190 protein-coding genes, 2 tRNA genes and 3 pseudogenes are annotated in these 209,092 nt (G+C 60.6%); 66 read left to right on the forward strand and 129 right to left on the reverse strand.

What is annotated here, in order from left to right:
- Nucleotides 1-129: 129 nt before the first annotated feature.
- Both AB0O97_RS05115 and AB0O97_RS05120 read right to left on the reverse strand, forming a co-directional pair.
- On the reverse strand, nt 130-1,209 hold the full coding sequence (locus AB0O97_RS05115; RefSeq protein WP_363880702.1) for a 4-hydroxy-3-methylbut-2-enyl diphosphate reductase: 1,080 nt from the start codon (nt 1,207-1,209) through the stop codon (nt 130-132).
- A gap of 10 nt (nt 1,210-1,219) precedes the next feature.
- Nucleotides 1,220-2,053: a hypothetical protein gene (locus AB0O97_RS05120; protein ID WP_363880705.1), complete on the reverse strand. Its 834-nt coding sequence runs from the start codon at nt 2,051-2,053 to the stop codon at nt 1,220-1,222.
- Between the two features lie 197 nt (nt 2,054-2,250).
- Here AB0O97_RS05120 and xseA point away from each other — a divergent pair, with 197 nt between their 5' ends.
- Nucleotides 2,251-3,546, forward strand: a complete 1,296-nt coding sequence (gene xseA, locus AB0O97_RS05125; RefSeq protein WP_363880708.1) for an exodeoxyribonuclease VII large subunit — start codon at nt 2,251-2,253, stop codon at nt 3,544-3,546.
- Nucleotides 3,543-3,770, forward strand: a complete 228-nt coding sequence (locus AB0O97_RS05130) for an exodeoxyribonuclease VII small subunit (RefSeq protein WP_363845401.1) — start codon at nt 3,543-3,545, stop codon at nt 3,768-3,770. The genes xseA and AB0O97_RS05130 overlap by 4 nt, the downstream gene beginning before the upstream one ends.
- A gap of 91 nt (nt 3,771-3,861) precedes the next feature.
- Here the strand turns inward: AB0O97_RS05130 and AB0O97_RS05135 are convergent, their stop codons facing one another.
- The 4 genes from AB0O97_RS05135 to AB0O97_RS05150 all read right to left on the reverse strand — a co-directional run bounded on the left by AB0O97_RS05135 (nt 3,862) and on the right by AB0O97_RS05150 (nt 8,994).
- Nucleotides 3,862-4,716 (reverse strand): polyphosphate kinase 2 family protein, encoded by an 855-nt coding sequence (locus tag AB0O97_RS05135; protein WP_363845404.1) that lies wholly within the window; start codon nt 4,714-4,716, stop codon nt 3,862-3,864.
- A 12-nt stretch (nt 4,717-4,728) separates the two neighbouring features.
- On the reverse strand, nt 4,729-5,946 hold the full coding sequence (locus tag AB0O97_RS05140; RefSeq protein ID WP_363880711.1) for a pyridoxal phosphate-dependent aminotransferase: 1,218 nt from the start codon (nt 5,944-5,946) through the stop codon (nt 4,729-4,731).
- A 90-nt stretch (nt 5,947-6,036) separates the two neighbouring features.
- Nucleotides 6,037-6,996 carry an ABC transporter substrate-binding protein gene (locus AB0O97_RS05145; RefSeq protein WP_363880714.1) on the reverse strand — a complete coding sequence of 320 codons (960 nt, stop codon included), beginning with the start codon at nt 6,994-6,996 and terminating at the stop codon, nt 6,037-6,039.
- Between the two features lie 60 nt (nt 6,997-7,056).
- Nucleotides 7,057-8,994, reverse strand: coding sequence for a beta-galactosidase (locus AB0O97_RS05150; protein ID WP_363880717.1), 1,938 nt, complete (start codon nt 8,992-8,994; stop codon nt 7,057-7,059).
- Between the two features lie 206 nt (nt 8,995-9,200).
- Between AB0O97_RS05150 and AB0O97_RS05155 the strand changes: the two genes are divergently transcribed.
- Nucleotides 9,201-10,220 carry a LacI family DNA-binding transcriptional regulator gene (locus AB0O97_RS05155; protein WP_363880720.1) on the forward strand — a complete coding sequence of 340 codons (1,020 nt, stop codon included), beginning with the start codon at nt 9,201-9,203 and terminating at the stop codon, nt 10,218-10,220.
- 49 nt (nt 10,221-10,269) lie between these two features.
- Here the strand turns inward: AB0O97_RS05155 and AB0O97_RS05160 are convergent, their stop codons facing one another.
- The gene (locus AB0O97_RS05160) at nt 10,270-11,184 is read right to left on the reverse strand and encodes a BadF/BadG/BcrA/BcrD ATPase family protein (protein ID WP_363880722.1); all 915 of its coding nucleotides are present in this window, start codon (nt 11,182-11,184) and stop codon (nt 10,270-10,272) included.
- A 17-nt stretch (nt 11,185-11,201) separates the two neighbouring features.
- On the opposite strand from AB0O97_RS05160, the gene AB0O97_RS05165 reads away from it, so the two are divergent.
- From AB0O97_RS05165 to corA, 3 genes are all read left to right on the forward strand, one after another.
- The gene (locus tag AB0O97_RS05165; RefSeq protein ID WP_363880725.1) at nt 11,202-12,254 is read left to right on the forward strand and encodes a nitronate monooxygenase; all 1,053 of its coding nucleotides are present in this window, start codon (nt 11,202-11,204) and stop codon (nt 12,252-12,254) included.
- A gap of 160 nt (nt 12,255-12,414) precedes the next feature.
- Nucleotides 12,415-12,930 (forward strand): Lrp/AsnC family transcriptional regulator, encoded by a 516-nt coding sequence (locus AB0O97_RS05170; protein ID WP_363845423.1) that lies wholly within the window; start codon nt 12,415-12,417, stop codon nt 12,928-12,930.
- A 42-nt stretch (nt 12,931-12,972) separates the two neighbouring features.
- Nucleotides 12,973-13,968, forward strand: a complete 996-nt coding sequence (corA, locus tag AB0O97_RS05175; RefSeq protein ID WP_363880728.1) for a magnesium/cobalt transporter CorA — start codon at nt 12,973-12,975, stop codon at nt 13,966-13,968.
- An 88-nt stretch (nt 13,969-14,056) separates the two neighbouring features.
- Here the strand turns inward: corA and AB0O97_RS05180 are convergent, their stop codons facing one another.
- Complete coding sequence (locus tag AB0O97_RS05180) at nt 14,057-15,376, reverse strand: GNAT family N-acetyltransferase (protein WP_363880731.1); 1,320 nt, start codon at nt 15,374-15,376, stop codon at nt 14,057-14,059.
- Nucleotides 15,377-15,524: 148 nt separating this feature from the next.
- On the opposite strand from AB0O97_RS05180, the gene AB0O97_RS05185 reads away from it, so the two are divergent.
- On the forward strand, nt 15,525-16,154 hold the full coding sequence (locus AB0O97_RS05185) for a malonic semialdehyde reductase (protein ID WP_363845430.1): 630 nt from the start codon (nt 15,525-15,527) through the stop codon (nt 16,152-16,154).
- Nucleotides 16,155-16,417: 263 nt separating this feature from the next.
- On the forward strand, nt 16,418-17,413 hold the full coding sequence (locus AB0O97_RS05190) for a malate dehydrogenase (RefSeq protein ID WP_363845433.1): 996 nt from the start codon (nt 16,418-16,420) through the stop codon (nt 17,411-17,413).
- A 16-nt stretch (nt 17,414-17,429) separates the two neighbouring features.
- Here AB0O97_RS05190 and AB0O97_RS05195 read toward each other — a convergent pair whose 3' ends face one another.
- Together AB0O97_RS05195 and AB0O97_RS05200 are read right to left on the reverse strand one after the other, a co-directional pair.
- Nucleotides 17,430-17,642: a PLDc N-terminal domain-containing protein gene (locus AB0O97_RS05195; protein WP_363880734.1), complete on the reverse strand. Its 213-nt coding sequence runs from the start codon at nt 17,640-17,642 to the stop codon at nt 17,430-17,432.
- A gap of 46 nt (nt 17,643-17,688) precedes the next feature.
- Entirely contained in the window at nt 17,689-18,399 is a 711-nt protein-coding gene (locus AB0O97_RS05200; protein ID WP_363845439.1) for an NUDIX hydrolase, read from the reverse strand.
- A 173-nt stretch (nt 18,400-18,572) separates the two neighbouring features.
- Here AB0O97_RS05200 and AB0O97_RS05205 point away from each other — a divergent pair, with 173 nt between their 5' ends.
- The gene (locus AB0O97_RS05205) at nt 18,573-19,490 is read left to right on the forward strand and encodes an ABC transporter ATP-binding protein (protein ID WP_363880737.1); all 918 of its coding nucleotides are present in this window, start codon (nt 18,573-18,575) and stop codon (nt 19,488-19,490) included.
- On the forward strand, nt 19,487-21,202 hold the full coding sequence (locus AB0O97_RS05210) for an ABC transporter permease (RefSeq protein WP_363880740.1): 1,716 nt from the start codon (nt 19,487-19,489) through the stop codon (nt 21,200-21,202). Before AB0O97_RS05205 ends, AB0O97_RS05210 begins: the two co-directional genes overlap by 4 nt.
- 26 nt (nt 21,203-21,228) lie before the next feature.
- Here AB0O97_RS05210 and AB0O97_RS05215 read toward each other — a convergent pair whose 3' ends face one another.
- The 4 genes from AB0O97_RS05215 to AB0O97_RS05230 all read right to left on the reverse strand — a co-directional run bounded on the left by AB0O97_RS05215 (nt 21,229) and on the right by AB0O97_RS05230 (nt 27,617).
- On the reverse strand, nt 21,229-21,510 hold the full coding sequence (locus AB0O97_RS05215; RefSeq protein ID WP_363880743.1) for a DivIVA domain-containing protein: 282 nt from the start codon (nt 21,508-21,510) through the stop codon (nt 21,229-21,231).
- A 37-nt stretch (nt 21,511-21,547) separates the two neighbouring features.
- Complete coding sequence (locus tag AB0O97_RS05220) at nt 21,548-23,500, reverse strand: penicillin-binding transpeptidase domain-containing protein (protein ID WP_363880746.1); 1,953 nt, start codon at nt 23,498-23,500, stop codon at nt 21,548-21,550.
- A 181-nt stretch (nt 23,501-23,681) separates the two neighbouring features.
- Nucleotides 23,682-25,778, reverse strand: a complete 2,097-nt coding sequence (locus AB0O97_RS05225; RefSeq protein ID WP_363880749.1) for a DUF222 domain-containing protein — start codon at nt 25,776-25,778, stop codon at nt 23,682-23,684.
- A 249-nt stretch (nt 25,779-26,027) separates the two neighbouring features.
- The gene (locus AB0O97_RS05230) at nt 26,028-27,617 is read right to left on the reverse strand and encodes an ABC-F family ATP-binding cassette domain-containing protein (RefSeq protein WP_363880752.1); all 1,590 of its coding nucleotides are present in this window, start codon (nt 27,615-27,617) and stop codon (nt 26,028-26,030) included.
- Nucleotides 27,618-27,790: 173 nt separating this feature from the next.
- Between AB0O97_RS05230 and AB0O97_RS05235 the strand changes: the two genes are divergently transcribed.
- From AB0O97_RS05235 to AB0O97_RS05245, 3 genes and pseudogenes are all read left to right on the forward strand, one after another.
- Nucleotides 27,791-28,543 (forward strand): dienelactone hydrolase family protein, encoded by a 753-nt coding sequence (locus AB0O97_RS05235; protein ID WP_363880755.1) that lies wholly within the window; start codon nt 27,791-27,793, stop codon nt 28,541-28,543.
- 205 nt (nt 28,544-28,748) lie between these two features.
- Nucleotides 28,749-29,735, forward strand: coding sequence for a diaminopimelate dehydrogenase (locus tag AB0O97_RS05240; protein WP_363845199.1), 987 nt, complete (start codon nt 28,749-28,751; stop codon nt 29,733-29,735).
- Between the two features lie 120 nt (nt 29,736-29,855).
- Nucleotides 29,856-30,454, forward strand: a pseudogene (locus tag AB0O97_RS05245) (GAP family protein).
- 42 nt (nt 30,455-30,496) lie between these two features.
- Here AB0O97_RS05245 and AB0O97_RS05250 read toward each other — a convergent pair.
- Nucleotides 30,497-31,348, reverse strand: coding sequence for a hypothetical protein (locus AB0O97_RS05250; RefSeq protein ID WP_363880758.1), 852 nt, complete (start codon nt 31,346-31,348; stop codon nt 30,497-30,499).
- A gap of 185 nt (nt 31,349-31,533) precedes the next feature.
- On the opposite strand from AB0O97_RS05250, the gene AB0O97_RS05255 reads away from it, so the two are divergent.
- From AB0O97_RS05255 to AB0O97_RS05265, 3 genes are all read left to right on the forward strand, one after another.
- Entirely contained in the window at nt 31,534-31,758 is a 225-nt protein-coding gene (locus AB0O97_RS05255) for a heavy-metal-associated domain-containing protein (protein ID WP_363845195.1), read from the forward strand.
- Between the two features lie 44 nt (nt 31,759-31,802).
- Nucleotides 31,803-32,495, forward strand: coding sequence for a Crp/Fnr family transcriptional regulator (locus AB0O97_RS05260; protein WP_363845192.1), 693 nt, complete (start codon nt 31,803-31,805; stop codon nt 32,493-32,495).
- 149 nt (nt 32,496-32,644) lie between these two features.
- Entirely contained in the window at nt 32,645-34,576 is a 1,932-nt protein-coding gene (locus AB0O97_RS05265; protein WP_363880761.1) for a cation-translocating P-type ATPase, read from the forward strand.
- 27 nt (nt 34,577-34,603) lie between these two features.
- Here the strand turns inward: AB0O97_RS05265 and AB0O97_RS05270 are convergent, their stop codons facing one another.
- A complete protein-coding gene (locus tag AB0O97_RS05270) occupies nt 34,604-34,834 on the reverse strand; it encodes a hypothetical protein (RefSeq protein WP_363880764.1) in 231 nt (76 codons plus the stop codon).
- A 190-nt stretch (nt 34,835-35,024) separates the two neighbouring features.
- Nucleotides 35,025-35,705 (reverse strand): FCD domain-containing protein, encoded by a 681-nt coding sequence (locus AB0O97_RS05275; RefSeq protein ID WP_363880767.1) that lies wholly within the window; start codon nt 35,703-35,705, stop codon nt 35,025-35,027.
- Between the two features lie 88 nt (nt 35,706-35,793).
- On the opposite strand from AB0O97_RS05275, the gene AB0O97_RS05280 reads away from it, so the two are divergent.
- A complete protein-coding gene (locus tag AB0O97_RS05280) occupies nt 35,794-37,056 on the forward strand; it encodes an alpha-hydroxy acid oxidase (protein ID WP_363880770.1) in 1,263 nt (420 codons plus the stop codon).
- A 1-nt stretch (nt 37,057) separates the two neighbouring features.
- Here AB0O97_RS05280 and AB0O97_RS05285 read toward each other — a convergent pair whose 3' ends face one another.
- From AB0O97_RS05285 to araB, 4 genes are all read right to left on the reverse strand, one after another.
- Nucleotides 37,058-40,558, reverse strand: a complete 3,501-nt coding sequence (locus AB0O97_RS05285; RefSeq protein WP_363880772.1) for a DEAD/DEAH box helicase — start codon at nt 40,556-40,558, stop codon at nt 37,058-37,060.
- 301 nt (nt 40,559-40,859) lie between these two features.
- Nucleotides 40,860-42,380: an L-arabinose isomerase gene (gene araA / locus AB0O97_RS05290; RefSeq protein WP_363880775.1), complete on the reverse strand. Its 1,521-nt coding sequence runs from the start codon at nt 42,378-42,380 to the stop codon at nt 40,860-40,862.
- A 30-nt stretch (nt 42,381-42,410) separates the two neighbouring features.
- A complete protein-coding gene (locus tag AB0O97_RS05295) occupies nt 42,411-43,151 on the reverse strand; it encodes an L-ribulose-5-phosphate 4-epimerase (protein WP_363880778.1) in 741 nt (246 codons plus the stop codon).
- Nucleotides 43,148-44,830 carry a ribulokinase gene (gene araB / locus AB0O97_RS05300; RefSeq protein WP_363880781.1) on the reverse strand — a complete coding sequence of 561 codons (1,683 nt, stop codon included), beginning with the start codon at nt 44,828-44,830 and terminating at the stop codon, nt 43,148-43,150. The genes AB0O97_RS05295 and araB overlap by 4 nt, the downstream gene beginning before the upstream one ends.
- 363 nt (nt 44,831-45,193) lie before the next feature.
- On the opposite strand from araB, the gene AB0O97_RS05305 reads away from it, so the two are divergent.
- From AB0O97_RS05305 to yjfF, 4 genes are all read left to right on the forward strand, one after another.
- Nucleotides 45,194-46,165: an ABC transporter substrate-binding protein gene (locus AB0O97_RS05305; protein ID WP_363880784.1), complete on the forward strand. Its 972-nt coding sequence runs from the start codon at nt 45,194-45,196 to the stop codon at nt 46,163-46,165.
- Nucleotides 46,166-46,303: 138 nt separating this feature from the next.
- Nucleotides 46,304-47,830 carry a sugar ABC transporter ATP-binding protein gene (locus AB0O97_RS05310; RefSeq protein WP_363880787.1) on the forward strand — a complete coding sequence of 509 codons (1,527 nt, stop codon included), beginning with the start codon at nt 46,304-46,306 and terminating at the stop codon, nt 47,828-47,830.
- Nucleotides 47,827-48,858 (forward strand): ABC transporter permease, encoded by a 1,032-nt coding sequence (locus AB0O97_RS05315; protein WP_363880790.1) that lies wholly within the window; start codon nt 47,827-47,829, stop codon nt 48,856-48,858. The genes AB0O97_RS05310 and AB0O97_RS05315 overlap by 4 nt, the downstream gene beginning before the upstream one ends.
- Nucleotides 48,858-49,862: a galactofuranose ABC transporter, permease protein YjfF gene (gene yjfF, locus AB0O97_RS05320; RefSeq protein ID WP_363880792.1), complete on the forward strand. Its 1,005-nt coding sequence runs from the start codon at nt 48,858-48,860 to the stop codon at nt 49,860-49,862. Before AB0O97_RS05315 ends, yjfF begins: the two co-directional genes overlap by 1 nt.
- A gap of 131 nt (nt 49,863-49,993) precedes the next feature.
- Here yjfF and AB0O97_RS05325 read toward each other — a convergent pair whose 3' ends face one another.
- A complete protein-coding gene (locus tag AB0O97_RS05325; protein WP_363880795.1) occupies nt 49,994-51,031 on the reverse strand; it encodes a LacI family DNA-binding transcriptional regulator in 1,038 nt (345 codons plus the stop codon).
- A 135-nt stretch (nt 51,032-51,166) separates the two neighbouring features.
- On the opposite strand from AB0O97_RS05325, the gene AB0O97_RS05330 reads away from it, so the two are divergent.
- Nucleotides 51,167-52,123, forward strand: coding sequence for an aldose 1-epimerase family protein (locus AB0O97_RS05330; RefSeq protein ID WP_363880798.1), 957 nt, complete (start codon nt 51,167-51,169; stop codon nt 52,121-52,123).
- 91 nt (nt 52,124-52,214) lie between these two features.
- Here AB0O97_RS05330 and AB0O97_RS05335 read toward each other — a convergent pair whose 3' ends face one another.
- Nucleotides 52,215-52,898, reverse strand: a complete 684-nt coding sequence (locus AB0O97_RS05335) for a group II intron maturase-specific domain-containing protein (protein ID WP_363880801.1) — start codon at nt 52,896-52,898, stop codon at nt 52,215-52,217.
- 73 nt (nt 52,899-52,971) lie between these two features.
- Here AB0O97_RS05335 and AB0O97_RS05340 point away from each other — a divergent pair, with 73 nt between their 5' ends.
- The 3 genes from AB0O97_RS05340 to AB0O97_RS05350 are packed head-to-tail and all read left to right on the forward strand — an operon-like array spanning nt 52,972 to nt 55,845.
- A complete protein-coding gene (locus AB0O97_RS05340) occupies nt 52,972-53,919 on the forward strand; it encodes a site-specific integrase (protein WP_363880804.1) in 948 nt (315 codons plus the stop codon).
- Nucleotides 53,916-54,854, forward strand: coding sequence for a tyrosine-type recombinase/integrase (locus tag AB0O97_RS05345; protein ID WP_363880807.1), 939 nt, complete (start codon nt 53,916-53,918; stop codon nt 54,852-54,854). Before AB0O97_RS05340 ends, AB0O97_RS05345 begins: the two co-directional genes overlap by 4 nt.
- Nucleotides 54,847-55,845: a tyrosine-type recombinase/integrase gene (locus AB0O97_RS05350; protein ID WP_363880810.1), complete on the forward strand. Its 999-nt coding sequence runs from the start codon at nt 54,847-54,849 to the stop codon at nt 55,843-55,845. The genes AB0O97_RS05345 and AB0O97_RS05350 overlap by 8 nt, the downstream gene beginning before the upstream one ends.
- 116 nt (nt 55,846-55,961) lie before the next feature.
- Here AB0O97_RS05350 and AB0O97_RS05355 read toward each other — a convergent pair whose 3' ends face one another.
- From AB0O97_RS05355 to AB0O97_RS05405, 11 genes are all read right to left on the reverse strand, one after another.
- Complete coding sequence (locus AB0O97_RS05355) at nt 55,962-56,420, reverse strand: reverse transcriptase domain-containing protein (RefSeq protein WP_363880813.1); 459 nt, start codon at nt 56,418-56,420, stop codon at nt 55,962-55,964.
- A complete protein-coding gene (locus AB0O97_RS05360; protein WP_363880816.1) occupies nt 56,335-56,706 on the reverse strand; it encodes a hypothetical protein in 372 nt (123 codons plus the stop codon). The genes AB0O97_RS05355 and AB0O97_RS05360 overlap by 86 nt, the downstream gene beginning before the upstream one ends.
- A 565-nt stretch (nt 56,707-57,271) precedes the next feature.
- Nucleotides 57,272-60,166, reverse strand: a complete 2,895-nt coding sequence (locus AB0O97_RS05365; RefSeq protein ID WP_363880819.1) for an alpha-L-arabinofuranosidase C-terminal domain-containing protein — start codon at nt 60,164-60,166, stop codon at nt 57,272-57,274.
- Nucleotides 60,167-60,291: 125 nt separating this feature from the next.
- Nucleotides 60,292-61,809 (reverse strand): family 43 glycosylhydrolase, encoded by a 1,518-nt coding sequence (locus tag AB0O97_RS05370; protein ID WP_363880822.1) that lies wholly within the window; start codon nt 61,807-61,809, stop codon nt 60,292-60,294.
- A 124-nt stretch (nt 61,810-61,933) separates the two neighbouring features.
- Entirely contained in the window at nt 61,934-64,561 is a 2,628-nt protein-coding gene (locus AB0O97_RS05375; RefSeq protein ID WP_363880825.1) for an immunoglobulin-like domain-containing protein, read from the reverse strand.
- Nucleotides 64,562-64,909: 348 nt separating this feature from the next.
- Nucleotides 64,910-65,287, reverse strand: a complete 378-nt coding sequence (locus tag AB0O97_RS05380) for a VOC family protein (RefSeq protein WP_363880828.1) — start codon at nt 65,285-65,287, stop codon at nt 64,910-64,912.
- A 122-nt stretch (nt 65,288-65,409) separates the two neighbouring features.
- Nucleotides 65,410-66,021: a CueP family metal-binding protein gene (locus tag AB0O97_RS05385; RefSeq protein WP_363880831.1), complete on the reverse strand. Its 612-nt coding sequence runs from the start codon at nt 66,019-66,021 to the stop codon at nt 65,410-65,412.
- A gap of 106 nt (nt 66,022-66,127) precedes the next feature.
- Nucleotides 66,128-66,610, reverse strand: coding sequence for a hypothetical protein (locus AB0O97_RS05390; RefSeq protein WP_363880834.1), 483 nt, complete (start codon nt 66,608-66,610; stop codon nt 66,128-66,130).
- Between the two features lie 110 nt (nt 66,611-66,720).
- Complete coding sequence (locus AB0O97_RS05395; protein ID WP_363880836.1) at nt 66,721-66,978, reverse strand: hypothetical protein; 258 nt, start codon at nt 66,976-66,978, stop codon at nt 66,721-66,723.
- A 137-nt stretch (nt 66,979-67,115) separates the two neighbouring features.
- Nucleotides 67,116-67,568 (reverse strand): Fur family transcriptional regulator, encoded by a 453-nt coding sequence (locus AB0O97_RS05400; protein WP_363881017.1) that lies wholly within the window; start codon nt 67,566-67,568, stop codon nt 67,116-67,118.
- A 222-nt stretch (nt 67,569-67,790) separates the two neighbouring features.
- The gene (locus tag AB0O97_RS05405; RefSeq protein WP_363880839.1) at nt 67,791-67,898 is read right to left on the reverse strand and encodes a hypothetical protein; all 108 of its coding nucleotides are present in this window, start codon (nt 67,896-67,898) and stop codon (nt 67,791-67,793) included.
- Between the two features lie 168 nt (nt 67,899-68,066).
- On the opposite strand from AB0O97_RS05405, the gene AB0O97_RS05410 reads away from it, so the two are divergent.
- Nucleotides 68,067-68,570, forward strand: a complete 504-nt coding sequence (locus tag AB0O97_RS05410) for a hypothetical protein (RefSeq protein WP_363880842.1) — start codon at nt 68,067-68,069, stop codon at nt 68,568-68,570.
- On the opposite strand, the gene AB0O97_RS05415 is transcribed toward AB0O97_RS05410, so the two are convergent.
- The 10 genes from AB0O97_RS05415 to galU form a co-directional block, all read right to left on the reverse strand.
- Entirely contained in the window at nt 68,537-70,249 is a 1,713-nt protein-coding gene (locus tag AB0O97_RS05415; protein ID WP_363880845.1) for an AarF/ABC1/UbiB kinase family protein, read from the reverse strand. The genes AB0O97_RS05410 and AB0O97_RS05415 overlap by 34 nt on opposite strands.
- A gap of 14 nt (nt 70,250-70,263) precedes the next feature.
- Complete coding sequence (locus AB0O97_RS05420) at nt 70,264-70,809, reverse strand: PadR family transcriptional regulator (protein ID WP_363845137.1); 546 nt, start codon at nt 70,807-70,809, stop codon at nt 70,264-70,266.
- 429 nt (nt 70,810-71,238) lie between these two features.
- A complete protein-coding gene (locus AB0O97_RS05425) occupies nt 71,239-71,388 on the reverse strand; it encodes a hypothetical protein (RefSeq protein ID WP_363880848.1) in 150 nt (49 codons plus the stop codon).
- A gap of 333 nt (nt 71,389-71,721) precedes the next feature.
- Nucleotides 71,722-71,794 (reverse strand) — tRNA-Ala (locus AB0O97_RS05430).
- Nucleotides 71,795-71,929: 135 nt separating this feature from the next.
- The gene (locus AB0O97_RS05435; RefSeq protein WP_363845133.1) at nt 71,930-72,160 is read right to left on the reverse strand and encodes a hexameric tyrosine-coordinated heme protein; all 231 of its coding nucleotides are present in this window, start codon (nt 72,158-72,160) and stop codon (nt 71,930-71,932) included.
- Nucleotides 72,161-72,259: 99 nt separating this feature from the next.
- On the reverse strand, nt 72,260-72,847 hold the full coding sequence (locus AB0O97_RS05440) for an NmrA family transcriptional regulator (RefSeq protein WP_363880851.1): 588 nt from the start codon (nt 72,845-72,847) through the stop codon (nt 72,260-72,262).
- The gene (locus tag AB0O97_RS05445; protein ID WP_363880854.1) at nt 72,823-73,038 is read right to left on the reverse strand and encodes an NmrA family NAD(P)-binding protein; all 216 of its coding nucleotides are present in this window, start codon (nt 73,036-73,038) and stop codon (nt 72,823-72,825) included. The genes AB0O97_RS05440 and AB0O97_RS05445 overlap by 25 nt, the downstream gene beginning before the upstream one ends.
- Before the next feature lie 74 nt (nt 73,039-73,112).
- A complete protein-coding gene (locus tag AB0O97_RS05450; protein ID WP_363880857.1) occupies nt 73,113-73,916 on the reverse strand; it encodes a hypothetical protein in 804 nt (267 codons plus the stop codon).
- 225 nt (nt 73,917-74,141) lie between these two features.
- On the reverse strand, nt 74,142-74,753 hold the full coding sequence (locus tag AB0O97_RS05455; protein WP_363880859.1) for a GNAT family protein: 612 nt from the start codon (nt 74,751-74,753) through the stop codon (nt 74,142-74,144).
- A 4-nt stretch (nt 74,754-74,757) separates the two neighbouring features.
- The gene (gene galU, locus AB0O97_RS05460) at nt 74,758-75,660 is read right to left on the reverse strand and encodes a UTP--glucose-1-phosphate uridylyltransferase GalU (RefSeq protein ID WP_363845121.1); all 903 of its coding nucleotides are present in this window, start codon (nt 75,658-75,660) and stop codon (nt 74,758-74,760) included.
- Between the two features lie 90 nt (nt 75,661-75,750).
- Here galU and AB0O97_RS05465 point away from each other — a divergent pair, with 90 nt between their 5' ends.
- The 3 genes from AB0O97_RS05465 to AB0O97_RS05475 all read left to right on the forward strand — a co-directional run bounded on the left by AB0O97_RS05465 (nt 75,751) and on the right by AB0O97_RS05475 (nt 77,893).
- Nucleotides 75,751-76,458 (forward strand): 5-formyltetrahydrofolate cyclo-ligase, encoded by a 708-nt coding sequence (locus tag AB0O97_RS05465; RefSeq protein WP_363880862.1) that lies wholly within the window; start codon nt 75,751-75,753, stop codon nt 76,456-76,458.
- A gap of 180 nt (nt 76,459-76,638) precedes the next feature.
- On the forward strand, nt 76,639-76,980 hold the full coding sequence (locus tag AB0O97_RS05470; RefSeq protein WP_363845115.1) for an FmdB family zinc ribbon protein: 342 nt from the start codon (nt 76,639-76,641) through the stop codon (nt 76,978-76,980).
- A 121-nt stretch (nt 76,981-77,101) separates the two neighbouring features.
- Nucleotides 77,102-77,893 (forward strand): RcpC/CpaB family pilus assembly protein, encoded by a 792-nt coding sequence (locus AB0O97_RS05475; protein WP_363880865.1) that lies wholly within the window; start codon nt 77,102-77,104, stop codon nt 77,891-77,893.
- Here AB0O97_RS05475 and AB0O97_RS05480 read toward each other — a convergent pair.
- The 8 genes from AB0O97_RS05480 to AB0O97_RS05515 all read right to left on the reverse strand — a co-directional run bounded on the left by AB0O97_RS05480 (nt 77,890) and on the right by AB0O97_RS05515 (nt 89,013).
- A complete protein-coding gene (locus tag AB0O97_RS05480) occupies nt 77,890-78,402 on the reverse strand; it encodes a hypothetical protein (protein ID WP_363880868.1) in 513 nt (170 codons plus the stop codon). The genes AB0O97_RS05475 and AB0O97_RS05480 overlap by 4 nt on opposite strands.
- Before the next feature lie 17 nt (nt 78,403-78,419).
- Entirely contained in the window at nt 78,420-82,607 is a 4,188-nt protein-coding gene (locus tag AB0O97_RS05485; RefSeq protein WP_363880871.1) for a DUF4011 domain-containing protein, read from the reverse strand.
- Between the two features lie 112 nt (nt 82,608-82,719).
- The gene (gene guaA, locus AB0O97_RS05490) at nt 82,720-84,309 is read right to left on the reverse strand and encodes a glutamine-hydrolyzing GMP synthase (RefSeq protein WP_363845103.1); all 1,590 of its coding nucleotides are present in this window, start codon (nt 84,307-84,309) and stop codon (nt 82,720-82,722) included.
- A 113-nt stretch (nt 84,310-84,422) separates the two neighbouring features.
- Nucleotides 84,423-84,842 carry a DUF3817 domain-containing protein gene (locus tag AB0O97_RS05495; protein ID WP_363845205.1) on the reverse strand — a complete coding sequence of 140 codons (420 nt, stop codon included), beginning with the start codon at nt 84,840-84,842 and terminating at the stop codon, nt 84,423-84,425.
- Nucleotides 84,843-85,055: 213 nt separating this feature from the next.
- The gene (locus AB0O97_RS05500; protein ID WP_363845100.1) at nt 85,056-85,943 is read right to left on the reverse strand and encodes an SURF1 family protein; all 888 of its coding nucleotides are present in this window, start codon (nt 85,941-85,943) and stop codon (nt 85,056-85,058) included.
- A gap of 100 nt (nt 85,944-86,043) precedes the next feature.
- Nucleotides 86,044-86,535 (reverse strand): PTS sugar transporter subunit IIA, encoded by a 492-nt coding sequence (locus AB0O97_RS05505; RefSeq protein ID WP_363880874.1) that lies wholly within the window; start codon nt 86,533-86,535, stop codon nt 86,044-86,046.
- Nucleotides 86,536-86,751: 216 nt separating this feature from the next.
- Nucleotides 86,752-87,879 (reverse strand): GuaB3 family IMP dehydrogenase-related protein, encoded by a 1,128-nt coding sequence (locus AB0O97_RS05510; RefSeq protein ID WP_363845094.1) that lies wholly within the window; start codon nt 87,877-87,879, stop codon nt 86,752-86,754.
- Nucleotides 87,880-87,912: 33 nt separating this feature from the next.
- Nucleotides 87,913-89,013, reverse strand: coding sequence for a BtrH N-terminal domain-containing protein (locus AB0O97_RS05515; RefSeq protein WP_363880877.1), 1,101 nt, complete (start codon nt 89,011-89,013; stop codon nt 87,913-87,915).
- A gap of 138 nt (nt 89,014-89,151) precedes the next feature.
- On the opposite strand from AB0O97_RS05515, the gene AB0O97_RS05520 reads away from it, so the two are divergent.
- From AB0O97_RS05520 to AB0O97_RS05540, 5 genes are all read left to right on the forward strand, one after another.
- Nucleotides 89,152-90,069: a hypothetical protein gene (locus AB0O97_RS05520; RefSeq protein ID WP_363845088.1), complete on the forward strand. Its 918-nt coding sequence runs from the start codon at nt 89,152-89,154 to the stop codon at nt 90,067-90,069.
- 55 nt (nt 90,070-90,124) lie between these two features.
- Complete coding sequence (locus AB0O97_RS05525) at nt 90,125-90,742, forward strand: hypothetical protein (protein WP_363845085.1); 618 nt, start codon at nt 90,125-90,127, stop codon at nt 90,740-90,742.
- A gap of 83 nt (nt 90,743-90,825) precedes the next feature.
- Complete coding sequence (locus tag AB0O97_RS05530; RefSeq protein WP_363845082.1) at nt 90,826-91,224, forward strand: hypothetical protein; 399 nt, start codon at nt 90,826-90,828, stop codon at nt 91,222-91,224.
- Nucleotides 91,221-91,868 carry a hypothetical protein gene (locus tag AB0O97_RS05535; RefSeq protein ID WP_363845078.1) on the forward strand — a complete coding sequence of 216 codons (648 nt, stop codon included), beginning with the start codon at nt 91,221-91,223 and terminating at the stop codon, nt 91,866-91,868. The genes AB0O97_RS05530 and AB0O97_RS05535 overlap by 4 nt, the downstream gene beginning before the upstream one ends.
- Before the next feature lie 74 nt (nt 91,869-91,942).
- Entirely contained in the window at nt 91,943-92,560 is a 618-nt protein-coding gene (locus AB0O97_RS05540; protein ID WP_363845075.1) for a hypothetical protein, read from the forward strand.
- A 179-nt stretch (nt 92,561-92,739) separates the two neighbouring features.
- On the opposite strand, the gene guaB is transcribed toward AB0O97_RS05540, so the two are convergent.
- The gene (gene guaB, locus AB0O97_RS05545; protein ID WP_363843500.1) at nt 92,740-94,251 is read right to left on the reverse strand and encodes an IMP dehydrogenase; all 1,512 of its coding nucleotides are present in this window, start codon (nt 94,249-94,251) and stop codon (nt 92,740-92,742) included.
- Nucleotides 94,252-94,575: 324 nt separating this feature from the next.
- Here guaB and AB0O97_RS05550 point away from each other — a divergent pair, with 324 nt between their 5' ends.
- Nucleotides 94,576-96,480, forward strand: coding sequence for a heavy metal translocating P-type ATPase (locus tag AB0O97_RS05550; protein ID WP_363880880.1), 1,905 nt, complete (start codon nt 94,576-94,578; stop codon nt 96,478-96,480).
- A gap of 204 nt (nt 96,481-96,684) precedes the next feature.
- Here AB0O97_RS05550 and groL read toward each other — a convergent pair whose 3' ends face one another.
- Both groL and groES read right to left on the reverse strand, forming a co-directional pair.
- Entirely contained in the window at nt 96,685-98,289 is a 1,605-nt protein-coding gene (gene groL / locus AB0O97_RS05555; RefSeq protein ID WP_363843497.1) for a chaperonin GroEL, read from the reverse strand.
- 103 nt (nt 98,290-98,392) lie between these two features.
- Complete coding sequence (groES, locus tag AB0O97_RS05560; protein ID WP_038464523.1) at nt 98,393-98,689, reverse strand: co-chaperone GroES; 297 nt, start codon at nt 98,687-98,689, stop codon at nt 98,393-98,395.
- A gap of 377 nt (nt 98,690-99,066) precedes the next feature.
- Between groES and AB0O97_RS05565 the strand changes: the two genes are divergently transcribed.
- A complete protein-coding gene (locus AB0O97_RS05565; RefSeq protein ID WP_363880883.1) occupies nt 99,067-99,987 on the forward strand; it encodes an ABC transporter ATP-binding protein in 921 nt (306 codons plus the stop codon).
- Nucleotides 99,984-100,796: an ABC transporter permease gene (locus tag AB0O97_RS05570; protein WP_363880886.1), complete on the forward strand. Its 813-nt coding sequence runs from the start codon at nt 99,984-99,986 to the stop codon at nt 100,794-100,796. Before AB0O97_RS05565 ends, AB0O97_RS05570 begins: the two co-directional genes overlap by 4 nt.
- A 224-nt stretch (nt 100,797-101,020) precedes the next feature.
- Here AB0O97_RS05570 and AB0O97_RS05575 read toward each other — a convergent pair whose 3' ends face one another.
- The 4 genes from AB0O97_RS05575 to AB0O97_RS05590 form a co-directional block, all read right to left on the reverse strand.
- Nucleotides 101,021-101,776, reverse strand: a complete 756-nt coding sequence (locus tag AB0O97_RS05575; protein ID WP_363880889.1) for an ATP-binding cassette domain-containing protein — start codon at nt 101,774-101,776, stop codon at nt 101,021-101,023.
- On the reverse strand, nt 101,773-102,837 hold the full coding sequence (locus AB0O97_RS05580) for an iron chelate uptake ABC transporter family permease subunit (RefSeq protein WP_363880892.1): 1,065 nt from the start codon (nt 102,835-102,837) through the stop codon (nt 101,773-101,775). Before AB0O97_RS05580 ends, AB0O97_RS05575 begins: the two co-directional genes overlap by 4 nt.
- Nucleotides 102,830-103,801: an iron chelate uptake ABC transporter family permease subunit gene (locus AB0O97_RS05585; RefSeq protein WP_363843481.1), complete on the reverse strand. Its 972-nt coding sequence runs from the start codon at nt 103,799-103,801 to the stop codon at nt 102,830-102,832. Before AB0O97_RS05585 ends, AB0O97_RS05580 begins: the two co-directional genes overlap by 8 nt.
- A gap of 123 nt (nt 103,802-103,924) precedes the next feature.
- Nucleotides 103,925-104,902 carry an ABC transporter substrate-binding protein gene (locus tag AB0O97_RS05590; RefSeq protein ID WP_363880895.1) on the reverse strand — a complete coding sequence of 326 codons (978 nt, stop codon included), beginning with the start codon at nt 104,900-104,902 and terminating at the stop codon, nt 103,925-103,927.
- A gap of 145 nt (nt 104,903-105,047) precedes the next feature.
- Between AB0O97_RS05590 and AB0O97_RS05595 the strand changes: the two genes are divergently transcribed.
- Nucleotides 105,048-106,262, forward strand: coding sequence for a class I SAM-dependent methyltransferase (locus AB0O97_RS05595; RefSeq protein WP_363880898.1), 1,215 nt, complete (start codon nt 105,048-105,050; stop codon nt 106,260-106,262).
- Nucleotides 106,263-106,508: 246 nt separating this feature from the next.
- Here AB0O97_RS05595 and AB0O97_RS05600 read toward each other — a convergent pair whose 3' ends face one another.
- Nucleotides 106,509-107,330 carry a shikimate 5-dehydrogenase gene (locus AB0O97_RS05600; RefSeq protein WP_363880901.1) on the reverse strand — a complete coding sequence of 274 codons (822 nt, stop codon included), beginning with the start codon at nt 107,328-107,330 and terminating at the stop codon, nt 106,509-106,511.
- Between the two features lie 111 nt (nt 107,331-107,441).
- On the opposite strand from AB0O97_RS05600, the gene AB0O97_RS05605 reads away from it, so the two are divergent.
- Nucleotides 107,442-108,584, forward strand: a complete 1,143-nt coding sequence (locus AB0O97_RS05605) for a glutamate--cysteine ligase (protein ID WP_363843470.1) — start codon at nt 107,442-107,444, stop codon at nt 108,582-108,584.
- 36 nt (nt 108,585-108,620) lie between these two features.
- Here AB0O97_RS05605 and AB0O97_RS05610 read toward each other — a convergent pair whose 3' ends face one another.
- The gene (locus AB0O97_RS05610; protein ID WP_363880904.1) at nt 108,621-109,229 is read right to left on the reverse strand and encodes a TetR/AcrR family transcriptional regulator; all 609 of its coding nucleotides are present in this window, start codon (nt 109,227-109,229) and stop codon (nt 108,621-108,623) included.
- Nucleotides 109,230-109,431: 202 nt separating this feature from the next.
- On the opposite strand from AB0O97_RS05610, the gene AB0O97_RS05615 reads away from it, so the two are divergent.
- The 9 genes from AB0O97_RS05615 to AB0O97_RS05655 all read left to right on the forward strand — a co-directional run bounded on the left by AB0O97_RS05615 (nt 109,432) and on the right by AB0O97_RS05655 (nt 120,554).
- The gene (locus tag AB0O97_RS05615) at nt 109,432-110,769 is read left to right on the forward strand and encodes an extracellular solute-binding protein (protein ID WP_363880907.1); all 1,338 of its coding nucleotides are present in this window, start codon (nt 109,432-109,434) and stop codon (nt 110,767-110,769) included.
- A complete protein-coding gene (locus tag AB0O97_RS05620) occupies nt 110,766-111,737 on the forward strand; it encodes a sugar ABC transporter permease (RefSeq protein ID WP_363880910.1) in 972 nt (323 codons plus the stop codon). The genes AB0O97_RS05615 and AB0O97_RS05620 overlap by 4 nt, the downstream gene beginning before the upstream one ends.
- Nucleotides 111,734-112,642, forward strand: coding sequence for a carbohydrate ABC transporter permease (locus AB0O97_RS05625; RefSeq protein WP_363843461.1), 909 nt, complete (start codon nt 111,734-111,736; stop codon nt 112,640-112,642). The genes AB0O97_RS05620 and AB0O97_RS05625 overlap by 4 nt, the downstream gene beginning before the upstream one ends.
- On the forward strand, nt 112,642-115,725 hold the full coding sequence (locus AB0O97_RS05630; protein WP_363880913.1) for a glycoside hydrolase family 2 TIM barrel-domain containing protein: 3,084 nt from the start codon (nt 112,642-112,644) through the stop codon (nt 115,723-115,725). The genes AB0O97_RS05625 and AB0O97_RS05630 overlap by 1 nt, the downstream gene beginning before the upstream one ends.
- Before the next feature lie 196 nt (nt 115,726-115,921).
- On the forward strand, nt 115,922-116,698 hold the full coding sequence (locus AB0O97_RS05635) for a phosphatase PAP2 family protein (RefSeq protein WP_363880916.1): 777 nt from the start codon (nt 115,922-115,924) through the stop codon (nt 116,696-116,698).
- Entirely contained in the window at nt 116,695-117,423 is a 729-nt protein-coding gene (locus tag AB0O97_RS05640) for a VTT domain-containing protein (RefSeq protein ID WP_363843455.1), read from the forward strand. Before AB0O97_RS05635 ends, AB0O97_RS05640 begins: the two co-directional genes overlap by 4 nt.
- Nucleotides 117,410-118,081, forward strand: a complete 672-nt coding sequence (locus AB0O97_RS05645; protein ID WP_062286681.1) for a response regulator transcription factor — start codon at nt 117,410-117,412, stop codon at nt 118,079-118,081. Before AB0O97_RS05640 ends, AB0O97_RS05645 begins: the two co-directional genes overlap by 14 nt.
- Nucleotides 118,078-119,067, forward strand: a complete 990-nt coding sequence (locus AB0O97_RS05650; RefSeq protein WP_237759975.1) for a HAMP domain-containing sensor histidine kinase — start codon at nt 118,078-118,080, stop codon at nt 119,065-119,067. The genes AB0O97_RS05645 and AB0O97_RS05650 overlap by 4 nt, the downstream gene beginning before the upstream one ends.
- A gap of 206 nt (nt 119,068-119,273) precedes the next feature.
- Complete coding sequence (locus AB0O97_RS05655) at nt 119,274-120,554, forward strand: APC family permease (protein WP_363881020.1); 1,281 nt, start codon at nt 119,274-119,276, stop codon at nt 120,552-120,554.
- On the opposite strand, the gene tsaD is transcribed toward AB0O97_RS05655, so the two are convergent.
- The 5 genes from tsaD to alr all read right to left on the reverse strand — a co-directional run bounded on the left by tsaD (nt 120,551) and on the right by alr (nt 124,816).
- Nucleotides 120,551-121,642 carry a tRNA (adenosine(37)-N6)-threonylcarbamoyltransferase complex transferase subunit TsaD gene (gene tsaD, locus AB0O97_RS05660; protein ID WP_062286680.1) on the reverse strand — a complete coding sequence of 364 codons (1,092 nt, stop codon included), beginning with the start codon at nt 121,640-121,642 and terminating at the stop codon, nt 120,551-120,553. The genes AB0O97_RS05655 and tsaD overlap by 4 nt on opposite strands.
- Nucleotides 121,639-122,127, reverse strand: coding sequence for a ribosomal protein S18-alanine N-acetyltransferase (gene rimI, locus AB0O97_RS05665; protein ID WP_062293019.1), 489 nt, complete (start codon nt 122,125-122,127; stop codon nt 121,639-121,641). Before rimI ends, tsaD begins: the two co-directional genes overlap by 4 nt.
- 81 nt (nt 122,128-122,208) lie before the next feature.
- Nucleotides 122,209-122,943 (reverse strand): tRNA (adenosine(37)-N6)-threonylcarbamoyltransferase complex dimerization subunit type 1 TsaB, encoded by a 735-nt coding sequence (gene tsaB, locus AB0O97_RS05670; RefSeq protein ID WP_363880921.1) that lies wholly within the window; start codon nt 122,941-122,943, stop codon nt 122,209-122,211.
- 11 nt (nt 122,944-122,954) lie between these two features.
- Nucleotides 122,955-123,608 (reverse strand): tRNA (adenosine(37)-N6)-threonylcarbamoyltransferase complex ATPase subunit type 1 TsaE, encoded by a 654-nt coding sequence (gene tsaE, locus AB0O97_RS05675; protein WP_363843437.1) that lies wholly within the window; start codon nt 123,606-123,608, stop codon nt 122,955-122,957.
- Nucleotides 123,608-124,816, reverse strand: a complete 1,209-nt coding sequence (gene alr, locus AB0O97_RS05680; protein ID WP_363843434.1) for an alanine racemase — start codon at nt 124,814-124,816, stop codon at nt 123,608-123,610. Before alr ends, tsaE begins: the two co-directional genes overlap by 1 nt.
- A 175-nt stretch (nt 124,817-124,991) precedes the next feature.
- Here alr and mshA point away from each other — a divergent pair, with 175 nt between their 5' ends.
- Entirely contained in the window at nt 124,992-126,242 is a 1,251-nt protein-coding gene (mshA, locus tag AB0O97_RS05685; RefSeq protein WP_363880924.1) for a D-inositol-3-phosphate glycosyltransferase, read from the forward strand.
- A 306-nt stretch (nt 126,243-126,548) separates the two neighbouring features.
- A complete protein-coding gene (locus AB0O97_RS05690) occupies nt 126,549-129,767 on the forward strand; it encodes a S8 family serine peptidase (protein ID WP_363880927.1) in 3,219 nt (1,072 codons plus the stop codon).
- A gap of 173 nt (nt 129,768-129,940) precedes the next feature.
- Here the strand turns inward: AB0O97_RS05690 and AB0O97_RS05695 are convergent, their stop codons facing one another.
- A complete protein-coding gene (locus AB0O97_RS05695) occupies nt 129,941-130,513 on the reverse strand; it encodes a hypothetical protein (RefSeq protein ID WP_363880930.1) in 573 nt (190 codons plus the stop codon).
- Between the two features lie 80 nt (nt 130,514-130,593).
- On the reverse strand, nt 130,594-131,799 hold the full coding sequence (locus AB0O97_RS05700; RefSeq protein WP_363880933.1) for an ROK family protein: 1,206 nt from the start codon (nt 131,797-131,799) through the stop codon (nt 130,594-130,596).
- A gap of 117 nt (nt 131,800-131,916) precedes the next feature.
- Here AB0O97_RS05700 and AB0O97_RS05705 point away from each other — a divergent pair, with 117 nt between their 5' ends.
- The 6 genes from AB0O97_RS05705 to AB0O97_RS05730 all read left to right on the forward strand — a co-directional run bounded on the left by AB0O97_RS05705 (nt 131,917) and on the right by AB0O97_RS05730 (nt 140,050).
- A complete protein-coding gene (locus tag AB0O97_RS05705) occupies nt 131,917-134,061 on the forward strand; it encodes an alpha-galactosidase (RefSeq protein ID WP_363880935.1) in 2,145 nt (714 codons plus the stop codon).
- A gap of 9 nt (nt 134,062-134,070) precedes the next feature.
- Nucleotides 134,071-135,423 carry an extracellular solute-binding protein gene (locus tag AB0O97_RS05710; RefSeq protein ID WP_363880938.1) on the forward strand — a complete coding sequence of 451 codons (1,353 nt, stop codon included), beginning with the start codon at nt 134,071-134,073 and terminating at the stop codon, nt 135,421-135,423.
- A 3-nt stretch (nt 135,424-135,426) separates the two neighbouring features.
- Entirely contained in the window at nt 135,427-136,347 is a 921-nt protein-coding gene (locus AB0O97_RS05715) for a sugar ABC transporter permease (protein WP_104110204.1), read from the forward strand.
- Nucleotides 136,344-137,213, forward strand: coding sequence for a carbohydrate ABC transporter permease (locus tag AB0O97_RS05720; protein ID WP_104110203.1), 870 nt, complete (start codon nt 136,344-136,346; stop codon nt 137,211-137,213). Before AB0O97_RS05715 ends, AB0O97_RS05720 begins: the two co-directional genes overlap by 4 nt.
- Complete coding sequence (locus AB0O97_RS05725; RefSeq protein ID WP_363880942.1) at nt 137,213-138,931, forward strand: alpha-amylase family glycosyl hydrolase; 1,719 nt, start codon at nt 137,213-137,215, stop codon at nt 138,929-138,931. Before AB0O97_RS05720 ends, AB0O97_RS05725 begins: the two co-directional genes overlap by 1 nt.
- 174 nt (nt 138,932-139,105) lie before the next feature.
- Nucleotides 139,106-140,050, forward strand: a complete 945-nt coding sequence (locus AB0O97_RS05730) for a hypothetical protein (RefSeq protein ID WP_363880945.1) — start codon at nt 139,106-139,108, stop codon at nt 140,048-140,050.
- A gap of 149 nt (nt 140,051-140,199) precedes the next feature.
- On the opposite strand, the gene AB0O97_RS05735 is transcribed toward AB0O97_RS05730, so the two are convergent.
- From AB0O97_RS05735 to glmS, 6 genes are all read right to left on the reverse strand, one after another.
- A complete protein-coding gene (locus tag AB0O97_RS05735; RefSeq protein WP_363880948.1) occupies nt 140,200-141,279 on the reverse strand; it encodes an inositol-3-phosphate synthase in 1,080 nt (359 codons plus the stop codon).
- Between the two features lie 239 nt (nt 141,280-141,518).
- Complete coding sequence (gene mgrA / locus AB0O97_RS05740; protein WP_363880951.1) at nt 141,519-142,556, reverse strand: L-glyceraldehyde 3-phosphate reductase; 1,038 nt, start codon at nt 142,554-142,556, stop codon at nt 141,519-141,521.
- A 37-nt stretch (nt 142,557-142,593) separates the two neighbouring features.
- Nucleotides 142,594-144,714, reverse strand: a complete 2,121-nt coding sequence (gene glgX, locus AB0O97_RS05745; RefSeq protein WP_363880954.1) for a glycogen debranching protein GlgX — start codon at nt 144,712-144,714, stop codon at nt 142,594-142,596.
- 22 nt (nt 144,715-144,736) lie between these two features.
- Nucleotides 144,737-146,338 (reverse strand): NAD(P)H-hydrate dehydratase, encoded by a 1,602-nt coding sequence (locus AB0O97_RS05750; RefSeq protein WP_363880957.1) that lies wholly within the window; start codon nt 146,336-146,338, stop codon nt 144,737-144,739.
- A gap of 1 nt (nt 146,339) precedes the next feature.
- Nucleotides 146,340-146,687 carry a holo-ACP synthase gene (locus AB0O97_RS05755; protein WP_363843391.1) on the reverse strand — a complete coding sequence of 116 codons (348 nt, stop codon included), beginning with the start codon at nt 146,685-146,687 and terminating at the stop codon, nt 146,340-146,342.
- 69 nt (nt 146,688-146,756) lie between these two features.
- Nucleotides 146,757-148,703, reverse strand: coding sequence for a glutamine--fructose-6-phosphate transaminase (isomerizing) (gene glmS / locus AB0O97_RS05760; RefSeq protein WP_363880960.1), 1,947 nt, complete (start codon nt 148,701-148,703; stop codon nt 146,757-146,759).
- 141 nt (nt 148,704-148,844) lie between these two features.
- Here glmS and coaA point away from each other — a divergent pair, with 141 nt between their 5' ends.
- The 3 genes from coaA to mscL all read left to right on the forward strand — a co-directional run bounded on the left by coaA (nt 148,845) and on the right by mscL (nt 151,365).
- Nucleotides 148,845-149,813, forward strand: coding sequence for a type I pantothenate kinase (coaA, locus tag AB0O97_RS05765; protein WP_363880963.1), 969 nt, complete (start codon nt 148,845-148,847; stop codon nt 149,811-149,813).
- Nucleotides 149,813-150,883 carry a D-alanyl-D-alanine carboxypeptidase family protein gene (locus AB0O97_RS05770; protein ID WP_363880966.1) on the forward strand — a complete coding sequence of 357 codons (1,071 nt, stop codon included), beginning with the start codon at nt 149,813-149,815 and terminating at the stop codon, nt 150,881-150,883. Before coaA ends, AB0O97_RS05770 begins: the two co-directional genes overlap by 1 nt.
- A 74-nt stretch (nt 150,884-150,957) precedes the next feature.
- Nucleotides 150,958-151,365 carry a large conductance mechanosensitive channel protein MscL gene (gene mscL / locus AB0O97_RS05775; protein WP_363880969.1) on the forward strand — a complete coding sequence of 136 codons (408 nt, stop codon included), beginning with the start codon at nt 150,958-150,960 and terminating at the stop codon, nt 151,363-151,365.
- Nucleotides 151,366-151,429: 64 nt separating this feature from the next.
- Here the strand turns inward: mscL and glmM are convergent, their stop codons facing one another.
- From glmM to AB0O97_RS05975, 40 genes and pseudogenes are all read right to left on the reverse strand, one after another.
- On the reverse strand, nt 151,430-152,776 hold the full coding sequence (gene glmM, locus AB0O97_RS05780; protein WP_363880972.1) for a phosphoglucosamine mutase: 1,347 nt from the start codon (nt 152,774-152,776) through the stop codon (nt 151,430-151,432).
- 354 nt (nt 152,777-153,130) lie between these two features.
- Nucleotides 153,131-153,646 (reverse strand): 30S ribosomal protein S9, encoded by a 516-nt coding sequence (rpsI, locus tag AB0O97_RS05785; protein WP_363843374.1) that lies wholly within the window; start codon nt 153,644-153,646, stop codon nt 153,131-153,133.
- Nucleotides 153,647-153,685: 39 nt separating this feature from the next.
- The gene (gene rplM, locus AB0O97_RS05790; RefSeq protein ID WP_363843371.1) at nt 153,686-154,129 is read right to left on the reverse strand and encodes a 50S ribosomal protein L13; all 444 of its coding nucleotides are present in this window, start codon (nt 154,127-154,129) and stop codon (nt 153,686-153,688) included.
- Nucleotides 154,130-154,355: 226 nt separating this feature from the next.
- The gene (locus AB0O97_RS05795) at nt 154,356-155,264 is read right to left on the reverse strand and encodes a tRNA pseudouridine synthase A (RefSeq protein ID WP_363843368.1); all 909 of its coding nucleotides are present in this window, start codon (nt 155,262-155,264) and stop codon (nt 154,356-154,358) included.
- Between the two features lie 105 nt (nt 155,265-155,369).
- Entirely contained in the window at nt 155,370-155,864 is a 495-nt protein-coding gene (rplQ, locus tag AB0O97_RS05800) for a 50S ribosomal protein L17 (RefSeq protein ID WP_363843365.1), read from the reverse strand.
- A gap of 86 nt (nt 155,865-155,950) precedes the next feature.
- Nucleotides 155,951-156,961 carry a DNA-directed RNA polymerase subunit alpha gene (locus tag AB0O97_RS05805; protein ID WP_062286657.1) on the reverse strand — a complete coding sequence of 337 codons (1,011 nt, stop codon included), beginning with the start codon at nt 156,959-156,961 and terminating at the stop codon, nt 155,951-155,953.
- A gap of 132 nt (nt 156,962-157,093) precedes the next feature.
- A complete protein-coding gene (gene rpsK / locus AB0O97_RS05810) occupies nt 157,094-157,495 on the reverse strand; it encodes a 30S ribosomal protein S11 (RefSeq protein ID WP_038464649.1) in 402 nt (133 codons plus the stop codon).
- A 108-nt stretch (nt 157,496-157,603) separates the two neighbouring features.
- Nucleotides 157,604-157,981 (reverse strand): 30S ribosomal protein S13, encoded by a 378-nt coding sequence (gene rpsM / locus AB0O97_RS05815; protein WP_062286656.1) that lies wholly within the window; start codon nt 157,979-157,981, stop codon nt 157,604-157,606.
- 190 nt (nt 157,982-158,171) lie between these two features.
- Nucleotides 158,172-158,285 carry a 50S ribosomal protein L36 gene (gene rpmJ, locus AB0O97_RS05820; RefSeq protein ID WP_011775570.1) on the reverse strand — a complete coding sequence of 38 codons (114 nt, stop codon included), beginning with the start codon at nt 158,283-158,285 and terminating at the stop codon, nt 158,172-158,174.
- 29 nt (nt 158,286-158,314) lie between these two features.
- The gene (gene infA, locus AB0O97_RS05825; RefSeq protein WP_009358723.1) at nt 158,315-158,536 is read right to left on the reverse strand and encodes a translation initiation factor IF-1; all 222 of its coding nucleotides are present in this window, start codon (nt 158,534-158,536) and stop codon (nt 158,315-158,317) included.
- A gap of 158 nt (nt 158,537-158,694) precedes the next feature.
- On the reverse strand, nt 158,695-159,699 hold the full coding sequence (locus AB0O97_RS05830; protein ID WP_363880975.1) for a P1 family peptidase: 1,005 nt from the start codon (nt 159,697-159,699) through the stop codon (nt 158,695-158,697).
- Nucleotides 159,700-159,973: 274 nt separating this feature from the next.
- Nucleotides 159,974-161,323 carry an ABC transporter substrate-binding protein gene (locus AB0O97_RS05835; RefSeq protein ID WP_363880977.1) on the reverse strand — a complete coding sequence of 450 codons (1,350 nt, stop codon included), beginning with the start codon at nt 161,321-161,323 and terminating at the stop codon, nt 159,974-159,976.
- Nucleotides 161,324-161,411: 88 nt separating this feature from the next.
- On the reverse strand, nt 161,412-162,197 hold the full coding sequence (locus tag AB0O97_RS05840; protein ID WP_363843524.1) for a carbohydrate ABC transporter permease: 786 nt from the start codon (nt 162,195-162,197) through the stop codon (nt 161,412-161,414).
- A gap of 161 nt (nt 162,198-162,358) precedes the next feature.
- A complete protein-coding gene (locus tag AB0O97_RS05845; RefSeq protein WP_363843352.1) occupies nt 162,359-163,201 on the reverse strand; it encodes a sugar ABC transporter permease in 843 nt (280 codons plus the stop codon).
- 173 nt (nt 163,202-163,374) lie between these two features.
- Nucleotides 163,375-164,130 (reverse strand): glycerophosphodiester phosphodiesterase family protein, encoded by a 756-nt coding sequence (locus AB0O97_RS05850; protein ID WP_363880980.1) that lies wholly within the window; start codon nt 164,128-164,130, stop codon nt 163,375-163,377.
- Between the two features lie 215 nt (nt 164,131-164,345).
- Nucleotides 164,346-165,182 carry a type I methionyl aminopeptidase gene (gene map / locus AB0O97_RS05855; protein ID WP_363843346.1) on the reverse strand — a complete coding sequence of 279 codons (837 nt, stop codon included), beginning with the start codon at nt 165,180-165,182 and terminating at the stop codon, nt 164,346-164,348.
- Between the two features lie 113 nt (nt 165,183-165,295).
- Nucleotides 165,296-165,871 carry an adenylate kinase gene (locus tag AB0O97_RS05860; protein WP_363843521.1) on the reverse strand — a complete coding sequence of 192 codons (576 nt, stop codon included), beginning with the start codon at nt 165,869-165,871 and terminating at the stop codon, nt 165,296-165,298.
- Nucleotides 165,872-165,876: 5 nt separating this feature from the next.
- Entirely contained in the window at nt 165,877-167,202 is a 1,326-nt protein-coding gene (secY, locus tag AB0O97_RS05865; RefSeq protein WP_363843344.1) for a preprotein translocase subunit SecY, read from the reverse strand.
- A 219-nt stretch (nt 167,203-167,421) separates the two neighbouring features.
- Nucleotides 167,422-167,901, reverse strand: a complete 480-nt coding sequence (rplO, locus tag AB0O97_RS05870; RefSeq protein ID WP_363843341.1) for a 50S ribosomal protein L15 — start codon at nt 167,899-167,901, stop codon at nt 167,422-167,424.
- 1 nt (nt 167,902) lies between these two features.
- The gene (gene rpmD, locus AB0O97_RS05875) at nt 167,903-168,115 is read right to left on the reverse strand and encodes a 50S ribosomal protein L30 (protein WP_363843339.1); all 213 of its coding nucleotides are present in this window, start codon (nt 168,113-168,115) and stop codon (nt 167,903-167,905) included.
- Nucleotides 168,115-168,822 carry a 30S ribosomal protein S5 gene (gene rpsE, locus AB0O97_RS05880; protein WP_363843336.1) on the reverse strand — a complete coding sequence of 236 codons (708 nt, stop codon included), beginning with the start codon at nt 168,820-168,822 and terminating at the stop codon, nt 168,115-168,117. The genes rpmD and rpsE overlap by 1 nt, the downstream gene beginning before the upstream one ends.
- Nucleotides 168,819-169,190 carry a 50S ribosomal protein L18 gene (gene rplR / locus AB0O97_RS05885; RefSeq protein WP_363843333.1) on the reverse strand — a complete coding sequence of 124 codons (372 nt, stop codon included), beginning with the start codon at nt 169,188-169,190 and terminating at the stop codon, nt 168,819-168,821. Before rplR ends, rpsE begins: the two co-directional genes overlap by 4 nt.
- Before the next feature lie 2 nt (nt 169,191-169,192).
- Entirely contained in the window at nt 169,193-169,729 is a 537-nt protein-coding gene (gene rplF / locus AB0O97_RS05890; RefSeq protein WP_363843330.1) for a 50S ribosomal protein L6, read from the reverse strand.
- A 23-nt stretch (nt 169,730-169,752) separates the two neighbouring features.
- Nucleotides 169,753-170,151: a 30S ribosomal protein S8 gene (gene rpsH / locus AB0O97_RS05895; protein ID WP_363843327.1), complete on the reverse strand. Its 399-nt coding sequence runs from the start codon at nt 170,149-170,151 to the stop codon at nt 169,753-169,755.
- Nucleotides 170,152-170,254: 103 nt separating this feature from the next.
- Nucleotides 170,255-170,839 (reverse strand): 50S ribosomal protein L5, encoded by a 585-nt coding sequence (gene rplE, locus AB0O97_RS05900; protein WP_062286643.1) that lies wholly within the window; start codon nt 170,837-170,839, stop codon nt 170,255-170,257.
- Nucleotides 170,836-171,198: a 50S ribosomal protein L24 gene (gene rplX, locus AB0O97_RS05905; protein ID WP_363843324.1), complete on the reverse strand. Its 363-nt coding sequence runs from the start codon at nt 171,196-171,198 to the stop codon at nt 170,836-170,838. Before rplX ends, rplE begins: the two co-directional genes overlap by 4 nt.
- A gap of 3 nt (nt 171,199-171,201) precedes the next feature.
- The gene (rplN, locus tag AB0O97_RS05910) at nt 171,202-171,570 is read right to left on the reverse strand and encodes a 50S ribosomal protein L14 (RefSeq protein WP_363843321.1); all 369 of its coding nucleotides are present in this window, start codon (nt 171,568-171,570) and stop codon (nt 171,202-171,204) included.
- Nucleotides 171,571-172,306: 736 nt separating this feature from the next.
- Nucleotides 172,307-172,537 carry a 30S ribosomal protein S17 gene (gene rpsQ, locus AB0O97_RS05915; RefSeq protein ID WP_062292996.1) on the reverse strand — a complete coding sequence of 77 codons (231 nt, stop codon included), beginning with the start codon at nt 172,535-172,537 and terminating at the stop codon, nt 172,307-172,309.
- 62 nt (nt 172,538-172,599) lie between these two features.
- Nucleotides 172,600-172,923, reverse strand: coding sequence for a 50S ribosomal protein L29 (gene rpmC, locus AB0O97_RS05920; protein ID WP_062286640.1), 324 nt, complete (start codon nt 172,921-172,923; stop codon nt 172,600-172,602).
- 2 nt (nt 172,924-172,925) lie between these two features.
- Nucleotides 172,926-173,342 (reverse strand): 50S ribosomal protein L16, encoded by a 417-nt coding sequence (gene rplP, locus AB0O97_RS05925; protein WP_110483672.1) that lies wholly within the window; start codon nt 173,340-173,342, stop codon nt 172,926-172,928.
- Nucleotides 173,343-174,191, reverse strand: coding sequence for a 30S ribosomal protein S3 (rpsC, locus tag AB0O97_RS05930; RefSeq protein WP_062286638.1), 849 nt, complete (start codon nt 174,189-174,191; stop codon nt 173,343-173,345).
- Complete coding sequence (rplV, locus tag AB0O97_RS05935) at nt 174,192-174,557, reverse strand: 50S ribosomal protein L22 (RefSeq protein WP_203312228.1); 366 nt, start codon at nt 174,555-174,557, stop codon at nt 174,192-174,194.
- Between the two features lie 38 nt (nt 174,558-174,595).
- Nucleotides 174,596-174,877, reverse strand: coding sequence for a 30S ribosomal protein S19 (rpsS, locus tag AB0O97_RS05940; RefSeq protein WP_110105559.1), 282 nt, complete (start codon nt 174,875-174,877; stop codon nt 174,596-174,598).
- A gap of 12 nt (nt 174,878-174,889) precedes the next feature.
- On the reverse strand, nt 174,890-175,729 hold the full coding sequence (gene rplB, locus AB0O97_RS05945; protein WP_104110180.1) for a 50S ribosomal protein L2: 840 nt from the start codon (nt 175,727-175,729) through the stop codon (nt 174,890-174,892).
- 30 nt (nt 175,730-175,759) lie between these two features.
- A complete protein-coding gene (gene rplW, locus AB0O97_RS05950; protein WP_131394257.1) occupies nt 175,760-176,065 on the reverse strand; it encodes a 50S ribosomal protein L23 in 306 nt (101 codons plus the stop codon).
- Nucleotides 176,066-176,298: 233 nt separating this feature from the next.
- Nucleotides 176,299-176,898, reverse strand: a pseudogene (rplD, locus tag AB0O97_RS05955) (50S ribosomal protein L4); the annotation flags it as partial.
- Nucleotides 176,899-176,902: 4 nt separating this feature from the next.
- Complete coding sequence (rplC, locus tag AB0O97_RS05960) at nt 176,903-177,553, reverse strand: 50S ribosomal protein L3 (protein WP_269937571.1); 651 nt, start codon at nt 177,551-177,553, stop codon at nt 176,903-176,905.
- A 17-nt stretch (nt 177,554-177,570) separates the two neighbouring features.
- Nucleotides 177,571-177,879, reverse strand: coding sequence for a 30S ribosomal protein S10 (rpsJ, locus tag AB0O97_RS05965; protein WP_038464699.1), 309 nt, complete (start codon nt 177,877-177,879; stop codon nt 177,571-177,573).
- A gap of 413 nt (nt 177,880-178,292) precedes the next feature.
- A complete protein-coding gene (locus tag AB0O97_RS05970; RefSeq protein ID WP_363880983.1) occupies nt 178,293-182,552 on the reverse strand; it encodes a hypothetical protein in 4,260 nt (1,419 codons plus the stop codon).
- A 135-nt stretch (nt 182,553-182,687) separates the two neighbouring features.
- Entirely contained in the window at nt 182,688-183,254 is a 567-nt protein-coding gene (locus tag AB0O97_RS05975) for a hypothetical protein (RefSeq protein WP_363880986.1), read from the reverse strand.
- Nucleotides 183,255-183,394: 140 nt separating this feature from the next.
- Here AB0O97_RS05975 and AB0O97_RS05980 point away from each other — a divergent pair, with 140 nt between their 5' ends.
- Both AB0O97_RS05980 and AB0O97_RS05985 read left to right on the forward strand, forming a co-directional pair.
- Nucleotides 183,395-185,011: a hypothetical protein gene (locus tag AB0O97_RS05980; protein ID WP_363880989.1), complete on the forward strand. Its 1,617-nt coding sequence runs from the start codon at nt 183,395-183,397 to the stop codon at nt 185,009-185,011.
- A gap of 61 nt (nt 185,012-185,072) precedes the next feature.
- Nucleotides 185,073-185,522 (forward strand): hypothetical protein, encoded by a 450-nt coding sequence (locus AB0O97_RS05985; RefSeq protein ID WP_363880992.1) that lies wholly within the window; start codon nt 185,073-185,075, stop codon nt 185,520-185,522.
- A gap of 171 nt (nt 185,523-185,693) precedes the next feature.
- Here AB0O97_RS05985 and tuf read toward each other — a convergent pair whose 3' ends face one another.
- The 4 genes from tuf to rpsL form a co-directional block, all read right to left on the reverse strand.
- The gene (gene tuf / locus AB0O97_RS05990; RefSeq protein WP_038464709.1) at nt 185,694-186,884 is read right to left on the reverse strand and encodes an elongation factor Tu; all 1,191 of its coding nucleotides are present in this window, start codon (nt 186,882-186,884) and stop codon (nt 185,694-185,696) included.
- A gap of 158 nt (nt 186,885-187,042) precedes the next feature.
- A complete protein-coding gene (gene fusA / locus AB0O97_RS05995; protein ID WP_363880995.1) occupies nt 187,043-189,157 on the reverse strand; it encodes an elongation factor G in 2,115 nt (704 codons plus the stop codon).
- Nucleotides 189,158-189,229: 72 nt separating this feature from the next.
- A complete protein-coding gene (rpsG, locus tag AB0O97_RS06000) occupies nt 189,230-189,700 on the reverse strand; it encodes a 30S ribosomal protein S7 (protein WP_038464713.1) in 471 nt (156 codons plus the stop codon).
- A 1-nt stretch (nt 189,701) separates the two neighbouring features.
- Nucleotides 189,702-190,076, reverse strand: a complete 375-nt coding sequence (rpsL, locus tag AB0O97_RS06005; protein WP_038464715.1) for a 30S ribosomal protein S12 — start codon at nt 190,074-190,076, stop codon at nt 189,702-189,704.
- 447 nt (nt 190,077-190,523) lie between these two features.
- Between rpsL and AB0O97_RS06010 the strand changes: the two are divergent.
- A pseudogene (locus AB0O97_RS06010) lies at nt 190,524-190,682 on the forward strand (patatin-like phospholipase family protein); the annotation flags it as partial.
- A gap of 37 nt (nt 190,683-190,719) precedes the next feature.
- Entirely contained in the window at nt 190,720-191,382 is a 663-nt protein-coding gene (locus AB0O97_RS06015; protein WP_363843532.1) for a hypothetical protein, read from the forward strand.
- A 152-nt stretch (nt 191,383-191,534) separates the two neighbouring features.
- Here the strand turns inward: AB0O97_RS06015 and AB0O97_RS06020 are convergent, their stop codons facing one another.
- Together AB0O97_RS06020 and rpoB are read right to left on the reverse strand one after the other, a co-directional pair.
- Nucleotides 191,535-195,437, reverse strand: coding sequence for a DNA-directed RNA polymerase subunit beta' (locus AB0O97_RS06020; RefSeq protein WP_363880999.1), 3,903 nt, complete (start codon nt 195,435-195,437; stop codon nt 191,535-191,537).
- A 104-nt stretch (nt 195,438-195,541) separates the two neighbouring features.
- Nucleotides 195,542-199,060, reverse strand: a complete 3,519-nt coding sequence (rpoB, locus tag AB0O97_RS06025) for a DNA-directed RNA polymerase subunit beta (protein ID WP_363881002.1) — start codon at nt 199,058-199,060, stop codon at nt 195,542-195,544.
- Between the two features lie 433 nt (nt 199,061-199,493).
- Between rpoB and AB0O97_RS06030 the strand changes: the two genes are divergently transcribed.
- Both AB0O97_RS06030 and AB0O97_RS06035 read left to right on the forward strand, forming a co-directional pair.
- The gene (locus AB0O97_RS06030; RefSeq protein ID WP_363843287.1) at nt 199,494-200,693 is read left to right on the forward strand and encodes an acetyl-CoA C-acetyltransferase; all 1,200 of its coding nucleotides are present in this window, start codon (nt 199,494-199,496) and stop codon (nt 200,691-200,693) included.
- Between the two features lie 11 nt (nt 200,694-200,704).
- Complete coding sequence (locus AB0O97_RS06035; RefSeq protein WP_363843517.1) at nt 200,705-201,199, forward strand: YbaK/EbsC family protein; 495 nt, start codon at nt 200,705-200,707, stop codon at nt 201,197-201,199.
- A gap of 203 nt (nt 201,200-201,402) precedes the next feature.
- On the opposite strand, the gene rplL is transcribed toward AB0O97_RS06035, so the two are convergent.
- The 9 genes from rplL to AB0O97_RS06080 all read right to left on the reverse strand — a co-directional run bounded on the left by rplL (nt 201,403) and on the right by AB0O97_RS06080 (nt 207,452).
- On the reverse strand, nt 201,403-201,780 hold the full coding sequence (gene rplL, locus AB0O97_RS06040) for a 50S ribosomal protein L7/L12 (protein ID WP_363843284.1): 378 nt from the start codon (nt 201,778-201,780) through the stop codon (nt 201,403-201,405).
- A gap of 126 nt (nt 201,781-201,906) precedes the next feature.
- Complete coding sequence (rplJ, locus tag AB0O97_RS06045) at nt 201,907-202,494, reverse strand: 50S ribosomal protein L10 (RefSeq protein WP_363843281.1); 588 nt, start codon at nt 202,492-202,494, stop codon at nt 201,907-201,909.
- A gap of 361 nt (nt 202,495-202,855) precedes the next feature.
- Nucleotides 202,856-203,941 (reverse strand): GNAT family N-acetyltransferase, encoded by a 1,086-nt coding sequence (locus tag AB0O97_RS06050; protein ID WP_363881005.1) that lies wholly within the window; start codon nt 203,939-203,941, stop codon nt 202,856-202,858.
- A 24-nt stretch (nt 203,942-203,965) separates the two neighbouring features.
- Nucleotides 203,966-204,559 carry a GNAT family N-acetyltransferase gene (locus tag AB0O97_RS06055; protein WP_363881008.1) on the reverse strand — a complete coding sequence of 198 codons (594 nt, stop codon included), beginning with the start codon at nt 204,557-204,559 and terminating at the stop codon, nt 203,966-203,968.
- Nucleotides 204,560-204,672: 113 nt separating this feature from the next.
- Nucleotides 204,673-205,380, reverse strand: coding sequence for a 50S ribosomal protein L1 (gene rplA / locus AB0O97_RS06060; RefSeq protein WP_363843273.1), 708 nt, complete (start codon nt 205,378-205,380; stop codon nt 204,673-204,675).
- Between the two features lie 157 nt (nt 205,381-205,537).
- Entirely contained in the window at nt 205,538-205,969 is a 432-nt protein-coding gene (gene rplK / locus AB0O97_RS06065; RefSeq protein ID WP_363843270.1) for a 50S ribosomal protein L11, read from the reverse strand.
- Nucleotides 205,970-206,098: 129 nt separating this feature from the next.
- Nucleotides 206,099-206,884 carry a transcription termination/antitermination protein NusG gene (gene nusG, locus AB0O97_RS06070; protein WP_363881011.1) on the reverse strand — a complete coding sequence of 262 codons (786 nt, stop codon included), beginning with the start codon at nt 206,882-206,884 and terminating at the stop codon, nt 206,099-206,101.
- A gap of 88 nt (nt 206,885-206,972) precedes the next feature.
- Entirely contained in the window at nt 206,973-207,263 is a 291-nt protein-coding gene (secE, locus tag AB0O97_RS06075) for a preprotein translocase subunit SecE (protein ID WP_363843264.1), read from the reverse strand.
- Between the two features lie 116 nt (nt 207,264-207,379).
- Nucleotides 207,380-207,452, reverse strand: a tRNA-Trp gene (locus tag AB0O97_RS06080).
- A gap of 253 nt (nt 207,453-207,705) precedes the next feature.
- On the opposite strand from AB0O97_RS06080, the gene AB0O97_RS06085 reads away from it, so the two are divergent.
- Complete coding sequence (locus tag AB0O97_RS06085) at nt 207,706-208,941, forward strand: pyridoxal phosphate-dependent aminotransferase (RefSeq protein WP_363881014.1); 1,236 nt, start codon at nt 207,706-207,708, stop codon at nt 208,939-208,941.
- Nucleotides 208,942-209,092: the final 151 nt, after the last annotated feature.

Consider the following 209,092-nt stretch of genomic DNA (forward strand, 5'->3'; position numbering starts at 1 on the left):
ACGTAGCTGTGGCGCAATGAATGTGGCGTTAGGGAATGCTCCATGCCGAGACTGTCTCTGCCCGAACCATTTGGTTCGGGCCACGCCGCTTTAGTCATGCTGGAAATATCAAGGAATCTTAGGGAAGCACTACAACAGGTTGGAGCTGCGCACGCCCTTGTAGTCCATGTCTCCGGCAGCCTTCATGGTGGCACGCAGTTCCTTGGGCAGGGAGAACAGGATGTCTTCCTTGGCGGTCACCACTTCTTCCACGGCACCGTACCCGTACTGGTTCAACAGGTGCAGCACATCCTGCACCAGGACCTCGGGAACGGACGCGCCACTGGACACGCCAATCGTAGCGGCACCAACAAACCAGGACTCATCAATTTCGGCGGCGAAGTCCACCCGATAAGAGGCCTTGGCGCCGTATTCCAGCGCGACCTCCACGAGACGGACTGAGTTCGATGAGTTGGCGGAGCCCACAATAATGACCAGATCTGCTTGCGGTGCGATCTCCTTGATGGCACCTTGGCGATTGGTGGTGGCGTAGCAGATGTCGTCGCTGGGCGGGTCCTGCAGTTTCGGGAACCGTTCGCGCAGAATTTCAACAATCTCCATGGCTTCATCCACGGAGAGCGTGGTCTGGGAAAGCCAAATCAGGTTCTCGGGGTCCGCGACCTGGACCGTGCGCGCCTCTTCCGGATTGTTCACGATCGTGGTGCTCTCGGGGGCTTCCCCGTACGTGCCTTCCACTTCCTCGTGACCTTCGTGCCCAATGAGCAGAATGTGCTTGTCTTCCTTGGAAAAACGCACGGCTTCCTTGTGGACTTTTGTCACGAGGGGGCAGGTGGCGTCAATGGTGCGCAGTCCCCTATCGGCAGCGGACTGGACCACAGCTGGTGAGACGCCGTGGGCGGAAAAGACCACCAATGCACCCTCGGGAACTTCTTCGTTTTCTTCCACAAAGATGACGCCCTTGGCTTCCAACGAGGTGACCACATGGACGTTGTGGACAATCTGCTTGCGCACATAGACGGGCGCACCGTAGTGCTCAAGAGCCTTTTCGACGGCGATCACAGCGCGGTCGACGCCGGCGCAGTAACCGCGCGGCGCTGCCAGAAGGACGCGCTTTTCTCCGGTGACCGGGGCGGCGGCAGCCACCTCTTCGGGCGGCCTGCGACGACGCGGAACGACGGGCATGGACAAGGAAACGGCAGTGGTGCTCATATCCACTATCCTACGTGGTGCGCCGCCGCTTAAGCATGAGAGCTGCACCACCGGCGGCCATCATCACCGCGGCGATGACAAACGTGACGGTGATTCCGCCTTGCCAGCTGGCCCGAGCCAGCGCCCCAAGTTGGATCCCGAATTGTTGCGCCACCTCCGGCCCCACAGCCATCCCGACCAACGCGCTCTCAACCCACCCCGAACCCAACAACCACAGCAGTGCCACGGCGGCAAGACCGGCACCACCGAGGATGAGCGTCAGTGCATGGCGGCGAGCCACAATCATTCCCAGCGCCAGAAGGTCCACGGCGATGAACACCATCCAGCCTGACCAGCCTCCCAGCTTGGTCGTCAAGGGTAGTGCTTGAGCCACCTTGGGCTGGTCCACACTGATGACCACGTCTTTGGGCGTGGGCAAAGGAACACCAAGGTTCGCAGAGACGTTCGCGGCCACCAGTTCCACCAACGGGGCAATATCCAGCTTCAGATCACCCTGCACATCTTGATTCCCGGCAGCATTAAAGGTCAGCTCATGGCTTCGTTGCAGAGTCTTGGTCCACGCAGCCTCATAGCCGGGGTCGGTGTGCAGAGACCTCGCCGCCGAAGTAATGATGGCCCCAGCGAGCTCGTTCAGCTGCGGTGGCAGGTCCAAGGACCCGGTGACCTGATCGGCAGCCAGCGCGGATAGGCCCTCTTGGAATTCGCTGTTACTGCCTAGGGGTCCGGCGAGCTTGGTAAATCCGGGTCCGTCTACAACATTGCGTTGCAGCCAGAGAGAAGGCCCGGCAATCGCAGCGAGCAGCAGTGCCGCAATAACAAGAAGTGCCGAAACTGCAGTGCGCATGAAATATCCCTCAACCACAAAAACTGCTCCCAATGATTCCTCATAGTAGTTCATGCCTGTGGATAGCCGCGTTCACGTGTCAGTGCCTAAAGATAGAGTTGTTCTCAAGTAACAAAGCAACAGCAAAACCACCAGCACTAACAAGCAGCACAATTAGACCAGGCTGACACCCAGGAGCAAAGGACGGCGAAACTTTCATGACGGAACCACCGGAGCGGAAGGTCCTAGCACCCACGGCGGCGGACACAACTCCAGATAACCCGTGGCCGTTGCAGTTGTTGAGCCAGAAGCTCAAGACTCACATTGAAAAAGCTCCTCCCGCATGGGTTGAGGCTCAGGTGATCGAGCTAAACAAGCGCGCCAATGTCAGCTACCTGACCTTGCGCGATATTGATGCAGAGGTGTCCCTGAGTGTTACGGTGTGGGGTTCTGTTTTGAGCCGGTTGGAGGCTCCGCTGGAACGCGGTTCCCGTGTGGTGGCCCAACTCAAGCCTGATTTTTGGCTCAAGACAGGGCGGCTGTCCATGCAGGGGCAGGACATTCGCCCCGTCGGGTTGGGTGACCTGCTCGCCCGAATCGAGAAGCTGCGCCAGGCGTTGGCCGCCGAAGGACTCTTTGACCCACGGCGCAAGAAGCCGCTGCCCCTGCTCCCGCACCGGATCGGCCTCATCACGGGGCGTAATTCTGACGCTATGAAGGATGTTCTGCGCAATGCTGCATTACGCTGGCCCGCTGTAGAGTTTGAGGTCCGCGAGGTCGCTGTTCAGGGCGTCAACGCCGTCACCGGCGTCATCGGAGCCCTAGAAGAACTAGATGCCGACCCCCGTATCGATGTCATTGTCATCGCCCGCGGCGGCGGATCACTCGAGGACCTCCTGCCATTTAGCCATGAATCGTTAGTGCGCGCAGTGGCTGCGGCACTGACCCCCGTGGTCAGCGCCATTGGTCACGAGGCTGACAGGCCACTCCTGGACGAGGTGGCCGATCTCCGCGCTTCTACCCCGACAGATGCTGCCAAGCGCATTGTTCCTGACGTTGGCGAGGAACTGCGACGCGTGGACCAGGCCCGCACCCAGCTCAACCGCCGTATCAGGGAGATGCTGGACCGCGAAGCCGAACGGCTGGCCTATCTGCGTACCCGACCCGTTTTGGCTAACCCACAGTCCATGCTCACTGCCAAGCACGACGACGTCGCAGCCTTGGGCGGCCGGGCTCTGACCGCGGTACGCACCCAAGTGGGGCGGCATTCGGACCAGCTAGTGCATCTGCGCGCCCAAGTCCGCGCCCTGTCACCGCAGAAAACACTGGACCGTGGCTACGCCGTTGTCCAGCTGGACGACCGGAGCATTGTCAGGTCTTCCGAGCAGGTCAACGCCGGAACACTAGTGAAAATTCGTGTAGCGGTCGGCGATTTCACGGCCACCGCCACCAGCACCACCGCAAGCTCCACCACATCCACAGACACCTCCACAGACTCAAAGGAATCCGTATGAGCCCCGCAGCAGCCACAGTCCCCAACTCAGACATCGCAGATCTCAGCTACGAGCAGGCCCGCGAACAGCTCATGGGCGTTGTCAACCAGCTCGAAGCTGGCAGTTCCAGCCTCGAAGATTCCTTGGCTTTGTGGGAGCGCGGCGAAGCCTTGGCCAAACGCTGTGAAGAATGGCTCGAAGGCGCCAAAGCCCGCCTCAACGCAGCCCGCACCGAGGCCGAATAACACCCGCCCGGGGTGCTGCAGTGCACTGAAATACGGGGGCTACGAAATTCAGTGCACGGCAGCAACCAAGCGCGAGCGTCAGCGTTGGGCTTTAGGCGTTTTTTAGTCTGGCGCGTTCTGTAGCCAGATCGAAATCACCAGCTGGCCACTGCAAATTCAATCCCCCCAACGCCTTGATGAGAATCTCTTGGACGGCCATGCGGGCGTACCATTTCTTGTCGGCCGGGACCACGTACCACGGCGCGGTTTCCGTGCTCGTCTTCTCGAACACCTTTTGATAGGCATCCATATACGCCCCCCAATGGGAGCGTTCATCAAGATCCGTGGGACTGTACTTCCAATACTTCGTGGGATCCTGGAGTCGCGCAGTGAGCCGTTCCAGCTGTTCTTCGGGGCTCAGATTCAGCATGATCTTCACGATCGTGGTTCCTGACGCCGCCATTTCTTCTTCAAAATCATTGATGGCCTGGTAGCGCCGTTCCAATTCCGTCTCATCAGCCCAGCCGTGAACGCGGTGAATCAGCACGTCTTCGTAGTGGGACCGATCAAAGACCCCTAGCATCCCGGGTCCAGGAACAGCCGGCCGCACGCGCCACAGGAAATCATGGGCCTTTTCTTCATCAGTCGGCGCCTTGAAGGTGGTGAGCTTTACCCCTTGCGGATCCACGGCGCCCACAACCCGGCCCACAATGCCGCCCTTACCTGCTGTATCCATAGCTTGCAGTATCAGCAGTGCGGATTTTTTCCCACCAAAGCGACTTTCGGCAAATAGCTGCTCTTGCAGTTGGGCTAAAACTGGCGCCCGCTCCGCCAAGGTGGCGGCGCCGTCGGCCTTTTTCCCGGTGTACCCGGGAGCGGCGTTGGTGGGCTGTTTCGCCAAAGAAAAGCCCTGTTTCACGCGCAGGATCTTGGACGGGTGATCAGTAAAACCAAGCGGCAGGGACACGGTGGGCCTTTCCTAGGGTTTGTACGTGCTCAGGAACTCGGCAATCCGCCCAATGGCTTCTTCAAGGTCCACAACATTGGGCAAAGTGACAAGGCGGAAATGGTCTGGCTGTAGCCAGTTGAACGCCCGGCCGTGGGAGATCAAGATCTTTTGAGACTCCAACAGCTCCAGGGCGAACTTCTCATCATTCTTGATGGGGTACATCTCTGGGTCAAGCTTGGGGAACAAATACAGTGCGCCCTTGGCCTGGTTGACCGAGACACCCGGAATGTCGTTGAGCATTCGGTAGGCCAGGTCTCGCTGCTCAAGTAGCCGTCCGCCTGGCAGGATCAGATCATTGATGCTTTGATGCCCGCCCAATGCTGTCTGGATCGCGTGCTGCCCTGGCACGTTGGCGCACAGGCGCATATTCGCCAGCAGGTTAATGCCCTCTAGATAATCCGCAGCGGCAGCCTTGGGCCCAGAGATGGCCAGCCACCCGGACCGGAAACCACAGATCCGGTAGGCCTTGGACAGCCCGCTGAACGTCATGCACAACACATCATCGCCCGTGAGGCTGGCCGTGTTGATGTGAACGGCGTCCTCGTAGAGGATCTTCTCGTAAATTTCGTCCGAGAACACCACCAGATTGTGTTTGCGTGCCAGGTTGATCATGCCCGTCAGGATGTGCTCCGGGTAGACAGCCCCCGTGGGGTTGTTGGGGTTGATTATGACAAGGCCCTTGGTCTTGGGCGTAATTTTTGCCTCAAGATCATCCAGATCCGGCCACCACTCGTTGTCCTCATCGCACAGATAGTGGACGGGCCTGCCTCCGGCAAGGCTCACCGAGGCCGTCCATAAGGGGTAGTCCGGCGCGGGGATCAGCACTTCGTCGCCGTTGTTCAGCAGCGCCATCAGCGACAGCGTGATGAGTTCGCTGACACCGTTTCCCAAGTACACGTCATCGACATGGATGTTCTGGATACCGCGTGTTTGGTAGTACTGCACCACTGCGGTGCGGGCGGAGAAGATTCCGCGGGAATCCGAGTAACCCTGGGCGTGTGGGAGATGGCGGATCATGTCCACCAAAATCGCGTCGGGCGCTTCGAACCCAAACGGCGCGGGGTTGCCAATGTTCAGCTTGAGGATCCGGTGGCCTTCAGACTCCATCTGCTGCGCTTTCTGCAGCAGGGGTCCACGGATGTCGTAGAGAACGTTGTGAAGCTTGGTGGACTGGGTGAATTCTGCCATTTATCCAATATGGCATACCCGGGCCCTGAATTTGAGCTGGAATCGGCGCAGTGTCCGGGCCAATGCCAATCAAGTGGCTTGATGGCTGCCTTAGGAGCTGGCTTTGACCAGTCCCACCTGGATCAGCCATGCCGTGGCTACTTCGGACAAGTCGCCGTAATACCGGTCTTGGGCCAGCCGGTTGAGGTTAGCCAACTCCTCTGTGGAGAGTGCGCCACTGACCTTGTTGAGGATGTCCTGAACCTCTGCCGGGACCGTGTTCTTATCGATCAGCAGAACCACGTTTTGTGCCAGGAACAGGTGCTTGGTATCTGTCAGTGGCACGAGTGCGTTGTCTGCTATTGCGGGCGCAGAGCTGTGGATGTCGGCAACCTGGATGTCATCACGCAGGAGCGCCCACAGGAGGTCATCACTGCTGCCATCGAACAGCGGTTCCAAGGTCACATACTTCTTTGGCACGCAGTTATAGTCGCTGCCCAGCCCTGCCAGTCCCCTGCCTTTTTCATGGAACCCAGCCGGTCCACCCAACGACAGCTTGTCGCAGACTTTGGCTAGATCCTCGATGGACTTGAGTTGGTACTTTTCCGCCGTGGCAGCGGTTACCACCAGGTTGTCCACGTCTTGGGACTTAGCAGCATCCAGCACACTGATGCCTTCGGGAACCGCGTCTTTAAGGGCGCTGATGACCTCAGTTGGGGTCTCTGCCGTAGTACTGGGGGCCAAGGCGGTCAGTAGCTCGCGTGAATAGCCAGGAGCAATGTCCCCGTTTCCTGCTGCCAATCCGGAGAGCTGATCCTGTGGTGTCGCCGGCGTAGCTTCCACCACAGCCTTGATCCCGGCCGCCTTGAGCGCCGCCGCGTACACCTGCGCCACCAAGGCACCTTCCTTGGCGTTTACTCCAGAAGGAGATAAGGGAGCGGAAATAGTTAGCTCAGGCGCCTCCGCAGACAGCGAGTTGCTGGGGATCGTGACGATAGGTGCGGGAGTGCAGGCGACAAGAGTGCCCAGAACCATGCACGCGCTGAGTGCAGCGACTAACCTCTTGCGCACCTGAAACTCCCTGATTCCCTGGTATTAACTGCCGTGATGACAGTTTTTGTTGAGTACGGGTTACCCCAAATCCTCAACATACGTTACCCCGACACCACCCAAATTCGGCTGCTCGTGGATTTCACCGTGGGTTCCCCCATGTTCCAACTCAAACACCGTGATCTTGTTTGCGCCAGCCTTGAGCAGCGGTGCAGGAATATATAGCGTCACCTGCGGACCCACTTCCCAAAAGCGGCCCAGCAAGAAGCCGTTGACCCACACCATACCCTTGCCGAAGCCGGGCAGGGCGAGGTAGCTATCTGCCGGTTCGGCGATGTGCAGTTCACCATGGAAATAGCCGGGGCCCGCAGCAGCAGACTCCGCATCCGCTGTTGCCACAGCACCTGAAGTAGCGGAACTTTCCGGCTCACCGACATGATCCGGCGCCCCACCGAGCGAAAGCAACTCCGATAGTGGCCTGTCCAAGTTGATGGGCCGCTGCTCCCAGTGGAAGACGTAGCGCTGATTGATCAGGACGCCGTCTAGGATGCCTTTCCCTTGGCCAAAGAGCGGTCCGTAATTGATACGTCCTTGGTTCTCGACCAAAATTTCCAGTGCGGTCACACCACCACCAGTGGTCACCTTCAAACCATCCACACCATTGGCGTCCGTCAGCACCCCCGCGAACCGCCCGTTAATCCAAAGGTAGGCTCGGTCGTGCAGCTCACGGACTTTAATGGTGGCTTCGCCTACGGGCAGTACGGCTTGAGCGCTGTAGTGGACTAGGCCGCGGTCGAGCCCAAGTTTTTCAAAGGATAGCGGTTTGACGCTCGGCACAGGCTCGATGGCGCGTACAAAATCGAGCAGTTCCGTCCCTCGGAAAAGGTCAAACTTGCTTGCAGGGACCACGGGCGCAGGCCGGTCCAGATGAGCTGGAACAGGCGTCAGCTCGCGTCCAGAAGCTCTAAAGAAAGCTTCACGCATGGCGTGGAACTTTTCGGTCAGGCGACCATCTTCGGCAATGGGTGCATCCGAGTCATAGCTAGTGACTGTGGGTTGGATGGCTCCATCGTGGTTCGCACCGGAACCTAGACCAAAGTTGGTGCCACCATGGGCCATGTACAGGCAGATTGACCCGCCAACGTCAAGGATCTTCTTTGCTTCGGCAGCGGCATCCTTGCCGGTGCGGGTGTGGTGGTCCTCTCCCCAGTGGTCAAACCAACCGTTCCAGAATTCAACATTAAAGAAGTGTTCACCCGGGCGCCGACGCTCCCAGACGACATCGGCTTCGTCGCCGCGGGAGCCGAGAGTTGCCGTTGCCCAGGTATCTGGCAGGGCACCGCCGTCAAGGAAGTCGTCTGTGCCGCCGTCGGCTGTAAAGAGAATCTCGGTGATCCCACGGTCAAGGAGCGCCTTGCGGTTCCAACGCAAATATTCCTGATCATCGCCGTAGCTGCCGTATTCATTTTCAATCTGGACCGCCACCACGGGTCCGCCGTTGCATGCCTGCAGAGGCGCAATGACAGGCAGTAAATGATCAAACCAGCCTTCCACCGCGCTGGTGAACAGCGGGTCCGAGGAGCGCAGCACCATCTCTGGATCGGAAATGGCCCAGGCAGGGAAGCCTCCGTTGTCCCATTCGGCGCAAATATAGGGCCCGGGACGAACAATAACATCCAGTCCAGCATCGCCAGCCATCGTGATGAACTTGGCTAGGTCCTTCCACCCGGTGAAGTCGGGGGCCACATCCGCAGAAGGCTGGTGGAAGTTCCAGGCCACGTAGGTGTCCAGAGTATTGACACCCATGGCAACCATGCGCTCTATCCGGTCTGGCCACTGCTCCGGGTGGATCCTGAAATAGTGCATGGCGCCTGCGATGATGCGGTGCGGGGATCCGTTCCTGAAAAGCTTGCGATCCGAGTAGCTAAGCGCCGGCGTTGGTGTCAGCACAGCCGACCCCTCCGGCGAGGGTGCGGTGCTGCCGCCGGCAGCACCTGGCGAGGTCACAAACGTAGACAACTAAACTCCTGGAACTAGGTCCGACGCAGAAACAACAATACTGTTATGGATAACAACCCTAACAGTATTGTTGCGGGCAGCAATAATAGAACCCACCCATTGCAGGCGAATTCGGGATATTTTACATGCTAACAACTAGACTGGCTTCCAAAATCACTCCTCACGCTTCGCGCAGTCCGCAGGTCCCCTCCACCCCAAGGAACATCATGAGCACGCAGCAATATGAACGTGGTCCCGCCATGCGGGACGTCGCAGCTGCGGCGGGAGTGTCCGCGCAGACCGTGTCCCGAGTTCTCAACGAGCACCCCAATGTGCAGGACGGCACCCGCCGGCGAGTACTCGCGGTCATTGACGAGCTGGGCTACCGCCGCAATAACACGGCTCGCGCACTGGTAACCGGACGTTCAAAGACCATTGGCGTGCTGACCCTAGCCACCAACAACTATTCACGCTCATCGTTGGCGCTGGGTGTTGAATTGGGTGCCCGCGAGGCTGGCTACACCGTAAATTCGGTAACCTCCAGCCTCAGCTCTCAGAGCGTCATCGATGCAGTGAGCAGGTTGGTGTACCAGGGCGTGGATGGCATCATCATCGCTGCACCGCTACAAGAAGCCGTGGAGCAGGTGGCAAAGATTACTGCCCGCATCCCCACCGTCAACACTGACAGCTCAGCCGGGATGGGTGATCTCGCGGTGGGCGTGGACCAGGATATTGCGGCCGTCGTGGCCACCAAACACCTCTTGGATCTGGGCCACAAAACCGTTTGGCATCTCGCTGGTCCGATTGAATGGTCCGATGCTTCCAGCCGCCTCAACAGCTGGCGACGTACCCTGCAGGAGGCTGGCCGCGAGGTCCCCCCGGAACTGCACGGAGATTGGAGCCCGGAATCAGGTTACCGTAACGGACTCATTCTGGGGCGGATGCCCGAGGTGACGGCCATCTTTGTGGCCAGTGATGAAATGGCGTTTGGGGTCATCCGGGCCCTCACTGAGCTGGGCCGGCGCATTCCTGAAGATGTTTCCGTGGTCGGCATCGATGACATTGATTTGGCAGCTTATTCCACCCCACCGATGACTACTGTGCGGCAGTCCTTCGAGGACACCGGACGCCGTGCGGTCCACCGCCTCGTCGCTCAAATCACCAATCCGAAAATTGCTACCACTGCGGACATCGTGGCGCCGACCCTAGTTGTGCGGGCAAGCACCGCTCCCCCGCCCGCCGGCTGAAACTATTTTCTAAGACCCGTTTTCTAAGGCCATTCTCTATGCCCGTCGACTAAACAAGCGACTGCGCCACCAGAAGTGGGATGCCAAAAATGGGGTCCTGGCCCAGGACCTGAACCTGGTCCAGCCCGTGCTGAGCCAAATGGGACCTGAAGGCTTCCTGTAGCGCCGGAACGTTACTGCCCATGCCACTACCCAGCACCACCGGACCGGCAATCTTTAACTGGCTGGCAACTTCTGCGGCCATCTTGGCCAAATCTGCGCCTGCACGGTCCACGAGAACCAACGACTGCTCATGGCCGCTAGCGGCTGCTGCGAAGATGACCGGGGATGCCGCAGCCCAGTAGCGTCGGGACGTTCCTTGGTGGAAATGGGCAATCAGTGACTGAGGTTCGGCCAGTCCGCAATAGTCAAGAAGTGAGGCCGTCAGCGCGTCAACGGGCTCCCCGGCGTCCATCCGCCGCAGGCTGTAACGCACGGCTTCGCGGGCCAGCCAGTAACCGCTGCCTTCATCGCCCAGCAAATAACCCCAGCCCCCGGCTCGAGCCTGTTCACCCGAATCGTTGATGCCCCAGGCCGCAGAACCCGTTCCGGCAATGACGGCCACCCCGGATGTTGCACCGGCAGCGGCCAGCAGCAAGCGGGTGTCATGCACCACCTCGACCTGAGCCCCCGGGACGAAAGGTGCGATGAGGCTCCTCAGTGCGAAGGCGTCCTGGTCCGTATCAACGCCACCGGCACCGGCCAGAACATGCGTGGCACCATCCACTTCCAGCTCAGCGAACAACGCGGCCATGTTCGCCACGGCCGTTTCCGGGCTGACGTTTTGAACATTGGTGCTACCAACACTGGAATCGCTGGTCACCACGCCGTCGCTCCAGACGATTCCACGCGTCTTCGAGCCGCCAATATCCAGGCCCACAAAACGTGAACGGGCAGAGCGCGATTTCAAGGTATTTTTGTTCACCCCCCTAGACTAATGCCATGTTTAACACACCCCTGATTGCGGCACCCATGGCTGGCGGAACCACGACGGCGGCACTCGCCTTGGCCGCCCAAGGTGCCGGTGCCTTGGCTTTCGCCGCCGGCGGTTATAAAACCGCTGAGCAACTCGCCACGCACATTGCACCCTTGCGCGCCACAGGCGGTGACTTTGGTGTGAACTTGTTTGTGCCGCGAACAACGCCGCTGGGAGCAGATGAGGCAGCCCGCTTGGCGGCTTACCGGGTCGAGTTGCTGGCCACGGCTGCCCGATATGGCGCAGAGGTACCTCTCGCTGCGCCGCCGCAGGAAGATCCGCGGGTGCAAGATTACTGGGACGAAAAAATTGCTCTACTGCTCGCGGATCCGGTTCCCATGGTGAGTTTTACCTTTGGCCTGGCTCCGGCCGAGGTGGTGTCCCGGCTACATCAGGCTGGTACGCGGGTAGTCGCCTCCGTGACGTCGGCCGCTGAAGCGGTGGCAGCGGTAGCCACCGGAGTAGACGCCTTGGTGGTTCAGCACACCAACGCAGGCGGGCACACCGCGGCGTTCTTAGCGGCTGGCGGACCATCAGCCGAGAATTCCCGGACCGGAACTCACCTCACCCTTCCTCAATTGCTGTCCGAGGTTCGCTCTGCTGTGAGCGTGCCATTGGTGGGTGCCGGCGGTGTCAGTGGCCCCGCTGAAGCCAAAGCTGTCTTGGCCGCTGGAGCCACGGCTGTGGCCATCGGCACCGCGCTGATCCGCACGGAGGAGAGCGGCGCGCGGCCACTTCACAAGGACGCCCTGGCCGACCCCGGCTACACCCGTACGGCCATGACCCGTGCCTTTACCGGCAAGCCGGCCCGCGCCTTGGTCAACGGTTTTGTCCGGGATCACACTGCTACGGCTCCGGAGGCCTATCCCGAAGTACACTTCCTGACCGCCCCGCTCCGGGCCGCCGCGGCTGCAGCGCAGGACCCTCGGGCTTTGAATCTCTGGGCGGGAACCGGCTGGAAATCGGCTCAGGCCGTTCCAGTAGCCGCTGTGGTGAAAGAATTCCTGCGCGAACTCTAATCCGGCTACCGCGTCCAACCGCGTTCCACCCACACCGCACAGGCCCCGCCACCGCCACCGCATAGACAGCGCAATAGTTCGGAAATTTGCTAGTATAGCGAACTAACGGACGTTACAAACGAAAATGTCCCCGCTAAGCACGCATACCTTGGAGGATCCCATGGCATCACCAGCGAAGAACGTTCGGCGCGAGCAGACCCAGGCCGGCCACCACGCCGAGCCGCTGGACGCCGTCGACCGTCAGATCATCGACACTCTGGTGGCTGATGCGCGGATCACCAACCGCGATCTGGCCGACACTGTGGGAATTGCGCCGTCCACCGCCTTGATGCGTACCCGTGCCCTCATGGAACGCGGCGCCATCGAAGGTTTTGAAGCCAAACTGAATCTGGCCTCGATTGGCCGCGCTGTGCAGGCACTCATCGCGGTTCGGTTACGCGCCCATGACCGGGAAGAAATTGACACGTTCACCGCCCGTGTTCCGCTGCTGCCCGAGGTCCTTTCCACCTTCCACACCTCCGGATCCGTGGACTACCTCCTGCACATTGCCGTCCGCGATACCGATGCCCTCCGCGACTGGGTGCTGGATAATCTGACCACCGATCCTGTGGTGGGGCACACCGAGACCACCCTGGTTTTCCAGCACATTCCCGGGCACACCGGTCCGCTGGATTAGCCGCGGCACGCAAATGGCACCCACCTGACCCATAATGAGCAGGTGACCATCATTGACAACGCCGTGTACGTCAACGGCAAGCGCTTCGCCGATCCCATCAGCCTCGAGCAGACCTACGAGGTCATGGACGCCTGCGGCGGCATGGCCTGGATTGGTATGTTCCGCCCCGATGAGGCGGAGATGACGTCTCTTGCCGCCGAGTTTTCGCTGCATGAACTTGCCGTGGAAGACACCATCATGGCCCACCAGCGCCCCAAGCTGGAGAGGTACGACGACGTCCTCTTCACCGTGCTTCGGCCCGCCAGATACATCGATGAGAATGAATCAGTGGAGTTTGGCGAGCTGCATGTCTTCACCGGCAAGGACTTTGTGGTCACCATCCGCCACGCGGAAACGCCAGGCTTGTCCTCCACTCGCACCCGGCTTGAGGCCGATCCGGAGCTCTTGGCCATGGGCCCGGAAGCTGTTCTGTACGCGATCATGGACCAGGTGGTGGACGATTACCAGCCCGTGGTCAACGGTCTGGAAAATGACATCGACGAGATCGAGGACCAACTATTTTCCGGCGATCCCACTGTTTCCCGGCGCATCTACGAGCTCTCCCGCGAGGTCATTCAGTTCCAGCGGGCCATTCACCCGCTGCGCGACATGCTTGATCGACTCAAGGGCGGCTTTGACAAGTACAACGTGGACGTTGAACTGCAGCGCTACCTGCGCGACGTCGAAGACCATGTTGAATCCGTTACGGCACGGGCGGATTCGTTCCGACAGCTGCTGCAAAACGCTCTGACGGTGGATGGCACGCTGACCGCCAACCGGCAGAACGAGGCGAACGCGGCAGAGAGTGAGCAGATGAAGAAGATCTCATCCTGGGCCGCCATCTTGTTCGCACCCTCATTTGTGGGCTCTATCTACGGCATGAATTTTGACAACATGCCGGAACTGCATTGGGCGTTTGGCTACCCCTTTGCCCTAGTTCTGATGTTCCTGGTGGGCTTCATCATGTACATCATCTTCAAAAAGAAGACGTGGCTGTAGGCAGCCCGGTCTGGCTGCAAGCAGGCCGCTCAGGACTTGATCCCGAGCAGCCTGCCAGGGGTTGCGCCACCACTGACGTCCTAGCGAGTTATGTCCGGGCGAGGGCGGCAATGTCCTCAAGGAAGTCGGCAGCGACGGCGTCACTGACGGTAGCTTTCGTCTCGGCAATTGTCTCCAGATAGTCGGCCGTCACCGGGCCCCGCACCGGGGTGTTCTCACCCACGGAGGCAACCGGCCCACCTGAGGAGGCCCCGCCGTCGAACATGGCCTTTTCCAGAGCACGTTGGGAGGCGCTGCGAGCGGCGAACTCAATGTCCGCCGGAGAGAAACCGGTGCTGGCCGCCACGAGCGCCGCTACATCAATAGTGGCCACCACATGAGCGGGGATGAAGCGGTTCCACATGGCGGTGCGGGCCTGCTCATCAGGCAGCCCGATCGGGATCACGTAGTCGAAACGTCCGTGGCGCAGGAAGGCCGAATCCAGGGACCGGATGAAGTTCGTGGCGCACACAAGCAGGCGGCCAGGCTGGTCACGGAAGGCCGGAATGATCTTCAGGAGCTCGTTCGTGACACCTTGCATGGGCGACGGTGGCTCCCCCGAACGCTGTGAGGCAATCTCTTCAACCTCGTCAATAAACACCACAGCATGCTCCAACTCGGCGATGTCCAAGAAGGTCTGACGCAGAGCCCCGGCCAAACCGCCTGGCTCGCCTGCCAGCCGGGATGGGAAGACTTCCACAAAGGGCCACTCCAGCCGTGAAGCTATCGCCTTGGCGAAGGTGGTTTTCCCTGTCCCAGGAGGACCAAAAAGCACCACGGCGCGGGGCGGCACCACCCCGAATTCCTCGGCCAGATCGGACTCCGCCAGAGGCAGTACCAGGCGCCGCTCAAGCAGTTCCTTTTCGGCAGTCATACCCGCCACCCGATCCCAGAGATCCCGCGGCAAGACCCGCCCGCCGAGCTCCTCCAGGGCACCGAGTTCGGCACGCTGGACGGGGATGTGCCGTTCAAAGTAACGCAGGTTCTTCTTGACCACAAAGCCCCGGTTGGTGAACGCCTCCACCCGGGTTTCAGTTTCCGGCATCAGGGCTGAGAGCTTGTTCAAGCCATGAGCGGCCATCCGATTTTCGACGGCGGCCAGCAGCAGCGTGCCGATGCCTCGGCCGCGGAAGGGCGGCAGCGTGGCCAGGAAGACAATCCACCCTTGATCGTGAGCGGCGCGGCCAACAGCCGCCCCCACAATCTGATCGCCTTGGACGGCCACCACCGCATGGTCTTTTTCGCAGGAGGCCAGCACTTCGGACAGATCGTAAACCGGCTGCACACCATTGTCGCGCAACGCCTGCCACAGCTGCAGAATGCCTTCAACATCTTGTGGATGGAAATCCCGGATGGCCCATGGGCTCATAAATCTGCCGCTCCTTTGCGTTGATCAGTCCAGCCATCTTGGCACTGTGAGCCATGTCATGGCAAAACCAGAAACAAAACCATCCACTACGTGCGCTGTACAGGTCGAACACTGACGCCGATTTATAGATTTATAGAAAGCTGGGCTCATGAGCATTGACGTTGCTACCGAGATCGACCTCCACAACGAACTTATTCTGGACGGCGAAACCGCCGCGGCTCTGTTCCTAGAAGCACGCACTGCCAATAGCTGGTCGGATGAAGAAATCAGCGACGAGACGCTGCAGGCTGTTTACGCCCTGACCAAAATGGGTCCGACCGCCATGAACATCCAGCCGCTGCGCATCTCCTGGGTCCGCTCGGAAGAGGCTCGCACTCGTTTGGTGGAGCACATGGGCGATGGCAACAAGGCCAAGACCCTCACCGCACCCATGGTGGCAGTGCTGAGCTACACGAATGACTGGCACGATCTGCTGCCCACCACGGCACCGCACATGGCCAAGATGATCCCCATGTTTGAGGGCAATGCTGACATGCGCAAGACCATGGCTGTGAATAACGCACACCTGCAGGCCGGCTACTTCATCCTCGCCGCCCGTTCAGCAGGACTTGCCGCCGGCCCCATGACAGGCTTTGATGCAGCAGGCATGGATGCCGAGTTCAACACAGGTACTCCGTACAACTCGTTCATGGTGGTCAACCTGGGCAAGCCCAACGGCGTCGTTGACCGCGAACGTCTGCAGCGCCTCGAATTTGAGCTAGCCACCGTAACGTTGTAATAATCCATTTCAGCCTTATGGGCTGTTGTGGGATAAATTCTCACCCAGCGCGTCGCCCCTAGTTTTTCATGAGGGACGGCGCGCTTTTTACTGCCCCAGGTCCCTGCCCGAGCCCCTTCGGCGGCATCGGTCCCTATCGCGGCATCGGCCCCTCCAGTACTGTCTGCTCGTCCCGGGCAGTTGTCCCAACTCCAGCGGCGGCGCTCACCATTGAAGGGGGTACATCACCGCACAAGCGGCGTAGGCGGGGCTAGACTGGCGCCATGAACGCACATGCTCCCGCCCCTGTTACAGTCACTGTCACCGGCGCCGCTGGCCAGATCGGTTATGCGTTGCTTTTCCGGATTGCGTCGGGGGCCATGCTGGGCCCCGACGTACCGGTGAAACTGAATCTGCTAGAAATCCCGCAGGCTGCCAAAGCCGCTGAAGGGACAGTCTTAGAACTGATGGACTGCGCGTTCCCGCTCGTGGCAGCTTTGGAGGTTTTCGATGATCCAATCAAGGCGTTCGACGGCGCCAACATCGCCATGCTGGTGGGCGCCCGTCCGCGTGGGCCGGGTATGGAGCGCGCCGATCTTCTGAGCGCCAATGGCGGCATCTTCTCGGTCCAGGGCCGGGCATTGAATGCTGGTGCGGCACCCGATCTCAAAGCCGTGGTGGTGGGCAACCCCGCCAATACCAACGCCCTAATTGCGGCGTCGCACGCACCCGACATCCCGGCGTCGCGCTTCACAGCACTGACCCGACTGGATCACGATAGGGCCGTGGCGCAGCTGGCTGCCAAGACAGGATACCCGGTTTCGCACATCAAGAACGTGGCCATCTGGGGCAACCATTCGGCTACCCAATACCCCGATATCAGCCACGCCACGGCAGGCGGAGTGCCCGCCAGCTCGTTAGTGGCGGAATCTTGGGTCGCCGAGGAGTTCATCCCACGGGTAGCCAGGCGCGGAGCCGAGATCATCTCCGTGCGCGGCGGATCATCGGCCGCATCGGCCGCCAACGCTGCCATCGAACACATGCGTTTGTGGGTCCATGGCACCCCCGAAGGCGATTGGACCAGTATGGCGGTCCCCTCCGATGGCTCCTACGGCGTGCCCGAAGGACTCGTCAGTTCATTCCCGGTCACCACGGCAGACGGCAGTTACAGCATTGTGCAGGGTCTGGACATCAGCGAGTTTTCCCGCGCCCGGATTGACGCCTCCGTGGCGGAGCTTCAGTCCGAACGGGACGCCGTAGCCGAACTCGGATTACTCTGAGCTAGCTACTTCGGTGCTACTTCTTCCGTCCTTTAGCAAAGTAGGCAAGCGGTCCGGCGAAGTTAATGAACGACGCCGCCACCCACCCCGCTTTTGATCCATTGACCTGCGCTGGGCTTCTCCGTGCGATGTCTCGCAACGCGGCTGCCTGCAACGTCAGCTGGAGAGCCCCGGCGGCAACAATCATGCACCGCCGCACTTGGCTCAATTCTTTCCATTGCGTCTTCATGACCTGATCCTTAATCCTTTGTAGTTTTCTATGGCCTCGCGCGTGTTCAAAGACTCGTATGTTCAAAGACCCAAGGCAGCGTCTTAGTGATGAGCCTGTGTCGCGCGCCGGGGGCTGCTGCTAGACCATCCGCGGCTGGGTAGGCTTCGTCACCGGCCCAGAGCACTCCGTCTGGGCGGATTCCCGTTTCGGATACCAGAAGGTGACTGTTGTAACGTGTGGCGGCGCCTACTCTGGCGCCTGCCAACGCATCCGCTACTGAGGCAACGCCGTCGAGGTTGTGCAAAGTGACCCAGGTGGGAGCCACCAGCGTCATTTCTCCCCGGGCATGCTGGTCAAGTGCCTGGGCAGGCGTGAGCCAGGCGTAACGGTCGTGTTCATCCGGGTTGAGCACAATTTTCCCAGGCGCTGCCTGAGCCACCATGAACCAGGTGCGGAACCGTCGCGGGATGGCCTGCATGGGCGTCCACTGCGAGACCCAGATCAGCTCCTCTGGTGTGAGTTGCTGTCCGGTCTCTTCTTCCAGCTCACGCAGCCCGGCCACCCGGGCCGCGGCAAGCTCATCCAACACTCTGCCAAAGCCGTCGACGCGGTCTGCGGGGTCAACCTTCCCGCCAGGGAACACCCACGCACCCCCAAAGGAGCGACTGTTGGTGGGCCGCTCCAGCATCAACGTCTCCAGGCCTGAGCCGCCGTCACGCAGAATGACTACGGTGCAAGCATCTTCCAACGGTGCAAGCGGTGCAACTGTCTCCATGCAGACAGCCTATCCATTGCCGCAGTCAATGCATGCGCGTAGCCTGCAAATTATGAGTGCAGCTCATCATGACGTGTCTGGACAGCCACGGTTGCAGGGCGCCGTCATTGATTGTCTCGCTGTCCCGATGCCGCACTTGAGGATTTCCCAGGCATCACGAAAGGGGCTGGATCATGTCGATGAATGAGCTGGCTGTTGAGGTCACGGGCCTGCAGAAACGATTTGGCAAGACCCCCGCCTTGGCTGGCTTGGACTTACTCGTGGAGCAGGGCAGCGTTGCTGGATTTCTTGGGCCCAACGGCTCTGGAAAGTCGACCACCATCCGCATCCTGCTGGGACTCTTGAAGTCCGACGGCGGCAGCGTGACTTTGCTGGGCGGCGATCCTTGGCGTGACGCCGTCGAACTTCATCGACGCATTGCCTATGTGCCCGGAGAGGTGAGCCTGTGGCCCAACCTCACAGGCGGGCAGATCATCGACATCCTGTCCCGCCTCCGTGGTGGTGTCGACAACACCAAGCGCGATAGTTTGCTGGCGCGCTTTGAGCTCGATCCCACGAAGAAGGCACGCAGCTATTCAAAGGGAAACCGGCAAAAGGTTGCCCTTGTGGCGGCTCTGAGCTCTCATGCCGAGCTGTTGGTTTTGGATGAACCCACCTCCGGCCTCGACCCATTGATGGAGCAGGTCTTCACCGCATGTATTCAGGAGGTCAAGGCGGAGGGTCGCAGCGTGCTGCTGTCCAGCCATATCTTCGCCGAAGTGGAGAAACTTTGCGACACCGTCACGATCATCAGGGATGGCAAAACCGTTGAGTCTGGACGGCTGGACGCGTTGCGTCACCTCCACCGGACCACGGTCTCGGTGGTGTTAGACCAAGATGCGTCGGTGTTGGCCGCGGTGGCGGGCGTGAACGATCTCGTGGTTACTGGCACCCACGCAACTTTCACCGTGGGTGATGATGATTTAGGTACGGTGTTGTTGGCGCTGTCGAACTATTCGCCGCATAGTCTACTTTCCAGCCCACCCTCGTTGGAGGACTTGTTTTTGCGCCACTACGATGGCACGACTGCACGGACTTCGAGATCACGATGAGCAGCGCGAGCACTCCACGCGCGGTTGCACAGGTCCTGCCGCGGTCAAGGGCCACAACCGGATTTTGGCTCTGTGCCCGGTTCATCCTTCGCCGCAATTGGCTCCGGTTGGGCATCTGGGCCGCGGTCTTGGCGCTGATGATTCCCGTTGTCTACGATTCCCAGCAGCAGGCTTTTCCCACCCAGGCTGCACGCAATGCCTATGCTCAAGTGGCCAATACTCCAGCGGTGGCAGCGTTGACGGGGTTACCATACGCTGCCGGATCTTTGGGCGGCATACTCGTGATCAAGATTTGGATGACCTTGGCGGTGGCACTGGGCTTCGCTTCCATCTTTCTGGTCACCCGCAACGGCCGGGCAGATGAGGAGATTGGCCGTACCGAACTCTTGAAATCCTCGGCTATCGGCCGTCACGCCTACAGCACGGCAAACTACGCGGTGGCAGGTGGCCTCAGCCTCCTGACGGGAATGCTGGTCTCTTTGTTGTGCCTATTTGTGACGCTGCCAGCGGCCGGCTCCTTCGTCATGGGCGCGTCCATTGCTGGCACGGGGCTGGCCTTCGTGGGCGTTGCGGCAATCTGCGGGCAACTGAGCTCCACGAGTAGGGGCGCCAATTCGCTGGGAGTGGGATTACTGGCCGTGTTTTACTTCATCCGCGCCGGGGCAGATTTACAGTCCAGCGGGGTGGATCCGAGCACCCCGACGCCCAGTGCCCTGAATGGCAGCACCTTGAATCTCGGCGCCGGGAATCTCGGCGCCGGGAGTCCCAACGTCTTGGGCTGGTTCTCCCCCATTGCTTGGGCGCAAAATATGAGGCCCTATGGACAAGATACGTGGTGGCCGCTGCTGGCTCTGGTGCTTCTGGCACTGGGCTGCTGCGTGCTCGCGCTACGTCTTGAAAGCATCCGGGATTTGGGTAGCGGTCTACTCCCTGATCGACACGGGCCGTCCCGCGCATCAGGATTTTTGCTTGAGCCTGTGGGGCTCGTGTTGCGGTTGCAGCGCAGCAGTCTGGTGGGCTGGTTTGTTGGCGCCATGGTTGCTGGAGTGTTCTTCGGCGGTGTTGCCCGGGCTATGACAGACGCACTTGACCCCACCAACCCCTTGGCCCGTTCCTTTGTGGGCACTTCCGACAGTTTGCTCGACGGTGTTCTGAGTATCTTTGTGCTCTTCAACGGTTTGCTCGCCGGAGCCTTTGCGATGCAGTGCCTCTCTGCTACTCGAGGCGAAGAGGCCAGCGGGCGCCTCGATGCCCAACTGGCCGGAGCGCTCTCGCGCTACAAGTGGTTGGCCGCACAGATACTGGTGGCTGCGATTGGTTCCGCCCTCATGTTGCTGATCGGCGGATATCTGACAGGTGTCTCCTCGCAAGGCGCGGCCACGGGCAGTCAGCTGGCGGGCGCATCGCTCCTCTACTGGCCGGCCGTGCTGCTGATGATGGGCGTGATGCTTTTCCTGACGGGGTTTGCGCCCCGATGGGCCATCAGTATCAGCTGGTCCGTATACGGTGCCTCGGTGCTAGCGGCCATGTTCGGGAATCTGTTCTCGCTGTCCGTAGCCACCATCAGGGCTACCCCCTTCGGTGCCGTCCCCCGTTTACCTGCAGACACGTTCATGCTGCTACCGCTGGTAATCCTTGCACTCTTGGCCGTAGCACTGGCGACACTGGGCATCGTGCAGTTTCGACGCCGCGATTTGAGCCCCGATAATTGAGTCTCCAGCAGAAGCCGGAGTTCCAGTCAGTAGCCCGGCTTGCTGCCTTTCTCGTAAGCCTGCAAGGTAGCTGCGGCCTTAACAAGGAAATCATCCACATGGTCTTGGTCGTAGCCGTTGCGAAACTTCGTGACGGCGAAACGCTGATGGACCACCCCTGCAGCGAGGATTGTGCCCGGACGGCCGGACTCCCATTGAGCGAGGGCGTTATGCAGACTATCGAGAAAATCGTCCACCTCTGCCAGCTCGTAGCCGGCCCGGAACTTTGTCAGGGAAAACTTGACGTTATTTGCTTCCGAGCTGTGCATGTTTCTCCTCTGTAATTTTGCGTACATTCTTGATCTGTTATTGCGCCGCCAGCAATGCCGCCTTGGCCAGCGGGCCGCCCGTGATGGCACCCAAATCCCCGTCTTCGACAAAGACCGCCACGGCAATGTCACCCTGAGCGGCAATGACCCACGAATGGGTGCGTGGCGGGGTATCTGTGCCAAACTCGGCCGTTCCCGTCTTTCCAATCGCTTCGGCACCAGGCAGATCTGCAAGGGTAGACAAGTAGCCATCAGTCACTACCGCCCGCATCATGGTGCGCAGGTCACCGGCTTCTTTCGCGGTCAGGGCAGCACCTTCGGCGGGTTTCGCTGTGCCGTCATGGCCGTCCACGAGAACAGGAACAACCACTGCACCCTTGACCATGGAGGACATCATGGTCGCCATTGCCAGCGGCGAGGTTTGCACTTTTCCCTGTCCTATCAACGACGCTGCATGCTCAGTTCCCTTCGAATCACGCGGCACAGCACCCATATAGGCGTCCAAGCCCAGATCATTGACCATGCCGATCCCCAAAGCGCCAGCTGCGTCAGCCAGCTTCTCCTGCGAGAGTTTTTCAAACTGTGAGACAAAAGCGGTATTGCAGGAATGTGCGACGGCGGTTGTCAAGGACACCTCACCCGTCGCCTCGGGCGCATAGCCGGGTGCATTGAGGAACTTCTTGCCGTCGGCAGTGAACTCCGGAGTACAGCTCACTGTTGATTCCGGGCCCATGCCCATGCGCAGCAATCCCAGCGACGTAGCCATCTTGAAGGTCGAACCCGGAGCGTACTGTCCCAAGAACGCCGTGTTGTAACCGTTGCTGTCAGGGCCATTCGCAGCGGCCAAAATTGCCCCGGTGGAGGGGCGCATAATAACAACTGCACTTGGCGTTTTTACACTGTCCAGCGCCGCTTCTGCTGCACTTTGAACGCTGGGGACCAAGGTAGTTTTCACGTCTTTGCCCTTGATGGGGTCGACAGAGAAGAGGGTCCTCGGTGGTGCGGTGGGCTCAATGGGTGAGGCCCCGGCGTCGTCCGTGGTAGTTGCAGTAGGAGCGGCACTAGTTGCGGAATTAGTTGCGGCAGCGGGAACTGCGCTGACGATGACCCCAGCGGTACCGGAGAGTTGCGCGTCAAAAGCCGCTTGCAGGCCACCGGTACCGACCATCTGGCCAGCAACAATCTTGCCCTCCGACTTTTCGATGTCCTCCGCTGTGGCCTCATGCACCGTCCCAAGAATCGCTGAAGCAAAGGTTCGAGACGGCGCCAACGGCATGGTGTCCGGCACAACGAGGATTCCGGGGACTGATTTGAGTTTGTCCTGGTCCAACGCCTTGAAGGCATCCTCACGCAAGGTGATGGCGTCAACGAAGGCTACAGGGCCGTAGGCTTTGACCTTCGCTGCGTAGACTGCGGCGTCAATGTCCAGGACCGCCGCCAACGCCTTAGCGGAAGCGGCGGCTTCTGCCTCGTTTAGGCCGTCCTTGTTGATCCCGACAATGTGTACTGGTCTGTCTTTCACGATGGCTTCACCGTCGGCAGAGAGAATTCCCGCCCGTTCACTCTCCTTGGTGCTGATCTGGAAACGCTCCCCGGTTTTGAGATCCGGTTGAACCATTTCTGTTGACCAGGTGATGACCCAGCCGCTTCCGTCGCGCTTCATATCGGCACCGGTGGAGTACGTCCAAGTTTTTTCAACCTCGGGCAGTTTCCAGGTGTAGTCCAGTGATACGCGGGCGGTGTCTTCGCTGACTTCCACCCCGCTGACTGCGACCGTCGGCCACACCGGATCAATGCCTTTGGCAAGCTCGGTCAGCTCGTTTTGTACGTCTGATGCGGGCTTGTCGAAACTCAAATCGCCCACGGTGTGGGCTGTCAGTGCCTTAGCTAGGGCATCGGCCGTGGAGCTACCGTCGTCAGGTGCGGAACAGGCATTTCCGCCAACAACGAGTCCAAGGACTAGCAACAAACCGGTGATACGACGAAACATGAGCTCCCTGACGTAGTTTGAGATTCAGCCTACCGCTCTGCCGTGCTGGGTTTGGCGGTCACTGGCCTGGATATGAATGAATACTGCGGTGTCGACCGTCCTCTGGAGTAGACGTTGGTCTCTCTGGACGAATGGCGGTTGTCCAGCCGGGTAGTCCTGCGCCAAACGACTGGCTGTATGGCTAGTTTGTCGGTTTTTTAGTGGTTTTGCTGATGAGTTTTTTGAGCCATTTCGGGTATTCGGGCCTGTCTGGTTCGGTGTTCAGTGGTGGCCGGTACTTGCCACTGGGCGTAATCCAGCCGATCCGTCCGTCTTTGGTGAGTTGTGGTGTCCAGCCACGGAGCTGGATCCCGGCCCGTTCTGGTTCATCAATACACCGCCGACGGCCACGGCGGTTCTTATCGTCCTTGAAGTGCCTCATCAGATGATGGCGTTTACACGCCGGGCGCAAATTCGCCATGGTGGATGGTCCGCCGAATTCAAAAGCCCTCAAATGATCCAACTCCGTATCCATCACCGGATTAGGACAATTCGGTACATAACAACACCCAGCCAAAGCCTGCAACACCGCCCGTTCCGCCGCCCGCAACCTATACCGTTGCGGCTCCAACGGTAACGCTTCCCCCGTAATCGGATCAGTCAATACCCGCAAGAACGAAGACCCATTATTCAACAACTTCCGAGCGATCTCCTCCGGCACCGGACCACCCTGAGGACCCACCAATTCCGCCGGTTCATCCGTGATCCCCAACAACCCCAAGAACGGGACCTTCACCAACACCAACGCCTCAGGCATCGGCGGATCCACCAACACACCATTGCCCGCCAACTTAGTAAGCTGCTGCAAATACTCAGCATTCGGATCCTCATCAATCCCATCAACCAGAAAATCAACCAACCCAGAACCATCCCCCACCACCACTGACGCATCAGACGCATCCGCTGAGCCAGGAGGACCAGCGTGGTCAGAAGGACCAGCCGGGTCACTATCGTCCCCTGACTCGGGAAGGTCCGCGGGGTCGGCAGCGAAATAGAGCTCCGCAGCCGAAAGACCAGAATCATTACCAGAACCGGAACCAACGCTGGCGGTAGAGCTTGAGCTATCGGGTCTGGCTGGGTTACCGACCCCTCCAGAACCGCCACAATCAACGCTAGAACCAGCACTAGAACGCGCGCCAGCGCTTGAGCTTGAGCTTGAGCTTGAGCCCGCGTTGGTCGCGGTGGCGGGATCTGTTGCCCGGGCGCCTGTGCCGGTGCCTGTGCCCGTGCCTGTGGTGTTGAGGGTTGCTTCGGCGTCGAGGAGCAATTCGGTGGCCGTGGCAGGAAGTTTCTGCCCTAGAAGCAGAATCGCAGCAATATCAACCCGCAACTGCGCCAGAGTCCTATGCTCACGCACATCCTGACCCGTACCAGCAGCATCCGCCTCACGCTGAGCCCGCACACCATCAGCCTTGATCGCCCGCGCCAACCTAGTACACCGGGTATAAATCCCCGAAGCACTCACCGCCGGCATATACAACCCCAACCACGCCATCCCATCAGCACCCACATCACAGCTGAGCTTCCGCTTCGCGAAAGCCTCCTTAACCCGCACCGGAATACTCTCAGGAAACATCTTCTCCCGCGCCCGACGAGCCTTCCCCACAAACGAACACGCCGTAGTCCCCGGAGCCAGAAACAACAACCGCTCCTCCAACACCGATTCATCCTCCACCGTGGCACCACCCATAGACCCCAGCGTCACGATCTCCTCATTAATAGCCACAGCATGACGCCACGACAACCGCCCCGCCGCCAACCCCTCTAACACCACCGGACGCTCACGAACCAACACCACACTGTGCTCCATCAACGACGCCGCAGTAGGCTCCGGAATCCCCAACGCAAACGCCACCTCAGTAGCCAACCCAGCCTCAGCAACCCTGCTTTGAAAACCATCCAACGCATACACAGACCGCTCAACAGCAGCCGCCCCAGCAATCCTGTCCAATTCCCTAGCCTTAAAAGCCGCCAACTTATCCTCGTGACGCTTCACCGCCGCCAACGTCTCCATCCCAGCAGCGCGCACACCCAACGCCACAGAAAGCACCGTAGGCCGATCAACATCCAAACCCGCCAAAGAATTCGAATACAACAACCGAGTAGGCAACCCCACCAACTCAGCACTGTCAGACCCAAAAGGTTCAATAGAAGGAAGAGTAATCCCAGCCAGCAGTGCCGCTACATCCTGTGTAGCGTCACCACCCCGGTCCCCGGGGAACACCTCCCGAATACTCATAACACAACACTAAACCCACCGCAATACAACCGCAATACATACCCGAAAGTAACTTCTAATAACGTTCTGGGACGCCGACAAGAGCCCGTCCCGAGTAGAACCGTGAATAGGGCTGAGGCAAGCTGAACGGGCGCCAACCCGCCCTAACGCAAGAACCGCCGTCGTCCATCACAGAACAACAGCGGCTCAAGAGGTACAACGGCTCAAGAAAAAGGGATAAGTCAGGGAATCCGGACAGCCCGCCCCTATTTAGTGCCCTCCGCGGACCACAACTTCGCCGGGGACCTCTGGGTTGAAGACGAGGCGGCGATTGGCGATTTTGTCGGTGAAGAAGCGGTCGTGGCTGACCACTAGTACGGCGCCCGGGAAGTGCAGCAGTGCGCGTTCCATGACCTGGGTGCTGGACATATCGAGGTGGTTGGTGGGCTCATCGAGCACCAGAACTGAGGCGCCGGAGAGCAAGCACTGGGCCATGGCGACTCGGGCGCGCTGGCCACCGGAGAGGTTGCCGATGCGCTGCTTGAGATCTGCCTCGGAGAACTGGAACATGGCGAGAAAACGGTTGACGGACTTTTTCGTGGCGGTCAGGGCCAGACTGTCGGGCATGGCGTTGACGGCGTGTGTGACGGTGTCTTCGGGGTCCAGTTCGTCCAAGATCTGGTTGTAGGAGATGAGCCCACCACCCTTGGCCCAGGTGACGTAGCCGGAATCGGCAGGCTCTTCTCCGGTGAGGGCGCGCAGCAGCGTGGACTTTCCCGAGCCGTTGGAGCCCAGAACCACGATGCGGTTCCCGCGGCGAATCTCAAAGCTGAGGTCATTGAACAGGGTCCGGTCGCCGTACGATTTGGTCAGCGATTCGACCCGGCACAGCACATCTTTGACGTGCAGGCCGCCGTAGATCTCCGTGATGATCTTGTCCACGGGACGCGGTGCGCGCGACTTTTTGATCTTGGACAGCTTGGAATCGAGTCCCTTCGAGGCAGCCTTGGTGGCCTCGCGCCGGTCGGAAATCCCCTCGGCTTCAAAGGCGAGCAGCTCGGATTCGTGCACGAACTGGCTCTCGAGGGTCTTGAGCCGGAACTGTTTGGCCACCACGTATTCGCTGAAGCTGCCGGGGTATTCGTGCAGGTGGAAGTTCTCCACCTCGATGATGCGCGTGACCACGGCGTCCAGGAACTTCCTATCGTGCGAGACGATGATCGCCGCACCCTGGAAGTTCTTGAACCAGCTTTCCAGCCATTCCACGCCCGCCACATCGAGGTAGTTGGTGGGCTCATCGAGCAGCAGCACGTCGGGTGCCTCGAGCAGGATCTTGGCCAGCGCGGCACGGTTGCGCCAGCCGCCGGACAGCTCGTCAATCGCGCAGACCCGGTGGGCCTCGTTGAAGCCCAGCGTGGTCAGAACCTTGTCAATGGAGCGCTGGTAATCCCAGCCGTCCAGCCTGTCCATGTCGGCAAACAGCTCGGACTGGCGGTGGATGAGCCGGTCCATCTCGGCCTCGGCGGGATCCGCCCCGAGCGCCGCATCGATCTCGGCGAGCTCGGCCTCAATCTCCAACACATGCGCAAAGACTTCTTCGAGCACTTCGAGAATGGTTTGCGCGCCGTTCAGCTCGGAGAACTGCGAGAAGTAGCCAATTTTGGTGCCAAGTTCAACGCTCACAGTGCCGGTATCCGGCTCAACCTGGTCCATGACGAGCTTGAGTAGCGTGGACTTTCCGGAGCCGTTACGCCCAATCAGACCCACCCGGTCCCCCGCCTCGAGTTTGAAGAACGCCTCACGCAGCACCTGGACTTTGTCGAAGCGCACGGAAACGTCATTGAGGCGGATCAAGCTCATGGGTGTGGTCCTTTATGGCCGGGAATTGCGGAAGATGGGGTACGAGAAACACCCAAGCCCAGTTTACCGGCAGGCGAGGTGGCAGCGGTGGCGGGTGCCGCAAACCCCACTTTGCGCGGGGCTACTGAATGTTGCTCTGGCCACTCACCTCTTGCTCGTGCCAGTCTTAGGGCATGGGAATAATGATTGATTTTGAGGCGGCGGGGCAGGCATTTCAGGGATACCGTTCGGAACCGCAGGGTCAGGCCCGGGGCGCGGTGCTGGTGATTCATGAGATTTGGGGACTAAATCCGCATACGCGGGATATTGCTGACAGATTTGCCGCCGCTGGCTACCTCGCCGTAGCACCGGATCTGATGGGTTTGGCGGGTTTGGATGCGGCACTGCTGGCCGAATTGGGTGAGCGCCGCGCGGATCCTGCGGCCCGTGCGGAGGTGCAGCCGCTCATTCGGGCGGCTACCGCACCCATGAATTCCCCGGAATTGGCCACAAGAACAAAAGCAGGCGTTGCCGCTGTCTTTGACTATTTGAATGCAACGGCAGAGGGAACAGACCGGACAGCGGTTGTTGGCTTCTGTTTTGGCGGAACATACGCATTTTCCTTGGCTGCGGAGGAGCCTCGGCTCGCAGCGGCAGTCCCGTTCTATGGCCATGCCAATTACTCCGCCGAGGACCTCGCCAACATCAGCTGCCCAATCCTAGCTTTCTACGGGGCAAACGACACCGCGCTCATCGACGCACTGCCGGATCTGACTGCTAAGATGCAGGACGCTCACGTTGACTTCAATCCCATGGTTTTCCCGGAAGCTGGGCATGCGTTCTTCAACGACACCAATCCCACTGTTTACCAAGAAGGACCAGCACTCACGTCTTGGAGCATGACCTTGGAGTTCCTGGAACAGCAGCTCATCGGACCCAAAAGCTAGACTTCGGCACGGGGCGCGAGGACCGGGAATCTGAAAAATCGGGCGCCGCTCCAGTCTCCAGCACCCTAGTCGAGCTGGCTCTCCTCTTCGGCCCTGCTCTTCAGCGTGCTTCCCGTAATTCTGCACTACGGCCGCAGACTGTACGGTTGGTGCTAGTGAATGCGGCCGCCAACGAGAAGCGGCCCAATGATTGGATGGAGAACACATGAGCGCGCCGATTCGCATTGGAATTGCTGGCTACGGAAACCTGGGCCGCGGGGTCGAAGCCGCCATTGCCAAGAACGCCGACATGGCGCTTGTGGGCATTTACACCCGCCGCAATCCGGCCGATCTGGTGCCGCTCAACGCCGGTGCGCCGGTATTCTCCATGGACGATCTGGCCGGCCACGCGGGCGAGGTTGATGTGTTGATCTTGTGCGGCGGTTCAAAGTCCGATCTTCCCGAGCAGGGCCCGGCGTTGGCTGCACTGTTTAATACGGTGGACAGTTTCGACACTCACGCACGCATCCCGGAGTACTTCGCCGCCGTGGATGCACCGGCCCAGGCCAGCAACAAGACAGCTCTGATTTCCGCGGGCTGGGATCCTGGCATGTTCTCCATCAACCGTGTTTACGGCGAGGCGCTGCTGCCCGACGGCGACACCTACACCTTCTGGGGCCGCGGACTGAGCCAGGGACATTCGGATGCTATCCGTCGCGTGGCTGGGGTTGCCGGCGGCGTGCAGTACACCTTGCCTTCGGAAGCTGCCATTGAAGAGGTCCGGAGCGGCTCGCGCCCGGAGCTGACCACTCGTCAGAAGCACACCCGCGAATGCTTCGTGGTGCTCGAGGACGGCGCCTCTGAGGACGCTGTCCGCGCCGAGATTGTGGGCATGCCGCACTACTTCGACCAGTACGACACTACGGTGAATTTCATTACCGCCGAAGAGCTGGCCCGGGATCATGCCGCCATGCCGCACGGTGGTTTTGTCATTCGCAGCGGCAACACCACGGACGGCCACGCTCAGGTTATTGAGTACTCGCTGGCTTTGGAAAGCAACCCGGAATTCACCTCCAGCGTCCTGGTGTCCTACGCCCGCGCCGTGCACCGTATGAACGCGGCAGGCCAGTTCGGCGCCAAGACAGTTTTCGACGTTGCGCCCGGTCTGCTCTCCCCCAAGTCCGCAGCCGATCTGCGGGCGGAACTGCTCTAGCCCCTTCCGCTACATAACCTGGGCAGGAACTTCCTGGCAGAGAGTTTCCCCGTGAATGAAGTGCTGAGCAGCATCCTGCCGCTGAGCATGGGCGTGGCGCTGAGCCCGTTCCCCATCATCATGATTGTGCTGCTGCTGGGATCGGCGCGTCCGAAGGCAAACGGTCTGGCGTTTCTTGCCGGTTGGGTGGCGGGTTTGGCGGCCATCGTCACAGTCCTCGCTTTCACTTTGGACGCCCTGGACAGCTCAGGCAACGACCCAGGCCCCATTGCCGGGGGCCTGCGGATCATCCTCGGCGCAGCTCTTCTGGTCATGGCGGCGCGCAAGTTGATCATGCGTTTTGCCGCGTCCGACGCCGGGCCCCTCCCCCGTTGGATGGCCTCCGCGGGTGGCTACTCGCCAGGGCGCAGCACCATTATGGGGCTGCGCTGTCGGCCGCAAATCCCAAGAACTTTGCGATTGCTGCCGCAGCCGGCGTCACCATCGGGGCCGCGGAGCTGGCCCTTCCAGCCGAAGTTTGGGCCATGGCGGTCTACTTCCTATTGGCTTCCTTGACGGTGCTGGCTCCTGTCGTGGCGTACCTCATTGCACCCCGAACGTTGGCAGCTCCGCTGAAAACCGTCATGGAGTGGCTGCAGGCCAACCATTCGATCATGACGGGCCTGCTGCTTGTGGTGTTCGGCATTGTCCTGATCGGCAACGGAATTAGCAGCTTCTAAGCTGCAGACCAGTTGCCACCATCAACGTGGTACAGCAATGCCTTAGTCCTCGAGAGTGAAGGTGACCTCGGAAACCAGCGGCCAGCGGGTGAGTGCCTCGAAGGGATCCGCATCATCGCCTTGGGCGGCTGCTAGTTGTTCCGGAAGCGCATCAATGAAGAGGGAGGCCAGAACGCCGTCTTGGATCTGCAAGCTCATCCGCATCTGCTGGCCCGGACTGGTGGTGAAGTCCGCATGGACCGGAAAGGTGTAATTGCGCGGGACTGCAAGGCTGGCACCCTCCGGCGCAACGAAGGCCAGTTCGGTGGTGAACTCCATTGGCTCGCCCCAGTGCTGTTCCCGCGCACCAGCGAGTTGCTCGCGCAGCAAGGGCGCGCCGAAGTCCTCGGTTACAGTGAGCATGGCGGCGAGCAATTCGCGCAGCGGCTGGGGAATTTCCCGTTCCAGCGGTGTCGCCCCGCAGATGTCGTTGTCATGGCCGGTAGTTTTGGTCGCGGCGGGAGGTTCGAGCAGGATCACGCCTGTGCTGAGAATGCCGGATACCAGCGCCATCAGTGGCCGTGGATTCCGGATGCCCCGGCTGAGCAGTGTCTGATGGATTTTCCGGTCAAGCACAAAGCCATAGTGTGTGCCGACAGCGCCCAGTGCGCCCATCCCTAGTGCGAGGGAGCCCCGTAATTCCTTCGCCGGAACGTACTCGTCGTTGCTCGAGCTACTGAGCCAAACAACTGCTCCGGTCACGATGCCGGAGGCAGCAACGGTTGCTCTACGAGCGCCGGGCCGCAAATTGGCCGGATCAATGAGCGTCAGGAGCCCGCTGGCAATGCCCGCGGCCAGGGGGAACCCCAGCTGCTTCTTGGTGATGCGGGCCGTTGATTGCGTCATCTCAGTCATCTATCCAGAGTACTGGCCGCATCACAGAACAAAAGCAGGCACTGACAGGTCGACTCACAGGACCCAAGATGCGCGCCGCCGTCGTGCTTCACAATGGAAGTTTCCGTTCTTGACCCACGTCAAGGCGGCGCCGAACGGAACTTGATGTAGTGGATACACAAGCACCACCGACAGAAAGGCACACCATGCGCACCGCAAAATTTGAGACCGAACCGTTCACCTGCCCCTCCTGCATCACCAAGATCGAGGGCGTTGTCGGCAAGATGGACGGCGTTGAAGAAACCAAGGTCATGTTCAACTCCGGCAAGGTCAAGGTGACCTTCGATGACGGACTGGTCACCGCTGAGGCAATCGCCAAGGCCATCACGGATCTGGGCTACCCGGTCCTCAAGCACAAGGTCGCGGCATAGCCCCCGTGGCCGCAGCCGTCGAAAATAGCTGGTTGACTGTGGACATGGCACATCATTCTGCAGTCCAAGGACACGCTCCACTGGAAGTTCTCGTGGGGCGTGTCCCCATTTTCAGCCAGCTCGCGCCGGAGGAACTCAAGGACATTGCCGGGCGGGTGAAACTCCGCCGCCACCCGCGCAATGAGCAGCTGTACGGTGCCGGGGAGAACAATCCGCACCTGATGATCATCCACAGCGGGCACGTCAAGGTTTACCGGATCACCGAGTCCGGGCATGAGCAGCTCATCCGGGTGCTGGGCGAGGGCGACTTCCTCGGCGACATGAGCTTCATCAGCGGCGCCCCCACCGACCATTTCGCCACCACCTTGGACGCGGCCGAGATTTGCGCCCTGCACCACGACGACCTGCGCGACTACCTGCTCCGCTTCCCCACCGTGACGTACAAGATGCTGGAAACCCTCAGCAGCCGGCTCGAAAGCACCGAACGCCAGGTGAGCATCTTCGCCGGAGAGGATGCCGAACACCGCATCGCCGCCTACCTGCTGGAGTTGGCGGACAAGGCAGCCTCGGCGAAGTTTGTGCTGCCAATTGCCAAAAAGGACGTCGCCTCTTTTCTGGGCCTGACCCCGGAAACACTCAGCCGCAAGCTGGCGCAGTTTGAGGCGTCGGGCTGGCTCCGCCTACATCCGCGCCGCACGGTGGAATTGCTGAACGTCCCGGCGCTGCACAAGCTGTAGGCCGCGCGTCGGGCCACGCATCACGTCACCCGTCGCGAATCACAACACCTCCCGCCCGGAATTGACCCCGGTCAAGGCAGCTTTCGTCCTTCCGGGCAATCCTTGAAGTATCGGCAGGAAACCCCTGCAGGCACAAGCCAAGGAGCATCATGACTGGCAGGACCAAAGCCCGGATCGCCGCCGCGACCGGCATCATGCTGATCGCCGCACTGGCGTTTCACCTCGCAGACTTCTCTGCATGGCGCGACGGCTTGCTGTTCGTCTCGGCCATCACCGCCGGGGTCCCCACGGCCATTCGCGCCTTCCAGGCGCTGCGCCACAAGGCGTTCAGTATCGATCTGCTCGTGACCATCGCCGTCGTCGGCGCCCTGATCATCGGCGAATACGTCGAGGCCGCCGTAGTGTCCTTCCTGTTCATTTTCGGCGCATGGTTGGAGGCCCGCACACTAGAGAAGACGCGGCGTTCGCTGCGGGATCTGGTGGACATGGCCCCGCAAGAAGCGCAGGTGATTCGTGACGGCGTGACGCTCACCATCAGCGTGGACGACGTCGTTGTGGGTGACCACGTGGTGGTCCAATCCGGCGGGCAGATCCCGGTGGACGGCACCATCACCAGCGGCCAAGCCCTCGTCAACGAGGCAACCATCACCGGCGAACCGGTCCCCGCGTCCAAGAAGGCGGGCGACAGGGTCTACGGCGGCACCATCGTGGACAACGGCTTCATCGGGATGACCGCCGAGCAGGTGGGCGACGACACCACGTTCGCGCAGATCATCGAACTCGTCGAGGAGGCACAGGATTCCAAAACCAAAGCCCAGCGCTTCCTCGACCGCTTCGCGCAAATCTACACGCCGTCCATCGTGGTCCTGGCCGTGATTGTGCTGATCTTCAGCCAGAACATCGAGTTCGCCCTGACGTTCCTGGTCATCGCCTGCCCCGGTGCGCTCGTCATCTCCACCCCGGTCTCCATGGTCGCGGGCCTTGGCAACGGCGCCCGCCACGGGGTCCTCGTCAAGGGCGGCGACGCGCTGGAACGCTTCTCCAGGATCGACGCCATGGTCTTCGACAAGACGGGCACTCTCACCGTGGGCCGCCCCGAGGTCACCGAGGTCTTCCCCTTTGGCACGCACGACGCCGGACACCTCCTTGATCTGTCGGCCCGCCTTGAGCTGGCTTCCGAACACCCGCTCGGACGCACGATTGTGGAAGAGGCCCGCCTGCGCGGCCACGAGGTGAGCATTGCACCTACTGAGGTGGAGGTCATCAAGGGCGGCGGCATCCGCGGGCAGGTTGACGGCTACACCGTGGCTGTCGGCTCACGCCGGGTCCTGTCCGAGATGGGCGTGGCCCTGCCGGCTGCTGCAGAGGAGCACGCGGTTCAACGCGAGCAGGGCGGCAACACGGCAGTCTTCTCCGTGGTGGACGGTGAGCTGGCCGGTGTCATTTCGATCGCCGACCAGATTCGTCCGGAAGCGAAGGCTGCCATCGCGGCCATGCGCCGCCGCGGCATCAAGACGTTCCACATGCTCACAGGCGACAATCGCCACACCGCCGCTCTCGTGGCAGCCGAGCTCGGCATTGATGAAGTCCGTTCCGAGCTACTGCCGGCCGACAAGGTCCGCATTGTCCAGGAGCTGAAGGACGCCGGGCACCGCGTGGCCATGGTGGGAGACGGCATCAACGACGCCCCCGCCATTGCCACGGCCGATGTGGGCCTGGCCATGGGCGCCGGCACGGACGTGTCCATCCAGACCGCGGATGTGATCCTCATGGGCAACCGCTTTGACCAGCTGGTGCACGCATACTCGCTGTCCAAGGCGACCGTGCGGAACATGAAGCAGAACACCGTCATTGCACTTGGCACGGTTGTGCTGCTTCTGACCGGCGTCCTGCTCCAGAAGGTGTTCATGGCAACGGGCATGCTGGTGCATGAGATCAGCGTGCTGGTGGTCATCATCAACGCGGTCCGGCTGGTCCGGTACCGGGACAAGCGGGCTGCTGCACCAACGGCAGCAGCTGAACTGCCGCCGATGGATGAGCAAGGCGACTTCCGCGAGGGCGAGCTGGCCGCAAGGAACTAGCGGAGCTTCGCAAGGAAGCATCCGGCATTAGCCAAGACCCCGTGTGGCAGCTCGCTCCACTGGTGCGGCAGGATCAATCCTGCCGCACCAGACGCACGTCGCGATGGCACCCAGGTTGTCACCGTCGTTCTCAACCGCAGTGTCCACGTACAGGACGTCACCGTCCCATCTGGCGTTTCCTTGGAGTGTCGCACCCATGAGCATGGCCACGCCGCCGTCGGTGAATTCCATGACAGCCGTCTGGTGGTCTTCCAACACTGGTCAGTTGCTGAAGGCCCGGCCGCTGCGCCGCCGGGTACCTGATCCGGGCCGCCGCCGCACGCTGTGGCGCCCACGGCAAGCATGGCGGCGGAACCAACGCCCCGCACGGCAACAGTCTAGGAACCCGCATGAAAGTTTCCTTAAACACGCTTCACCAGCCGGGAGCAGAGCACTCGTCTGGAGAAGTTCAGGCCACTCCGGCTTCGGTGTAGAAGCCCTCAACATGGGCCGTGACGAGCTGGGAGGCGAGGGATCCGTCGTCGTTCTTGATCGCTGCAAGAATGGCGCGGTGCTCGGCACGCAGGCGCTGCACGGTTGCTTCCCAGTCCGGCAGGTTGCCCGTGAGCCTGCTGCCGTAGTCCTTGATGGCCTCCCGCAACGAGCCGAGGATGGCGCTGATGACGACGTTTCCGGCCGCCTCCGCCAGGGCCAGGTGGAAGCGGACGTCGAGCTCCAAAAACTGCGCCACCGCCGAGGTTTCATCCATCCGGTCCAGCAGCGCTGCGGCCTCGTCGAGGGCAGGTGAATCGGGGCGGGCCTCGAGTGCGGCCCAGGATTCGAGCAGCACGCGGGTCCGCACAATGTCCCCGACAGGCAGGTGGGAGGTCGCCACATGCAGCCTCAGCGCCAGCCCCAGCGCCATGCCGGGATCGGCAATCGCCACGGTGCCGGCGTCGGGCCCCGACCCCACACCCACCCGGACAACACCCATGACCTCAAGGATCCGGATGGCCTCACGGACGGAGGTGCGTGAGACCGCAAGCTTCTCGGCAAGGGTCCGCTCGGGCGGCAGGCGGTCTCCCAGCTTCAGGTCGCCGGCCGCGAGCTGGCTCTCGATCCAGTTCAGGACAACTTGGTGTGTGCGCATGGAACCATCCTACTTTGTGTGGTTGGACCATAGGGGCTAGGGTGGGAAGCCACGGCGAGCAACCAATGTTCCCCAGCCAGGAGGCGGCATGACGCAAACAACTGAACCCCGAAACGCCGAACCGGCCGCGCTCAAGCGCCGAATCCCAAAATACTCGGAAATCGCGCCGCTGATGCAGTTCAAGAAGCCCGAGTTCAGCCGGGCCTCCAGGCTGCGCCGCGCCAGCACCATCTGGGATTTGCGTGACATGGCCAGGCGCCGCACCCCGAAGGCCCCGTTCGACTACACGGATGGCGCCGCCGAAGCGGAAATAACGCTCCGCCGGGCACGCCAGGCGTTTCTGGACATTGAATTCCGTCCCGGCGTGCTGCGCGATGTCTCCAACATTGATCTGGGCACCGAGATTCTGGGCAGGCACTCAACCATGCCCGTTGGCATTGCCCCCACCGGATTCACCCGCATGATGCAGTCTGAAGGCGAGTATGCCGGCTCCCAGGCAGCGGAGGCTGCGGGCATCCCCTACACGCTCTCCACCATGGGCACCGCGTCCATCGAAGACGTCGCAGCTGCGGCGCCGGGCGGACGCAACTGGTTCCAGCTCTACCTGTGGAAGGACCGCGACCGCTCCCTGGAGCTGATCGAGCGCGCCTCCCGGGCCGGCTATGACACGCTCATGGTCACGGTGGACACCTCCGTGGGCGGCGCCCGGCTGAGGGACGTGCGCAACGGCATGACGATTCCGCCGTCCCTGACGCTCAAGACGGTGCTCGATGCGTCCTACAGACCGGCCTGGTGGTTCAACTTCCTGACGCACGAACCGCTCAGCTTTGCCTCGCTGTCCCGGCATTCGGGCACCGCTGAATCCCTGATCAATTCCATGTTTGACCCCACCCTGACGTACACGGACCTGGATTGGCTCCGGGAAATCTGGAAGGGCAAGCTGGTGGTCAAGGGCATCCAGACGGTCGACGACGCCCGGAAGTCGGTTGCCCACGGCGCCGACGGCGTGGTCCTGTCAAACCATGGCGGACGCCAACTGGACCGGGCCCCCATCCCGTTCCACCTCCTGCCGGAAGTCACCGCCGCATTGAAAACAGGCGCCGGCAACCCGGCCATCATCCTGGACACCGGCATCATGGCCGGGGCGGACATCATCGCGGCACTGGCCCTGGGTGCGGACTTCACCATGATTGGCCGCGCCTATCTGTACGGGCTCATGGCCGGCGGGCGGGCCGGGGTGGACCGTGCCCTGGCGATCCTGGAGACGGACATGAGGCGCACCATGGCCCTGCTGGGCGTCAATTCCATTACGGAACTGACGCCGGAGCATGTGCGAATCCTGCAGGGCTAACTCAGGCGTCGAACAGGCCCCTCACGTCGTCGGCGGTGATGGCTGCGGAGAACATGGCGTCGTCGTCCATGACGGAGGTGAACAGCTTCGCTTTTTTCTCCTTCAGCGCCATGACCTTCTCCTCGATTGTGTCCTTGGCGACCAGGCGATACACCATGACGTTCTTGGACTGGCCGATCCGGTGGGTCCGGTCCACCGCCTGATTCTCGGTGGCCGGATTCCACCACGGATCCAGCAGGAAGACGTAGTCGGCCTCGGTCAAGTTCAGGCCGAACCCACCGGACTTCAGGCTGATGAGGAACACCGGCGCCTTGCCGGACTTGAACTTCTCGATGACCGCACCGCGTTTGGTGGTTTTCCCGTCAAGATACGCATAGTCAATGCCGGCCGCATCCAGTCGCTCGCGCGCCTTTCCCAGGAACGAGGTGAATTGGCTGAAAATCAGCGCCCGGTGCCCCTCGGCCACGACGTCCTCGAGCTGTTCGAACAATACGTCAAGCTTGCTGGACGGGGTGCTGGCGTATTTCACATCGACCAGCGAGGCGTCCAGGCTGAGCATCCGCAGCGTGGTGAGTGATTTGAAAATGGCGAAGCGGTTCTTGTCCATGTCGCCCAGCAAACCCATGACCTTTTGGCGCTCGTGCTGCAGGTGGCGCTGGTAAATGGTGCGATGCCGCGGCGCCAACTCCAGCTCGAGGACCTGTTCCTGCTTGGGCGGCAGCTCCTTGGCCACGGCGTCCTTGGTGCGTCGCATGATCAGCGGCCTGATCCGCCGGCGCAGCTGCTTGAGCCGTTCCGCGCCACCGTCCTTCTCGATCGGTTTGCGGTAGTAGTCGGCAAAATTGGTGGGCGACGGGAACAGCCCCGGGGAGGTGACGGCGAATAGCGACCACAGCTCCATCAGGTTGTTTTCCATGGGCGTTCCGGTGATGGCCAGCTTGAATTTCGCCGGGAACGCTCGCGCCAGCTGGCTGGCCTTGGTGAGGTGGTTCTTCACAAACTGCGCCTCGTCAAGGATCAGCCCGGCCCATTCCTGGCTGGCGTAGGCCTCATTGTCCAGCCGGAAGAGGGCATAGGAGGTAATCACGACGTCGGTCCCGCTCACCAAGGAGGCAGCGTCGCCGCCGCTCTTGCGCAGGGTGTCGGTGACGGCGGTGGTGTTCAGGGTGGGGGCGAAGCGGCGCGCCTCGGCCTCCCAGTTGGATACGACCGAGGTGGGTGCCACCACGAGGAATGGTTTGCTGCCTCCGTCCGGTGAGGCGCCCGCGGGTTCCTTGGCGCCCATCGTGGATTTGGCATGGGTGATCAGTGCCAGGGTTTGCAAGGTCTTGCCCAGGCCCATGTCGTCGGCCAGCACGCCGCCGAGCCCGTTGCTGTACAGGAAGGCCAGCCAGTTGAAGCCCTCCTGCTGGTACGGGCGCAGTTCGGCGTGGAGCGTGTCCGGCACCGGAACTGTGGCAACTTCCTGCAATTCAAGGAGCCCGCTGACTGACTTTTCCCACGCTGCAGCTTCTTCGACGCTGGTGGACAGTTCCTTCAGCTCTTCCCACAACCCAGCCTGGTAGCGGCTGATTGTCAGCGATTCGCCGGGTTCCTGGAGGCTTTTCGCCTCTTCGATGAGCCGGCGCAGCTGCGCGAACTCGGGCTGGTCCAGGGCAAAGTAGTGGCCGTTGGGCAGCATGAGGTGCTCTTCGTCGGTAGCCAGGGCCAGGAACAGCTCACCGAACGGGATCTCTGTCCCGTCCAGGGTGACCGTGACACCCAAATCAAACCAGTCGCCGTCGTTGGTGCCCTTGGTGCTGATGCCGATCTGGGGTGTGCCGGTCAGCTCGGTGTACTCGGGGGCCGATCCTGAGGTGTCCACGCGCACGTGTTCCATGCCGGCCAATATGGGCAGCGCGATGTTGCTGAAGCGGGCGGCTGCCACGTTCTTCAAGTGGACCGGCTCGTTGCTTCCGGGGTGCATGCTGGGCGCGTGCGGGAACGGGTCCCTGGTGGCTTCCGGGAAGTCGACGAGGGCCTGGGTGACCAAGTCCAGCAAGTTGGCTTCAAAGGCTGGGTTGCGGTTGCCGGTCTCCTCGCCCGTCATGGGGCGCCGGAGGGTTTCCTCCCCTACCGTGTACTCCCAGTGCCAGTGCAGTTCCAACGACGGCGGTGCCCCGGCTTGCGTTTTTTGGGCACCGACCCTGCCGCGGCGGCCTGACTTGGCCGGTGGTTCCGCTGCCACGTGTGTCACGGTCAGGACCAGTTCGGGGGCGTGAATCTCGGGCAGGCCGGCCAGACCCTGCCCCGGGCGAACATCCATGGTGCTGCGCAGCTTCGGGTAGTAGTTCTTTACAAAGCGTTCGCGGTCGGGCGCAGGAATGTCCACCGGCACCCTGGATGCGATCAGTGTTTCCAGCTGCTCCCCCACCGCGCCGTCCAGCCGGGCGAAGTGCACGGCCCGCTGGTTCAGGGGGCCGTCCTTGTCCTTGCCTGCATCCCACCAATACAGGCCGTGCGCCGGCTCCCCCATGAGGCCCAGCCTCGCCGGTTCCAAGACTGCGCCGTCGTTTGCCTTGGCCAGCGGAACCAGACGGATGCCGCCGTCGGGCATGGCTTGGATGCTGGTGCCGACCGAGGCGGCCCCCTCCCAGGTGATGCTGGAGTTCTTGCGAGATGTCACAAATTCCAGGCCAATGCCGGAGGCCTGGTCCAAAAGATTCCACAGCAGCGGGGAGTTGAACCCGTCAAGGTAGACCCATTTCCCGTTGACAGGGGCGGAGTGGGCGGCCTGGTACAACGAGTGGAAGACCCGGATCCATTCGCGGTGGGCGGTGATGATGCTGTCGTCGTACTGCAGACGGTAAAGGGTGTTCCAGGCGACGTTGCCAACAGTCCATTTGCCGGAGGTCCCCAGCGTGACCGGGCGAACGCCCAGGCGGATGTCGGCGGGCATTTTGTCCTTGTCCCGCGGCGCACCCCAAGGATCCTTTTCGACGGTGTCCACGAGTTCAAACTGCAACGCCATGGGGGTGCGGACAGCCGGGACCGCAATGGTCTTGCCCCAGCGGACCGGCGGCGTCTGCACGGGAGGGTCCAGGAGGACCTTAAGCTGCTGCTCCCAGACTGCCAGTTTGGGCGGCGCCGCTTTCTTGGCCTTCGGCGCAGCCTTGCTTGGCGTGTGGCCGGCTGCCGGTGCACCACCGTCCGCTTCTTCCAACAGGCGGTTGGTATGGAGAACCAGCGCTGCCACATGCTTGCAGTCCCATCCCACGGGGCATTCGCAGTCGGTGCTTTCAATGGTGATTCCGGACCCGTCTTCGCGGAAATAAACAAGCGTCTCGTACACGCTGCTCCGGCTGCCTGACACCCGGCCCCGAAGCGTCATTTCATCCTCGTCCCACGTGATCCAGCTGACGTGGCCGCTGCTTGCATACTCCAGGCCGCGGTGCATCGCGGCCTGGCCAACAAGGGTGCGCAGCTGCGTGTAATCGACGTAGGGAATGAGGGAAAGATCCATGTCTTTAAGGCTACCCACCGGGTGCGACATTATTTACCTGCAATGTCGGTGCCCGGGAGTATGGTGGGCGCCATGATGGAGGAACTAATTGACACCGACATCGGCACCTACCGCATTCGCACAGCCCCCGGCAGCCACTGCCTGTTGGATATTGACGGGCGGACGGCGAGCAGCTGGACCTACTCAGCGTGATCGCATGCTGGGTGGGCGGACCGAAGGGAGCTAACCACAACACGCAAAAGCGCCCATCCGCAATGGATGGGCGCTGCTGCGTAACAATATGCGGTAGGAAAGGAGTGGTTTAGAACCCCTGGGCCAGACGGTAGTAGGCCTGGTTCCAGCGGATTTCCCGGGCGAAGCCGCGCTGCGTGGTGTCCTCGTCAATGACCAGGAGCTCGGCTTGGAAGATGTCGGCGAAGTCTTCGAATGCCTCAATGCCGACGGCGGTGCTCATGACCGTGTGGTGGGCTGCACCGGCTTCGAGCCAGGCTGCGGCGGAGGTGGCAAAGTTGGGCAGCGGCTTCCACACTGCGCGGGCCACGGGCAGGTTCGGCAGCGGCTCATCCAGCGGGACCACCTCGACCTTGTTGGCGGTGAGGCGGAAGCGCTCGCGCATGTCGGACAAGGCCACCACCACACCGGCGCCGGGATCGGCGTCGAACACCAGGCGCACTGGATCCTCGCGGCCGCCAATGCCCAGCGAGTGCACCTCCAGCGAGGGCTTGGTGGTTGTCAGTGACGGGCAGACCTCGAGCATGTGCGCGCCAAGGATCTTTTCCTGGCCGGGGATCAGGTGGTAGGTGTAATCCTCCATGAGGGAGGCACCGCCAGGCAGACCTTCACCCATGACCTTCGCGGCTCGGATGAGGACAGCCGTTTTCCAGTCTCCCTCGGCACCGAAGCCGTAGCCGTCGGCCATGAGCCGCTGGACAGCCAATCCGGGGAGCTGGCGCAGGCCGCCCAGGTCCTCAAAGTTTGTGGTGAATGCACCAAAGTCGCCGGCTTCCAGGAAGCTGCGCAGGCCCAGTTCGATCTTGGCCCCGTAGCGCAGGGACTCATGGCGTGCTGCGCCGGGGTGCAGCTCGGGAGCCACGTTGTAGAGGCGCAAATATTCCTCGATGAGGGCGTCAACGTCGGATTCCGAGGAGGCGTCAACGGCCTCCACCAGCTCATTGACGGACCAGCTGTTGACGGAGACACCAAAACGGATTTCCGCTTCAGTCTTATCCCCCTCGGTGACGGCCACGTTGCGCATGTTGTCGCCAAAACGGGCCAGCTTCAGAGTGCGGACCTGGGCAACAGCGGCTGCCGCACGCGTCCAGGTACCGATCTTGTCCCGGACCAGCGGGTTGGACACGTGACCAACAACCGTCTTGCGGGCAACGCCCATGCGGGACTGGATGTAGCCGAATTCCCGGTCGCCGTGGGCAGCCTGGTTCAGGTTCATGAAGTCAAAGTCGATCTCTGCCCACGGCAGTGCCTCATTGGCCTGGGTGTGCAGGTGCAACAGCGGCTTGTTCAGTTCGGTGAGCCCGCGGATCCACATCTTGGCCGGCGAGAAGGTGTGCATCCAGGCAATCAGACCAATGACCTTGTCATCCGAGTTGGCGTCCAGGGCCGCGCGGCGGATTGACTCGGAGTCCTTCAGGACGTCCTTGAAGACCACGCGCACGGGGATCTCGCTAGATTCTGCCAGGGTCTTGACCACTTCGGCGGACTGTTCGGCCACCTGGTGCAGGGTTTCCTCGCCATAGAGGTTCTGGCTTCCGGTCAGGAACCAGACTTCGTATCCGGACAGGGAGTTGTTCAACTTCAAAGACATGTTCATTCCTTCAAGCACGATGTGGTTGGGTTACTGTCCGTAGACGTTTTGGTAGCGCTGGTGGAGCTGGTCAATATGGGCGTTCTCAATGGGGATCATGGTTCCCAGTTCACGTGAGAGGTGCACCGTGCGCGCCACTTCCTCGCACAGCACGGCGGCCTTGACGGCGGCCCTGGCCGTTGCACCGATGGTGAACGGGCCGTGATTTTGCATCAGCACGGCCGGCGAGCGCGAGCCACTGAGCGTCTCGACGATGCCCCGGCCGATGGAATCGTCACCAATGAGCGCGAATGGACCGATGGGGATTTCCCCGCCGAATTCATCGCCCATCATGGTCAGCACGCACGGGATTGGCTCGCCGCGCACGGCCCATGCCGTGGCGTAGCTGGAGTGCGTGTGCACCACCCCACCCACCTCGGGCATGTGCCGGTAGACGTAGGCGTGCGCTGCCGTGTCGGACGACGGCGTCAGTTCAGGATTGCCCCAGCCCCCGTCCACGGGCGTGCCGAATAGGTCGGTGACCACCATGGATTCGGGCGTGAGCGCGCCGTAGTCCACGCCGGAGGGCTTGATGACCAGGAGGTCCTCACCGGGCACCCGGGCCGAGACGTTGCCTGCCGTCCACACCACGAGTTCGTAGCGGACCAGCTCGGCGTGCAGCGTGCACAGCTCGTCACGGATCGCAGCGATAGCGGCCACGACGGCGCTGGATGCTGCGGGTGTTTCCGAAGATCGGGTTTTGGCTGATCGTGATTCGGCCGAGTGGCTCATGCCCCCACCTCCACAGCAACCTTGTGTGCGTTGCGGGCAATGGACTTGAGCCGGTGCATCACATTGTTGGTGCCGCGACCAAAGTAGTCGTGCAGCAGCTGGTACTCGGCAAACAAGGCGTTGTACGCGCTCACATTCTCCGGGACGGGGATGACCACGGCCGCGTTCACGCTGCCCATGGCCTGCGACGCTGCCCGGATGTCGGGGTAGAGTCCCGCGGCCACGGCGGCATGGATGGCGGAGCCCAATGCCGGGCCCTGGCTTGAGCCGATGGTGGACAACGGCATGTTCAGCACGTCGGCGTAGATCTGCATGAGCAGCGGGTTTTTCATGAGCCCGCCGGCCACAATGAATTCTGTGACGGGAACTCCGGCAGTGTTGAAGGTTTCCACAATGACGCGGGCGCCAAAGGCCGTGGCTTCCAGAAGTGCGCGGTAACCGTCCTCGGGGCGTGTGGCGAGGGTCTGGCCCACCACCACGCCGGAGAGCTCATGGTCCACCAGGACTGAGCGGTTCCCACTGTGCCAGTCCAGGGCAACGAGGCCGTGCTCGCCAATGTTTTGGCGTTCAGCCAGTGTGGTCAAGTATTCGTGGATGCCCACACCGCGCTTGGCGGCCTTGGCGTGGTAGCTCTCGGGCACCGAATTCTTAATGAACCAGCCGAAGATGTCGCCCACACCGCTTTGGCCTGCTTCGTAGCCGTACAGTCCGGGGATGATCCCTCCGTCAACCACTCCGCACATGCCCGGCACTTCGCGCAGTTCGCCGGAGCTCATGACATGACAGGTGGAGGTGCCCATGATGGCCACCATCTGGCCCGGATCCACGGCCTTGGCCGCAGGGGCCGTGACGTGTGCGTCAACATTTCCCACGGCCACGGGAATGCCTTCGGGCAGTCCTGTCCAGGCTGCGGCTTCAGCAGTCAATGTCCCGGCAACATCACCCAAGTTACCGATGGGATGCTCCAGCTTGTCCGCAACAAAGCGGGCGAAGCCGGGGTTCAACGCCGTCAGGAAGTCGGCGCTGGGATAGTTCCCGTCCTGCCTGATGCCTTTGTATCCGGCGGTGCAGGCGTTGCGGACATAGCTGCCGGTCAGCTGCCAGACAATCCAGTCGGCGGCCTCCACCCAGTGGTCCATGGCCGCATAGACCCCGGGCGCTTCTTCCAACAGCTGAAGTCCCTTGGCGAACTCCCATTCCGAGGAGATCAGTCCGCCATAGCGCGGCAGCCAGTGTTCCCCGCGTGCGGCAGCCAGTTCGTTGATGCGCTCCGCTTGGGGCTGTGCTGCGTGGTGGCGCCACAGCTTCACATAGGCATGGGGCGCGTTCGCCCACTGCGGCAGTTCGGACAGCGGTGTGCCGTCCGTGGTGGTCGGCACCATGGTGCAGGCCGTGAAGTCCGTGCCGATCCCCACGACCTGGGCCGGGCTGATGCCGGCCTGGGCGACCGCCGCAGGCACTGCCTGCTTGAGCACCTGGCGGTAGTCCTCGGGGACTTGGAGCGCCCAGTCCGGCGGGAGCCTCTCGGCTGAACCGGGAAGGGTCCGCTCAACAACGCCGTGCGGGTACTCGACCACGGCGGATGCCAGCTCAGCGCCATCCCGGACACGCACCACTACGGCCCGCCCTGACAAGGTGCCGTAGTCAATGCCAATTACGTAGGATTCCTGCGTCCCCATGATTTCCTTTCAGACGATGCAGCCGGCCAGCCCTTTGCAGGTCGCCAGAAGAACATGCTTGTGAACGCTAACAATTGCACAATTGAAATGCCTCGTCAAGGGTGCCCGGGTATCAAATACGCAACTGTTTCACCACCTCCCACGATCTCAGGAGGTGCATATCGGCGCGGATTCGCGGGACTTTGGGCGAAATTGGCCGACTCCCCGAAGTTTCGTGACATTCGTCCGTCGCACACTTGACAATATTTGTGTGAGCGCTAACAATTGAGACGCAGGTCACCAGCGATCTGCCCTTGTAGCAATGACGGTACAGTCCCGGCGACTTCCCTCAGCTTCGAGAGACTGACATACCAGGAGGCTAAGTTGTTGAAGAAATCTTTGGTGGCCGTAGGGCTCGCCGCAGTACTGGCACTTTCCGCTTGCAGCGGCAGCCCCGCCACGGGCGGCACAGGCGGCGATGAAATCACCTTGGGCTTTGCCCAGGTCGGTGCAGAGAGTGGCTGGCGCACCGCCAACACCAAGTCCGTCCAGGAATCCGCCAAGACGGCCGGCATCAACCTGAAGTTCTCGGATGCCCAGCAAAAGCAGGAAAACCAGATCAAGGCCATCCGCTCCTACATTCAGCAGAAGGTGGACGTCATTGCGTTCTCCCCCGTTGTCGAGTCGGGCTGGGACACGGTATTGAAGGAAGCCAAGGACGCCAACATCCCCGTCATCCTAACGGACCGCGCCATCGATTCCCCGGATAAGACCCTGTACAAGACCTTCCTCGGCTCGGACTTTGTACTGGAAGGCGAGAAGGCAGCCGAATGGCTGATCAAGGACAAGGAAGCCGCAACAGGCGATGTGAACATCGTTGAACTGCAGGGCACCACGGGCGCAGCCCCGGCCAACGACCGCATGTCCGGCTTTGCCGATGTCATCAAGGCCGAATCCAAGTTCAAGATTGTTGCTTCACAGACCGGCGACTTCACCCGCTCCGGCGGCAAGCAGGTCATGGAGGCGTTCCTGAAGTCCAACCCGAAGATCGATGTTGTGTACGCGCACAACGATGACATGGCGCTCGGCGCCATTGAGGCCATCGAAGCTGCCGGCAAGGTGCCCGGCAAGGACATCACCATCATCTCCGTGGACGCCACCAAGGACGGCATGACCGCCGCCGCTGATGGCAAGATCAACTTCATCGTCGAGTGCAACCCGCTCCTGGGCGACCAGCTGATGGACCTGACCAAGAAGGTCCTGGCCGGCGAAACCGTTCCGGAGCGCGTGGTCACCGAGGAAACCACCTTTGATTCCGAGCAGGCCAAGGCAGCCCTGCCGGACCGCAAGTACTAAAAACGCTCCACCAGAAATGATCAGGACGTACTGACCCGGGCGGCGGTGCGGTGCCGGCCAAGGCGCCGCACCGCCGCCCGAAACAGCAGAAGAGTGGGCGGAAAGCCCATCCACCCACCTCAGCAAAGGTGAAACCCCATGAATGAAGATGTACCAGTGGTGACAATGGAGGGGATCTCCATTGAATTCCCGGGAGTCAAGGCCCTGGACTCCGTTGATTTCCGATTGTTCCAAGGCGAAGTCCATGCCCTCATGGGTGAGAACGGCGCCGGCAAGTCGACCCTGATCAAGGCCCTCACCGGCGTGTACGGGATCGACTCCGGCACAATCGTGGTGCTGGGACGGCAGGTGCGGTTCAACAACCCCGGCCAGGCCCAGGAAGCCCGCATTTCCACCGTGTACCAGGAAGTGAACCTGTGCGCGAACCTCAGTGTTGAGGAGAACATCCTGCTGGGGCGCGAGCCCCGCCGCGGCGGCCTCATCAATTGGAAGGCCGTGCGCTCCCGCGCCACGGAAATCCTCTCCCGCATGCACCTGGACATCGATCCGGGCTCCGAGCTCTCCAGCCATTCCATCGCCGTCCAACAACTCGTTGCCATTGCCCGGTCGGTGGAGGTGGACGCCAAGGTGCTGATCTTGGACGAACCCACCTCATCCCTGGATGCCGGCGAGGTCCAGCAGCTCTTCCGGGTCATCCGCGAACTGCGCGATTCCGGCGTCGCCATCCTCTTTGTCTCCCACTTCCTGGAGCAAATCTACGAGATTTCCGACCGCCTTACTGTCCTGCGCAACGGCCAGCTGGTGGGCGAATACATGACGCGCGAGCTGCCCCGTCTGGAACTCATCGCCAAGATGATCGGCAAGGACATGGACGCACTCGATGCCCTCGATGACGGGCCCTCCGCGGTCCGCGAGGCCCCCGGCCCCGACTCCGTCCCCGTGATTGCGGCCAAGGGCGTTGGCCGCAAGGGCAGCATCGACCCGTTCGATTTGTCCATCCACCCCGGCGAGGTCATCGGGTTGGCCGGCCTGTTGGGCTCCGGTCGCACCGAACTGGCCCGCCTGCTCTTTGGTGCAGACAAGCACGACGCCGGATCCCTCACCGTGGGCGGTTCCTCCGAAAAAATCCGCACACCGCGCAACGCCATCAACGCCGGCATTGCCTTCAGCTCCGAGGACCGCAAGGCCGAGGGCCTCATTGGCGACCTGAGCGTGCGCGACAACCTGGTCCTGGCCATGCAGGCAAGCCGCGGCTGGCTCCGGCGGATCCCCCGCCGCCAGCAGGACGAGCTGACGGACCAGTACATCAAGGCCCTGGACATCCGCCCGGCCAACCCCAATTCGCTCATCCGCAACCTCAGCGGCGGCAACCAGCAGAAGGTGCTGCTGGCGCGCTGGCTCATCACCTCCCCGAAGCTGCTGATCCTCGACGAGCCCACCCGCGGCATCGACATTGGCGCCAAGACCCAGATCCAAAAACTGGTGCTCTCGCTGGCCAAGGACGGCATGTCTATCCTGTTCATTTCAGCCGAGCTGGAAGAAGTGGTGCGTCTGTCCAACCGGATTGCGGTGCTGCGGGACAGGAAAAAGATTGCAGAACTCATCAATGACCATGTGAGCGTCAATGACCTCATGGAGACCATCGCAGGCGGAACCACATCATGAAATCATTTCTCCGGGGGCATCTGCTCTGGCCAGTTATGGCACTCATTGCCCTGCTGGTGTTCAACCAGGTCATGGCCCCAGACTTCCTCTCCCTCCGCGTCCAGGACGGCCACCTCTACGGCAGCCTGGTGGACATCCTGCGCAACGGCGCACCAACTGTCCTGATCGCGCTCGGCATGACCCTAGTCATCGCCTCCCGCGGCATTGACCTCTCGGTGGGCGCCATCGTGGCCATCGCCGGGGCGGTGTCCTGCACCTATATATACAACTCTCCGGACCCGGGCTCGCTCACGACGGCGGCAATCGCCGTCGTGCTTGCCGTCCTGGTGGGACTGCTCATGGGTGTGTGGAACGGCTTCCTGGTCTCGGTCATCGGGATCCAGCCCATTATCGCCACCCTGGTGCTCATGACGGCGGGCCGCGGACTGGCCCAGCTGGTGACGGGTGGGCAGATCATCTCCGTGTCCAACACCCACTTCAAGGCCATTGGCGCCGGCTACTTCCTCATGCTCCCGATCTCCATCCTGATCACAGTGGTGGTTTTTGCCCTCACCGCACTGCTGACCCGCAGGACGGCGCTGGGCACGCTGATTGAATCCGTGGGCATCAATCCCGAGGCCAGTCGGCTCGCAGGCATCAATGCCCGCACCCTGACCTGGATTGTGTATGTTTTCTGCGCCCTGTGTGCGGCCTTGGCAGGCCTGATGATCAGCTCGAACGTGACCGCGGCGGATGCCAACAACGCCGGCCTGTACATCGAGATGGACGCAATCCTGGCCGTCGTCATTGGTGGCACCTCGCTCATGGGCGGACGCTTCAGCCTCACCGGCACCGTCATTGGCGCGTTCATCATCCAGACCCTGACCACCACCGTCTACACGGTGGGCATCGCCCCCGAAATCACCCTGGTGTTCAAGGCAATCGTGGTCATCATCGTCTGCCTGCTGCAATCGCCCAAGCTGCGCGCCATGCTCAGGAAACCCGTCAAAAAGCCCGTTGCAGCCCCGAAAGTGATGGTGTCCAACTAATGAGTGTCCTGACACGCACCCCCGTGGCCGCCGGGTCCAAGCAGAAGCGCGCCCTCACCACCTCCAAGTTCCTGCCGGTCATGGTGACCTCGGGTTTGTTTGTGCTGATGTTTGCCGTGGGCTCGTTCATGTTCCCCGGTTTCTTTTCCGGCCAGGTGATCCTGAACCTGTTCGTGGACAACGCCTTCCTGCTGGTCCTGGCCGTGGGCATGACCTTTGTCATCCTCACCGGCGGCATCGACCTCTCAGTGGGCGCCGTAGTGGCCCTGTCCATGATGGTTGCCGCCAGCCTGCTCCAGGCAGGCTGGCGGCCGGCCATCACCATTGTTGTGGTGCTCGTGGTCGGCTCGCTGTTTGGACTGCTCATGGGCCTGGCCATCCAGTACTTTGACATCCAGCCGTTCATTGTCACCCTGGCCGGCATGTTCCTGGCGCGCGGGCTTTGCTATGTGATCAGCCTGAGCTCCATCACCATCACCGACAGCTTCTTCACGACCATGGCACAGACCCGGATCAAGTTCCCGGGCGGGATGTTCATCTCCCCCAGCGTCATCATTGCCTTGGTGGTGGTGGCCGTTGCTGTGGTCATCCTGCACCACACGCGCTTTGGCCGGACCGTCTATTCCATTGGCGGCAGCGAACAGTCTGCCGTGCTGATGGGCCTGGCTGTGCCCCGCACCAAGGTGATGGTCTATGTCATCAGCGGCCTGTGCTCGGCCATTGCCGGCATCCTGTTTTCCTTCTACAGCCTGTCCGGCTACAGCCTCGCAGCCCAGGGCATGGAGCTTGATGCCATTGCCGCCGTCGTCATTGGCGGAACGCTGCTGACCGGCGGTGCCGGGTTCGTCATGGGATCCGTGGTGGGCGTGCTGGTGCTGGGCATTGTCCAGACCTTCATCTCCTACGACGGAACACTCAGCTCGTGGTGGACCAAGATTGTCATCGGCTCACTGCTGCTGGTCTTCATCATGCTCCAGCGCGTGTTTACCCGCAGAAAATCCTGAGCGGCGGTCCCTGCAAAAACTGCCGCCCAGTTGCCGGATTCCGGCAGCTGGGCGGCAGTTTGCTTCAAGGATCGTTCGGTGTCCGCGTGACCCGGCATCCCAGTCTCCGCCTGCCCCGGCCGCACGCCATGCTAGCTGCGGGCCAGCGCCACCGGCCTCGGCCCGGTGCTAGACCGCAGTGTCAGGTGGGGCTGGATGCGTACGGAGAACAGGGGGTCATTGCCGGAGATGCCGTCAAGGATCATGGCGACGCAGCGCCGGCCCAACTCAGCAAAGTCCTGCCGGATGGTGGTCAGCGGCGGAAAGTAGAAACCGGATTCGGGGCTGTCATCAAAACCAACAATGGACAAATCACGCGGCAGCCGCAGGTTGCGCTCATAGGCTGCACGCATCACGCCCAGGGCCATCTGGTCGTTGCCGGCAAACACGGCCGAGCATTCGCTGCCGGCCAGCAGCTTCTTCCCCGCGTTGTAGCCGGATTCAGCACTCCAGTCCCCCACCAGCAGCGGGCCCGGCTCCAGCCCGGCCGAGGCCAGGGCAGCTTCCCAGCCGCGGCGCCTCGCCTGCGCATCAAGCCAGTCCGCGGGTCCCATGATGTGGGCAATGTTCCGGTGGCCCTGCTCGATCAGGTGTTGTGTGGCCAGCCAGCCGCCGCGCTGCTGGTCAACGCCCACGCTTTGCACCCCGGCTGCACCAATGTCACCAATGGCCACGAGCGGGACGCCCGGCTTGAGTTGTTCGATGGTGCGCACGATCTCTTCCTGTGGGGCCACCACCACCAGTGCATCCACCTGGTGGGCCAGATGGTATTCCACCGTCTCCTGGATGGCTTTTTCGCTGACTTCTCGCAATCCAACCGTGTTGACGGCATAACCGGCGGCATTGGCCGCCTCCTGAATGCCGAGCAGGATGTGCGAGGGCCCGTAGTGTTCCATGTTGTGGGCCACCACGCCGAAGGTTTCCGAGCGCCGCGTGGCAAGCTGCCGTGCGGCGGTGTTGCGCCGGTAGCCCAGCTCGGCAATGGCCGCTTCCACCACGGTGCGCGTCTTTGCACTGACATTCGGGTGGTTGTTGATCACGCGTGAAACAGTTTGGTGCGAGACCCCCGCCTTGGCGGCAACGTCTTCCATCACGGGAGGCCGTTGGTTCGAGGAAACATTCTCAGTCATTGTCAGCCTGTTCTCCGGCTCTTCCGGACTGGTTGGCGCCGCCGGAGTAATTTTTCCGACAATCCGCCCAACATCACGATCCTGCACTTGCTACAACCTTAAACCATTCACTTTCATTCTCGCAGAGGAGAACTCATGTCCAGCAAAGCCACACACCCCGCATCGGGTGCACAATTCAGCATTGAATCAGGAGACTACCGGGCTGTTGTTGCTTCGGTGGGAGCCACGCTGCGTTCGCTGACCCATGCAGGGCGCAACCTGGTGGTCCCGTTTGGCGCCGATGAGGTGCGGCCCGCCTATCGTGGCGCAAATCTGGCCCCGTGGCCCAACAGAATTGCCGGCGGCACCTATACCTTCAACGACAAGGAGGAGCAGCTGCCCGTCAACGAAACGGGCCGCATGACCGCCCTGCACGGCCTGGTCTTATGGAATTCCTGGGAGGTGCGGGAACAGACCCCGTCAAGCGTGACGCTGGGTGCCGTGGTGGAGCCGCAGGCCGGCTACCCGCACCGACTGGACATTGAGGCCGCCTTCACGCTCACCGCGGACGGGCTCGACTGGCGCATCTCGGCCGTCAACACGGGCACCGGCCCCGACACCCTGCCCGCGCCCTACGGCGTTGCCCCTCATCCCTACCTCGTGGCCGGGGCCGGGAAGGTTGATGCGTGGACCATGGAACTGCCCGCCGCCCAGGTCCTTCAGGTCACCCCGGATCGTCTCCTTCCCACCTCCTGTGCCGCTGTTGTCACGCACGACGGCGCCACCTTCGACTTCCAGCGCGCCCGAACCGTGGGTGCCACGGAGATTGACCACGCCTTCACCGCCCTCTCGACTGCGCCCGGCCGGGACATGGTCGAGGTCCGGCTGCTGGCTCCGGAGGGTACCGGTGTACTGATGCGCTGGGAGCCGGACGGCTTGCCGTGGGTGCAGATCCACACCGCAGACAGGGCCGATGCGCCGGAGCTCTCACGGATCGGGATGGCTGTGGAGCCCATGAGCTGCCCGCCCGATGCCTTCAATTCCGGCCAGGACATAGTGGTCTTGCCGCTCGGCGGTCGCCACGATGCCCGCTGGAGCATCGCCGCCCTGTAGTTCGGACCGAACCGTGATCGAGTAGGAGGGGCGGGTTTCCCGCCCCTCCTCTCACACCACCGTACGTGCGGGCCTCGCATACGGCGGTTCGCTAAGGTCGTTGAAAACGATCCCATGCATCGCGAAAGAGAATGAGGCCAATATCCACCCAGTATTGGTTGGGTAGTGCCCGTGTCAGCACTGGAGATCCTGCAATACGCCAGTAAGCGCGGCTGCTCATGCCCCATTGATAGGCCCGATCCGGCCTGATCCCAAGGCGTTTCAGCTGTGCGATACGGGTGCGTATCCGTTTCCATTGCTTCCAACGGATTTGACGCATCCTACGCCTGAACCACTCATCAAGGTCGGAGAACTTCCTCGGTGTCTGTGACAGCCGAAAATAGCCCATCCAACCCCGAACGTAACGGTTCAATTGCTGGATGCGGTATGCCATGGAGACACTCCACTTCCGCGAGGTCAACTCCTTGATCCTCCGCTTCATGCGCTTGAACGCCTTCGCAGTGGCTTTGATCTTGACCCCGGTCTTGGTGAAGTAGAACCCGAAACCCAGCAACGTTGCAACACTTGCTGGATTGATCACGGATTTCTCCCGGTTCACCCTCAATTTCAGGTCTGATTCAAGGACTTTCGTCGCCTGCACCAACACCCGTTGCGCAGCCCTTTTCGACTTCACAAACACCCTGATGTCATCGGCATATGTAGAGTTCCGGATTATGCCGACCATCGTTTGGTGCCCTGCTTGATTTGGCGGTTTCTGGGGTTGGGTGGTCGGCATAATCCGGGGAGCCTGGTTCGTGTTCTTCTGTTAGGTAGGCCGTCATGGCGGCGGCCTTCTCTTGGAGAGGATCATGATGGAAATCAAAGCGAACCAGGACCTGCCGGTTGCACCGGAGGTTTTGTTGGATGTGTACCGTAGGTGGCTGTGTGAGGAACGCGGGCTCGCCGCTGAATCTGTTCGTTGCTATGCCCAGCAGTCAGGAAAGTTTCTTGATTCTTTGGGTGAACGGGTGGAATCGTCCTTACCTGGATTGGTGCCGGCCGACATCACGTCGTACGTTGTCAGATTCTATGAGGATCAGCGTAGTGTCTGGAGCGCGAAGGCACACATCACGGCGCTGCGGTCCTTTCTGCGGTTCCTGCACGTGAGCGGGGTAACGTCGTCGAATTTGGCACCGGTTGTTCCGGGTGTTGCCGGGTGGCGTTTGAGCCGGGTTCCTCGTGCCTTGCCCCGGGAACAGGTCGAGGCGTTGCTGGGCTGCCACGACACGGGTACAGCCACCGGGCTGCGTGATAAGGCGGTATTGACCTTGTTGGCGGCCCTGGGTCTGCGCGGCGCGGAAGCTGCTGCCCTGCAATTGGTTGACATTGACTGGCACGCCGGGCTGATCACCGTTGTGGGCAAGGGCTCCCGCTCTGAGCAGCTGCCCCTGCCCGCCACGGCCGGTCAGGCGCTGGTCGACTACGTGATGAAGGGCCGCCCGGCCGATACCGGGTGCACTGGAGTTTTCCTTACCCGTCGGCGCCCCTACCGTCAGCTGACTCCGGGAGCGGTGCGCCAGATCATGCGCCGGGCCTGTGCCAGTGCCGGCATTGCCTGCGCCGGCGCACATCGCTTGCGGCACACCCTGGCCACGGACCTGCTGCGGGCCGGGGCATCCTTACCCGATATCGGCCAGGTGCTGCGGCATCGCAGCCAGCTCTCCACCACGATTTATGCCAAAGTCGACCATGAACGGCTGCGTGAAATCGCCCGTCCCTGGCCGGGAACACCCGTCATTGAGGGGGTGGCACTGTGAGCATTTCCCTACGCATCCACGCCGAGGAATACCTGGCCATGCGGCGCTCCCTCGGCTTCAAGCTCACGAGCTTCGGAAAGTTGCTGCTGGACTTCATTGGCTATCTCGAACAGCAGAATGCCCCGGTCATTACGACGGAGCTGGCTGTTGTCTGGGCCAGGGCAACACCGCGTTCCACGAGCGAGATCCGTTGGGCGCGCCGGATGATGGTTGCCCGGATCTTCGCCCGGCACATGCACGTGTTCGATCCTGCCACTGAGGTATCGGCGCCCGATATTCTCTCCCACCATTACTGCCGCGTGACGCCGCATCTCTACACCCCGGGGCAGGTCGCGGCTCTGTTGGAAGCGACGAATTCCCTACAGCCCGCACTGCGCTGCCACACCTATGCAACGTTTCTGGCCCTGCTCAGTGTCTCGGGCCTGCGGACGGGCGAGGCCTGCCGGCTCAACGATGCCGACATCGACGTCGAAAACGGGATGCTGCTGGTGAAAGACAGTAAGTTCGGCAAGTCACGAGACGTGCCCATCCATGAAACCACGCTCGCCGCGCTCCAAGCGTATGCCAGAGAACGGGACCGGTTGCGGACCACGACGACCACCACGGCGTTCTTCATCAGCGGCCGCGGCACCAGGCTCCATGTCACCAATCTCAGCAGCACTTTCACCCGGCTGCGCGAACTGGCGGGCATCCACTCCATGCCCGGATCCAGGCAGGCCCGCCTGCATGATTTCAGGCATTCCTTCAGCACCGGGACACTGCTGGACTGGTACCGATCCGGCGAGGACGTCCAGGCAAAACTGCCACTCCTCAGCGCCTACCTCGGACACGCTGATCCTAAATCCACGTATTGGTACCTCAGTGGTGCGCCTGAGCTGATGGAACTGGCCGCCAACCGCATCACCGGGCTGATCGGAGGGACCTGCGATGACTGAACTCTCAACACTGCTGCAGGGCTTCTTCGCCAACAAACTCATCAGCGAGCACAACGCCAGCGCCCACACTGTCGCCTCGTACCGGGACACGTTCATTCTCCTGCTTCGTTTTGCCTCCGAACAGGTAGGCCGCGAAGCCCACCAACTGACCATGGAGGACCTTGGATCGGAAACAATTGCTGCTTTCCTCACCCACCTTGAGGCCGCCCGCGGCAACTCAGTGGCGACCAGGAATACCCGCCTGGCCGCCATCCGATCATTCTTCCGCTATGCCTCCTACCGCAGCCCCGAACAGGCCGCCACGATCGCCCGGGTTCTGAGCATCCCTGCCAAACGCACCGACCGGGCCGTGGTCGCCTACCTCACAGCCGCTGAAGCCGAGGCCCTCATCAATGCCACTGACACCCAATCATGGACGGGCCGGCGCGATCATGCGCTGCTGCACGTGGCTGTTCATACCGGGTTGCGGGTCTCCGAACTGACCGCAGCGACCGTGGCGGACACCCATCTGGGCGCTGGCGCACATCTCCACTGCCACGGCAAGGGTCGCAAGGACCGTGACACCCCACTGACGAAACCCACGGTCGCAATCCTGAATAACTGGATCCCGGAACGGGGAACAGACCCCTCAGGGCCACTCTTTCCAAGCCGGAGGGGCACCAGGCTCAGCCGCGACGCGGTCGCCAAGCTGCTCAAGAAGCACACCGGTGCAGCAACCAAGGCGTGCCCGAGCCTGGCGGCCAAAAACGTCACCCCGCACACGCTCCGCCACACCACGGCAATGCTGCTCCTCCATGCCGGCGTGGACCTGAGTGTCATAGCGATGTGGCTCGGCCACGAATCGACCGAGACAACCCAGATCTACCTGCACGCCGACATGAGCCTGAAAGAAAAAGCCCTCGCACGACTGGCACCAGCCCAGAATGCCGAGACCGGGGCCGGACGCTACCAAGCGCCCGATGAACTGCTCGACTTCCTGGCACGGCTCTGAGCTCCCCGGATTATGCCGACCACCCAACCCCAGAAACCGCCAAATCAAGCAGGGCACCAAACGATGGTCGGCATAATCCGGAACTCTACATATGCCGATTAATGCTGAAGTCAGCATTAATCGGCATACCGCACAAAACGGTGCCCACGACCCCAGAACACTTGATCAAAGTCATCCAACATGACGTTCGAAAGCAACGGAGGCAATGGCGACCCCTGCGGGGTTCCATCCGTCGTTTCCCTACGCACACCGTTGGCCATGATTCCCGCTTCAAGATAGCGACGAACCAATTTCAGAACCCGCGCGTCTTTCACTTTCCGCGCAACCCTGGCCATGAGCACGTCATGGTTCACCCGGTCAAAGAACGCATCCAGGTCAACCTCAACCACCCACCGATACCCCTGAGAAATCACCGTTTGGGCGACCTTCACAGCATCATGGGCGCTCTTACCCGGCCGGAACCCATACGAGACCGACACGAACCCCGGATCAAAGACCGGGGAAAGAACTTGCGCGATTGCTTGCTGAATCAACCGATCCAACACGGACGGCACCCCCCAACATCCGTTCCCCACCGTCAGGTTTCGGAATCATCACCTGCCGCACCGGCAACGGCGCATAAGTACCCGTATCCAACGCTTCACGGGTCTGCGCCCAATGTTCCAGGCACCAGGCACGGAGTTCATCCGCACCCAGCCCGTCAACACCGGCAGCACCACGATTACGCTCAACACGTTTCAACGCGACCATCAGATTCTCACGAGAGAAAATCTTCTCCCAGAGATCCTGCTGATCCCTGACGTCATCCCCGATACCCGCCGGTTCATCACTACGCACAGAAAGGGGCACTCCCGGATTCACCGGTCCCTCCTAACACTCTCTGTCCCACCACGCTCGTGGGTTGGCTGCGATCCAAATGTGAACACGAGAAATACCGCTTCAAAACATCAATTCCCAACGTTCAGCCCTTCCCCACCAACAACAAAATTCCGGTAGGTACTATGGCCTCGGCTGACTTCTGCCCCATCAGTAACGACCCTTAAAGCCGCACCGCTCCACCCAACAAACAGGTGGCGCACTGGGACAGACCTCCCCAGATAAGAACATTTACTTTCCCCCTGCCGCCGCCGCATCTACACACTGACCGTTTCGGTGGAACGGGCATCACCATCTCGTGCTGGCTTACCCCAACCAGCATGCCTTCTATGCGGTTCGTGTCCCTCGGTGCAGGGATTCGCCTCCGGCTTCCTTCCCACCCCACCTCACGGTGACGCAGTTGCCATCGACTAGAAGTTAAACCACCTTCTCCTCCAGAGGACTTTCACCTCCAAGCAAATGCCCATGCTGGGCGTACCAAAAGGAGGCCCGCAGCTGTTGCTGCGGCCCTCCTTTTCAGGGTCCAGGGTTCAGTTATTGCCGGTGCTGGTTACTGGTGCCGTGAAGCCCGACGGCGGCCAATCACCACAATCCCCAGACCCGCCAAGGCGAGTCCCCCGGCAAGCCAGGCCAGGGCTGCCGCCGTGGTTCCGGTCTGGGCCAGGTTGTCATCCCTTGAATTGTCCCCGGCGCTGCTGCTCGCGGCCGTTTTCGTTCCGGCCGGAGTGCCTGCCCCCGGAGGTGTTCCCCCTGCGGAGGGCGTTGGTGCCGGCGTGGACCCTACATCACTTGGCTCCGGCGACGTGGTGGGATCCGGCGACTCGCTGGGTGCCGGCGTTTCCGTCGGCTCCGGGACATCGGTGGCCGACTTGAGGCGCAGGAACGTCACCGAGCTCGGCTCGAATTGGTACGTGAAGGCGTTGGAGGCGGCGGCAAAGACAGTCTCCGACTGGTTCATGTTGGTGGGGCTGGTGCCCACCAATGTAGTGACCGATGCCTCGGCTGCAACCTTCAGTCCACCGCCGACCTTGACGTCCACCTTGGCGGAGTAGGGGGCTGCATTGACCACCTTGACCACGGTGTCCCCCGTTGCGTCGTCCTGGGTGACGACCTGGTACACCGGGTCGACGGCTTCTTCATTGATGGTTCCCCACAGTTCGCCATCCAGGTACAGGTTGGCGGTGCGGCCCGTTACCTCAACCTTGATGTCGTAGCTCTGGCCGGTCACAATGCGGGTGTTCTTTTCCAACACATTGGTCTTGGTCCCGCCGGTGGCCTTCTCCACGAGGGAGCGGGTGTTGTTGAAGCCGCCCAGATTCCACCAGTAGTAGTCGTCATTGCCCTCGACACCGAACCCAACAAGGAAGCCTTCGGCACCTGCGAGCTTGGTGGCCTTGGTCTCGAACGTGTAGTTGTTCCAGGAGCTGTCCCCGGCCGTGATCATGGTGTTCTCGGTGGTGGTGCTGCCTTGGACGTAGGCACCGTCGGCGACGGCCCAGTTTCCGTTGCCGTTGCCGGTCCACTGGTCTGTTCCGTTGGAGAAATCGTCCGTCATCAGGACCGTGCCATCAGCAGCGGTGACCGACACGTCGTCGTATGCGGCGCTGGTGAGCCAGGTGGACAGGCCCACCTTGCCGGTCATGGGCGTCTGCACCACCGGGGCGGCAGTGATCTTGCTGGGCACCACGGAGTTGCCCACGTTGTTCATGAACAGCTTCTGGACATCGTAGTTGGGGGTTGTCCAGGATTTGCCGTTGTCGAAGAAGATCATGTCCGGGGTCCACTGGGTGTGGCCCTCGGCTGCGAGCAGCGGAGCATAGGAGGCCATCTGCACCACGTCGGCGTTGCGTTCCAGACCCGTCATGTAGGCGGCTTCGGCCAGGGCGTTGTTGACGCCATTGCCCTTGGATGCGTACTCGCCCAGGAACACCTTGGGATCGTTGCGGTCATAGCTGTCGTAACGGGTGGTGTTGCGCAGGAACCATTCCGGGTCGTTGTAGTAGTGCTCGTCCACCATGTCCATCTTTTGTTCCCGGGAGTAGTCCCAGAGATCATCAAACCACTGGCCTGAAGAGATGGCTCCCGAGGTGCCGATGATCTTGATTTCTGGGTGCTTGGCGGTGATGGCGTCACGGAACTTGGGGAAGTTCTCGAAGTACTTGGCGTAGCCTTCCTCGTTGCCCAGGCCGATGTACTTGAGGTTGAACGGTTCGGGATGGCCCAATTCTGCTCGCTTGGCGCCCCACACTGTGTCTATACCGCCGTTGGCGAATTCAATCAGGTCCAGCGTGTCCTGGACGTATCGGTCCACATCAGCGTCGCTGGCATAATTTTCCTGCCCGCACGCCGTCAGGCCGACGGAAACCACAGGCAGCGGCTCCGACTTCATGTCTTCGGCGTACTCAAAGTACTCCATGTAGCCCAAGCCGTACGTCTGGTTGTAACCCCAGAAGTTCTTGTTGGCGGGGCGGGACTCCACCGGGCCGATGGTTTCCTTCCACTGGTACACCCGGTCACGGGGGAAGCCGTTGGCTTCCGTGTAGGCGCCGTAGGTGCCGCCGGTATTGGTGACGCAGCCGCCCGGGAACCTCAAGAAGCCGGGGTCAAGGTCGGCGACCTTTTGGGCCAAGTCCTGGCGCAGTCCGTTCTCGCGTCCCATGAACGTGTCCTGGGGGAAGAGGGAGATCATGTCCAGCTTGAGCTCGCCCGTGCCGGTCGCAATGGTGGTGAGGCGGCCCGACGTCGTGCTTGCCGTGGCGGTGACCTGGGCGGTGTACTTGGCCCAGCCATCGCCCTTGACGGTGACGGCTGTTGTGCCGAGCACGTCGCCCGCAGCGTTCTCAAGGTTGACGCTCAGGGGCGTCCCCTCCGGTGCGGTGGTGCGGGCGAAGACGGAATAGTTGTAGCTCTTGCCCGCCTCGTAGGCCTGGCCTCCGCTGAACCCGGTGTTGCGGATGGCCGTGCCGCCGTTGACTGCCGTCTTGGTCAGGTTGAGGGAGAGATAGTTGCGGTTCATCTCGTTGAGCCGCTGCGCATCGTCAACCACCGTGGCCGTGCCCTCGGACCCGCCGCGCTGGGCAATATCCCAGGCCGTCATGGAGTTGAAGGAGGAATGGTCCACGCGGGAAAACTCGAAGGAGCGGTTCCGGATCAGCTCGGCGTACAGGCCGCCGTCGGCCGCCTGGTTGATGTCCTCATAGAAGATGCCGTACTGCGTGGGGGAAATCTCCGGGCCGGCCGCATCCGAATCAATGGTCAGCACCCTGTTGCCGGACGGGTTTTCCGCGGCGGCAGCGGTGGGCAGGTTCAGCGAGGCGGGCAGGGCGGCCGATCCCAGCAGGGTGGCCAGGGCCAGGACGGCGGCGCCGCCGGCCACGCGGCTGCGCGTGCTGGTGGTTCGTGGGCGGGCGGTTGGGGATGGTGCAGGTGGTGGCATATTTAACATGTTTCCTCATCGTCGAGTAGCGACATACTGTTTCGGTGGTGTGGTGCTGGACTGTGTTGTTCTGGATGCCGGGGCGCACAGTCCGGGCGCACAGTCCGGGCGCACAGCGGCGAACGCTGAAGGAATCAGCGCAGAAAGAACGTGGCCATCCTCCTGTCGCCGGAGGTCTTGGCAGTGCCGCTGTCCAACCCGGTCCCTGCCCGCAGGAAGTTTCCCGGCGTCCGCGCCACTTCCAGCGAGGTGCCCTGGTTGTTGGACAGGCCCGGGCGCTTGTTGAAGCTGGCCGAGTCGGCAAAGATCACTGTTCCGGTGTGCGGTTCCAAGGTGACGGCGCCTCCTCGTGCGGCGAGGAACCAGCCCGGCTTGAGCACAGCTTCCAGCGCTATCGTCTTGGGCCCGGCGAAACCAGGCACCAGCCGGAACTGGGTGGAGGCCAAGGGCGCATCGGGCCCTGCCACTATGGCGGCGGCGTCGGTGATGCCCACATGCTTGGTCAATGACGACGCCAGCTGCAATCTGCTGGGCATGATGCCCTCTCCCACCGGGATGCCGAAGTCAGGCATGCCGTCGGCTTTCCAGTAGAGCCGCTGCAGGCGTGCATGGCGGTTGGGATCGAACAAGGGATCGCCCACAATGTTCTTGTAGTCGCGGGCATGGTAGACAACCATGTCGGTGGATCCGTCGTCGTCAAGGGTGAAACTGTTGTGGCCCGGGCCGTAGAGTCCGGTGATCGTGGAGGAACTCATGACGGGCTCCGGGGCCTTGGCCCACGATGTTGCATCGAGGAGGTCCGCGTTCTTGTCCGCGGAGAGCAGACCCATGCAGTAATTCGCGTCTGTGGCACTGGCGGAATAGGAGATGAAGATGCGGCCATTGCGCTTGAGCACCGCGGCACCCTCATTGACCTTGAAGCCGATGACCTCCCACGGCAGCGTGGGCACCGCAATTTCGACGGGTGGGCCAATCTTGGTGGGGGTCAGCAGCGGGGCAATGTAAAGGTTGCTTTCCGGGTTCTTCTCCGCCCACACCAAATACTGTGTGCCCTCGTGTTCAAAGGTGGTGGCATCCAGGGCGAAGGAATTGGCCGGGGTGTGGACCTGCCCGGCCACCTTCCAGGTCCCTTCCATGGGATTGGCGGAAGAGTTTTCCAACACGTACATGCGGATGTGCCAGACGTCGCCGGAGTCGCTGGCGGCAAAGTAGATGTACCATTTGCCACCGATCCGGGGCATTTCAGGGGCCCAGATGAACCCTGCCATGGAGCCGCTGGAGGGCTGTTGCCACACCACCTTTTCCGTCGCCGTGGACAGCCCCGCCAAGGTGTCCGATGAGCGCAGCACAACCCTGTCATATTCCGGGACGGATCCGGTGAAGTAATAGCGGCCGTCGGTGTGGCGCAGGACGTACGGGTCGGCGCGCTGGAGCACCAGCGGGTTGTGTGCGGCGGGCCGGGTGGCAACCGTCGACTGGACGGCGAGCTGTCCAACGCCGGCCAGCGCACTGACTCCCAGCAGCGGCGCCCCGGCCACACCGATCCCGGCCGCAACACCCCCGCGCAGGAGCGATCGCCTGCTCAACAGCGGGTGTGACGGCTGGCTTCCGGTGACGTTGAGACCTGGCTGTGCCGAATTGAAAATGGGCATTTCTTGCTCCTGACGCAGGGATTTTGGGCGCGTTGCAGTAGGGAGATGGGTGTGGTGCGTGTGCCTTGTTTGTTCGGCTGCACGGACCGGACAACCGGTCCGCGCAGCCGAACATGCGGTGGGGCTAGTACCGGTTTTGCTTCCGGCGGCTGTGCATGGCCAGGAAGAGTCCGGCCAGCAGTGCCAGCCCGCCAACCGACACCAGCGCAGCCTGATTCCAGCCGGTGCTGGCAAGACCATCGCCGACTCCGGTGCTTGGGCCCCCCGTTGTTGGGCCCCCCGTGTTTGATGCCGCCGTACTTGGTGCGGGGGCAGAGCCGGGCTTGGTTGTGGCGTGTGCCGAATCCGTGGCACCCGGGGTGGCAGACGCCGTCGGGCTTGCCGATTCCGTCGGGTCAGCGGTGGGATCCGTGGTCGGGTTGGTGGTCGGCTCCGTCGTCGGCTCAACCGTCGGCTCCGTGGTGGCACTCGGTGAGGGGTCCGCCGTCGGGCTCGGCGTGGCGGTCGGTGTGACCACCGGCTGGCCGATGGCTGCCAACGCAACCATCTCGGCGGCGGTCACCGGGACGACGCTGCCGTGGCGCGGTGCGGTGGGCATCTTGTAATCGCCGGACGGTGTCCACTGGCCGCTGTCGAGGTCGGTGGTTTCGAACGGAACATAGCCGCGTCCGCCGAACTCGTCGATGAACAGGTACCACTTTTCTTCCGTGTTGGATTTGAACACGGTGGGGCCCTCGCCTGCGCTGATGGTGCCCTCGCCAATTCCCGTTGCCAGGGTGGTGAAGGAGTCCGCGTCTAGGATGCCGGCGCCTCGCTGCATGAAGATGGTCTTGCCCTCGGGCGAATCAGCAGTGCGATTGCGCTCATCCTTGGTGAAGCGGTAGATGTTGCCGTTGTCCTTGATCATGGTGGTGTCGATGACCTGGTAGCCGGGGTTGTAGTACTCCTCGGGGTCGGAGAAGGTCACGAAGTCGCGCGTTGTGGCATACATGATGCGGTTGTTGTTGCCGTCTGAGTGGTCGGCCGTGGCGTATATCTTGGAAGACCAGAACACCACGTAGGCGCCAAGTTCGTCGTCGTAGTAGGCCTCGGGGGCCCAGGTGTTGCCCGCGCTTTCACCGGAAACCTGCACGGATCGTTGCTCCGACCAGGTGGCCAGGTCATTGGATTCCCACACCATCAGGTTGCGGCTGCCCCACGTCTGGGCCTTGCCCCAGTCGCCGCTGCCGTTGATCTTCAGGTCGGTCGCGATCATGTAGAACTTGTCGCCTTCGGGGGAACGGATGATGAAGGGGTCGCGAACGCCCATTTCTCCCATCGTGGAAGTCAGCACGGGTTCACTGTTGTTGACGTCTTCCCACTGCAGCGGGTTGTTGCCCACGCTCTTGCCAAAGTAGATTTGTTCGCCGGTGGCGCTGCCCTCCCCCTTGAAATAGCTGAACGCGTAGCCGGCGTACTCCACCGGTGCGGCGGCTTCACGGACGACTGCCGTGAACTCCCGGGTGCCCTCCACGCCATTGCGCTCCACCGTGGCCGTCAAGGTCACGGAGGTGTCGCCGGTTCCGCGGGCAGGACGGACAACTGTGCCATCTTCTGAGATCACTGCAGGGTTCGACGACGTCCAGCTCACCCATGTGTCATTGCGTCCATGTCCGGGCAGGTTCAGGTTGCCGCGGACATCACCGAGATTGACCACTTCCAGTGCGGCCACGGATTCTTCGATGGCATCGGCATCTGCCCCGGAGCCGGTCTTGACGGTGGCTTGGAACGTCGCGGTTTCCGTCAGCGAACCGTGGGTGATGGACGCGGTCAGGGTCACTTCCGCATCCGGCTCGCCGGGTGCGGGGCGCGTCACGGCGCCGGTCTCGCTGATGCTGGCCGGGGCGCTGGTGGCCCAGCTGATGGCCGAGCCGCCTGCACCGCGGGTGGGCAGGTTGATGGAGCTCACGACGGCAGTCAGGTCGCCCAGATCGATGGCTGCCTTGTCGGCGGCGACGTAATCCTGGTTGACGGGAAGCGCCAGCCGGGCTGCCTCGGCGGCCGTGACAGCGCGGTCATAGATGCGGAAGTCACGCATCTTGCCTTTCAGGGTTTTATCTCCCGGGTAGACGGACTTGCCCAGGTAGTTGGCGCTGGTTTTGCCCCCGCCAATGGATGCCGGAGTGGTGGTGACGGCGGCGTTGCGGGCCACTTCGACACCATCGGTATAGAGCACGCCAGTGCCGGCTACCTGGGTGTAGGTGCTGTGGACCCAGCGCCCGCGGTCCAAGTTCTTCCCGGAGGTTCCCGTGACCTGTTCGGTGGACCAGTTGCCGGAGGCGATGGTGGCCCGGTTGTAGTTTCCGGTGTTGAACAGGTAGCCGTCGCCTGCACCTGAGGTGGTGTTGCCCAGTCCGTAGATGAAGTACTGCCCGCCCTGGTCGGCGTCGATCCAGACATCATAGGAAATGGAGACGGCGTCGTGGCCGGCCAGCAGGTCATTGGGAAGCGCGACGTATGAGGTGCCGCCGTCGAGCTTCACGCCTTCACCGGCGGCAAAGGCTGCAGCGCCCTTGAGCTGCGCAGCGGGGTTGGTGCCGGTGGAATCCGCGGCGGCCGTTCCGGAAGTTTCATCAAGTTTGTACCAGGCGGTGAGCCCGTCGGTGACGGTTCCGGCCGGGTCGTCGGCGGATTGGGCGGGTATGGCGCCCAGCCCCAGGGAAGCAAGCATCAACGCCCCCGCCAGGGCCGATGCGACGATTTTGGATCTCATGTACGTGAACTCCGTTGTACTCGTGTGAAGCCTGGAACCGCCGCAAAAGCGGCTGCAGGAGGACATGGCAAGCACGTCAAAATGACCATTCGGACGTGGCCGCCGGTGGTTCTTTGACACTTGTTGGAACGCGCTGAAAGTCCGCCCCGGCTGTCTTGGGAGTGTGTGGACTCAAAATTGTGAGCGCTAACAATTTGCTTGTGAGTACCATCATGAATTGCCAACGGCGCACTGTCAAGAGGTTTTTATGGCAGGCGTCACAATTGGCCGTTCGGCCAGGGCATGGCCGCAGGCCGGCGGGGCAAGGTTCGTGCCGCCGTCGTGCGTGGAATGTTTAGCCGTTTAGCCTCAGCCGTTGGGGCGGTTCGGGAGGTATTGCAGCGCCCACTTGTTGCCGTCGGGGTCGGCGAAGTAGACAAAGTGGCCCCACTCCAGGACCGTCACATCACTGACGTCCACACCATTGGCGGCCAGCTGGTCGTGGGCTTTTTGAATGTCGGAGACCACAATCTGCATCATGGGCGCAGTGCCGGGAGGCGCATCATTGAGCCCCTCGCCAATGGTGATGGAGCAGGCCGAACCGGGCGGGGTGAGCTGCACAAAGCGGATGCCGCCGCCGGGCCGCTCGTCGTAGTCGGCATTGAAACCGACCTTGTTAACGTAAAAATCCTTGGCCCGGTCCACGTCAGATACGGGCACAAATATGAGTTCCAGTTTCCAGTCCATGGGACGACGCTACGCCCCCGGCGCTGGCAGCAACAGGGCTTGGCGCACCGAGACCGAACTTTCCGCAACGGTCGCGCCAGCCTCACTCCGCTGCTGCATCCCTCCGCGGCGGCGCCGCAGGGTTAGCTCAACTGAGCCGTGGTCACGCAGGTGGCGTCGTCGTCGGCTTTCGTGGAGAGCTGCTGCGTTGCCGTCAAGCCGTCATGGGTGACGACGAGTGTGGCCGCGATGCCGCGCGGCAGCCACAGTCCCATGAAGCCGTTGTCGTAAGTCTGCACGGCCTTCTTCATGATGACCTCGCCGGTCGCGTCGTTGGTGACTTCGACATCCACCGACTGGTTCGCCAGCTCCCCCACGCAGGTGGTGAGGCTGTGAAAGTGGCATCCGTGGGTCTGGCTCACGTATGGGGCCACCGATACATAAAACTCGTCCTCAGGCATGGGCACGGAGGCTTCACGGTTCGCCGCGTCCTTGAGGACCAGGAAGTCTGGCCGGATCGATGCCATCAATTCGGTGGAGCGTTCGGCCAGCGGCAGCCTGTCCAGTTCGGTGATGATGTCCTTGGCGTTCTTGCCGCTGAAGCCGAGCTCGGCGATCAGGTTTTGTGCCCCGGCCGGGGTGGAAGACGCTGACTCGGGTGCCTGTGCCGAGCAGCCTGCGACGAACAGAATGGTTGCCGCCGCTGCGGCGATGATTCCGGACAGGGCTGTGCGGCGGGTGATGTGCTTGGTCATGGTGTGTGCTTTCTCGATCAATCGGTGCCGATTCCCGTGTGGGCAACGGCCATCTGTCACAAAAATGCAGGACCGCAGGGGCAGTGTATGCCCGGGTCCGCACACCTCAGGACCGGTTGATGCACAACATCTGCAACGACGGGGTACTTGGCAGCGGCAGTGCCATCGTGTGGCTTTGAGGTCCGGCACGCAGCCGCCGCAACAGCCGCCCCTCCCCCATTATTGGCAGGAGCAGCAGGAAGCCAAGTACGACGGCGGCAAGGCAGTTCGCGACCATCGAGAGTTCATCCGTGGCACAGTTGGCGCACGAATGAGCCGCGGCGTCGCCGGATCCGGCGACGCCGGAAACCGCATGGTTGAAAACGACTACCGCCGACGTGCTCGCCCCGTGCGTGGCCGGGACGTACGAGCCGGGGACGTGCGTGGCGAGGACATGCGCCGTCGTGCTTTGGGAACTGGAGCTGCCCAAATGCTCGCCATGCATGGCGAGCATCCCGAGAATCATAAGGAGAGCGAGGATTCCGCCCAGCATGAAGCGGGAGCCGGCCTCGGACCGGCTCCCGCTTCGTGTGAATGTCAGGGCCTCCATATGTCCCCAGTCTATTGACTGAACGGAGGAGGAGGCATCAGCGATGCGGGCTTCAGTGGCGGGTTCGCGCACCCCCAAAGGCGGCCACAGTCAGCCATGTTGCTCGCTTGTTATGCGTGTTTGGCGCTGGAGGTGTAGCTGCCGGCGGGACCGGCAAGCTCGGCGTTGGTGGTCACGTAGCTGCCCGGGCGGCTGGCACGGGGTGCAGCGCCGGACACGTAGCTGCCTGCCAGGCGGGTGCGGGGTGCGCTGGTAGTGACGTACGATCCGCCGAGGGCCTGGTGGGTATCAGCGGTTGATCCGCCGCCATTTGCTTCCTTGTTCTGAAAGAAGCGGACACCGGGTTGCTGGTGCAAAAAGCTGGTCATGGAAAACTCCTGTGGTTGGGTTCGTGGCGCGCGTCATCGCGCCATGTGGGCGGCTGGGCCGGCGGGGCAAAAATGCCATGCGGCTGCTGGGCCGCGTGGGCAGCGGGTACAGTAATGGCCGCGTTCGCGGAGGGCTGTTACAAGGTGGCCGGTTGCGCGGCGGCCTGGGCCATCTGGCAGCTGGAGCAAACGCCCCAGAAGGTGATTTCTGCAACCTTGATGGAAAAACCATTCATGGCCGACGGCGTCAGGCAGGGACTCTCCCCGACAACGCAGTCCACGTCTTCGACGCGTTTGCAGTTCAGGCAGACCATGTGGTGGTGGTTATCCCCCACGCGGGCTTCGTAGAGCGCCGCCGAGCCTGCCGGTTCAATCTTGCGCACCAGGCCGGCCGCCGCCAGGGCTGCCAGCACGCCGTAGACCGCTTGCAGGGAGGCCTTCGGCAACTGGGTGGCAACAGCGGAGAATACAGAGTCCGCATCAAGATGGCCGCGGCCGTTCAAAACGCCGAGAACCGCTATCCGGGGTGCCGTCACCTTCAGCTGGGCCGACCTAAGCCGCCCTGCCAAAACCTCTTGCTCCGGATCCATTGCCATGCCTCCATTCTAGCAGTTGTTTTGAATTAATCAAAACAACTGTGAGTCGGATTGCGCTTGCCATGAGGTCCAGACCGAGTGTTACGGAGTACGCACCCTCCCCCGCCAGCTTGCATCGACGCAAGAAAAAAGCGCCCCACCCCGAGGTTTTCGAGGGTGGAGCGCTAGACAAACGCTAGTCAAGGGAACCGATATCCGGCTCGGCCGCCCAACAAGTTAGCCGAGCGAGTCGAGCGAGAGCGCGCCGGAGCGTACAGCGGCAACCACTGCGCCATCGACCAGCAGATCAGTGCCGGTGATGAAGGAGGCTTGGGAGCTCAACAAGAACGAGGCGGCCTGGGCAATGTCCTCGGGGTGCCGTAGCGACCCGTCCCGGAGACGTCCACCATGGCGCGCATATTCTGGCCGCTTTCGCCGACGCCAATGACAACAACCTGTCAACTAAATCTTGGGCAGACCCTAAGCATTGGGACCACAGCTCAGTTTTTCGGTGTGGGGATCCTGATCCAGGCTTTCGCCGTTGTGGTCATGGCCATCGGCATCCTACTCGCGCCTAAGATCGCCAAGGGCCGATATTCCATAGTCGCCATCGGGGAGTTCGGGATTGCAATCGTTGTTGCAGCCACCTTCGCGGTTTTGGGAACGCACGCCTTCAACTCAGGGATCGACGGCACACCGTCTCCTCTACAGAACATGTGGGCCCTTGGCCATATCGGGTTGCTCGGTCTGCTTGCCCTGGCTTGGCTATGGTGGCGGAAGCTACGAACCGCGTCAGTCGCGTGTCTGTCCCTGACCGGCTCAACCTTGATGGGCTACTTTTTGTCCATGTACTTGATTGCGCCCATCGTTACTAGCGGAGGCTCGCACGATACGGCACGGTGGACCGATAGCGTTGTCGCGGCATCAACGGCGGCAGCCGCAGTGGCGATCATCATGGCCGCTAGAGCTTTGCTTTGGCCTCGTCAGCGTAAGCTTCGGGCACTCCACAGACTATGAAGGAGCGGCACCGCCGAGACCATCATGAGCACGTTCCCCAGCACCAAGTCTTCGGCTCTAATCACTGCTCCCGATATGAGCAATGCAGCAAATACGACGGCGGCTACCCCACCTTGCGTGATTCGGATCAGCCGCACCAGATGTCGCTCCAGGCGTGGGTTGGCCACCGTCTGGGAACCCTCCTCGAGCTGACTCAGCAACGCGTCTACGCGTTTGGGCAGGCGCAAGGTGAGAGATGCGACGTCGAACGCTTCTTTAGCGACGTCGCGCACCAGATTGCCGCGCTCATCATGCAAGAGCTGAGCCGCAAAGGGCTCTACCGAATCCCACAGATTAAACCGGGGATCCAACGAGCTGCATACCCCAGAGGTCAGGGACATTGCCCGGATGATGAGCAAGAAGTTCTCCGGTAGTTGAAACGGCAGCGAGCGGACCACATCGCCAAATTCCGCCGCGAAATCGCTGAATTCATGCGGGTCCACCTCCTTCAACTCGGCAAATCCCATCCCACCAAAACGGGCAAAGAGTTCGGTCATGGCACGCTCAAGCGCCGCCGAATCGGCCGATGGCACCAGCACACCCACGTCGCTGATCGCCGAGACCAAGCCTTTCCCATCACGGCCAGCAGCCGCAATCAACAACTTCCTCAGGCCACTACGCGTCTGGGCCGAAACCTCACCCATCATGCCGAAATCTATGAACGTCACGGTCCAAGGGTGTTCCGCAGACGGCTCTGGATTTGGCGTGACAAAGATGTTGCCGGGGTGCGGATCAGCATGGAAAAAGCCGTTCGTAAACAACTGCTCAAACATGATTTCCGCGAAGACTGGGGCAACCTTGACCGGATCTATGCCCGCAGCCAAAAGTCGTTGGGAGTCAGTAATCTTGATGGCCGTGACGTCTTCAAGCGTGAGTACCTGGCGCGTCGTTCGCTCCCAGACCACCTTTGGAGTTCTTACACGCGGATCGGTAGCGAAGTCCTCGGCAAAGCGTTCCAGATTCGCCGCTTCGTTCAGGTAGTCGATCTCTTGTCGACTGGTCGTGGCGAACTCCTCAACTAGGGCCGGGGCGTTTGCCCGATCCGACACGAGACGCACATGACTGAGCCAACGGCCTACTTTCCGCAGTGCAGCCAGATCAATCGCGACGATTTCATCAATACCGGGACGCTGTACCTTCAACACCACAGCGTCCAGTCCAGTGTCATCAGCATCGTCTGGACGCAGTTGCGCCCGGTGCGCCTGGCCGAGGGAGGCCGCCGCGATGGGTGTCGGGTCCACCGAAGCGAACAGCGTTTCCAGCGGGGCGCCCAGCTCGGTCTCCGCCAATGCCCGGATGGCGGCAAACGGGACAGGCGGGACCTCATCCTGCAGGCCCTCAAGTTCGGCTGTGATCTCCGGCGGGAGCACATCAAGTCTGGAGGACATGAACTGCCCCACCTTGATCATCAAGCCACCGAGATCCACTGCCAGATTATGGAAACGCCGCGCAAAACGCCGCATCCGCTGCGCCCGATTGCGTTCGGCAATCTTGCCCAGCCAGATACGAGGGAGGAAGAGTTCAAACCACCACGTCACGACCAAATGCCATGCAGCAAACCTCAGAATTCGTCGGTAGCGGGCGCGGTGTAGACGCGCGCCGGTGCGGAATTTCGCTTTCTCCTGGCGGACCGATGTCACCTTTGCGAGTCTTGTCAGTCTTGGGCGAGGATCGAATAGAGCCGGCGTCGTGCTTCTTTGAGTACTTGAACTGCTTCCTCAATCTGCTCCGGTGAGCCGGTACGTCCCACTTGTGCCGCAGCCTGAGCGAGCTCCACTCCGGCCTTGGGGAGCGCTGCGAAGCCACCACCGGATACCGGACTGGCGGAGTCCCACGGTGTTTTCGTCTCGGAACTGGCGACGTCGGCCCGGCCGGATTCAGTCAACGAGTAGATTTTGCGACCGTTGGACTCTTCTGCACTGACCAAGCCTTCATCAGCCAGCAACTGGAGTGTCGGATAAACGGAACCAGCACTAGGCTTCCAATTGCCCCCGCTGCGTTCCTCTATTTCGCGGATGATCTGGTAGCCGTGCATAGGACGTTCGGCAAGCAGGGCCAACACCGCCGAACGGAGCTCACCCCGGCCTGCGCGGGTTCCGGATCGCTTTTCAAATCGCGAACGAAACTCCTCCACGGCTTGCCACATGCCGTCAAAGTTGTTGCCCATGAATCCGCCTGCAGGGAATGAATTATTGTGCATTGTGCTCTCCTCAATCAATCGCGAACGATACTTACCGATACCTAACGATATACCTGGCATTTTGGAAAGACAATGGATTCTCCGTCAAGGGTTTGATACTGAGAACAAGGGCTTGGGCTTGTCCGTCGAGAAATCTACGGGAGCTAAGCGCCAACTCTACATACGCCGGGGAGCAGCTGGCAGTCTCAGCAGCGAGCCCATGTACCCGTGTAATGGTGTCAACGCTAAACCTAAACGCAATGTCCAAGCCGTCAGCATCGCCGACGCGCAGAGGTTAAGCATCTGGGTCAGGGCCTGACATGACAGCCACAACCACGAAGACCTCCCCAAGCCAGGGTTAGCTGCCAAGCCACCGAGCCTGACCATACCAAAAGCGCCGTACCTGTTCCTCGCGGACAAGATCGGGCGCTTGTGGTGTTTGATTTGGGGTTACCGCTCGGGTCGCACGCTCAGCAGATTCACACCTTCGGGCAAGGTCCTCCTGAGCTCCTCGAATCCGGCGGTGTAGTCCTGGCATTCCACGGACGTGGACTCCACCGCGCCAGTCTCGATGACTTCCAATAGTGCTGTGATGATCATGGGGTAACCATAGCCTTACGGTCTGACTCCGACAGACACTGATAGAGGCTCTGAACTGGGTAGTTGAGGGCCTTGGCGAAGCGAGTTGGTGCACGATTGCTGCCCGTTGCCGCTTTTAACCGTGAATCCCCTCACTCGAGTCCCCAGATATGGCCCGTTTAATCGCCTTATCGGGGCCAGATATGGGACTCGAAGATGGCGATCGCGGAAGCCACTGACACGCCCGGGCTGTACACACATTTTGGCCGCTAAACCGATTTTAACCGTGAATTTGAGGGATGAAAAAGCCCCTCCAACCGGTGTTTGGCCTAGTCAGAGGGGCTTTTCTTAAAGTGGAGCTAAGGAGATTCGAACTCCTGACCTCTTCGATGCGAACGAAGCGCGCTACCAACTGCGCCATAGCCCCAAAACAGCAGCCTCGCTGACATAAAATCCAGCTTCGCCACCATTTTTCCAGAATAAACCCACAAGGCTGTTGATTCCAAAAACAACCTCTGGTTCATGGAATCAGCAGCCAGGCAGGAGAATCGACAGCTGTCTGCTACTTACGCCAGTAGTTATTCGCGGCCGCCACGGTGCCAAACTCAATGGCCACCACCTGCGCCGCCAGGGTCAGCGATTCAGGGTTATTGGCGTAGTCCGGACGCAAGGCCTTGCGCACTTCGCCATCGGGCTGGATGGCACCAATACTTTTGCGTGCCATGGTCATGGCCAGCAAACGCCCCTCCTCTGGGGTTGCCGTGATCAACGTGCCGCCGGGAATGAGTTCCATTTCTCCTCCAAAAGTTGTGTCGAAACCAACATTTTCACCCTACTCCATTTATTCGGATTTAACCGTGAATAATAATTGAGGACTGAGCGCCAGCTTGGCCTAGGGTCGCTTAGCCAACCACGCTTCGAAAGATTCTTCACCCACGGCATGGTCCGGAATCAAGTTTTTCCCCGCCCTCAAAAAGGCACCAAAGGACCCCGGCAGCGGCATGGGCGAGATCAGAGCTTTGCTGCCAGTAGCTTGCTTCCACATCAGAGCCAGCTCCTGCATCGAATGAACGGCGGGCCCACCTGCAAGAACATATTCACTTTCGCGGCCACCCCGCAGGGCCTCAGCCACCAGCACAGCTGCCACATCCGCCGTCGAAATTGGCTGGACGGAAACACCCATGAAGGCTGGAATAACACCAATTTTTGCGCCACCTGCGAAGATTCCGGCCACCAGATTGTGGAACTGAGTAGCCGCCACCACAGTGGTGGTCAGCTTCGATTTTTCGTAGCTACGGGCTCGCGCAGCCTGCGCCTGGTAATACCCCATGGCGCACTCCCCCGCATTGACGATGGTCAGCAGCACGCAGCGGCGAACTTCGGCCTGCGCAGCGGCATTGAGCACGGCACCCGAGGTAACCGGCAGGGCACGCAACGCAGCGCCAGAGCTGGCGTTTAGGGTGTCAATGACAACCTCCACCCCGCGAATGCCGTCGTCACGCCCGTTCCTGCGCGGAGGTCGGCCTGAACATACTCCGCTCCCGCAATCTGCTGCTCCGCTGCGGGCAAATGACGGCTCAGGGAGCGCACTTGATGACCGGCAGAAACCGCATGATGGACCACGGCTCGCCCAGCAAGCCCGGTTCCTCCCACCACAGCTATCAACACCATGAAGCTCACAGTACGCCTGAACGCAGAACAAAACAGCCGGGCCCAAAAGGACCCGGCTGTTTGAAGAAGCGATATTAGGCGCGGCGCCGCTGCAAGACATCGTCGAGATTGTTCAAGGCATACTGGCTGCGTTCGGCCGCAGCAGGTGCTGTCTTGGCGGGAACTTCGCCCGCCTCGAGCGGAACATCCGGCACAATCGTGACGCCTTCGTGCCCGGAGGCTGCGCCTACACCGGCCTGATCGGCCTTGATGGAGGTTCCGGCCGACTTCGGCGCCTCCGGCAGATTCAGCGGCTTCTCTAGGCTCAAGGACCGGGCTGCGGTGACGTAACCGGGGACAGGTACCTCTACGGGTTCCCAGGTCTCGGCTTCAAGTTCGCCTTCGGCCAAGGTTTGGGTATGCGCCAACTTGGCATCGGCGCTGCCCTTGGCGGCCACCCGCATTGCTGCGGCACGCAGCTCTTCTGCGGTGAGCGGCTTCTGCACGGGTGCCGGCGGCGCTCCCTCAGCACCGTCAAAAAGTGTGGTTTCACGCGGCTCAGGGGCCTCAGCAGTGGATTCTTCCACGGCGCTCTGCGCTGCTGCCAAGGCTCCGTCGCGGGCGTAACGCCGGGCGTTCTGATCCCGCACCGCCAAGAGCCGAAGGGCAACGATGACCCCAGCAAAAACCGCCAATGCGGCCCATGCCACGGCTGGCGAACCCAGCGAAAACACGTTCAACGCTCCGGAGATCCCTGCAGTCAATAGAGCAAGCAGGCCGACGCAGGCAAAAAGTGTCCTGCCCCAACGGATCTGTAGTGGTTTCAGAGCTGCCGAGGGCACGGCGGTTGAAGGTCCCGGCTCCACGTGGGTGTGGGCGTCGGAAGTAGTGCTTTCCATTGACGTCTCCTGCAACTGCTGGATTGGGTGGACCGACTGCGCGTGTCCGGCCACATTTCAACCCTAAAGGGGAAACATGCCCCTCCCAGCATTACTGCCGGTGTGTCGCCATCCAAGGCACGAAAACTGTCATTTCTTACGTCAGAGGACGTCATTGACTCCGCGACTTGCTTTCCTTGGGCCGGCAGGCTCAGCTATCGGCCGAGTTCACCGCAGCAGCCGAGTTCACCGCGCCAGCCACCTGGCGAGGATCCCTTCAGGGACCTCTTCCGACGTCAGAGCAAAACTCCTGTGATCCGCCCACCGCCCATTGATGTGCAAGTACCGCGGGCGCAAGCCCTCGTCACGGAACCCTAGTTTCTCAACGACGCGCAGACTCGCGGTGTTTTCCGGGCGGATGTTGATTTCCATCCGGTGCAAGCCCAACGTTTGAAAGCAGTGGTCGGTGGCCATGGCAACTGCCGTCGGCACAATTCCCCGGCCCGCCCGGCTTTGATCCACCCAGTAGCCCAGAGTCGCCGACATCGCAGAACCCCACACAATCGAGGAAACCGTCAGTTGACCCACAATGGCAGGCCTAGATACGCCCGGAATCCGCTCCGTGATGATGAACGGCAGAGCAGCAGCTTCCCTGGCCTGCCGGTTAAGGGCGCGGACCATCCCGGCGTAGGTGGGAAGCTGACCCGGGCCTGCAGGGCTACTGGCCTCCCACGGCTCAAGCCAAGCAGCGTTTCGTGCGCGAACCCGCGTCCACTCACCCTGATCGCGAAGCTTGATGGGGCGCAGGATCAAATCGCCGCATTCCAACTTAACCGGCCAGATGGCCTGCGCCCACACCCAGCTAGACCTTCAAATCAGCTGTGAACTCGCCCAGCCATTCACGCAGATCTGCACCGAGCTCTTCGTTTTCGCAACCCAAGGTCACCACGGCCTTGAGGTAGCTGAGCTTGTCGCCAGTGTCGTAACGACGGCCCGAGAAGACAACTCCATAGACACCGCCACCTTCTCCTTCCATCGTGGCCAAGGTCTGCAGCGCATCCGTCAGCTGAATTTCATCGCCACGTCCCGGAGGGGTGTTCTCGAGTACCTCGAAGACTGCCGGGTGCAGCACGTAGCGGCCAATAACGGCCAAGTTCGACGGCGCATCCTCCACCGCGGGCTTCTCCACCAAGTGGTTGACCCGGACATAATCTTCACCGTCAATAACCGTCATGTCGGCGCAGCCGTAAGCAGAAATCTTGTCCCGAGGAACTTCGATCAGGGCCACGACAGATCCACCGGTGCGTTCCTGAACCTCGATCATGGTGGTCAACAGTTCATCGCGCTCATCGATCAAGTCATCGCCGAGCAGGACAGCGAACGGCTCATCGCCCACATGAGTCTTGGCACGCAACACTGCGTGGCCCAGGCCCTTGGGGTCTCCCTGACGAACATAGTGAATCTCGCCCAGATCAGTGGCGTGCTGGACGGCGGCGAGACGTTCGGTATCGCCCTTCTCCTCGAGCAGCTGCTCGGTGACCGGAACACGATCAAAGTGGTCCTCGAGCGCCCGCTTGTTGCGCCCCGTGATCATCAGGACATCGGTCAGGCCAGCGCTTACGGCCTCCTGGACCACATACTGGATCGCAGGTTTATCAACAACAGGCAGCATTTCCTTAGGCATAGCCTTGGTGGCGGGCAGGAATCGAGTGCCCAAGCCGGCTGCAGGAATTACCGCTTTGCGTACATGCTGTGCAGAAGTCATGCCCCAAGGGTAACCGAACTCGGCCAAAATCCCCCGATACAGTGACTTAGACACTAATCCTCAGGCAATGATTGGATCGGCCGGATCACCATGGACAAAGTTTCCCTGCGCTCCCGTATTCGTGCACGACGGCGGGCGGCAGCCTGTCCCGCAGCTGTTCAGTCCGGCGACTCCGCAGACACTCTGAGCGCAAACACAGTCGGTGTCAGCTTGACGAAGAACACACTGGACTGGCTTGCGACACTTTCCGGAAACCACCCGGGAATGGTGGTTTGCGCCTATATTTCAACCGGTTACGAACCGCCGACTCAGGAACTACTGCGTGCCTGTACCGCGGCCGGGTACATCGTCCATGTCCCTGTCTGCGAACCCGATTTCCAGCTCAGCTGGGTTCGGTGGCACTCAGCTGTGGAGCTTGTAAGAAGTGCTTGGGCTCCCGTCATGGAGCCGCTCGGTGCACGCATCCCATTCGAAGCCTTGGTAGCAGGAACCGGTGCCGCGTCCAGTCACAATCAGCTGCGGGCGATCATTGTTCCTGCTTTGGCGGTCGACGCAGAAGGGACCCGGCTTGGCCAAGGTGGAGGCTACTACGACAGATTCTTGGCTGGCGTCTCCGGGGTTCCACTTGCTGCCGTTATTTACGACGATGAATATCTGCCTGCCGGTGCACTTCCCTACGACAGTTTGGACATGCCTGTGCACTATGCCTTGAGCCCGTCAGCTTGGATTCCGCTAGGGGCAGCGCACCATTCAACAGTGGACCACTCAAAGGATCCGATAGGCGGAGCGAACGGCTGACAGGCGATGGTGGACTGCTTGGCTGGCAGGCGAATAGTGCCACCCTGCACTCCCGGGAATGCCACGCACCGCTCTGACGTTTTATCCCCGGTGATAGAATTCATTCTAGGGACCATGGATTGCCAACCGTGTAGTTGTCAATAACAGGGTCCCTAAAGCATGTTCACAGGAGGAACTTCAGTGCCCACATACGCCTACGCCTGCAAAGATTGCGGCCATGCCTTTGACATCCAGCAGAGCTTTTCCGAGGACTCCTTGACGGTTTGCCCCGAATGCCGCGGCACACTTCGCAAGAAGTTCAACTCGGTGGGGGTTGTTTTCAAGGGCTCAGGTTTCTACCGCACCGATTCCCGCAGCACCTCCAGCTCTGTACCTGCCGCTGCCACATCTGGTCCATCCAGTTCAGAGTCCGGGGCTAGCACAGCAGACGCCGGGTCCTCCAACGCTGGAACGACCGGCACTGGCTCATCCAGCTCCTCCAACGCCGCCAAGACTCCAGCGAAGGTAAGCGCAGGCAGCTAACAACCACATTTGTCACTACTTCTTGGGAACTGCTTCCGTCACAGGATCTGTACCGTCCAGGTTCTCCACAATCGGGTGCATAAGCCTTTTACCCGCCCGCCGCAATCCCTAACGTGGATTCATGAAGACGGCCCGAACCACCCAACACTCTCAGGGCTACCCGGGCCCTTCGTGGCAGTGGAGTAACTGGTCGAATCGGTCAAAGCGACCGAACATTTTTCAGAGGTTGCGCCGAATAGCCCTACGACGCAGAAGACTGCTGGCGGCGCTGCTTCTCTGTCTAGCTGCTGCTATCGCCGTCCAGCAGCTCACCCCTTTAGCTCCGGCCACCGTCCAAGTCTTGGTGACGGTCCGTGACCTGCCTGCCGGGCATACCCTGGCTCATCATGATGTGAAGATGACCGCCGTCGCTCCTGTCATAGTTCCTGACGGAGCCTTCGCCTCGGCGCCGCTCTCCCCTGCAATAACCAGCCAGCCGGTGTGGCTGGGACGCCAGCTATCCGGTCCCGTGCGTCGGGGCGAAGTCCTCACTGACGCCTCGATGTTGGGGAACGAGCTCTTGATCGGATCCCCTTCGGGGACACAAGCAGTCCCCGTTCGTGTCACTGATCCGGCAACTCTTTCCCTGCTGACTCAAGGCCAATTGGTGACGGTGGTACTCAGCCGCTCCGAAACTATGACCGGGCCCGTACAGAACGAGATCCTTGCCAGCGCTGTTCCTGTCCTGTGGACACCGGAACTGGCACAGTCAAGCAGCGGCTTACTACCTGCCCAGAACGTTGAGGGGATGGTTGTCGTGGCGGCGTCGGGCGAGCAGGCATTGCAGCTTGCTGGTGCAAGCACTCACGGTAAGGTGTTTTTGATTCTCGTCCCGCAGGACAGCAACTCTTCGGTTGCCGGGAGCCCTGGTTAGGAGCGGGAGGACTTCACAGTTGCAAAGAACTTGCTAGATTCAGGCAGATAACACAGGGCTATCGCCAGAACGCCGCAAACGACTTGAGCCAAGGTGGTGAACCCTTCTGGGTAGCTGACTCCCACCAGCTGGATAAACGTCAACGCCACCAAGATTCCGGCACCCAGCCGCGCCCAGGACCTGCCCTTGACCAAGAAGATACTGAACAGCGCGTAAGCACCAGCAGTCACCAATGCGGACAAGACCACAGTGATGACGTCAATGTTTTGGAGTGCCTCCAAGCTAGGCCTATTACCGGTCATCGCGGCATGCTGGGCTTCCAGAACAGCCCGCCTCTCGGGCGAAACTGAATGCATGATGGCGAAGACCGATGCAATGAATTGCATGACGGCGGCAAGGCACAGAAACCATGCCGCCGCAGTCACGAACCGGGGAGTTGCCGGTCTGGGAGTTCCAGATTTATGGTCTGCGAAGGCACCCAGCCCCGGGATTTTTGGCGGAGTGGCCATGGCGGTCCTTACGTTCTTTATCCCCAATGCGGGGGTTTATTCTCGCGCAACCATGCATCGTGTCCACGATCCGAGACGGAATCGCCCCATGTGTGGTCTGCATCGTGCGGGGCAATTTTGGGCAACAGTGCGGAATCGGACTCTGCTGGCGCAGTCTTACTGTCCTTCTCCGAGGCGGCCTCTGACGTTGACTCTGCTGCAGCAACAGTAACAACATCCTTTTCGCCCTTGAGACTCTCCGCTTGCTCGCCCATCAGCGGCGCTCCTTCTTCGGATTCATTTTCTTTCGGGGCGTCCTGAGTAGTTGACTGGGCCGGAAGCGTTGCTGCGTCCCCACCATGTTCAGACTCAGCGCCTTGACGGCGGCGGGAACGCGGCGAATCAATGACAGCCGTCATGGATGTGTCCAGTGACGTCCCCATGAGGGAGGAAAGATCAGCGTCGCCTGCGGTTGATCCCATATCAAGGTACCGGGCAATCTGGTCCGCGCAGCTTGACGGGTCGGTGAAGACTTCGATCGTCCACAGCGGAACGTAGCGCCAGCCAAGCCGCTCCAGCATCTGCGGGCGGAGCCTGCTGCGTTCACGCACACTCATCTTTTGGTACTTGGCGGTACCGTCCGATTCGACTGCAACGGGCACAGGGACTTCGTGATCGGCACGGCCCAGCAATTGAATGGGATCCGGTGCTGCCGCCATGTCCAGAGCGCCGTCATAGTGGTGCCATACGCGGGCACCGCGGGCGCGGAGTCTGTCGGCAAGATCGGCAACGAGCGGGTCTTCGCCAGTTTCTTTTTCGCTGTCCAAGGCGCGGCTAGCAGGGCTTCCCAGAAGGGAGTTGCCTGCAATCTCACGGTCAAGGAGCTCAAAAAAATCGACGGCGCCAAAGCTCAGGCGGCTTACATCCAGGTCTTCGGGCCGGAAGCACGTGACGATGTGAATGTGGGTGCGCGCCCTCGTCATGGCCAAAGCGAATTTGGCGCGCCCGTCGGGTTCTGACAGCGGTCCGAAGCCGTGCAGTGCCCGGCCGTGCGGGGTGCGGCCGTAGCCCAAGGAGAAGATGACCCTGTCCCGCACCAGACCAGCAGCTCTGTCAACGGTGACCACGCGGAAGGACTCGGGCCCTGAAGCAAAGAAATCAGCCAACAGGGGGTGGTTAGCCATTTGCAGACGGATGGCCTGGGCCACCCGGACGGCGTGCCTATCACTGGCGGTAATGATGGCCAGTGACTCGCGAGGGCGCACCCTGGCGTGTTCGAAGACGAGGTCTACGACGCGGTTAACCTCGGCCACTACCGACTCGACCCCACCGCTGTCAGTTCCGGGCAGGCCCTTACCATCGGGCAAGTAGTCAACGGTCAGGGCGCGTTCAAGCCCTGTGACAGCGCGTCCGTCGGGCAGCCGTTCCAGCTGAGAGTCATAGAAGCCAGTGCTGAGCTGACGGACCAGCTCTTCGTCCACGGCCCGGTAGGAAACGGTGAGCCGGTGACGCGGCAGAATGCGCGACAACGCACCAAAAATGCTTTCTAGCGGGTGTTGTTCCTGCTGGCGTTTCTCGGGGGCACTGACGGCAACCGTGAAACTCTTGGGGCAAGCTGTTTGCTCATCACCAAAGGCCACCACTTGATCGGCACGTGCCAGCGAGGGCAACGCAGATTGCAGCGACGTGGATTCGGCATCGAGAATGACAACGGTGTCGAATCGGTACCCGGCGGGAAGCGCTGATGGCACCACCAGCGGACTCAAGACGAACACGGGTGCTAGGTTGCGCAGCAGGTCCGGCGCCTGAGCGCTCAGTGCAGCCAAAGAAACGCGGCCGTCCTTGAGGACGTTTCGGAGCATTTCACCTTGGCGGTTGCGGCCAGCTAACACTTGTGCCCAGGCTTGCGCCAAGCCCCAGCGGATGCGCCCGGGACCCGATGCAACATGGGCTTGGTCCGCGAGGCGGAACTCGGCTTCCAAGCGGCGGAGATTCTCGCCGTCGGACATGGCAAGATACTCATCACCGCTGATCATGGCTTCCAGGGCTGACTGCCACCACGCCAGTTCGAGTTCCGAGCCGGTTTGCACAGCCGGCACTTCACGCCGGGCCAGATCGTCCAGCAATTCACCCAGACCTTGTTCGCGCATGCCTTCAAGCAACAGGGTGCGCTCTGGCAACGTCTCCAGAGTGTCCTGCGAATCAACGAGCGCCTCGAGGCGACCAATCAACTCCCCGGCGTTGAAGTTCAGTAGGTCTCCGCCGTCGACGGTGCGTTCCAGGACGGCTCCGAGTTTGAGCAGCTTCTCGCGCAGCGCGACAAAAGTGCGACTCAACTCCGCCAGCCCGGATGGCACCGTGGGATGGCGTTTGCTGGTGGCCGCTTCCGCCCACAGCGCACTTTGTTCGTTCACCAGAACTAGCGACGCGTGCAGATCGGCGATGTGCACACCGGGGCGCACCAGATCCCTGGCATTGCGGCGGAACCGGGCCCGTTGCAGAGCCGGCATCTCAATGCCGCGTTCACGACGCCATGCAGCTGTTGCCGTTGCGGCAATCATGTCATCCGTGGACCAGTCAAAAATGTCTGCACTGAACTTGTCCAAGCTTTCCCGGATAGCCACCAGCATGTTCAGCTGGCGGCCCCATTCTGCAAAGGAATTTCCTTGGCGGATCTGGCCAAATTCAGCCACTTCCTGCATCTTCTTGGAGAATTCAGGAACCTGACTGTGCAGTTGCTCCGCCAGCGAATAAGCGGCTTCAGTTTCCTTGCGGGTGACCATGCGGGCACCGTGCCAAGCGCTGCTGACAGCAACCTGACTGAAGGCGCCCAGTTCCGCGGCCCGGCGTAGCCTGGCGCTAAGATCCTTGCGGTCGCGGATGCTGTCCAGCACGCTGCGCTTCAGGCGCACAGTGGTGGAAGGCGCCGGATGGATTGAGGTCAGTTCAGCCAGCGACTGCATGGCCTGATAGGGCGAGCAGCCCCAGCGTTCACGAACATTGTGCAGGCTTGCCACATGGTCCATCAGCTGGTGACGGTGATCCACCAGGGTTTCATGCAAGCTGCCTAGCTTCGGTTCTACGGCTTTTTCGTTGCGTGTAATGGCACGGATCAGCTGTGATTTGATTTGCTGCGGACCGCTTTGGGCACTGAGCTGCAGCAACAGGGAGTCAAGATCATGTTCGCTCAGGATCTGGGCCAGCTCATTGAGCGTGCCACGCCTTTCGCCCACAACAAGGACGCTCTTGCCGTCATGGACCAACTGCGCGATCGCATTGATGGCGGTCTGGGTTTGGCCGGTTCCGGGAGGAGTGGAAACCAGCACAGACTCTCCCGCGCGGATCATATCCAGCACGTATTGCTGCTGCGGATCGGCGTCGAGCACCAGCAGTTCATCGTCGGGATTGCGCTCATCCAGTGAGGTGAAGCGCGAGAAATCTGGTTCTAGCTCCACCGGGAGGACATCGTCACCGCTGTGTTGCTGCAGTGTTTCGACCAGTTCGGTGCCCTCAAGCAGTGCGGGGTCGTTGAGGTTATCGGCAAAGAAAGCGAAGGTGGAGACCACTAGTTCATGATCGACGCTGGATCCTGGAATGGGCGACAAAAGGGAGCGGATCCGGTCCAGCACGGGGGCCGGATCAAAGCGTGCGGTGCTGTAGGCCAACCGTCCCAGTGCCGGAGCGTCCAAACGAATGCTGGTGTTGTGCGCAAGGTGCTTGACCAGAGCAGGGTTGATTTGTGCCTGCTCCATGAGCTGGAGTTCGTAGTCGTCCTGCCCGGGACGTACGGTAAGTGCGACGGCGGCCAGCAGCACAGGCGCGCACACATCGGTGCCGCTGTGGTCATCGGCAGGCCAGCGGGCCATCCCGGCGCCGAGATACCCGACATCGATCCCGCGATCGGTACTCAGCTCAAAGATTTTAGCGCGCAGCGCGGCTGCGGCTTTCTTGGCGGCACCGTAGTGTTCCGGTTCGCGGATCAGCGTTGACAGCCGGGTTTTACGGCCGGCCAGCAGCTGGGCTAGGCCCGATGGGTGGGCGTGCGTGAGGGAGATGCTGCCGTGCTCGGTGATTGCGAAGGCAAGCGAGGTGTCGGAACCAGAATATGAGTCCAATCCCGCAAGCCAGGCTTGGAGCTCCAACGAGCTCTCCTTGGGCCCTGCAACTTCGGACACGGGTGCCTTCTTCTCTGCACTTGAGCGGAACGGTCTTGACCATACTGACATGTAATTCAGGCTATCGCTCCTAGCCCTCCATTGCCTGTTCGGCACACTGGAGAGCAGCAAATTAGACCCGAAATATAGGCCCTATTGATGCTCTCCAGCGATACCTAGGGGATTACTCCCACTCAATGGTTCCCGGCGGCTTGGACGTGACGTCCAAAACAACTCGGTTGACACCTTCCACCTCATTGGTGATTCGGTTGGAGATCTTCGCCAGCAGATCGTACGGCAAGCGCGACCAGTCAGCTGTCATTGCGTCCTCGGAGGACACGGGGCGCAGCACGATCGGGTGACCGTAGGTGCGGCCGTCGCCCATGACACCGACGCTGCGGACATCTGCCAGCAGGACAACCGGCATCTGCCACACTTCGTTGTCCAGACCCGCTGCGGTGAGCTCGGCGCGGGCAATCGCGTCTGCGTTGCGCAGCAGTTCCAGGCGTTCGCCGGTGATTTCGCCCACGATGCGGATGCCCAGACCTGGGCCGGGGAACGGCTGGCGGCCGACGATCTCTGGCGGCAATCCCAGCTCGGCGCCAACTGCACGTACCTCATCCTTGAACAGTGCACGCAAGGGCTCAACGAGCTCAAAGCGCAGATCTTCAGGCAGGCCACCGACATTGTGGTGGCTCTTGATGTTGGCAGCACCTTCGCCGCCACCAGATTCAACCACATCGGGGTACAGCGTGCCTTGGACCAGGAACTTGATCTCTTCGCCTTCCAAAGCTGCCTCGGCCATGATGGCACGCTCAGCTTCTTCGAAGGCACGAATGAATTCGCGACCAATGATCTTGCGCTTGGTTTCGGGGTCAGAAACCCCGGCCAGTGCGTTCAGGAAGCGGTCCTGCTCGTTGGCGACATACAGCTTGGCACCGGTGGAAGCCACAAAGTCCAGCTCCACCTGCTCTGCTTCGCCTTGACGCAGCAGCCCGTGGTTGACGAACACGCAGGTGAGCTGATCGCCCACGGCACGCTGCACCAAGGCAGCGGCGACAGCCGAGTCAACGCCGCCAGAGAGGCCACACAGGACCCTGGCAGTGCCGATCTGGTTGCGGATGAGTTCAACTTGCTCATCCAAAATACTGGTGGCAGTCCAGTTCTTTTCCAACTTGGCGCCGTTGAACAAGAAGTTCTCCAGCACCTTCTGGCCGAACTCGGAGTGCTTGACCTCGGGGTGCCACTGGACACCGAAGAGGCACTTTTCTTCGTTAGCGAAGGCGGCAACGGGGGCACCAGCGGAGGAAGCGAGCACATCGAAGCCCTCAGGGGCTTCCTGAACGCTGTCACCGTGGCTCATCCACGTGGTCTGGTCAGCATTGGTGGAACTGAGGATGGAGCGGCTTTCGCCCAGGATCTGAACCTGGGTGGAACCGTATTCACGCAGACCGGTCTGGGCGACGGTTCCGCCGAGGGCGGCGGCCATGGCCTGGAAGCCATAGCAGATGCCCAAAACGGGGATGCCTGCTTCAAACAGGTCAGCACCAACGCTTGGGGCACCTTCCGCGTAGACGCTTGAAGGTCCACCGGAGAGGATGATGGCAGCTGGGTTTTTAGCCAGCAGCTGCTCAGTTGTATAGGTATGCGGCACGATTTCCGAGTACACATTGGCCTCACGCACGCGGCGCGCAATCAACTGGGCGTACTGGGCACCGTAGTCCACAACCAGGACGGGCTTCTGGGAAGTCTGGGCCGTAGCGGGATTAGTCACCCTATGATCTTAACCCACGGCACAGTGCACTGGCCCCAGTGCGCTCATTTCAGTGACCAGTTACACCAAAAGGCCCGTCGTGGACGGGCCTTTTTGTGTAACTCGCAAGCGCTTTAGTAGCGTTTGCCTGCTTGGGGATTGGCGGCAAGCTCAGCCAACACTTCCTTGTGAACTTTCGTTTCAACGAAGAAGGACAGGAACGGAATCACACCGCCCAAGGCGATCAGTATCAATTTACTGAACGGCCAACGCATGAGGGTCCAGAGGCGGAAGTCTGCGATGAGGTAGACCACGTACATCCAGCCGTGCACGATCAACACCATGGTGGACAGGTTCACGCCACCGGTGATGGGCATGACTCCACCGTCGATGCTAACCAATCCGAAACCGTGGGGTGCCCCTGTGGTGTCAGTGCCACCAGCAACCAGAACACTGGTGAATGCGTACCGGAGAATCAGCTCCACGGTCAGCAGCAGCAGCATAGCACCGGTGGCGTAGGCCAGGTACTTGTAGAACTTCAACGCCGTCAGGATCTGGGCCGGCGTACCGCCAAATCGTCGCTTGGGCGCCGCCTTCGCTGCGGGCCGGGATGCGGCATCCTGCGCGGGCTGTGCAGTCTGTGCAGCTGGGGCTGATTCGGTGTTCCTGGGCTCGGTCACTGCCGGTGCTCCTCATTCTGTTCTAAAGCCAAAAAATCATGGTTCATGCATGGGCTGGTGCGCCAGCTCTGTGGTTTAGGGCGCTGGTTAGGGCGCTGGAAGCTGGTTTCCACTGCCGCTACCCCGTCCGGGGCCGGCATCAGGTTCAACGTGGTCGCCGTCGTCGTCGTTCCCCAAGTACATATCTGAGTCAATATCAAAGAGTTCATCTTGATCACGGCGGTAGTCATCTGCCACGAGCCGCCACCAAAGGAAGAGCGCGAATCCGGCAAAAACCACCCACTCAATGGCGTAGAAGATGTTGAGCCAGTGGACCTTGTTGTTCTGATCGGTGGCGGTGACAGTAATGGGAATCATCTTCCCGGTCATGGCCGAAGCGCCCACGTCTTTTCCGTCCACCACTTCATGGTGCGAAACGATGAAGGCCGAATAGGTGGTGACATCCCAAAGGTTTGTCAGCTCGGCGGTGGCCAGTGCTGTAATCTGCCCATCTGGCACGTTGGGGGAAACTTCAGGGCCTTCGGCATTTAGCAACCGACCCTCGAGCTGCACGGCGCCTTCGGGCGCAGTTGTGGCGTCGCCGGGCTCGGCAATCCAGCCGCGGGCCACAGGAATGACTACTTCCTTTGTGGCGGCGACGCCCACCACTGTGGGTGCGCCATCGACGACGAAAGCCGTGACAACCCAGTAACCAGCTTTTTCTCCCTCGAGGCGGGAAGACACCAAGACTTGTTTGCCGGCGTCGAAGTGGCCGGTGGCGGTCACCAGCTGGCCCTCAAAGTTCCCCGTCATAGCCTTTCCAGGGACGACGGTATCTAAGAGCGGTTGCACTTTTTCGGTGACCGACGGCGGAGCCACATCCTTCTCGAGCGAACTGGCAAGTTGCCATTGGCTCAACAGGACAAGAACAGCGGCGACGGCCAGCGCAAACACCAGTGCGGCAATCCATTTGGGTTTGAGGGCAGTTTTTAACACACTACAACGGTACTTCGTATCTGTGTAGAACAACGAATGCAGGCACCAACGCCCTTAGCGGAACTCGGGGACAGTGGTCGAGGGGTCAGTGGCCGAGGGATCAGTGGTCGAAGAACACCAGGGTGGAGTTGATGAGTTCGGCAATAACCTCAGCGTCGTGCGCCCGGCGCAGTGATTCGCGGAAGTTTTCCTTGAACAGGGATCTGGCCAGGGTGGCCAACACTTCAAGGTGTGCGGAGAACGAGCTGTCCGGAGTGGCAATCAGCAAAATCACGGTGGCCGGACCGTCAACAGCCCCGAAATCTAGACTGTGTCCAAATTTGGTGATCCCCACGGCGATAGATATTTGCTGGACGAATTCACTTCTGGCGTGCGGCAGGCCGATCCCGCCCGGAAGGCCCGTGGCCATCTGGTGTTCGCGGGCATTGACGTCCTTGAGGAATCCGGAAAGATCCGACATCCGTTCCTGTTCAAAGAGTTTTGCCGCCAATTGCGCCGCGGCATCTTCTTTGGTCTCTGCCACCATTTCCAAAATGACCAGCCCGGAGTTGGTCAGTTCTGTTTCATAGCGTTCCAGCGAGCCCGGAGTCATCAGTACCTTTCAATGGCTGGTGGTGAGGGTGAACCTTCGCACCAGTCTATGCGCTGAGGCTTGTTGCAGGGGTGCGCTCAGCTCAGAGCGAGAGTCGAGAGGGAGACAAACCACGGGAGCCGCCTGTGGCACCACCCTGAAGAAAAAAGAAGTGCCCCGGTCCAGTGGATCAGGGCACTTCCATATAAAACCTGCAAATTGGTGATCGTTTGAGGATTACCGGGGGTTGACGATCACGTCAATCCGCTGGAATTCCTTCAAATCGGAATAACCGGTGGTGGCCATTGAGCGGCGCAGCGCACCGATCAAGTTGGAGGATCCATCGGAACGGTGAGCCGGGCCGTACAGCACTTCCGTCAGAGTCCCTACGGTGTCCATCTTCACGCGGTGCCCGCGCGGCAGTTCCTGGTGGTGTGCCTCGGCACCCCAGTGCCAGCCCTGTCCGGGAGCCTCTGATGCGCGGGATAGCGCTGCGCCGAGCATGACGGCGTCGGCGCCCATGGCGATGGCTTTGACGATGTCGCCACTGGAACCCATACCGCCGTCGGCAATGACATGCACGTACCGGCCGCCGGACTCATCCATGTAATCGCGGCGTGCTGCTGCGACGTCGGAGATGGCGCTGGCCATGGGCGAACGGATGCCCAATGCGCGGCTGGTGGTGGTGGAGGCGCCGCCGCCGAAGCCGACCAGGACGCCTGCTGCGCCAGTCCGCATGAGGTGCAGTGCGGAGGTGTAGCCGGCTGCACCGCCCACAATAACGGGGACATCCAGCTCGTAAATGAACTGTTTGAGGTTCAACGGCTCGGTGGTCTTGGAGACGTGTTCGGCCGACACGGTGGTGCCACGGATAACAAAGATGTCCACGCCGGCGGCCACCACGGTCTTGTAGAACTCTTGGGTGCGCTGCGGGGTCAAGGACCCGGCCACCGTCACACCAGCTGCACGGATCTCCGCCAAGCGGGCCGTGATGAGTTCGGCCTGAATGGGAGCGCTGTAGATTTCCTGCAGACGGCGGGTGGTGGCGGGTTCAATGACCGAGCCCTCCAGCGTGGCAATCTCATCCAGCACCTTCTGCGGATCCTCGTAGCGAGTCCACAGCCCTTCCAGGTCCAGCACACCGAGTCCACCCAGCTTGCCCAGGGCAATGGCGGTCTCTGGGGACATGACGGAGTCCATGGGCGCGCCAATGACGGGCACCTCGAACTGGTAGGCATCGATCTGCCATTTCACCGAAACATCTTGGGGATCGCGGGTGCGCCGAGCAGGCACAATCGAAATCTCATCCAACGAATATGCGCGGCGTCCGCGCTTTCCACGGCCAATCTCAATCTCATAAGTCACGCCCCTAGCCTATCTCAGGCGGGGCCAGAGGCATTAAATGACGCCCGCCGCCGCTTGTAGCTCCTGCGCTGCCGCGTTTTCCAGCACGGCAATCGCCTCAACCTGCGCAGCCATCGCGGCGAAGTCCGGCTCCCCCGGCGCACCCACCAGCTCCGTCAGCGCGTCCCAGTGCGCGCCCAGCGATTCATATTGCGCCGCCGCCTCCAACAAACTTCCACGTTCGACGCCGGACACCGCCGCCCCGTCGGCCGCCACCTCGCGGAGGAATTGCCCATACAACGGGCGCAAGGCTCCGGGGCCACTGAATCGCCGGCCCGTGAGCAGTGCGTGGAGCATGCCCAGGCCTGTCACCGAGCGTTTCGGGTCTGCAAAGATCCGCACCCAGCCGTGCTTGGAGGTGGAATCTGTCAGCCGCTGAGCCCACATCATCATCCCCAAAATGCCAAAGTTCCTGGCGTAACCCGGCGGCACGCCCGGTGGCGCCTGCTCTGAGAGCAGCTCCTGCGCCGTGTCCGCCATCGCCTGCCGCACCACATCGGTGGTCAGGGCTTCACCTTCCAGTTCCTCCATCGCGGAGCGGGCGCCCGTGACCACATGGGCCTGCCAATGCTTGTCCGCCTTACGGGAATTACGCGCCTGCGCCAGCGCGAGAGGACTGATTCGCTCCAGTCTCCCGCCGCCGTCGTCCATCAGGTAATCCTCGCCGTCTCGGCCCACCACGGCCACGTCCACGGATTCCATGTCGGCCAACGGGTCTTCGGCCACCCACGGCAGCTTGCCGCGGACAACACGCACCACGGCGGGCACTCCCGTGTCCAGCGCAGCATTCAAGCGGCTCTGGGCCAAGGAGGCGCTGCCGGTTTGCTGGATGTTGACGGCGGCACCGCTGCGGCGCAGCAGATTTTCCGTGTACGGGCCGGGGTGGAAGCGGGTGACAGCCGACGCCGTGGTGATGTTCTTGTATTCAAACGTGAAGATCATGAAGCCGATGCCGCCCGCCAGCCCGGACAGCATGGCTTCGGTAAACGCGGCGCCGGTGAGAGGGTTGCTCACTCCGGATGCAGCAAGGACGCGGGTCCAGAGCCCAGAATCCCAATGCGAATATTCGGTGGTGTGGTCATAGGAGGAAAGCATGCGTTGATTCTATCGGGAGCAGGGGCTCACATAGTGAGAACTCCCCATCGTGCAGAATCAAAAGTTCAACTACGGTGAGTGGAAGAATCGCGGTATCCAAGCCACGGACTCGAATAATATGAAAGGCAGGCGGCGAGCATGGCAGATGGCATGATCGGGGCAGACCCAGAACAACTACTTGCCCTCGCCAAGACCATGGAGAGCTCGGGCAGTGCCCTGAAACAGGCCGCCATGACCCTCGGCGGCGCCGTGGCCCATGCCCGCTGGACCGGCCCGGACAGCGATCGGTTCCGTGTCCAGTGGAACAACGGTATGAGGGCCAAACTGAACAACACGGCAACCCTGCTCTCTACAAATGCCACGCTCCTGAAGTCACAGGCGGATGAGCAAACCACCGCCAGTGCATCCGGCGGCGGCGCTGCCCCATCCGCTGCTGGCGGCGGCGGCAACGCAGGTGGCGGCGACGGAGGCGGTGGCGGAGGCGGTGGCGGCGACCATGAGTGGCTGGGTGAGGTGGTTGACGCCAACGGTAACCCCATTTACCAAGGCGTCAACATGCTGGCCAGCACAGCCGGCGTCTTCGCCGATAACCTCCTGGGCAAAATGGTCAAGGGCGGGCTACTGCAAAAATTGCCGTGGACCGTGTTTGGTGCCAGGGCGGGACAGTTGGGCCAGTATTTCAAGGGCACCCAGCTACTCAACGGGCTTTCCATGCTGGGGCGTGCTTCCGGTGCACTCAGTGTCATTGGTGGCGGCATGCAGTTCGCCGAAGGATTCATCAATGGCGACGGCAACCAGATGCTGGATGGCGGAATCTCAGCAGTTCTAGGCGTAGGCTCGTTCATTCCCGTAGTGGGGCCGGCATTTGCGATTGCCGGTGTTGCCTGGGCAGGTTTAGGCATACTCTCATCATCCCTGGGCTATGACTCAACCAGCGAAATGGTTGGCGCCGGTGTGCAGTGGACCGGGACAAAAATCGTCGAGGGTGCCCAGTGGATAGGCAAGGAAACCGCCAACGTTGCCAAGAAGGCCTGGGGCTGGCTAACCGGCGGATAGAGTCTATTGCAAGCCCTGTCCCGCATTGCACCCACAGTCCATCGCAGAGGAAAACATGACTGACGAATCAGAACTGCTGCTCACTGACCACGAGCTCCTAGCCCTTTTGGCCATGAACCCCACCGAGGCTGCAGCAGCAACTCGTGACGTTTTTCGGCTTAGCAATGTTGCCCACCGCGACGTTCTGGAGCGCGTTGGCGTCACCACTCTGCTGGCCCGCGGCATGGCGGAACCCAGCGGCGAGGACATCGTTCCCGTGGAGCGTGGCGCCATGGTGGCTGCCGTGTTGACCACGGCCACCGAATGGTTAGAGGTAGCCTTTGTGACCCCTGGAGCAGACCATGTCATGTTTGTGGCCGTCTCCGAACACGGCGCCCTCTTGTTTTCCCTCGACCGGCTGGGGGCTCATCAAGTGCGCCCGGTGGATGCCTCAGCAGGCCTGCCCCAATTGGGCACCTTGCTGGCGCGAGCATATCTAGAAGACGCCACGGATGGTCTTCCCGCTGCAGCAATGCTCACCCACCACCCTGCCGTTGGCAGTTCACGCACCGCGAACCTGAAACGGGAGGCCGAGGGGTGGACGTTGTTGACTGGTAGTGGTGATGCCGAGCAGAAGAAGAAAGTGACGGCTGAGTCCGCCTTCCAAGACCTGCACGCGGCCCTGTCAAGTTAATGCCGATCCCTCCCACTGAGCCTTCCGGTCGGCAGGGCCCTTCTTTCTCTTCGCCGCTCAGCGCTACCTCCCGTGGACGTGCCGTGACGCTGTTGCTCTTCACGGGGACCGTGGTGGCTTGTTTCGCAGTATTGGCCCTGGCTGATCCGGTCTGGGGAGGGAAGTCCCGCGGCGGCATAGCGGTGTTGGGCGCGGTTCTTTTTGCTGTTCCGTTCGTGTTTCTTTGGCTCGCCATCCGCCGAATTCCTGCGGGGCGAGAGGGCGCCGAGGGCAATCGACGCCGGCCAGCAGCCTTGGCCCTGGTGGCCGCGGTCCTGTGGGCCATGGCGGCCCTGTTCTGGTATTTGACCGTTGCCGGCGTCGACGCCCGGTGGAGCGTTGACCCCATCCTGTTGGCGGTTCCCCTGACCATCTACCCGTTTCTGACATTTTTTTCCAGGCCACCGCAATCCGCAAAGCGCCTTGAGGAGCCCGGCACATGAACTACTACACCCCGTATCCAGCCACCCCGGGCCAGCCCCTGGACTATTGGCTGAGTTCGGACATGGCACGCATGGCACCGCCCACCACACCTTCGGCGTTACGCGACATGGCGTGGACTTACGGACAGTACCGCGGATTGGCTGGTGCCTGCACCGGCGTTGCCGCTTGTTTGTTGGGCGGGGGCATCCTGGCGGCGACGCTGATGACCGGCGTCCCCGCCCTATGGATCACGCTGTTGGCAGGCGGACTGGCCCTGGCTGCTGTGGGTGTTCTGGTCCGTCGGCTAAAACTTCCCCAAATTGCGCACGTTCCACCGCCGGGGATATCCAGGGGCCCCGAACGGGTTTCCTCCGGGTTGGGACTGGCCATATTTCTTGGCGTGGCAACAGGCGCGCCCCTGGTTTTGGCCCTATCCGGGTGGCTCTCTCAAGGGCCCGGCCCGGCCTTTGCCTTCTTTGCCGTCATGGCCCTGTTTGTGCTCGGTATGGTCAGCACCTTTGTTGTGCCCCCATATTTTGCTCAAAACGCCCGCCGCGATTTCAGACGCTACATTGAAAACACCCCTGCTCTTCGCCACGAACTGGAGGCCATGTCCCTGAATTGGCGGGATCCGCATGCCGACAGGCCGTTCGGCCCGCTCTAGCTTCGATAGCCCGCTTGGCCGCTCTGTCTGCCACCACTTAGCCCCGGTTGCGTCCCACAACGTAGGCTGGGGACATGACTGACACTGAACTTCGCATGACCGACCATGAGCTCCTAGTACTGCTGTCGATGACTCCGACGGAATCTGCTGCCGTCACTTTAGGGCTGCTTCGCCTCGACCAACACGGCGACAATGAACTGCTGCACAACGCCGGCCTGACCACGCTCATGGTGCGCGGACTGGCCTCCCCCCAAGGTGAAAAGATTGTTCCCGTGGACAGGTGCGCCGTGGTGGGCACCGTGCTTTCCCAGGCCCAGGAATGGTTGGAAATCAAGCTGACCACCCCCACCAGCAGCCACGTACTCTTCGCCGTTGGCTCCAACGTGGGAGCCGTCTTGCTGAGCATCAGCCCCTACGGCGTTCACGAGATCCAGCCCATTGAATCCGGCGCAGCCATGCTCGATTTGGCCCTCCACCTGAGCAATGAATACCTCACCGGCGCTGCCGAAGGACTGCCCGCTACCGCAGTGGTGCGCCGCCTGCGCGTTGACGGTGAAGCCGTTGTAGCCCAGCTGACAGCCGTGGAATCCGGCGATTGGGTGCTGCGCAGTGGCACCGAATCCGAATTCATCGAAGAAAACTACGGCTCAGCAGAGGCCATGGCGCAGTTCAAGTCCGTACTCTCAGTTTGAAACTGCAGGTAAGGCGACTTTTCGGCGATGTTTTTCGCCTTATCCGCAGTTTGGAATACCGTTCCAGTCACAGGACGGTCCAGTAACCGTTGTCACTTTCTCGAATCGCCTTAAGCACGACGGCGGCCGGTCGCCTTTGGAACAAAAGGTGACCGGCCGCCGTCGTGCTTATGACGTATTTACTTGTTGTAGTTCGGAGCTTCCACGGTCATGGTGATGTCGTGAGGGTGGGATTCCTTCAACCCAGCAGCCGTGATGCGCACGAACTTGCCGCGCGCCTTCAGCTCGGGAATGGTCGGGGAACCGACGTAGAACATGGTCTGGCGCAGGCCGCCAACCAGCTGGTAAGCCACCGAAGCCAGCGGCCCGCGGTAGGCAACGCGGCCTTCGATGCCTTCGGGGATGAGCTTCTCATCGCCGGACACATCGGCCTGGAAATAACGGTCCTTGGAGTAGGAGGTGTTGTTGCCGCGGGTCTGCATGGCACCCAATGAGCCCATGCCGCGGTAAGCCTTGAACTGCTTGCCGTTGACGAACACGGTCTCGCCCGGAGACTCCTCAGTACCGGCCAGCAATGAGCCGATCATGACGGTATCGGCGCCGGCAACCAGTGCCTTGCCGATATCGCCTGAGTACTGCAGGCCACCGTCGGCAATCAACGGAACGCCGGCAGGGATGGCAGCCTTGGCGGATTCGTAGATGGCGGTGATCTGCGGAACGCCAACACCGGCAACCACGCGGGTGGTGCAGATGGAGCCCGGGCCAACGCCGACCTTAATGCCGTCAGCGCCGGCGTCGATCAGGGCCTGAGCGCCCTCGCGCGTTGCTGCCTGGCCGCCAATGACATCAACATGAGCGGCAGACTTTTCCTTCTTCAGGCGTTCGATCATTTCCAGCACGCCCTGGCTGTGGCCATTGGCGGTGTCCACGAACAAAGCGTCAACACCGGCGTCAACCAGAGCCATGGCGCGCTCGTACCCGTCGCCGAAGAAGCCGATGGCTGCACCTACACGCAGACGACCTTCGTCGTCCTTGGTGGCCAGCGGGTACTGCTCAGCCTTGGCGAAGTCCTTGACGGTGATGAGGCCGCGGAGCACGCCGGCCTTGTCCACGAGGGGAAGTTTCTCAATCTTGTTCTTAGCCAGCAAGCCCGAGGCTTCTTCACGGCTGATGCCAACCTGGCCGGTGATCAGCGGCATGTTCGTCATAACATCGCGAACCAGTCGCGTGGAGTATTCGTTTTCCGGAATGAACACGGTGTCGCGGTTGGTGACGATGCCCATGAGGCGGCCATCCGGGTCCACAACTGGCAGCCCGGACACACGGAATCGGGCACACAGCTCATCGAGCTCAGCCAGTGTGGCGTCGGGGCCAACGGTGACCGGGTTGGTGATCATGCCTGATTCGCTGCGCTTGACCAGATCCACTTCCTCAGCCTGGCGCTCGATCGAGAGGTTGCGGTGAACAACACCCAAACCGCCTTGGCGTGCCATGGCGATGGCCATGCGTGACTCGGTCACGGTGTCCATAGCCGCTGACAGCAACGGGGTTTGGACCGTAATGCGCTTGGATACCCGTGAGCTGGTGTCAGCTTCGGAGGGAATCACGTTGGTGTGTCCGGGAAGGAGCAATACGTCGTCGTACGTCAGGCCAACAAAGGCGAAGGGATCATGAATTTCAGGCTGGGACACGAAGGCTCCTTGGCGGGGGTAGAACCATTTGAGGGGTGTGCATCCAATGGCCGGTCCCGTTATTACGAAGCTAGCCTGTGCGTTGGTTACAGTCTAAAACGAAAGCTGCCGTTGCCCTATTCCCGTTCCGTGCGTCACACCGGTGCCGCGCAGCGTTGCCAACAGAGTGGCGAACAGCGTGCCGAGCAGAGTGGCGAACGGCGCCTAGGTAGCCCAGCGTAACTCGCGTCTTAGGACCTTGGTGAGGGACGACGTCGTCCCTCACCAAGCGGGCCTAGGGCCTAGTAAGTGGCGGCTTGGCACCCGCTGGGGCAGACTGGTGCCATGAAAGAAACTGCAGCTACCAGGGCGTCAGCTCTCTCCCCCGAATCCCTTGCCCCTCAGGCTCCTGAGCAGTCCCGGATCGTGGCTGCCCTGCGACGTTACCCTTTGGTGTGGGCCACCCTGCTGGTTGCTCTGGCCGTGGGAGTCATGCTGCTCTTTGGGATGGATGCGGGCGCCCGATGGACTGCGAGCCTGTACGCTGTGGCGATCGCCCTCTATCAGGGTTTCGGCATGGTTAAGGACATTCTGCGCGGGCATTGGGGCATCGACATTCTGGCCGTCACGGCAATCGTAGCGACGGTTTCTGTGGGCGAATATGTGGCGTCACTGATCATCATCTTGATGCTGACAGGCGGTGCCGCACTGGAGGATTATGCCACCGGACGTGCCGCTCGTGAGCTGCGGGCTCTTATGGATCGTGCGCCTCGGGCAGCGCACCGAGAGAACGCCGATGGATCCACGAGCGATATCCCGCTGGCCGACGTTGAGATTGACGATACGTTGCTGGTTCGTCCGTCCGAGGTGTTGCCTGTCGACGGAGTGCTGTTGAACGGTCCGGCGATGTTTGACGAATCCGCACTGACCGGCGAAAGCCTGCCTGTGGAGCATTCCTCCGGGGACTTTGTACCCAGCGGTGCTGTCAACGGACCAACGGCCATCCGTATCAGGGTCACCGCCCGGGAAGAGGACTCCCAGTTCAGCCGCATTATTGCCTTGGTGCGAGAAGCATCAGAAAGTAAAGCGCCCGTGGTGCGCCTTGCGGATAGGTACGCCGTCCCGTTCACTGCGTTTTCTTTGGCGCTGGCGGGAATCGCTTGGTACCTCAGCGGTGACCCGACTCGCTTTGCCGAGGTGCTGGTCGTGGCCACCCCTTGTCCGCTGCTGATCGCGGCGCCGGTCGCTTTCCTGGGTGGCATGAGCCGGGCCGCGAAGTCGGGTGTCATTGTCAAGGGCGGAGGAACCCTTGAGCAACTAGCCCGAGTCAAGACGGCCGCTTTCGATAAGACCGGCACACTCACCGCTGGCAACCCGTCGTTGGACGAAGTGCGAAGCGTGTCCATGAATCCGGATGAGTTGTTGACTCTCGCTGCCTCTGCCGAACAATACTCCTCCCATGCACTTGCTGCGGCGGTAGTGGCTGAAGCGCTTTCGAGGGGGCTGTCACTGTTAACTTCCGATGATGCGAGCGAGCATGCCACCAATGGCGTCAGCGCGCTCATCAACGGCCACCGGGTACTTGTCGGCAAGCAGTCGTTTGTGGCTTCCCACTCCGCAGGGGTCCAAGAAGCGTCCCTAGCTGGCGGGCAACTTGCCGTGTATGTGGGTGTTGATGGTGAGTTTGCCGGGACCTTGATCATGCGCGATCTGCTACGACCCGAAGCCGCCTCAACACTCGCTCAATTGCGCGCCTTGGGGGTTTCCGACACCGTGATGCTCACGGGTGACGCCGCAGCCACGGCGAACTTCATCGCCGCCGAGGCTGGCATTACCAAGGTTTATGCCAGCCTATTGCCGGCGGATAAGGTCCGGCTTGTCAACGAGTTGCCCAACCGCGGAGTCCTGATGGTGGGCGACGGTATCAACGACGCACCGGTACTAGCCGCGGCCGACGTCGGAATTGCCATGGGAGCGAAAGGATCTACTGCCGCGAGCGAATCAGCAGACGTTGTCATCATGGTCGACGACTTGGCCAAGGTGGCGCAGTCCGTGGCGATCGGGCAACGAACCATCCGCATCGCTGTAGAGAGTATCTGGATCGGCATCATTCTGAGTGTGGGGCTGATGATCGTGGCGGCGTTTGGCATGATTCCAGCCGTGGCAGGCGCCCTGGCTCAGGAAGTGATCGATCTTGCCACAATCTTGTACGCCCTGCGAGCCCTGGTGCCGGGGCGTCGTCGGAAGTAGAACGCAAAAAGACGGCGCTTGCGGGTAAGGATGGCTGTATACAACCATCTTTACCCGCAAGCGCCGTCTTTTAACGAACTCCACCCGCAGGATGGGCGTGGATGGGCGTGGGTGGTCCCACGCCCACCCAGTTCCCAGTGGCCAAGTTCCCGGTGGCCGGCCCGGGAAATCACGTCAGCGATTTACCGGGCCGGCCAGTGGGGACTAGTGCTGGTGTGCTTCTTCGTCCTCGGCAGGCTTGTCCGTCACGAGAACTTCGGTGGTGAGCACCAAAGCCGCGATGGAGGAAGCGTTGCGCAGGGCTGAACGGGTGACCTTGACCGGGTCGATGACGCCGGCCTTGACCAGGTTCTCGTAAACACCGGTAGCAGCGTTGAAGCCGAAGCCGTCTTCAAGCTCGCCAACCTTGTGCACAACAACGTAACCGTCGTGGCCAGCGTTCTGTGCGATCCAGCGCAACGGCTGAGCAACAGCCTTACGAACCAGCTCAACAGCAGTTGCGGCATCGCCGGTCAACGCCAGAACGGCAGCGTCTTCGTCGAGAGCCTTAGCGGCCTGTACCAGTGCGGAACCGCCACCGGCGACAATGCCCTCTTCCAAAGCTGCACGAGTTGCTGAAACAGCGTCCTCAATGCGGTGCTTCTTTTCCTTCAGCTCAACCTCGGTGGCTGCGCCAACCTTGATCACGCCGATGCCGCCAGCCAGCTTGGCCAGACGTTCCTGCAGCTTTTCCTTGTCCCAGTCGGAGTCGGTGCGCTTGAGCTCGGCGTGCAGCTGAGCAACACGGTCAGCAACATCCTCAGCCGTGCCAGCACCGTCAACGATGGTGGTGTTGTCCTTGGTGACCGTGATGCGGCGAGCCGTACCCAGTACCTCAAGGCCAACCTGGTCCAGGGACAGGCCAATCTCCGGGGAGACAACCTGTGCGCCGGTCAGGATTGCAATGTCCTGCAGCATGGCCTTGCGGCGGTCACCGAAGCCCGGTGCCTTGACAGCTACAACGTTCAACGTACCGCGCAGGCGGTTGACGATCAGCGTGGACAGAGCCTCGCCGTCGACGTCTTCTGCAATGATGAACAGCGGCTTGTTGGCAGCAAGTGCCTTTTCCAGCAGCGGCAGGAATTCCTGCAGGTTGGAGATCTTGCCCTGGTTGATCAGAACCAGTGCGTCTTCCATGACTGCTTCCTGGCGTTCTGCGTCGGTGACGAAGTACGGGGACAGGTAGCCCTTGTCGAACTGCATGCCCTCGGTGAGGACCAGTTCGGTGGAGGTGGTGGAGGACTCTTCAATGGTGATGACACCATCCTTGCCGACCTTATCGAACGCCTCGGCGAGCAGGTCGCCGATTTCCTGGCTCTGAGCGGAGATGGCTGCAACTTCTGCAACCTGTCCACCCTCAACCGGGCGAGCGTTCTCCAGCAGGCGCTTGGCAATGGCTTCAACCGAAACCTGGATGCCGCGCTTGAGCTCGCTGGGAGCCGCACCTGCGGCTACGTTGCGCAGGCCTTCCTTGACCAGTGCCTGTGCCAAAACGGTGGCCGTGGTGGTGCCGTCGCCGGCAACATCGTTGGTCTTCGTGGCAACTTCCTTGGCCAGCTGTGCGCCAAGGTTTTCGTAGGGGTCTTCCAACTCAACTTCGCGAGCGATCGTCACGCCGTCGTTGGTGATGGTGGGGGCACCCCACTTCTTATCGAGCACAACGTTGCGACCGCGCGGGCCCAACGTTACTTTGACGGTGTCCGCCAACTTGTCGATGCCGGCCTCGAGGGCCTTGCGTGCATCGTCATTAAACTGAAGCTGCTTTGCCATGCGTTATGTCCTTTCACGCAAAGACCCCGCGCCGGTGACTGATCTCGACAGGCTCGATCACCGATCCGGCACGGGGCTTTACAAAAGTGGTTGACGAAGGTCGTTACTTAACGACGATTGCCAGTACGTCGCGGGCAGAGAGAACCAACAGTTCCTCGCCACCGGTCTTGACTTCGGTGCCACCGTACTTGGAGTAGATGACTACGTCGCCAACAGCAACGTCGATCGGGACACGGTTGCCGTTGTCGTCAACGCGGCCGGGGCCCACTGCCACTACTTCGCCCTCCTGGGGCTTTTCCTTGGCAGTGTCCGGGATAACCAGACCGGAAGCGGTAGTCAGCTCTGCTTCGAGCTGGCGAACAACAATACGATCCTCAAGAGGCTTAATAGAGACCGACACTCGGACCTCTCCTTCACACGTAAATTTTTTGGATGCTTGGCAATCTTCTCGCCCATGTTGTGTGGAGCCCAACCGTCGTCGCGGTGCCGGTGATGCTCCCATGGCCAAAAAGATAAGCAAGTTGGCACCCTCAGGGTGAGAGTGCTAACTCTGACTCTAGGGAACTGATTAGCACTCGGTCAAGGCGAGTGCCAGTTTCACGCTTAAAAGTACGACGACGGCGGGCCGGGTTTCGCTCACGGCGCACCTTTGTGTCTGCCCTGGTGGGCGGCGCACTGCACCTGATGCTGACATGGCTGGGTTGACCGCCTAAAACTTCATCTTCCGTGCCCTGAAACGTTGTTGTCGCAAACGCAGCACAGTGCAAAGATGCAGCCATGACCTTAAGCCCTGTTCAAGTGCGTGACCTGAAGAAAAGCTATGGCGCTTTCACAGCCGTGGATGGCATCAGCTTCGATATCCACGAAGGTGAAACGTTTGCACTTCTTGGCCCCAACGGGGCAGGGAAGAGCACCACCATTGAGATTCTGGAAGGATACCGGGATAGGAGCAGCGGCGATGTTCAGGTTCTGGGCGTTGATCCCCAACGAGGAGGCCTGGACTGGAAAGCCCACTTGGGGATCGTGCTGCAGTCTACGGGTGAAAGCGGCAACGTCACCGTGCTTGAACAACTGAATCACTTCGCCGCGTACTACCCTCATCCGCGGAAGGTGGCCGATGTTATTGAGGCTGTGGGGCTGGGCAGCAAAGCCAAAACGCGGATCAGCAAGCTCTCCGGCGGGCAGCGTCGGCGCGTGGATGTGGCGTTGGGAATTATTGGCCGGCCAAAGCTTTTGTTCCTGGATGAGCCCACCACTGGCTTTGACCCGGAGGCCCGGCGCCAATTCTGGGACCTGATCAATCAGCTGAAAAGCGAAGGAACCACCATCTTGCTGACCACGCACTATCTCGACGAAGCGGCCACACTGGCTGACCGGGCAGGCGTCATTGCCGGCGGCAAACTGGTGGACATTGGCCCCATTGACGAGATTGGCGGGGCCAGCGCCCGGGTTCCTCTGGTGCGGTGGCGCCAAGACGGCGCCGACCGTACAGAGCGCACCAGCGAACCGGCAGCTCTGGCCGCCCGGCTGTTCGCAGGACATGGCGGGGAAGTGCCGGGTCTGGAAATCACCCGGCCAAGTCTCGAGGACATCTATCTGGACATGGTGGGTGCTCACGCCGCTACGAAGAATGCCGAGTCGCAGAGTGCCGTGTCAAAGGATGCAAAGCCGTCCGGCCTGGAAGGTGGGGCGGCGTGAAAACTCTGCAGCTAGGAATTTTCCGCATCGGCTACGAACTAAAACTGTATTTCCGACAGGGCGATTCGGTGTTTTTCACGTTCCTGTTCCCGATCGTGATGCTCTCCATCTTCGCCGTCGCATTCAGCACCACAGAAAATGTTGGTGCCGCCCCTGACGGCAGTGGCGGCATCTCCTGGGCCGCGTTTTATGTTCCCGGCATGGTGGCGGCGGGCATGTTGCTCAGCGGCGTCCAGAACCTCGCCGTGGATATTGCCACGGAGAAGGGCGACGGGACACTTAAACGCTTGGGAGGCACTCCCCTACCGGTGTTTTCCTACTTCATGGGCAAGATCGGCATGGTGCTGGTCAGCTCCGTGGCACAGGTAATACTGCTGCTGTTGGTGGCCCGCTTTGCCTTCAACGTTGAGCTACCCACGGACGGCGACAAATGGCTGACCTTTGTTTGGGTCTTCCTCTTTGGCGTGATCACCAGCTGCGTTTTGGGCATCGCCCTCTCCGCGTTGCCGCGCACGGGCAAGAGCGCCACCGCGGTGGTCATCCCACTGGTGTTGGTGCTGCAATTCATCTCTGGCGTGTACTTGAACTTTGCCCAGCTGCCCGTCTGGCTACAAAACTTCGCCAGCATCTTCCCGCTGAAATGGATGGCTCAGGGCATGCGCAGCGTATTCTTACCCGCATCATTCGAGGCCGCAGAAGCCAGCGGGACTTGGAACTTGGGACTCGTGGCGTTGGTAATGGGCGTGTGGCTCGTGGCCGGCCTGATCCTGTGCCGCGTCACGTTCCGCTGGATCCGCAAGGACAGTTAGAACTAAACAGCCAGCGCTCAAGCGCAGCCCACAGCGCACAGCGCAGACCACAGCGCATCCCACAGACGCTATCGCAGCAATGGTTGAAAAATTCGGAACGCTTTCCCACTGCAGTGAGATAGCGTTCGTCAAAACCGCACCCTTGCTGCGATAGCGTCCGGGAGGGGTTAGTTGGCCCGGCGCCAGGCAGCGGCAGGTGCGGGCATCCGCCGTCGAAAGTTAGCTTAGTAGTAGACGGCCAGCGGACCGCGGGGGCCCTGGATAACCTCAACCGGGGTGTCAAAGACTCGGGTCAGGACCTCGTCAGTCATGATCTGGGCAGGGGTCCCGAACTCAACGACCTTCCCGCCCTTCACGGCACAGATGTAATCGGCATAGTGTCCAGCAAAATTGATGTCGTGCAGCACGATCACGATGGTGCGCCCCAGCTCCGCAGCGGCCCGGTGGAGATGCTGCATCATCTGGGCGGAATGCTTCATGTCCAAGTTGTTCAGCGGCTCATCGAGCAGGACATGCTCGGTATCCTGGGCCAAAACCATAGCCACATAGGCGCGCTGCCGCTGGCCACCGGATAGCTGATCGAGGTAGCGGTTTTCGAGATCTTCCAAGCCCAAGAAGTCGATGGAACGGCTGATGAGCTCCTCATCTTCGGCATTGAGCCTGCCCTTGGAATAGGGGAAACGACCAAAGCCCACCAGCTGGCGGACCGTGAGCCGGGTGACGAAGTGGTTCTCTTGGCGCAGGATCGAGACGATCTTGGCCAGATCCTTGGAGGAAGTGCTGGCGACGTCGTAGCCGGCCACCTCGATGGTTCCGGCGTCCAAGCCCAGCAAGCGCCCCACCATGGTCAGCAACGTCGATTTGCCGGCGCCATTTGGGCCCACCATGGCCGTGATTCCACCGGTGGGAATAACCAGATCTACCGGGCCGATGGCGACGTCGCTGCTGTATTTCTTATGGACGTCCTTGAGCGTAATCACAGGCGGCCCTTTCTGAGGATGAAGATGAGGAAGACGGTTCCGCCGATCGCTTCGATGAGGATCGAGACCACACCTTGGGCGTAGAAGACGTTCTTCATGATGAAGTAGGCGCCGGAGAGGACCACGAATCCGGTCAGGACTGCGACGGGGAAAATGTAGCGGTGGTCGTAGCTGTCGGCGAGCTGATACGCCAAGGTGGCCACGAGGAATCCGAGGAAGGTCATGGGTCCCACCAGCGCCGTGGAGACGGCCATCAGAATGGAGACCAGGAACAGCACACGCATCACCTCAAAGCGGTGATTCAAGCCAAGGTTGATGCTGGCATCTTTGCCTAGCGCAATGACGTTCAGGCGTTTGGAGTTCAGGATCAGCAGGACGCCGGCCACCACCACTAGGGGAATCGCCACAGGTAGGTAACTGACATCGGCGTTGGAGATGGAGCCAAAGAGCCGGGCCGTGAGAATGTCGAATTCGCTCGGCGTGAGGAGGCGTTGCATAAACGTCGAGACGGAACCGAGTCCGCCGCCAATGACGATGCCCACCAGGAGCATGATTTGCAGGTTTCCGTACTTGCCGGACAGCAACCAGCCAAACAATGCCAGTGAGAGCGCCACCATGATGGCCACCTGCAAGATGAATTGTGGGACTCCTTGGACGGCGACAACGCCGGCGGCACCCATAAAGAAGACGGCAGCGGTCTGCACCGCCATATAGAGGGATTCGAAGCCCAGGATGGAGGGGGTGATGATGCGGTTGTTGGTGACGGTCTGAAAACTGACCGTGGCCAGGGCCTGACAAATGGCCACAATCAGCATCACCCCGACGCTGGTGGCGCGGAGTTCGGCGATGAGCCAGAATCCGGAGGAGCCCACGGGCATCGGGTTGTCCCAGGCGAGCAAGCCGGCGCCAAAGCCTAGTGCCAGGATGATCAACAGGCTCAGGACAATCCAGTACCGGCGGCTGATCGCTTTGGTGGGAAGAGGCCCTGATCTACGTACCCGCGAGCTAATTTTCGGGGTCTTGCGGGCAGGTACAGAAACCGTGGTGCTGGTATCAAGCATTTCGACGCTGCCTTAAGAGAAGTCCAATGAATACGATGGCTCCGACAATGCCAAGAATCAGTGACACGGGCACTTCGAAAGGCATGATGATGGTTCGTCCAATCAAGTCGCAGACAGTCACAATTCCGATGCCGAGCAGGCAGACCCAGGGAAGGTTGCTGCGCAGATCATCGCCGCGGAACATGGAGACAATGTTCGGAACGATCAAGCCTAGGAACGGTAGATTCCCCACCACCACGGTAACAACACCGGTAGCGACGGCGATCAGCGCTGTGCCGAGGAGCATGATCTGGTTGTAGTTCAAACCCACGTTGGTGGCGATGTCCTCGCCGAGGCCGGCAACGGTAAACCTGTCGGCGACAATGAAGATCACCACGGCCACAATCGCTACGATCCACAGCACCTCATACTGACCGCGCAAGACGGCGGTGAAGCTACCGGCGAACCAGATGCCCAGGCTTTGCAGCATGTCGGTTTGCAGCGCGATGAAGGTGGAGATTGCCCCGACCACCGAGCCGAGCATGATGCCCACAATGGGCACTGTCAAAGATGCCTTCAGTGAGACTCGGCGTAGGAACAAGAAGAAGATCATGGTGCCGATGAAGGCGGCCGCAATGGCGCCTGACATTTTCGCCAGGATGCTGGCCGTGGGGAAGAGAATCATGACCACCAGCAAGCCCAGACCCGCCCACTCGGTGGTTCCGGTGGTGCTGGGTGAGACAAAGCGGTTTTGTGTTAACAACTGCATGACCAGCCCGGACATGGACATGGCCGCCCCTGCCAAGACCAGCCCAATGGTGCGTGGGATGCGGGTGATGGCAAACATTTCTCCGCCATCGTTGCCACCGAAAATGTCATACACGCCGGTAAACAGGGAAATCACCAGCAGCAGCGCCACGATGGCAATGCCGATGATGAGTTTGGGGTCAAAGAGTTTGCCCTTAGAGGGTGCTCGGGTGGTCATGGCCGTCATTATCCAGCCGTCCCTTTCAGATTGCTCACGGAAAACTACGCAGTTGAAACCAACGCAGTGGCGGATCAGGCCAGAAAGGGCCCGATCCGCCACCACATTAGGGGTTCAAGAGAGTTACTTGCCTTCGAAAGCGTCGGCGATGGCGTTGAAGAACTCCGTGTAGGTCTGGATACCTTCGTTGGTGTAGGAATCGTTGGGCATAAAGATCACATTGCCTTCCTTGGAGGCGGTGACGTTCTTCAATGCATCAGACTTGGTCAGCAGTTCCTTACCGGCAACGTATGTGGGGTCATCAGCGTTGGTGGCAGCGTCGCGGTCCATGGCGATAATCCAGTCCGGGTTGGAGTCAGCAATGGCTTCAACGGAGATGTCATCGCCCTGGTGGTCCGTGCTGGCGTCCTTGACTTCCAGTGCCGGGGTCAGGCCCAAGATGTCAAAGACCGGGCCCAAGCTGCGGCCGTTGCCGGGAGCTGCGTAGTTGATATTGCCACCGGAAGTGATGAGGGCCATGACGGTGGAGTCCTTGGTGTAGGCCTTCTTGGCGCGGGCAATCGCGGCGTCGAGATCATCATTGAGCTTCTTGGCTTCTGCCTGCTTGCCAAAGACTTCGCCCAGGACCGTGGTCTGACGCTTCAACTCAGCATCAAGGGCTTCTCCTTCGCGGGGGTCCAGCTCAAGCACTGTGGCATTCGGGGCCAACTTGGCAAAATCATCGTGGTACTGAGCAAAACGCTGCCCGTTGACGATCAACTGGGGAACTGCGGCAACGACCGCTTCGAGGTTCGGCTCGCGATGGCTGCCCAGGTCGATAATTGAGGTATCGGACTTGTAGGCGCTGGTTTTCGGCATCAATGCGACGGCGCCAGCGGTGAGCTTCACACCCCAGTCGGAGAGAGTTTCAAAGGTACGGTTGTCGGTGGCGACAACCGAGGTCAGTGGCAGATTGATGGTCTGCGAACCGTTATTATCCTCGACCGTGACGGATGTCGCCGCAGCAGTTTCCTCCGGGGTAGCGGCAGCCTGCCCGCCACAGGCAGTAAGTGCCAAAACAGCGGCGGTAGCGGCAAACGTGAGCAGGTGCTTCTTCAGCATCGTATTTCTCCAGAGGTAGGTTAGCTTAGGCAATCCTTATAAGCATTCCTCACAACCTAGTGCATGTGAAAATAATTGCGCAACTTATGCGTAGCGTATTTACCGTGACGCTCATCATGGTATCTGAGCCGGTTAGGCTTTACACATGTCCCACGATGCAATTTCCCCGCTCCTAACTGTTGAAGGCTGGGAACTTTTGTCATCCCTGGGCCCTTATGTCGAAAAGGACTCCCTCAAACTTAACGACACACTTCGTAAAGCAGGCCACTCCCCCGAGCTGGTGGCCGCCGCTTTGACCCAATCTCGGTTGCGATCCAAGGCAGAAGCCAAGTTTGGCGAGTTCGCCCACCAGATGCTGTTCACCCAGACCGGACTGGAACAAGCCACGCGGTTGAGTGTTGCGGCTTTGCATGCCCAAAGATTTACGACGGCGGGCATCACCAAAGTTGCCGATCTGGGCTGCGGCTTGGGTGCTGATTCCCTGGCCATGGCAAGCCTGGATATCAGTGTCACGGCGGTGGAGATGGATGAAATCACCGCCGTGTGCACCACGGTAAACCTGATGCCGTTCCCGCACGCCGAGGTAGTGTGCGCCAATGCGCAGGACGTAGATCTCACGGGGGTCCAGGGCGTGTGGCTGGACCCAGCCCGCCGCACCACCAACACCTCAGGCACCACGAGGCTCTTTGACCCAGAAGCCTTCTCGCCGCCGCTGTCCTTTGTGGAAGAACTGGCGGATAAGGGCTTGGCAGTGGGCGTAAAAATGGGGCCGGGAATACCGCACGATGCCGTCCCTGACACAGCCGAAGCCCAATGGATTTCCATCAACGGTGATGTGGTGGAGGCCGGGTTGTACTTCAATCAGCTGGCCCGCCCCAACATACGCCGCGCCGCTCTGGTTATCGGTCAACATGGCAGCGCCGAGCTGACCAGCGCCGAAACATACCAGCCACAGGAGCAGGATGCTCAGCTGGGCCCCATCAGTGGATACCTTTATGAGCCCGACGGCGCCGTCATCCGTGCGGGTCTGGTGGCGGATCTAGCGCGAGTCATGGGCGCGCATCTACTCGATGAACACATCGCCTACTTGTCTTCCGATGAGCCGATCGAAACCCCTTTTGCGCGTAGCTATAAGGTCCTCGAGGTCAAGCCGTTCAATGTCAAGGCCCTCAAAGCCTGGGTCAAGGCCAACCGGATCGGTGTCCTGGACATCAAAAAGCGCGGCGTTTCCACCACCCCGGAAGAGCTCCGCCGTCAACTCCTCACCGGCTCCGGCAAGGGGCCCAACAAGGCGACTCTGGTGCTGACGCGGATTGGTGAGGACCGGGTCGCCATCGTGGTGGAGCCCCACAGCCTGTAACTAGCCCGTACTGCAAACGGCGGCGCAGCGCCCAAGGGCGGCACTTCAGGGCCACGTTTGCAGGTCTTCACCAACTACCTTTTCGCAGCAATGGCGCCTTTCTCGAGAACCCTCGCGCACTGCCTGAGCCGCCCAAACGCGCCCGTCAGCACTTGGTGCAAGAGCGTCTGCCGAAAAGCAGCCATTGCTGCAATAGCGTCCCCGAAAAAGCCGCCATTACTGCGATAGCGTTGGTGCGGGTGGGGGTCAGCTGCGGGAAAACTCGGAAGCCTCACGGATCAGCTCGGGGCTGGGGCGCACCCCGGTGTAGAGCACAAACTGTTCCTCGGCCTGAATGGCGATGACCTCGGCGCCGGTGATGATGCGCTTCCCGGCAGCTCTGGCCGCCTGGATCAGCGGGGTTTCGGAGGGAAGTGCGACGACGTCGAACACCACCTCCGCGGCGCTCACCAGCGAATCACTGAAGGACTGCACCGCTTCATCGGCTCCTGCCATACCCAGCGGGGTGACGTTGATGAGCATGCCAGCGCCCGCATCGCTCGCGTCGCTCACCTCCGCCAACCACGAGAATCCATACAGCGCGGCGAGGGCCCGGCCCCGCGCTTCGTTGCGAGCCACAATCGTGACGTGAGCGAATCCGGCGTCGTGCATGGCAGCGGCAACAGCCTTAGCCATCCCGCCGGAGCCGCGTAGCAACACAGTGGTTTGTGGATCGAGCGCATTCTCCGCCAACAGCCGGGCGATGGCGAGGTAATCGGTGTTGTAAGCGGTCAGGACGCCGTGGTCATTGACAATGGTGTTGACCGAATCGATGGCCGAGGCGGAGGCATCCATGACGTCAATGAGCTCGATGACGTCCTCTTTATACGGCATGGAGACGGCGGCGCCGCGAATGCCCAGACCCCTGATGCCGGCAACGGCTTGCGCGAGGTCCACCGGAGCGAATGCCTTGTAGACGAAGTTCAGGCCGAGAGCGTCGTAGAGGTAGTTGTGAAAACGCGTGCCAATGTTGCTGGGGCGGGCCGCGAGGGAAATGCACAGGGTCATGTCTTTGTTCAGGATTGGCATGCATCCATTGTGCCGCAGATCCTGAACTACAATCGTAAAGGCAGCTGGTACTGTGCCGCCTTGCATCCCTTACTTCAGCACCATTCCAGCATTGCCAAGGAGGCATCGAAAGTGAAGATTGATTTCGCCAAATCTGAGCAATCTACACTGGGTTTGGAGTGGGAAATTGCGCTCGTTGACTCCGAAACTGGGGATCTAGCAGCGCGCGCCAACGATGTTTTCGCCAACATTGAGGCCGCCGATCCTGACATCTGGGTCGATGGTGAGCACCCCCAAATCAAGGGTGAGATGCTGCAGAACACTGTGGAGTTGGTCACTGGCGTCAACCACACGGTTCCTGAAGGCCTGGAAGATTTACGCCGGAGCTTGTACACGCTGCGCGAGGCCACAACTCCGCTGGGGCTGGACTTACTCAGCGCCGGAACGCACCCTTTCAGCGACCCCTTCGCCCAAGCCGTGACGGACAAAGAACGTTACGCCAAGCTGGTGGATCGAACCCAGTGGTGGGGCTCTCAGATGCTCATCTACGGCGTGCATGTCCACGTGGGCCTGGACCATGTTTCCAAGGCCATGCCGGTGCTGGATGGGTTGGTTAATCACTTCCCACATTTTCAGGCGCTTTCGGCGTCCTCCCCTTATTGGAATGGTCAGGACACCGGCTACGCCTCCCAACGGGCTCTGATGTTTCAGCAGCTACCCACCGCTGGCTTGCCGTTCCAATTCCCCGATTGGGCCGCGTACGAATCGTATGTACAGGACATGTTCACCACCGGTGTCATCGACGCGCACAATGAAATCCGCTGGGACATTCGCCCCGTGGCTGGCCTGGGCACCATTGAAATGCGTATCTGCGACGGCATGTCCACGCTGGCGGAAATCGGCGCCGTTGCTGCCCTGACTCAGTGTTTGGTCCAAGACTTTTCTGACACCCTTGACGACGGCGGCACCATCCCCACCATGCCCCCGTGGCACATCCAGGAAAACAAGTGGCGCGCGGCCAGATACGGCATGGACGCCATCATCATCCTCGATGCCGCAGGCAAGGAACAACTCGTCACCGAGCACTTGGTGGAACTGTTGAACAAGCTGGAACCCGTAGCCGCCAAGCTAGGCTGTGCCGACGAACTCGCAAGTGTGGAGAACATCATTGCCACGGGCGCTAGCTACCAGCGCCAGCGCCGAGTCGCTGCCGCCCACCAGGGTGAGCTGCGCGCCGTCGTGCGTGAACTCGTGGCAGAGATGGCCAGCAACTAGGCCCTTTACCCTCCCAAAGTACAGCCGGTCGGGTCCCTATTCGGGCAGGATCACCAATTCCAAGTAGTCACGCAGACAACCGGCCATGTCGATGCGCTCCGGGGCCATCATCCACTGGGTTTGAATGCCGTCCCACAGTGCGATCAAGCTTGCCGCGGCACGCTCGGGGTCGACGCCAGGGCGCAGCCGGCCTTCATTGGCGAGCGCTGAGAACGCCCTCAGGTAGCTGCTGCGCAACCTTTCAAAACGTTCGGTGAAGAAATCCAGCCCGGGGTGATTGTCAGTGATCGATTCCGCGCACAAAACCGCGTAGAGCTCAATGACTCCGGGCACCGTTTCATTGAATCGTGCCTGGCGGACCACGGCATCCACCAATGATTCCTCCGGGTCCCGGGGCTGCCCGCCTCCCGTCACGCTGTCACGCCAATTCAGCACAGCCAACAGCAGATCACTCTTGGACGGGAAATAGTGCAGCAGGCTTGTCTGACTCATTCCCACCTTGTCGGCCACGTCCTGCAGCGATCCGCCCCGGTAGCCTCGTGCCGCAAAAACCTCGTGGGCGGCGGTCACAATGCTCTCCCGACGCTGCTTGGATTTGGCATAAGGACCGCGTTTGGCGGACGGGGCGGTTGGCGTGGTGGTCATGGAATGTCAGTTTAGTCCACATTCCCCAGTAACATAATTGAAATTCGAGTAGTTACTCGATAAATTTATTGAAATTCGAGTAAACACTCGAGATTTGTGGTAAATTTTCTCCCGTCCCCAAAAAAAGGCGCTCCGGACCCGACGGCATTAGATTCACCCAGAGGGCTTACCGGGCCCACACAACGAAGTGAGCGAGCAGGCTATGCCCCCCATAACACGAAGGCAGCTACTGCAAGGCGGCCTTGGCACAGCCGCGCTTGGGCTGTTGTCCGGTTGCGCCACGCCGGGAACCCGGTCCGTGAACGCAGCCCCCACCATTGCCTCGGCCTCCGGCCAAAAGATCACCCTTGAATACTGGTCCTGGCTCAAGAACCTGCAGCCGGTGGCGGACATCTGGAATGCCGCCAACCCCAATGTGCAGGTCAAGACGGTATGGATCCCCGGCGGCAACCAGGGCGGCTACCCGAAGCTGTACTCTGCGCTGGCAGCCGGGGGCGGGCCCGACCTGGCCCATGTGGAGTACGGAGTCATCCCTTCCTTCATGATGGTGAACGGCCTGGTGGACCTCAACCGCTACGGTTCAGATGAGTTCGCCAACCGCTATGACAAGACCTTGTGGAACCAGACCAGCTACGCAGGCGGCGTCTACGGCATCCCCCAGGATTCGGGGCCCATGGCGACGTTCTACCAACCCGCTGTCCTGGACAAGGTAGGTGCCACGGCCCCAGCCACTTGGGATGAGTGGGCCGGGGTGGCCGCGGAGCTCCGCAAAGCCAAGACCTACATGGACTGCTTCCCGCTCGCAGAAGCCGGCTTCTTCACAGCCCTGGCCACACAGGCGGGTGCCCAGTGGTTCCGGGCCGACGAGGACGGCTGGGTCATCAACATGACCGACGACGCAACCCTGAAGGTCGCCCGGTTCTTCGACAAGGCCATCGACCAGGACCTTGTCCAGACCGACTTTGGCGCGTATTCGCCGGGCTGGTTTGCGGCCGCAGGCAAGGGAGAGATCGCCTCATTGACCTCGGCCAGCTGGGGTGACGCCCTCGTCCAGGGCATCAGCGGCGGTGCCGGCCAGTGGAAGGTGGCTGCCATGCCCCGTTGGGATTCTGCCGGCTTTGGTTCCAGCTACCTGGGCGGCTCCGCCGTGTCCGTCCTGGCCAACAGCAAGCACCCGCGCGAATCCCTGGAATTCGCGGCTTGGCTGACCTCCACCCAGCAAGGCATCGACGCCGAAATCGAGCACTGCGGCATCGGCTGGTCCCCCGTCCCGGACGTTATTGGCACCACGCGCCAACAGCCTTCGGACTTCTTCAGCGGCCAAAACTACAACCAGGACGTCTTCGCCCCGGCGGCGCTGGAGCAAAATACCCAGTGGTCCTGGTGGCCCTCACAACAGCAGTCATTCAACATCCTCAGCGACGGATTCCGGCTCAAATCATCAGGAACCAGCCTCGTGGATTCAGTGGCTGACGCGGAACAGAAAATCATGACCGTCTTCAAGAACAGCGGCCTGAGCATCAGGAAGGAATCGCCATGACCACCACTCCCCCAAGGACCGAGCCGGCCGGCGCAACAGCCGGCGGCCGGGCACCCTCCCCCAGCCGGCGGAACAGCGGAGGGCGGGCATCCGCCGTCGGACGCGCCCCCTGGCTGCTGCTGGCGCCGTTCCTTGCCCTCTTTGTCCTGACATTCATCCTGCCCATCCTTGCTGCCGTGCTCTCCAGCTTCACCAAGGTCACGCGTGGCGGCCTGTTTGGCGAGGCCGGCATTACGAGCACCTTTGCCGGATTGTCCAACTACGCCCAGGCACTGGCCGATGGAAACTTCATCGCTTCCATGGGCCGGATGCTCCTTTTTGGGGTGGTCCAGGTCCCGGTCATGATCATCATGGCGACCATTTTGGCGCTGCTGCTGGAATCTGCCTCGGCACGGTGGCCCGGCTTCTTCCGGGCAGCCTTTTTCCTGCCCTACGGTGTGCCCGGGGTGATCGCCACGATCCTCTGGTCCTTCATGTATGTGCCCGGTTTGAGTCCCTTGATCGATATTGCCGGCTGGTTCGGCCTGTCCCCCGATTTCCTGGGGCCGAACACCGTGTTGTGGTCGATCGCCAACATTGTCACGTGGAGCTACACCGGCTACAACATGCTCATCATCATCGCGCAGCTCAAGGCCATACCCACCGAGGTGTATGAGGCTGCCAAAATGGACGGCGCATCCCCGGTCCGGGTGGCGCTGTCCATCCAGCTGCCCCTGATCAAGCCGGCCCTGGTGCTGACCACCATCTTCTCCATCATCGGCACCCTGCAATTGTTCGCCGAGCCGCAGGTCCTCAAAACAGTGTCCCCGGCGATTGACAGCCAGTACACGCCAAACCTGAGCGCCTACACCACAGCCTTTGCGTACAACGACTACAACGTGGCCGCCGCCCAGGCCGTGCTCATCGCCTTGGTTGCTTTTGCGCTCTCCTTCGCTTTCCTGGCGTTCACGAAAAGGAAGTCATCATGACAGCACAGCTGACCAACACGCCCCTGAAGCCCGTGGCACGGACAAAAGCACGGACGAAGGCACCGGGCCGCAACAAGGGCACCACCATCCTTGTCACCGGCATTCTCGTGGTGGCTGCCCTGTACTTTCTGGCACCCGTTTACTGGGTAGTGGTCGCATCAACCAAATCCACCGCGGATTTGTTCGCCACCAACGGCTTTGCCTTCGCCGCCGAATTCAACCTGTGGAACAACCTGTCCCAGGTGCTCAGCTACGACGGCGGCATCTTCGTCCGCTGGTTCGGCAACTCGGTGCTCTATGCCGGCATCGGCGCCGTGCTGGCCACCTACATTGCCGCGGCCGGCGGTTACGCCCTGGCCAAATACCAGTTCAAAGGCAACAACCTGGTCTTCGGCATCATCTTGGGCGGCGTGCTAGTGCCCGGCACGGCCACGGCCTTGCCTCTGTTCCTGCTCTTCAGCCAGATGGGGTTGGCCAACACCTATTGGAGCGTCCTGCTGCCGTCGATGGTCTCCCCATTTGGGCTGTTCCTGTGCCGCATCTACGCTCAGGCCACTGTTGATCCCGCCCTGCTCGAAGCGGCCCGCCTCGATGGTGCCGGCGAGATCCGGATCTTCCACACTGTGGGGCTGCGCATGCTCACCCCGGCGCTGGTCACCGTGTTCCTGTTCCAGCTGGTGGGCGTCTGGAACAACTATTTCCTGCCGCTGGTCATGCTCTCCGACACCAAGCTGTACCCCATTACGCTGGGATTGAACAACTGGCTGACCCAGGTCAACCGCCTGCCCGAGTTCTACCAGCTCACCACCGGCGGCGTGCTCCTGTCCATCATTCCCCTCGCCATCGCAATGGTCGTGCTGCAGCGCTTCTGGCGCGGCGGCCTCACAGAAGGATCCGTAAAATAGTGACCCCCGCAGACGTTTCGTACATCACCGACCAGGGCCCCGGCTCCGGCCTGCGTGTGCCGGCCCGTTCCTGGCTGAATTCCGACGCCCCCTCGCTCTCACTGAACGGGGACTGGCGCTTTCGGCTCCTTCCGGCCGCCCCCGGAACCCCGGGCGCCGGATCCGTGCTGCCCGACGGGGAATCCGTGGAAGGTGTGGCTGCCGAATCCTTCGACGACTCCGCCTGGGACACCCTGCCCGTCCCGTCCCACTGGGTGCTGCATGGAGAGGGCAAATATGGCCGCCCGATCTACACCAACGTGCAATACCCCTTCCCCGTCGATCCGCCCTTCGTCCCCGACGCCAACCCCACAGGAGACTACCGCCGCAGCTTTGACGTCCCCGCCGCCTGGTTTGAAAGTACGACGGCGGCACTCACCCTGCGCTTTGACGGCGTCGAATCGCGCTACAAGGTTTGGGTGAACGGGCAGGAAATCGGGATGGGCTCGGGCAGCCGACTCGCCCAGGAGTTCGATGTCACCGCGGCGCTGCGCCCCGGCTCCAACCTTCTTGTGGTGCGCGTCCACCAATGGTCGGCCGCCAGCTACCTGGAAGACCAGGACCAGTGGTGGCTGCCGGGCATCTTCCGCGACGTCACACTGGCGGCCCGCCCCGCCGGCGGCATCACCGACGTCTGGCTGCGCACCGGATGGACGGCTGACACCGGCGCGGGGCAGGGAGCCGGCACCGGCACCCTCGATCCGGAAATCATTGCCGAGGCGGACGCCTACCCGGTGACCCTCACGGTGCCCGCGCTGGGAGTTGCGGTGCGCTGGGACTCGCCGGCCGACGTCGTCCCCTTCACAGTGGACAACGTGGAGCCCTGGTCCGCCGAACTCCCCCGGCTCTACGAGGCCACGGTGTCCAGCGCGGCGGAGAGCATCACGCTCCGCCTGGGTTTCCGCACCGTGGAGATCGTGGGTGACCAGTTCCTGGTCAACGGCCGCCGCGTCGTGTTCCACGGCGTCAACCGGCATGAGACCAACCCGGACCGCGGACGCGTCTTTGATGAAGCCGACGCCCGCGAGGACCTGGCGCTCATGAAGCGTTTCAACGTCAACGCCATCCGGACCAGCCACTACCCGCCGCACCCGCGCCTGCTGGACCTGGCCGACGAGATGGGCTTCTGGGTCATTTTGGAATCCGACCTGGAAACCCACGGCTTCCACCGGCAGGGCTGGGTGGATAACCCCAGCGACGTCCCCGCGTGGCGCGATGCCTTCGTTGACCGGATGGAACGCACCGTGGAGCGGGACAAGAACCATGCCTCCATCGTCATGTGGTCCCTGGGCAATGAATCCGGCACGGGCGCAAACCTGGCAGCTATGGCAGCCTGGACCCACGCCCGTGACGCCTCCCGTCCCGTCCACTATGAGGGCGACTACACGGGAGCCTATACGGATGTGTACTCCCGCATGTACTCCTCCATCCCGGAGACCGATTCCATTGGCCGCAACGACTCTCATGCGCTGCTCCTTGGCTGCGACGCGGCCGAATCGGCCCGGCAGCGCACCCGGCCGTTCATCCTGTGCGAGTACGTGCACGCCATGGGCAACGGCCCCGGCGCCATGGACCAGTACGAGGAACTTGTGGACAAATACCCGCGCCTGCACGGCGGTTTTGTGTGGGAGTGGCGCGATCACGGCATCCGCGCCAATACCGCCGACGGCACGGAATTCTTTGCCTACGGCGGCGACTTTGGCGAGGTGATCCACGATTCCAACTTCGTCATGGACGGCATGGTCCTCTCCGATTCCACGCCCACCCCCGGCTTGCATGAGTACAAGCAGATCGTCTCCCCCATCCGCCTGTCGCTGGCCCTGGACGACGGCGGTGCGCCGCGGCTCACTGTCGCGAACCTGCGGCACACGGCTGACGCGTCCGACGTCGTGCTTCGCTGGCGGGTGGAGCACAACGGCGCCGTCGCCGCCTCAGGGGAGCTGGCTGTCGACAGCGCAGACGGTCCGCTGCGGGCTGGCGAATCCGTCACGCTCACACTGCCGCCCGTCGCTGCCGCGGCGGAAGGCGAGACGTGGTTGACGATGGAAGTCGTGCTGCGCGACGCCACGGAGTGGGCCCCGGCCGGGCATCCGCTGGCCGCAACCCAGCTGGACCTCTCGGCGCCGCAATCCGCACCGCGCGCGCCCCGTCCGGCCGCGCCCGTCAGCGGCGCGGCTCCCGTTGAGCTGGGCCATGCCATGTTCGACGCCGGAGCGCTCGTTGCGCTGGCAGGCCTGCCGGTGTCCGGTCCCCGGCTTGAGCTGTGGCGGGCACCGACCGACAATGACAGGGGCAAGGGATTTGGCGCCTATGGCCCGGAAGATCCTTGGCTCAACAACGGGAAAGGTGTTCCGGCACCGTCGTCGGAGGCCGTGTGGAAGCAGGCCGGACTTGACCGGCTGACGCGCCGCGTCGAGGACGTTGCCGCGCTGCCGGACGGACTGCGGGTCCGGACCCGCTATGCTGCCGCGAACAGTGCCGCCAGCGTAGCGGTAGAGGAGAACTGGCAGCTGGCGGGCGAGGAACTGTGGCTGCGCCTGGACATCATGCCCAGCGCGGGCTGGGACCTGGTGTTCCCCCGGATCGGCGTGCGGCTGGACTTGCCCACGGACGTTGACGGTGCCTCATGGTTCGGCGCCGGCCCACGGGAATCCTACGCGGACAGCATGCATGCAACAGTTGTGGGACGGCACAGCGGCTCCATTGATGAGCTGAATGTCCCCTACGCCCGGCCGCAGGAAACCGGGCACCGCAGCGATGTGCGCTCACTGGAGCTCTCCCGCAACGGGGCTCCGTGGCTTCGCATTGAGGCCGATCCGGATGCACTGGGGCGCCGTCCCGGGTTCTCGCTGGCCCGGCACACGGCACAGCAGGTCACCGCGGCCGGGCACCCGCACGAGCTTCCGGCGTCAAGCCACAGCTACCTGTATCTTGATGCGGCGCAGCACGGCCTGGGCTCGCGGGCCTGCGGACCGGATGTGTGGCCCGACTTTGCCCTGCGCCCCGAGGCAAGGACGCTGGTACTGCGCTTCTCCGCACTGTAACCCAATGCCGCCAAACGCGGCAGCATCTAATGGGCACTTTTCGCCAACGCGGCAGCACTCATTGCTGCCGCGTTGGCGAAAACACGCCATTTGGTGATGCGGCGTTGCGGGCGGCGGGGAATTCTTAGAAATTTCTTAGACGGTGCGCGGGACAGTGGAGGAAGAGCTTCACTCTCCACTTTGAAAGGCGCCCGCCATGGCTTCCCCGCCCCCATCCATGCACGACGCCGGCGCCCCCTTACGCACCCGGCTGGCGGTGCTGCCCCTCCCACGGTTTTGGGGCCTGTGGGTCACCGTCCTGTCCGTGGCAGTCTTGGCCCTTGGGTTCTTCGCCGTTGCCACGCCGAGATTCACGGCCAGCGAGTTCGGTGTTGACCAGGACCTGAGCCGGAACCATGTGGGCGTGCTGACAGCCCTCGCCATGACACTGGACAAGGCGTTTTCCCCGGTCGGCGGAGTGGCCATCATCGCCCTAGTGTGCCTGTTCTTGCTGCTGGTCCGCAAAGCGCCCGTCAATGCCCTTGCCTTTGGCGGCGTCGCTGCCTCGGGGTGGCTGGCCAGCCAATTCTTCAAGGTCATTGTTGACCGGCAGCGGCCCAACCCGGCGCTGCTCCTTGACCCGCTGGCAGCGGAGACGGGTTCCAACAGCTTCCCGAGCGGACATGTCGCACTCGCGGTGGGCCTGGCCTGGGCGTTCTGGTTCCTCCTGCGAAAGACCCGATGGGCACGCCCGGCCGTGCTCCTGGGCGTTCTGGTTCCGGTGGTGGTTGCATGGTCCCGACTCTACGTGGGCGTGCATTACCCCACCGATGTCGCCGCCTCGTTCCTGGCTGCGAGCGCGGCCGTGTTCTTCTTTGCGGGTGTGTGGAATGCGGCCGTGGCCTGGGCGATGTCCCGGATGAACCCCGTTCCCGGCGGGTCTACCCTTAACAGTGGGAGCAATACTTCTTCACCCACCCGAATTCACGATTGAGGCTTGCCTTGCTGCACACCATTGCTTTATCCCTTCCCCACGCCGTCCCTGCGGGTTTGCTGTCAGTCATGGATCCTGCTGCGCTGCTGAGCGGCCTGGGCCCGGCCACCTTGGCCGTCGTCGCCTTGATTGTCTTCATTGAATCGGGGCTCCTGTTCCCGTTCCTGCCCGGTGATTCGCTCCTCTTCACGGCAGGCCTGCTGCACAACCAACTGAACCTCTCCCTCCCGGTGCTGATCGGTGTGGTGGTGCTGGCCGCCGTGACAGGCGATCAGGTGGGCTACCTGCTGGGCCGCAAATTTGGCCGCCGCTGGTTCAAGGACGACGCCCGCATCCTGAAAACCAAATACCTCACCGAGACCGAAGAATTCTTTGCCAAGCGCGGCGGCTGGGCCATTGTGCTCGCCCGCTTTGTCCCCATCGTGCGCACCTACGCGCCGCTCGTGGCGGGCGTGGCCAACTACGACCACAAGAAGTTCACGCTGTGGAACATTGCCGGCGCCCTGGGCTGGGCCGGTTCCATCACCTTGCTGGGCACCTGGCTGGGCCACTACGAAATTGTTTCCAAGAACATTGACGTGATCGCCGTCGCGCTTGTCCTTGTTTCCGTGCTGCCGGGCGTCATCAGCTTCCTACTCAAGCGCCGCGCTGCAGCTTCCGGAACGCTGCTTTCCGCACCGGAAGGCGAGTCGGCGGGGGACAATAATGAGCATGCACACCCCTGAGCTCCCGCGACTGCTGCTGGTGGAGGACGACCCCGTCCTTGGCCCCCTGATCGCCGAACTCCTCGCCGATGACTATGATGTCCACCTCGCCGCGGACGGCCAAAAGGGCCTGCACCTTGGCCTCACCGAACAGTGGGACGCCATGGTCATTGACCGCGGTCTGCCCGTCATGGACGGCCTCGAGCTGGTGGCCGCGCTGCGCCGCAAGGGTGTGGCCACCCCCGCCATCATCCTGACGGCGCTGGGCGCCACCGCGGACAAAATAGCAGGGCTCGACGCCGGAGCGAACGACTACATGTCCAAACCCTTTGATGCCGGTGAGCTGAGGGCGCGGCTGCGTGCCATGACCCGCAGTTTTGTGCCTGCGGCTTCGCTGGTGGACGTGGGCGGCTGGCTTTTTGATCCCGCCAACCGTTCGCTGCGCTCACCCTATGGGGAGTTGGTGGGGCTGACGGCCAAGGAGAGCGAGCTGCTGGCGCTGCTGGCGGCCAGCCCGGAGAAGGTGTTCACCCGGGAGGAACTGCTGGCGGGTCTGTGCCACCCAGACGACTCCCAAAGCGTCATTGACACCTACGTGCACTACCTGCGCAAGAAGGTCTCCAAATCGCTGGTCCGCACCGTGCATGGGCTGGGCTACCAGATCGGGGACGGCGCATGACCGCCATGCGGGGACGGCCTGCCACTGCACAGTCGGCTGACTCCCCCGCCCTGAGGCGTGCCGCCCTCACAGTGGGAATCAGGATTGCCGCGGCCATCGCCCTCATGGTGGTGGCGGTCATCATCGCCGCTGCGGCCTACATACTGTACCTCTCCCACCAACCGGATGTGGCCGCCTCAAACACCTCCGCCCGCGTCTATGTTGAATCGAATGACATGCTCAAGGCCATGGTCCTGGCCGGATTCGCCGGGATTCTTGCCGCCGGGGCCATTGGCTGGCTCAGCGCCCGCAGCGCCATCCGGCCCCTGGGCCGGGCCCTTGAGCTGCAGCGCCGCTTTGTCCAGGAGGCCAGCCACGAACTGCGCACGCCGCTGACCATCCTCGACGCCCGCATCCAGCTGGCCGAGGCCAAGGTGCAGCCCGGCAGCGATGCCGCCCGCATCCTGGGACAGGTCCGCCAGGACACGGCCGCCCTTAGCGCCACGGTCCAGGAGCTCCTGCTCGCCGCCACGGCCGGGACGGAGGCCTCCGCCGACCCCATCTCCATTTCCCCCGTGGTGCAGGAGGCGGCCGCGAGCCTGAGAGACGTTGCAGTTTCCCGCGGCGTGCAGCTGGAAACCACGCACGACGGCGGCCCCCGGGTCCGTATCCAGGCCAACAGTTTGCGCCGGGCTGTCCTGGGCCTGGTCGACAACGCACTGAACCACACCCCGGAAGGCGGGCGCATCACGGTGGCCGTGGCACAGTCCGGGCGGAGCGTGGCCATCACCGTGCACGACACCGGCGGCGGCATCACCGGCATTGAGCCGTCCCGGGTGTTTGACCGCTTCGCCCACAGCACCGACCCCGCTGCCGGTGGCCGGCGCAGCTACGGATTGGGGCTGGCCCTGGTCCGTGAGATCGCGGTTGCCGCCGGCGGAACCATTGAAGTCGCCGCAACCGGCCCCGGCGGCACCACCATGGTCCTCACCCTCCCCGCCGCCTGACCACCCCAACCAAAAAACGCGCTCGCAGCAATGGCCAACTTTTCCCGGACGCGCTCGCAGCAATGGCATGTTTGCCGGCAACGCTATCGCAGTGGGTGCGATAGCGTTTGCGAAAATGCTGCCATTGCTGCGATAGCGCTTGTTTACCGCAGGTTCATGTGCAGGGGATAGCGTGGACCGCTGACACAGTGGGAGAGCTGATGAGCATGAGCAACACCCCGGGCCTGGCCCGCAAGCTAGGCACTTTCGACGCCGTGGTCATTGGCCTGGGCTCGATGATCGGTGCCGGCGTGTTTGCCGCGTTCACCCCCGCGGCTCAGGCGGCCGGTTCCGGCTTGCTCATTGCTTTGCTCGTGGCCGCCTTCGTGGCCTATTGCAATGCGACCTCCTCCGCCCAGCTGGCCGCGGCCTATCCCACCTCCGGCGGCACGTATATTTACGGCCGCGAGCGGCTGGGGCCGTGGTCCGGCTTCCTCGCCGGCTGGGGTTTCGTGGTGGGCAAGGTGGCCAGCGCCGCCGCCATGGCCATGACCTTTGCCGCCTACGCCGCGCCCGCGGGCTGGGAGCGCCCGGTGGCGGTGGCCGCCGTCGTGCTTCTGGTTGCGGTGAATTACCGGGGCGTGACCCGGACGGCGGCTCTGGCCCGGATCATTGTGGTGGCGGTTCTGGCAGCATTAGCCATTGCCGTTGCGGCCGCGTGGGCTGGTAGCCCGGACACAGGCGGCAGTACTTTTCTCGGCGATGGCCTGCTCTCGCACGGGTGGTACGGGATTCTGCAGGCGGCCGGGCTGCTGTTTTTCGCGTTTGCCGGCTATGCCCGGATCGCCACCCTTGGCGAGGAAGTTCGCGCGCCCCGCCGCACCATTCCCCGCGCCATTTTGCTTGCGTTGGGCATTGCCGCGGTCATCTACGCCGCTATAGGCGTCAGTCTGCTCGCCATTTTAGGGCCCGACGGCGTTGCCGCCACTGCCTCTCCCCTCGCCGATGCGGTGGCTGCCGGGAGCTGGAATTGGGCGGTCCCCGTAGTACGAGTGGGTGCCGCTTTGGCCTCGCTAGGTGCACTGCTTGCTTTGGTGGCCGGGTTGGGACGGACCTCGTTAGCCATGGCACGGGAAGGCGATCTCCCACGCTACTTTGCCGCCGTCCACCCCCGATTCCAGGTTCCGCACCGGGCTGAACTCGCCTTGGGCGCCGTGATCTGCATGATCGTCGTCTTCGCTGATCTGCGCGGCGCCATCGGGTTCTCGTCCTTTGGCGTACTGGTCTACTACTTGGTCGCTAACGTTGCCGCCTTCACCCAGAGCGGGGCCGACCGCCGCTATCCAAAGTTCTTGCAAGTGCTCGGTGCCGCGGCCTGCGTGGCCTTGGTGGCCACACTGCCGCTCAGCTCAGTGCTGGCTGGTTTGGTGATGTTCGCCCTAGGGATTGGCTATCGCCTGCTCCGGCTACGGATCCCGGGCGCTCCAACTCCCCTCGATGTGAATTAAAGGCTGATGCTGGTCACGGGCATGGAGGAATCGGGTGCGAAGGACAGGTCACTCGGAGCCACGCCGTTCATCACCAGCTGCGCACCTAGGGCCGCAACCATGGCCCCGTTATCGGTACACAGCGAGAGCTTCGGAACCAGGAGCGTGATCCCGGCGGATGCGCACCGCTGCCCGGCCAGTTCCCGCAACCGTGAATTGGCCGCTACTCCGCCGCCCAACAACAGCGTGGTGATGCCCTGTTCGCGGCACGCCAGCACTGCTTTAGCGGTGATGACATCCAGTACGGCTTCCTGGAACGACGCGGCAATGTCGGCCACGGGGACCGCCTCACCGCGTGCCTCATAACCCTCAACACAGCGGGCCACGGCGGTTTTGAGCCCGGAGAAGGAGAAGTCGTAGCGGTGCGGGCCGGGGGCCTCGGCCGTGCCCATGTACTTGGGCATGGTCAGCCCGCGAGGGAAGCGCACGGCCTTGGCGTTGCCTTCCTTAGCCAAGCGGTCAATGGCCGGCCCCCCTGGGTAGTTCAGCCCCAACAGCCGGGCCACCTTGTCAAAGGCCTCCCCCGCGGCGTCGTCAATGGTGGCCCCGAGCAGCTGAACATCGGAGGCGATGCTGCGCACCCGCAGGATCTCGGTATGACCGCCGGAGACCAAAAGCGCACCCAGATTCTCAGGGAGGGCCCCGCCGTCGTACACGGCCGCGATGGACTCATCCAATAAGCCCACACCCACGTGTGCCACCAAGTGGTTGATGGCGTACAGCGGTTTGCCGGTGGCCAGCGCGAGCGCCTTGGCTGCGCTGACGCCGACCATGAGCGCACCAGCTAGCCCGGGACCGCTCGTGACGGCGATTGCATCCACGTCCTCGAGGCTCACGCCAGCATCGGCGAGCGCGGCGGCCAGGGTTGGCACAAACGCGTCGAGGTGCGCTCGGGAGGCAATTTCCGGGATGACGCCGCCGAAGCGAACGTGCTCCTCCATGGACGAGGAAACAGTATTGGTCAATAGCTCGGTACCCCGGACCAGTCCCACACCGGTTTCATCGCAGGAGGATTCAATCCCCAGGATTAGCGGGTTGCTCTGGTTCATGAGGGGTCCTTCGAAGTGGTGGAAACGGGAGGTTGCAGACGCATAATGAGCCCGTCCGAGCCGTCGCGGTAATACTTGCGCCGCGTGTGAATATGTTCAAAACCGTAGCGCTGGTAGAGCCGCTGCGCCCTCGGATTGGTGGAGCTAACTTCCAGCATGATGTTCTGCGCACCGCGCCGGATCGCCTCAGCAATGAGATCATCGAGCATGGCCCGAGCAATGCCGCGCCCTTCAAATTCTGGCAGCACACCAATGGTTTGAATGTCGCCGATGGGCGGCACACACATCAGTCCAGCGTAGCCAGCCACAGTTTTTCCCTGACCTTCACGGTCTTGATGTTCGACGCCGGATGGCAGCTCTGCGATGATGTACCGCCGGGTTTCTGGCTGGGCCAGCTCGTCCACGAACATGGTCCGGGGCCAGGAGTCGATTCCAAAAAGCTGGCGATCCAGTGCCGTGATGAAGTCAATGTCAGCGGCCACCATGTCGCGCAGCACTGCGGGCTGGTGCGTTCCCCCCGGGGTGCTTGCCTCCTGCTGTCCCCCCGGAGCGCTTCCCTCTGACATCTAGAGTGCCCGCTTTCGGGGGCCGGGAACTTTGGCGTCGGACTCGCGTAGATAGAGAGGAGTCGAATCCAATAGTCCGGCGCTCTCTAGGGAGCCTGCCGCGGCGATCTTGCGTGCGGCAGCGCGGCCCAGTTCAAGGGCTGTTGGCTGGGCGTCGGAAAGCAGGGGGTAGACATCACAACCGTTGGCAGCAAGAACCTCTTCGTAGAGTCCAGCCCCAGCACCAAACACCTGAACGCCGCTGATCTCCTCGGCAGGACCAACATGGGGGCCGTCCAGGAGGTGGGCCCCGGCGCTGTACCGGGCCCAGTAAACTTCCTTGCGTCTAGCGTCGGTGGCGACCACAAAGTCGCGCATGGCCAGCGGACCCACGGCCCGTCCGTCCCTGTAGGCGGGTGCGTCAAAAACCTGATGCGCTAATGCGTCAAGGCTCATCATGCCGTAGAGCGGGATACCCCAAGTGAAGCTGAGTGTGCGTGCCATGGTAATTCCAGAACGCAGCCCCGTGAACGGCCCCGGGCCTGTGCCCACCACGATCGCATCCAAGGCCGGGCCTTCTGTCACGGGGTCGGTGAACAGGGACTTCACACCCGGGGCCAGTACCTCGGCGTGGCTGCGGGTATCGGTGGTGGCAAAATTGGCCACCAGTTCCGCCGTCCTGACCGGGTCCAAGGGGTCAAAATCGAGCAACGCGGCGCTGGCGACAGCGGAGGTGTCAATGGTCAAGATTCGCACGTTTTAAGCTTCTATTCTGTTGTGTTCACAAGCTGACCCAGCACCGAAAAATCGATGCCTTCCCAGCGCGGCCCGACAGCTTGCAAGCGCAAGGTGCGGGGTTCGTCGTCGTCTTCGTCGGCATAGTCAAAGGTGTCGGCAGCGTCACTGGCATCGCCGTCTATGCTGGCAGCGGCGCCGATGGGCTCGGCGTCAGTGTGGCTGGCCATGGCGGGTATGTCAGCTGAGGGCTTGTCCCCACCCACTGCGCTGTCGCCACCCACGGCGCGCACCAGCTCAATTTCCAGCCGACTGGCCGCGAGATGCTCCACCCGTTGCGCACCCCATTCCACCACTGTCACGGAAGTGTCCATGGTGTTTTCCAAGTCAATGTCATCAATCTCGCCGGGCGAGCCCAAGCGGTAAGCGTCAACGTGGACTAGATCAGGGCCGCCCGGATTCGGGCCATCGGGCAGATTGGGGTGGATGCGCACCAGCACAAAGGTGGGCGAAATGATGCCCTCGCGCACGCCGAGGCTCCGGCCCAGACCTTGAGTGAAGGTGGTTTTTCCGGCGCCCAGTTCACCGCTGAGGATGATCAGATCGCCCGCCTTGAGCAGCTGTGCCAAATTCTCGGCCAACTGCTGGGTTTGCGCGGCGGTGCTGGTGGAAAATTCCCAGGCCATCACGCAGCGCCCCCAGCAGCGGCCCCGCCAACGTAGCTCCGCGGCACCCGCTGACTGATCCGGGTCACGATCTCATAGTTGATGGTCCCGGCCGCTGCGGCCCACTGCTCAACGAGGGGTCCGCCGTCGTGCCCATTGCCAAACAGCTCGGCGGTGGCACCCAACGCGGAGCCGGCAACAGCGGCATTGGCGAAGCCGTCGCGGCCGTGCGGGCCCAGATCAATCACCATCTGGTCCATGGCAATCCGACCCACCACGGGGTAGGTGATGCCGTTGACACGGACGGGGCCTCCACTGGCGACCCGCGGAATACCATCGGCATAGCCCAACGGAACAAGACCCAGCGTGGTGGGTTCGGAGGTGCTGTAGTTGAGGCCATAGGAGATGCCTTGACCGGTGAGCACGTCCTTGCAGTTGGCGATTTGGGTTTGCAAGGTCATGGCCGGGACCAAGCCCAGCTGGGCGGAGGTGCGGTCGGCGAACGGTGAGAGTCCGTAGATGCCCAAGCCCACGCGGACCAGATCAAAGTGCGAATCGGGCCGAGACATGGCGGCGGGGGTGTTGGCGATATGACGCACTTCCAGCCAGGCACCGGCTTCCTCGGCAATCGCCACGGCCTCACGGAAACGGAGCAATTGTTCATCCGTTTCGGTACGTTCGGGTTCGTCAGCAACGGCGAGGTGGCTGAAAACGCCAACAACGCGCAGCAACCCCTGCGCTTGATACGCCACGGCCGCGGCGACCAGCGCGGGCCAGTCTTCCTGCGTGCTGCCGTTACGGCCTAGGCCGGTATCAATTTTCAGGTGCACCCGGGCGGGGTGCTGCCGGGCCCGGACCGCCGCCACAATATGTTCCAGCTCCCAGCCGGAACACCCCAAATCAATGTCATTCTCTACGGCGGATTCAAAGTCAGTGTCTGGAGTGTGCAGCCACGCCAGCACCGGGCCGTCAATGCCCGCGGCACGGAGGGCTAGGCCCTCACTGACATGGGCCGTGCCCAGCCATTGCGCCCCGGCGGCAACGGCAGTGCGGGCCACCTCGATCATGCCGTGCCCGTAGGCATCGGCCTTGACCACGGCCATGAACTTCGCGGGGGCGACGATTTCACGGAGGTGGCGAATGTTGTTGGCGATTGCGGACAGGTCAATGATGGCTTGCCGTTCAGGGCCTGTGGCAGGCGCGGGAACCGGCACAACTAAGTGGCTCACCCACCCATTTTAGCCCGCCCAGCAGGCCAGCTGCACAATCTTGGGCCCGCGTTGCCACCTCGGCTAGCTTGGAGCTGTTAGCAGTGGCAAGATTGATTCAGTTATTGACACACTGAACGTCCCAGACCACTGGAGTTCGGCAGGGTTCGCCACGGTTGCGCAGGAGAGGAACGCCATGCATCAGATTCGGCGCGTCGCCATGCTTTCCCTCCATACCTCACCGCTGGATCAGCCCGGCGGCGGTGACGCAGGCGGCATGAACGTCTACGTTCGGGCACTGGCGCTGGAACTCGCCGCAACGGGTGTGGCTGTGGACATTTACACCCGCCGCACCTCGCCTGATCAGCCCGAAACCGTTGCGCTTGACTCCTTGGTATCGGTCCACCATATTGTGGCGGGCCCCTTCGGCAAGGTGTCCAAGGAAGCTCTCCCTGAGCTGATCACGGAAATGGCCGACGCCGTCGCCGATCACGTCAGTGCCCTTCCGGGGGAACCCGTTCGGGTCATCCACTCCCACTATTGGGTTTCTGGCATGGCCGGAATCCTGGTAGCCAAACGCCTGGATCTCCCGCTCGTCCACACCATGCACACCATGGCGCGGGTTAAGAATCAGCACCTGCCGCAGGGTCAGAGCGCCGAACCCTGTGTGCGCGAGGACGGCGAACAGCACATTGTGGCCGCGGCAACACGGCTGATCGCCAACACAACAGCCGAGGCCGCTGAGCTGGAGCGCCACTACGATGGCTGTGAACAACGCATCGATGTGGTTTCTCCCGGGGTGGACTTGAAAATTTTCAAACCGGCCTTCCGGGACCGATCGCGGCAGGATCTGGGCATTGCCCCCGGGAGCTTCCACGTTGTCTTCGCTGGGCGGTTGCAACGCCTCAAGGGTCCCCATGTGCTGGTCAAGGCTGCCGCCATCTTGCGGGCGCAACGCCCCGACATTGATCTGCAGCTTTCCTTTCTGGGCTCTCGCAGCGGCTCTGACAAATATGATCTTCAAGCACTCATCGAAGAGCGCGGCCTGCAAGATTCCGCCACCATCTATCCTCCCGTGGAGGCCAGCAAACTAGCTGATTGGTACCGCAGTGCCAGCGTTGTAGCAGTGCCCTCCTCGAGTGAGTCCTTCGGTTTGGTCGCCTTGGAAGCCCAGGCCTGCGGCACCCCCGTTATTGCCACTAATGTTGGCGGTCTCCCCCGCGCAGTCAGCGATGGACGCACCGGCTTACTGGTCGAAGGCAGATCCCCGCAGCTCTGGGCCGAGGCGATCGCCTCCCTGCATGACTTCAGTGAAACGCGCATCGATATGGGCCGCGCGGCCTCTGTTTTTGCCGGCTCCTTTGGCTGGGAACAAACGGCCGCGCACACGGTGTTGAGCTACGACCTGGCCCTGACCTATCAATACATCGCACCGCCAGGGTGCTAACGGGCCCCGGCTGCTAAAACGCCCAGAATTAAAGCAGTCAGCGCTGTCAAGACCAAACTGGCGGTTAGGTCCGTTTGATTGCCGGTTCTATGCCGAAGGACAGCGCCCTGACTACCTATCCGGCTAGTTCGTGTTATTGCCACTGTGTTTGGGGTCACAAACAAGCTACTGATCGGTAGCCTTTCCTCGTTGGTTACGTCGGTTCACAGCGCTTTCATCACTTGTCAAAGTTGTCTGCCGCCCTGCCATGTTGCATCCGTGAGGCAAGAGGTCGCACGGAGATCCTGTTGAAAGGTTCAGCACACCATGACCATGAAACGAACGGGAAGAACTCTCTTTCGAAGCCCAGGACTACGAAAGGCCGTGGCGCTAGGCGCAGGCCTGCCGTTACTTCTGGCCACAGTGGGGGCACTGCCAGCATCGGCCAACCAGAGCCAGCTGAGCATGCCCAGTATCACTCAAACAGATGTTAACCCCTTGAGCTTCCCCGCCGGACGCTACATAGTTGTCCTTGCCGAGCAGCCCATCGCCATGTACGACGGCGGAACGGCCGGCCTTGCTGCAACGAAGCCGCAGGCTGGGCAGAAGCTTGACTCCACGCGCGCCGAGGTGAAGAAGTACAAGAAGCATCTTGAAACCAAGCAAGCTGCCGTGGCCAAGTCCGAAAACGTCAAGGTCAAGCGAACCTTCACCGCGGCCCTCAATGGCTTCTCAGCGGAACTTTCCGCAGATCAGGCGTTAGCCCTAGCGAAAGACCCAAGCGTCTTGACCGTTGCTCCGGATACGGAGAACGCCCCTGATTACTCCAGCACCGATTTCCTTGGCCTCAGCGGCAAGGATGGCAGCTGGAACAAGAACTTCGGCGGGCAGAACAAAGCTGGCGAAGGCGTTGTTGTGGGTATCATCGATACCGGCTACACGCCCTCGAGCCCGTTCTTTGCTGGTGATGAGGTCCTGCCGCTGACGGGGGACCCGCAGGTCGGCGTCCCGTACCGCACCGATGACGGCAACATGGCCATGCTCAAGGCCAACGGCGATACCTTCTCGGGAGAATGCCAGAAGGGGGTGGAATCGGGAGCCGATTTTGACGGCAGTGCCTGTAACTCCAAGGTCCTGAGCGCACATTACTTTGCCGATGATTTCCTGAACTATGTGGCACCTGAGGACCGGGCACCGCAAGAAGTCCTCTCCCCCGTGGACGTTGCCAGCCATGGCACGCACACCGGAAGTACAGCGGCCGGTAACGCCAATGTCGAGGCAAAAATTGGTGACCGCGCCATGGGCATTACCAGCGGTGTTGCCCCTGCTGCCAAGCTCTCCATCTACAAGATTTGCTGGGAAGACACCGATCCCGACACAGGCGGTTGCTACTCTTCCTCGGCTGTTGCCGCCATCAACCAGGCCATTCTGGACGGCGTGGACGTTTTGAACTACTCCATCTCGGGTAGCACTACCTCCACGACCGATCCGGTGTCCTTGGCCTTCCTCTCAGCCACCTCGGCCGGCATCTTTGTGGCCGCCTCGGCTGGCAACTCCGGCCCCACGGCAGGCACTGTTAACCACGGCGCCCCGTGGCTGACCACCGTCGCTGCCACCTCCTTTTCCTCCGAGCTTCAAGGCACTGCAGAATTCGCTGATGGCAGCAAGTTCCGCGGCGCCAGCATGATGAGTCAGGGTGTTCCGGCCAGCCACGTCATCCTTGCCACCACGGCAGCCGCCGCCGGTGCAGCCAACCCGGAGCTCTGTGGCCCCGATACCTTGGATGGCAGCAAAGTTGCCGACAAGATCGTGGTGTGTGACCGCGGTGTGATTGACCGTACGGCCAAGAGCGCCGAGGTCAAGCGTGCAGGAGGGGTGGGCATGATCCTGACCAATGTCTCCCCGTCATCCGAGGACGTTGACCTGCATGCAGTACCTACTGTTCATGTGAACCCGCCGGCCACACAGCTCATCAAGGACAAGATCACGTCCAACCCGGACATTTTGGTTTCTTTGGTTGATACTGACACCACAGGATTGCCAGTAACTCCGCAGCCTCAGGTGGCTGGTTTCTCCTCCCGTGGCCCGTTGGGAGCAACCGACTCTGATCTGCTCAAGCCCGATGTTGCAGCTCCTGGTGTTGCCGTTCTGGCTGGGGTCTCCCCCATTGCCACCGACGGAGAACACTTTGGCATGATGTCAGGTACCTCGATGGCGGCACCTCATGTTGCCGGTTTCGCGGCCCTGGTAATGGCCAAGAATCCCACGTGGTCACCGGCCACGGTGAAATCCGCCATGATGACAACGGCCACGAATGTGGTCAATGCCGATGGCACCAAGAACACCGATCTCTTTGCAACAGGTGCCGGTCAGACCGCGGTGGTCAAGGCACTCACACCGGGGCTCGTGTACAACGCCGGCGACACCGAATACCTGAAGTTCATTCAGGGCACCGGCATTGATCTGGGCATGCCCGGGCTCGGCAGTACCGCGCCGCGTGACATGAACGTAGCATCCTTCGCGGTGGGCTCCTTGGCCGGTAAGGTCACGGTCACCCGCACCGTCACGGCGTTGACTCCCGGCATGTACCGGGCCACCGCCAACGTCCCCGGCGTCAACGTCAAGGTCACCCCGTCGGTGCTGAACTTCTCTCAGGCTGGCCAGCAGCGTACCTTCAAGGTCACCTTCGAGAACAACAATGCAGCTCTGGGCGCGTTCGCCATGGGCAGCCTGACTTGGCAGGGTGCCGGAGCCACGGTGACCTCCCCGGTTGCCGTGCGTCCGTTGGCTGCTTTGGTGCAGCCGGAGATCAGCTTCAGTACCAATAACGGCAATAGCAGTGGCAAGATTCCGGTGGTTTCCGGGACCAACGCTCCTGTGGCGCTGACCGTCAATGGCCTGTCCAAGGCTGACTCCAACGCTATTGAGCTGGTTCCCGGTCCGCTCGTCGTGGGCAACAACGCCTCAAACTTCTTGAAGCAGGTTGTTGTTCCGGAGGGAACCGAGTTGGCCAAGTTCCAGGTCATTTCTGCGGATGAGGGCGCCGATTACGACATGATCGTCTTCAACCCGGGCGGACAGTACAGCGATGTGCGTACGGCGTCCTCGAGTGAGACGCTGACCTTGACCAATCCGGCCCCCGGGACCTACCAGGTGCTGGCCAATCTGTACTCCAGCACTGACGGCGGGGCTGTCAAGGCCACTGTGGATGCCGCGATCCTCGGAGCAGATGCCGGTAACGCCAAGGTTTCACCGAACCCGTTCAAGCTCGCTAACGGCAAGTCCGGCAACGTCACGTTGAGCTGGACCGGGCTGGCACCGGGCAACTATCTGGGCCGGGTCTCCTTTGGCGACACAGGGACGCAGACGTTTGTCTCCGTCATTGTCACCCCCGGTGGCACCGCAGTGGTTCCGGATGAGGACAATAGCGGTCCCGTCAAGGATAAGAAGGGCAAGGATAAGAAGGGCAAAGACAAGCCCAAGAAGGGTAAGAAGGGGCACTCAGAATTCTCCGTTGAACAAGCTCCCACGGACCTGCTGCGCTAGAGTCCAGCACGTCTAGATAAGCATTTTTCCACGCACGACGGCGGCCATCCAGTTGAACTGGATGGCCGCCGTCCTGCGTGGCTGGCTTGGGCAAGGCGCACGCTCCCCGAGCTGACGCGCTGCCGAATCTGGCGCTGCTTAATCCGGTGGTATTCGGGCTGGTTTCGCTCGGTTTAGATGTTGCCGGTGCCGCCACCGAGTGCACCAAAGAGTGGAGCCAGAGCCTGCCATTGGCTGATTTCACAGCCATCGGTGCGTTTGAAGGTGGCATTGACTTCCTTACCGTGGAACCAGCCGGTCACCTGGGCAATTTCCGGGCCACCATATTGCTGGGTGCACACCCGGTTGGGGTCAGGGACGGGGAAGAACATTTTCTCGCCGTACTTTTCCACCGCGGCCAGTGCCGCGGCCGGATCGGGCAGCGTGGATTCCGGTGCCGGGGTGGCGCCTTCGGCCACAAGACGGAACGTCCGCGGCGAGGCTTGGGGCGATTCCGTGAGTGTGATGGTGAGGTCTATCCCGCTGGCGGAGGGCGGTGTCACGGCTGCTGGGCTCTCGGTCGCAGAGGGTGGCTGACTGCCTGAGCTGGAGGGGTCAGACCCGGGGCCCTGCTGTGCGCATGCGGCCACTACTGTCACGACAGAGAGCATCAACAACGTGGCCGTGAGCCGCGAGCGAACTCTTTTCACTGCCTTTATTGCTTTTACTGCTTTCGCGGTGCCGCTGAGACGATGCGTTCTTGGCATGGTGACGCCTTCCTCGAGGTTCTGCCATGCTAACGCACCATGCTGGCAGCCCACAGAGTATGAATGTCGGTCACTGCACGCTAGCGAATGAATGCTTGGGCTTGGATAGCCACGGCTGCTGCGCCACGGGCCCATTCGGTGAAATCGGCCGACCCCACCCGTACCTTCACCGGCGCTGCTTCCGGGTCCCGTCCCGCCGTCAAGGCAGCCAGCACGGTGGCTTCTTTCGCCGCGAAGAGGGCCACGCCTTCCCCTCCCAGCACAACTGTGTTAACCATTGTCAGGTTTGTGGCCGCGGCGATGAGGATCCCCAAGGACTTTGCTGCTGCCTCCAGGACTGCCGCGGCGGCGCGGTTGCCATCTGCGGCAAGGTCCAGCGCCTGCCCATAGTCCACCGGGCGGCCCAAGGCTGCTGAAATTTGCAGACAAATGCTGGGGATGGACAGCATGGCTGTGGAACAGCCCCGGTGCCCTTCGGCACACAGCGGACCGTTGGGATCCAACGGGAAGTGCCCGCCCAGCCCCAATCCGGTATCCACTGTTCGGATCACGTGGTTGCGAATGGTGAGTCCGTAGCCAACCCCTGCTCCCACGGTAATCACAGCAAAATCGGGCACCTCGCGGCCCGCCCCAAACCATTGCTCGGCGGCTACAAGGGCTGTCACGTCATTTTCCACCACAACGGGGAGTCCCAGCCGGTCCTGCAGCAGGCTCTGCAAGGGCACGTTTTTCCAGTCCAGAAACGGTGCGCGGTGGACCACGCCGTCCGGGCGCACTTGTCCACCCAGGGAAACGCCCACCCCCGTGGCTGTGACGCCTGCTTGCGCCTCCAGTTGCGTAGAGAGCTGGGCAATGCCTGCCACCACGGCAGCGGCCGATTTCTCGGGTAGAGGCAGCACGGCTTCCGCCAGAATAGTGGCACGAATGTCCGTGACCACGGCCTGCAGACTTTCTCCTGTCACTTTCACGCCCACAAACCACGCAGCGTCAGTGGGAACATCGAGCAATCGCACGGGGCGCCCCACGGTGCCGTCGGCAACCAGGGGGCCCTCAATGAGCAGACCCGAATCGAGCAGTGGTTTGCCCAAGCGGGTGAGGCTGGCGACGCTCAACTTCATTTCCCGGGCTAATTCCCCGCGGGAAATGGGGCCGCGGACAAGCACCAGGCGAGCCAGTTCAAGGGCAGATTCCGCGAGGGCTTCCGGTTGTCCGCGGTTCTCGCCAGGCTGGTTAGTTGCAGGCAGGCTCGGCGCAGGCAGGCTCGGTGTGGAGGCAACGGTGTTCATGACAACAAGTTTATTGCACTTCAAATATAATTCCACTCTGAAATCGAGTATTTCCCCGCAATTACGCAATCAAGGTGACCCTTGACACAGCAATTAGTTTCGCTGTAAAACTATTACATGAGCACAACAACTTCTTCACGTCCCGCCCAGCTCCAGCTGCATCGCGGCGGCACCTCGGTCATCGTGGACCTGGACACGGCAGGCACCCCTACCATCATTCATTGGGGCCCGGCCACAGGCACCCTCTCCCCCGCCGAACTGGCGTCGCTCGCAATAGCAGCCCGTCCGCAGCGCGTTTCCGGCGGCATTGACGTTCCCGCCCGCCTGAGCCTCCTGCCGCAGGAGACGTTTGGCTGGCAGGGCACTCCCGCACTGCTCGGCCAGCGCGGTGCCGGCGGTTGGGCCAGCGCCTTAAGTATCACGGCGGCACACGCCGATGACTCCTCCCTCACCATTACCGCCGAGGACCCAGCCGGAGGGCTGCATCTGGTCACGGAGCTGGAGCTAAGCGCTGCCGGGGTGCTGCGCCAGCGGCACATCCTGAGCAACACCGGGGACAGCGACTACCTCCTCCACCGGCTCACCACAGTGTTCCCACTGCCGGCGAGCGCCACCACGGTCCAGGACTTCACGGGCCGCCATTTGAAGGAACGCACCGCCCAGCGCCGCCCGCTGACTGTGGGCGCCCATGTTCGCGAAAGCCGCCGCGGACGCCCGGGTGCGGATGCCACACTGCTCATGTTGGCGGGTCAGGACAGCTTCAGCTTCCGCGCCGGCCTGGTCCACGGCGTGCACACGGCATGGAGTGGCAATCACAGCTTGTCGGCCGAAAGCACCATCACCAGTGATAGCTTCCTGAGCGCCGGCGAGCTACTACAGCCGGGAGAAGTGGTTCTGGCACCCGGGGAATCGCACACCACTCCGTGGGCGCTGGGCTCCTGGGGCCACGGCCTAGACCAGCTCTCGGCCCGATTCCACGAAGATCTGCGTGCCCGCCCCCAACACCCAACCCGGCCGCGGCCCGTCACCCTCAACACGTGGGAAGCCGTATATTTTGATCACGACCTGGCCACACTTAAAAGCTTGGCCGAGAAGGCTGCCGTGGTCGGCGTCGAACGTTTTGTCCTAGATGACGGCTGGTTCCTAGGCCGCCGCGACGACACTGCCGGGCTCGGCGACTGGTTTGTGGACGCTGCCGTGTGGCCGGACGGCCTGGGCCCCATCATTGAGCATGTGCGCGGCCTAGGCATGGAGTTCGGGCTGTGGTTTGAGCCGGAAATGGTGAACCCGAACAGCGAGTTGGCCCGCAAGCATCCGGACTGGATCCTGCACACTGAGGGACGCTGGCCGGTCTCCGCACGCCAGCAGCAGGTACTGAACCTGGCCCACCCGGAGTGCTTCGACTACCTTTTGGGCCGCCTTGATGCCATCTTGAATGAATACCCCATTAGCTACATCAAGTGGGACCACAACCGTGACCTGCTCGATGCCGCCGATCCCCGCACGGGCAACCCCACCGTGCGAAAAACCACGCTGGCCCTCTACCGGCTGCTCGCGGAGCTCAAGCACCGCCACCCCGGTGTAGAAATTGAAAGCTGCGCTTCGGGTGGGGCCCGGGTGGATCTGGGCATCCTGGACTACACGGACAGGATCTGGACCAGCGATTGCATCGATCCCCTCGAACGCCTCGATAACCAAGCCAACACCGGGCTCCTGGTGCCTTACGAGCTTATGGGCGCTCACATTGGCGGGCCAAAATCACATTCCACCGGCCGCCAACACAGCCTGGGGTTCATGGCCCGCACCGCCATTTTCGGCCACTTCGGGATTGAATGGGACATCTCGGACATCTCTGAGGCACAGACGGAGGAACTTGCGGGCTGGATCGCCTTCCACAAGGCGAACCGGGAGCTGTTCCACACCGGTACCAGCGTCCACGCGGACCTGCCCGATCCGGCAATGGATCTCCGCGGCGTCGTTGCCGCAGACGGTAGCCGCGCCGTCTACTCCCTCACTCAGCGCACAGCATCCACCACGTACCCGTCCGGGCGCCTTACGCTGCCGGGGCTGCTGCCGGACACGCGTTACCGGGTCCAGCTCTCAGAACCTCTCAATGATCAGCTCGGCAACGGCCAGTCACCCCTTGACTGGACCCTTGCCGAAACGATCATCTCCGGGCGCCTCCTGGCCGTCACCGGTCTGGCGTCCCCCGTACTTTTCCCCGAACAAGCCGTTTTGATCACTGTTGATCAGGCCAACTAAGGAGTTCCCATGAACCATGAGCGAGAATCTGGCCCGCCGGCGCTGCTGCGCCAGCTGGCCAGGAAATCACAGCCCGGTCGGCACAATTTCCGCCGCAAGCTGATGGCCACCGGTACTACCGCCGCACTGGCATTGACATTGGTGCTGACCGGCTGTTCCACGAACGACGACGGCCGTGTCACCTTGGACTTTTTTCAGTTCAAGCCCGAAGCGGTGGCCCAGTTCACCCAGATCGTGAAGGATTTTGAGGCCAAGAACCCCAACATCCATGTGGTCATCAATAACTCCCCGGACCCGGATACCGCCATCAGGACACTGCTGGTCAAGAACCGAACACCTGATGTGCTGACGCTCAATGGCAACGGCAACTTCGGTGATCTGGCCAAAGCCTGCGTGTTTGCCGACCTGTCAGACATGCCGGCGGCCCCACGTGTCCAGCCGGCAGTTCAGGACATTCTGAACGGTTTGGGTACCTGCCACGGCAACGAAACAAACGGTCTGCCGTTTGCCAACAATGCCAGCGGCATCTTGTACAACCCGGAGATTTTTGCTGCCAACGGGGTAGCAGTGCCACAAACGTGGGATCAGCTCATCGCAGCGGCGGATACCTTCAAGGCCAACGGCGTCAATCCGTTCTATATGACCCTCAAGGACGCCTGGACGGTCCTACCATCGTTCGTCAATCTGGCAGGAAACCTCATGCCCGCGGACTTTTTTGACAGTGTTGGCACTGCCGGCTGGACCCCGGAAACGGGCGCGTCCAGTTTCGCCAAGGACGGAACGGAGGCCTCCACAAAACTCTTGAAACTCTTCAGTTACGCCCAACCCGGCGCTCAGAGCGCAGGCTACAACGACGGCAATGCAGCCTTCGGAGCCGGCAAATCAGCCATGTACCTGCAAGGCAGCTTCGCAATCCCGGCCATCCGCGCGTCGAACCCGGATGCGAACATCGCCTCCTTCCCCTACCCCACCACCAACGACCCCGCAAAGAACGTCCTGGTCTCCGGAGTGGATGTCACCCTCGCCATTGGCAAAGACACCAAGCACCCGGAAGAGGCCAAGAAGTTTGTGGAATACCTGATGTCCCCTGCGGTGCTGGACTACTACTCCAAGGCCCAATCATCCCTGACACCTGTGAAGGATGCGGCCCCCAGCGTCGATCCTGCCTTGGCAGGCATGCAGGGCTTCTTCAACGACGGCCGTGTGATCGGCTACTTCGACCACCATGTTCCTGCGAGCATCCCCTTTGATGCGATCTTGCAGCAGTTCGTGCTGGATAAGAAGCAACCGGCATTCCTGGCCCGCATGGACCACGAATTTGAAAAGGTTGCCGCCCGCACCATCACCAAGAAAGGGGACTAGATCATGACCACCACGGCCAATAAGCCCCGCACCACAGCCGGGCTGCAACGCCGGAGCCCGTCCCGGCCCAGCAAGACCTTCTACTGGATGGTTGTTCCGGCCTTGGTCTTGTTCGTCATCTTGCACACAGTCCCCACCGTGACGGGCATGTTCTACAGTTTCACCGACTACGCCGGCTACGGCGAATGGGATTTCGTGGGACTGTCCAACTACGTGAACCTGTTCAAAGATGACAGGATCATGGCGTCCTACGGATTCACGTTCCTCTTCGCCATCACCACCACCATTGTGGTCAATGTTGGGGCGCTCTTTATCGCCATCTTGCTGAACTCCAAGATCAAGTATCAGACGGCATTTCGCGGAATCTTCTTTATCCCCAACATCTTGTCCGTGCTGATTGTGGGCTACGTCTTCAACTACCTGCTCTCCAACAACCTGCCTCTGATCGGCCAGGCGCTGGGCATTGAATGGCTCTCCACGTCCATCCTCGCCAACCCTGACTTGGCGTGGTTGGGCATCGTGGGTGTTACGGCGTGGCAGTCCATCGCCTTCAGTGTCATTATCTACCTGGCCGGCCTGCAAACCGTCCCCGGTGAATTGTATGAGGCTGCCGGCTTGGACGGGGCGTCCCCGTGGCGCCAGTTCCGCTCCATCACGTTCCCCATGATCGCCGGCTACTTCACCATCAATATGGTCCTTGCCCTCAAGGGCCTGCTGCAGGCGTTCGATCAGATCGTGGCCCTGACCAACGGCGGCCCCGGCACCTCCACCGAATCAGTGGCTATGGTCATTTACCGCGGCGGTTTCCAAGGCGGGGAGTACGGCTACCAGATGGCCAACTCAGTGGTTTATCTGGTGGTCATCGTTGTCCTGTCGCTGCTGCAAATGCGCTTCCTCTCACGCAAGGAGTCTGAGCTTCAATGAGTCTGCTTATCGAAAAGCCGGAGGCCGGCACCCCAGCCACGCGCCGCCGTCGTTCCTCAGTGAACATTCCACTAACGCTCCTGGCCGCTGTGCTGTCCCTGACGGTGCTGATCCCGCTGTACTTCACCATTGTCACCGCCTTGAAATCCTCCGATCAGCTCAACGGCAACGGGCTGGCGTTACCCACCAGCATCCATCTGGAGAACTTTTCCAACGCGTGGAAACTGACCAACTTCCCTAACGCGCTGCTGATTTCAGGCATCGTGACGGTCGCGGCGGTCATCCTGACCATTCTGACTAACTCCTTGGTGGCTTACGCCATTGCCCGCAACATGCACCGGCCGTTTTTCAAGGCGCTGTATTACTTCTTCATTGCAGCGCTCTTTGTCCCGTTCCCCATCATCATGCTGCCGGTGACGAAGGAGATGGCGGTGCTGGGGCTGGATAACCCGGTGGGGCTGTTCCTGCTCTACACGGTGTATGGTCTCAGTTTCAATGTTTTCGTCTACACCGCGTTCATCAAATCCATCCCCGCCGAGCTCGAAGAAGCTTCGGTCATGGACGGCGCCAGTACTTGGACCACGTTTTGGAAGGTCATCTTTCCCATCCTGACGCCCATCAACGCTACCGTTGGCATCCTGACTTGTTTGTGGGCGTGGAATGATTTCCTGCTGCCGCTGGTGATCCTTTCGGACCCCACTACCCGCACCCTGCCCCTGGTGCAGTACGTCTTCCAGGGACAATTCAATACCGATTACACAACAGCCTTTGCCTCCTACCTGATGGCGATGGCGCCGCTGCTGTTGATTTACATTTTCGCCCAACGCTGGGTCATTTCCGGCGTCATGAGAGGATCCATCAAGTAATGACCGCATCACTTTCTGATTCTGTTTCCGGCTCTGATTCGCTGTCCCTGCCACCGGCTCCGTGGTGGCGCCAAGCGGCCGTCTACCAGATTTACCCGCGCAGTTTTGCCGATTCCAATGGCGATGGCATGGGAGATTTGCCCGGTGTCACGGCCCGCATGGGCTACCTCGCCGAGCTGGGTATCGACGCGATCTGGCTGAGCCCGTTCTACCCCTCCGCGCTGGCCGACGGCGGGTACGACGTCGATGATTACCGCAACGTTGATCCCCGCTTGGGTTCACTGACGGACTTCGATGCCATGGTTACCGCCGCGCACGCAGCGGGCATCCGGGTGATTGTGGATGTGGTGCCCAATCACAGCTCCAACCGGCACGAGTGGTTCAAGGCGGCTCTTGCTGCCTCGCCTGGCTCCACGGAGCGTGCCCGGTACCATTTCCTGGATGGATTAGGGGACGACGGCGAGCTGCCGCCCTCGGATTGGCCCTCCCATTTTGGCGGGGCTGCTTGGACGCGGGTGGTTGAGCAGGCCGGGCCGCGCGCCGGGCAACTGGGCCAGTGGTATCTGCACCTTTTTGCCACGGAGCAGCCCGATTTCAACTGGGACAACTCGGAGGTGCGCGAGGACTTCCACACCACCTTGCGTTTCTGGTCTGATCGAGGGGTGGATGGTTTCCGCATCGATGTGGCGCACGCGCTGATCAAGGACATGTCCCTGCCGCTGCGGTCCAAGCCGGAACTGGAAATCCTTGTCGATGACGGCTCCGATCCTCTCTTTGACCGGGACGCCGTACATGAGGTTTTTGAGGGCTGGCGCTCGGTGCTCAATGAGTATGACCCGCCCAAGGCTGCCGTGGCCGAGGCCTGGGTGCCTTTCACGGACCGTCGCTTGAAGTACGCGCGCCCCACCGAGTTGGGCCAGGCGTTCAACTTCGATCTGTTGCAGGCCCCGTTTCTTGCCACGGAATTCCGGGCCATTGCGCAAAAGTGTCTCTCGGAGGCTACTTCCTCCGGCGCATCGTCCACCTGGGTATTCTCCAATCACGATGTGGTTCGTCATCCCTCCCGCTACGGTCTGCCCGATGGCAGCACCCGCGAGGATATGGAAGCGTGGCTCCTGGCCGACGGTGCTGCCCCGGCACTCGATCTGGCGCGCGGTTTGCGCCGAGCCCGGGCCGCAACGCTGTTCATGCTGGGCCTGCCGGGTTCCGCCTATCTCTACCAGGGCGAAGAACTAGGTCTCTTCGAAGTCGCGGAGCTGCCGGCTTCGGTGTTGCAGGATCCAACCTGGTTCCGCACGCTCCATAAGGTCAAGGGCCGTGACGGTTGCCGGGTTCCGCTGCCATGGTCCGCCACGGAAGCAAACTTCGGTTTTGGTGGCATACCCTGGCTGCCCCAGCCGGAGTGGTTCAGCGAGTTCGCCGCCGACGCGCAGGCCGGGGTTACCGGGTCAACGCTGGAAATGTACCGTGCCGCGCTGAAGCTGCGGCGCGAGTTGCAGGCTGAAGAGTCACTTGAGTGGCTCAGCTCCCCCGAGTCGGAGGTGATTCACTACCGCCGCCCCAACGGCTGGGAGGTGATTACCAACTTTGCGGCGGTGCCCGCAGAGCTGCCATCCGGCGTCGACCTGTCCAAGGTAGTCCTCACCTCCGGCGAAGCAGCAACAGCGGGAGCAGTGGGAACAATCGCAGCTGAGACAACCCTCTGGCTCACCCCTTAATACCAACGCCGCACCACTTTACGGCGGTTTTTTGCACACGCCGCATCACCTTCCGGCAGCTTTTCGCACACGCCGCATCACCTTCCGGCCTCCACACGCTTGTGGGGGCCGGCTGGCGTTCGTACCTGTGGATAACTTCTGCGGTGGAGCTCCGTTCTGGGCCACAATTAAGAGATGGAACCCAGCGACGCGTTCTCGCTCACTCAGGCGCCCTTCACGTATCGTGAAGCACTCGCCTCAGGTCTGACCCCGGACCAACTCAAGCGCGGCCAGCTCATCAATGTCAGCCATGGGATTTACCGTCCGGATGGCTGGGACTTTGATCTTCGGGATGCAGCCCGGGTACTTTCGGCAGCTTCGCCCGGGGCCTGGGTTTCGCATTCCACGGCCGCACGGCTTCACGAGCTTATTCTGCCTCCGTGGCTGGCAGATTCAGATGAGCTTCACCTCAGTAAGCCCCGCCAGCTCCCGCAGCTGCGCCGAAAAGGCATCGTCAGCCACAATGTGACAGCGCTGCGCGGCGAGATCGAATCCGTGGACGGGCTGGCGCTGAGCACTCGTTCGCGCACCTGGCTCGATCTGGCCCGCATGCTTCCATTGCCTGACCTCGTCTGCATGGGAGACCAACTCATTCGCCTACCTCGAGCCGAATTCGAGGGCCGCAGTAAACCCTACGCCACCCTCACATCCCTGCGCGAGATGGCGAGCCGACACCGCAATCTGCAAGGTATCGTGCGGGCCCGCGACGCCCTGGACATGATGCGCGTCGGAGCGGATTCTGCACCCGAAACCCTTTTGCGTCTGGCCATGGCCGACGCCGGTCTGCCGGAGCCAGAACTTCAGCTCACCTTGTGGGGTCGCGAGGGCGGGCCTTCTGCTGATGCCGGTTACCGTGCCCGGCGCATCGCTATGCAGTACGACGGCGCCCATCACTTTGGCGAGTTGCAGCGGTTTAGCGACAGGCGGAGGGACAAAGCCTTCGACGACGCGGGCTGGATCGTGCTGATCTTTACGCAGCAGGATTTGGCGGACGATTTTCAGGACGCGGTGATGCGCATTCGAAAAGCACTGAATCAGGCGTGGCGAGATCCTAAGCTGGCCTCTGGATTCGAGGGCTAGCGGTAGGAATGTTCCAACAACTTAAGACCAACAGGTTAAAAAGTTATGGGACGCTCCCCTGTGAGGGAGCGTCCCATAATTATTGCCCTAAAGTGGTGCGGCGTCGGCAGATAACCGCCGGAAAGTGATGCCGCGTCGGGACAGGGGGGTTAGATCTCGCCGCGGATGAAGGCTTCTACCTTTTCGTGGGCGATGTCGTCGGCATACTGCTCCGGCGGGGACTTCATGAAGTAGCTGGAGGCAGACAGGATAGGTCCACCGATGCCGCGGTCCAAAGCGATCTTGGCTGCGCGGATGGCGTCGATGATGACACCGGCCGAGTTCGGGGAATCCCACACCTCAAGCTTGTATTCCAGCGAGACCGGGGCGTCACCGAAGTTGCGCCCTTCCAAACGGACAAAAGCCCACTTGCGGTCATCGAGCCAGGCCACGTAGTCGGACGGGCCAATGTGGACATCGTCTTCACCCAACACTGCCGAAGTGTTGGAGGTGACGGCCTGGGTCTTGGAGATCTTCTTGGATTCCAAGCGTTCGCGCTCAAGCATGTTCTTGAAGTCCATGTTGCCACCAACGTTGAGCTGGTAGGTGCGGTCCAAGACCACGCCTCGGTCTTCGAACAACTTAGCCATGACACGGTGCGTGATGGTGGCACCGATCTGGCTCTTGATGTCATCGCCCACGATCGGAACACCGGCAGCGGTGAACTTATCGGCCCATTCCTTCGTGCCGGCGATGAAGACGGGCAGTGCGTTGACGAACGCCACGCCGGCGTCGATGGCGCACTGGGCGTAGAACTTGGCGGCAGCATCGGAACCGACTGGCAGGTAGCAAACCATGACGTCAACGTTGGCTGCCTTCAGCTCGGCCACAACGTCCACAGCTTCAGCGTCTGATTCGACGATGGTCTCGCGGTAGTACTTGCCCAGACCGTCAAGAGTGGTTCCACGCAGAACCGGAACGCCCAGGTTGGGGACGTCTGCAAGCTTGATGGTGTTGTTCTCGCTGGCACCAATGGCGTCAGAGAGATCCAGGCCGACCTTTTTGCTGTCAACGTCAAAAGCGGCCACAAACTGCACGTCATTGACGTGGTACTGGCCGAATTCAACGTGCATCAGGCCCGGAACTTTAACGCTGGCATCAGCGTTCTGGTAATACTGGACGCCTTGGACCAAGGATGAGGCACAGTTGCCTACACCGACAATGGCCACCCGAATAGGATGATTGGACACGGAACTCCTTCATAAAACTCACACGGATCCGGCGCACACTTTGCGGTGACGGGTCGACGCACGACTTCACGGTTGACATAAAGACACGACGCACGGCTACTTGGCCGGATCTGACGCCCCTACGGCGCCCTTAACCATTCTAGTCAACTCTTGTTGCCCCGATTTTGTTCCCTCGGGGCAACAATGTCTCGTTGTTTTGTCACAAACACTTGCTTTCTTGAGAGAAAGCGTGCCTGATCCTACTTTTGTGCCCACCTGTTGATGGAAGATTCGACGGCGAACTCGTCTATCGCGATCAGCTCGGCTTCGCTGAACTCAAGGTTGTTGATGGCGGCGACGTTGTTCTCCAGCTGGGTGACGCTGGAGGCACCCACCAGGGCCGAGGTCACCGGGGTGCCCTTGATTTGATCGCGCAGAATCCAGGCGATGGCCATCTGTGCCAGCGACTGTTCACGTCCGGCAGCAATATCGTTGAGCCCGCGAACCCGAGCCATTTTCTCTTCCGTCAGATCATGCTCAGACAGGAAGTGCTCCTTGGCTGCACGCGAATCTGCCGGCACACCCTTTAAGTAACGGTCCGTCAGCACACCCTGTGCAAGGGGCGAGAAGGCAATGGAACCGGCGCCAACGGCGTCGAGCGTTTCATAAAGGTTCGGTTCCCCGTCCTCGGTCCAGCGGTTGAGCATGGAGTAAGAGGGCTGGTGGATGAGCAACGGGGTGCCCATTTCCTTCAGAATCCGGGCAGCTTCCAGCGTCTGGGCTGGCGTGTAGGAGGAGATGCCCGCGTACAGGGCCTTACCGGAGCGGACCGCATAATCCAGGGCGCCCATGGTTTCTTCCATGGGGGTTTCCGGGTCGGGGCGGTGGCTGTAGAAGATGTCTACATAGTCCAGGCCCATGCGTGTCAGTGAGCTGTCCAGGCTGCCCAGCAGGGACTTGCGTGAGCCCCATTCGCCGTACGGGCCAGGCCACATGGCGTAGCCGGCCTTGGTGGAGATGATTAGTTCGTTGCGGTGTGCGGCAAAGTCATCCTTGAAGTGGCGGCCAAAGTTGGTCTCGGCACTTCCTGCTGGCGGGCCGTAGTTGTTGGCCAGGTCAAAGTGCGTCACGCCCAGATCGAAGGCGCGGCGCAGAATATCGCGCTGCACCTCGAAAGGCTTGTCGTCACCAAAGTTGTGCCACAACCCCAACGAAATGGCGGGCAGCTTCAATCCGCTGCGGCCGACTCGGCGGTAGGGCATGGTTTCATAGCGGTTCTCCGCGGCGTGAAAGGTCATGCCTTCCATCTTGCCACGGCTCAGCTGTGATCTGTGTCTAGTCCTGGTCCGGGGCGCGCAGTACCAGTACCGAATGGGCGGCCATACCCACCACGGCCCCGGCTGCAAACTCGGCGGCTGTCACTCCATTGGTATGGATTTCCACCACCCAGCGCGAGGCGTAGTCCTGCCCGGGGAGCGTGAAATCCACGGGCGCTTCGCCGCCGTTGAACAGCATCAAGAAGCAATCATCCACCACTGGCTGCCCTTTTGTATCGCAGTCCGGGATGCCCCCACCGTTGAGGAACACCCCAATGCTGCGCCCAAATCCGCTGTCCCAATCGGCAGGGGCCATGGCCGCGGCGTCGGGCCGCAGCCACACGATGTCCGGCAGTGCGCCGTCGTCCCCGCGTTCCACAGGCCGTCCGTCAAAGAACCTCCGACGCCGGAACACGGGGTGTGCTTTTCGCAACCGACCCAGCTGGGAGACAAAGTCGATGAGCGCGGAATCGGCCTGCTCCCAATCAATCCAGGTCAGGGCCGAATCTTGGGCGTAGGCGTTGTTGTTGCCTTGTTGGCTGCGTCCCAGTTCATCGCCGTGCAGCAGCATCGGCACTCCCTGGGATAGCAGGAGGGTGGCGAGGAAGTTGCGCTGACCGCGCGCACGGAGCTTGAGCACAGCGGGATCATCGGTGGGCCCCTCCTGCCCGTGATTCCAAGAGCGATTATGGGATTCGCCGTCGCGATTCTCTTCCCCGTTGGCCTCATTGTGTTTGTCGTTGTAACTCACCAGATCCGTCAGCGTGAAGCCGTCGTGGGCTGTGACGAAGTTGATCGAGGCCACGGGGCGCCGCCCGGAATGCCCATACAGATCCGATGACCCCGTCAGGCGCGAGGCAAACTCCCCCAATGTTGATGGCTCGCCGCGCCAAAAATCGCGGACGGTGTCGCGGAACTTCCCGTTCCATTCCGTCCACTGCGGCGGGAAGTTTCCCACCTGGTAGCCGCCGGGCCCCAAATCCCATGGCTCGGCAATGAGCTTGACTCGGGACACGATGGGATCCTGCTGGACCATATCGAAGAAGGAGGAGAGCTTGTCGACGTCGTAAAACTCCCGGGCCAGAGTGGCTGCCAGATCGAAGCGGAACCCGTCCACATGCATCTCGGTGACCCAGTACCGCAGCGAGTCCATGATCAGTTGCAGGGCATGTGGCGACCTGACGTTGAGTGAATTTCCCGTGCCCGTATAGTCCAGGTATTGCTCCTTGTCATCCTCCTGCAGCCGGTAGTACGCGGCGTTGTCGATGCCCCGGAAGGACAGCGTGGGGCCCAGGTGATTCCCCTCGGCAGTGTGGTTGTAGACAACATCGAGGATGACTTCCAGCCCGTTACGGTGCAGTTCCTTGACCATGGTTTTGAACTCCACCACGGTGTCGCACGGGTCTTTCGCGGAGCTGTACTCATTGTGCGGGGCGAAAAAACCAATGGTGTTGTAGCCCCAATAGTTGCGCAGGCCCTGCTCCAGTAGCCGCTCATCCTGAACAAACTGGTGCACCGGCATCAGTTCGACGGCGGTCACGCCCAACTTTTTGAGGTGGGCCACTACGGCTGGGTGGGCCACTGCGGCGTAACTGCCACGCAACTCCTCTGGGACGTCCGGGTGTAGTTGGGTCAGCGCCTTGACGTGCGCCTCGTAAATAACGCTTTCGTGGTACGGGATATCCGGGCTTTGATCGGGTGTGCCGTCGGGGTTGTTCCAGTCGAAGGCGTCATCCACCACCACGCTTCGGTACGTGTGGGCGGCCGAATCCTCATCGTTGCGGAGCGCCGGCTCGCCCAATTGGTAGGCAAAGAGCGCCTGGCCCCACTCCACGGCACCCTCAACCCCCTTGGCATAGGGATCCAGTAACAGTTTGGCGGCGTTAAAGCGCAACCCATTGCCCGGGTCCCATGGCCCGTCAACCCTGAACCCGTAGCGCTGTCCATGCCGCACCGCCGGTACGTAACCGTGCCAAACGTAGCCGTCCACTTCGGTCAGTGGCAGCTGCGTTTCTGTTCCCTCTGCATCAAAGAGGCACAGGGTCACAGCGGTGGCGCCTTCGCTGAACAAGGCAAAGTTGGTACCGTCCCGATCCACTCGGGCTCCCAGCGGATGGTCTTTACCCGGCCACATATCCATGAACTTCCCCTAGAAAAGTGCGCTACTGCTGCGGTTTTATTTGGCACAGTTGTGCCCAAACGTGTGGAATGCGGCCCGCCAGCTGCCCGGCGTTTAGGGGAGCGTCGCGGTCTTCCTGGGAAAGCTCGCCGTGAAGCGCAGCTGCGAGCGCCGCGGTGCGCGCAAGATCGTGGGGCGTCAGGCCAGTGCCAATTTGACTGCCTGACGCCCCTTCGCGAGCCTCGTGGTGAGCCCGGGCCTGAGCCTCGTGGTGAGCCGGGGCCTGAGCCGCAGTCATGGCCAGCAGGGCAACGAGAATCCCGGCCAGGGTGTCCCCACTCCCGGCGGTGGCCAGTCGTGGGGTGCCATTGGCCTGGGTGAATACCGTGCCGTCGGGTGCGGCCACCACGGTGGTGGCCCCCTTCAACAGGACCACGGCCCCCAGTAGCTGCGCGGCCGCGCGAGCCGCAGCAAGTGGTTCTGCCTCAATTCTTGCCCGGTCCAATGCACTTCCGGCACGGGCCATGATGGCTGCAAGCTCACCTGCGTGCGGGGTAAGAATCAGATGAGCGTTTTTCTGCCCCTGCGCCGGGACAACAAGCTCCAGCGCGCCAGCGTCAACCACAGTGGGCAGCCCCGAGGCTATGGCGTCAGCAGCCCGATCTCGTTGGGCGCCATCACCGTCGAGCCCCGGCCCCACGAGCCAAGCCTGCACATGCAATTCCCGGGGTGATTCCTCGGAGCAGACCACCTCGGGATTGCGCACATGGATGGCAGCGGCCACGGATGCTGGGCCAAGGTACCGAACCATGCCGGGTCCACACGCCGATGCCGCCGCAACCGCCAGCAGCCCAGCACCTGGATATTGCCGCGACCCTGCCACGACTCCCGCCACGCCCCTCGTGTATTTGTGGTCGGCGGCCGCAGGGCGAGGTAGCTGGGCCGCTAGATCGGCGGCCTCGAGCCGAAACAAAGCGGCTTCCCCAAGGAAGCTGGAAATCCCTATGTCCACGAGCTCTACGGTGCCGCAAAATTGTTCTCCCGGCGCGGCGAGCAGCCCGCTTTTGTGGGCACCGAAGGTGATGGTCGTATCGGCGCGCAACACAGGCCCGCGGACGGCTCCCGTGGTGGCGTCAACGCCGCTGGGCAGATCACAGGCCACCACGGCGGGCCGGACACTGCCTGTCAGATCCTGCAGCCGGGCCACCAACTCGGCGCCAGCACCGCGCAGACCGCCGCGCCCGCCAGTGCCCAGAAGCCCGTCAAGCACGACGTCGGCCCGTACGGCTTCATCCCATAGCGCCAGTTGCGCTGTGTCTTCTTCAGTAACGCAACGCCCACCAGCGCGCCTAAAAGCAGCCAGCGCCTCCGGGTGCGTCCGTGCGCCGGTGAGTACCGCCGTCGTGCGTGCACCGCGGGTTGCCAAAGCGGCGCCGGCATAGAGCGCATCGCCGCCATTATTTCCCGATCCAGCCAGCACCAGCACGCGCGCCCCGTACAGGCTGCGCCCGCGAGCCCGCAAGATCTTCACCACGCCCAGTGTCAGCCCGTGCGCTGCCCGGCGCATGAGCTCCGGTCCGTGCCCGGCAGCCAGCAGCGGCTGTTCGGCGGCACGAATCGCGGCGGTGGTGTGGGCGCTGATCATGTCAACTTTCGGCAATCACCATGGCAGTGGAAATGCCGCCGTCGTGGCTCATCGACAAGTGCCAGTGCTTGATACCCTTGGACTTCGCCACTGCTGCCACGGTGCCCTTCACGTTGATGGTGGGCCCGTGCTCATCCAGCCCAATCCAGCAATCCTGCCAGTTCATGCCAGCAGGGGCACCAAGCGCCTTGGCCACGGACTCCTTCGCGGCGAACCGTGCAGCGAGCGAGCGCGTATTCAGACCACGTTCGGCCGGCACGAAGAGGCGTTCACGGAGCCCCGGCGTACGCTCCAACTGGCGGCCAAAACGTTCAATGTCAACAACATCTACACCAATGCCAATAATCATGGCTCCACCCTATCCCCCACATGCTGACTCACCGGTTTACCGGCTTCCTAGGCGCCGCGGCTCGAACCGCTACTCGACGGTGACAGACTTGGCCAGGTTGCGCGGCTGATCTACGTCGTAGCCCTTGGCCGTGGCAAGCTCCAATGCAAATATCTGCAGCGGAACCGTGGCCAAAAGGGGCGCCAACAAGGTGCTCGTCTCGGGAATGTAGAACACATGCTCGGCGTGATCTTGTACGGAGAGGTCACCTTCCTCGGCAATGACAATGGTCATGGCGCCGCGAGCACGGACTTCTTGGATATTGGAGACCACCTTGGCGTGCAGGGAATCGCGACCACGTGGCGAGGGAACCACCACAATAACGGCCTGGCCGTCTTCAATCAGCGCGATGGGACCATGCTTGAGTTCACCTGCGGCAAAGCCTTCGGCGTGAATGTAGGCCAGCTCTTTGAGCTTCAAGGCCCCTTCCATGGCGACCGGGTACCCTACGTGACGCCCCAAGAAGAGCACGGTACGGGTGTCAGCCATGCTGCGGGCAAGAGTCTTGATTTGCTCAGCGTTGGCCAGCACATCGGCAATCTTGGCCGGGGTTTTGGCGAGTTCCGCCAGAATGTCCTTGATCTGACCCTGGAACAGGTTTCCGCGCAACTGTGCCAAATACAGGCCCAGCAGGTAAGTAGCAGTGATCTGAGCCAGGAACGCCTTAGTGGAGGCCACGGCAATTTCCGGGCCCGCATGCGTGTACAGCACGGCATCGGATTCGCGAGGAATCGTGGAGCCATTGGTATTGCAGATCGACACCGTCACCGCGCCCTGCTCCTTCGCATAGCGAACAGCCATCAGGGTATCCATGGTTTCCCCGGACTGCGAGATGGAGACGATCAAGGTGCGTTCATCCACAATGGGATCCCGGTACCTGAACTCGTGGGACAGTTCCACCTCGGTGGGGATCCTGCACCAGTGTTCAATGGCGTACCGGGCAACTTGTCCTGCATAGGCGGAGGTGCCGCAGGCCAACACAATAATCCGGTTGATGGATTTCAGAACCGACGGATCAACGCGCAACTCATCCAAGGTCAGCACGCCTTCGCCGTCGGTGCGGCCCAGCAAGGTCTGCGCCACGGCGTCGGGCTGGTCGTTGATTTCCTTTTCCATAAAGGAGGGGTAGCCGCCCTTTTCAGCGGCAGCGGCATCCCAGTCCACCAAGTATTCTTTGCCCTGTGCCGGAGCCCCCTGGAAGTCGGTGATCTCCACGGAGTTGGCGGTGATGGTGACGACCTGGTCTTGACCCAGTTCCACGGCCCGGCGGGTGTAATCAATAAATCCGGAAACGTCCGAGCCCAGGAAGTTTTCACCCTCACCCAAGCCCACGACGAGAGGTGAGTTCCTGCGAGCGGCAACTACCACGCCCGGCTGAGCGGCGTGCGTGGCCACCAGAGTGAAGGCACCTTCGAGCTGCCGCACCACCTGGCGCATGGCCAAGGCGAGCCTGCCGCCATCTGCGGCTCCGGCGTCGGCCGCGTCTGCATCCGACGTTGAGGATTCCGAATCAGAGGCCGCCAACTCGGCATAGGCCTCGCCCAGCAAGGTGGCCGCCACTTCACTATCGGTCTCGGAGGCGAAGCTGTGGCCGCGGGCCAGCAGATCGGCCTTGAGCCGTGAATAGTTTTCGATGATGCCGTTGTGCACCACGGCCAACGTGCCGTCAGCCACAACATGGGGGTGGGCGTTGGCATCGGTGGGGCCGCCGTGAGTTGCCCACCGTGTGTGCCCGATCCCTGCGGATGCGGCGGGCAGCGGGTTCAGCTCCAGCTCATCGAGCAGCTTGACCAACTTGCCACTCTTCTTACGCATAGCGATGCCATCGGCACCAGCCACAGCGATACCTGCCGAGTCATAGCCGCGGTATTCCAGCCGGCGCAGACCCTCCACAATCACTTCTAGGGCACGCTGGCCAGTCGATGAAGCACTACCTTGAGCCGGGGCGGTGCCGGCGTATCCCACAATTCCACACATGAAAAACAATCATAAACCCCACAGAATTCAAAGGACGTTCTACGTCTTCCCCTCTTCTTGCCATGAGACTCTGTCATAACTGGCACACTGTTATTTGGCTCTCGTTTCCCACCTCACCCCAAACAAGGCAGAATTGCAGATGTGACAGCGCAAAGAACCGAGCCAAACAACGGCGTCAGCGCCTCTCCTTTTGTGGAGCTGGACCGCCAGACGTGGTCTCGTCTTGCCAATAAGATTGAGCAACCCCTAGACGAATCCGATGTTCAGCGGCTCCGCGGGCTCGGTGACCAACTGAACATGCGTGAGATTCACGATGTCTACCTGCCGCTCTCCCGGCTCCTTAACCTTTACGTTGGCGCGGCCGGTCACCTGCACAGCGCCACCACCACTTTTCTGGGCGAGCGCGGCTCCCGCACCCCCTTCGTGATTGGTGTTGCCGGCTCCGTGGCTGTGGGCAAATCCACAACAGCGCGCGTCCTCAAGGAGATGCTGTGCCGCTGGCCAGACACTCCCAACGTGGAACTGGTCACCACTGACGGCTTCCTCCACCCCAACGCCGAGCTGGAACGCCGTGGCCTGATGGGACGCAAAGGCTTCCCGGAATCCTATGACCGCCGGGCCTTGCTCCGATTCGTCAGTGCGATTAAGAGCGGCGCCGAAGAGGTCCGAGCCCCCATGTACTCGCACCTCACCTACGACATCCTGCCGGACAAGGAAGTGGTGGTCCGCCGCCCCGACGTCCTCATTGTCGAGGGCCTGAACGTGCTCGCGGCCGCCCGTCCTCGCACCGATGGGCGCTCCGGCCTGGCCGTCAGTGATTTCTTCGATTTCTCCATCTACGTGGATGCCAAAACCAGTAACATTGAGCAGTGGTACATCGACCGTTTCCGTTCCCTGCGCAGCGGCGCATTCGCGAATCCGGATTCCTATTTCCGCCGCTATGCAGACCTGTCCGACGTCGAGGCCACCGCCACAGCCTCGAAGATCTGGAAGAGCATCAACGAACCCAATTTGCTCCAGAATGTGCTGCCCACCCGCGGCCGCGCGCAGCTGGTGCTCACCAAGGACGCTGACCATTCCATCCGACGCATGTTGTTGAGGAAGGTCTAGTGCCCGTTGTGGGATTCCACCAGGCACGCCGCCCCCGACAGTCACCCGGCGCACGCCTGCGCCGCGAATGCTCGTGGCCGCGCCCCGGAGGCGTGCTGATCTCCTTTGTCGGCGCCGCCCTGGTCGTGGGAGGGGCACTGGGATTGGCGGATTCCCCCGGCCAAGCCGCTGCACCTGACCCAGCCATCTCAACAGTTCTACGCACGACGCCGGACGCCTCCTTGAAGCCTTCCCCACCTGCGCCACTGTCTACTCTCGTGACAACAGACACCCCGGCCCCCTTCTTGAGGTCCTCCCCGAGTGCATCCACGAGTGCGGTGCCGAAACTTTCGGTATCGGGCGGTTCTGCTGCACCTCTCACCCCTGTAGCCACGCCCCCGGCGCCTGCGATCAAGGGCGCTGCGGAAAGCTCGCCTGCCCACAAGCTCTTTACGTCAGGGGCATCTGTTCCGTCCGATCAATCCTTGTTGAACATTTTCAACCCCAACAGCCCGCTGGTGTTGGTGAACAAACACCATCCACTAGCTCCGGTGACGTATTCGCCGTCGGACTTGGTAGTGCCAGCGGTACCTGTGGGCTCCGGTGAGCCCGGCCTGCTGCGTGCCGAAGCCGCTCAAGCTGCGGAGCGCATGTTCGCTGCGGCAGCAACGCAGGGCGTGCACCTGACGTTGCTGAGCAGCTACCGGTCTTATGACACGCAGATGGGCCTCTACAACGGCTACGTGGTCAATAAGGGCACGGCGGCCGCTGACACCACCTCAGCACGGCCCGGATTCTCCGAGCACCAAAGCGGCCTGGCCATTGACATCGGCGATGCTGGCGCCAGCACCGCCTGTGAGTTCCACTCCTGCTTCGCAGAGACAGCAGGGGCCCAGTGGGTCGCCGCACACGCCCAAGAACACGGCTTTGTGGTCCGCTACGTGCCCGGTTCCGAATCGACCACCGGGTATCTGGCCGAGCCGTGGCATCTTCGCTACGTGGGTGTGGCCGTCGCCGAGGACATGCTGGTTCGAGGCTTCCAAAGCTACGAAGAATATCTGGGACTTCCCGGCGCTCCGGGCTACAAATAGCGGCACAAATACTTTTTTCCCCAAATACGCCCAGAATTCGCCCAGTTTCCCCAAGAGTGCGGTACCTTAAGTGCATGCTAAAGGGATTCAGGGATTTCATAATGAAGGGCAACGTCGTAGACCTTGCCGTCGCCGTCGTCATCGGTGCAGCTTTCGGGGCAGTCGTAAACTCCCTCGTCGAGAACATCCTGATGCCACTAATCGCAGCAATATTTGGTTCCGCCGACTTCGACAGTTTCGCACTACTGACCATCAGCGGTGTTGACATCAAGTTCGGTGTCTTCCTCACCGTCTTGGTCAACTTCATCATTGTTGCAGCCGCCATCTACTTCATGGTCGTAGTCCCGATGAACCACATCATCGCCCGCCGCAACGCCAAGCTGGGCATCAAGGACGAAGAACCCGCGGTCGATCCTCAGATCGAGCTGCTGACCGAAATCCGCGACGCTCTCAAGTCCGCCCCGAGCAGCGGACAACACTAACCCACCAACCACGAAGGCGGCCACCCCAACCGGGATGGCCGCCTTTCTACATTTATGGGTGCTGCTAGAGCGAGAGCTCTGCCCGTACAACACTCACCAGATCGCCACAGATCCGTTCGGCCGTTTCAATGTCTCCGGCCTCAACCATCACACGTACCAGCGCCTCGGTTCCCGAGGGGCGCAGCAGCACTCGTCCGGTGTCGCCCAGTTCCGCTTCGGCCTTGGCCACGGCAGCATTGATGGCCGGAACAGAAGAGGCCCGGTTCTTGTCGACGTTCTTGACGTTGATCATGACCTGCGGCAGCTTGGTCATCACTTCGGCCAGTTCCTTCAAGGACTTACCTGTCTTGGCCACCTGGGCGGCAAGCTGCAGGCCCGTCAGCAGGCCGTCGCCAGTGGTGGCGTACTTGGAGAAAATCACGTGGCCGGACTGCTCACCACCCAGCGTGTAATCGCCGCGGCGCATCTCTTCAAGGACGTAGCGGTCACCCACCCCGGTTTCACGGATGGTGATGCCCGCGTTGCGCAAGGCAATTTTTAGGCCCAGGTTGCTCATGACCGTGGCCACCAGGACGTCGTCCTTTAGCTCGCCGGCAGCCTTCTGTGCCACCGCCAGCACGGCCATGATCTGGTCTCCGTCAATGATGTTGCCCTCATGGTCCACAGCCAGGCAGCGGTCGGCGTCGCCGTCGTGGGCGATGCCCAGGTCAGAGCCCGTGGCCAGGACTGTTTCCTGGAGCAGTTCCAGGTGGGTGGATCCCACGCCGTCGTTGATGTTCAGACCGTCGGGGTTGGCACCGATGACGGTGACCTTTGCCCCGGCATCGGTAAACACCTGAGGGGAACATCCACTGGCTGCGCCATGCGCGCAGTCCAGGACGATCTTCAGCCCGTCCAACCGGTGCGGCAGAGTGCCGAGCAGGTGGAGCACGTAACGGTCCTCCGCATCTGAGAAGCGCTGGATGCGGCCCACGTCCACTCCCACAGGGCGGAAGGCGTCGCGCTGCAGCTGGGCCTCGATGGCGTCTTCCACATCGTCGGGGAGCTTGGTGCCGCCCCGGGCAAAGAACTTGATGCCGTTGTCCGGCGCCGGGTTGTGCGAGGCGGAGATCATCACGCCGAAGTCGGCGCCCAGATCCGCGATCAGGAAAGCGGCGGCGGGTGTGGGCAGTACACCGGCGTCATAAACATCGACGCCGGCACTGGCCAGCCCTGCCTCCACGGCAGCACCAATGAACTCACCACTGGCGCGTGGGTCGCGGGCAATCACGGCACGGGGCCGCTTGCCTTCGCTCATCTGGTCATGTCCCAGTACTACAGCTGCTGCTTGAGCGAGGGATAGAGCCAATTCAGCCGTCAGCAGGCCATTGGCCAAACCGCGGACACCGTCTGTTCCAAATAATCTTGACATCCTGTTCAGTCTAAATCATGAAACGGGAAAACCACTCCGCGGTCGCCATGCCCTCCGCCACACCTTCCTCCCCCCAGACGCTAGCGCAGCAATGGTGCCATTCAGGCCAACGCTAGCGCAGCAATGGTGCCATTCAGCCAAGCGATATCGCATTCGACTGCATGCCCGCCCATGAGGGGCCCTAGCGCACCGACAATTCGCAAACAGGGATATGGGATAGCGTCCGTGAAAAAGAAGCCAGGGGAGGTGGGATAGCGTCCGCGAAAAAGACGCCAGAGGTGGGATAGCGTCCGCAGTTTGCGCACAAAAAAGCCCCGCTCGAAACGAGCGGGGCTTTTTTGTAAGCGGCAATATTTAGCGCTTGGAGTACTGCGAAGCCTTACGAGCCTTCTTCAGACCAGCCTTCTTACGCTCGATGACGCGAGCGTCACGAGTCAGGAAGCCTGCCTTCTTGAGGATGGCGCGGTTGTTCTCAACGTCAATCTCGTTCAAGGAACGAGCAACACCGAGACGCAATGCACCGGCCTGGCCCGAGGGGCCACCACCGTGGATGCGTGCCCAAACATCGTAGGCACCATCCAGATCCAGGATGCGGAAGGGATCGTTTACTTCCTGCTGGTGCAGCTTGTTCGGGAAGTAGTTGGACAGCTCGCGGCCGTTCACAACCCACTTGCCGGTGCCGGGTACGACGCGAACGCGGGCAATTGCCTGCTTGCGACGGCCAACAGCTGCGCCTGAGACAGTCAGTGCCGGGCGTTCCTTCTTGGGTGCTGCATCAGATGCAGCTGAGCTTTCACTCGTGTAGCTAGTCAAAACTTCTTCCTCAGCCACAACGGCCTCGGTGTTCAGCTCTTCAGTATTCTGAGCCACGATTCTCCTTGATTAAGTAAATTTAGGTGGTGGCCAGGACTACTGGGCGACCTGGGTAATTTCGAAAGTCTGGGGCTGCTGCGCTGCATGGGGGTGCTCGGCGCCGCGGTAGACCTTCAGCTTGCTGATCTGAGCGTTGCCCAGCTTGGTCTTCGGGAGCATGCCGGCAACGGCCTTCTCCACTGCGCGAACCGGGTTCTTCTCCAGCAGTTCTGCATAGTTGACGCTTGACAGGCCGCCCGGGAAACCGGAGTGGCGGTAAGCACGCTTCTGTTCGAGCTTGGCGCCTGTCAGGGCAACCTTCTCGGCGTTGATGATGATGACGAAATCGCCCATGTCCATATGGGGAGCGAAGGTCGGCTTGTGCTTTCCACGCAGCAGTGTTGCGGTCTGGCTGGCAAGACGGCCCAAGACAACGTCATTGGCATCAATAATGTGCCACTGACGGGAGATATCGCCGGGCTTCGGGGTATACGTACGCACGGTTTTTGCCTTCGTTTCTTGTTCTTAGGTGGTGTCACAGATGGTTGACACCTGCTATCTATGCGTTTACCGGAACAGAGGTGAGGGCTCTAACACCAGTCATCCTTACACTTCCCGATGGCACCCGTTCAGTGGTAGTCCTGCAACCGGACCTGTAACGGGCGCGTGGTATCGAGATAGGACACGCACAACGACTATCCACGATACCTTTAATAGTGGCCCCGGGTCAAAGCGGGGTGCTGCTCAACGATTCTGGCACCCTTAGCCTCCTGGTGAGGGTTGCCCGATCGTGAAGTTCAAGATCGTCCGGGTAGCGCACTTCCTCAAAAATCAGTGGATGGGCGCTTGCTAGCACGGATTTTGCGTCCCTTACCCCGGCAAGCTGCCGCTCCCGCATCCAATGCGGCCCCTCGACGGCCCGGCCAACTCTCAACGCCGCACCCAGCAAAGCCCGCACCATATTGTGGCAAAACGCGTCAGCCTGAATGTTGAGCTTAATCACACCGTCAATGTTTCGTGTGAAATCGAAGCGCTGCAAGGTCCTGATCGTGGTGGAGCCCTCCCGCGGTTTAGCAAAGGCCTTGAAGTCACCTAGCCCCAACAGTTCAGCGGCGCCGGCATTCATCCGTTCCACATCAAGTTCATCGTTGAACCAGAGCGTCTGCGCCCGCTTCAGCGGGTCCCTCAGCGTGGCACCATCGGCAATCCGGTAACTGTAGCGCCGCCACAGGGCTGAGAAGCGGGCGTCGAAACCCTCCGGAGCCGCCTGCGTCTCGGTGACCATGACGGCACCGTTGAGATCACCTAGGACCCTCCCCAGCGCCCCGTTGATGCGCCGCTCCAAAGCCAGTGAAGGTGCGACGGCGTGTCCCCGGCCCATGGTGGCCCACTCCTCTTCCGTGAGGTCAACGTGGGCGACTTGACCGCGTGCGTGCACGCCGGCGTCTGTACGCCCAGCGACCGTAAGCCGAGCCGGACGGCGCAACATCATGGCCAGCGCCTCTTCCAGAACACCTTGGACGGTACGGCGCCCGGGCTGCACAGCCCACCCACTGAAGGGACCGCCGTCGTACGCAATATCCAGGCGGACACGCTGGAGACCTAGCTCTTTAGGGGAAGGATGGTGGGTTTGCATGCCCACAATTCTACCGTGGCACAAGACGGTCCCGGGCGCGCGAAAGGCCCGCCTCCCCAAGGGGTGACGGGCCTTTCAATAAAGCGAAAGCTTGTGGCTTAGGCCTTACTTGGTCTCTTCAGCAGCAGCTTCGTCAGCTACAACTTCGGTCTCGACAACTTCTTCGCTCGGTGCTTCTTCAACCGGGGCAGCCTTAGCGGCAGCAGCGGTAGCTTCCTGCACAACGGCCTGCTTAGCGCTGACCGGGTCCAGAACGAGCTCGATGACAGCCATGGGAGCGTTGTCGCCCTTACGGTTGCCGATCTTGGTGATGCGGGTGTAGCCGCCATCGCGGTTTTCTACAGCCTTGGCGATGTCGGTGAACAGCTCATGGACAATGCCCTTGTCGCTGATCAGGCCGAGAACGCGGCGGCGTGAAGACAAGTCTCCGCGCTTTGCGAAAGTTACCAGTCGCTCTGCGTAGGGGCTCAGGCGCTTGGCCTTGGTCAAGGTGGTGGTAATCCGCTTGTGCTCGAACAGAGCAGCGGACAGGTTCGCGAGCATCAGGCGCTCGTGAGCCGCTCCGCCTCCGAGGCGGGGACCCTTAGCGGGTGTAGGCATGGTGTTTCTCCTCAAGTGTCAGCCGAACCGTGGCGGATGTGTCAGACACATCCGCCCAGCCGACTAAAAAATTTGTTGTTCGAACTTTAGAGTTCGTCGTCGCCGAAAGCGTCGTCGTTCTCATCAAGGGCTGCGGCACGGGCGGCCAGATCAAATCCTGGAGGGGAATCCTTCAGGGAGAGACCGAGCTCAACCAGCTTTGCCTTTACCTCGTCGATGGACTTCGCACCGAAGTTACGAATGTCCATCAGGTCAGCCTCGGAGCGAGCAACGAGTTCACCCACGGAGTGGATGCCCTCACGCTTGAGGCAGTTGTAGGAACGGACCGTCAGGTCCAGATCCTCGATCGGCAGGGCCATGTCTGCGGCAAGAGCGGCATCCGTCGGGGACGGGCCAATCTCAATACCTTCAGCGGCAGTGTTCAGCTCGCGAGCCAAACCGAACAATTCAACCAGCGTGGTGCCGGCAGAGGCAATGGCATCCCGCGGGGAGATAGCCTGCTTGGTCTCTACATCAACAATCAGCTTGTCAAAGTCGGTGCGCTGTTCAACACGGGTAGCCTCCACGCGGAAGGTCACCTTCAGAACGGGTGAGTAGATGGAGTCAACCGGGATACGGCCAATTTCCTGATCTACGTTCTTGTTCTGAGCTGCTGAAACGTAGCCGCGACCGCGCTCGATGGTCAGTTCGAGTTCGAACTTGCCCTTCGAGTTCAGCGTGGCAATGTGCATGTCAGGGTTGTGGAATTCCACACCGGCCGGAGGAGCGATGTCGGCAGCCGTAACAACGCCAGGACCCTGCTTGCGCAGGTAGGCGACGACGGGCTCGTCATGCTCCGAAGACACGGAGAGGCCCTTGATGTTCAGGATGATCTCAGTGACATCTTCCTTAACACCGGGAACCGTGGTGAACTCATGCAGTACGCCATCGAGGCGGATGCTGGTGACAGCAGCGCCAGGGATGGAGGACAGCAGGGTCCGACGCAGTGAATTTCCCAGGGTGTAACCGAAGCCCGGCTCCAGCGGTTCAATAATGAACCGTGAGCGATTCTCGGAAACTACTTCTTCGGATAGGGTGGGGCGCTGTGCAATGAGCACTGGGTTTTCCTTTCAGCGAGCATCCGCTATATGACGCAACACAGGTAGTGGAAATGGCGGCTGGCGAGACTTAACGGCGGCGGAGTTGGCCTCCACCTTAGGTGAAGGCCAACTCTGTTGCTCTAATTCTCGTTAGACGCGACGGCGCTTGGGCGGACGGCAGCCGTTGTGGGCGCTGGGAGTGACATCCGAGATGGAGCCAACTTCGAGGCCAGCAGCCTGCAACGAACGGATAGCCGTTTCGCGGCCCGAGCCCGGACCCTTTACGAAAACGTCAACCTTGCGAAGGCCATGCTCCTGTGCGCGCTTGGCAGCTGCTTCAGCAGCCATCTGTGCAGCGTACGGAGTTGACTTACGCGAGCCCTTGAAACCAACTTCACCGGCAGAAGCCCATGAAATGACAGCACCGTTCGGATCCGTGATGGAAACGATGGTGTTGTTAAAGGTGCTCTTGATGTGCGCCTGGCCCAGCGCAATATTCTTTTTATCCTTGCGACGCGGCTTACGAACCGCGCCCCGAGTCTTTGGGGGCATTTTATTCTCCTACTAAAGTTTAATGAGGGGACGGCATAGGCTAAAGCCCACGCTTGCCAACATCTGAAACAGCTGCTTCACGCAACTTTTCAAGCTGGCGAGCGGGATTTACCTGCCGGCCTTCTTCTTGCCAGCGACGGTACGCTTCGGACCCTTGCGGGTACGTGCGTTGGTCTTTGTGCGCTGACCGTGCACGGGCATGCCACGACGGTGGCGGATACCCTGGTAGCTGCCGATTTCAACCTTGCGGCGGATATCAGCTGCTACTTCGCGGCGAAGGTCACCCTCAACCTTGTAGTTACCCTCGATGTTGTCACGCAACTGAACGAGTTCAGCGTCAGAAAGGTCCTTGACACGGACGTCCGGGGAAATACCCGTTTCGGCCAGGACATTCTTCGCACGGGTCTTGCCCACGCCGTAGATGTATGTAAGCGCTACTTCCAGCCGCTTTTCGCGGGGAAGGTCTACGCCAGCGAGACGTGCCATATTTGGCTGCTCCTATGTGTAAACCGGAGGTCGTAGACAGTACACCCGCATATTTTATCGATGCGGCCCTGGCCTCCGACCAGGGGTCCGTTGGCACGGTTGCGGATTGCTCCGCCTTCGTCCAACTTGTGCTGCCTTATTAATTTACTTGCGTGAGCAAAAGCCCGGGGTTTCTCTAGAAGAAGAGAAATTAGCCCTGGCGCTGCTTGTGGCGCGGGTTCTCGCAGATCACCATGACTCGACCGTTACGGCGAATCACCTTGCACTTATCGCAGATCTGCTTGACGCTCGGCTTGACCTTCATGGCATTCCTTTGCGTGATTGCAGTTGTGGTTATTTGTAGCGGTAGACGATACGACCCCGTGTAAGGTCGTACGGGCTCAGCTCCACCACAACTCGGTCCTCAGGAAGGATACGAATGTAGTGCTGGCGCATTTTTCCTGAGATATGGGCAAGAACGATGTGCTTGTTCGTCAGCTCAACACGAAACATCGCGTTGGGCAGCGCTTCCGTCACAACGCCCTCGATCTCAATGACCCCGTCTTTCTTGGCCATATCCTCCGCTAACTTTGTTGCGCCGTCTTAGAAAGCTCCTGTGGGAGCCGTTTCAGTCCGGCGTTCGATTTGCTACTGATTATTGTTCGCCCGTGAGCGCCACAAATGGGCAGGCACAGACAACCAACAACCTACTCTAGTGCAAATAGTCAAATAAGTTAAATTGAGCCCTGTGGCATCTCCTCCGGGAACGGTCGCAGTATGCCTGCAGGGGTTTGCACTTCTTCGGCACAGGCCACACCGTCCAGAATAGCCAGCCGAACCGCCTCTGCCGCAGCAGATTGCAGCTCGATCAGGGCACCCACCGGTAGCTTTGGGTTGACCATGAGAGATTCCGCACATGTGGCGAGGGTAAAGATGGTGTCTCCATCGGCGAGAGTGTGCACCGGGTTCAGCGCACGGGCCATTCCGGCATGCGCGGCGGTGGCAGTCCGCTGGGCTTGGGCCACCGTAAGGGTGGCATTCGTGGCAACCACGGCCAGAGTTGTGTTCAACCCTTCACCAGCCGGGACAGTTGCTGCTCCAGGCCGCCACGGAATGCCCGCCGCGTTAACCACAGCCAGCGCACCGACCAGAATGTGCGAATTCTCCCCCGTAAGCCGCACCGAGGCAGTTCCCAGCCCGCCCTTAAACTGTCCCGCGCCAAGGGCTGCTCCGGTGCCGGCACCCACATTTCCACGGACGACGTCGGCCCCTTCCGGTGAGCCTGCGGCGTCAAGTGCCGCCTCATAGCCCATGTCCGGGGTGGGCCGGGCGGAAAAGTCACCGCCGCGACCAAGATCAAAAATGGCCGCAGCCGGAACAATCGGCACCACGCCTCCTGGCACAGGGAACCCCCGTCCATGCTCCTCGCACCACCGCTGCACTCCCCCGGCAGCCGTCAGCCCATAGGCGCTGCCCCCGGTCAGCGCTACCGCGTCTACAGTGGAGACCATGGTGGAAGGATCCAAAGCGTCGGTCTCGTGAGTTCCTGGCCCGCCGCCGCGGACATCCACCGATCCAATGGTTCCCGGTGGTGGCAGCACCACACTCACTCCGGTGAGCCATCCGTCGGTGTGGCGTTGGGCCTGGCCCACCCGGATACCGGGTACGTCGGTGATGGAACCGTACGAGACCAGCTCGGTGTTGCCTTCTGTGTTTCCTTCAGATTTGCCAATGGTCATCAGCTGAACTCCTTTGTCGCTGGTGCTGTGCTGCGCTAACGGGCTTGCCGAACCAACCGGCTTGCCGGGCCAAATGCGTGCCGAACTAACTCTCTGCCTTGATTATCTACCGGGGCACTGACATTCACCACGAGGGTCCAGGACTCAGAAGAATCAAGCTCCTCAGGAACGCAGATTGGCCCGCAGCACACGGCGAGAATTCCCGGTTTCGGGTTGTTTCTCGTGGTGTGCTGCGGGCCAGTCAGCCGGTCAATGAGCGTGACGCTCTAGACGCTTAGAGGTAAGGCTTGACGTTTTCTTCGTAGGACTTGGTGATGGAGGCAGCGGCCGTGGCGAATGCTTCCGCGGGATCTGCCTGCTGGAGCATGATCTTCTCAATGGCGGTGGTGAGATCTTTGTCGCCATTGGGCACGAACACGCGGCCCCAGTCCTGGACGCGAGTGGTGGCCAACTGATCAACGGCGGTACGGAACTGCGGCTTCTCCGCGTAAACGGCCTTCATGGTTTCACCTTCCACAGCGGAGGTGCGCACCGGCATGTAGCCGGTGTTGGAGGAGAAGTATGCCGTGTTCTCGGCGTTGGTCAGGAACTTCAAGAACATGCCAGCGGCCAGCTGCTGCTCAGGCGACTTTCCTGCCGGGATAGCCAAGCCGGTACCGCCGGTGGGGCACGCAGCACCTTCTGCACCCTCGGGCAGGAACCCGGTTCCGATCTCAAACTTGGCAGCGTCGATAATGCCGCTGAGGGATCCGGTGGAGCCAATGGTGCAACCAGTCAGGCCGGCACCGAAGTCGGCCACCTGGTCCTTGGCGGTGACGGCAGCGCTCTTGTCCTCGTACACAATCTTCTGCAGGTACTTGGCAGCTTCGAGAGCTTCCGGGGTATCCAGGGTCATGGTCCAATCCTTGGAGTAGGCACCGCCTGCGCCCCAGAGCATATTGCAGAACCACCATGCGCTCCAGGAACTCCCCTTACCCAGTCCCAACGGTGTAACGGAGCTGGCAGCGGCAATCTTGGGTGCCCACTCATCAAATTCTACCCAGGTCTTGGGTGCACGGTCAGGCAGCCCGGCCTTCTCCCACACCGACTTGTTGTAGTAGAACAGCGGGGTGGAACGGGCGTAGGGAATGGCCCAGTGATTCGCACCGAATTCGTAGTCGTTGTAGAGGGTGGTGTTGAAGTCCGCGGTATCCATTTTCAGGTGCTCAGCCAGCTGATCCAGCGGCAGGATCTGACCGTTGATCATGTAGCGAAACCACCATACGTCGCTGGCGATCACCAGATCAGGAATGTTGCTGGAGCCCGATGAGGCCTGAAACTTCTGCGCCACTTCGTCGTAGTTGGCACCGGCGGTGACGAGGGTGACCTGAATGCCTGTCTCTTCCTTGAAACGGTTGATGAGTTCGGACTCGAGGTCCTTGGAGGTGCCGGGGTGGTTCGACCACCAGGTGATCTCCTTAGCGGCAGTGACGCCCTTCCAGTCGATGGCCTCGTCAGTGGCGGCGCCACCAGCTTGTCCGACGGCGGGTCCCCCACAGGCTGCCAGGGCTGCGGAACCGCCCACGAGTGCGGCCAGTTGCAACAGCTGGCGACGGTTCAGGTTGGCAAAGGGTGAAGCGTTCATGCTGTTCTCCTTGGATGATTTGCCGCTCTCGCAGGGCTGCGGAGGGCACGATTGTTGGACTAGTTATGGATGTGGAAGTTGTTGGGGCTTAGCCGGTGACGGCGCCGGAGGTGAGCCCGGTGACGATGCGCCGCTGAAGCAGGAAGAACACGATCAACACAGGGACGGTGATGAGTACGGTGCCGGCCATCAGCACACCCCAGTTGGTCACGCCGTCGTTGTTCTGCAAGAGGGTCAAGCCCACAGGCAGTGTCATCATCTCGGCCCTGTCCACCACGAGCAGCGGCCACAGGTACTCGTTCCATTCGGAGACGATCGAGACGAGGGCCACGGCGGCGATGGTCGGCGCGGAAATGGGTACTACGAACGTCCACAGCCGGCGCCAATGACTGGCCCCGTCCAGGGCTGCCGCTTCCAGGATGGAGATGGGCAGGGTCAGAAAGTGTTGGCGGAACAAGAAGGTGCCAAAGGCGCTGGCCAGTCCCGGCAGGATCAGCCCCTGATAGGTGTTGATCCAGCCGAGGTCCGAGACGAGTGTGTAGTTGGGGATGATCACAATTTGTTGCGGCACCAGAAGCGCGAACACCACCAACCCGAACACGAACTTCTTGAACGGGAATTCCAAGAACACCACCGCATAAGCCGTGGTGAGGCCTAGTGCGATCTTCAGCGTTGCTCCCACCACCGTGGTGATGAGGGAGTTGATGAAGAAGTTGCCAAAGGGCACAGCGTCCAGGGCAGCGATGTAGTTGGAGATTTCAAAACTGGCGGGCAGCCACTGGATGGGGACGGTGTAAATCTCATCGCGTTGCTTGAAACTAGCCAGCATCATCCAGACAAGGGGCAGGATCATGGCGGCAACAGCCACCGCCATCAGCACATAGCCTCCTACCCGAGGGCGCAAGGTGCTCCCACCGAATGGAACACCGGAGCTGTTGGGGTCAGAGCCCTTGACGCGGGAGTTCTTATGGGCGGAGCCGTTTGTAGCACTCGCCGCCACTTTGCCGGCGGGCCGGTCTTTCACATCAGGGCGCATCAGTAGTGAACCTTCTTTTGAACGAACAGCATCTGCACGGCTGTGATGATCAGGAGCACCACGAACAGTACGGTGGCGATCGCCGAGGAGTAACCAGCCCGGCCGGTAGCGAATCCCTCCCGGTAGATCTGATACATCATGGTGGTGGTGCCTTCTAGCGGTCCGCCCTGCGTCATCGCCTGAATGATGTCAAAGGACTGCAAGGAGCTCAGCAAAGTCGTGACGGACAGGAAGAAGGTGGTGGGCCCGAGCAACGGCAGCACCACATTTCTAAACGAAGCGAAGGCGCCCGCCCCATCAAGGTTGGCCGCTTCGATCAGGTCCCGCGGAACTGCTTGCAGTGCGGCCAAATAGATCAATGCCACATAGCCGACGTTCTTCCACAGGTAGACCACGATCAGCATGGGCAGCGCCCACGTCGGATCGTTGTACCAGTCCGGTGAGCTCAGGCCCATGACGCCCAGCATGGCCCCGAGGACACCAAAGTTGGGGTCGAACACAAAGAGCCACAGAAGTCCGACGGCGACTCCGGACAGGACGTAGGGCGCGACGACTACCGTTCGGGCCAGTCCCGTACCGCGAAGCTTGCGGTTGAGCAGGAGCGCCAGCGATAGGCCCAGCACCATGCCGCCACCAACGGTGGCCACCGTGAAGATCACCGTTACCCGAATGACGTTGGCGGTGGTCGGGTCACTGAACCAGCTCACATAGTTATCCAGCCCAATGAATCGGGCTGTCGCGGAGCCAATATTCCATTGCAGCAACGAGTACTGCAGAGATTGAATCAACGGTTTGTACGTGAAGATGATCAGCAGGGCAACATTGGGCCCCGCAAAGAGCAAGAACAGGAGCCATGATTTCCACGGGGTACGTGGTTTTCGCTGCGGTATTGTCTCGCTGTTCGCCGCGCCTGTGGGATGTGGATCTTTGGGGGTCCTACCGCTCGTCTTTGTGCCGTTGCGCTTTGCGCCGGTTTGCTTTGTGCCGGTGTGCGCAGTGGCTAGTTGTGCCACTGCTATCGATCCAACGCAGCGAATTGCAGTGCTTGCTGGAGCAGTTCCGGATCATCGGTACAGATCGCATCGGCACCCATTTCCATTAGTTTCCGGGCACGCGCTGGATCGTTGACAGTCCAGACCCACGCCAAGAGTCCAGCCTCGTGGATCGTGACAATGTCATCTTGGTCCAGGCCTCCCTCCCAAACGGAGAGCCCTTGTGCGCCTTGTTTGAGGGCGAAATCGATAGCTGTTGGCAAGCCACGTCCAGCGAACTGCTTCCCCGCATCAACCCCGGCGTCGGTGAGCGCGAGCTTGTCGAGGTTTCCTACACACAGCGGATAGATGGTGGCTTCCGGGAGGAGTCGGCGAAGTTCGGCCAGTGCGGCCCAGTCCGCGGACGAGGCAAACCAGTCCAGCCCAGGAATCGAATTGACAACCTGGACGACGGGCTCCACCGAATCCGCGTCCTTGAGTTCGATATTGACCCATAGTTTCCCTGCCGCCATCTCAAGCACTTGGGCGAGGGTAGGAACTGGCTGGCCGGCACCGGCATCGAGCAGTCCCAGTTCACGGGCGGTGAATTCGCTGATGCTCCCGGTGCCGTTGGTGGTGCGGTCGGCGGTGTCGTCGTGGATGACCACAGGGACATTGTCCGCAGACAGGTGAACATCGAGCTCTATGCCATCCACACCAAGTTCAATGGCACGGGCGAAGGCTGCTTGGGTGTTCTCAGGCAGGTGAGCTGATACGCCACGATGGGCAAAGATGCGCATGGAGTTGCTTTCCTCTTGGTGGTTCGCAAGGAGGACTGTGGCAGTTTTGCGCCAGTCCCTTGGGCTTCTTCGACCAAGGTACTGCGCACAAAGTCCCAATGCGTGGCCGCAAAGTGGACAGCAGGCAAATAGGGCGTAAATAGTTCAACCCCAGCTCCGGTAAAGACCGGTGCCGGGGTTGACTGTGTTACAGCGCGAGCGTTAGTCCAGTGAGACTAGTCCAGCGAGACCGGGGTCACGCCGTACGGCGCAAGCCGCTCCGCACCGCCGTCGTCCGCGGTAAGAACCCAGATACCCTTGGCATGCACAGCTACCGAGTGCTCCCAGTGCGCTGCACGGGCCTTGTCCGCGGTGACAACGGTCCAGTCGTCCTGGAGGGTGATGGTGTCCAGGCCGCCGCGGACCAGCATGGGCTCAATCGCCAAGCACATGCCGGGCTTGAGCTTGGGGCCGCGGTGTTTGGAGGCGTAGTTCAGCACATCCGGGGCCATGTGCATAGCCGTTCCGATGCCGTGACCTACATAGTCTTCCAAGATGCCCAGTTCTTTGCCCGGCTGAGAGGTGACGTAGTCATCGATGGCATCACCAATATCACCGACGTACTTCGCCGAGGCCATGGCAGCGATGCCGGCCCACATGCACTCTTCGGTGATGTCGCTGAGCCGGCGGTCCGCAGGATCTTCTGCGGAAGGGCCACCAACAATGGCGCTGCGTGCCGAGTCTGAATGCCAGCCTTCCACGATGGCGCCACCGTCGATGGAGATCAGATCTCCAGCCTCCAGTACGCGTGAGCCGGGAATCCCATGCACCACTTCCTCGTTGACAGAAGTGCAGATGGTGGCGGGGAAATCGTGGTATCCCAAGAAGTTTGACTTGGCCCCGGCCTTCTTGAGTTCCGCTGCGAAGATGGCATCCAGTTCGCCCGTGGTGACACCAGGTGCAACGGCTGCAATGGTGGTCCTCAGTGCTGCATCGAGGATCAGCCCACTACGACGCATGATGCGCATCTGATCGATGGTCTTGTATTCAATTCTTTGCTGGCCAAACGCCATGAAAGAATCCTTTCCCTTTGAAAAAGATTGAGGGCTCCTCCCCATAGTGCGGGAAGGAACCCTCCTTCACAACCACATGCCTGAAGGCACCGGTTGATACTGCAGTGGCGGTGCTAGGCTGCCTCGCCCTTAAATTTCTTGATGGCTTCCATGACACGTGAGGTCACGTCATCCATCTCGCCCAAACCGTCGACCTTGGCCAAAATGCCGCGCTCCGCATAGCGGGACACTACAACCTCAGTCTGCTCGCGGTAGAGATCCAGACGGTGGCGAATGACAGCTTCAGTGTCATCGCTGCGGCCTGTCTCCAGCGCACGGCCCAACAGGCGCTTGACGAGTTCTTCGTCATCGGCTGTCAATTGCACAACTACGTCCAAGCTGGCATCGGCCGCGGCCAGAATGTCATCCAACTCATCCACCTGGGGTGATGTGCGCGGGTAGCCATCCAACAGGAAGCCCTCGGCAACATCACTCTGGGCGAGCCGATCACGAACCATCCGGTTTGTCACACTATCGGGCACAAAGTCACCGTTGTCCATGTACTTCTTGGCTTCCAAACCCAAGGGTGTTTCACCCTTGACGTTTGCCCGGAAGATGTCGCCCGTGGAGATCGCTACAATATTGAGCTCTCCACAGATTCGTTCCGCCTGAGTGCCTTTTCCTGACCCGGGAGGTCCAATAATCAGCATTCTTGTCATCGCAATAACCCTTCGTAGTGGCGCTGCTGGAGTTGCGCATCAATCTGCTTGACTGTCTCCAAACCAACACCCACCACAATGAGGATCGAGGTGCCGCCGAATGGGAAGTTCTGGTTTGCACCGACCATGACCAAGGCGATCAGCGGGATCAGAGCAACAATGCCCAGGTACATCGAGCCCGGGAGCGTGATGCGCGAAATTACGTATTGCAGGTAGTCCTGCGTGGGGCGGCCGGCACGGATGCCCGGGATGAAGCCGCCGTACTTCTTCATGTTGTCTGAGACTTCTTCAGGGTTGAAGGTAATGGCCACATAGAAATACGTGAAGCCAATAGTCAGCAGGAAGTAAATCATCATGTAGACCGGGTGGTCTCCACGCGTCAGATAGTTGTTAATCCACTCAACCCAACCGGGAACATCGGTGCTGTTCGCCGGAGTAGCGAACTGTGCGATCAAAGCTGGCAGGTAAAGCATCGAGGAAGCAAAGATAACCGGGATAACGCCGGCCATGTTGACCTTGATGGGAATGTAGGTGCTGGTTCCGCCCATGGTGCGACGGCCAACCATACGCTTGGCGTACTGCACGGGAATGCGGCGCTGGGACTGCTCAACAAACACAACCAGTGCAACAACCAAGAGACCCACTGCCATAACGGTAAGGAAGGTGCCCCAGCCCTGGGTCTTGAGGATGGCGCCCAAGGAGGTCGGGAACATTGCTGCAATGGCCACGAAGATCAACAAGGACATGCCGTTGCCGACACCCTTTTCAGTCACGAGCTCACCCATCCACATGATCAAGCCGGAACCGGCGGTCAAGGTGATGATGAGCAGCAAAATGGTGATCAGGTTGTCATTAGGGATCAACGCACCCGGGGTACCTGCGGCGCCACAGCCAGCAAAGAGCTGGCCTGAACGGGCAAGTGTCACCAAGGTAGTGGCGTTAAGCAGACCCAGTGCAATGGTCAAGTAACGCGTGTACTGCGTGAGCTGACCTTGGCCCTGGGCACCTTCAAGGTGCAGTTCCTGGAAACGGGGGATCACTACGCGGAGCAGCTGAACGATGATGCTCGCCGTGATGTAGGGCATGATTCCCAAAGCAAAAATGGAAACCTGAAGCAAGGCGCCGCCGCTGAACAAGTTCACGAGCTGGTAAATGCCCTGACTTGTGTCAGCCGCATTCACGCACTGTTGGACATTTCGGTAATCAATTCCAGGCGAGGGGATAAAAGCGCCCAAGCGGAAGATGGCAAGAATTCCCAGCGTGAACAACAACTTGCGTCGCAGATCAGGCGTGCGAAAGGCGCGGCCAAATGCGGTAAGCAAGCGTCCTCCTGATGTGTAGTGATGAAGTGGCTTCTCAAGTGAGGCCCAAGGATTGAGTCTAGTGGGTGATGCAGCTCGCAAAGGAACTGTTACGGATAACATTCTTGGCTGATCCAAGCATTCCGAAACTTCCGCCTAAAACGAAAGACCCCTGGTGAGCGGAACATGAGCTCCGCCCACCAAGAGTCTAGTCGCTAGATGTGCGCATTTGTGAACTTTTTACAGTTCGGTGGTGGTGCCACCTGCAGCAGCGATCTTCTCGACGGCGCTGGTGGAGAATGCGTGGGCGGTGATATCTACCTTGACGGTGATATCACCGGTGCCCAGCACCTTCACGGGCTGGTTCTTGCGAACTGCACCCTTTTCAACGAGTGTCTCGACGGTGACAACGCCACCTTCGGGGAAGAGCTCGTTCAGCTTGGCCAGGTTAACAACCTGGAACTCCACGCGGAACGGGTTCTTGAAGCCACGCAGCTTGGGCAGACGCATGTGCAGCGGCAGCTGGCCGCCGGCAAAGCCAGCCTTTACCTGGTAGCGAGCCTTGGTACCCTTGGTACCGCGGCCTGCGGTCTTACCCTTGGATCCTTCACCACGGCCAACACGGGTTTTAGCCGTCTTGGCACCCGGTGCGGGACGCAGGTGGTGAACCTTCAGTGCGTTCTGCTTTTCAACAGTCTCAGCAGTGTTCTTCTCAGCCACTTTACTTCGCCTCCTCAACCTTGATCAGGTGCGGAACCGTGTTGATCATGCCAACGGTCACTGCATCAGCGGTACGAACGACAACGTCGCCGATGTGCTTCAGGCCCAGTGAACGAAGGCAATCCTTCTGGTTCTGCTTGGCACCAATGATGCCCTTGATCTGAGTGATTTCCAGCTTCTTGTCAGAAGGCTGAATGTTCTTCGGTGTAGTCATTACAGACCCGCCTTTTGCATATTGCGCAACAGCACAGCCGGAGCAACTTCATCCAAAGGCAGGCCACGGCGAGCCGCAACAGCCTTGGGGTCTTCCAAGCCCTTCAAAGCCGCAACAGTTGCGTGAACAATGTTGATGGCGTTGGAGGAACCCAGTGACTTGGACAGTACATCGTGGATGCCAACGCATTCCAGGATGGCGCGAACCGGACCACCGGCGATAACGCCGGTACCAGCTGCAGCCGGACGCAACATGACGACGCCGGCAGCGGCTTCACCCTGTACGCGGTGAGGAATGGTCTTGCCAACCATGGGAACGCGGAAGAAGGACTTCTTGGCTTCTTCAACACCCTTGGCGATAGCGGCAGGAACTTCCTTAGCCTTACCGTAGCCAACACCGATCATGCCGTTGCCGTCACCGACGATTACCAGAGCGGTGAAGCTGAAGCGACGACCACCCTTGACAACCTTGGCAACACGGTTGATGTTGACAACGCGCTCGATGAACTGGCTCTTCTCAGCCTCGCGTCCACCGTCGCGACCACGGCCACGGCCACCGTCGCGACCGCCTTCGCGGCCTCCACGTGCACCGTCGCGACCGCCGCGGCCACGAGCGCCATCGGCGCCTGCAGCTGCTTCAGTCTTCGCGGCACCGTCAGCTGCAGTTGCTTCTGACACAGTGTTCTCCTTGTTAATGTTTTCGGTCACAGTGCCAGCCCGCCTTCACGTGCACCATCAGCAATAGCTGCGACACGGCCGTGGTAGCGGTTACCGCCACGGTCGAAGACAACAGCTTCAATGCCGGCAGCCTTGGCGCGCTCTGCAACGAGCTCACCAACACGCTTTGCCTTGGCGGTCTTGTCGCCGTCAAATGCGCGCATGTCTGCTTCCAGAGTCGATGCAGACACCAGGGTCAGGCCCTGGGTGTCGTCAATGACCTGAACGAATACGTGGCGAGCTGAACGGTTGACGACCAGACGCGGACGTACAGTGGTGCCGCTGATGCGCTTGCGCACACGCAGGTGGCGACGGCCGCGTGCTGCGGCCTTGGACTTTCCTCTTACGGATAGTGCCATGGTTACTTACCAGCCTTTCCGACCTTGCGGCGGATGATCTCGCCAGCGTAGCGAACGCCCTTACCCTTGTACGGGTCGGGCTTGCGCAGCTTACGGATGTTGGCAGCAACTTCGCCCACCTGCTGCTTGCTAATTCCTGACACGGAGAGCTTTGTGGGGCTCTCTACGGCCAGTGTGATGCCTTCCGGTGCCTCAATGATGACCGGGTGGCTGAAGCCCAGAGCGAACTCGAGGTCCTTGCCCTTGGCGACTACGCGGTAACCGGTACCAACAATTTCCAGCTTCTTCTCGTAGCCCGCGGTGACACCGATGATCAGGTTGTCAATGAGGGTGCGAGTCAAACCGTGGAGTGAGCGTGATTCGCGCTCATCGTTGGGGCGGCTAACGGTGATGATGTTTTCGTCAATTGCTGCCGTGATGGGGCTGGCAACGGTAAGTTCCAGCTGTCCCTTCGGGCCCTTGACGGAAACAAGGCTGTCTTCAATCTTGACCTCAACGCCGGCAGGCACAGAGATGGGGAGACGTCCAATACGTGACATAAGTTCTTTCCCTTCTCTCTCTACTACCAGACGTAGGCGAGGACTTCCCCACCCACGCCCTTCTTGGCAGCCTGGCGGTCGGTCAGCAGACCTGAAGACGTCGACAAAATAGCGACACCCAAACCACCCAAAACGCTGGGGAGGTTTGTGGACTTCGCGTATACGCGCAGTCCCGGCTTGGAGATACGGCGCAGGCCAGCGATTGAACGCTCACGTGCGGGGCCGTACTTCAAATCGATGGTGAGCTTCTTGCCAACCTCAGCGTCTTCAACCTTCCAGGCAGAGATGTAACCCTGTGCCTTGAGGATGTCGGCGATGTGGCCCTTAAGCTTGCTAAACGGCATGGTCACGGTGTCGTGGTGTGCCGAGTTTGCGTTGCGCAGACGCGTAAGCATGTCTGCGACAGGATCTGTCATTGTCATTTGGGCGCTTGCCCTTCCTCGTAACGGTTTCCTTCGCGTGGCACCAAGGCGTGAAAATCAGATTTCAGCACGTTGAACCCGCAGAACGGACCTGTTACGTAGATTATTTATCTTCGGATTTAAACGGGAAGCCGAGTGCCTTAAGCAAGGCACGGCCTTCGTCATCGGTCTTGGCTGTGGTCACGACAGTGATGTCCATACCGCGAGGGCGGTCAATGGAATCCTGGTCGATCTCGTGGAACATAACCTGCTCGGTCAGACCGAAGGTGTAGTTACCGTTGCCGTCAAACTGCTTGCCGCTGAGGCCGCGGAAGTCGCGGATACGGGGCAGAGCCAGCGTGACCAAGCGGTCCAGGAATTCCCACATACGATCTCCACGGAGAGTCGTGTGGCAACCAATCGGCATGCCTTCGCGCAGCTTGAACTGAGCGATCGACTTGCGTGCCTTGGAAACCTGGGGCTTCTGGCCGGTGATGGCGGTGAGGTCGCGGACAGCGTGGTCGATGAGCTTGGAGTCCTTAGCGGCATCTCCAACACCCATGTTGACAACTACCTTGACCAAGCGCGGAACCTGGTTAACGTTTGAGTACTTGAACTCCTCAACCAAACCAGCCTTGATTTCCGCTGCGTAGCGGGTCTTCAGGCGAGGTGTGATCTTGGGTGTGTTCTCTGCTACTGCGGCGCTCATGCCAGATCCTTCCCCGAGGTCTTGGCAACGCGGATGCGTACTTCACGCTTGCGGCCATCGCGCTCAACGATTTCGGTGCGGTAACCAACGCGAGTCGGCTTCTTCGTGGACGGGTCCACTACAGCAACGTTAGAGATGTGAATGGGTGCCTCGACGGTCTCGATGCCACCAGTGTTGGTGCCACGTTCGGTCTGACCGGCCTTGGTGTGCTTGGTGACACGGTTTACGCCTTCAACCAACACGCGGTTGGTTTCGGTGTAGACCTTCAGGACCTTGCCCTGCTTGCCACGGTCGCCGCCACGCTCAGCCTTGGCGCCTGTGATGACCTGAACCAGGTCACCCTTCTTGATCTTTGCCATGTGTTACAGCACCTCCGGAGCCAACGAGATGATCTTCATGAACTTCTTGTCACGAAGTTCACGGCCAACCGGGCCGAAGATACGGGTACCGCGGGGGTCCCCGTCAGTCTTGAGAATGACAGCTGCATTCTCATCGAACTTGATGTAGGAACCATCCGCACGGCGGCGTTCCTTCTTGGTACGAACGATGACAGCCTTGACGACGTCACCCTTCTTTACGTTACCGCCGGGGATTGCATCCTTGACGGTTGCGACAATGGTGTCGCCAATGCCTGCGTAGCGGCGCCCAGATCCACCGAGAACGCGGATGGTCAAGATTTCCTTGGCCCCCGTGTTGTCGGCGACCTTAAGCCGCGACTCCTGCTGAATCACTAGTATCTCCTGTTCGTCGCGCTGGTTCTTGAACACAAACTATCTGCGCACAAGCCTTGCGGAACGTATTGTTCGGGATGTCTCTTGACGTGCCTGGATTTTGCCAAAACACGCCTAAACACTTCATGCCAACTCCACTTTCCGTCCCGGTTTATTGCGTGAAAATTCACGCTCCGGATGGCAGTTTGTAGTGGCACGAGGTATTTACGAGGAAATTGCGCACCAACTGCCACTGCCGTAAACGGCGGCACAGAAAAGGCGCAGCAATAGATAATCATAGCACGACGTCGTTACCACACCTTACGCTGTGCGCTAACCATGTGCGTTACCTCCCCCACACCGCGATTAGGATTCCTCAAGCCAAGCACGCCTCGTTGTCACCGATTTTGCCATCAACCCTTCTTGGATGTGGCTAGTTGGATGGGACTAGGCGAGACCGGCGCAGCGCTGGATGGGGCGGCCGCTATGTGGTTACGGTCTGGATTTGAAAACGTAGATGATGCGATGAAAATCGCGGATTTGTCGCGTCTTCTGCAGTTTCGAGCAGGTTCAGCGCATCATCTGCTGTTTCGAAGCAGAAGCCACTGACACGCCCGGGCTGGACACACATTCTGGCCGCTAACCCACCGCCGCCGCGCTTTGGACATCGTGGCTTAAACAACGTTGGGCCCGCTGCCACAAGTGGCAGCGGGCCCAACATTTTAGCAATCAACCACGCACAAGTGCGTGAGTTGGCTTACTTAGCCTTCTCTACGATCTCAACCAGGCGGAAACGCTTGGTTGCGGAGAGCGGGCGGGTCTCGCTGATGACGACGAGGTCGCCGATGCCGGCGCTGTTCTCTTCGTCGTGGGCCTTGACCTTCTTGTTGCGGCGAAGAACCTTACCGTAAAGAGCGTGCTTTACGCGGTCTTCAACCTCAACGACGATGGTCTTGTCCATCTTGTCGGAAACTACGTAACCGCGCATCTTCTTGCGCTCGTTACGAACGAGAGTCTCCGCGCCGTTTTCGGTGTTGTCTACAGAATCGCTCACTTGGCGTCCTCCTCTGTTGCTTCAGCCTTCTTGGAGGCCTTCTTGGCTTCCTTGTCAGCCTTCTTGGAGGCCTTCTCCACGGGTGCAGCGGCAACGACGTCCGGGCGAATGCCCAGCTCGCGCTCACGCAGCACCGTGTAGATGCGGGCGATGTCGCGCTTTACAACGCGCAAACGACCGTGGCTTTCCAGCTGGCCGGTGGCCGACTGGAAGCGCAGGTTGAACAGTTCTTCCTTTGCCTTGCGGAGTTCTTCAACAAGACGTGCATTGTCAAACCCGTCAAGCTGTGCAGGGGCAAGTTCCTTGGAACCAACTGACATCTCTACTCACCACCTTCGCGACGCACAATGCGTGCTTTCAACGGCAGCTTGTGGATTGCCAGGCGCAATGCCTCGCGTGCTACCTCTTCTGATACACCGGAGAGTTCAAAGAGAACACGGCCCGGCTTGACGTTTGCGATCCACCACTCGGGTGAACCCTTACCGGAACCCATGCGGGTTTCAGCAGGCTTCTTCGTCAAGGGACGGTCAGGGTAGATGTTGATCCACACCTTACCGCCACGCTTGATGTGACGGGTCATGGCAATACGAGCAGACTCAATCTGACGGTTGGTTACGTATGCCGGCGTGAGGGCCTGAATGCCCCACTCGCCGAACGAAACCGTGGTGCCGCCAGTAGCCTGACCCGAACGACCGGGGTGGTGCTGCTTACGATGCTTTACGCGACGTGGGATAAGCATTTACGCCTCTCCTCCTTCTACTGCCGGAGCCGCAACCTCTGCAGCTACAGGAGCCTCAACCGCGGCAGCTGCCTCGGTGCGCTCAGGACGGTCGTTACGACGACGGTCGCCACCGGCGCGGGGACCGCGGGCTCCGCGGTCATCGCCGTCACGACGCGGGCCACGGCCACGAGCAGGAGCAGCAGCTGCCTGAGCAGCCAGTTCCTTGGACGTGACATCGCCCTTGTAGATCCAGACCTTGACACCAATGCGGCCGAAAACGGTCTTGGCTTCGAAGAAGCCGTAATCGATGTTGGCACGCAGGGTGTGCAGGGGCACACGACCTTCGCGGTAGAACTCGGTGCGTGACATTTCAGCGCCACCCAAGCGACCAGCACAAGCGACACGGATGCCCTTGACGCTGCCGGTGCGCTGTGCGGACTGCATGGCCTTCTTCATCGCGCGGCGGAATGCCACACGTGAGGTCAGCTGCTCTGCGATGCCCTGGGCAACGAGCTGAGCATCAGCTTCCGGGTTCTTGACTTCCAAGATGTTCAGCTGAACCTGCTTGCCGGTGAGCTTTTCGAGCTCGCCGCGGATGCGGTCTGCTTCTGCTCCACGACGACCGATAACGATACCGGGGCGTGCGGTGTGGATATCCACACGTACACGGTCACGGGTGCGCTCGATCTCAACCTTGGAAATGCCGGCGCGGTCCATGCCCGTGGACATGAGTGCGCGAATCTGGATGTCTTCTTTTACGAAGTCCTTGTAACGCTGACCGGGCTTGTTGCTGTCCGCGAACCAATGTGAACGGTGGTCCGTGGTGATCCCGAGACGGAATCCGTGCGGGTTTACTTTCTGTCCCACTTAGCGAACCTCCTCTTTCTCGGGTGTAGCGACAACCACGGTGACGTGGCTGGTGCGCTTCTTGATCTGGAATGCACGGCCCTGTGCTCGCGGCTGGAACCGCTTCATGGTGGGGCCTTCATCAACGAAGATTTCGCTGATGTACAGATCATTTTCGTTGAACGCGATGCTGTCGCGATCCGCCAGAACGCGGGCGTTAGCCACTGCGGACTGGACTACCTTGAAGACCGGCTCCGAAGCTGCCTGGGGGGCAAACTTCAAAATCGCCAATGCCTCATTCGCCTGCTTGCCACGAATCAGGTTGACGACGCGCCGGGCCTTCATAGGCGTTACGCGCAGATGACGCGCACTTGCCTTGGCTTCCATTGCTATCTCTCTCTCGTCTTTGCCGTATTGACAAGCGCCTAGCGGCGCTTGCCCTTACGGTCGTCCTTGACATGGCCGCGGAATGTCCGCGTTGCGGCGAATTCGCCGAGCTTGTGCCCGACCATCGACTCAGTAACAAACACGGGGATGTGCTTGCGACCATCGTGCACGGCGATCGTGTGACCCAACATATCGGGGACGATCATCGAGCGGCGGGACCAGGTCTTAATTACGTTCTTGGTACCCTTTTCGTTCTCCCGAGCTACCTTTACAAAGAGGTGCTGGTCAACGAAGGGACCCTTCTTCAGGCTACGTGGCATGTCTCCAGGCTCCTATCGCTTGTTCTTGCCAGTACGGCGGCGACGAACAATCAGCTTGTCGCTCTCTTTGTTGGGACGGCGGGTACGGCCTTCGCGCTTACCGTTCGGGTTAACCGGGTGACGTCCACCGGAAGTCTTACCCTCACCACCACCATGTGGGTGATCAACCGGGTTCATGACAACACCGCGGACGGTCGGGCGTACGCCCTTCCAGCGCATACGGCCAGCCTTACCCCAGTTGATGTTGGACTGCTCAGCGTTACCAACTTCGCCGATGGTCGCGCGGCAGCGCGCATCAACGTTGCGGATTTCGCCGGAGGGCAGACGCAGCTGGGCGAACTTGCCTTCCTTGGCGACGAGCTGAACCGAGGCACCAGCTGAACGAGCCATCTTGGCACCGCCACCGGGACGCAGCTCCACAGCGTGGATAACAGTACCCACGGGGATGTTGCGCAACGGAAGGTTGTTGCCAGGCTTGATATCAGCTGCGGGACCGGCTTCTACGAAGTCGCCCTGCTTGAGCTTGTTCGGTGCGACGATGTAACGCTTGGTTCCATCAACGTAGTGCAGGAGGGCGATGCGTGCGGTGCGGTTGGGATCGTATTCGATCTCAGCTACGCGTGCGTTGACGCCATCCTTGTCGTGACGACGGAAGTCGATCAAGCGGTACTGGCGCTTGTGGCCACCACCCTTGTGACGAGTCGTGATGCGACCGGTGTTGTTACGGCCACCCTTTTTGGGCAGAGGACGGACCAGAGACTTCTCCGGCGTCGACCGCGTGATTTCTGTGAAGTCGGCAACGCTCGAGCCGCGACGGCCCGGGGTTGTCGGCTTGTATTTACGGATTCCCATAGTATATTTCCTCGTTAAAGTGGTCTCCGCTTATGAAAGCGGACCGCCGAAGATGTCGATCGTGCCCTCGCGGAGGGAGACAATTGCGCGCTTGGTGCTCTTGCGCTGTCCCCAACCGAACTTGGTGCGCTTACGCTTACCAACACGATTGATGGTGTTGATCGAGTCGACCTTGACGGAGAAGATTTTCTCCACGGCCAGCTTGATCTCGGTCTTGTTTGAGCGGGGGTCGACCAAGAAGGTGTACTTACCTTCGTCGATCAAGCCGTAGCTCTTTTCCGATACGACGGGTGCAAGCACTACGTCGCGCGGATCCTTGATGGTAACGGCGCTCACTTGCCGTCCTCCTTAATGGTCTGGGCAGCTTCGCCGCCGGCGGGAACAAAGCCAGCGGCCTTGGCGTCCTCAACCGTGGTGAACCAAACTTCAGCCTCAGTGGCGTCATACCAGCGTGAACCAGGCACGTGGTACTTCATGGAGTCCTTGTTGCCCTTGATGGTGCCTTCGGCGCCATCTACGGAATCCTCGGAAACCAAGTCTTCAACCAACAGCATGCTGGAAGCGAAAGCTTCTGACGCTGCGCGACCGGAGATGAATACCTCGTAAGCGGCCTGTGTGAAGACGATGTCATCGGAGACCAGAACGTCATAGGTGTTGAGCTGGTCAACGTAGATGACGTGCAGGTTGGTGATGTTACGTACGCTCAGTGCAGTGGCGTCGTTGGCGCGCTCGATGACAACGAGCAAGTTCTTGCGCGTTGTAACGGCGGCCAAAACAGCCTTTGCAGCCTTGGTGGACGGCGTGGTGCCGGAAACCAATTCAGCAACTACGTGGATACGGCCGTTGCGTGCACGGTCAGAGAGGGCGCCGCGCAGAGCAGCAGCCTTCATCTTCTTGGGTGTGCGCTGGCTGTAATCGCGAGGGGTCGGACCGTGGACAACGCCACCGCCGGTCATGTGAGGGGCGCGGATAGAACCCTGACGGGCGCGGCCGGTACCCTTCTGTGCGAACGGCTTACGACCTGCACCGGATACTTCGGCGCGGGTCTTGGTCTTGTGTGTACCCTGACGGGCAGCAGCAAGCTGAGCTACGACAACCTGGTGCAGCAAGGGCACGTTGGTCTGTACGTCGAAGATCTCTGCAGGCAGGTCAACTTTTACAGTAGCCATTTACTTATGCTCCCTTCACGGCGGTGCGTACGAGTACGACCGAGCCGCGGGCGCCGGGGACGGCACCCTTGATCAGCAGCAGCGACTTCTCGGCGTCAACACCGTGAACCGTGAGGTTCATGGTGGTTACGCGCTCGGCACCCATACGGCCTGCCATGCGCATACCCTTGAAAACGCGGCCAGGGGTGGACGCGCCACCGATGGAACCGGGCTTGCGGTGGTTCTTGTGTGCACCGTGCGAAGCCGGGGCGCCGTGGAAGCCGTGACGCTTCATGACACCGGCGAAGCCCTTACCCTTTGAAGTACCGACGACGTCGACCTTCTGGCCGGCTTCGAAGATCTCAACGGAGAGCTCCTGGCCGAGGGTGTAGGTGTCAGCGTCTGCAGTGCGCAGCTCGACGACGTGGCGGCGGGGGGTAACACCAGCCTTCTCGAAGTGACCAGCCAAAGGCTTGGTGACCTTGCGAGGATCGATCTGGCCGTAGCCGATCTGAACAGCGGTGTAGCCATCAACTTCTGCGTTGCGCAGCTGGGTGATGACATTGGAATCGGCCTGGACGACAGTTACAGGAACAAGCAAGTTGTTCTCGTCCCAGACCTGGGTCATGCCGAGCTTCGTGCCCAGGATGCCCTTAGTGTTTCGGGTCGCGGTCATAGTTTCTCAGCACCTCCCTACAGTTTGATTTCGATGTTCACGTCGGCCGGCAGGTCGAGACGCATGAGCGAATCAACTGCCTTGGGCGTGGGATCAATGATGTCGATTAGACGCTTGTGCGTGCGCATTTCAAAGTGCTCGCGGCTGTCCTTGTACTTGTGAGGCGAACGAATTACGCAGTAAATGTTCTTCTCTGTGGGCAGCGGCACGGGGCCTACTACCGTTGCGCCTGCGCGCGTGACCGTCTCAACGATCTTCCGAGCTGAAACATCAATAACCTCGTGGTCATATGACTTCAGCCGGATGCGGATTTTTTGTCCCGCCATGGCGTCGTGACTCTCTTTCCTGTAACGAAGCAACCTGTAGTAGCGATGCTGTTGACGTAAACGCTGTTTACTTTTCCGGTTCAATCTGTGGCACTCACAGCCACGCTCACAAATGAACTGAATCCGGATAAATCCGGGTTCCTCAATCCATCGAAGCTCCGCCCCCCGCGGTCGGGCGTGTCGCGAATAATTCACGCACGTACCCACACCGTCTATGTGGAGGGCTTGTCATGTTTGGGCTTTAGCTTGGACCCTGCGACGAGCATTATCTCGACCGGGACACGAAAAAGCACTTGAACAACTCAATAAGTATGCCGGATTCTGCTGCCAAACACCAATCGGGGGTTGAGTTAGCTCCACCACAACGGGCCCTGCGCGGCGCCCGATTCAGCTCCGCGCAGGGCACGTTTCAACTATCCGAGCCCATCCCGGTGAGGGATGTCACCATTATTAGTGCCCGTGGCTGTGTCTGCCCCCGGGTGAGGGCCGTTGCCTGGGTGAGCCTGCCCATACCCTCCGATCGGCGGAGCAGGAGGGGCCGGCGTCGTACTTTGAATGGCGTTTGGCATGGAACTTGGTCGCTTCCGGTTCAAACGCCAGATGGCAAAACCAATCAACGCCAGAGCCAAAATCGCCAGCATGAGGTAGGTGAATCCGCGCAAGTACCAGAGCACTGCCGTAGCCACACCCACAGCACCCCAAATCGTGAAGACGCGTTCATCCAGACTCAAGCCCACGGCAATCAAGGCGACAAAGACCAGCAGTATGACCAATTGTTGTACCGTCTCGCCGCTGAAAATGGTGAGGACGGCATCAAAGCTAGCAAAGCCCGAGGCAACCATGAGCATATTTTTTCCGGCGATCGGCAACTGTCGCAGGTAACGGATAAGGGCCATAGTTCCCACCGCCATGGCACACCAGAGGACGCCCCAGAACGAGCCCAGATAGATATGGACCGAGCAGGCGATAAACCAAACGAGTGCGCTGGCAAGTACCGCGATATCGGCCAGCATCCACCGTGTGCGTGCTGGTGCCTCAAGACAGCTGAGCCCCGCCACGATAGTGAAGGCGCCGGCGCCATACAGGATGGTGTCGAGGTCGACCATACTCCAGATCGCAAAGATCAGGCCGCCGGCCAGGGCCACGGAGACCAGTACGCTGCGGAGGATCGCGGACCGCGCCGTCGCAAACATGAGCAGGAGACGGACCAGGTACAGAACACCCATGACAACAAGGAAACCGGTCAAGGCGGAGACACCTGGACGAGCCGTCAGCTCCAGTGTCTGGAACCGGACCAGCACGGCTGCTACAAAGACCAGCAGCGTACCGGGCAACGTCAAAGCTGCCTGTGCCATACGGTGGGCGCCAAGGATCAGCGCCAATCCGGCCACCAGCCACATGCTCGCAAAGATGCCTGGATCCGCGTCACCATCAACCACGCTCGCTGTCATCAGAAAGGCTGCTGTGGCGACCAGCCAGTACCAACGCATCTCCACGGTTGCGGGGGGCCGTATCCAGGCCCACGCGCTGACAGCTACCATCAGAGCCAGCAGAATCAGTGCGAGAGCACCGGACCACATCATGGGCGCAATGACGCTGGCTCCGCCGATGATAGCGAGCAATGCCAGGTAGGACGCTCCCCGTAGAAACAGCTGGGTCTGCCCAATAATTGCGGCCAGTGCCAGTGCTACCAGTTCAAGCAAAACGATCCAGCGCAGCCCTTCCCCTCCCGGCTCAAACCCACCGGACACCGCATAGTAGCTCGCGGGCAGCGCCAACAACGCGGCCAAGAACAGCCACCCACTGATCATCCGCAGCACGGGATGACCCACGCGGTGGGTCATTTTCTCGGAGCGGATAACCACTATCTGCACTGGGATCTGAGCCAGCAGGACGGCGCAGAGCACCAGTGTTACAACGGCTGGGCTGTCGAAGATCCAGTCGGCGAGAACCCCGCCGAGAGCCGTCAGCGCGATGCTGGCTAGTAAGAAGTGGCTGGATCTCAGTATCAGCGTCTGCGCCCGCGCAGCAATCAGCGCGCTGGCGGCAACGAGGGTGATAAGAACTATGGTCACGTGCGAGTAGTGTTCCGTGTTCCAGAGAGCCACGGCGACCAGCGCTATGGGTGCCCCCCAGAATGTCATGCGGAAGGTATCGCCTAGCATGGCCGTAACAACCATCAGCCTTGCAATTGTGAGAGCAGCTATGACACCTGCGAGCAGTACTGGCAGTAGGTCCGTTGGCTGTTGTTGCAGGCCAGCACTGAGGATCGCAGCGCCGAGCGTGATGACGATATCGGCGTCAAGCCCTGGAATCTTGCGGTTCTTGCGTGCCACAACGATGAGGATGATCAGCTGCGGCACCAGTGCCAGAAGAAGGACCTGTCCTAAGCTGACATGAGAATCGCCAAGTGAGGTACTTGGATCAAACTCGAGCCATAGTTGGAAGAGCGCGACTGCGAGGAGGAGCGATACCGCCCGTGCCGTTCGCCAGTAGCTCCAACGGTGCAAGTGCGCAGTCTTTGCCTTCAGTTGCGCGCCTCCGATGAGGAAGTAGCCCATGACCAGGGTCCAGGCAATGCTGGCCCCGCCTGCATTGAACACCGGTCCGGTGACATTCGCCGCAATGATCAGATAGACCGGGGCTAGGATTTCACCCGAGACCCAATCCTTTTCTCGGGTCAGGCAGCTTAGGGAATAGATGGCTGTCGAGATGCCCAAAACACCGGCCGCCACGAGGAACTCCCATGGGGTTGCAGCAACCAGTCCAAGGCCTGCGGAGGAGCCTGCGGAGAGGGCAGCAGTGGCGTGGGAAGCGAGCTCCGACAGCATCACGACAAGGCACAGCCCAATGAGCGTCCACGCTGCAGCAGAATACTTGGTCACGAGATTACTCACTCCGCGTTTGACGAACACGGCGTCAAGGAGAAGCTGTAGCCCGGCGATGACTGCAATGGCAGCAACAATGAGTGCGCTCTTTCCAGGCTGCGCCGGAATCAGCGCTGCAAGAACAGCTGCGACTAAGGCAGTCGCGAGAATCCTGGCAGCTACCAGTGCGATGTCTTTGATCAGGGCAGACTTCGTGGTGGTGTATCGGAAGAGCGCATAAGCCAAGGCTATGGAGAGCAGGATGGTCCAGTCCAAGGCGCCGAGGTATAGCGACATCAACGCACCCATAAGAATGGCGGGGGCGGGGAGCCACTCCCCCGCTGGCAGCATGGCAGGAACCACTAAAATTGCGGCGAGCAGCCCTGCAGCAAGCCCCCACACGAGCAAGGCGTCGCTGTCGAATTCCCTTCCCTGCAAGATCAGAACGCTCCAGCTAAAACCGGCCAGAGCCAGCAACGGGACACTGATCAGAACATCAAATTTAACCCAGCCCGCGCGATCCAAGAAGGCATCAAGCTGCTTCTGTCCGTAGGCCAAGGGAATGATCTGCACCAGCAGAACCATAGTGAATGCCGCGGCAGCCCACACACTCTCGGGCTGGAGCAGCCATCCCACGAATGGTGCCGCGAGTGTCAGGCTCGCCCGCAGGCCAACGTAGTTCCACCGTCGTGGCACCGGCGACGGCACGAACAACATGACTGCGTAGTAAATACTGCCAGCCACAAGTACCAACAGATGATCGGCGGCGTTGAGCGCCGACGCTGCGACGAGTGAGGCAATGAGGCCGACGGGGGCAAACCATGGGCCTAGATCAGAGAGCGGCTTGGCGTACAGTCCCGCGAGCCTGCTGTTTTTGCCCGTCTTCGTCAACAGGTTGCCCAACAAAGACAGCAGCGCTGAAAACACAATGAGTGCAGCGAAATACCAGGCCAACGCTGCCCCCAAGATGGCCGTAGACGACCACGCGGTGGAGAGGAGAAAGGCCAGTGAAAGGTAAACAATCAGGCGGCTTTGCATCTGAACGGCAGCGAAAACGTAGGCTACTGTGCCAACCAGCGAGGTAAACAGCCACACGGCTGGCGCATTGGGGAAACCAAGGTTGTAGGTGGCCAGGCCCGCGAACGGGATGATAGCCAAGGCCGTACCCGTAAAAGCGATGGCGGCTGGCTTCAACCGGGCAACCTTGTTGTGGAGCAACAGCCCTGCGGCATAAAACACCGCCGCACCCAACCAGACACCGATCAAGCGCGCAGTCACCGGCAGGCTACTGCCCACAAACAGGGCAGCAGCAGCAACCATCAGCAAACTCGCCACATACAAGGCGATGTTGATGTTCTGCGTTTCGCGCTTGCTCTTCTTCGCAGCGATGGCAGCAGGATCGTGCACGCCTGCGGATTCGGGCGTCGGGTGCATTACGCGCTGCTGCGTAACTGGGGGGAAAACTGGGGCAGAGGGCCGAGTCTGCACCGCCGCAGGGCTGACCGGTGCCGCAGCGGGAACCGGGGCCTGAGGTAGTGCCTGAACCGGGGCGTGGGCCGGGGCGTGGGCCGGAGTCTGAGGGGGCGGCGTCGTCGTCGATGGTTGAACCGGGGCCTGAGGCGGGGCTTGAGCCGGGGCCTGAGGTGGCGACTGCTGCAACGCTTGACTGGAGACTAACTGACTCTGTGCCTTGAGCGCGTCTCCCCATCCGGCCAGGTGCCCTGCTAGATACCCGGATCTATAGGCCTCTTCGAGCGGCGACGAGCCAGTAATCCCTGGACCTGCCTGCGGGGGTTGTTGACTCACGTTCATCCTTCGCTATCAGTGGACTTCCAGTTTAGGGTCATTGGACCGCTTATTGAGCAATAAATCAATCGTCTGGAAGAAATGGTGTGCGAATGGAATAAGGCTTCCTGTCACCGTTCAGGCGTTGCAGTGCCGTCAATTTCGAGGCGTAGTGCCCGGCCGCCTCAGCAGCCGCACGGCACGGAGAAGACTCACAATCCCACCAATGGCCGCCCCTGCTCCCATAACCATCAGCGCCAACCCCAGATAATTTGGAAAGCTCCACCCTGCGTTGGCCAAGGCCGCCAGTTCACTATCAAGTTCGACGGCGGGACTCTCACCTAGGCGGTAGCTGACGGGCTGGCCTACGATCTCATCCTTGGTGGCAAAATCATCCACCCATCCAACCTTGGAATTCAGGGGAGGGTAGAAATGTGGAAAATGTTCCGTCTCCATGACGTGCGTTGAACCATCGTCGCCCAAAAATGTCAGCTCCACCTGCCGCGCGTGCCGGCGACCGTCGGAACGCCCCACGTTAGCCCGCGCATCGGTGACAGTCCCGTGCTGGCCATGCAGCTGCAAATCCTTGGCAACCGCTCCAGCCGCACTCCCAGCTTGGAACATGGACAGCCCAAAAAGAACGAAGATTACGGCAAACGCCAGCACTATGATCGATGCTGTTCGCGCTGTTCCTGCTGGGATACTTTGCTTCCTCATAGCCATGTAACCAGCCTATAGGCCCGTCAGTTGACCGCCATGGGCAATGCTCCCCATCGGAATTTTTACGGCAGCCCTCTAAGCTGGACCTCAGAATAGTTGGCTATCCGCCACATCCCCTACATGCATCCACCGAACGGACAGCCATGACTGAAAAAATGCTAGGAGCCGATCCGGAAGAGCTCCGGAATTTGGCCAAGCTCTTGAAAAAGTACTCATCGGTCCTAGACACAACCTCCAGTAACCTCAACCCGACCATCATGCACTCTCGGTGGAATGGCCCCGATGCCCAACGCTTCCGCCAAGACTGGACGTCGCGGATCCGGCCGCAGATCAAGTCAGTCAGCGCGATGTTCATCGACACATACCAGCAATTGCAGACCCAAGCACAAGAGCAGGAAACTGCTTCCTCAGAAAGCAGCCTTGGTGGCGGGCACGGTGGCGGCAGTGGCCAGGGCAGCGGGACGGGAGACACAGGCGGCTCGACTTCGCAGAACCAGACCGACCTTGAGAACATTGGGACCCGCACCGATCAGGAAGTTCGGGACTGGTGGAACAGTCTCAGCGACGCTGAAAAGACCAAGCTGATGACCAGCTACGACGAGAATGGAATTCCAAACGCGTACCGTCTCGCCGCATTGGAAGACAAGCTGCCTTCGGAAGACCAAGATCGAATCCGTGAGTATCTGGTGGAGTCGGCCAAAGAATCCATCCCCATGTATTCTCAAACCGACACAATGGGTGTTGATGGTCAGATTGCCTGGGTGCACGGCGGCGCCCACCTCTCGAGCGAGATTACGCAAAACGCTGATGGGTCTGTCGAACTCACGCTGGCAGGCGACCTCAGCGGTGGCGTTAACACACCCGGCACCAAGGCTGGCGTCGATGTGACACTCAGCGGTGAGCTTTCAAGAACGTATAAGTTCGATTCCTTGGAAGAGGCACTTGCTGCACGTGCACAAATGCTCAATGAACTGCCCCCGGACAGTTTCGGACGGGCGAGCGATGCCATCCGAAATCCTGGCGAGTACATCGAAAAGACACTCGACGGAGCAGCGAAGGACAACGGTTCCACTGACAACCACACAAGTGTGAAGGGAACGTTGTCAGTCGGCGGGAAGCTTGAACTTTCGGACGACGCATCCGCTGAAGCAAAACTCTCCTTCGACTACGAAAAGAACCTCACCAACGGTACAGCCACAGCCAGCGGGACAGCGTCAGTCAAGGCTGAACTGGATCTTGGCGACGGGATGAAGTTTGGCGGCGATGGGGAAGCCGGTGTCACACTGAGCATGAACGAGGATGGCGACGTCAATAAGATGACGATCAATCTGAAGGGAACCATCGAAGCTGGGGCCAAGGTTCAGGACAATCCCAATATCCAGGACCCCAGGCTTGAAATGTTCGGGCCAAAGCCTCCCACTGAAGGACCCAGCGCTCAGTCGAGCGCAGGCGTCCAAGGAACAGTGAGCATGGAACTGCAGAATACGGCCGAGAACCAGCATCTCGTTGACAGCTATCTAAGCAACATTGCCTCCGGCAACAACCTTGCCGCGGCAGGAGATCTAGAAAAGATCTACCATGCTTCTGGTGTGACGCTGCAAGCAAATTCAGTGGCCTCCTCTGAAACTAATCTGGTTGACTTTGACAGCGGAGCTGCCTCGCTGAAGGTCGGCGGTAGCTCCGAAACAACGCTCAATGCCGCAACGTTCCACAAATCACCCTATGACGGAAGCTACCAGATCGTCACGGGTAAAAAATGATGGATCATGAAGTAGCAACGTTGAACAAACTAGCTCGTAACCACTTGAGAGGCCTCAAAAAATGAGCCAACAATTCGATACAGGGCTGGGCCTGAAAATCATCCTGCCTGATGGGGCAGCGCCCATCGAGGAGTCAAGCGCCGGACCCGCTAGCCGTCAATTCAGTCTTGTGAATGGCGACGTGATTTCTGTGGTCCGCGATGACAGTGCAGCCACAGATCTCCTGGGTCTTCTAGCATGGGCGCAGGGCATGGCGCAGCACTATGTACAAGAGTTCGACGCCGTGGAAGACGCCCAGGGCAATATCAACAGTGCCGGCAAGCAGAGCTACGCCTACGCGGTCACCTTCAAGGATGCCAACGGAGTTCCCCGCAGGGCCACCCTGATCGCCACGTTGCTCGGCGAGGGTATCTTTGCAGGCATCACACTCTTGGCAATCGATGCTAGCCAGAATCTGGACCTTGAACTGGTCCAACAACTCGTAGACGGCCTGGCCCCGAGCGAAAGCTAAGAATCCACAAAAGACACCGGCACCAACCTTGGTGCCGGTGTCTTTTGCTGCCACAGCCAAAGGTGAGGACGGAACGGAAGGCTGGTGACGCCGTCGAGCATTCAGCACAGAATAAAAGAAGGGCCCCAGCCGAAGCTGGGGCCCTTCTTTATAGATCTAAGTAATCAGAAATTACTTGAGGATCTTGGTGACACGACCTGAACCAACGGTGCGGCCGCCTTCGCGGATAGCGAAGCCGAGGCCCTCTTCCATGGCGATCGGCTGGATCAGCACGACTGACATTTCGGTGTTGTCGCCAGGCATAACCATTTCCGTGCCCTCGGGCAGGGTGATGACGCCGGTAACATCCGTGGTGCGGAAGTAGAACTGCGGGCGGTAGTTGGAGTAGAACGGGTTGTGACGCCCGCCCTCATCCTTGGCCAAGATGTAGACGTTGGCTTCGAAATCGGTGTGCGGGGTAATGGAACCCGGCTTCACGATAACCTGGCCACGCTCTACGTCTTCGCGCTTGATACCGCGGAGCAGCAGACCACAGTTCTCGCCAGCCCAAGCCTCGTCGAGCTGCTTGTGGAACATTTCGATACCGGTAACCGTGGTCTTCTGGACCGGACGGATACCAACGATTTCAACTTCAGAGTTGATCTGAAGCGTTCCACGCTCGGCGCGGCCCGTAACAACGGTTCCACGACCGGTGATGGTGAAGACATCTTCAACCGGCATCAAGAACGGCTTGTCCTTGTCGCGGATGGGGTCAGGAACGTTGTTATCAACAGCGTCCATCAGGTCCTCAACGGACTTGACCCATACGGGGTCGCCTTCCAGAGCCTTCAGGCCGGAAACGCGGACAACGGGTGCCTCGTCGCCGTCGAAGCCCTGTGAGGAGAGCAGTTCGCGAACTTCCATTTCGACCAAGTCGAGGAGTTCTTCGTCATCAACCATGTCGGACTTGTTCAGTGCGACCAGCAGGTAGGGAACACCAACCTGGCGGGCCAACAGAACGTGCTCGCGGGTCTGAGCCATCGGACCGTCAGTTGCTGCAACTACCAAGATAGCGCCGTCCATCTGGGCAGCACCGGTGATCATGTTCTTGATGTAGTCAGCGTGACCGGGGGCGTCTACGTGTGCGTAGTGGCGCTTTTCGGTCTGGTACTCAACGTGGGAGATGTTGATCGTGATACCGCGCTGCTTCTCCTCGGGAGCCGAGTCGATGGTAGCGAAATCGCGTGCCTCGTTGAGATCGGGGTACTTGTCGTACAGTACCTTGGAAATGGCAGCCGTCAACGTGGTCTTACCATGGTCAACGTGACCGATGGTGCCGATGTTAACGTGCGGCTTGGTCCGCTCGAACTTTGCCTTTGCCACAGGTTCCTCCTAGAACATTTTAGAAAACTTACTCTCAGCAGCGCTGTTCGCCGCTGAAATCAAAATAAGTCTACTGGGGGCTTTTGATATTTAAGAAATTGCTTCAGATTGGGTCTGTCCCAGCCTACGGCCAGAACAGACCCAGTCAAAAAGGGCGATTACTCGCCGCGAGCCTTCTGGATGATTTCGTCGGCAACAGCCTTCGGAACCTCAGAGTAGCTATCGAACTTCATCGAGTACACGGCACGACCCTGGGTCTTGGACCGCAGATCACCGATGTAGCCGAACATGCCGGACAAGGGAACAAGAGCCTTGATGACCTTGACACCGCTTGCGTCCTCCATGGACTGCATCTGACCACGACGTGAGTTGATGTCACCGATAACTTCACCCATGTATTCCTCAGGGGTGCGGACTTCAACTTCCATCAACGGTTCAAGCAGAACCGGGTTAGCCAACCGAGCGGCTTCCTTGAACGCCATGCGACCGGCGATCTTGAAGGCCATTTCGGAGGAGTCAACATCGTGGGACGCACCGTCGAGCAGTGTGGCCTTGATGCCAACCATCGGGTAACCGGCCAGCACGCCGTCAGGCAGTGCGGACTGGATGCCCTGGTCAACGCTGGGGATGTACTCGCGAGGAACACGGCCACCAGTGACCTTGTTGCTGAACTCGTACATTTCGCCTTCGTGCGTATCCAGCGGCTCAATGGCAATCTGGATCTTAGCGAACTGGCCGGAACCACCGGTCTGCTTCTTGTGCGTGTAGTCATGCTTGACAACAGCGCGCTTGATGGTTTCGCGGTAAGCAACCTGCGGCTTGCCAACGTTAGCCTCAACGTTGAACTCGCGACGCATGCGGTCCACCAGGATGTCCAAGTGGAGCTCGCCCATGCCGCCGATTTCGGTCTGGCCGGTGTCTTCGTTGAGGTTGACGGTGAACGTCGGGTCCTCAGCGGAGAGCTTCTGGATAGCCGTGGAGAGCTTCTCCTGGTCACCCTTGGTCTTCGGTTCGATGGCGACGAAGATCACGGGATCCGGGAAGGTCATCGATTCGAGAACGATCGGGTTAGCCGGATCGCACAAGGTATCACCGGTGGTGGTGTCCTTGAGACCGATCACAGCGTAGATGTGTCCTGCGTGGACCTCATCTACGGGCATTTCCTTATTGGCGTGCATCTGGAAGAGCTTGCCAATACGTTCCTTCTTCTGCTTCGTCGAGTTCAGCAGCTGAGTACCGGGAGTTGCCTTACCGGAGTACACGCGGATGAAGTTCAACTGACCGAAGAACGGGTGCGTTGCGATCTTGAAGGCGAGAGCCGAGAACGGCTCGTCTTCATTCGGCTCGCGCCTGAGTTCGATTTCTTCGTCGCGGGGATCGTGACCGACCATCGCGCCGACATCCAACGGGTTCGGCAGGAAGTCGATGACAGCATCAAGCATGGGCTGCACGCCGCGGTTCTTGAATGCTGAACCACAGAAGACCGGGTAGATCTCGGAGTTGACGGTCAGCTTACGAATGCCGGCCTTCAGCTCATCGATGGAGGGCTCTTCGCCTTCGAGGTACTTTTCCATGAGCTCTTCGGAGGACTCAGCAGCAGCCTCAACGAGGGCAGCGCGGTACTCTTCGGCCTTTTCCTGAAGATCAGCGGGGATCTCCTGGATTTCGTAGGCGGCACCCATGGTGACGTCACCCTTAGAGTCGCCGGCCCAAACGAAGGCCTTCATGCTCAGCAGGTCAACAACGCCAGTGAATTCGCTTTCAGCACCGATCGGCAACTGCATAACGAGAGGCTTGGCACCGAGACGGTTGATGATGGTATCTACGGTGAAGTAGAAGTCAGCACCGAGCTTGTCCATCTTGTTGACGAAGCAGATACGCGGAACGTTGTACTTGTCAGCCTGACGCCAAACGGTCTCAGACTGCGGCTCAACGCCTTCCTTACCGTCAAAGACAGCAACTGCGCCGTCGAGCACGCGAAGTGAGCGCTCAACCTCAACAGTGAAGTCAACGTGGCCAGGGGTGTCAATGATGTTGATCTGGTTGTTGTTCCAGAAGCAGGTCACGGCGGCAGACGTGATGGTGATGCCGCGTTCCTTTTCCTGTTCCATCCAGTCAGTCGTCGAAGCACCATCGTGCGTTTCGCCGAGCTTGTGGTTCACACCCGTGTAGAACAGGATGCGCTCAGTCGTAGTGGTCTTGCCAGCATCGATGTGGGCCATGATGCCGATGTTGCGGACCTTGTTAAGGTCTGTAAGCACGTCCTGTGCCACGGTTTCTCCCTTTGTCTAAAGATGAGCTGAAGGCTGCCGGCGGGGTTACCGCCGGCAGTTTCACAACTCTAGTTACCAGCGGTAATGGGCGAAGGCCTTGTTGGACTCTGCCATCTTGTGGGTGTCTTCGCGACGCTTGACAGCGGCACCAAGACCATTGGAAGCATCCAAAACTTCGTTGCGCAAGCGCTCGGTCATGGTCTTCTCGCGGCGAGCCTTCGAGTAACCGACCAACCAGCGAAGGGCAAGTGCGGTCTGACGACCCGGCTTGACCTCAACGGGAACCTGGTAGGTAGCGCCACCAACACGGCGGGACTTGACTTCGAGGCTGGGCTTGATGTTCTCCATGGCCTTCTTCAAGGCAACAACGGGATCAGCACCGGTCTTCTCACGTACACCTTCGAGTGCGCCGTAAACGATGCGCTCTGCGGTGGACTTCTTACCGTCTACCAGAACCTTGTTGATCAACTGAGTGACCAAAGGGGAACCGTATACGGGATCTACAACTAGCGGCCGCTTGGGGGCCGGACCCTTGCGAGGCATATTACTTCTTCTCCATCTTTGCACCGTAGCGGCTACGAGCCTGCTTGCGGTTCTTAACGCCCTGGGTATCCAATGCGCCACGGACGATCTTGTAACGAACGCCGGGAAGGTCCTTAACACGGCCTCCACGAACGAGCACGATGGAGTGCTCCTGAAGGTTGTGGCCTACACCGGGGATGTAAGCGGTAACTTCCACGCCGCCGTTGAGGCGCACACGTGCAACCTTACGCAGAGCCGAGTTCGGCTTCTTGGGAGTGGTGGTGTAAACGCGCGTGCAAACGCCGCGACGCATGGGGCTACCCTTCAATGCGGGAGCCTTGGTCTTTGTGACCTTGGGTGTCCGGCCCTTTCGGACCAGCTGGTTAATCGTAGGCACTTTCGTGTTCTCCGTTGTTTTCTCGAGTGGATTCTCGTGTTGCTGGCCCCGGTGCTCACATTAAACAGCCACCGGGGAAAGCCTTTTACTGGTAGTCGCAGACTTGGCGACTTCACAGCGCCTAGGCATGCAAAAATGTGGCATTCGCTGTACAAGAACCGTACAACCCGGACCCGCATGCACTTTCTTTGCCTAAACAAAGAAAATAGACGCTCTTATCCACTGCCACACTAACAATTACTTATTACGTTACCACGGGTTGCTTCTCTGGCACGAATCGGTGCCTCATTGCCTAGCTGAGAGTTGCCCCACGGCGCCGTCGGCCGTGTTTGCGACTTTGCGGAGCCTCACGTGGGGGGAGGCTTGCTGACTGAGTGGGTGCGTCATGGCTGATGCAGATCTGGTAGTTGAAGGCTCGGAATAAAAGGCTCCAGTTTGGTCGGCGCGGTGACCGCCTTGGCCAACCACTGTGATCCCTACACTTTTCACCGGATTGCCGGCACGTCCGCAGGGGCAATAGTTGCTGGCCTACTAGCCTCTGGCATGGGTGATCCTCAGGTGAAGAACGTGATGGACCAACTGGACTTCTCGCGCTTTGAAGATGAGCTGGGGGTGCTTTTCACATATCCCCGGGATGGGACCGGTGGCAAGTTTAGTCCTCCAAGAGGGCCTCTACGCTGGCAGATTTCTGCACGACTGGCTAACCGAGACCCTCGCAGACCATGGCGTGCGCACCTGGGCCGACTTGAAAGAGGACGATCCAGATAGTGCGCTGCAACCGTCCCAGAGATACAAGCTGGTGGTGATTGACTCTGATGTTTCGTGGGAGCTCATGCTTCGGCTCCCTTGGAACTTTGAACAGCTACTGGTGTGGAAGATGCCTACCGATGCCAAGACCACAGGCCACGATCATATTGTTTGCGTTGACGGCGGCATGCTCTCCAACTTCCCCATGTCAATCTTTGACAGGCATGACAACGCACCCTCGCGTTGGCCCACTCTCGGGGTGAAGCTCTCAGGCCGCTCCACCATCCGCTCCGGGGACTGGGTCCCAGATAGCAATGGCGTCCAATTGGCAAAGTCTCTCCTGAGCACCATGATTGGGGCCCACGATCGCAGCTACATCAATGACCCGCAAGCGATCTCGCGAACCATTTTTGTTGACACCTCCGCCTACCGTGCAACAGATTTCAAGCTCACAGCCCAAGACAAGCTGGCCATGTACTCCTCGGGCCATGCCAGTGGGGAAAAGTTCCTATCCAGGTGGGATTGGGAAAAATGGAAGACCGGCGACTATTCCTTTTAGCAGTGCGATAGCGTCTGCCGAAAGCCCGCATTTGGTGCGATAGCGTCTGCCGAAAAGCACACCATTGGTGGGATAGCGTTGTTAAAGTGCGACGGCGGTGGGTGAGTTTCCTTCGAAACTCACCCACCGCCGTCGTACTTTTCGCTTAGCTGTTAGCCGGAGAAGTTGGTACCGAGATCGTAGTCATCCAAGGGGATGGCACGGAACTCGTTGCCCAAATCTCCTACGCCGCCCACGTAGTCAAAGTCGCTGAATGCGCTCGGACCGGTGAACAGGTTGGCCTTGGCTTCTTCCGTGGGCTCCACCGTGACGTTGGTGTAGCGCGGAAGGCCGGTGCCGGCGGGGATCAACTTACCGATGATCACGTTCTCCTTCAGACCCAACAGCGGGTCCGACTTGCCTTCCATGGCCGCCTGCGTCAGAACGCGGGTGGTCTCCTGGAAGGATGCGGCGGAGAGCCATGATTCGGTAGCCAAGGAAGCCTTGGTGATACCCATCAGTTCGTTACGGCCCGAAGCAGGCTTCTTGCCTTCGGAGACAACGCGACGGTTTTCCGTCTCGAAGCGACCGCGCTCGGCGAGCTCGCCGGGCAGCAACTTGGAATCGCCTGATTCAATGACCGTCACGCGACGGAGCATCTGGCGGACGATAACCTCGACGTGCTTGTCGTGGATACCCACACCCTGGCTGCGGTAAACGCCCTGAACTTCCTCAACGAGGTGCTTCTGAGCGGCACGCGGGCCGAGGATACGCAGAACCTGCTTGGGGTCAACTGCACCCACAATGAGCTTCTGGCCAACTTCAACGTGCTCGCCGTCAGCAACCTGCAGGCGTGCGCGTCGGAGTACCGGGTAGGCGATTTCTTCGCTGCCGTCGTCCGGGGTCAGGATCAAACGCATGGTCTTCTCGGACTCATCAATGTTGATGCGACCGGCAGCTTCTGCTATCGGAGCCACACCCTTGGGGGTACGTGCTTCGAAGAGCTCCTGGATACGGGGCAGACCCTGGGTGATGTCCTCGCCACGGCTGGCAGAAACAGCACCACCGGTGTGGAAGGTACGCATGGTCAGCTGGGTACCGGGCTCACCGATGGACTGTGCGGCAATAATACCGACGGCCTCACCAATGTCTACGGTCTTACCGGTTGCCAAGGAACGGCCATAGCACAACGCACAGGTACCAACGGTTGACTCACAGGTGAGCACCGAGCGGACCTTGATCTCTTCAATGCCGGCTGCGAACAGCTTGTCAATGAGGACATCTCCAACATCGTCACCGGCAGCTGCCAGAACGGCGCCAGATGCGTCAAGCACTTCAGCAGCCAAGGTACGAGCGTATACGCTGTTCTCGACCTCTTCGTGCAGGACGATCTCGCCCATGGAATCAACCACGGCGATCGGCAGCGTCAAGCCGCGCTCGGTGCCACAGTCGTCTTCGCGAACGATGACATCCTGTGAAACGTCAACCAGTCGACGGGTCAGGTAACCGGAGTTAGCTGTACGCAGAGCGGTATCGGCCAGACCCTTACGGGCACCGTGAGTAGCAATGAAGTACTCCAAAACCGACAGGCCCTCACGGTAGGAGGACTTGATCGGGCGAGGAATAATTTCACCCTTAGGGTTAGCCACCAAGCCACGGATGCCAGCAATCTGGCGAACCTGCATCCAGTTACCACGAGCACCGGAGGAAACCATACGGTTGATCGTGTTGGATGCGGCGAAGGATGCCCGCATGACGTCAGCGATCTCGTTGGTTGCCTGGTTCCAGATGTCGATGAGCTCCTGGCGGCGCTCGTCATCAGCAATCAGACCCTTGTCGTACTGAGCCTGGACCTTAGCGGCCTTGACCTCGTAGCTTTCAAGGATGGCAGGCTTGGCTGCAGGCACCTCAATATCGGAGATGGCAACGGTGATACCTGAACGGGTTGCCCAGTAGAAACCGGCATCCTTCAAGTTATCCAGTGTTGCTGCCACAACCACCTTGGGGTAACGCTCGGCGAGGTCGTTGACGATCTCCGAGAGCTGACCCTTGTCGGCAACAGCTTCAACCCAGGGGTAGTCAGCCGGCAGGGTCTCGTTGAAGATGACCTGACCCAGTGAGGTATCGATGATGGCGGACTCGCCAGCTTCGAAACCTTCCGGACCCTTGCGCTCGGCACCCGGGATGAAGTTCTCCAAACGGATCTTCACCTGCGAGTTCAAGTGCAGCTCACCGGCGTCGAACGCCATGACAGCTTCAGCTGGCGTGGAGAACTGACGGCCTTCGCCAACAGAACCTTCACGCTTGGTGGTCAAGTGGTACAGACCGATGATCATATCCTGTGACGGCAAGGTCACCGGACGGCCATCTGAAGGCTTCAAAATGTTGTTCGAGGACAACATCAGGATGCGAGCTTCAGCCTGAGCTTCGGGGCTCAGCGGCAAGTGAACTGCCATCTGGTCACCGTCGAAGTCAGCGTTGAAGGCACCACAAACCAGCGGGTGAAGCTGGATTGCCTTACCTTCAACAAGCTGGGGCTCGAACGCCTGGATACCCAAACGGTGCAGGGTTGGTGCACGGTTCAGCAGTACCGGGTGCTCGGTGATGATCTCTTCGAGAACATCCCAAACCTGGGGACGGAAACGCTCCACCATACGCTTGGCGCTCTTGATGTTCTGTGCGTGGTTGAGGTCAACCAGGCGCTTCATCACGAACGGCTTGAAGAGCTCCAGAGCCATCTGCTTGGGCAGACCACACTGGTGCAGCTTCAGCTGCGGGCCAACAACAATAACCGAACGGCCAGAGTAATCAACGCGCTTACCGAGGAGGTTCTGACGGAATCGACCCTGCTTGCCCTTAAGCATGTCAGAGAGCGACTTCAACGGACGGTTACCCGGTCCGGTGACAGGACGGCCGCGACGACCGTTATCGAACAGCGAGTCAACAGCTTCCTGCAGCATGCGCTTTTCGTTGTTGACAATGATCTCCGGAGCACCCAGATCAAGCAGACGCTTGAGACGGTTGTTGCGGTTGATCACGCGGCGGTACAGGTCGTTCAAGTCCGAGGTGGCGAAACGGCCACCGTCGAGCTGAACCATGGGGCGCAGTTCCGGCGGGATCACCGGGACGGCATCCAGAACCATGCCGAGCGGGCTGTTGTTGGTGGTCAAGAATGCGTTGACAACCTTCAGTCGCTTCAATGCACGGGTCTTGCGCTGGCCCTTGCCATTGGCAATGATGTCGCGCAGGATTTCAGCTTCGCCAGCCATATCGAAGTTCTCGAGACGGCTCTTGATAGCTTCGGCACCCATGGAGCCCTGGAAGAACATGCCGTAGCGCTCGCGCAGTTCGCGGTAAAGAGCTTCGTCACCTTCCAGGTCAGCAACTTTGAGAGCCTTGAAGCGATCCCAAACCTGCTCGAGGCGATCGATGTCAGCGTCGGCGCGCTTACGCACGTTCGCCATCTGACGGTCCGCGGAGTCGCGGGCCTTCTTCTTGTCTGCTGCCTTGGCGCCTTCACCTTCGAGACGAGCAAGCTCGCCTTCGAGGTCACGGGCGATCGTGGCGATGTCGCTGTCACGGGTGTCCACCATGCGCTTCTTTTCCAGATCGTGCTCGATCTGGAGGTTCGGCAGCTCTTCGTGGCGCGCAGCATCGTCAACACTGGTGATCATGTAGGCAGCGAAGTAAATGACCTTTTCGAGGTCCTTCGGTGCCAGGTCCAGCAGGTAACCCAAGCGCGAGGGGACGCCCTTGAAGTACCAGATGTGGGTTACAGGTGCTGCAAGCTCAATGTGACCCATGCGCTCACGGCGTACCTTTGCGCGGGTGACTTCAACGCCACAACGCTCGCAGATGATGCCCTTGAAGCGCACGCGCTTGTACTTGCCGCAGTAGCATTCCCAGTCGCGGGACGGGCCGAAGATCTTCTCACAGAAGAGGCCATCTTTTTCCGGCTTGAGCGTGCGGTAGTTAATAGTTTCCGGCTTCTTGACTTCGCCGTGGCTCCAGTCGCGAATATCTTGCGCGGTAGCCAGGCCAATCTGCATGAGGCCGAAGGAGGATTCGCTGGACATATGGGTCCTGTTCTCTCTAATTCTCTAAAGTCTGAAAGTCTGTGTCGGGTACGGGAAGAAGGGAGGGCCGACGGCGGTGGGCTGGCCACCGCCGTCGTCCGTGGTTAAACTTCTTCGACAGAGTTAGGCTCGGCCCGTGACAGGTCGATGCCCAGCTCCTCCGCGGCCCGGAAGACTTCTTCATCCGAGTCACGCATCTCAATCGTGGTGCCGTCGGTGGAAAGGACTTCCACGTTCAAGCACAGCGACTGCATTTCCTTGATGAGAACCTTGAAGGATTCCGGAATACCGGGCTCCGGGATGTTCTCGCCCTTGACGATGGCTTCGTAGACCTTCACGCGGCCATGGATGTCATCGGACTTGATCGTCAGCAGTTCCTGCAGCGTGTACGCCGCGCCGTATGCTTCCAGTGCCCAAACTTCCATCTCACCAAAGCGCTGTCCACCGAACTGCGCCTTACCGCCCAAGGGCTGCTGGGTGATCATGGAGTACGGACCGGTGGAGCGGGCGTGAATCTTGTCATCCACCAAGTGGTGAAGCTTCAAGATGTACATGTAGCCAACGGAAACCGGGTCCGGGAACGGCTCGCCTGAGCGGCCGTCGAACAGACGGGTCTTACCGGAGGAATCGATCAGGCGGTCGCCGTCACGAGTCACGTTGGTGGAATCGAGCAGGCCTGTGATTTCTGCGTCACGGGCACCGTCGAACACCGGGGTAGCAACCTTCGTCTGTCCGCTTTCACGCGGCAGGTTCGGCAGGCTCTTGATCCAGTCAGGCTCGCCTTCAACCTTCCAACCGGTCTTGGCAACCCAACCGAGGTGGATTTCCAGGACCTGTCCAACGTTCATACGACCCGGAACACCCAAGGGGTTCAGGACGATGTCCACCGGGGTACCGTCGGCGAGGAAGGGCATATCTTCGATCGGGAGGATCTTGGAAATAACACCCTTGTTACCGTGACGGCCTGCAAGCTTGTCACCGTCGGTGATCTTGCGCTTGTTGGCAACGTAGACGCGAACCAGCTGGTTTACACCGGGAGGCAGATCATCTTCGGAGTCGCGGTCAAAGACGCGAACACCAATGACGGTTCCGGACTCTCCATGGGGAACCTTCAAGGAAGTGTCGCGAACTTCGCGGCTCTTCTCACCGAAGATTGCGCGCAGCAGTCGCTCTTCCGGGGTCAGCTCGGTCTCGCCCTTGGGCGTGACCTTTCCAACCAGGATGTCGCCGGCTTCAACTTCAGCACCGATGTGGATGATGCCGCGCTCGTCCAGGCCAGCCAGGATTTCTTCGGAAACGTTCGGGATGTCCCGAGTAATTTCTTCAGCACCAAGCTTGGTGTCGCGAGCGTCAATCTCATGCTCTTCGATGTGGATGGAGGAGAGTACATCCTCAGCAACAATGCGCTGCGAAAGGATGATGGCATCCTCGTAGTTGTGACCTTCCCAGGACATGAAGGCAACCAAGAGGTTCTTACCCAAGGCAAGCTCGCCCATGTCCGTTGCCGGACCGTCAGCGATGATGCCGCCAACTTCCAGACGCTGACCCTCAGAGGCCAGAACGCGCTGGTTGTAGGCCGTGCCCTGGTTGGAGCGCTGGTACTTGGCGATCGGGTAGCTGATCTCCGTGCCGTCGTCGTTCAACATGACAACGACGTCGGCGGAAACCTCAGAAACCACACCGGCCTTCTTGGCGATGACAACGTCTCCGGCGTCAACAGCGGTGGCGCGCTCCATGCCGGTTCCCACAAACGGGGCCTCGGACTGGACCAACGGCACAGCCTGACGCTGCATGTTCGCACCCATCAAGGCGCGGTTAGCATCGTCATGCTCGAGGAACGGGATCAGGGCAGTAGCCACAGATACCATCTGGCGCGGGGAAACGTCCATGTACTCGACCTCGTCGGCCGGGATCAGAACGGGCTCGCCGCCACCACCGCGCTGGCGAACCAGAACAGTTTCTTCAACGAAGTGGCTGTTGTCATCGAGAGGCGCGTTGGCCTGTGCGATCACAACGTCCATCTCGTCATCAGCGGTCAGGTAATCAACCTCGTCGGAGACAACACCCTTGAGAACCCGACGGTACGGGGTCTCGATGAAGCCGAACGGGTTGATGCGTCCGTAGGATGCCAAGGAACCGATCAGACCAATGTTGGGGCCTTCAGGAGTTTCAATGGGGCACATACGGCCGTAGTGGGACGGGTGAACGTCTCGAACTTCCATGCCTGCACGGTCACGGGACAAACCGCCCGGGCCCAGCGCGGACAGTCGACGCTTGTGCGTCAGACCGGCCAGCGGGTTGTTCTGATCCATGAACTGTGAGAGCTGAGAGGTTCCGAAGAACTCCTTGATAGCTGCCACAACGGGACGGATGTTGATCAGTGTCTGCGGCGTGATGGCCTCGACGTCTTGAGTGGTCATACGCTCGCGGACAACGCGCTCCATGCGGGAGAGGCCTGTGCGGACCTGGTTCTCGATGAGCTCGCCGACGGCGCGGATACGACGGTTACCAAAGTGGTCGATGTCATCGACGTCAACACGGAGGTCGACCTCGGCGCCGTCGCGCTGGCCCTTGGTGGTCTTGTTGCCGGCGTGCAAAGCAACCAAGTACTTGATCATGGCGACAATGTCATCCACGCTCAGTACGGAAGCCTTCTCGTCGCTCAACGGCAGATCAATACCGAGCTTGCGGTTGATCTTGTAACGGCCAACCTTGGCCAGATCGTAACGCTTCGGGTTGAAGTACAGGTTGTGCAACAGAGCGTCAGCAGCGTCAACGGTGGGCGGCTCGCCCGGACGCAGCTTGCGATAGATGTCCAACAGGGCATCCTCGCGGCCTGTGGTGGCATCCTTTTCCAAGGTGGCACGGATCGAGTCGAACTCGCCGAACTCTTCCAGGATCTGGCCTTCGGTCCAGCCGAGCGCCTTCAGCAGTACGGTGACTGACTGCTTGCGCTTGCGGTCCAGACGAACGCCAACCTGATCGCGCTTGTCAATCTCCAGCTCGAACCATGCACCACGTGAGGGGATGATCTTGGCGGTGAAGATTTCCTTGTCACTGGTCTTATCCGCGGTGCGCTCGAAGTAAGCACCCGGGGAACGAACCAGCTGGGAAACAACAACACGCTCGGTGCCGTTGATGACAAACGTGCCCTTGTTAGTCATGAGCGGAAAATCGCCCATGAAGACAGTCTGCTGTTTGATTTCACCGGTCAAGTTATTCATGAACTCGGCCTTGACGTACAGCGGTGCGGCGTACGTGGCGTCGCGGTCCTTGCACTCATCAACGGTGAACTTGGGGTCAGAGAATTCCGGCTCCGTGAAGGACAGGGACATGGTGCCCTGGAAGTCCTCAATGGGGGAAATCTCTTCGAAAATGTCGGACAGACCGGACGTGACGGCCACACTGTCATCGCCAGCATCCACAGCGCTCTGCATGCGTTCCTGCCAGCGCCCATTACCTACGAGCCAGTCAAAGCTCTCGGTCTGGAGTGCAAGCAGATTCGGCACGTCAAGCGGCTCATGAATCTTTGCGAATGAGATGCGACTCTTTGCACCGTCGGTGCTGTTTGAATCGATAGCGGTTGCAGCGTTATTTACATTAGAGGTGCTCGAGGCGACCAAGAGGGATCCTTCCACAGACCTGCAGGCTTGTTCTTACGAACCCTTACCCGTTTCTCTCCCGGTCATCAAACCAGGAGGAACGCTGGCCAAGTAGCCGTAGAAGACGCTTCACAGTGCAGCGGTGCTGCTCTAAAACGCGTTCTTCCAAGACTCTTGACCGATACAAAGCCCACCGCTATATGAAGGCTGAAGGTTAAGAGGGATACGCAAAGAACTACTCTACCCGCTTAAGGGCTCGCGTGTCTACCCCGAGATTTGAAAAACCGCAAGTGTGGATATTTAAATCTCTGCTGCACTGTCATAGTACCCTCGTTCAGGCTTCCACAGGGCGGACAAGGAATTTTCTTTACTGCCTGTGCTGTTAGGTTTTATGGAAAGACACACAGCTCAACGAGGATCTGTGCGGAATCAAGTTTCAAGGAGCAGTGCGGCTATGACGTCACAAGCAAACGATGTGGTAATTCTTGCTGGAGCACGTACGCCGCAAGGGCGGCTCAACGGGCAGCTGGCCCCCTTCACCGGCGTGGAACTCGGAGCGAAGGCCATTGCAGCGGCAATCACTCGCTCCGGAATTGATATCGCGGACGTCGACCAGGTGATCATGGGACAGGTGTTGCAAGCCGGCACAGGTCAGAATCCGGCGCGGCAGAGCTCGGTGGGTGCCGGCGTTGGCTGGAACGTTCCCGCTCTGACGATCAACAAGGTCTGCCTCTCCGGGCTAACGGCCGTGATCGATGCCGCGCGCCTGATCCGTAGCGGGGAAGCCAGCGTGGTGGTGGCTGGCGGGCAGGAGTCCATGACACGCGCCCCGCACCTGCTGCCCGGATCACGCCAAGGCTGGACGTACGGCGCCATTCAGGCTCTGGATGTGGCTGCCCACGACGGACTGACAGACGCCTTCGACAACGATTCCATGGGCCTCTCAACCGAACGCGGCAATATCCGCCTGAACATCAGCCGCACAGCCCAGGATGAGGTTGCGGCAGCCTCGCATCAGCGCGCAGCAGCGGCCGCCGCAGCTGGCGTGTTTACCGACGAGATCGTCCCGGTAAACGTGCCTCAGCGTAAGGGCGATCCCTTGGTCCTCGATCAGGACGAGGGAATCCGCCCGCAGACCACCGTGGAAACTCTCGCCGGCCTGCGCCCGGCCTTCACCGCCGACGGCGCCATCACAGCTGGGAACTCCTCTCCCCTATCCGACGGTGCCAGCGCCCTAGTGCTGTCATCGCGTGCTTATGCCGAAGAACACGGCCTGGCGTGGCTGGCAGTGGTTGGTGCCCCCGGCCAGGTGGCCGGACCCGATAATTCACTGCACTCCCAACCTGCCAATGCCATTGCCAAGGCCCTGCTGACCGCGGGCTGGGAGGTGAACGATCTGGACTTCATTGAAATCAACGAAGCCTTCGGCTCAGTAGCAGTTCAGTCGCTGCGCGACCTGGACTTTCCTCTGGAGAAGTGCAATATCCATGGCGGCGCCATTGCTCTGGGCCACCCCATTGGAGCCTCCGGAGCCCGCTTGGCACTTCACGCAGCCATGGAGTTGAGCCGCCGCGGAGCTGGCAAGGCCGCCGTCTCATTGTGTGGCGGTGGCGGCCAAGGTGAGGCCCTCCTGCTGTTCCGGGACGCCGAGTGACACCCGGGCCACTGCCCGAGATCCTACCTGAGCCCCTACCCGAGGGACATGCCCGTGTAGCGGCGGACGCAGCAGCCCGTGGTCTCGAGATCGAAATCTTTCCTCGCCCTGCCGCCAATTCGTTGGAGGAGGCTGCGGCACTCATGGGGATCGCGCCGTCGGACATTGTGAAATCCTTGGTGGTGAAACGCAGCGATGGGACATTCTTGTTCGCCCTGGTTCCGGGTGGACAGGCGATCTCTTGGCCGAAGCTGCGCGCCGCCGTTGGCGTCAATAAGCTGCAAATGCCCCCGGCGGATGTGGCCTTGGCCGCCACTGGGTACGAGCGCGGCACCATCACTCCGCTGGGCAGCACCACGGCCTGGCCCGTCTACGCTGACGAAAGCATCGTTGGCCGCAAAGTAGCTATGGGTGCCGGTGAACACGGCTACAGCATGTTCGTTGACGCCGACGCGCTGGTTGCCGCCTACGGCGCGATCGTAGCGGACATCTCAGTACCGGAGTAGCTCAGCGGCGGTGCCACCGCTCGTGGGCCCAGACGGCAGGGACGGCCTGCTGCCGGAGCGGGGATGGATTTGCGAAGGTTGCCCAGCGACCGAGGAAATCTTACTGCCCGCGAGGCAGCTGGCCGGCCCGCATTCACTGGGCGTACATGCAAAAGAAGCCCCGCACCAATCGGTGCGGGGCTTCTTTTAGAAAGACGAGGTGATTACTTGAGGGTAACCGTGGCGCCGGCAGCTTCGAGAGCTTCCTTGGCCTTCTCAGCAGCTTCCTTCGTTGCACCTTCGAGAACAGCCTTAGGAGCCGAGTCAACGACCTCCTTGGCTTCCTTCAGACCCAAGGAAGTGATGGCGCGAACTTCCTTGATAACTGCGATCTTCTTGTCGCCGGCTGCTTCGAGGATAACGTCGAATTCAGTCTGCTCAGCAGCTTCTTCAGCGGCGCCGCCACCGGCGGGGCCTGCAACTGCAACAGCAGCAGCGGTAACTTCAAAGGTCTCTTCGAAGAGGGTAACGAACTCGGAGAGCTCGATGATGGTCAGTTCCTTGAAAGCTGCAATGAGCTCGTCGTTGGTGAGCTTAGCCATGAGTGGCGCTCCTTCTGTGTTTTGCCCGCGAGGGGCGAATCCATAAACCTAGACCCTGTTTGGGCATAGGGAAATACTTGGGGTGAACACCTGCTGGCAGGCGGCGCGTCCAAAAGACGGCGCACGCTATGCTTCGGTGGTCTCGGCTTCTACGGCCGGTGCTTCTTCAGCGGCCGGAGCCTCTTCAGCAGCAGGTGCTTCCTCAGCGGCCGGAGCCTCTTCAACGGGAGCGCCTTCAGCAAGCTTCAAACGCAGGGCGTCGAGGGTGCGCGCAGCGGCGGCCATCGGTGCCTTGAGGATGCCTGCAACCTTTGCCAGCTGCAGCTCGCGCGATTCGAGGGCGGCCAGTGCGGCGACCTCGGCAGCGTTGAGAGCCTTGCCTTCGAAGATACCGGTCTTGATGACCAGCTGCTTGTTGGCTTTTGCAAAATCCGTCAGGCTCTTTGCTGCTGCAACAGCGTCACCCTTGATGAAAGCAATTGCGGTAGGACCGGACAGCTGACCCTCGAAAGCATCAACACCCGCTTCCTTAGCCGCAATAGCCGTCAGAGTGTTCTTTACAACCGAGAACTTGGTGTCCTGGCCGAGAGAAACGCGCAGCTCCTTGAGCTGAGCTACGGTGAGCCCACGGTATTCGGTTAGGACTGCTGCAGTTGAGTCGTTGAAATCTTGCTTGATTTCTGCAACCGCAGCCACCTTTGTTGGCGTTGCCATAACCCTCCTTCCGGGAATAGTTGCCGGTCTGTACGGGTCCCGCAAGCGCTCCGGTGAGGGAAGCTTGCAAAAAACAAAACGCCCCGCACAGATGTACGGGGCGTTTTGTGGCAGCGGATCCATGGGATTTCTCCCGGTTCAACACTGCAACTTAAGCTTTGTGCACCTGCGCTGGCCGTCCTATTGAAGGACTTTCGGATGAAAAACTGCCCAGTTCCAGCGCAATAGGATGCATGCTGCATCTTCTGGCTGGGGGTGATTGACATCGACCGACGGTCTTTGGTTCTTAAAGATTACAGGAACCATCCCCGTGAATCCAAATCGCGTCCCGGTGCACTGGGACACACTGCTCATGACGCCGCTACTGAGCGTTGTTGAAGTCCTTGCGCCATTGCCCTGTCACGCCGGCACTGGTGTAGCCCAAAGTGGCATCGACCGCCAGCATGTAGTCGTTCTCCGGCGCATTCCATGAGTAGATGGCGCGCAGCTCCGGGAAATGCTGTTGCAGTTGCTCCATGTTGGCCACCTTGATCTGAAGGCCTAGGTCCTTGCCATGGTGTGCCTTCTGCACCACAGTTTCGTCCTGAAAAGCTACATCAGCCCGATGACCCAAAAGTGAAATGGAGGTGAAACCGACCAACGCCCCTGACTCTAGGCATTCAGCGGCGGTGACAACAGTACGTCTACCACTGAGCCGAGAGAGCTCTTCAGACTCGCGAAGCTGCTCCACACTCCAGGTGCCATGGTCGCCGTCGTCCTCGTTATGACTCTTTTCCAGACGAACAAAGTCCGCTGCCCACTCTTCCGGGCAAGCATCCAACCACTGATGCACTCGGTAGGCACCTTGGTGAGTTTCCTCGGCACGGGCAGTGAGCTGGCCCAACAAGTCCGCGCCCAACGGCAATGCACAGGCACTGAACTGCTCCGCACGTTCCAGCGCGTAGCCGGCATTGCTGGCGAATCGGGCTTCCCTACTCTTCAGCGGCAAGTCGATGCTGCCGTGAGCTGCAGCAATCCGTTCTCCGGCCTCGTCCGCAGCTTCGAGGTCAGCGGCGGGGTGATTAGTTTCAACCACCACAATTCTGCGGTTCTCACCCTTCACAAACAGCTCGGCAGCTTCCAGAAGTTTCCGGCCCATCCCCTGCCCGGCAGCAACAGGCAGGACATCCAAAGTCACGTGCGCGAGCTCAGTGTTGTCATCCAACGGCATGGCAATGCCAGCACGGCCCAAGATTTTGCCGTCCAGGCGTGCCACCAAAACCACGTACCATTCGTAAGGGTCGTGGCACAGTGCGAAGAGTTCAGCAGGGGTGTAAGCCAAAAAGTCATTGCCCCACGTGTCAATACGGACCTGACGCGAGACTTCCACAGCCTCCAAGAAATCTGCAGCGCTGTTGTGCTGGAGATCCTCTGGGATCCGCAATTGTTCGACTTTGGCTTCAGCCATGGCGAGAGTACCTGTCACTTTCTTTCAATTCGACCGCACCATGACGTAATCATGCTCGGTCTTTGTCCCCAGCTGAAAGCTCCTGGTCCCGGTGGCTGCGAACCCGTGCTTCCGATAAAATTTTTGCGCCCGCACATTCTCACTATTAACGCCAAGCCACGTCTGCCGACGGCCTTGAGTGTCAACCCATTCAAGGCTGGCGCTCATAATGCTCGTGGCAACACCGCTGCCGTGGGTATCCTGATGCGCATAACACTTACTGAATTCAACGGCATCGCCATCAGAGACTACGGCCGCTACATCCTGCGCGGTAGGCGGAGCATCAACCAACATTGTGTAGGCCAGCAAACGGCCCTGAATCGGCGCTGATTCATCCTGGCTCTGTTCCTGATCGCGCTCCTGAACATGTTCCTCGGCTTGCTCCTCGGCAACGAAGAGCACCCGGAACGGATCGGCAAGGTAGGAAACGAAACTCTCGGGGCCAAGATTTTGGGCAATAAACGCCGCTACTTCATGTGCCGGGCTGTCCGGTGGACAAGCCAAGGGGAAGGTGAGGGCCGCGAGTTCTGCCAAAGCGGGGGCGTCGGTTGCTATTGCCCGACGGATGCCGAATTGCATGCGTGCGCACTCCCATGCGTTGTAGGTCGTTTTTCTAACGTATCAGTTTGTATACAAGAAAGGGCTGATGTGGCGTTATGCCACATCAGCCCTTTCTTGGGAATTACCGAAGCTTACGCTTCAACAAACACCTTGGTTGCAGCCGGATCCACGGGGATGCCGGGGCCAAACGTCGTTGAGACGGTGGCCTTCTGCAGGTAGCGGCCCTTGGAAGCGGACGGCTTCAAACGAAGCACCTCTTCCAGGGCAGCTGCGTAGTTCTCGCCGAGCTTCTGAGCGTCGAAGGAAACCTTGCCGATGATGAAGTGAAGGTTGGCGTGCTTGTCGACGCGGAAGTCGATCTTTCCACCCTTGATGTCATTGACAGCCTTGGCGACGTCGTTGGTGACGGTACCGGTCTTCGGGTTAGGCATGAGGTTACGGGGACCCAGAACCTTACCCAAACGGCCAACCTTACCCATGAGATCAGGTGTAGCAACGGCTGCGTCGAAGTCGGTCCAGCCGCCCTGGATCTTTTCGATCAGGTCGTCGGTACCAACGAAGTCGGCGCCGGCAGCAATTGCTGCCTCGGCGCGCTCACCGGTTGCGAAAACCAGAACGCGGGCGGTCTTACCGGTACCGTGAGGCAGGTTAACCGTTCCGCGGATCATCTGGTCAGCCTTGCGAGGGTCTACACCCAAGCGGAAGGCAACCTCAACGGTTGCGTCGAACTTGGAGGGGTTGGTCTCCTTGGCGAGCTTGATAGCTTCGAAGGGTGCGTATACGTTCTCCGCATCGATCTTGGCCTGAGCTGCCTCATATGCTTTACTGCGCTTTGCCATGCTGCGTTTCTCCTTGTGCAGTTGTGGTCGTTAGGACCGCGCGGGCCCTGCCACTACGTCCGCCGCACTCCACCTAAAGGTGAGTTGTCCGGCGTCGTTCTTAATATTTTTGGTCATGCTGTGAGATCTCGACTGGCAAGATCTCTGGTGTTGAGGCTTAGGCCTCGACGGTGATACCCATGGAACGGGCGGTACCGGCGATGGTGTTTTCAGCAGCCTCGATGGTGGTTGCGTTGAGGTCAACCATCTTCTGGGTAGCGATCTCGGTAACCTGAGCCTTGGTCAGCTGAGCAACCTTGACGGTGTGGGGGGTACCTGAACCCTTAGCAACGCCTGCAGCCTTTTTGATGAGCTCTGCAGCCGGCGGGGTCTTGGTGATGAAGGTGAATGAACGGTCTTCGTAAACGGTGATTTCAACCGGGATAACGTTTCCGCGCTGGGATTCCGTTGCAGCGTTGTACGCCTTGCAGAATTCCATGATGTTGACACCGTGCTGGCCAAGCGCGGGACCGATGGGCGGAGCCGGGTTAGCGGCGCCTGCCTGGATCTGCAGCTTGATAAGGCCGGTGACCTTTTTCTTGGGAGCCAATGTAGGGTCCTTCTCTCAATATCTTTGCCTGGGACGACGGAGCGCGTTCCAGGTGGGTGGTCAGATGGCGTCCGACCGAACGTTTCACGGGAGCAAAGCTCACCCTCGCGAAACGAAATTTTGGGGCAACTAGATCTTGGTGACCTGGTTGAATGCGAGGGTGACGGGGGTTTCACGCTCGAAGATGGAAACCAGCACAACGAGCTGTGCAGCTTCAGGCTTGATCTCGGAGATCGACGCGGACAGGCCTTCGAACGGACCATCCTTGACGATGACTGCTTCGCCAACTTCGAAGTCGATCTCGGCGTCGACCGGATCGTGACGCAGCGGAACGCCGCTCTCTTCAGCCTGCTGCTCCTCGAAGATCGGGGCGAGCATGGAGAAGACTTCGTCCAGACGCAGCGGAACAGGGTTGTGGGCGTTACCTACGAATCCGGTGACGCCAGGGGTATGACGAACAACGCCCCATGACGCGTCGGTCAGGTCCATGCGGACCAGCACGTAACCGGGGATGCGGACGCGGTTGACAACCTTGCGCTGTGCATTCTTGATCTCCACGACTTCTTCCATGGGGACCTGAATTTCGAAGATGTAATCTTCCATGTTCAGCGACAGGCTGCGCGACTCCAAGTTAACCTTGACGCGGTTTTCGTAGCCGGCGTAGGAGTGAATGACGTACCAGTCACCCTCCTGGCGGCGCAGCTTAGCCTTGAACTCCTCAGCAGGATCAACCTCGGGCTCGGCGTCGGCGGCCGGCTCATCGGTTGCTGCTTCTGCCTCAGCAGTTGTTGCGTCAGTTTCTGCCTCAGCAGTTTCTGCGTCAACAGCATCAAGGTCGGCATTGATGGCAGCATCAGCAACCACAGTGTCCTGGTCCTGCTCACTGTATGTTGCCTCGGGCTCCAGCTCAGACACGAATTTCCTGCTTTCCTTGTGCGTTTCTTAAATGGCTCAAACCGACCCTTGCCGATATGTTTCAGCGGGGCCGGCCAAGTTGAGCGTCTTACTGCTCGATGTTTACGTTTCCACCGAAGATCCACAGCACAGCCTGGCCGAAGCCCAGATCAAGGACGGTAACAATACCCATCACGATGACAACGAATACCAGTACAACGGCGGTCATGTTCATCAACTCTTTGCGAGTGGGTGTGACAACCTTCTTCAACTCGCCGATGACTTGGCGGAGGAAGAGTGCGATCCCGGCGAAAAAACCGGGCTTGCCGGGCTTTGAAGCCTTCTTGGCAGGTCCCTTGGAGCTGCTTGCCGCAGTTTCGGTCACCAGTGCCTCACTCATCATTCGTTGGGAACTCGCAAATCCGTGGATTCGGACCGTGCGATATACCTAATATTCGCTTGGATGTGGAGTTGATTCTGCGAACTAGCCCCAGAAATATGCGCCACTTCCATGCGCAGGGCAGACAGGACTCGAACCTGCAACCTGCGGTTTTGGAGACCGCTGCGCTACCAATTGCGCCACTACCCTTTGATGTTCGTCCGCACAGCCCGTCATGGCGCCGCTGGTCAAAAATCCATTCAGTGCTGAATGCCATGAATAACTTACAGTCTTACGGCCGTCTTTCAAAACCGGCCACAAGGCGTGAAACATCATGGAGTCGAACACCGATTACCTATTCTACGCATTCTTAACGCCCTACGTCGAACTGGCGACGCCTTGCGCCTAAAGTAGTCAATGACGAAGTTTGTATTTTGGGCCTCCCACCGAAGAAAGAATGCTGATGTCTGCCGAATTGAGTGTTGACCACGCCTCCACGCGACGTGTTTCCGCAAGGATCGCCGCGATTGCCGAATCCGCGACCCTGGCCGTTGATGCCAAAGCAAAGGCCCTGAAGGCTGCCGGGCGCCCCGTTATTGGCTTTGGCGCCGGAGAGCCTGACTTCCCCACCCCGGACTATATTGTTGAGGCAGCCATTGCTGCCGCCCGCCAACCTAAATTCCACCGCTATTCACCAGCCGCTGGGCTTCCTGAGCTGCGCAGCGCCATTGCTGAGAAGACTATGCGCGACTCAGGCTATGCCGTGGATCCGGCCCAGGTGCTGGTAACCAACGGTGGCAAGCAAGCCGTATACGAATCCTTCGCCACACTCCTTGACCCGGGCGACGAAGTCATCATTCCCACCCCGTTCTGGACCACTTACCCTGAAGCGATCCGTTTGGCCGGCGGCGTCCCCGTGGAGGTCTTTGCCGGACCTGAGCAGGGCTATCTGGTCACCGTGGAGCAGCTCGAGGCAGCCTTGACGCCCCGCACCAAGGTGCTGCTGTTCGTCTCTCCGTCCAACCCGACAGGTGCCGTCTACTCCCCCGAGCAGACCCGCGAGATCGGCCTCTGGGCTGCATCTAAGGGCCTTTGGGTCATCACGGATGAAATCTACGAACACCTGACCTACGACGGCGTTCCCTTCACTTCCATTGCGACCGCAGCACCGGAGCTGGGCGACCGCGTGGTGATCCTCAATGGTGTAGCCAAGACCTATGCCATGACCGGGTGGCGTGTGGGCTGGATGATCGCCCCGCTGGATGTCACCAAGGCCGCCACCAATATGCAATCCCACGCAACCTCCAACGTGGCCAATGTCTCCCAGATGGCCGCTCTGGCTGCAGTGTCTGGACCGTTGACGGCAGTGGATGAGATGAAGGTAGCCTTCGACCGTCGCCGCAAGGCCATGGTTGCCGCGTTGAACTCCATTGACGGCATTGAGTGCCCCACTCCACACGGCGCCTTCTACGCTTATGCCGACGTCCGCGGTTTGTTGGGCCGTGACATTGGCGGAATCCGCCCCGCCACGTCAGCTGAGCTGGCTGCCCTCATCCTGGACAAGGTAGAAGTTGCCGTTGTGCCGGGCGAGGCCTTTGGTCCGAGCGGCTACATTCGCCTGTCCTACGCGCTCGGTGACGACGATTTGGCTACCGGCGTGGGCCGTTTGCAGGAATTCCTGGGCTCCGCGAAGTCCTAGCTGCACTTTACGCACCACGGAGCAGAAATGCCGCCGTTTGACGCAAATGCCATGGGTTGTACATGCTTTGAAAGCATGTATGGTGACAGTTCCCAAGAACCACCCCCGTTGTGGTGTATGTACTCAGAAGCTTGTGAAGAATGGTTCGACC

It is taken from the genome of Specibacter sp. NPDC078692 (assembly GCF_040686835.1).
In the GTDB taxonomy this organism is placed as follows: domain Bacteria; phylum Actinomycetota; class Actinomycetes; order Actinomycetales; family Micrococcaceae; genus Specibacter.

Bases quoted from the DNA above. Each gene is read 5' to 3' on its own strand.
- AB0O97_RS05115 (WP_363880702.1), bottom strand. From the start codon at position 1,209: ATGAGCACCACTGCCGTTTCCTTGTCCATGCCCGTCGTTCCGCGTCGT.
- AB0O97_RS05120 (WP_363880705.1), bottom strand. From the start codon at position 2,053: ATGCGCACTGCAGTTTCGGCACTTCTTGTTATTGCGGCACTGCTGCTC.
- xseA (WP_363880708.1), top strand. From the start codon at position 2,251: ATGACGGAACCACCGGAGCGGAAGGTCCTAGCACCCACGGCGGCGGAC.
- AB0O97_RS05130 (WP_363845401.1), top strand. From the start codon at position 3,543: ATGAGCCCCGCAGCAGCCACAGTCCCCAACTCAGACATCGCAGATCTC.
- AB0O97_RS05140 (WP_363880711.1), bottom strand. From the start codon at position 5,946: ATGGCAGAATTCACCCAGTCCACCAAGCTTCACAACGTTCTCTACGAC.
- AB0O97_RS05155 (WP_363880720.1), top strand. From the start codon at position 9,201: ATGAGCACGCAGCAATATGAACGTGGTCCCGCCATGCGGGACGTCGCA.
- AB0O97_RS05165 (WP_363880725.1), top strand. From the start codon at position 11,202: ATGTTTAACACACCCCTGATTGCGGCACCCATGGCTGGCGGAACCACG.
- AB0O97_RS05170 (WP_363845423.1), top strand. From the start codon at position 12,415: ATGGCATCACCAGCGAAGAACGTTCGGCGCGAGCAGACCCAGGCCGGC.
- AB0O97_RS05180 (WP_363880731.1), bottom strand. From the start codon at position 15,376: ATGAGCCCATGGGCCATCCGGGATTTCCATCCACAAGATGTTGAAGGC.
- AB0O97_RS05185 (WP_363845430.1), top strand. From the start codon at position 15,525: ATGAGCATTGACGTTGCTACCGAGATCGACCTCCACAACGAACTTATT.
- AB0O97_RS05190 (WP_363845433.1), top strand. From the start codon at position 16,418: ATGAACGCACATGCTCCCGCCCCTGTTACAGTCACTGTCACCGGCGCC.
- AB0O97_RS05195 (WP_363880734.1), bottom strand. From the start codon at position 17,642: ATGAAGACGCAATGGAAAGAATTGAGCCAAGTGCGGCGGTGCATGATT.
- AB0O97_RS05200 (WP_363845439.1), bottom strand. From the start codon at position 18,399: ATGGAGACAGTTGCACCGCTTGCACCGTTGGAAGATGCTTGCACCGTA.
- AB0O97_RS05205 (WP_363880737.1), top strand. From the start codon at position 18,573: ATGTCGATGAATGAGCTGGCTGTTGAGGTCACGGGCCTGCAGAAACGA.
- AB0O97_RS05210 (WP_363880740.1), top strand. From the start codon at position 19,487: ATGAGCAGCGCGAGCACTCCACGCGCGGTTGCACAGGTCCTGCCGCGG.
- AB0O97_RS05215 (WP_363880743.1), bottom strand. From the start codon at position 21,510: ATGCACAGCTCGGAAGCAAATAACGTCAAGTTTTCCCTGACAAAGTTC.
- AB0O97_RS05220 (WP_363880746.1), bottom strand. From the start codon at position 23,500: ATGTTTCGTCGTATCACCGGTTTGTTGCTAGTCCTTGGACTCGTTGTT.
- AB0O97_RS05225 (WP_363880749.1), bottom strand. From the start codon at position 25,778: ATGAGTATTCGGGAGGTGTTCCCCGGGGACCGGGGTGGTGACGCTACA.
- AB0O97_RS05230 (WP_363880752.1), bottom strand. From the start codon at position 27,617: ATGAGCTTGATCCGCCTCAATGACGTTTCCGTGCGCTTCGACAAAGTC.
- AB0O97_RS05235 (WP_363880755.1), top strand. From the start codon at position 27,791: ATGGGAATAATGATTGATTTTGAGGCGGCGGGGCAGGCATTTCAGGGA.
- AB0O97_RS05240 (WP_363845199.1), top strand. From the start codon at position 28,749: ATGAGCGCGCCGATTCGCATTGGAATTGCTGGCTACGGAAACCTGGGC.
- AB0O97_RS05250 (WP_363880758.1), bottom strand. From the start codon at position 31,348: ATGACTGAGATGACGCAATCAACGGCCCGCATCACCAAGAAGCAGCTG.
- AB0O97_RS05255 (WP_363845195.1), top strand. From the start codon at position 31,534: ATGCGCACCGCAAAATTTGAGACCGAACCGTTCACCTGCCCCTCCTGC.
- AB0O97_RS05260 (WP_363845192.1), top strand. From the start codon at position 31,803: ATGGCACATCATTCTGCAGTCCAAGGACACGCTCCACTGGAAGTTCTC.
- AB0O97_RS05265 (WP_363880761.1), top strand. From the start codon at position 32,645: ATGACTGGCAGGACCAAAGCCCGGATCGCCGCCGCGACCGGCATCATG.
- AB0O97_RS05275 (WP_363880767.1), bottom strand. From the start codon at position 35,705: ATGCGCACACACCAAGTTGTCCTGAACTGGATCGAGAGCCAGCTCGCG.
- AB0O97_RS05280 (WP_363880770.1), top strand. From the start codon at position 35,794: ATGACGCAAACAACTGAACCCCGAAACGCCGAACCGGCCGCGCTCAAG.
- AB0O97_RS05285 (WP_363880772.1), bottom strand. From the start codon at position 40,558: ATGGATCTTTCCCTCATTCCCTACGTCGATTACACGCAGCTGCGCACC.
- araA (WP_363880775.1), bottom strand. From the start codon at position 42,380: ATGTCTTTGAAGTTGAACAACTCCCTGTCCGGATACGAAGTCTGGTTC.
- AB0O97_RS05295 (WP_363880778.1), bottom strand. From the start codon at position 43,151: ATGAGCCACTCGGCCGAATCACGATCAGCCAAAACCCGATCTTCGGAA.
- araB (WP_363880781.1), bottom strand. From the start codon at position 44,830: ATGGGGACGCAGGAATCCTACGTAATTGGCATTGACTACGGCACCTTG.
- AB0O97_RS05310 (WP_363880787.1), top strand. From the start codon at position 46,304: ATGAATGAAGATGTACCAGTGGTGACAATGGAGGGGATCTCCATTGAA.
- AB0O97_RS05315 (WP_363880790.1), top strand. From the start codon at position 47,827: ATGAAATCATTTCTCCGGGGGCATCTGCTCTGGCCAGTTATGGCACTC.
- yjfF (WP_363880792.1), top strand. From the start codon at position 48,858: ATGAGTGTCCTGACACGCACCCCCGTGGCCGCCGGGTCCAAGCAGAAG.
- AB0O97_RS05325 (WP_363880795.1), bottom strand. From the start codon at position 51,031: ATGACTGAGAATGTTTCCTCGAACCAACGGCCTCCCGTGATGGAAGAC.
- AB0O97_RS05330 (WP_363880798.1), top strand. From the start codon at position 51,167: ATGTCCAGCAAAGCCACACACCCCGCATCGGGTGCACAATTCAGCATT.
- AB0O97_RS05335 (WP_363880801.1), bottom strand. From the start codon at position 52,898: ATGCCGACCACCCAACCCCAGAAACCGCCAAATCAAGCAGGGCACCAA.
- AB0O97_RS05340 (WP_363880804.1), top strand. From the start codon at position 52,972: ATGATGGAAATCAAAGCGAACCAGGACCTGCCGGTTGCACCGGAGGTT.
- AB0O97_RS05350 (WP_363880810.1), top strand. From the start codon at position 54,847: ATGACTGAACTCTCAACACTGCTGCAGGGCTTCTTCGCCAACAAACTC.
- AB0O97_RS05365 (WP_363880819.1), bottom strand. From the start codon at position 60,166: ATGTTAAATATGCCACCACCTGCACCATCCCCAACCGCCCGCCCACGA.
- AB0O97_RS05370 (WP_363880822.1), bottom strand. From the start codon at position 61,809: ATGCCCATTTTCAATTCGGCACAGCCAGGTCTCAACGTCACCGGAAGC.
- AB0O97_RS05375 (WP_363880825.1), bottom strand. From the start codon at position 64,561: ATGAGATCCAAAATCGTCGCATCGGCCCTGGCGGGGGCGTTGATGCTT.
- AB0O97_RS05380 (WP_363880828.1), bottom strand. From the start codon at position 65,287: ATGGACTGGAAACTGGAACTCATATTTGTGCCCGTATCTGACGTGGAC.
- AB0O97_RS05385 (WP_363880831.1), bottom strand. From the start codon at position 66,021: ATGACCAAGCACATCACCCGCCGCACAGCCCTGTCCGGAATCATCGCC.
- AB0O97_RS05390 (WP_363880834.1), bottom strand. From the start codon at position 66,610: ATGGAGGCCCTGACATTCACACGAAGCGGGAGCCGGTCCGAGGCCGGC.
- AB0O97_RS05395 (WP_363880836.1), bottom strand. From the start codon at position 66,978: ATGACCAGCTTTTTGCACCAGCAACCCGGTGTCCGCTTCTTTCAGAAC.
- AB0O97_RS05400 (WP_363881017.1), bottom strand. From the start codon at position 67,568: ATGGATCCGGAGCAAGAGGTTTTGGCAGGGCGGCTTAGGTCGGCCCAG.
- AB0O97_RS05420 (WP_363845137.1), bottom strand. From the start codon at position 70,809: ATGCACAATAATTCATTCCCTGCAGGCGGATTCATGGGCAACAACTTT.
- AB0O97_RS05425 (WP_363880848.1), bottom strand. From the start codon at position 71,388: ATGATCATCACAGCACTATTGGAAGTCATCGAGACTGGCGCGGTGGAG.
- AB0O97_RS05435 (WP_363845133.1), bottom strand. From the start codon at position 72,160: ATGGAACTCATTCCCGGCGGCACGTTGATCACGGCAACCCCAGAGGAG.
- AB0O97_RS05445 (WP_363880854.1), bottom strand. From the start codon at position 73,038: ATGGTGTTGATAGCTGTGGTGGGAGGAACCGGGCTTGCTGGGCGAGCC.
- AB0O97_RS05450 (WP_363880857.1), bottom strand. From the start codon at position 73,916: ATGGAAAGCACTACTTCCGACGCCCACACCCACGTGGAGCCGGGACCT.
- galU (WP_363845121.1), bottom strand. From the start codon at position 75,660: ATGACTTCTGCACAGCATGTACGCAAAGCGGTAATTCCTGCAGCCGGC.
- AB0O97_RS05465 (WP_363880862.1), top strand. From the start codon at position 75,751: ATGGACAAAGTTTCCCTGCGCTCCCGTATTCGTGCACGACGGCGGGCG.
- AB0O97_RS05475 (WP_363880865.1), top strand. From the start codon at position 77,102: ATGAAGACGGCCCGAACCACCCAACACTCTCAGGGCTACCCGGGCCCT.
- AB0O97_RS05480 (WP_363880868.1), bottom strand. From the start codon at position 78,402: ATGGCCACTCCGCCAAAAATCCCGGGGCTGGGTGCCTTCGCAGACCAT.
- AB0O97_RS05485 (WP_363880871.1), bottom strand. From the start codon at position 82,607: ATGTCAGTATGGTCAAGACCGTTCCGCTCAAGTGCAGAGAAGAAGGCA.
- AB0O97_RS05505 (WP_363880874.1), bottom strand. From the start codon at position 86,535: ATGACTCCGGGCTCGCTGGAACGCTATGAAACAGAACTGACCAACTCC.
- AB0O97_RS05515 (WP_363880877.1), bottom strand. From the start codon at position 89,013: ATGCTTTCCTCCTATGACCACACCACCGAATATTCGCATTGGGATTCT.
- AB0O97_RS05520 (WP_363845088.1), top strand. From the start codon at position 89,152: ATGGCAGATGGCATGATCGGGGCAGACCCAGAACAACTACTTGCCCTC.
- AB0O97_RS05525 (WP_363845085.1), top strand. From the start codon at position 90,125: ATGACTGACGAATCAGAACTGCTGCTCACTGACCACGAGCTCCTAGCC.
- AB0O97_RS05535 (WP_363845078.1), top strand. From the start codon at position 91,221: ATGAACTACTACACCCCGTATCCAGCCACCCCGGGCCAGCCCCTGGAC.
- AB0O97_RS05540 (WP_363845075.1), top strand. From the start codon at position 91,943: ATGACTGACACTGAACTTCGCATGACCGACCATGAGCTCCTAGTACTG.
- AB0O97_RS05550 (WP_363880880.1), top strand. From the start codon at position 94,576: ATGAAAGAAACTGCAGCTACCAGGGCGTCAGCTCTCTCCCCCGAATCC.
- groL (WP_363843497.1), bottom strand. From the start codon at position 98,289: ATGGCAAAGCAGCTTCAGTTTAATGACGATGCACGCAAGGCCCTCGAG.
- AB0O97_RS05565 (WP_363880883.1), top strand. From the start codon at position 99,067: ATGACCTTAAGCCCTGTTCAAGTGCGTGACCTGAAGAAAAGCTATGGC.
- AB0O97_RS05580 (WP_363880892.1), bottom strand. From the start codon at position 102,837: ATGCTTGATACCAGCACCACGGTTTCTGTACCTGCCCGCAAGACCCCG.
- AB0O97_RS05585 (WP_363843481.1), bottom strand. From the start codon at position 103,801: ATGACCACCCGAGCACCCTCTAAGGGCAAACTCTTTGACCCCAAACTC.
- AB0O97_RS05590 (WP_363880895.1), bottom strand. From the start codon at position 104,902: ATGCTGAAGAAGCACCTGCTCACGTTTGCCGCTACCGCCGCTGTTTTG.
- AB0O97_RS05595 (WP_363880898.1), top strand. From the start codon at position 105,048: ATGTCCCACGATGCAATTTCCCCGCTCCTAACTGTTGAAGGCTGGGAA.
- AB0O97_RS05600 (WP_363880901.1), bottom strand. From the start codon at position 107,330: ATGCCAATCCTGAACAAAGACATGACCCTGTGCATTTCCCTCGCGGCC.
- AB0O97_RS05610 (WP_363880904.1), bottom strand. From the start codon at position 109,229: ATGACCACCACGCCAACCGCCCCGTCCGCCAAACGCGGTCCTTATGCC.
- AB0O97_RS05615 (WP_363880907.1), top strand. From the start codon at position 109,432: ATGCCCCCCATAACACGAAGGCAGCTACTGCAAGGCGGCCTTGGCACA.
- AB0O97_RS05620 (WP_363880910.1), top strand. From the start codon at position 110,766: ATGACCACCACTCCCCCAAGGACCGAGCCGGCCGGCGCAACAGCCGGC.
- AB0O97_RS05625 (WP_363843461.1), top strand. From the start codon at position 111,734: ATGACAGCACAGCTGACCAACACGCCCCTGAAGCCCGTGGCACGGACA.
- AB0O97_RS05635 (WP_363880916.1), top strand. From the start codon at position 115,922: ATGGCTTCCCCGCCCCCATCCATGCACGACGCCGGCGCCCCCTTACGC.
- AB0O97_RS05645 (WP_062286681.1), top strand. From the start codon at position 117,410: ATGCACACCCCTGAGCTCCCGCGACTGCTGCTGGTGGAGGACGACCCC.
- AB0O97_RS05650 (WP_237759975.1), top strand. From the start codon at position 118,078: ATGACCGCCATGCGGGGACGGCCTGCCACTGCACAGTCGGCTGACTCC.
- AB0O97_RS05655 (WP_363881020.1), top strand. From the start codon at position 119,274: ATGAGCAACACCCCGGGCCTGGCCCGCAAGCTAGGCACTTTCGACGCC.
- tsaD (WP_062286680.1), bottom strand. From the start codon at position 121,642: ATGAACCAGAGCAACCCGCTAATCCTGGGGATTGAATCCTCCTGCGAT.
- rimI (WP_062293019.1), bottom strand. From the start codon at position 122,127: ATGGTGGCCGCTGACATTGACTTCATCACGGCACTGGATCGCCAGCTT.
- tsaE (WP_363843437.1), bottom strand. From the start codon at position 123,608: ATGGCCTGGGAATTTTCCACCAGCACCGCCGCGCAAACCCAGCAGTTG.
- mshA (WP_363880924.1), top strand. From the start codon at position 124,992: ATGCATCAGATTCGGCGCGTCGCCATGCTTTCCCTCCATACCTCACCG.
- AB0O97_RS05690 (WP_363880927.1), top strand. From the start codon at position 126,549: ATGACCATGAAACGAACGGGAAGAACTCTCTTTCGAAGCCCAGGACTA.
- AB0O97_RS05695 (WP_363880930.1), bottom strand. From the start codon at position 130,513: ATGCCAAGAACGCATCGTCTCAGCGGCACCGCGAAAGCAGTAAAAGCA.
- AB0O97_RS05700 (WP_363880933.1), bottom strand. From the start codon at position 131,799: ATGAACACCGTTGCCTCCACACCGAGCCTGCCTGCGCCGAGCCTGCCT.
- AB0O97_RS05705 (WP_363880935.1), top strand. From the start codon at position 131,917: ATGAGCACAACAACTTCTTCACGTCCCGCCCAGCTCCAGCTGCATCGC.
- AB0O97_RS05710 (WP_363880938.1), top strand. From the start codon at position 134,071: ATGAACCATGAGCGAGAATCTGGCCCGCCGGCGCTGCTGCGCCAGCTG.
- AB0O97_RS05715 (WP_104110204.1), top strand. From the start codon at position 135,427: ATGACCACCACGGCCAATAAGCCCCGCACCACAGCCGGGCTGCAACGC.
- AB0O97_RS05720 (WP_104110203.1), top strand. From the start codon at position 136,344: ATGAGTCTGCTTATCGAAAAGCCGGAGGCCGGCACCCCAGCCACGCGC.
- AB0O97_RS05725 (WP_363880942.1), top strand. From the start codon at position 137,213: ATGACCGCATCACTTTCTGATTCTGTTTCCGGCTCTGATTCGCTGTCC.
- AB0O97_RS05730 (WP_363880945.1), top strand. From the start codon at position 139,106: ATGGAACCCAGCGACGCGTTCTCGCTCACTCAGGCGCCCTTCACGTAT.
- mgrA (WP_363880951.1), bottom strand. From the start codon at position 142,556: ATGACCTTTCACGCCGCGGAGAACCGCTATGAAACCATGCCCTACCGC.
- glgX (WP_363880954.1), bottom strand. From the start codon at position 144,714: ATGGATATGTGGCCGGGTAAAGACCATCCGCTGGGAGCCCGAGTGGAT.
- AB0O97_RS05750 (WP_363880957.1), bottom strand. From the start codon at position 146,338: ATGATCAGCGCCCACACCACCGCCGCGATTCGTGCCGCCGAACAGCCG.
- AB0O97_RS05755 (WP_363843391.1), bottom strand. From the start codon at position 146,687: ATGATTATTGGCATTGGTGTAGATGTTGTTGACATTGAACGTTTTGGC.
- glmS (WP_363880960.1), bottom strand. From the start codon at position 148,703: ATGTGTGGAATTGTGGGATACGCCGGCACCGCCCCGGCTCAAGGTAGT.
- mscL (WP_363880969.1), top strand. From the start codon at position 150,958: ATGCTAAAGGGATTCAGGGATTTCATAATGAAGGGCAACGTCGTAGAC.
- glmM (WP_363880972.1), bottom strand. From the start codon at position 152,776: ATGTCAAGATTATTTGGAACAGACGGTGTCCGCGGTTTGGCCAATGGC.
- AB0O97_RS05795 (WP_363843368.1), bottom strand. From the start codon at position 155,264: ATGCAAACCCACCATCCTTCCCCTAAAGAGCTAGGTCTCCAGCGTGTC.
- rplQ (WP_363843365.1), bottom strand. From the start codon at position 155,864: ATGCCTACACCCGCTAAGGGTCCCCGCCTCGGAGGCGGAGCGGCTCAC.
- rpsK (WP_038464649.1), bottom strand. From the start codon at position 157,495: ATGCCCCCAAAGACTCGGGGCGCGGTTCGTAAGCCGCGTCGCAAGGAT.
- rpsM (WP_062286656.1), bottom strand. From the start codon at position 157,981: ATGGCACGTCTCGCTGGCGTAGACCTTCCCCGCGAAAAGCGGCTGGAA.
- rpmJ (WP_011775570.1), bottom strand. From the start codon at position 158,285: ATGAAGGTCAAGCCGAGCGTCAAGCAGATCTGCGATAAGTGCAAGGTG.
- infA (WP_009358723.1), bottom strand. From the start codon at position 158,536: ATGGCCAAGAAAGACGGGGTCATTGAGATCGAGGGCGTTGTGACGGAA.
- AB0O97_RS05830 (WP_363880975.1), bottom strand. From the start codon at position 159,699: ATGACCATTGGCAAATCTGAAGGAAACACAGAAGGCAACACCGAGCTG.
- AB0O97_RS05835 (WP_363880977.1), bottom strand. From the start codon at position 161,323: ATGAACGCTTCACCCTTTGCCAACCTGAACCGTCGCCAGCTGTTGCAA.
- AB0O97_RS05840 (WP_363843524.1), bottom strand. From the start codon at position 162,197: ATGGCGGTGGCTGTTGCCGCCATGATCCTGCCCCTTGTCTGGATGATG.
- AB0O97_RS05850 (WP_363880980.1), bottom strand. From the start codon at position 164,130: ATGCGCATCTTTGCCCATCGTGGCGTATCAGCTCACCTGCCTGAGAAC.
- map (WP_363843346.1), bottom strand. From the start codon at position 165,182: ATGGCGTTTGGCCAGCAAAGAATTGAATACAAGACCATCGATCAGATG.
- AB0O97_RS05860 (WP_363843521.1), bottom strand. From the start codon at position 165,871: ATGCTGATTATTGGACCTCCCGGGTCAGGAAAAGGCACTCAGGCGGAA.
- rpmD (WP_363843339.1), bottom strand. From the start codon at position 168,115: ATGACTACACCGAAGAACATTCAGCCTTCTGACAAGAAGCTGGAAATC.
- rplR (WP_363843333.1), bottom strand. From the start codon at position 169,190: ATGGCACTATCCGTAAGAGGAAAGTCCAAGGCCGCAGCACGCGGCCGT.
- rplF (WP_363843330.1), bottom strand. From the start codon at position 169,729: ATGTCACGTATTGGACGTCTCCCCATCTCTGTGCCTGCCGGCGTTGAG.
- rpsH (WP_363843327.1), bottom strand. From the start codon at position 170,151: ATGACAATGACAGATCCTGTCGCAGACATGCTTACGCGTCTGCGCAAC.
- rplE (WP_062286643.1), bottom strand. From the start codon at position 170,839: ATGAGCGCCGCAGTAGCAGAGAACACACCCAAGATCACACCTCGCCTG.
- rplX (WP_363843324.1), bottom strand. From the start codon at position 171,198: ATGGCAAAGATCAAGAAGGGTGACCTGGTTCAGGTCATCACAGGCGCC.
- rpsQ (WP_062292996.1), bottom strand. From the start codon at position 172,537: ATGCGCGGTTACGTAGTTTCCGACAAGATGGACAAGACCATCGTCGTT.
- rpmC (WP_062286640.1), bottom strand. From the start codon at position 172,923: ATGTCAGTTGGTTCCAAGGAACTTGCCCCTGCACAGCTTGACGGGTTT.
- rplP (WP_110483672.1), bottom strand. From the start codon at position 173,342: ATGCTTATCCCACGTCGCGTAAAGCATCGTAAGCAGCACCACCCCGGT.
- rplV (WP_203312228.1), bottom strand. From the start codon at position 174,557: ATGGAAGCCAAGGCAAGTGCGCGTCATCTGCGCGTAACGCCTATGAAG.
- rpsS (WP_110105559.1), bottom strand. From the start codon at position 174,877: ATGCCACGTAGCCTGAAGAAGGGTCCCTTCGTTGACCAGCACCTCTTT.
- rplB (WP_104110180.1), bottom strand. From the start codon at position 175,729: ATGGGAATCCGTAAATACAAGCCGACAACCCCGGGCCGTCGCGGCTCG.
- rplC (WP_269937571.1), bottom strand. From the start codon at position 177,553: ATGACCGCGACCCGAAACACTAAGGGCATCCTGGGCACGAAGCTCGGC.
- rpsJ (WP_038464699.1), bottom strand. From the start codon at position 177,879: ATGGCGGGACAAAAAATCCGCATCCGGCTGAAGTCATATGACCACGAG.
- AB0O97_RS05975 (WP_363880986.1), bottom strand. From the start codon at position 183,254: ATGGCTATGAGGAAGCAAAGTATCCCAGCAGGAACAGCGCGAACAGCA.
- AB0O97_RS05980 (WP_363880989.1), top strand. From the start codon at position 183,395: ATGACTGAAAAAATGCTAGGAGCCGATCCGGAAGAGCTCCGGAATTTG.
- AB0O97_RS05985 (WP_363880992.1), top strand. From the start codon at position 185,073: ATGAGCCAACAATTCGATACAGGGCTGGGCCTGAAAATCATCCTGCCT.
- rpsG (WP_038464713.1), bottom strand. From the start codon at position 189,700: ATGCCTCGCAAGGGTCCGGCCCCCAAGCGGCCGCTAGTTGTAGATCCC.
- AB0O97_RS06020 (WP_363880999.1), bottom strand. From the start codon at position 195,437: ATGTCCAGCGAATCCTCCTTCGGCCTCATGCAGATTGGCCTGGCTACC.
- AB0O97_RS06030 (WP_363843287.1), top strand. From the start codon at position 199,494: ATGACGTCACAAGCAAACGATGTGGTAATTCTTGCTGGAGCACGTACG.
- rplL (WP_363843284.1), bottom strand. From the start codon at position 201,780: ATGGCTAAGCTCACCAACGACGAGCTCATTGCAGCTTTCAAGGAACTG.
- rplJ (WP_363843281.1), bottom strand. From the start codon at position 202,494: ATGGCAACGCCAACAAAGGTGGCTGCGGTTGCAGAAATCAAGCAAGAT.
- AB0O97_RS06050 (WP_363881005.1), bottom strand. From the start codon at position 203,941: ATGGCTGAAGCCAAAGTCGAACAATTGCGGATCCCAGAGGATCTCCAG.
- AB0O97_RS06055 (WP_363881008.1), bottom strand. From the start codon at position 204,559: ATGCAATTCGGCATCCGTCGGGCAATAGCAACCGACGCCCCCGCTTTG.
- rplA (WP_363843273.1), bottom strand. From the start codon at position 205,380: ATGGCAAAGCGCAGTAAAGCATATGAGGCAGCTCAGGCCAAGATCGAT.
- secE (WP_363843264.1), bottom strand. From the start codon at position 207,263: ATGAGTGAGGCACTGGTGACCGAAACTGCGGCAAGCAGCTCCAAGGGA.
- AB0O97_RS06085 (WP_363881014.1), top strand. From the start codon at position 207,706: ATGTCTGCCGAATTGAGTGTTGACCACGCCTCCACGCGACGTGTTTCC.